Origin of the sequence: Streptomyces sp. NPDC059080 (assembly GCF_042739975.1) — a bacterium.
GTDB lineage: Bacteria > Actinomycetota > Actinomycetes > Streptomycetales > Streptomycetaceae > Streptomyces > Streptomyces benahoarensis.
The window spans coordinates 1-183,730 of the sequence record NZ_JBHYGX010000010.1 but is presented as its reverse complement, the minus strand read 5'-3'; the positions used below and the strand labels follow the sequence as shown (position 1 = coordinate 183,730).

Genomic DNA, 183,730 nt, shown 5'->3' with positions numbered 1-183,730 from the left:
GGGGGCGCGCGGGGCGCCCCCGGGCCGCGTGGGGGGCGGGGCGCGGCCCGGTCACCGGGCGCCGGCCGCCCCCCCCCCCAGGCCGCCCTCCGTCAGTCGAACCAGCGCGCCCGCGCCAGCTCCTCGCCCCGGTCCGGCTCCTCCAGGAGCGCAGCGACCTCGAAGCGGCGGCGCCACTGGCCGGCGGCCCAGGCCAGTCCGGCGGCCACGCCCTCCAGCGTCGCCGCGTGCAGCGCGCCGTCGGCCGTCAGCCGCCAGTCCAGCTCGACCATGGCGTCGCCGTCGCCGACCAGCAGCTCCTCGTGCTCGGTGTACGCCTCGGGGGTGGCGGGCCCCAGCAGCGCCCGGACCTCCTCCGGCACCGCGTGCCGTACGCCCTCGGAGCGCACCTCGGCGTCGACCGCCTCGCTCAGCCGCGCCACCTGGAGGAGTTCGGCGAGAGCGGCGGCGCGGTCCGGGGCGACGGGCAGCAGCGCCCGCCCGGCCGCCAGCGGCATCAGATCCGGCGCGTCGGCGACCAGCGCGTCGGCCGCGTCGGCCACCCGTACCTCGCCGCCGGGCCCGCCGTCCGCGTCCGGGACGACCGCGCGCAGCGCGTCGGGCAGCGTCACCGACTCCGGGTCGAGCAGCGCCAACTCACCGTGGATCGCGTGGAGTTGAGCGGTCGTGACCGGCAGGTCCGGGTCGGCGAGGCGGCCCAGCAGTTCGGCGGCGCCGCCCGGTTCGTCCAGCAGCGCGGCCAGTGAGGTGCGCACGCCCAGCGCCCGCAGCACCTCCGGATCGACGTCGCCCGCGTCGGCCGCCTCGTACAACCCGGCGAGCAGCGGATCGCCGCCCGCGGACCGCAGTCCGGCGGGGTGCCGCCCGTCGAGCACCGGGTGGCCGCGCAGCCACCATGCGGTGTAGGGGCGGACGGATTCCGTGGTGCCGTCGGGCAGCAGGACCCGTACGGGCGCGGTCAGGGCGTCGCGCAGCGGTGGCCGGGAGAGCAGGGCGAGCGCCTGCGGCCAGGCGTCGTCGTCGACGAGGTCGAGGTCGCGGACGGCGATCAGCTCGGTGACGACCGGCGGTACGGGCGTGTCGGGCAGCGCGTCGAGGATGTCCTCACACCACACGTCGACGGCGTCGAGCAGCCCCGCGTCGTCCGGTTCGGCGAAGTCGCCCTCGCGCGGCTCCAGTTCGTCCGGGTCGAGGACCACATCGGTGGCGCGGACCAGTGCGAAGGCGGCCAGCACCCCGACGGCGGTCAGCGGCTGTTCGCCCCAGCGGTCCACCAACTCCGCGTCACAGGCGGCGAGCTCCCCCTCACGGAGGACCTGCTCGAAGGCGCTGCCGGGGTAGACCAGCTCACCGGCGGGGGCCAGTTCGCCGTCCTCGTCGGGCAGGGCCAGCGCGGCCAGCCACGGCTCGTCGCCGGGCGCGAGGTGCGCGTCGCGGACCAGGCCGAGGACCGTCTCGGCGATCTCGTCGGCACCGGGCGGCGCGCCCGGCCCGTCCGGGTCGGCGAGCAGATCATAGGCGTCCTCGTCGGCGTCGAGGGAGCCCGCCACCGCCGCCCTGACCTGCGGCGTCGTCAGGACCGCGCGGGGTGAGGCGGGGAGCGCGCCCAGCTTCTCCAGCAGCGGGTGGACCGCGTCGGGGTGCGCGACCTTCAGCCCGAGGCGGGTCAGCGTGGCGTACCGGGCCGCCGAGCCGTCCGCCGCGTCCTCACCGGACACCGGCAGCAGCACCTGCCGCGGCCCGAGGGTGGTGCGGACGGCGCCGGGGCGGCCGTCCGGTGCGGCCAGCGGGACGGGGAGCCCGGAGAGCCGGTCCGGGTCGGTCCCGGCCAGCGCGTCGTACAGCCGCCACCACCAGGACGGGTCCCGTTCGACGCCCGCCAGCCGGTCGATCATCTCGCCGAGCGGGACCCGGACGACGCCCAGCGCCCGCAGCTCCGGGCGGCGTTCGAGCCCGGCGGGGAGCAGCGTGGGGAAGAGTTCGGCGAGGACGGCGACGGCGGCGGCGCCCCCGCCCTCCAGGACCTCCGCGTCGACGGGCCGCAGTCCGTCGTGGGCGGCGCCGCCGGGCTCGTCCCAGGTGTCGTCGGGCGCCGCGGGCGGTGCGGTGGCCGGGGCGGCGCCGGGCAGGAACCGCGTCCGGGGCAGCAGCTCCAGGATCCGGCCGCGGAGTTCCCCGTCGATCCCGCCCTTGCCGAGCGGGCCCGGCACCAGGTCCAGGGCGGCGGTGGTCAGCGGGCGCCAGGCGCCGAGCAGCGCGGCGTACGCGGTGGCGGCGCGCGCCACCAGGAAGTCGGCGAGCGGACCGGGCGCGACATGGCGGCGGGTCGGCTCCAGCGGGAACGACGCGATCAGCAGCGCCGGGAAGCCCATCGGCTCATCCGTCGGCGTCGGCGCGTGCACCACGGGCGCGGTGCCGGGCACCGCCGGGGCGCCGTCGGCGTCCACGGGCACCGCCCAGGTCACCGACCACACCGGGCGCAGCCGCTCCTCGACCGGCCGGTCGGCGAGGAGCGCGGGCTCCAGCGGGCCGCCGTCGGTCACCACCCGCCAGCGGGTGTCGCCGCGCTCACTGTCCTCGATCCGGACCAGCTCGCCGTCCCGCGCGCGCCGCAACTCCCGTACGCCGTCCGGGGTTTCGACGACGATCTCGGCGAGCCCCGGCAGCGTCAGCAGCAGCGCGGCGTCGATCCCGGTGAGCAGCCGCCCGACGAGATCCAGCGCGGCGCCGTCCCGCAGCGGGAGCACCACGGCGGTGTCGTACCCCTCGGGCGCGGTGCCCTCGGCGGGCAGCGGCAGGCGCAGCAGCGGGACATGGCCGTCGCGGCGGCGCAGTTCACCGCCGAGCCCGGGGCTGTGCGCGGCGACCTCGCGGGTCAGCTCGCGCGCCTCGGCCAGCGACCAGCGGACGCCGCCGGTGCGGCCGATCAGCGCCGGTTCGTCGGTGACCGACAGCACGGCGGCGAACCCGACCCCGAACCGGCCGACCGCGCCGGTCTCCACGCCGGCCTCCCGCTTCGCGGAGGCGCGGAGGGTGGCGAGCGATTCGACGCCGGTGGCGTCCAGCGGGGCGCCGGTGTTGGACGCGACGAGCACGGCCGGGGCGTCGCCGTCGGCCGGGTGCAGGGTCAGCCGCAGGCGGCCGGGGACACCGGCGCGGGCGGCGGCGTCGGCGGCGTTCTGGGCCAGTTCGACGGCGAGACGGTCGCGGTAGCCGCCGAGCGCGAGGTCCTCCTCGGCGTTGGCGTCCTCCCGGAAGCGGGCAGGGGAGGCGGCCCATGCCTCCAGCACTCCGCGCCGCAGCCGCGAGGTGCCGAAGGGGTCGGACCCCTCGGTCTCCCCGCGGACCATTGCCGTACCGGTCACTTGCGTCTCCCTCACGTCTTTGTTCCGACCGTAGCGCCGGTCGCCTTTGCGGCGGGCATTTGTGTGGTGGGGGGCCAGGCGCCTGCCCGGCGGGGGAGGGCGCGGCCCTCGGTAGGCGGTGGGTGACGGTGGTGGGGCGGGGCGGGGCGGGCATGACGGCGGCTTCGGAGTGGCCGCCGCAGCCGTAGGAGAGGGAGACGACGCGGCCGTCGGCGGGGGAGAACTCGTTGGCGCAGACGCCGAACGCCTGGCGCAGGGAGCCGGCGAGCGGGGTGAGGAAGCCGCAGGAGATGCAGGTGGCGGGGGCCGCCTGGGCCATCGCGGTGCGGGCGCCGAACGCCTCGTCCCAGCGGTCGGCGGCCTCGTGCAGGCCGTAGCGGGACAGGATGCGGGCGCGGCGCATGCCCAGTTCCTCGGCGAGGGAGGTGAGGTCGCCGCGGGCGGGGACGGGCTGGACGGCGGGCGAGCCGGGGACGACGTCGGCGTCCTCGGTGTCGGCGATCTCGGCGATCTCCGCGGTCTCGGCGGGCAGGTCCGCGGCGAGGGCGGAGTTCGGCGGCGGGGTGTCCTCACCGGTGTAGCCGGGCTCCAGGCGCAGGTCCTCGGCGTCGGTGGGCAGCAGGTCGCCGGGGCCCATGTCGCCGGGGCGCAGCCGCTCGCTCCACGGCACCCACTCGGGGGCGAGGACGGCGTCCGGGCCGGGCAGCAGCGCCGACTCATCGAGGGTGACGACCTTGGCGCGGGAGGCGCGGGCGACGGTGACGGCCCAGCGCCAGCCGCGGTAGCCGGGCTCCTTGCAGGCGAAGAGGTGCGTGACGACGCGGTCGCCGTCGGCGACGGCCTCCAGGTGCTCGCCGACCATGCCCGGCAGCGCGGTCTCCTCGGCCGCCGCACGGGCGAGGTCGACCGCCTCGGCGCACAGGCGGTCCGGGGTACGGCTTCGCATCGCAGCACTCACAAGAATCGATTCTCTCTTCCACGCCGTCTCACGAGTGCGCCAGCCGGAGCTGTCCTGTCCATGTCCGGACGACCGGCGGGGCCGGGGCGGGCGGAGCGGACCTGGGGACCGCGTCGACGTCCGCGCCCGATCGCTTGGGTCGAGCGCACCTCTCACGACCCATTCTGAGGGATCGCGCAAAGGCGCGCGGCCATGGACGACCGCCGGTGGCGCGCTACACACGCTACCCCTTCGATCGTGGACGACCCCTCGGCGGGAGCGGCAAATGTGATCGCCGGGGGCCACCGGTGGCGGCGGGAGGGGCGCGGGCCGCCGCCACCTCGCGCGACAAGACCGGGAAACCGCCCGATAGCTGGCAAATTCGGGCAGTATGGCCGGATGGCTGCCGCACGGGCATCGAAGGGCTCGCGGTTCTCGCGCGCGTCGACCCGGAGCGGGCTGCGGCGCGACCGGGTCCGCGGGGCGGGCCGGGCCGCCGGACGGGCGCTGCACCGGCCGTTCACCGGTGCGGCCCGCGGCGTACGGCGCGCCACCCATGCGCACGGCGCGGGCGAATCGGGCCTGGGCAAGCTCATCGAACTGCACGCGGTGAACTCCGCGGGCGACATGTTGATCACCGTCGCGCTGGCCTCGACGGTGTTCTTCTCGGTGCCGACGGATCAGGCGCGGGGCCGGGTGGCGCTGTATCTCGCGGTGACGATGGCGCCGTTCGCGCTGCTGGCGCCGGTGGTCGGGCCGCTGCTGGACCGGGTGCCGCACGGGCGGCGGGCCGCGATGGCCGCCGCGATGCTGGCGCGGGCGCTGCTGGCGCTGACGATGTCGGGCGCGGTCGCCGGCGGCGGTCTTGAGCTGTATCCGGCGGCGCTGGGCGTGCTGGTGGCGTCGAAGGCGTACGGCGTGGTGCGCAGCGCGGTGGTGCCGCGGCTGCTGCCGCCGCGTTTCTCGCTGGTCAAGGCCAATTCGCGGGTGACGCTCGCCGGGCTGCTGGCGACCGCGGTGGCCGCGCCGCTGGGGGCCGGGCTGCATCTGATCGGGCCGATGTGGCCGCTCTTCGCGGCGTTCCTGGTGTTCTGCGGCGGCACCTTCCTGTCGTTCACGCTGCCGCACAAGGTCGACTCGGGGAAGGGCGAGGCCCGGGCTCGGCTGGCGTCCGGAAAGCCCTCGGGGCCGGGGCTGCGGTCCGTAGGCCCGTCGGTGCTGCACGGCCTCCAGGCCAACGCCGCGCTCCGCGCCCTGTCGGGGCTGCTGACGTTCTTCCTCGCGTTCCTGCTGCGCGAGCAGCCACTGTCCGGGCTGGGCGCCGCGGCATCGCTGGGGCTGGTCGCGGTCGCGGCGGGCGGCGGCAACGCGCTGGGCACGACGGTCGGCGCCTGGCTGCGGGCGCGCGGCCCGGAGCGGATCGTCGCCGGGGTGCTGGGCGTCGCGCTGGCCGCGACGGTGACGGCGGCGGTCGGGTACGGGCTGCTGTCCCTGGTGGTCGTGCCGGTGGTGGCGGCCACCGCGGGGCTCTGCCAGGCGCTGGGCAAGCTGTCGCTGGACGCGATGATCCAGCGCGACGTCCCGGAGACGGTGCGCACCTCCGCGTTCGCCCGGTCGGAGACGGTGTTGCAGCTGTCGTGGGTGGTCGGCGGCGCGCTCGGCATCGCGCTGCCGCTGGTCGGCGAGGTGGGCATGGTGGTGGCGTCGGTGCTGGTGGCGGTGGGTGCACTCGTGTCCGTACGGGGCCTGCTGGGCGCGGCCCGGCGCGGCGGACGGGCCGCGGCGCGGGTGCGGTGAGCGGCCGGGCGGCGCCGGACGCGGAACGCGGGCTGCGCCGTCCGCCGGGTGCGGGTGGCCGCGGGTGGCGGGTGCGGGCGGCCGGGCGCCGGGTGCGGGCGGCCTCCGGCGGCGGGCCCGGGTGCCGGATCCGGCCGGTACGCATGTGGGCGGCGCGGGGCGGCACGCCGTACCCGGGCGTGGTGCGCGCCGGGCCGCCAGATAGCCTGCCCGCATGACCGCTGCGATGATCTCCTGGGGCAAGGGCCGCCGTGCCGCTGCCGCCATCGGTGCCGTGTCCCTGGGCCTCGTCACCCTCTCCGCCTGTGAGAAGCCGACCGACCTGGCGACCGTGACCGTCGGCTCCACGACCGTCACCGCCGAGGCCACGCCCGGCTGCAACGGCGACGGCAAGCTGCTGAGCAAGAAGCAGGTCGAGTCCTGCATCGCCAAGAAGGGCGCCAAGACCGTCACCGTCCAGCCCGGCGAGAAGGTCCGCGTCGGTGTGGAGCCGGACGTCGCCAAGTCCGGCTGGATCGTCATCGGCGGCGGCCCCGTGATGCGCGAGGCCAGCCACGAGACGTACCGCTCCTTCGACGCGGACACCCTCTTCATGCAGCAGAACCCGCAGACCGGTCAGACCACCTACAGCCGGTCGGTCACGCTCCAGGTCGCGGAGCTGGGCAAGGGCGAGGGCCCCAAGACCATGTGGCACTTCGAGCTGAAGCAGAAGGACTGAGCCCGCTGACCGGGTCCCGGCGGGCCGTCTGATGCGGGTACTCGTCGTCACGGCGGTGGCCGCCGAACGCGACGCGGTGTGCGCCGCGGGCGGCCCGTACACCCCGCGCGCCCTGCCCGGCGGCCTCGCGCTGCACCGCGGCGGCGCGGACACCGGCCCCGCCGTCGACGTGCTGGCCGCCGGCGTCGGTCCGGCGGCCGCCGCGGCCGGGACGGCCACCGCGCTGACCGCCGCGGCGCTGGACGGCGCGCCGTACTCCCTGGTGATATCCGCCGGGATCGGCGGCGGCTTCGCGCCCGCCGCCCCGCTGGGCTGTGTGGTCGTCGCGGACGCGCTCACCGCCGCCGACCTGGGCGCCGAGACGCCCGAGGGCTTTCTGCCGGTGACGGAGCTGGGCTTCGGGACGGTCACGCACCGCCCGGACCCGGCGCTGGTACGGGCCGTCGCCACCGCGTGCGGGGCGCGTACCGGCCCGGTGCTGACGGTCTCGACGGTGACGGGCTCCGCGGCGCGCGCGGCGGAGCTGACGGCGCGCCATCCCGGTGCGCTGGCGGAGGCCATGGAGGGCTTCGGCGTCGCCGAGGCGGCCGTGGCCCATGGCGCGGGTGTGCTGGAGATCCGTACGGTCTCCAACGCGGTCGGCCCCCGCGACCGGGCGGCCTGGCGCATCGGCCCCGCGCTGACCGCGCTGACCGGCGCGTTCGTGGCGTTGCCCGCCGCGCTGCGCGCCCTGTGACACCCGGCCCGGCCACCGCGCCGGGCCCGTTTGCGAGGAGGACCCGTGACCCGGCCGCTGGACATCGCGTATTCGCCGTGCCCCAACGACACCTTCGTCTTCGACGCCTGGGCGCACGGCCGCGTCCCCGGCGCACCGGAGCTGGCGGTGACCTTCGCGGACATCGACATCACCAACGGCATGGCCGAGCGCGGTGAGTTCGATGTGCTGAAGGTGTCGTACGCGGTGCTGCCGTGGGTCCTTGAGGAGTACGCGCTGCTGCCGTGCGGCGGGGCCCTGGGGCGCGGCTGCGGGCCGCTGGTCCTGACCCGCGGGGGCGGTGACGCGGCGGGTCTCGCCGGGAAGACGGTGGCGGTGCCCAGCGAGCGGTCCACCGCGTATCTGCTGTTCCGGCTCTGGGCGGCGGCCGAGGTGCCGGGCGGTGTCGGGGAGATCGTGGTACTGCCGTTCCACGAGATCATGCCGGCGGTCCGCGACGGCAAGGTGGACGCGGGCCTGGTCATCCACGAGGCCCGCTTCACCTACGGGAACTACGGCCTGGCCTGCCTGGCCGACATGGGCGAGCACTGGGAGCGCACCACCGGGCTGCCGATCCCGCTGGGCGCGATCATCGCGAAGCGGTCGCTGGGCGAGGAGATGCTGCGGCGCCTGGCGGACGCGGCGCGGACGTCGGTGCGGATGGCGTGGGACGACCCCGAGGCGTCCCGTCCGTACGTCCTCGGGCACGCCCAGGAGATGGATCCGGCCGTCGCCGACCAGCACATCGGGCTGTACGTGAACGAGTTCACCGCCGACCTCGGCGAGCACGGGTATGCGGCGGTGCGGGGGCTGCTGACGCGCGCGGCGGCCGAGGGGCTGGTACCGCCCCTCGGCCCGGACGCGCTGGCGTTCGTCTGATCCGGACGGTCCGGCCGGGCGCGGCCCCTTCGGGCGCGGGCCCGGCGGGCGGGGTCAGACGTCGAGCTGGTCGGCGACCGCGCGGAGCATTCCGGCGATCTTGGTGCCGTGCGCCTTCTCGGGGTAGCGGCCGCGCTCCAGTTGCTGGGTGACGTTCTCCAGCAGGGTGGTCAGGTCCTGCACGATCGAGGCGAGTTCATCGGGCTTACGGCGCTGGGCCGCGGCCACCGAGGGCGCCGGGTCGAGGATCGTCACGGACAGCGCCTGGTCGCCGCGCTGACCGGCGACGACACCGAATTCGACGCGCTGGCCCGGCTTGAGTGCGTCCACGCCGTCGGGCAGCACCGACGAGTGCACGAAGACGTCACCGCCGTCGTCGCGGGAGAGAAAGCCGAAGCCCTTCTCGCTGTTGAACCACTTGACCTTGCCGGTAGGCACGTCTGTCCTCGTCCTCGTACTCGTGGGAAAAATGCGGGCTGAACTGCTCGAAAAAAGCCGAAAGTGCGGAAAAACTGCCGGAAAAACGGGTCTGGATAGCAGTGCAGCGGGTCACCCGGACCCGCCGTCACCAAGGCTAATGCTCCCGCACGCGGTGACAAGACGTACCGGGCGGTTCCTCCCTGCTTGTGGCCCGGACTTACCCTGGTCAGGTGTCTGACGAAACACCCCGGGACGGGGATCTGCTGGTCCGAATCGGCGCGATCGTGTTCCTCATTGGCGCACTGGCCACTCTGGCCACGATCACCCCACTGTTCATCGGCGCCGAGCCGCTGCCTTCGGTTTTCTACTGGTTGTGCATGCTGATGGGCGTGGGCTTCCTCATCGCCGGGGCGGGGGTGGTCCGCTCCGTCATCGGCCAGCGCCGCCGGACTCAGGCGGACTCGGCGTCCCTCGCGAGGTAAGCGGCGAGCCAGCCCGGGAACGCGGTCAGGTCGTCGAGCACCACATCGGCACCGGCCGCGCGCAGCTCCGCCGCCTCGCACGGCCCCGAGGCGACCGCGACCGACAGGGCGTCCGCGGCCCGCGCGCCGCGGACGTCGCCGGTGTGGTCGCCGACGTAGACCGTGGCGCCCTGCGCGCGCAGCGCCTCGGCCTTGGCCTCCGCCCACAGCGATCCGACGAGGATGTCGACGTCCAGGCCCAGGTGGTCGAGGTGGAGCTTGGCGCTGGGCTCGAACTTCGCGGTGACGACGAGCGTGCGGCCACCGGCGGCGTGCACTGCCGCGAGCGCCGCGCGGGCACCGGGCATCGCGGGCGTCGGCGCGACCGCGTACTGCGGGTACAGCTCCCGGTACAGCTCACTGGCCTCGGCGATCCGCTCCTCCGGGAACCACTGGCGAATCTCCTGCTCCAGCGGCGGGCCCAGGCGGGTGATCGCGAGGTCGGCGTCGACGTACACGCCGGTGCGGGCGGTCAGCTCCTGGTAGGCGGCCTTGATGCCGGGGCGGGAGTCGATCAGGGTCATGTCGAGATCGAAGCCGACGGTCAGGGCGGGGGCGCGCGGGACGGTCGGGTCGGCGGGGGCGATCGGGGCAGCCATGTCCGCCATTGTGCCGGGCGCCACCGACAGCCCCGCGGGGCCCGCCCGGCCCGGTACGAACCCGGGTCGTACCCTTAGCCTTGCCTTACCTAAGCGCGTGCCCCTGATGGGGGTGTCTTCTCGGTCTTCGTGGATCAGGCGTCACTGCCCCCCGGAGAGCGGAAAGCCCCCCGGGCCCGGTGGTCCGCCGCCGGGGTCCGGGGCGCGTGCTGCGTCCGGATATCTCGAAATGGACCCGATGTCAGCCGACCAGGCAAGCAGCCCCCGGAGCGCCGCCCCGCGCCCCGGCGCATCCGGCCCCGGGGGGCGCGCGATGAGCCGGATGCGCGGGCGGCGGCTCGTCCTGACGCTGGCGGCGGTGGCGGCGCTGCTGCTGGCCGTCCTCCTCTCGCTCGCCGTCGGCAGCCGCGCGTTCGCCCCGTCCGAGGTGATCGGCGCGCTGGTGCACGGCGGGGACGGCGACGCCGCGCAGGTGGTGCGCTTCCTGCGGCTGCCGCGCACGCTGATCGGCCTGATGGTCGGGGCGGCGCTGGCGATGGCCGGGACGGTGCTCCAGGGCATCACCCGCAACCCGATCGCCGACCCCGGCATCCTCGGCATCAGCCAGGGCTCGGCGGTCGGCGTGGTGCTGGCGATCTCGCTGTTCGGGGTGCACACGCTCGCCGGCTACGTCTGGTTCGCGTTCGCCGGTGCCGCCGTCGCGTCGGTCGTGGTGTACGCCATCGCCACCCGGGGCCGGGGCGGGGCGACGCCGGTGAAGCTGGCGCTGGCCGGTGCGGCGATCAACGCGCTGCTGGTGTCGGTGACGATGGCGGTGCTGACGACCCAGGCGGCGACGCTGGACGAGTTCCGGTTCTGGCAGGTCGGCTCGCTGACCGGCCGGGACAGCGAGGTCGCCGCCCAGATCTGGCCGTTCCTGCTGGTCGGCGCGGTGCTGGTGCTGTCGGTCGCGCGCGGTCTGGACGCCCTGGCGCTGGGTGAGGACGTCGCCCGGGGGCTGGGCCAGAAAGTCGCCGTCGTACGGATCGTCGGCGGGCTCGGCGCGACGGTGCTGACCGGCGCGGGCGTCGCGGCGGCCGGTCCGATCGCGTTCGTCGGGCTCGCGGTGCCGCATCTGGCACGCGCCGTGGTCGGCAACGACCACCGCTGGGTACTGCCGATGGCGGCGCTGCTCGGCCCGGTGATCGTGCTGGTGTCGGACACCGTCGGGCGGATCGTCTTCCCGCCGTCGGAGGTCCCGGCGGGCGTGATGACGGCGCTCATCGGGGTGCCGTTCCTGGTGACCCTCGTCCGCCGGAAGGCGGTGGCCGCGTGAACGCCCCCGGAACCCGCGAGGCGGTGGCCGCCCCGGCCCCGCGCCCGGCCGCCGGGCACCGGCCGGCCGGTTACGCCGTCGTCGGGACCAGCGGTGCTTCCAGGGTTTCCTTCCTTGTGCACCGCCGGGCAGCGGTCGTCGCCGTGCTGCTGGCGGCGGCGCTGGCCGCGGTGTGCCTGGCGTACCTCTGCGTCGGTGAGGACTTCGTCGCGCCGTCCGACGTCCTCGACGTGATCCTGGGGCGGCCGTCGTCGCAGGAGCTGGTCGTCGGGACGCTGCGGCTGCCGCGGATGACCGTGGGGCTGCTGGTCGGCGCGGCGTTCGGCGTCGCGGGCGGGCTGATCCAGACGGTCGCCCGCAACCCGCTGGCCAGCCCGGACATCATCGGCGTCACCCAGGGCGCGGGCGCGCTGACGGTCGGCGCGATGACGCTCGGGGTCACCTCGTACACGGCGCTGCCCTACCTCTCGGTGGCCGGCGGGCTGCTGGCGGCCGGGCTGGTGTACGTCTTCGCGTGGCGCGGCGGGCTGCACGCGACCCGCTTCGTGCTGATCGGCATCGGTTTCGCGGTGGCGCTCCGCTCGGTGATCCAGCTGTTCCTGACGAAGGGCGACTACCTGGTCGCGCAGCAGGCGCAGGTGTGGATGACGGGGTCGCTGAACGGGCGGGGCTGGGCGGAGGCGGCGCCGCTGGGCTGGGCGCTGCTGGCGCTGCTGCCCGCGGTGCTGTGGGCGGCGCGGGCGCAGCGGACGGTGTCGATGGACGACGACACCGCGACGGCGCTGGGCGTCCGGCTGGGCCGCACCCGGCTGGGGCTGGTGGCGCTGGGCGTGGTGCTGGCGTCGATGGCGACGGGCGCGGCGGGCCCGGTGGACTTCGTGGCGCTGCTGGCGCCGCAGATCGCCCGGCGGCTGACGCGCACCGCGCAGATCCCGCTGTTCAGCTCGGCGCTGCTGGGCGCGGCGATCGTGGTGGGCGGCGATCTGCTGGCCCGCAAGCTGTTCGCGCCGACGGAGCTGCCGGTGGGTGTGCTGACCGCCGCCGTCGGCGCGCCGTATCTGATCTGGCTGATCATCCGGGGCCACCGCACCCGCACCCGCAGCCGCACGGCGGGCCGTGGCCGCGCCGCCGGGACCCGTAGCCGTGCCGCAGGAGGAGAAGCGTGACCGAGACCGGCGCAACCGCCGCCCCCGCGACCGGAGAGCCCGCCCCGAGCAGGCTGACGGCGCGGGAGCTGACGCTGGCGTACGAGGACCGTACGGTCGTCGACGGGCTGGACCTGGACGTGCCGCAGGGCGCGGTCACCGTCGTCGTCGGGCCGAACGCCTGCGGGAAGTCGACGCTGCTGCGCGCCCTGGGGCGGCTGCTGCGGCCGCGGCGCGGCGCGGTGTTCCTGGACGGCGCGGACCTGGCGCGGATACCGACGAAGCAGATCGCCCGGTCGTTGGGGCTGCTGCCGCAGACGCCCGTCGCGCCGGAGGCGATCACCGTCGCCGATCTCGTGGCGCGCGGCCGCCAGCCACATCAGCACTGGTGGCAGCAGTGGTCGGCGGAGGACGAGCGGGCGGTGACGGAGGCGATGGAGCGCACCGACGTCGCCCAGCTCGCCGCGCGCGCCGTCGATGAACTCTCGGGCGGCCAGCGGCAGCGGGTGTGGATCGCGATGGCGCTGGCCCAGGAGACCGATCTGCTCCTCCTGGACGAGCCGACGACGTACCTGGACATCGCGCACCAGGTGGAGGTGCTGGACCTGGTGCGCCAGCTCAACCACGAGCGGGGCCGCACGGTCGTCGCCGTCCTGCACGACCTGAACCAGGCCGCCCGCTACGCCGACCACCTGGTGGCGATGCGCGCGGGCCGCGTGGTGGCCGAGGGCCCGCCGGACGAGGTGGTCACCGCGGAGCTGGTGCGGGAGGTCTTCGGTCTGGAGGCGGTCGTCATCCCGGATCCGGTGACCGGCTCCCCGCTGGTGGTGCCGGGGCGGCCTTGGGCGGGGGCCGGGGTCTCCGGGGTCTGAGGCGCCTGGACTACCGCCCCGGCAAGATCCGCACGGGTGGTGGCTGGTCCGGCCAGGTGACCGCATACGCGGGGTCGACTCCCCGCAATATCCGGACATACCGGAGCAGTTCACGGACGATCCCGGCATTGCCCGACGCCCAGCCGGTGCGAGGTTCGAGGAGGCGGGGCGTCGTCCGGCAGCCCGTACGGGGTCCCGTACGGGAAACCTCGTAGGGGCGGGCGAGCCCGTAAGGGAGCCCCATAAGGGCGAACGGCCCCTGCGGGTCGGGCCCGTGAGCGTTGGTCAGTCCGGGCGGGCCCGGTCCGTCATCGGGCCCGGCCCGTCATCGGGCCCAGCGCCGCATCCGCCACACCAGGAACACCGCCGAGGCTACGGCTGCGACGCGGACCAGAAGCGGCAGACCGTCGAGGAGCGCGGCGCCCATCTTCCCGGAGGTGATCGGATCGCCCCACCGGCCGGTGGCTCGGCCCCACATCCACAGGACTCCGCCGCCCGCCAGCAGGCCGGGCACGCCGAGCGCGGCGAACTTCGCCTCGGCGTGGGTGAGGCGGCGCGACAGGAACGTCACCGCCCAGCCCGCGGCCAGCGCGAGCCAGCTCCCGAGGACCGCACCGGCCAGCAGCAGCACCACGGCGAGCGTCACCACGGGGCTGAGCCGGACCCGGGTGGCCGGTGCCTCCTCGGCGGCCGGTTCCGGGGCGGACGCCTCCGGTGCGGGCGCCGCCTTCCGGCCGAGGGCGCGGCGCAGCAGCCCCGGCAGCGGACGGCCCGGTTCCGTACCGGCGCGCTCCCCCGGCGAACCCTCCCGGGCCTTCTTCGCGTCGTCGTCCTCCCCGGGCCGCTTCCACATCTCCGGGATCTCGATGCCGCCGACGAACCCGGGCACCGTCTCGCCCATCCCGGTCGGCTCCGGCCGCGCCAGCCACCAGTCCGCGTCGCCGTCGCCCAACTCGTCGGCCCCGGCCAGATGCGGCGGCGCGGCGGAACCGGGCGCCAACGTGAACCGCGGCCCGGCCGCCTCCGCCGCCCCGGAACCGGCGCCCTTCTTTTTGAACAGCCCGGACCACTGCCCGGACCGGGATCCGTCCCGCGTTCCGTCCCGCGTTCCGTCCCGCGTTCCGTCCCGCGTTCCGTCCCGCGGCGACGGCACCTTGCCGGACGCACCGTCACCGGCCCTTGAGGCTTCGCCCTCCGCGGCATCGCCCGTAGAGGCGGGAGCCGACGGGCCGGACGCGGATGGGTCGGACGGGTCGGACGGGTCGGACGGGTCGAATGGGCCGGATGGGCTGGACGGGTCGGACGACTCGGGCGCGTCGGCGTAGCCGAGAGGCGTGGGCGGCTCGGCGAGTCCGGAGGTCCCGGTGGGTCCGGAGGTCCCGGAGGGACCGGCGAGGCCCGGCGTCCCCGACGGGCCGGAGGAGGAGGCCCGCTTCCCCGACAGGCTGGAGGTGGCGGGCGGTTCGGGTGCGCCCAGGGGCGCGGACGGTCCGGCGTGCGCCCCCGGTGGTACGGACGGAGCGCCCGCCGCAGGCGGAGCGGGCGGACCGTCCGCCGCGCGCGGAGCCGACCGCCGCCCGGCCACCCCTGCGGCCGACTCCGCCGCCGATACGACCGCCTCCGGGGTGCCCAGCCGGGACAGCACCCGCTTCACCTGGGAGACCGACGAGGACTTCTGGCCCGCGATCCGGGACGTGGCCTCGGCCCGCAGATCGGCCACCAGCCGCATCCGCGCCCCCGAGGGCAGGCCCCGCTGCTGGGCCAGGTCGCCGACCCGGCTCAGATAGTCAAAAACGAGCTGTTCGCTCTCGATCCCCACGAAATCCCCTGCGGCGTCCGCTGGTTGCTGCCCCGACGGTACCGCCTCCCCTCCGAACCGCGCCGAGGACCGCACACCCGGCCCCTGACACACCGCCACTTCCGGTACGCCGCCTTGCCCGGCACCCCCCTGATGCGCCTCCCCCCGGAGCCTCCTCAAAGGGCTCGCTCCAAGGGCTCGCTCCAAGGACCATCCAAGAACCGTCCAAGGGTTTGCCCCCGGTCCCGTGCCTCCCACCGCAACGCCCGGCGGGCTTCAGGCCCATACGGGAGACACCACTCCCGTCCGTACGGGAGACACCGCCCCGGCCGATCCCCTACGGGACCGCATACGCGGATCCGTACGGGACGCGCGACGACCGCGCCCACCCCCTACGGGAAACACGCGGCGCCCACGACCGCACCCGTACGGAACCCCCGGAGACCGCCCGCCCGACCCCCTGAGCTGCCCGGCAGCCGGAGCCCCGCCCCGTACGGGCTCCCCGGATCCCGAAGTCCGGGGCGCGCGGCGGGCGCGTGCGGGTCCTGGTGCGCGCCGTCACAGCGGGATCCCGTTACGGTGGCCACCGGCCCGGCTAACGTAGGGCGGATGACGGATACGCCCCGCACCCTGGCCGAGGAGCTACGGACCCGCACCGACGGCGGGCTCGTCGACCTGCTGCGGGCCCGCCCGGACCTGCTCAACCCGGTGCCGGGCGACGTCACCCAGCTCGCCACCCGGGCCGGGACCCGGGCCTCGGTGGCGCGGGCCGTGGAGCGCCTGGACCGGTTCGCGCTGCAGACCGCCGAGGCGCTGGCAGTCGCGCCCGACCCCTGCCCGTACCCCACGCTCGCCTCCCTGATGACCGGAGCCCCGACAACCGCCCCGGACACGGCCGAGGGCACGCCCGGACCGGACACCTCCCAGGGAGCGGAGGGCCCGGACGCCTCCCAAGGGACGGAAGGGCCGAACACCCCCCAGGGCCCGGGCGCGCCCTCCCTGGACGCGGCGGTGCTGGCCGCGCTGCCCGGTGCCGTGGCGGCGCTGCGGGCGCAGGCCCTGGTGTGGGGGCCCGACGACCGGCTGCGGCTGGTGCGCACCGCCCGTGAGCTGCTGGCCCCGAGCGCGGCGCACCCGTCGCCGACCGGCCTCGGGCCGACCGTCGCGGAGGCCGCGGCCGGGATGTCGCCGGGGCGGATCCAGGAGGTCATCGCGACCGCCGGGCTGCCGCCCACCCACGACCCGGTGACCGCCGTCGCCGCGCTGACCTCGCTTTTCACCGACGGCAAGCGGATGGCGGCGCTGCTGGACGAGGCGCCCGCCGAGTCCGTCGCCGTCCTCGACAGGCTGCTGTGGGGGCCGCCGTACGGCAGCGTCACCGAGCGGCCCGCACCGCATCTGCGCTGGCTCCTCGACCGCGGGCTGCTGCTGCCCGCCGGCGCCCGCAACGTCGTACTGCCCCGGGAGGCGGCGCTGCATCTACGGGCGGGGCGCGCGCACCGTAGCCCCGCGCCGGTGCCGCCCGCCCTCGCGCCGGTCACCGTACGCGATCCACAGGCTGTGGACGCGGCCGCCGCCGGGCAGGCGTTCACGGCGCTGACGACCGTCGAGGAGCTGCTGAAGGAGTGGGATCTGGGCGGTCCGACGGTGTTGCGCGCCGGGGGCCTGAGCGTCCGTGACCTCAAGCGCACCGCGGCCGCCCTGGACACCACCGAGCAGACCGCCGCCTTCTGGCTGGAGCTGGCCCACGGGGCGGGCCTGATCGCCTCCGACGGCGAGGCCGACGAGCGGTACGCGCCGACGCCCGCCGCCGAGGAGTGGCGGCAACTGCCCGACGCACAGCGCTGGGCGGAGCTGGTGGCGGGCTGGCTGGACGCCACCCGCACCCCGGGCGTGGTCGGCGTCGCCGATGCCAAGGGCCGGGCGGCCGCCGCCCTCGGCCCGCACCTCGACCGCTCCCCCGCCCCCGAGGTCCGCCGCCGTACCCTCGCCCTCCTCGCGGAGCTGCCGCTGGGCTCCGCCGTCCCGGAGGCGGCCGTTCTGGACCGCCTCCACTGGGAGCGCCCGCTGCGCGCCGCCGCCCCGGAGGGCGCACCCGCCGCACCCGGGGGCGCCGCAACCGGAGGCGCCACTCCCCCACCCGGGGAAGACCTCCGTACCCGCCTCGCCCGGTGGACGCTGGCCGAGGCCGAACTGCTGGGCGTCACCGGGCGCGGCGCCCTGTCCGCACCCGGCCGCGCGCTCCTGGGCGCCCCGGGCTCCGGGGGCGCAGGCTCCGGGGACGCGGCGCCCCGGACCGCCCCGACGGCCGCCGGGACCCGGAAGGCCGCGGCCCGCGCCGGGGCGCTCCTCGCGCCGCTGCTGCCCGAACCGCTCGACCACGTCCTCCTCCAGGCCGACCTGACCGCTGTCGCGCCCGGGCCGCTGCACCGCCCGCTCGCCGAGACGCTGGGCGCTCTCGCCGACATCGAGTCCAAGGGCGGCGCGACCGTCTACCGCTTCACGCCCGCCTCGGTGCGCCGCGCCCTGGACACCGGCCGCACCGCCGCCGAGCTGCAGGAATTCCTCACCACCCACTCGCGGACGCCGGTACCGCAGCCGCTCGCCTACCTGATCGACGACGTGGCCCGCCGCCACGGGCGACTGCGGATCGGCGCGGCCTCCGCATACGTCCGCTGCGACGACGACGCGCTGCTCGCCGAGATCCTCGCCGACCGCCGCGCCGCCCCGCTGCGGCTGCGCCGCCTCGCCCCGACGGTGCTCGCCGCGCAGATCGCCCCGGACCAACTCCTGGACGGCCTACGGGCGATGGGCTACGCCCCCGCCGCCGAGTCACCCGAGGGCAACGTCGTGGTCGCCCGGCCCGATGCGTACCGCACGGGGCCGCGCACCGCGCCCGTCCCCGTGCCCGAGGGGCCGCCGGTCCCCGACGCGCCGCTTCTGGAGGCGGCGGTCCGCGCCATCCGCGCCGGCGATCTGGCCGCCACCGCCACCCGCAAACCCGTCAGCGCCACCACCCCGGCCCCCGGTGCGCCGCCCCGCACCACCTCCGCCGAAACCCTCGCCACAATGCAGGCGGCCGTCCTCACCAACGCCGCCGTCTGGATCGGCTACGTCAACGCGGACGGCGCCGCCAGCCAGCGCGTCATCGCCCCCGTACGGGTCGAGGGCGGCTTCGTCACCGCCTACGACCACACCGCCGACGAGGTCCGTACCTACCCGCTGCACCGCATCACCGGCGTCGCCGACCTGGCGGACGACACGGTCTGACCCCGGGGCCCGGCACCACCCCTTACGGGATCGCTCCCCTACGGGTCGGGGCCCCCTACGGGTCGGGGTCAGGTACGGGTCAGGGTCCGGTACGGGTGTGCTTTCTTTCCTCGGTTTCGCGCGATAGGCGAACATGGAGAGCAGCGCGCATCCCCGGCGCGCCGGCCGGGACGCTCTTCCGGCGCCGGGCACGGGGCAGAGCCCGAGCCGGAATAGATGCTTCGGGTGTTTCCGTTGTCACCTGGCGATCCCATCCACGGAGGTATGTGTGTCCTGCTTGATCGTCCAGAGCGACAAGACGCTGCTGCTGGAGGTGGACCACGAGTCGGCGGGCGCCTGCCGACGGGCCATCGCTCCGTTCGCGGAGCTGGAGCGGGCGCCGGAGCACATCCACACGTACCGGGTGACGCCGCTCGGGCTGTGGAACGCGCGGGCGGCCGGGCACGACGCCGAGCAGGTCGTGGACGCGCTGGTGCAGTTCTCGCGGTATCCGGTGCCGCACGCGCTGCTCGTCGACATCGCCGAGACCATGTCGCGGTACGGGCGGCTGACGCTGGTCAAGCACCCCGCGCACGGGCTGGTACTGACGACCACCGACCGGCCGGTGCTGGAGGAGGTGCTGCGGTCGAAGAAGGTCCAGCCGCTGGTCGGCGCGCGCCTCGACCCCGACAACGTCGTGGTGCACCCCTCCGAGCGCGGCCAGATCAAGCAGACGCTGCTGAAGCTCGGCTGGCCCGCCGAGGACCTCGCCGGGTACGTCGACGGCGAGGCCCACCCGATCGCGCTCGCCGAGGACGGCTGGGCGCTGCGGCCGTATCAGCAGCAGGCCGTCGAGGGCTTCTGGCACGGCGGCTCGGGCGTCGTCGTACTGCCGTGTGGTGCGGGAAAGACGCTGGTGGGGGCCGGTGCGATGGCGCAGGCGCAGGCCACGACGCTGATTCTGGTCACCAACACCGTCTCGGCCCGGCAGTGGAAGCACGAGCTGGTGAAGCGGACCACGCTGACCGAGGACGAGATCGGCGAGTACAGCGGGACGAAGAAGCAGATCCGGCCCGTCACCATCGCCACGTACCAGGTGCTGACGACGAAGCGGAAGGGTGTCTACCCGCATCTGGAGCTGTTCGACTCCCGGGACTGGGGCCTGATCGTCTACGACGAGGTGCATCTGCTGCCCGCGCCGGTCTTCAAGTTCACCGCCGACCTCCAGGCCCGGCGCCGCCTCGGGCTGACCGCGACGCTGGTGCGCGAGGACGGCCGGGAGTCGGACGTCTTCTCGCTGATCGGCCCGAAGCGGTTCGACGCGCCGTGGAAGGAGATCGAGGCGCAGGGGTACATCGCGCCCGCGGACTGCGTCGAGGTGCGGGTCAGCCTCTCCGACTCGGAGCGGCTGGCGTACGCGACGGCGGAGCCCGAGGAGAAGTACCGCTTCTGCGCGACGACCGACAGCAAGCAGCGGGTCACCGAGGCGCTGGTCCGGCGGCACCAGGGCGAACAGACGCTGGTCATTGGCCAGTACATCGATCAGCTGGACGAGCTGGGCGCGCATCTGGACGCTCCGGTGATCAAGGGCGAGACGACGAACGCGCAGCGCGAGAAGCTCTTCGACGCCTTCCGGGAGGGCGAGATCTCGGTGCTGGTCGTCTCGAAGGTGGCGAACTTCTCGATCGACCTGCCGGAGGCGACCGTCGCGATCCAGGTCTCCGGGACGTTCGGCTCCCGCCAGGAGGAGGCCCAGCGGCTGGGCCGGGTGCTGCGCCCGAAGGCGGACGGGCACGAGGCGCGGTTCTACTCCGTCGTCGCCCGCGACACCGTCGACCAGGACTTCGCCGCCCACCGCCAGCGCTTCCTCGCCGAGCAGGGCTACGCGTACCGCATCGTGGACGCGACCGAACTGCTGTCGGCGGAGGAGGACGCCTGAGCCCTGGGGGTGCCTTTTCGATCGTCACGGCCCCGCGGAGATCGGGAAGGCACCCCCAGAGCTCAGCTCTCGCCCTTCGCCGCTTCCCTGCCGCCGTCCGGTACGGCCGACGCCGGGGCCGGTATTCGGGCCGCCCCGGCGGCGGTCCGGGGACGGGGGACGGCGCTGCCGGAGGCCGCGCCCGGCGCCTCGGGGGCGGTGCGGGTGTACCGGACCGCCGCCGCCAGGAGGGCCAGGCCGAGCAGGGGGTACGGCGAGGTCAGGGGCTGTTCCCACCAGGTGAAGTGGAGATCGCGGTCGCCGGCGTGCGGGACGATCCACAGGGTGCGGGCGGTGAACGCGACGGTGACCGCGGCGAGCAGCGCGCGGCGCCAGGGGACGCGGTGGGTGTGCGCGGCGAGCGCGATGAGCAGCGGGACGCACCAGACCCAGTGGTGGGACCAGCTGATCGGCGAGACGAGCAGCGCGGTGACGGCGGTGCACAGCACGCCCCAGAGGTCCGATCCGCGGCGCCGGTGGACGCGGTGGGCGGCCCAGAGCCCGCCGATCGCGGTGAGCAGCGCGGCGCCCGCCCAGACGGCGCCGGGCTCGGGGGTGTGCAGGACGCGGGCCAGCAGGCCCTGAAGTGCTTGGTTGTCGACGATCCAGACCTTGCCGACCCGGTCCGTCTCGAACATCCGCCGGGTCCAGAAGTCGATGCTGGCGTCCGGCAGCACCAGTAGGCCGAGCAGGACCGATCCGGCGAACCCGGCCAACGCGGTGCAGGCGGCCTTTCCCCGGCCGGTGAGGAGGAGGTAGACCGCGAAGATCGCCGGAGTCAGCTTCACCCCGGCGGCGATGCCGACGCCGAGCCCCTTGAAGCGGGCGCCGTCGGGCCGGGTCAGATCCCAGAGGACGAGGCAGGTGAGGGCGAGGTTGACCTGGCCGAAGATCAGGGTCTGGAAGACCGGCTCCAGCCAGATGCCGAGCGCCGTGGCGCCGAGGACGGTGGGCGCGGTGTAGGCGGAGCGCCGTACCCCGGCGGCCTTGCAGGAGAGCTGGATCAGTGCGGCGAGCAGCCCGGAGTTGGCGACGAAGCAGACGATCTTGAGGGTGGCGAGGGAGACCCAGGTGGTGGGGATGAAGAGCAGGGCCGCGAACGGCGGGTAGGTGGCCGGGAGGTTCCATTGGGTGGTCGTGAAGCCGTAGAGATCACTGCCGGAGGCGGCGGCCTGCCCCTCGGCGCGGTAGACCTCTATGTCGGGCATCGCCAGCGGGTGGAGGGTGTACAGCACGCCCAGTCCGATGAGGGATGCCGCGAGCAGTGTTCCGGCGATGACCGTGCGGTGCGGGTGCGCGACGCTCTGCGCCCACGTACGCCGCCATGTCCACGTCCGCGTCCCGTCGGCGGCAGACACTCGTTCCCCTCCCCATCGCCCTGCACGCTCTCAGCGGCGACGCTAGCCGATCCGGGCCGACGGCCCGTAACCGTTTCCGGTCAACCAGATGTCCGGTGGTGGACGCGCCCGGACGCGCGGTGGCAGAAGCGGGCGGCTGCCCGGTGCCGGATGCCGGAGGTCTCGTCGGGGACACGTGCGGTCAGGCGCGTATCCGGTCGGTGGTGCGGGCCCGGGGGCGGGGTACGCGGCGGTCGGCTCCCTCCTCTCCGTACTCGCCGAGGAGGACGACGCTGAAGGCGGCCGCGGTGAAGACCTTCACGGCGCGCAGGGCGCTACCGACCGGATGGCGGCCACCGTGGGCGGCGTCGAGGGCCGTGGCGCCCTTCATCGGGTGCAGGGAAGCCGGGTGTCCGGCTGCTGGGGTGATCGTTGCGCTGCTCATGACTCCATGATGGTTTTCACGCGAATGCCGCGCATCGGTCCATGGACCCATTCCCGGACCGATGCACCTCTGACTGCGGTATCACCCGCACCCCTACCGGAGATGTACGCGTCCCCTACGGGAGAGGGATGGCCCGGCCGCGGGCGCAGGTGGCGGGGTAGTACCGCCGCGGCGTGCGGTGGCGGCAGCAGACGGGCCGGGCCGGCGCCGCGGACGTGCCGCCCGGCCACCGTCCCCGCCCACCACCACTCCCGGTCCCGGCCCCGCCCCCGCTCACCCCCGAAAATACGCGGTGGCGCCCCGCCCGGCCCCTGACTAGAATCGCGCGTCTCCCTGCCTCCCGTCGGCTTCCGTCGAGGAGCGCCGCCGACCGGACGGAAACCGGCCGGTCCTTCGCATCACGCCGATGACCGCCCCACGTCCCACGGACGCACGGCCCATCCGGCGTCCGCACCGAACGACGGCCCGCCGTGCCCGCCCGCCGTGGCGCGTGCCCGCCGCAGTGAGAGTCCACCGGAGGCAACACCCGTGCCCGCGCACGCCCAGCACCCCGTACCCGACCCGCACGCCCCGGCCGCCGGCGAGGGCGCCGATCCGCTCCGCAGCGAGCGGGACCATCTCGCCGCCTCCCGGGCCGCGCTGCGCGCGATGCGCGCCGACGCCGAGGCGCTGAACATCGCCGACGTCACCGCGAACTGGGTCAACGCCAAGGTCCTCCAGGGCGAGATCGACGCCCGGATCAAGGCGCTCGCCGACCTCGCCCACACCCCGCTGTTCTTCGGCCGCCTCGATTACCTGCACGCCCCGGGCCTCGACCCGTCCGAGGGCGGCGCGGGTGCCGACGGCGGCCACGGGGGCGAGAACTTCTACATCGGACGGCGCCACGTCCACGACGCGCACGGCGACCCGATGGTCATCGACTGGCGCGCGCCGGTCTCCCAGCCGTTCTACCGGGCGTCCAAGAAGGACCCGATGGACCTCCGGATGCGCCGCAGGTTCGGCTACACCGGTGGGGAGCTGACCGCGTACGAGGACGAGCATCTGAGCGATCCGGCGGAGGCGGAGCGGACCAGTCAGCTGCTCCAGGCGGAGATCGAGCGGCCGCGCGTCGGCCCGATGCGGGACATCGTCGCGACGATCCAGCCGGAGCAGGACGAGATCGTGCGCGCCGGGATCGGCGGTTCGGTGTGCGTCCAGGGGGCGCCCGGCACGGGGAAGACGGCCGTCGGCCTGCACCGTGTCGCGTATCTGCTGTACGCGCACCGGGAGCGTCTGGCCCGGTCCGGCACCCTCGTCATCGGGCCGAACGACTCGTTCCTGCGCTACATCGAGCAGGTCCTCCCGGCCCTGGGCGAGCTGGAGGTCAAGCAGGCCACCGTCGACTCCCTGGTGGGCCATGTGGAGGTGCGCGCCCGGGACGATGCGGCGGCCGCGTCGGTCAAGGGGGACGCGCGAATGGCGGAGGTGCTGCGGCGGGCGGTGCGGTCGCACATCACGCCGCCCGAGGAGGCGTGCATGGTGGTGCGCGGCTCGCGGCGCTGGCGCATCCCGGCGTACGAACTTCAGGAGATCGTCGAGGAGTTGCGGGAGCGGGACATCCGCTACGGCGCGGCGCGCGAGGCGCTGCCGCAGCGGATCGCGCACGCCGTGCTGGTGCGGATGGAGCAGGCGGGCGAGGCGCCGGACGACCGGGTGCAGGACGCGGTGGCGCGCAATGCCGCGGTGAAGGCGGCGGTCAAGGCGGTCTGGCCGCCGGTGGATCCGGCGAAGCTGGTGCTGCGGCTGCTGGGCGACGCGGAGTTCCTGGCCGCGCACGCCGAGGGCCTGCTGACGCCCGAGGAGCAGAAGGCCGTCCTGTGGGCGAAGCCCCCGCGGAGCGTGAAGAGCGCCACGTGGACGGCGGCGGACGCGGTGTTGATCGACGAGGCGATGGACCTGGTGGCGCGGATGCCATCGTTGGGCCATGTGGTGCTGGACGAGGCGCAGGACCTGTCGCCGATGCAGTACCGCGCGGTGGGCCGCCGCTGTACGACGGGTTCGGTGACGGTCCTCGGCGACATCGCCCAGGGGACGACGCCGTGGGCGACCGACACCTGGGAGGAGGCGCTGGGGCATATGGGGAAGCCCGGTTCGGTGGTCGAGGAGCTGACGCAGGGGTTCCGGGTGCCGCGCGAGGTCATCGCGTACGCCTCCCGGCTGCTTCCGGCCATCGCGCCGGATCTTCGGGAGGCCACCTCGATCCGTGAGTCGGCGGGCGACTTCGAGATCCGTACGGTGCGCCCGGAGGCGCTGGACGCGTCCGTGCTGGCGGCGTGCCATGACGCCCTGGGCAAGGAGGGGTCGGTCGGCCTGATCGTGGCGGACGCCCGGGTTCCCGGGCTGCGCGTCGCCCTGGAGGAGGACGGGCTGCGCTGTCTCGCGCCCGGTGAGGAGACGTCCGCGGAGGCGCGGCTGACGCTGGTTCCGGCGACGCTCGCCAAGGGCTTGGAGTACGACTACGTGGTACTGGACGAGCCCGCCGCGATCGTCGACGGCGAGCCGGACGAACGCACCGGTCTGCGCCGTCTCTACGTCTGCCTGACGCGTCCGGTATCGGGGCTGACCGTCGTCCATGCGGCGGATCTGCCGGAGCAGTTGGCGGGCTGAAGGGCTGTCCCGTAATTCCTGGCGGGCGCACGACGACGGCTACGGCACCTCGCCGCGGAGATCGGGAAGGCCCCCCGGGGGGGACGCGGCGGCGCGGGCCTGTTGAGGTCGCGTGCCCGGGGCGCGGGCGGCTGCGGCGCGCGCCCCGGGTCCGTCACTCCTCCGTGGCGTCCAGGGCCGTGCGCCAGCGCCGAACGGCCGCCGCGTCGGCGGGGGCGGACCAGCCGGACGGGCGGGCGGCGCCGCCGATGTGGAAGGCGTCGAGACCGGCCGCCCGCAGGGTGGGCAGGTGCTCCAGGGTGAGGCCGCCGCCCACCAGGACGCGCGGGGCGTAACCGGGCACCCCGGCCGTGGTGCGGGCGTGTTCGGCGAGGAGGGTGGGCAGGCCGTCGGCGACGCCGGTGGCGGCTCCGGCGGTGAGGAAGGTGTCCGGGCCGCCGGGCAGGGCGGCGAGTTCGGTGCGCAGCGCGTCGCGGTCGGCGGCGTGATCGAGGGCGCGGTGAAAGGTCCAGCGGCAGCCGTCGATCACCTCGGTGAGCGCCCGTAGGGCGGTGAGGTCGGGGCGGCCGTCGGGGGTGAGGAAGCCCAGGACGAACTCGTCGGCGCCCTCCGCCCGCAGCGCGGCGGCGTCCACGCACAGGCCGTCGATGTCACCGGCGGCGAAGCCGTCGCGGTGGCGCAGCATCACCCGGAGGGGGATGTCGACGGCGGCGCGGATCGCGGCGAAGACGGCGCGGGGCGGGGTGAGCCCGTCGGCGGCCATGTCGGTGACGAGTTCGAGGCGGTCGGCCCCGCCGGTCTGCGCCGCAACCGCGTCCTGCGGGTCGAGCGCGATCACCTCCAGCAGTGCGCGGTGACGCCGGGGGTGTGCGCCCCCAAGGCCGTTACTCATGGGACCCCAATCGGTGGTGGCGATGACGGTGTGGCGGGCGGGCGTCGTGCGGGTGGCGGCGCCCGGGAAGCCGCCGCGATAGGTCTAGTCCAATCACGGCCCAGCGTAAACGGTGCCCACCGCTCCACGGCTTTTTTACGGAACGGACACGGCCGGAAACGTTCCGTGGCCACGTCGGGGGCGTCAGCCGGGCGGTGCGCGCCGAGGCGCGCCGGATCCCGGGTGCACAAGGGCGCGGGTCGGCGTCGAGGCGACCGGCATGCAGGTGACGTCGGACTGTTCCAGCATGGAAGAGGACCGGAAGTGTCCCTCTGTACCTGTCCCTGTATACGGAGTGGTGCGATGACGGACCCCGCCACGGCCGGCCGGACCGACGGCGCAAGGGACGCGCGGAGCGCGGCCGGGCCGTCGGTCCTCACCCTGACGATGAATCCTGCCGTCGACCTCTGCTGGGAGGTCACAAGCCTGGTGGACGTCGGCAAGAATCGTGCCCGGGTCAGATCGGTGGCCGCCGGAGGCGGAGGGATCAACGTCGCCCGTGATGTGGTGCGGCTCGGGGGACGGGCCACCGCCGTCCACACCGCCGGAGGCGCGATCGGCCGGCGCCTGAACCGGCTGCTGGACGACGAGGGCATGAACCACGTCACCGTCGGGATCGACGACGAGACCCGCGAAGCGCTCGTGCTGTTCGTGGCCGAGTCGCGCCGCAGCTATCACCTCGTACCGCCCGGACCGCGGCTCCACGACCGCGAGGGCCGGCGCTGCCTGGACGTACTGGGGCAGGCCATGGGCAGTTGCCGGTATGTCGTGGCCAGCGGCAGTCTGCCCGGCGGTCTCCCCGAGGATTTCTACGCGGCCGTCGCCCGCCGTGTGAAAGAAGCCGGGTCCCGGCTTGTTCTGGACACGTCCGGGCCGGCGCTGCGCGGAGCGCTCGCGGAGGGGGTGTTTCTGCTCAGGTGCAACCAGAAAGAGGCCGCCGACCTGGCCGGCCGGGAGGTCTGCGACTTCGACGACGCCCGAGCCGTCAACGCACACCTCCTCACCACGGGAGCCGCCGAGATCGCCGTCACCGCCCTCGGGGAACTGGGCGCGCTGTGCTCGACCGGGCAGGGCCATACCGAGCTGTACGCACCACCGCTGCCCGGCGAAGCGCTGAGCGACGCCGGGGCGGGGGACAGCATGGTGGCCGCCCTCACCACACGGCTGGCCGACGGGGACGACCCCGTCAGCGCCTGCGCACTGGGGGTGGCCGCGGCCGCCGCGTCGATGCTCACCCCCGGCACGGAGCCCTTCGACCGGGAGACGGTGCAGGCCCTCCGCCCCGGGGTGAGGGCCAGGTTCCAGGCAGACGCACCACGCCGGAGCCGTTGACCTGCCCCGTTGTGCGGTGGCCCGGCAGTGGGGGGCGAGGGCACTCCGGCGGGGTGAACGCGCGCACCGTGGCCAGTCGTGATCTCCCGCCCGTGCGCGGCCGGGCACGCGACCCGGCTGCCGGTTCGGGCCGCGCCCGGCCACCGGAGGCGCCCTCTTCCGTACCCTGCGGACCCACTTGAGAAGAGGGTGTGAAAACCGGAGGATATGGGTAACACGCTTTCCCGGTAAGGGCGTTGCGGCATGGTGCACGCGGCCCGCCGGCAGGGGGAGATGCACATGTCAGAACTGGCGACGGTATCCGCCGAGATAGCTCCGTATCTCGCGATGGCGGCGAGCAGCCTCGGTACGTCCGTGCTCACCGCGGCCCAGCAGCGGATCACGGAGCGCACGGTCGACGCCGGGGAAGGCTTCTTCCGGCGGCTGCTGGGACGCGACGGCGACCGCCTCGGGGGCGGCGCGGCGCCCGTGCTCGACGTGGACCGCGCCACCTCGCTGGACGCCCGTCTGGCCCGGCTGGACGACGCCGAACGGCAGGCGCTGACGGAGGCCATGGCCGACTGGCTGGCCGGTCCCGTCACCGCGCGGGACGCCGCCGGATTCCTGTCCCATATGGCCCCGCACCTCTCCGGCACCACGATCAACTCCCCCACCACGTACGGGGATCACTCCGCCGCGATCGGCGTGGTGAACGGCACCGTCCATCTGGGCGGCGGCACGGACACCGGGCGCGCCTCGTGAGCCGCGGGAAATCGCCGCGTCCCTCGCGGGGTGCCAAGAGACCGACGCCCTCCCCCGGAAAGGAACGCCGCACGGCCGACACCGGGCCCGACTCCGGCACCGCCTCCCCCACCGACCCCACCCCCGAGGTCCACACCCACCACGTCCGGCACAACAACCCCGTCACCACCGGCCCGCACTCCATCGCCGCCAACGACATCAGGAACGTGATCATCCGCTGGGTGATGCACCCCAGCGCCCGCTGGCTACCGCTGCTGCTGGCCTGCGCCGCCCTGGTGATCGCCCAGACGACCGATCCGCACGGCCCGGCCGGTCAGTACGCGCTGAGCATCACGCTGGCCGTCCTCGCGGTCGCCGCGGGGGCCGTGCGGGTCCTGATACGGAAGACGCCGAGCGTGGCGGCGGTGGGCGCGTTGTCGCTGGTCTCCGTGTTGGCGACGGTCGGCGGCTGGCTCTCGTTCCAGTACGCCTCCACGCACGCCGATGTCGATGTGACGGGCCAGGTGCAGCGCGCGGGCACCCTGCCGCTGACGGGCCGGGACCACACCGTCGCCTTCACCCTCGGGCCCGCCGGGCTCCGCGAGCACCGCGACCGGCTCCGGCTGACCCTGGCCGTGTCGGACTATGATCCGAGCGCCCCGGCCTGCTCGTACCGCACCACGGCGACCGCGTACCTGATGGATGGCGGTGCGCCCGTCCAGGCGCCGGTCCGCTCCGGCCGTCCCCTGGATTTCGTCCTGAACTCCGGCGCCACGTCCGTACGGATCCAGGTGACGCTGACGGAGAAGGATCCCGGGCAGAACTGCCGGACGGACATCCGGGCCGTCGCAGCCGTGCTGCACGACTCCTGACCCGGGCCGCTCCGGTGGCCGCCCACCGCGTACGCCCGCACGGCCGCCGCGTATCACCTGTCACACCACGCACAACGGGGAGATTCCATGACTTCAGCCGCATCGCGGCGCCGCGCCCTCGTCAGCGCCGCGCTGCTCGCCCTGACCGCCCTGACCGCGTCCGCCTGTGCGGACGACCGGCCGCCGACCCTCTTCGACCAGCAGTCGGTGTCGGTCGGGGTGAAGAACGACCAGCCGGGCACGGGCGAGGAGGCCACCTACAAGTTCACCGGGTTCGACATCACCGTGGCCCAGCATCTGCTCGAAGGGGTCGGTGCCAAGCCGGACTTCAGCAGTGTGCCGTCGGAGAACCGCGGTCAGGTGATCGCCGACGGCAAGAAGGACCTGGTCGCCGCGACGTTCTCGATCACCCCGTCACGGATGAAGGACATCGATTTCATCGGCCCGTACGCGACGACGTCGCAGGGCGTCATGATCCGGTCCAAGGACGCCGGTCGCATCAAGAAGCTGGAGGATCTCAAGAAGCGGGCCGTCTGCACCTGGAAGGGCACCACCTCGTTCGAGGAGCTGCACAAGCCCGCGTACGACGGGGTCGGCGTCTATCAGGTGGCCGACGCCTCCCGCTGCATCGACGACCTCCGGACGGGCCGGGCCACGGCGGTCTCCACCGACCAGATGATCCTTTACGGCTTCACCCAGAAGTACGCCGGGCTCCGGGTGGTGCCCGGCATCATCGTCGGCTCCCCCAACGACTACGGCATCGCCATCGCGAAGAAGTACCGAGCGGACTGCCGCAAGCTCAGCGACAAGCTGCGCGACTATCTCAACGGCACGGACTGGGAACGGGACTTCGACCTCTCGCTGCCGTCCATCACCAAGCACGTGCAGAACTGGCAGACGGAGTTCAAGCCGTCCGCCGACTCCGTGGGCCAGCTGTCGTGCCGGGACGCGCCCGCCTCCTGACCGCCCCGGGGCCACCGTCCGGCCCGGCGCGCCACAATGGCGGCATGACTTCCGACTCCCGAGCGGAGCCCGGTGGCCCGGCGGCGGAGCTGCGCCGCCGCTGGGCGGCGACCGTGGCCCGCACCCGAGGCGCGGCGGGCCCCGATCCGGCCCCGTACGCGGAGAACCTGCTGGCCCGTTGGGCGGAGCCGCAGCGCCGCTATCACACGGTCGCGCATCTGGCGGCCGTCCTGGAGCGGGTCGACGAACTCGCCCCGTACGCCGACGATCGGGGCACCGTCGAGCTGGCGGCGTGGTTCCACGACGCCGTCTACCGCCCGGACCGTTCGGAGAACGAGGAGCGCAGCGCGGCGCTCGCCGAACGCGCCCTGCCGGAGCTGGGCCTCGACGCCGACCGTACGGCGCAGGTCGCGCGGCTGGTCCGGCTCACCGTCACGCACGATCCGGAGCCCGGCGACCGCGACGGCGAGGTGCTGTGCGACGCCGATCTGGCGGTACTCGCCGGGACGCCGGACGCGTACGCGGCGTATGCGGCGGCCGTCCGCGAGGAGTACGCGTTCGTGCCCGATCCGGACTTCACCGCGGGCCGCGCTGCGGTGCTGCGCCAACTCCTCGGCCTGCCCCGGCTGTTCCGCACCCCGCTCGGACGGGAGCGCTGGGAGGGCGTCGCCCGGCACAACCTGGCGACGGAGCTGACGCTGCTGAGCGGCTGAGCGGCTGAGCGGCTGAGCGGCTGAGCGGCTGAGCGGCTGAGCGGCTGAGCGGCTGAGCGGCTGAGCGGCTGAGCGGCTGAGCGACGACGGACCGACTCGGGCATATCTGGATATACCGGACGGTGCAGGTGTGGTGGGAATGCGGCGGGGGCGGGGGCTGTTGGTGGCGGACATGCCTGTCCCCTCCGAACGCTCCCGTATGCCCGCCGCTGTCTACGTTTTGGGCCTGTCTGTATTTGCTCTTGGCACGAGCGAATTCATGTTGTCCGGCATTCTCCAACCGCTCGCCCATGACCTGGGCGTCTCCATTCCGCAAGCGGGCCTGCTGGTCTCCGCGTTCGCGATCGGGATGGTGGTGGGCGCACCGGTTCTCGCCGCCGCGACGCTGCGGCTGCCGCGGCGCACCACGCTGATAGCCCTGCTCGCCGTCTTCGGTCTGGGACAGGTCGCGGGCGCGATGGCGCCGACGTACGGCGTGCTCTTCATCTCGCGGGTGGTGAGCGCGCTGGCGTGCGCCGGATTCTGGGCGGTCGGTGCCGCCGTCGCGGTGTCGCTGGTGCCGGTCACCGCGCGGGCCAAGGCGATGGCGATCATGGTCGGCGGGCTGAGCATCGCCAATATCGCGGGCGTACCGGCCGGTGCCCTGCTGGGCCAGCACGCGGGCTGGCGCTCGGCGTTCTGGGCCGTGGCCGTGCTGGCGGTGATCGGCCTGGTAGGAGTGGTCATCGCGGTGCCCCGTACGGAGGTGCCGACGGGTGCGGAGCGGCCGCGGCTCCGCCGTGAGCTGGCCATCTACAAGGACAAGCAGGTCTGGCTGGCACTGGCCGCCACGGCGCTGAACGCCGCCGCCGTCTTCTCGCTCTTCTCGTACCTCTCGCCGCTGCTCACCAAGACCGCCGGGCTGGCGGAGAGCTGGGTGCCGACGGTGCTCGCGCTGTTCGGCCTCGGCGCGCTGATCGGCACGTTCATCGGTGGCCGGGTCGCCGACGCGCACCTCTTCCCGACGCTGTTCGCCGGCATCTCCGCGTCGACGCTGGTGCTGGCGGCGCTGGCGCTGACGGCGCACAGCCCGTTCGCCGCCGTCGCACTCTCGCTGATGCTGGGCGTCACGGCGTTCACCACCGCTCCGGCGCTGAACGCCCGGATGTTCAACGTCGCGAACGCCGCGCCGACCCTGGCCGGGGCGACGACCACCGCGGCGTTCAACATCGGCAACACCCTCGGCCCCTGGCTCGGCGGCCTGGCCATCAGCGCGAAGTGGGGATACGAGTCCACGGCGTGGCTGGGCGCGGCGCTGGCCGCCGTGGCGGTCGCCGTCACCTTCGTCGCCTTCCGCCTGCACCGGGCGCCGCACCGCTCCCGGGTGGTCGCCGCGTCGGCGCCGGGCGTGGAGCCGGGTGCGGAGCACGGCGTGGAGCCGGGTGCGGAGCACGGCGTGGAGCCGGCCAAGGAGGGCGCGGCGACGGCCGCACGCGGCTGACCTCCGGCCGCACGCGGCTGACACCCGGCCGCGCGCCGCTGACGCCCGGTCGCACGCGGCTGACCTCCGGCCGCGCGCCGCTGACACCTCTCACACCGCCCGGGTGTCCGGCGGGCGGTTCTTGGGGCGGCGGAGACCGGCGGCGCTCAGGCGGCGCAGCAGCTCCTTGCTGCCGACCTCGACCGCCCCGGCGCGCACCGCGTCGTCGTAGCGCTCCCGGGGCAGGTCGTAGTGGTCGCGCTCGAACGCCTTCGGAGGGACGCCGATTCCGGAGGCGAAGCGGTGCAGCTCCTCGAACGACACGTCGCTGACGAGGTGCGACCACATGCGGCCGTGCCCGGGCCAGATGGGCGGGTCGATGTAGAGCGTCACCTCAGCGCTCCGCAGGCGCGCCGAGGCTGCCGACACGGGCCACCGCGACCGCCGTCTTGGGGCAGACCCAGTGCGGGTCGGGGCCCAACTCCGGCTCCACGTCGAGCGCGTGCGGATCGCCGGACTCCGTGCACACCGGGCACAGCGGCCAGCGGCCGTACCGCTCCAGCAGGGCGTCCTGGACGTCCTGGGCTATCAGCCCGGCGACGAACTCCACCCCGGCCGGCCACTGCTCCACCCACCAGCGGCGGTGGGCGACCGCGTCCTCGACGAGGGAGACGATGTCGGCGTCGGCGACGTCGTTCGCCACCAGGTCGGCGAGGACCAGCGCCCGCGCGGCGTGCAATGCCTGTTCCAGCTCCATGTCGTCCATTGTCGCGCGGACCGGTGACAGTCCGCTCCGCCGTCCACAGCCCCGCGGCGGGCCCTGCCGCGGTTGTCCACAGGCCGTTGCGGAGGTGTTGACGCGCCCTGCCGTTGAAATTACTTTTCAGTCGTGAGCAGCAGCGTGAAGGAAACTTTCAGCGAGGCGGCCGTCACGTCCCGGCCGGCCCCGACCCCGCCCGCCCCCGCGGCGCTGGCGGCCAAGGTCCGCACCCTCGGTCCGTCGATGACCCGCTCCATGCTGCGGGTCGCCGAGGCCGTCGCGGGCGATCCGGCCGGCTGCGCCGCCCTCACCGTCACCGGCCTGGCCGAGCGCACCCGCACCAGCGAAGCGACGGTCGTGCGGACCTCCCGGCTGCTGGGCTATCCCGGCTACCGCGGTCTGCGGCTCGCGCTCGCCGCGCTCGCCGCGCAGCAGGCCGCGGGCGGCGCCCCCGCCGTCACCGCCGACATAGCGGTCGACGACTCCCTCATCGACGTCGTGGCGAAGCTGGCGCAGGAGGAGCAGCAGTGTCTGGCCGACACCGCCGCCGGGCTGGACGTCACCCAGCTGGAGGCGGCCGTCTCCGCGCTGGCCTCGGCCCGCCGTATCGATGTATACGGCATCGGGGCGTCCAGCCTGGTCGGCCAGGATCTGGTGCAGAAGCTGCTGCGGATCGGTCTGATCGCGCACGCCCACGCCGATCCGCATCTCGCAGTGACCAACGCGGTGCAGATGCGGACGGGTGACGTCGCCCTCGCCATCACCCATTCGGGGCGGACGACGGATGTCATAGAGCCGCTGCGGGTCGCCTTCGACCACGGCGCGACGACCATCGCGATCACCGGCCGTCCGGACGGCGAGATCGCCTCGTACGCCGACCACATTCTGACCACCTCCACGGCCCGCGAGAGCGAGCTGCGGCCCGCCGCGATGTCGTCGCGGACCAGTCAACTCCTCGTCGTGGACTGCCTGTTCATAGGCGTGGCGCAGCGCACGTACGACACCGCGGCACCCGCACTGTCCGCCTCCTACGAAGCGCTCGCCCACCGCCACTCCCCCCGCTCGCACCGCTGATCCCGCCGCCGACCGCGCCGCGCGCCGCCCCACCCGGCGGCGCCCCGTCCGACCGTCACCGATCCGCCGGCCCCGCCCGGCACGCCGCACCGCTCCACGCCCCACCCGCCGACCGCACCCGCACCCGCACCCGCACCCGCACCCGCACCCGCACCCGCACCACAGCACGTCGTACAGATCCGTCCGTACGAGCCGGAAAGAGCCGCCACATGACTTCGACAGCCGACCACGCAGATCTGCGGGCCCAGTTGGACACGCTCACGACCGAGGCGTTCCGCCCCGAGCTGGCCGAGATCGACCGGCGTTCCACCCTGGAGATCGCCCGGACGATGAACGACGAGGACGCGAGGGTCCCCGGCGCGGTCGCCACGCAGCTGCCGCGGATCGCCGCGGCCATCGACGCGCTCACCGCCCGGATGGCCGAAGGCGGCCGGTTGATCTACGCCGGTGCCGGGACGGCCGGGCGGCTGGGGGTGCTGGACGCCAGCGAGTGCCCGCCGACGTTCAACACCGACCCGTCCAAGGTGCTGGGGCTGATAGCCGGTGGCCCGGCGGCGATGGTCACGGCGGTGGAGGGCGCGGAGGACAGCAAGGCGCTGGCCGCCGAGGACCTGACGGCGCTGGGGCTGACCGAGCGGGACACCGTCGTCGGGATATCCGCCTCGGGCCGCACCCCGTACGCGGTCGGCGCGGTGGAGTACGCCCGGCGCGTCGGGGCGCTGACCGTCGGGCTGTCCTGCAACGCCGGTTCCGCGCTGGCCGCGGCGGCGGAGCACGGCATCGAGGTCGTCGTCGGTCCGGAGCTGCTGACGGGCTCGACGCGCCTCAAGGCGGGTACGGCGCAGAAGCTGGTACTCAACATGCTCTCGACGATCACGATGATCCGGCTCGGCAAGACCTACGGGAATCTGATGGTCGACGTCCGGGCGTCCAACGACAAGCTCCAGGCCCGTTCGCGGCGGATCGTGGCGCTCGCCACCGGCGCCTCCGACGCGGAGATAGAGACCGCCCTCGCGGCGGCGGACGGTGAGGTGAAGCACGCGATCCTGATCGTGCTCGGTGAGGTCGACGCCCCGTCGGCCGCCCGCCTCCTCGACGCCTCCCACGGGCATCTGCGCGAGGCCCTGGAAAAGGCCCGCACCGCCTGACCCCGGCCCGGCACCCCGGGCGGACCCGCACCGTCGCAGTCCCGCATCGCCACAGCCCGCGTCATCACAGTCCCGCGTCATCACAGTCCCGCATCGCCACAGTCCCGCACCGTCGCGGGCCCCTACCGCCGCGACCTCCGCCCACCCGATTCGTCACGATACGACCTGCTTGCCCCCTCCCCCGTTGTCCGCACAGCAAGGCTCCGCACATGCCCGAAGACAAGAACCGCGCCACCGCTGCCGCGATCCTCCCTCTCGTCGGCGGCGCCCGGAACATCACCTCCCTCGCGCACTGCATGACCCGGCTACGGCTGGGGATCCGGGACCGTTCGCTGGTCCGGGACGACGCGCTCAAGGCGCTGCCCGCGGTCATGGGCGTCGTGGAGGACGACACGTACCAGATCGTGCTGGGCCCGGGGGCGGTCGCCCGCGTCACCCCCGAGTTCGAGCGGCTGGTGGACGAGGAACGCGCCGCCGGGCCGGAGGCGGCGCCGTTGCCGGTGCCGGAGCCGGTGCCGGTGCCGGTGCCGGAGGCAGCTGCCGACGGCGCCGATGCCTCGGCCGCCCCCAGCGCCACCGACCTCGCCGCCCAGGGCGCCGCGCTCAAGGCGCGGCAGAAGGCCCGGAACGCCACCCCGTTCAAGCTGTTCCTGCGGCGGGTCGCGAACATCTTCGTGCCGTTGATCCCCGCGCTGATCGGCTGCGGCATCGTCGCCGGGATCAACGGGCTGCTGACCAACCTCGGCTGGCTGCCGTCCGTCGTTCCGGCGCTGGCGGCGGTCGCCTCCGGCTTCATGTCGTTGATCGCCGTGTTCGTCGGCTACCACACCGCGAAGGAGTTCGGCGGGACGCCGGTCCTGGGCGGGGCGGTCGCCGCGGTCATCGTCTTCCCCGGCATAGCGAACATCACGGCGTTCGGCCAGAAGCTCTCCCCGGGGCAGGGCGGTGTCCTCGGCGCGCTCGCCGCCGCGCTGCTCGCCGTCCAGGTGGAGAAGTGGTGCCGCCGCCGCGTCCCGGAGGCGCTGGACGTCCTCCTCACGCCGACGCTCACGGTGCTGCTCACGGGCCTGGTGACGATCTACGGCCTGATGTTCGTCGCGGGCGAGGTGTCCAACGGCATCGGCACGGTCGCCACCTGGCTGCTGGCGCACGGCGGGGCGCTCGCCGGTTTCGTCCTCGGCGGGCTCTTCCTGCCGCTGGTCATGCTCGGGCTGCACCAGGCACTCATACCGATCCACACCACCCTGATCGAGCAGCAGGGTTACACCGTGCTGCTGCCGATCCTCGCGATGGCCGGGGCGGGTCAGGTCGGCGCCGCCCTCGCCGTCTACCTCCGGCTGTCCCGGAACACCTCGGTCCGCCGCACCATCAAGTCCGCTCTCCCGGCCGGTTTCCTGGGCGTGGGCGAGCCGTTGATCTACGGCGTCTCGCTGCCGCTGGGCCGCCCGTTCATCACGGCGTGCGTCGGCGGGGCGTTCGGCGGCGGCTTCATCGGCCTGTGCAACCAGCTCGGCAACGCGGTCGGCTCCACCGCCATCGGCCCATCCGGCTGGGCCCTGTTCCCGCTGCTCAACGGCGTCACCGGCATCGGTACGACGCTCGCGATCTACGGCATCGGGCTCGTCGTCGGCTATGTCGCCGGCTTCCTGGCCACGTACTTCTTCGGCTTCAGCCGCCAGATGCTCACGGAGCTGAACGCCGCACCGGAAGCCCCGGAAGGCGCGGAAGCCCCGGAGAGCGGGTCGTCTCCGGAAGCCGCCGGGAGCGGTCCGTCCCCCGACGCCGCGCCGGAGGCTACGGAAGCTCCCGCGGGCCCCGCCCAGGAAGCCACCGGCGCCGCCTCGGCGCGGATAGCCGACGGCCTCGCCCCGGCCCCGAAGGGGTCCGCCACCACCTGACAGCACGCCGACCGACCGGGCACACGGCCACCAACGGCGCTGGCCACGCGGCGGTCCGCACACCAGGCCACCCCGTGGAGCCCGTCGACGGTTTGCCCTCCCAACGGTCGAGGTTCGTGTGCGTCGGCGAGTAGCGACGGCTGACGGCTTCCCGCGCGCGTGTCCGGTCCGGCGGTTCCGGTTACGGGCACGCGCCCCCGGCAACGGACCGCCCACGCAGCGAACCGCCCACACCCCTCGGCCACCCGCGAACCCCCGTGCCGCGCACGCCTCCGACCAGTACCCTTCCCGCGAAGCATCGTCACAGGACGGGGAGTTGGGGGACATGACGCGCGACACCTTCCGCACACCACCGGACCAGGTCCCTCCGGACCGCCCCACCCCGGAGCCGGACCAAGCCCCGGCCCCCACCCCGGAGCCGAACCAGGCCCCGGCCCCAACTCCGGCCCCCACTCCGGCCCCCACCCCGGACCCGAGCCCCTCCCCAAACCCGACCCCGGACGCACCCCCCGGCCGCCTCCGCCGCCTCCACCGCTGGTTCACCGGCCTCACCACCGACCGGAAGATCGCCGTGGTGGGCCTCGCCATCGCCGTCGTCCCGCTCGCCACGCCCCTGGTCACCGCCGCCTACGATGCCGCCTTCGGCGAACCCGCGCTCGTGCTGTCGAGTGCCCAGGACAACGACACCTGCTCCACGGCCTGGCGCGTCGCCCCAGGTCAAGACGGTCTCCGCGCCTCCCTCCCCAACGCCGACCCGCGCGCCCTCACGCGCTGGGAGCGCGACCGGAAGATCACTCACCTGGGGACCGTGGACTCCAGCGTCAGCATCCGCGGCAACCTCGGCAAGGCCATTCAGCTCCGGGACCTCTCCGTCACCGTGCTGCGCCGCAGCGCGCCCCTCCCCGGTACGACGCAGCCCACCGTCGACTGCGGCGGCGGACCCGGCCCGGAGATCTTCTACGTCGATCTGGACACGCTGCCCCTCAACCGCCCGGTCTCCGCGCATTACTTGATGACCAGCCCCCACCAGAGGGCGGCCCGCGACGCCGCCGACGCATACAACCGGAAGCCGCTGCGACTGCCCACGACCGTCTCCACCTCCGATGTCTACGACCTGAAGTTCGTCGGTCGCAGCCAGGCCCACTACGTCGAGTGGCAGGCCACCTTGACCTGGTGGGACGGCGAGGAGACGCACACCACGACGATCGACAACGACGGCCTGCCGTTCCGCGTCACCGCGGAGCGCCGATGACCGCCCCGGCGCCCGGCCCCACCCGGACCCGCCGCCTCCGCGCCCCCCGCTCCCCCTTCACCTACGCCGCCCTCGCTGTCGCCCTCGTTCATCTGACCGGTGCGCTCCCCGTCCAGCTCGACTGGGCGGGCCGCGCCGGCGCGGACGCCGACCCGGGGAACGTCCTCGACGCACTCCGCCTCCTCGCCGTCTCGCCGGTCCGCCGCTTCAGCACCGCGAGGGGCGCGGGCGCCCTCGGCCTGGAGGCGGTGTGGACGGCCTGCTTCCTCTTCCTGCTAACGGCCGCGGCCCGCACCCTCACCACCCGCACGACCCTCCCGCCCCGCGATCCCGAATCGGCCGTGACCAGGGCGTACGCGCATATCGCCGTCTGGCCGGTACTCGCCCCGGCCGCGCACCTGCTGGCGCTCTCCCTCACCCGCCTGCCCGAGCTGTCCTCCGACCCGCCGCTTCGTGGGATGACCGCGTACAGCCTGTTCATCGACGTGGACGCCGGGCTCGGGCACGCCGTCCTCCTCGGCCTGATCGGCGGCTTCACCACCGCGACGGCACTGCTCGCCCTCGACCTCGACGTCTCGGACAGCCCCCCGGAGGGCGCACGCGATCAGCTGCGGCGCCTCCGCGGCCCGCTGCCCACCCTCTGGTCACGCGTCGGCGCCACACTGCTCGCCACCGCAGTCGGCGCGCTGGTGCTCTCGCTCGTCGCGGGCAGCCTCCCGGGTCACGTCCTGGACCCGTTGATCCGCTTCTGGTGCGCGCCCTCCGAGGCCGCCGCAGCGTGCGCGGAAGATCTCCGCAACCTGACCGGCCTGTCCCTCCCGGAATTCCCCGGCGGCGAACCGCTGCTGAAGCGCTTCGCCCTGCTCTACGCCTGGCAGGCGTTCCTGCTGCTCTTCGCCGTCACGCACTTCGCCGTCGCCTCGCTCACCCACGCCCTGCCGCGCACCGTCCGCGCGGCCCTGGCCGGATGGTGCGGCTACACGGCGGGCGCGATCGGCTTCGACGCCGCGACGCGGACGGTCTCCCTCCTCTGGGACTCCCCCACCCGCAGCATGACGTTCGACCAGATGCTCGGCCTGCTCCTCCCGCCCACCGGCCTCACCCACGCCCTCTACACGGCCCCGTTCGCCGCCCTCCTCTGCGCCGCCCTCGCCCGCGTACGGTTCGGACGGGCCAAGGGAACCGCAGCATCCGAGGACGACGAAGCCGCCGCGCCCGAGGAGGGCGCAGCGGCCCCCGCTCACGGCAACCGGCTCGCCTGATTCAGCTCCGCGACCCGCGCCCACAGCTCCTCCCGCAGCACCGTCTCCCGGAGCTGTTCCGGCGGGCAGTCCCACTCCCGGCCGCCGCCCGCCGGCCTGAGCTGCACATACGGGCCCTCCCGGCCCATGATCCGCCCGAGCCGCCCGTCCCGTACGTCGACGGCGTACCCACCGGCCCGCAGCCACAGCGGCTCACCGGGCCGCACTCCGGCCGACCCTTCCGGCCGTCGCGCGGCGCTCACTCGCCGCACCGGGCCAGCAGGTCCACGAGCTGCCGCGCCGTGGTGAGGTTGCACCGGCCCAGCTCCACGAGCGGCTGCGGGTCGACCATCGCGCACGACACCGGATCGACGCTCAGCGACGGCAGTTTGATGCCGTGGGCCCGCAGCCCCTCGTCCAGCGCGCGCACGGTGTCGTCCGCCTCTCCGAGCGCGGTGCCCGTCGGCCGTCGCCGTTCGCTCATCGCCATCGTTCTCCACCTTCCACACTGTGTATGACATTCGACACACAGCGTGGCCGGACTCGGCTAGCCTGGGAAAGGGGCGCAGACCCAACAACATCCCCTGTACGACCTGGAGTTCCCATGCCCGGACCCAAGCGTCTCGATCCATCCTCCTCACCCCGCGCGATGCTCGGCGCGGAGCTACGGCACCAACGGGAGAAGGCCGGTCTCTCCCAGGACGAGCTGGGCGCGCTGCTCTTCGTCAGCGGCTCGTTCATCGGCCAACTGGAAGCCGGTACGCGCCGCATGCTGCCGGAGTACGCGCAGAAGATAGACGACATCCTCAAGACCGACGGCTACTTCTTCCGCAACTGCGGCGCCGCCATGAAGTCGAAGTATCCGGATCACTTCGCGGAAGCTGCGGAGGCGGAAGCACAGGCGACGTCGATCAAGGAGTATTCGCCCAGCCTGATCCCGGGCTTGTTGCAGACGGAGGCGTACGCGCGGGCCGTTTTCCGCGCGTACCAGCCAACGACGACCGAGAAGCTCATCGACGAACTGGTCGCCGCGCGGCTGGAACGAGCCAGGCTTCTCGACGACGCAACAAATCCGCTGTTGTGGGTCGTGCTGGACGAAGCGGTGCTGCACCGGACGACCGGTGGACGGAAGGTGATGGCGGAGGCGCTGCGTCACGTCGCCGCGCTCATCCGCCGCCACCGCATCATCGTGCAGGTGCTTCCGTTCGACGCGGGAGCCCACACCGCGCTCGGTGGCCCACTCAAGCTGATGGCCTTCAGCGACGCCCCGCCGCTCGCGTACCTTGACGGCCTCGGCTCGGGTCAACTGCTGGACGATCCAGCGACGGTGAGCCGGTACGAACTGTCCTACGATCTCCTCGCGGCCAGCGCACTGTCACCGGAAGCGTCTCTGGCCCTGATCGAAACGGCAGCGGAGGCATTCACCGATGAACACAAGCAAGAGTGAGTACGACCTGAGCGCTGCGACCTGGCACAAGTCGAGCTACAGCGGTGGAAGCGGCGGCAACTGCCTGGAGGTGGCCCGGGACTTCACCGGTGCTGCCCAGTGGCGGAAGTCGAGCTACAGCGACGGTAGCGGCGGCAACTGCCTCGAAGTCGCCGACGGCGTCCCCGGGATCGTCCCCGTACGGGATTCCAAGCGGCCCGAGGGTCCGGCGCTGACGTTCCGGGCCGCGTCGTGGGCGCGGTTCGTGGGCGGGCTCAATGCCGGGTCGTTCGGCGAGGTCTGAGCGGTACGCGCGAACGCGTCGGCCCCGGTTCTCCTAGGGAGAGCCGGGGCCGATGCGTGCGTGCGGGGGAAAAGGGGCCGACGTTGTGCGCCGGTCTCGTCCCAGGTGTCAGCCGACGTTCTCCTCCGGAGCGGCCGGCTTGAGCTGGTTGACGGCGCCGAGCAAGTCGAAGGAGAACCAGATCTCGTCCATGGTCTCCTTGTCCTCATCCCAGTACGCCATCGTCAGACCCGTGACGAACATCTGCTTCCCGGCCGGTTCGATGCCCAGGAACTCCATGCCGTCATGCGTCGCTTCCTGGTCCCACCGGACGATGGTGCGGTTCCCGGAGACGACGAAGTCCCGCGTCTCCATGGTCTGCTTCGGGAAGATCGCCAGGTACGCCTTGAAGTAGTCCTTGACCGCCGCGCGTCCGTGAACGTCGCCGAGCGGCGTGTGCACCACGATGTTCTCGCCCATCACCTCGTCGATCACGCCGTAGTTCGGGGCATTCTCCGGGTACCAGATTTCGTCGACGAACCGACGGTGGTTCACCTCAAGAGGCGATGTCATCTGTTCTTCCTCACTCGAAGGTGCTGCATTGAGAACCGGGTCAGTTGACTGCCCGGTCGTGCTCGGTCCAGAAACGGTCGCGCAGGACACGGCGAAGGATCTTGCCGCTGGGGTTGCGCGGGACCGCGTCGATGAACTCGTATTTGGTGGGGATCTTGAAAGCGGCGAGCCGGTCGCCGAGGAACGCCCTGAGCTGGTGGGGCGCGACGGAGGCGTCCGGGTGCCGTACGACGAAGGCGTGCACCGCCTCGCCCCAGCGGTCGTCCGGGACGCCGATGACGGCCACATCCAGGACCGCCGAGTGCGCGCTGATCGCGTTCTCCACCTCGGCCGGGTAGATGTTCTCCCCGGCCCGGATGATCATTTCCTTGATGCGGTCCTGAATGAACAGGTAGCCGGACTCGTCCCTGTACCCGGCGTCGCCGGTGTGGATCCAGCCGTCGATGAGGGTCTTGCCGGTGGCCTCCGGCAGGTTCCAGTACTCCAGCATCCGGGCGGGGGTCTTCAGGCACACCTCCCCCACCTCCCCGGGCGGCAGCGGCACGCCGTCCGCATCGATGATCTTGAGTTCGATGCCGGGGTAGGGCCGCCCGGCCGCCCGCAGCCGGGGGCTTCCCAGCACGTGATCGGCGGGCGGCAGGCACACCGCGGTGTTCCCGGTCTCGGTCAGACCGTAAATCTGCGCGAGGTCACACTTCATGACCTCCATGCACCGCTGGAGCAGCGTCTCGGAGATCGGCGATCCGCCGTAGATGGTCTTGCGCAGGGTCACGAAGTCGGCACTGGAGGAGTCCGGTTCCGACAGCAGCATCAGCAGCATCGCCGGAACCATGAACGCCGTGGTGATACCGGACGTCCGGATCAGCTCCAGTACGTCCTTGGCACCGAAGGAGCGTACGGCGATGTTGGTGACGCCCGCGTTGAACCCCTGGGTGGCCCACCACAGCCCGCCGATGTGCGAGCCGGAGATCCCGATGAGGCTCTTGTCGTCCGGCCGCCAGTCGATCCAGTCCAGACCCTCCGCGTCCAGCAGGCCGCGGACCGCGAAGAAGCTGCGGTGGGCCAGGACCACGCCCTTGGGGAATCCCGTCGTGCCGCTGGTGTACATCTGGGCGAGCGGGTCGTCGGTGTGGGACTGCGCCGGTACGGCCTCGCCCGCCCCGGCAGCCTGCCACTCCAGGAACGCCGTCCCGTCCGTCCCCGCACAGTCCAGAAGCACCAGTTCCCGCACATCCGTGAGCTGCGCACGCAACTGACGCACTGTCGGAAGGAACTCCTCCTCCACGAAGAGCAGTTCGGCGACCGAGTCGCGCAGGATGTACGCCACCTCCTCGGGCGCGAGCCGCCAGTTCACGGGTACGAGCACCACGCCGGTCATGGCACAGGCGAAGAGAAGCTCGTAGAACCGCACCGACTCCTTGCCCAAGTAGGCGACCCGGGTCCCTCTCCCCGCGCCCGACGCCAGCAGCGCGGCAGCGCTCGCGGCGCTCTCCCCGCGCAGCTCCCCGTAGCTGAGCTGGGCGCCCTCGCAGCAGATGGCGGTGCGGTCCGGCTGCTGCTCGGCGTGGAAGGCGAGCGTGGCGTCAAGCGTCCGCAGGTCCGGCGGAGGTGCGATGTGAGCGGTCATGGTTCACCCATTCCTCTGGAATCGTGTGGCCCGGAGCCAGTAGCGCCGACGCTGGAAGGCATACGTGGGCAGGTCCACGAGGCGGGCGCCGGAACCGGAGAAGAGGCCGGCCCAGTCCACGGACTCGCCCTGGCAGTGGGCCTCGACCCGGGCGCGGAAGTCGGCCGGGGCGGATGCGCCGATGACTCCGGGCTCCGCACGTCCCTCGGCAAGCGCGGCCAGGCCCTCCAGGAAGCCGTCACGGTCGGCCGCCAGCACGGCAGCGCGGTGCTTGAGACCGGCACGGCTCGCCGCCAGCGAACGGGCCACGTCCCGGTCCGCCAGCTCGGGGTGTTCGGTCAGGTGGGCGTGGAGGCGGGCGGCCTGCGCGCGCAGCGCCGGTACGGACGCGGCGGACAGCAACCACGGCACGGGCGACCCGAGGGCGGGGTCGGTGGCCGCGGTCCGGTCGGGAGAGTCCGCCGGCGACGACTGGTCGAGCGGGCCGGGCGGCGGTGCCTGCTCGATGATGGCGTGGACGTTGGTGCCGCTGACTCCGTAGGAGGAGATGCCCGCGCGGCGCGGCCGGTCCCGCTCCGGCCACGGCACCGGCTCGGCCAGCAGCCGGACCGTACCCGCGGACCAGTCCACCATCGACGTCGGCTGCTCGGCGTGCAGCGACCTCGGCAGCAGGCCGTTCCGCATGGCCATCACCAACTTGATGATGCCGCCGATGCCGCCCGCCGCCTGCGTGTGCCCGATGTTCGACTTCAGGGTCCCCAGCCACAGGGGCTGCCCCGGCGGGCGCTCGGCACCGTAGGTGTCCATCAGCGCCTGCACCTCGATCGAGTCACCCAAAGGCGTGCCCGTGCCGTGCGCCTCCACCGCGTCGATGTCCCCGGGTCCCAGCCGGGCGGCGTCGAGCGCCTCGCGGATCATCCGCCGGTGCGCCTGCCCGTTGGGCGCGGTGAGCCAATGGGACACACCGTCCTGGACGACGGCGGAACCCCGCACCACCGCGAGGATCGTACGGCCGTTGCGCCGGGCATCCGACAGCCGTTCCAGGGCGAGCATCCCGGCGCCCTCGGACATCCCCATACCGTCCATGGCGTCGGAGAAGGACTTGCAGCGTCCGTCCGGGGCCAGCGCACGCGACCGGCTGAAGGTCACCAGCGGGCTCGGGGTCGCCATCACCGTGGCCCCGCCCACCAGCGCCAGCGAGGACTCTCCGCTGCGCAGCGACTGGATCGCCAGATGCAGCGACACGAGCGCCGAGGAACACGCCGTGTCCACCGTCACGGCCGGTCCATGGAGCCCGAACGCGTACGCGATCCGGCCCGAGGCCACACTCCCCAGGCTGCCTACCGCCAGGTCGCCCTCGAACCCCTCGGGCGGCCGGGCCACGTTTCCGCCGTAATCGTTGTAGATGACGCCGGCGAACACACCGGTCCGGCTCTCCCGCAAGGACGTGGGGTCGATACCCGCCCGCTCCAGCGCCTCCCAGGCCGTCTCCAGGAGCAGCCGCTGCTGCGGGTCGACGGCCAGTGCCTCCTGCTCGGAGATCCGGAAGGGCTCCGGGTCGAAGTCCGCGGCATCGTGCAGGAAGCCGCCCTCCCGGGTGTAACAGGTGCCCGGCTGGTCGGGGTCGGGATCGTAGAGGTCCTCGTCCCAGTCCCGGTCGGACGGGAACTTCGAGATGGCGTCCTCGCCGTTCTCCAGCAGCCGCCACAGGTCCTCCGGGGTCTGCACACCGCCCGGGAACCGGCAGGCCATGCCGACGATGGCCACCGGCTCGTTCTGCCGCTCCGCCGCCTCGGAGAGGTCCGCCAACTCCCGCTTGGCACGCCGGAGATCGAGCGTTACGCGTTTGAGGTAGTCCCGCAGCTGGGTCTCGTTTGCCATGAGCGAGGGGAGCCTTCCCTTGAGGTCGGTCGAGGTCCGGGTCGGGCGGATCAGCGGATCGGCGGATGAGATTCCGCTCACCGGTCGGCGGCGCCGAGTTCTTCGTCGATCAGCTGCAGGAGCTGCTCGTCGGTGGCGTCCGCGATGTCGGCATCGTCGACCGCGTCGGCATCGGAGGCGGCTGCGGGCGATGCGGGCGATGCCTCTTCGGACGGGGCGGTCGCCGTCGTGCCGAAGAGCCGGGCGCCGATGTAGCGCGCCAACGCGGCCGGCGTGGGGTGGTCGAAGACGAGCGTGGCGGGCAGCCGCAGGCCGGTGGCCTCGTCGAGGACGTTGCGGAGCTGGGTCGCGGTGAGCGAGTCGAAGCCCAGATCGGCCAGGTAGTTCTCGGGCGGGATGCCGCCGGCCTCGGAGTACCGCAGCACACCAGCGATCCGGGCCCGTACCAGGTCCAGCAGCTCAGCCGCCCGCTCCGGCTCCGGCAGCCCGGCCAGCCGCGTCCGCAGACCGTCCGTGTCGTCGGATCCGGTACGCAGCGCACCGTCCTGCGGCCCGGCGGGGACCAAGGCACTCAGGAGCGGCGGCACCGGTGCGCCCGAAGTGCGCAGTGCGGTCGTGTCCAGCCGCGCCGTCAGCAGCACCGGCGCTTCGGTGTTCGCCACCGAGTCGAAGAGGGCGAGGCCCTGTTCGGTGTCCAGAGGCAGCACCCCGGTGCGGCGGAGCTGCGCGGCCAGACCGTCCCGGTCCAGCTCGCCGACCATCCCGCTGTCCGTGTCCCAGTAACCCCACGCCATCGCGGTGCCCGGCAGCCCGGCGGCCCTGCGGTGCCATGCCAACGCCTCCAGCAGCGCGTTCGCGGCGGCGTAGTTGGCCTGTCCTGGCGCGCCGAGCGTCGCCGCCGCCGAGGAGAAGAGCACGAACCTCCGCAGGTCCAGGCCCAGTTCGCCGGCCAGTTCGTGGAGGTGGAGCGCGGCGTCGGCCTTCGGCCGGAACGCCCTGGCGATCCGGTCGGGCCCGAGCGAGCCGATCACTCCGTCGTCGAGGGCGCCGGCCGCGTGCACGACCGCGGTCAGCGGGTGTTCCGTCGGTACGGTTGCCAGCAACTGCGCCAGCGCACCGCGGTCCCCGGCGTCGCACGCGGTGACGGACACCGTTGCCGCGCCCAGCTCGTACAGCTCGCGCTCCAGGTCCGACGCGCCCGGCGCCTGCGGACCCTGACGGCCTATCAGCAGCAGGTGCCGTACGCCGTGCCCGGTCACCAGGCGGCGGGCGACCAGGCCGCCCAGTGCCCCGGTGCCACCGGTGATCAGCACCGTACCGTCGGGGTCCCCGAAGGTCGCGCGGTCCGGGTCGCCGGGCGCGGCCGGGTCTCCTTCCAGGACATCGGCGCGCACCAGGCGCGGCGCCAGGGCCTGTCCCGCCCGCACCGCCAGCTGGGGCTCGCGGGTGGCCACCGCGCCGGGAATCGCGCGGAGCGACGCACTGTCGTCGTCGGTGTCCAGCAGCACGAACCGGTCCGGGTTCTCGCTCTGCGCCGAGCGCACCAGCCCCCACGATGCGGCGTGCGCCAGATCCGGCACCCGCTCGTCCGCACCTGCGGCGACCGCGCCCCGCGTCACCAGCACCAGTCGGCTCTGGTTCAGCCGCTCCTGCCCCAGCCATTCCTGCAGAAGCGCCAACGCTCGGCAGGTCGCCTCTTGGGCCCGGTCGGCGAGCGCGCCCTCCCGTGTGTCCTGGGCCTGCGCCGCGAAGTGGGGGACGAGCAGCACATCCGGTGCGGAGGCGCCCCCGTCCAACGCCGCCAGCAGCGCGGAGAGATCGTCGTAACGCTCGGCACCGGGCACGTTCAGGCCGTCCCCGAGCACCGCCCACGATCCGCCGGCACCGGCCGGCGGCACCGGCTGCCACTCGGTGCGGAAAGGCACGTCGCGGCGGCTGTCCCCGGCCGCGGTGATCTGTTCCAGGTCCACCGCAAGAAGCGTGAGCGCCTCCACCGCAGCCACCGGCCGGCCGTCGGTACCGCTCACCGTCAACGACACGGAATCGGGGCCGCCGGGCACCAGGTGGACCCGCAGTTCGGATACGCCCGTGGCCTGCCGGGTCACCTTCCGCCAGGCGGAGGGCAGCCGCAGCTCGGTGGCGTCCAGACCGAGCGGGTGCAGGGCCGCGTCGAGCAGCGCGGGGTGCACGAGGAACGCACCGGGCTTCCAGGTCGACGCCGACGGGCCGTCCATGGGGAGCTGCGGCAGGCGCACCTCGGCGAACAGTTCCTCGCCGCGCCGCCACACCGCGTGCAGTCCCCGGAACGCCGGTCCGCACTCCGCGCCGAGGGACGTGAGCCGCCCGTACAGCCCCTCGACGGGCACCGGCTCGGCTCCCGGCGGCGGCCAGACGCCGGATCCCTCGGGCGCCCGGCCGTCGCCGACGGCGAGCGCCCCCCTGGCGTGGCAGGTCCAGGGCTGTCCCGGTGGCGTGTCCTCCGTACGGGAGTACACGGACACCGGCCGGTGACCGAAGTCGTCCGGCTCGCCGACGGTCACCTGTACGCGGACATTGCCCTGTTCCGGCAGCACGAGCGGCGCCTCCAGCACCAGCTCGGCCAGCTCGTCGCACCCCACCTCTTCACCGGCACGCAGCGCCATCTCCACGAACGCCGTGCCCGGCAGCAGCACCGACCCCGCCACCGCGTAATGGGCCAGCCACGAATGAGACTCCAGGGACAGACGCCCCGTCAGCAGCACCTCACCGGTCTCCGCCGACTCCACCGCCGCGCCCAGCAGCGGGTGACCGGCAGCCGCCAGCCCGAGCCCCGCCGCATCACCGGTGGCGGGCGCCACGGATGCGGGCCAGAACCGCTCCTGCTGGAACGCGTACGTCGGCAGTGCCACCCGGGCCGGGCCGGTCCCCAGAACCGCTTCCCAGTCCAGCCCGACGCCCTGCACATACGCCTGTCCCAGCGCGGCGACGAACTGCGCCAGCTCCCCCTGGTCCCGACGCAGCGACCCCAGCGCCGCCCCCTCGTACGGCGATGCCTCCAGCACCTGCTCCACCGCCGCCGTCAGCACCGGATGCGCAGTGGCCTCCACGAACACCCGGTAGCCCGCGGTCAGCAGCACCTCCACACCCCGCTGGAACTCCACCGGCTCCCGCAGGTTCCGATACCAGTACCCGGCATCCAGACCGGCGGTGTCGATCACCTCACCCGCCAGCGTGGAGCAGAAGACCACATCGGATACCGACCGCGGCTCGATGTCCGCCAGCAGTTCCCTCAGACGCTCCTCGACCACCTCGACATGCGCCGAATGGGACGCATAGTCGACCGGGACGCGGCGGGCCCAGATGCCCTCGGCCGCCAGGCCGTCCAGCAGCTCGTCCATCGCGTCGGCATCACCCGACACCACCGTGGACGCGGACGAGTTGACCACCGCGACGGACAACCTGCCGCCCCAGGCGGCCAGGCGCTCCTCGACCGCGGCCCGGCCCAGCATGACCGAGGCCATGCCGCCCTTCCCGGCCAGCTCCTTCAGCAGCTGGCTGCGCAGTGCCACGATCCGTGCGGCGTCCTCCAACGACAGCGCACCGGCCACATAGGCCGCCGCGATCTCGCCCTGGGAGTGGCCCACCACCGCCGCCGGCGTCACCCCGTAGTGACGCCACAGCTCGGCCAGCCCCGTCATGACGGTGAACAGGGCCGGCTGCACGACCTCGGCGACCTGATCCAGCGCGTCCGTGCCCTCCTCGCCTCGCAGAACCGCGCGCAACGACCAGTCCAGATACGGCGCGAAGGCCCGCTCGCACCGGTCGACCCACTCCGCGAACACGGGGGACGAATCCAGGAGCGCCCGGCCCATGCCCACCCACTGCGACCCCTGACCGGGGAAGACCAGCACCACTCCCGGGCCTTCTGCCTCCCGGCCCGTGACCACGTCCGGGGCGGACACCCCGGCCGCCAGCGCTTCCAGACCATCGATCGCCGCCGCGCGGTCCCGCGCAACGACCGCGCCGCGATGCTCGAAGGCCGTACGGTGCCGGGCCAGCGCCACCGCCATCCCGGCGTCAGCGACCTCGGGTTCCGTCGTCGTCCGCAGGAAGTCCGCCAGCCGTCCCGCCTGCTCCCGCAGCGCCGCCTCCGACCGGGCGGAAACCGGCCACAGCACCCCGCCTGCGGCCGAGCCCGGCGCGGCAGCTTCCGCCTGCGCTTCCTCCTGCTCCTGCGGCGCCTCCTCCAAGATGAGGTGGGCGTTGGTCCCGCTGATGCCGAACGAGGAGATACCGGCCCTACGAGCCCGACCGGTCTCGGGCCACGGCACCTGCTCCGTCGCCAACTCCACGGCACCGGACGACCAGTCGACGTGCGGCGAGGGCGCGTCCACGTGCAGCGTTGCGGGCACCACGCCGTGCTGGAGTGCCAGCACCGACTTGATCACACCCGCGACACCGGCCGCCGCCTGCGTATGGCCGACGTTCGACTTCATCGACCCCAACAACAGCGGAGGGGCCTTCGGATCGCGCTGACCGTACGTCGCCAGCAACGCCTGCGCCTCGATCGGATCACCCAGCGACGTCCCCGTACCGTGCGCCTCCACCACGTCCACATCGCCCACCGACAGATCCGCCGCGGCCAACGCCTGCCGGATCACCCGCTGCTGCGACGGACCATTGGGAGCCGTCAGGCCATTCGACGCACCGTCCTGATTCACCGCACTGCCGCGCACCACCGCCAGTACCCGGTGCCCGTTGCGCCGCGCGTCCGACAGCCGCTCCAGCACCACCATCCCCACGCCCTCGCTCATGGCGGTGCCGTCGGCGGCCGCGGCGAAGGGCTTGCAGCGGCCCTCGGGCGACAGCGCCCGCTGCCTGCTGAACTCGATGTAGACGGTGGGCGTGGGAATCGACGTCACACCGCCGGCCAGCGCCATCGAGCACTCGCCCTGGCGCAGCGCCTGCGCCGCCAGGTGGATCGTCACCAGCGACGACGAGCACGCCGTGTCGACCGCGACCGCGGGGCCTTCGGCGCCCAGCACGTACGCCACCCGGCCCGCGGCGACACTGGTCGTGGTGCCCAGGTCGAAGTACCCCTCGACCTGGTCGAAGATCGGCTGGAGGAGCAGCGAGTAGTTCGACGGGAAGGCCCCGGTGAACACACCCGTGCGGCTGCCCCTGACCGAGGACGGGTCGATGCCGGCCTGCTCCAGCGCCTCCCACGACGTCTCCAGCAGCAGCCGCTGCTGCGGATCCATCGCCAGCGCCTCCCGCGGCGAGATACCGAAGAACGCCGCGTCGAACTCCACGGTCTCCCGGAGGAATCCGCCGTCCCGGACGTAACTCGTCCCCTGTCCCTCGGGGTCCGGGTCGTACAGCGCCTCAAGATCCCAGCCCCGGTCGTCGGGGAACGGGCCGAACCCTTCCCCGCCGGAGGACAGCATCTCCCACAGGTCCTCGGGGGACTCCACACCGCCGGGGAAGCGACACGCCATCCCCACGATCGCGATCGGCTCCGATGCCGTGTCGCGCAGCTTCTGATTCTCCGCCCGCAGCTGCTGGACCTCGGTCAGCGATGCCCGCAGGGCGCTGACGACCTTCTCGTTGGGTGCGTCCATCTCGAACTCGAACCTCGCTCTTCGGTGCTGTGTGGTCAGGAGTGGTGATCGTCAAGCGCCAGCCGGATGAGCTCGTCCACGTCCATCGCGGCGATGGCATCCGCCTCGGCGGTACCGGACGGCTCCTCGTTCCCGGGTCCGGCCGTCGCGGCCGTTTCGGGGAGCAGCCGCTCACGCAGGTAGCGGGCGAGCTCGGCGGGGGTGGGATAGTCGAAAACCAGCGTGGCGGGCAGCCGCTGCCCGGTTGCCCGGGAGAGTCGGTTGCGCAGCTCGACGGTGGTGAGCGAGTCGAATCCGAGGTCGATGAAGCGGTGTTCCGGCCGCACGCCTTCGGGAGTCACGGAACCGAGTACCGCAGCCACCTCGGTCTGTACGAGGCTGCGCAGCATCCGGTCCTGCTCGGTCTCCGTGTCGGCGGCCAGCAGACTCTGGACGAGTCCGGAGGCTGCGGTCTCCGGTCCGCTCGTCGCCGCACGGCGACGCCGGGGCATGCGGACCAGCCCCCGCAGCAGCAGCGGCACGGCACCCGCGCCGGACTGCAGTGCGGCGGTGTCGAGACGGGTGGTCACCAGGACGGGTTCCGCGGTGGCCGTCCCCCTGGCCGTCGCGGTGTCGAAGAGGGCGAGGCCCTGTTCGGTCTCCAGCGGCAGCACACCGATCCGGCGGAGCCGTGCCAGCGTGCCCTCCCGGTCGAGGTGCTGGGTCATCCCCGTGGCCTGGTCCCAGTAACCCCAGGCCAGTGAGGTGGCGGCAAGGCCCTGTGCCCTGCGGTGTGTGGCCAGGCCGTCCAGGAAGGCGTTCGCCGCGGCGTAGTTCGCCTGCCCGGCGGTGCCGAGAATGCCGGCGACGGAGGAGAACAGCGCGAAAATGGACAGGTCGTGGCCGCGGGTGAGTTCATGAAGGTTCCAGGCCGCCCGTACCTTCGGGGCCATGACGCGGGCGAGCTGGTCGGTGGTCAGCGAGGGGACGACGCCGTCGTCCAGGATGCCCGCCGCGTGGACCACGGCCGTCAGCGGATGGTCGCCGGGGATGTCGTCCAGGACTGCGGTCAGTGCCGCTCGGTCGGCGGCGTCGCACGCCGCGATGGTCACCTTGGTGCCCAGCGCCGCCAGCTCCGCTTCCAGTTCCGCTGTACCGGGGGCCTGCCGGCCGCTGCGGCTGGTCAGCACCACGTGCGCGAAGCGGTGCGTACGGACCAGGTGCCGCGCGACCAGGCCGCCCAGGGTGCCGGTGCCGCCGGTCACGAGCAGGGTGCCGGGCCGGTCCGGTACGTCGGGTACGGGCGCGGGCGCGTCCTGGCCGTGGGGCGCCAGCCGGGGCACGAGCGCCCGCCCGCCGCGCAGCGCGATCTGAGACTCTTCAGCCGCGATCGCCGCCGTGAGTGCGGCGGGCAACGCCGCCCAGGACGACGGGTCGTCATCCATGTCCACGAGCAGGAACCGGCCGGGGTTCTCGGTCTCCGCCGAGCGCACCAGCCCCCATACCGGGGCGCCGGCCAGGCCGGTGACATCCGCGCCGGGCTCGGTGGCCACCGCGCTGCTGGTGAGCACAGCCAGCCGGGAGCCGGCCCAGCGGTCGTCGGCGAGCCATTGCTGTACGAGCTCCAGCACGTCCGCCGTGACCGCCGCCGCCGACTGCGGTACGTCCACGCCGGCGGTCACGCCCGGATACGGCGCCAGCACCACGCCGGGCGCGCTGTCTCCGAGAGCAGCCAGGTCCGGATAGACCTCGGCTCGCACGGCCGTTCCGGCACGGGCGGCGACGTCCCGCGCGCCCAGGTCCGCACCGGCATCGATGACCGCGTAGGTGTCCGTGGCCGCGACCGCCTTCGCCTCGGGCAGCGGCTGCCAGGCCAGGCGGAAGAGCGCCTGCTCCGCGCCGTCACGGGCCTGGCGCAACTGCTCGACCGAGACCGGCCGGGTCACCAGCTCACGCGCCGACGCCACCGGCCGGCCCGTAAGGTCGGCCAGCTCGACGGCCACTGTGCCGGTGCCCCGGGGCAGCAACCGGACCCGCAGCCCATCGGCGCCCGTGGCGTGCAGCCGGACGGCGTTCCAGGAGAACGGGAGCCAAGGCCCCTCGCCGTCGTCGTCGAGACCGCCGTTGAGCAGCATCGGGTGGAGAGCGGTGTCCAGCAGGGCAGGGTGCAGGCCGAATGCACCGGCCGGATCGCCCCCGCGCGGTGCGCCGTTGGAAGCCTGCGGCAGGCGCACCTCGGCGAACAGTTCCTCGCCGCGCCGCCACACCGCGTGCAGTCCCCGGAACACCGGACCGTAGTCGTAACCGCGCCGCGCCGTCCGTGCGTAGAAGTCCTCGATCGCCACCGGCTGTGCGCCGGCCGGCGGCCACGACGCGTCGGCATCCCGTACGTCATCCGAAACCGCATCGCCGGAACCGGACGTCGCGGCCTCGGTGACCAGACCGCCCGCATGCCGGGTCCACGGGTCTCCGGGGCCCGCCGACTCGTCCCGGGAGTACACGGACACCGGCCGGTGTCCGGTGTCGTCCGGCTCGCCGACGGTCACCTGTACGCGGATGTTGCCCTGTTCCGGCAGCACGAGCGGCGCCTCCAGCACCAGCTCGGCCAGCTCGTCGCACCCCACCTCTTCACCGGCACGCAGCGCCATCTCCACGAACGCCGTGCCCGGCAGCAGCACCGACCCGGCCACCGCGTGATCGGCCAGCCAGGGGTGAGACTCCAGGGACAGACGCCCCGTCAGCAGTACCTCGCCGGTCTCCGCCGACTCCACCGCCGCGCCCAGCAGCGGATGCCCGGCCGCCGCCAGCCCGGCCGCCGCCACGTCACCGGCGGCAGGCGCCACGGATGCGGGCCAGAACCGCTCCCGCTGGAACGCGTACGTCGGCAGCGCCACTTCGGCCGGGCCGGTCCCCAGAACCGCTTCCCAGTCCAGCCCGACTCCCCGCACATACGCCTGTCCCAGCGCGGTGACGAACTGCTCCAGCTCGCCGTGGTCCCGACGCAGCGACCCCAGCACCGCGCCCTCGTACGACGATGCCTCCAGCACCTGCTCCACCGCGGCCGTCAGCACCGGATGCGCACTGGCCTCCACGAACACCCGGTGACCGGCGGCCAGCAGCGTCTCCACCGCCCGCTGGAACTCCACGGGCTCCCGCAGGTTCCGGTACCAGTACCCCGCGTCCAGAGCAGCGGTGTCGAGCACTTCGCCGGTCACCGTGGAGCAGAAAACGGCACCGGATGCCGACCGCGGCTCGATGTCCGCCAGCAGTTCCCTCATGCGCTCCTCGACCACCTCGACGTGCGCCGAGTGGGACGCGTAGTCGATGGGGACGCGGCGGGCCCAGATGCCCTCGGCTGCCAGGCGCTCCAGCAGCTGGTCGATCGCGTCGGCATCACCCGACACCACCGTGGACGCGGGCGAGTTGGCCACCGCGACGGACAACCGGCCGTCCCCGGCGGCCAGGCGCTCCTCGACCGCGGCCCGGCCCAGCATGACCGAGGCCATCGCGCTCTTCCCGGCCAGCTCCTTCAGCAGCTGGCTGCGCAGTGCCACGATCCGTGCGGCGTCCTCCAACGACAATGCGCCCGCCACGTAGGCCGCCGCGATCTCGCCCTGGGAGTGGCCCACCACCGCCGCCGGCGTCACGCCGTAGTGACGCCACAGCTCGGCCAGTCCCGTCATGACGGTGAACAGGGCGGGCTGCACGACCGCGTCGCCCTGATCCAGCGAGGCCGTGCCCGCCTCTCCGCGCAACACCGCGCGCAACGACCAGTCCAGGTACGGGGCGAAGGCCCGCTCGCACCGGTCGACCCACTCCGCGAACACCGGGGACGAATCCAGGAGCGCCCGGCCCATGCCCACCCACTGCGACCCCTGACCAGGGAAGACCAGCACCACTCCCTGGCCCGGCGGCACCACGCGATCGGTCACCACCCCGGCCGACTCCGTCCCGCCCGCGAGTGCTTCCAAGCCCGCCACGGCCTCGGACCGGTCCCGTGCCACCACCGCGCCGCGATACTCGAAGGCCGTACGGTGCCGGGCCAACGCCACCGCGATGCCCGCATCCGTCACTTCGGGGCCCGCGTCGTCGGATCCCACGCCGCTCGGTCCCGTCCGCAGGAAGTCCGCCAGCCGTCCCGCCTGCTCCCGCAGCGCCGCCTCCGACCGGCCGGAAACCGGCCACAGCACCCCGCCCGCGGCCGAGCCCGGCGCGACAGCTTCCGCCGCCGGCGACGCTTCCTGCTCCTGCGGCGCCTGCTCCAAGATGACGTGGGCGTTGGTCCCGCTGATGCCGAACGAGGAGATACCGGCCCTACGAGCCCGACCGGTCTCGGGCCACGGCACCTGCTCCGTCACCAACTCCACCGCGCCCGCCGACCAGTCGACGTGCGGCGAGGGCGCATCCACATGCAGCGTCGCCGGCACCACGCCGTGCTGCAGCGCCAGCACCGACTTGATCACACCGGCAACGCCCGCTGCCGCCTGCGTATGGCCGATGTTCGACTTCATCGACCCCAGCAACAGCGGAGCGGCCTGCGCATCGCGCTGACCGTACGTCGCCAGCAACGCCTGCGCCTCGATCGGATCGCCCAGCGCCGTCCCCGTACCGTGCGCCTCCAGCACATCCACATCGCCCACCGACAGATCCGCCGCGGCCAACGCCTGCCGGATCACCCGCTGCTGCGACGGACCGTTCGGAGCCGTCAGGCCATTCGACGCACCGTCCTGGTTCACCGCACTGCCGCGCACCACCGCCAGCACCCGGTGCCCGTTGCGCCGCGCGTCCGACAGCCGCTCCAGCACGACCATCCCCACGCCCTCGGCGGGTCCGAAGCCGTCCGCGCTCGCGGCGAAGGAGCGGCAGCGCCCGTCGGGCGACAGCGCGCGCTGCCGGCAGAAGCCCTGGAAGACGCTGGGGCCGGAGAGCACGGTCGCCCCGCCGGCCAGCGCCATCGAGCACTCGCCCTGGCGCAGCGCCTGCGCCGCCAGGTGGATCGTCACCAGCGACGACGAGCATGCCGTGTCGACGGTCAGCGCGGCGCCTTCCAGGCCCAGGGCGTACGCCACCCGGCCGGAGGCCACGCTGCTGTGGGTGCCGGTCGTGTAGTACATGTCGCTCTCGGGCACGGACTTGGCGACCAGCGGGTAGTCGAAGTTGGCCACACCTGCGTACACCGCGGTCTGTGATCCCCTCAGTGACGCGGGGTCGATGCCGGCCTGCTCCAGCGCCTCCCACGACGTCTCCAGCAGCAGCCGCTGCTGCGGATCCATCGCCACCGCCTCCCGCGGCGAGATGCCGAAGAACGCCGCGTCGAACTCCAGGGCACGGTCGAGGAATCCGCCTTCGCGCACGTAACTGGTGCCCTGCCGGTCGGGGTCCGGGTCGTACAGCGCCTCGAGATCCCAGCCCCGGTCGTCAGGGAACGGGCCGTGTCCCTCCGCGCCGGAGGAGACCAGCTCCCACAGGTCCTCCGGGGACTCCACACCGCCCGGGAAGCGGCAGGCCATCGCGACGATCGCGATCGGCTCGTCGCTCACCCCCGTGGCCGTCGGCTCGGGTTCCGCAGACGCCACCGGCTCGGATTCGCCGACGAGTTGAGTGTCGAGGAACTCGGCCAGCAGCGTCGGCGTCGGGTGGTCGAAGACCATGGTGGACGGCAGGCTCGCGCCGCTGAGACCGTCGAGCCGGTCGCGCAGTTCGACCGCGATGAGCGAGTCCACGCCCAGGTCCAGGAACGTCACATCGGCCGGCACGTCCTCCAGGCCGGGGTATCCCAGCAACTCGGCCACCTGGCCGCGTACCGCCTGGAGCAGGACATGGGTCCGTTCGCCGCCCGAGAGGCCGACGAGTCGCTGGGCGAGCGCCGAAGCAGAATTCATGAGATCGCACCTTCAAAATCCGCGCAAGGGAGCGCCCACGCCACTGGGCGGCCGGGAGAACCAACGAATCACAGGGAAATCCGGGCGGAATTTCCGTTGCCAACCAACAATGCTGGCCCGCAGGCCGGGGTTGATACTCGTCGCGCGCCGTCCCGGCCACAAGCCTCATGCGTTCTCGCGAAGCCTGCCGCACCACCCCTCCCGGCCGGTACGGCACCGGCCGGAACCGCGGTTCCGTAGCGCATAACTGCAGCTCAGGGACTTCTCTCGGAGAGAGGTCCGGCGAAGTCGCCCCCCGGACACGAAGCTGCGGCCGACTTTAGAGCGGCCTTAGACCTGCTTCAGAGATCCCGTCCATTATTGACATCGCGGTCTTTGTGCCTTTTCGTTGAAGACGCCTCTACCGCTGACAGCGCATGGATCAGATGCTGTATGCGTGTCCTGCGGACGGCATTCCCCCTCAAGCGCTTTCCCTGTTTCTCCAGAGGTGTCGCCATGAGCGATTTCGGAAGACCACCTGATTCCCCCGATTTCGAGCCGTCCATACCCGCCGATCCGTTCGGTGCGCCAGCCGGGCGGGCCGCGGTGCTGTGCGGTGTCGGTGGCTGGGTCCCGCCGCGGGTCGTCACCAACGAAGAGCTCGCGAGCCGCCTCGACACCACAGACGAGTGGATCACCACCCGGACGGGAATCCAGCGGCGTCACGCCGTCGAGCCCGGGCAGGCCACCTCCGACCTCGCCGTGGAAGCGGGCCGCCTGGCGCTGCGCTCGGCCGGCGGCCCGGCCCCGGACACCGTCCTGCTCGCCACCACGACACCCGACCGCCCCTGCCCGGCCACCGCTCCCCTGATCGCCACCCGGCTCGGGCTGCAGGAGGCCGCCGCCTTCGACGTGTCGGCGGTCTGCACGGGGCTCATCTACGCCTTGGCGACCGCGGCCGGTCTGATCGCCACCGGGGTCTCCCGGCGGGTCCTGGTGATCGGCGCCGATGTGTACTCCTCCATCGTCGACCCGGACGACCGCACCAACGCCATCATCTTCGGCGATGGTGCGGGCGCCGTGGTCCTGCGCGCCGGAAACCCCGACGAACCAGGCGCACTTGACCACTTCGACCTGGGCAGCGACGGCGCGTCGGAAGAGCTGATCATGGTGGCGGCCGGGGGCTCCCGGCAGTGGGCCGAATCCCGCCCACCGACCCGCGGCGAACAGCACTTCGCGATGCGCGGCAAAGAGGTGTACCGGCACGCCGTCACGCGCATAGCGGCCTCGGCCCGGGCCACGCTCGCCTCCGCGGGCTGGAAGCCGGGCGACGTGGACTACTTCGTCCCGCACCAGGCCAATGTGCGCATCCTGCACTCCGTGGCCGACGACCTCGGGATCGAACGGTCCCGCTGCGCCAGCCATCTCGTCGACGTGGGCAACACCGGTGCCGCGTCGATTCCGCTGGCACTGGCCCACGCCCACACCGAGGGCACGCTCAAGCCCGGCCATCAGGTACTGCTCACCGGCTTCGGCGGGGGCCTGACCTGGGGCTCCTGCGTACTGCGATGGCCCGACATCGGCCAAGGAGAGGACCCACGATGAGTAACCCCACGCACGAGCAGCTGTACGACCAGCTGGTCGCTGTCCTGCAGTATCTGCACGACGCACCGGCCGAGCAGCTGACGCCGGACGCGACGTACGCCGGCCTCGGTGTCGACTCGCTCACGATGGTCGAGATCTCGCTGCGGCTGGAACGCGAGTTGGGCGTCGAGGTCACCGACACCGAGCTGTCCCAGGACCTCTCCCTCGCGGAGACCGTGCGGCTGATCGAGTCCAAGCTCTCCGCCGACGAGCCCCTGCACCAGACCACCGCGTAACACCATCAACCGGCAAACCGACCACAAGATCCGGCCGGGGAATCATCCGGGACATCCGACCGGGAAAGAGGACTGACACGATGCAGATCACACCGCAGACCGACGGGCACATGGGCGTGACGGTGGCGGACTTCGACCACACCGCCGCGTCGGACGCGGACATCGAAGCGCTCAAGCAGGCCGTCTACAAGCACAAGATCGCGGTACTGAAGAACCAGGACCTCGCACCGACGGCCTTCCACGACCTCGGGAAGCGGCTGGGGCGCCCGGAGGGGTACTACGAGCCGATGTACCGCCACCCGGACCACCCCGAGGTCTTCGTCTCCTCCAACGTCCCGGAGAACGGCAAGCAGATCGGCGTCCCGAAGACCGGCAAGTTCTGGCACGCGGACTACCAGTTCATGCCGGACCCGTTCGGGATCACCCTGATCTACCCGCAGGTCATCCCCGAGCGGAACCGCGGGACGTGCTTCATCGACATGGGCGAGGCATACCGCAAGCTGCCCGAGGAGCTGAAGGAGGCGGTGGCGGGGACGTCCTGCCGGCACAGCGTCCGCAAGTACTTCAAGATCCGTCCGCAGGACGTCTACCGGCCGATCTCGGAGATCCTCAAGGAGGTCGAGACGAAGACGCCGCCGGTGGTCCACCCCACGGTCTTCATCCACCCGATGACCGGCGAGAAGGTGCTGTACATCAGCGAGGGGTTCACCGTCGGCATCGAGGACGCCGACGGCAACGCGCTGGACGAGGAGCTGCTCAAGCGCCTCTTCGACGCCACCGGCCAGCTCGACGAGGCCCAGACCCACGAGAACATCCATCTGCAGGAGTTCGAGAAGGGTGACCTGCTCGTCTGGGACAACCGCAGCCTGATCCACCGGGCCCGGCACACCACCACGCCCGAGCCCACCGTCTCCTACCGGGTCACCGTGCACGACACCCGGAAGCTGTACGAGACCGGGGCGTAGCCGTGACGGGCGCACACGCCACGAGCGCGCACGGCATCCACGAGCACGCCACTGACGAGCAGCTCCTGGAGCGCGTACTCCAGCCGTACAAGGAGCACTGCAAGTATCTGAAGTCGGCACGCGTCACCGCGGAGGGCACCGGAGGCACGGGCGTCACCGCGCACTGCACGTTCGAGATCCCCGAGTCGTGCTACATCGACGACACCGGACATCTCAACGCGGTCGAAATCACCATCTGTTACAACCAGATGATGTATTACACCGTCGCCGCTGCGATCCAGTGGGGAATGCTGGAAGCGTTTGCAGACTGGACGATGGACGACTTCTGGAAGCGTCAGCTCCCGGACATCCTCATCGCCCGGTTCGACAGCAAGTTCCGGCGGCCTGTCACTCCTCGCTCCTTCTCCGGAGCCATCGAGTTCCGGTCGGTGCAGCACAGATCGCCAGGCGGCGCCGCGCCCCTGCTGATCGCCGACACGGCGTACCGCTATCACGATGCCGAGGGCGGCCGGTGCGACGGTGCGGCGACGCTCGCCTTCACCAGCCTGCCAGGATGACCCGGCCGCGTGCGTCGGCTCCGGTTCCGCTTTCGTGCGGAGCCGGAGCCGGCGCATGCGGCGACCGCCCCGCCGACGGCAGGAAGGAACCCCGCATGTGCATCGCCCAGGCCGGTGAGAAACCCCGATGACCGCACACCCGAACGCGTCTTCCGATGTGAGCAACCCGTGGATCCGGCGGTTCGCGCCGTACGGCGATCCGTCGCCGAGCCGGGCGCGGCTGGCGTGTTTTCCGCACGCCGGAGGGGCCGCGAGCTACTACTTCCCGCTGTCCCGGCAGCTCGCGCCCACGGTGGAGACCTGGGCCATCCAGTATCCGGGGCGTCAGGACCGGCACAAGGAGCCGTTGCTCACCAGCCTTTCCGACATGGCGGACGCCGCCTTCGAGGCGCTGCGGCCCCATATGAGACCTCCGTACTCCTTCTTCGGGCACAGCATGGGCGCCCTTCTGGCGTTCGAGGTGGCCCACCGGTTCGAACGTCTCGGCCAGGACGGTCCCGTCCAGGTCTTCGTCTCCGGCCGCCGCGCGCCCTCAGCCGGCGGCAGCGAGCGCGTGCCTCCGCGGACCGACGCCGAAGTGCTGGCGAACATCAGGAAGTTGGGCGGCACCGCGCCGGGTGCGCTGGACGACGAGGGGCTGCGCGCCCTGATCCTCCCCGTCGTCCGGGCGGACTACCGGGCTGTCGAGACGTACGTGTGCGAGGCGGGGCGAACGCTGCGCTCCCCGCTGACCGTGCTCGTCGGCGACGACGATCCGATGGTGACGGTCGCCGAGGCGGCTCAGTGGCGAGACCACTCGACGGGCGCCTTCGCCCTGTCGGTGTACCCCGGTAGCCACTTCTACCTGGCCGACCACATCGCTGATGTGGCCCGGGACATCAGCGCCTCTCTCACCGCGCGTCTTCCCTGACGTCGCCAGCACGTCCCGGGTGACACGGCGCGGGCAACGTTGCCGTCCTGGGAGGCGGCAGCGGTCAGTGGGGGAGAGACTCCGGGCATCCCCCGTGGGCCGCTCCCCCAAGCGTCCCACGCCGCCGGTCACACGCCCATCGGCTCCGGCTCCTCCTCTTCCGCCCGCAGGATGGTCCGATGCAGTTCGCGCAGCGCCCGGCACGGCTCCAGCCCCAGCTCGCGACGGATCGTCTCGCGGGCGACCCGGTACGTCGTGAGCGCCTCGGCCCGACGTCCGGACCGGGACAGGCACAGGATCAGTTGCTGAGAGAACGTCTCGTGCAAGGGATAGTCGACGACGAGGGACCGCAGCAGACCGGTCATCTCCTGATAGCGGCCAAGGGCCATGCTGGACTCGACGAACAGCTCGGCGCATTCGATACGAGCCTCGTCCAGCCACTTGACGAATTCGCCCATGACTGGTCCGTCCGACACACCGCTGAGCGCAGTCCCCCGGGGGAGCGCGAATGCGGACCCCAGCACGGTAACCGCCTTGTCGTACCGCCCCGCCCGAACATCGCCCCGCCCCTCGTGGAGCAGCCCCTGGAAGAAATGCAGGTCCGACTCTCCGGGGCCGACCCGCAGGAGATAGCCAGGAAACTTGGTGAGGAGCGGGCCCTGGTCGTGCCCGGATCCACCGTCGTGCCCCGCCCCGTTCAAAAGCTTGCGCAGCTGCGATACGTACACGTGCAGGGCCGCCGTCGCCCGGCGCGGTGGCGTACTGCCCCAGAGCTCGTTGACCAGCGCTTCACGGGAGACGACATGATTCGCCCGAATGAGCAGGGTGGCCAGCAGAACCTGCATTTTCGGCGCGGTGATCGTGGAAGTCCGGTCGTTGTCGGTCACGCTCAAGGACCCGAGAATTTCGTATCGCACAACGGCTCACCCTCAAACTCCAACAGCACTTTTTGTGCTTTCACTTCGGATGTACGGGCCGACGCCGCGCTCGATTCTTATCCGCCCTGCCAGGCGTAGAGCTGGAAACCGCGTCCCGCCTGCCCCAAATGCGCTGTCCCGCGCCGAGCATTCCGTCGGCGTGTGTCGCCGGCTCCCGGTCGGCTGCCTGCACACAGCCGGCTTCTTCTTCGCCTTACCTGAAGAGCCACTTCCCTGCCTCTTACGCTATGCAGGGCGACCGGGCCGCTCAAGCCCGCCCAGCCCCTAACAACCCCTATCTCGGACCCCACAAGGGAAAGGGAGACCGCCTGGCATCCCCAGGCCGCAGCCGACCTCTCCATGTGCGGAGGCGGAAATTCCGTATCCCGCCTGGAACTTCCGGCCACATGTGCCATCGGTGGCGGAAGCCGTACGGGTGAGTGGCCCGCGATGTTCCGGCCCTCTGTCGGGCGGATGGGGCCTGCGATAGCGTCCGAAAAACAGACGGGGCGCCCGTTTGTCTCTGCCGCACGGGGAGGAGCGTCATGGAACGCGGTGCAGATCTGGAGAAGCTCAGGGACCTCTCGAAGGAGTTCCACAAGAAGTCCGCCGAGCTGCGCGCGCTGGTGAAGTCCCTGGACGCCAAGACCAAGTCCAGCGAGAGCTTCTGGAAGGGCCCGAAGGCCAACCAGTTCCGGCAGGAATGGGACTCGGTCCGGCCTACGTTCGACAAGTTCGCCGAGACGCTGGAGAGCGCGAGCAAGTCCGCGCGGACCAACGCGGACAACATCGAACGCGCCACCTGAACACGGCGCACGCGGCGGCCGGCCCCCTCAGCACGGCGGGGTACCGGCCGCCGCCCCGTCCGGGCCCGCCCCGTCCGGGCCCGGTCCGTCCGGGCCCGGTCCGTCCACGACGCACTGGACGGGCCGGAAGGCACCGCCGGAGACGTACAACCCGCTGCCGACCGGGCCCGCACCGGCATTCGCCGGGAGCCGTACGTGGAACAGTTCGCCGTCCTGCGCGCTGCGCGGGGCGAGCAGCAGGCCCTGCTGAGCCGAGCGGGCACTCACCACGAACCCGCGGTACTGCGAGGACAGCCCGTCCGTCGCACCGGCGGCGACGAGCCCGTGCCCGCCGTCCATGCCGCTGCGGACGAGCTGCTCCAACGCCTCGTCCAGCAGGGACTCGTGGAGGAGTTCCGCGTCATCGACCAGGACGACGTAAGGACGCGCGTCCGCCTTCTCCACCAGCTCCGTCAGCTCGTCCTCCGTGGCGTCGGTGCCCCGCAGCAGCCCCAGCACGCCCGGCGTGCCCGCCAGCGCGCGCAGCGGTGACCGGCGCGGGGCGACCAGCACGACCGGGGTCCCGGCCCGCAGCAGGGAACGCGCCGCGGTCACCAGTGCGGTGGACCGGCCGGACTTCGGGGGGCCCGCGATGACAAACCCCGGCCCGTCCGCCTCCAGATCGACACCGACGGGCCGGAGTTCGTCCCCGCCGACGGCCAGCAGGGCCCACAGCGGCGACGGCGGGACGAAGCCGGGGACGAGGGCGTCGCACTCCCGCGCCGTGATCCGGTGGGGCAGGGCGTCCACCCGCAGGGGGCGCAGCCGGGCGGGCGGCTGCCGGGGGTGCGCGCGGCGGGCGGCGCCGGCCAGCTCCCGCAGGGCGCGCACCTGGGCCTGGCCGGACGGGTCCGGGGCCAGCAGGGCGAGCTGGGTCTCCTCGGCGCCGCCGTCGGTCAGCCGCAGCGCGCGGCCGTTCGGCATCTCCTTCGGGACGTCCCGCGCACCGAACCCGGCGGTGGCGTAGTCGCCCGGATCCGTCATCCGCAGCACCAGCCGCTCCGCGAAGAGGGACGCCACCTGGCCGCTCAGCCCGCTGCGGTCGGCCGTCATGACGACCTTCAGGCCCACCGCCGGGCCCTCGCGGAAGATCCGCTGCGCCGCGTCGATCAGCTGCCCGTAGTTGTATTCCTCGAACGCCTGGGTGAAGCCCTCCCAGCCGTCCAGCAGCAGCACCAGCCACGGCAGCCGCTCCTCCCCCGCCGCGCCGGCGCGCTGCTCGGCGGCGCCCACGGCGCCCCCGGTGGCCAGGACCTGCTGGCGCCGGGCGATCTCGGCGAGGAGACGGTCGAGCAGCCGCCGCACCCGGTCGGGCTGATCGCGGGTGACCACGGCCCCGGCGTGCGGCAGGGCGGCGAGCGGCGCCAGGACGTGGGAGCCGCAGTCGATGCCGTGGACGTGGACGTCGTGCGGGGCCGCGGTGCGGGCCAGGGAGCCCGCGAGGGTCCGCAGCGCGGTGGAGCGGCCGGAGCGGGCGCCCCCGACGATCAGGACGTGCTCGCCCCGCACCAGATCCAGGACGAACGGCGCGCGGCACTGCTGGGACGGGAGGTCGGTGACGCCGAAGGGGACCGGCGGTACGTCCTCGCCCGCCGCGGCGTCCGGCCGGGGCACCTCGTCCAGGGTGAGGCGGTCGGGCAGCGGGGGCAGCCAGGGGCTGCGGGGCGGGGGCGCTCCCGTGCGGGCCGCGGCGTCCCGGACCGCGTCGACGAGGACGGCCAGATCGGTGACCATGGTGCCGTCGTCCTCGGCGTCCGCCGCGCGGGGCAGGGGGCGGCCGTACGCGGGGCCGTCGAGCGGGACCAGGCGGGCCCGGGGGCCCGTGGCGCCGGTGCGGGGGCGCCGCCCGCCGATCCGGGCCGACTGCACCGCCACGAGGGACTGGGCGCCGGAGCGCACATAGGCGCGGCCCGGCGTGGAGCGGGCGATGGCACCGGCGTCCGGGGCGTCGAGGACGTCCGCCGACTCCGCGCCGTCGGTGACGCGGAGCGCGATGCGCAGGTTGGTGTTGGCGCGGATGTCGGCGCTGACCACTCCGGCCGGGCGCTGGGTCGCCAGCACCAGATGGACACCGAGGGAGCGGCCCCGGCGGGCGATGTCCACCAACCCCTCGATGAAGTCCGGGAGTTCGCCGACGAGCGAGGCGAACTCATCGATGATCAGCACGAGTCGCGGCAGCGGCGCCAGGTCCGGCCGGAGCGCGCGGGTGTCCCCGTAGTCCTCCAGGTCCTTCGCCCCGGCGGCGAGAAGGATCTCCTCCCGGCGTCTGAGTTCGGCGGCGAGCGAGGCCAGGGCGCGTTCGGTGAGATGCGCGTCGAGGTCGCTGACCATGCCGACGGTGTGCGGCAGCCGCGCGCAGTCCATGAAGGCGCTGCCGCCCTTGTAATCGATCAGGACGAAGTTCAGGGCGTCCGGCCGGTTGGCGACCGCGAGGGAGGCGATGAGGGTCTGGAGCAGTTCGGACTTGCCGGAGCCGGTGGTACCGGCGATCAGGGCGTGCGGGCCGTCCCGGCGGATGTCCAGGCGGAACGGCCCGTCCGCCGCGACGCCCACGGCGGCCTCGGTGGGGGCGCCGCCGGACCGCCACCGGCGGGCGATGTCCGCCCCCGTGGGGTCCGGCAGCTCCAGCAGGGACAGCAGCCGCGCCTCCCCGGGCAGGGCGCCGTCGGCGTCGTCGCGGCTGACGTCCCGTACGGGCGCGAGCGACCGGGCGATCAGCTCGCACCACTCCGCGCCGACCTGATCGGCCACCACCTCGCCGACGCGCTCCAGGCCCGCGCCGCGGACCACCAGGCGCGTCGCGGCGCCGAGCGGCCAGCGGACCACGGCCCGGCACTCCTCCGGCAGCAGCCGCTCGTCCTCGTCGAGGCAGAGGGCGAAGATCCCGTGCTCGGGGCCGTCCTGGAGCAGCTCGGGCATCCCCATCACGCGGCGCAGCAGCCGGGCGCCGTCCAGGACGAGGAGGACATGCGGGTCGGGGCGGAGCGTCCCCGACGCCCGGTGGCTCTCGCGCGCGGCCTTCCGCCGGTGCAGCTCGGCGAGGAGTTCGTGGACGCGCCGCCCGACGGCCTCGGCGTCCGAGCCGACCAGCGCCGCACAGTCCTGCCCCTGCTGCGGCCGGGTGTGCGGCAGCCAGTGCGCCCAGCCCCAGTCGTCGCCCGCCTGCCGGGTGGCGGCGAGTACGACGACGGAGAGGTCGCGCGGGCTGTGCAGCACGGCGGACTGCACGGCCAGCCAGCGGGCGGTGGCCAGCGCCCGGGGCCGGTCACCGGCGACCCCGACGACGCCGAGGCGCGGGAAGGACACGGTGGCGGGGACGTCGGGCAGCGCGGGCGGACGCGGCGCCTCGTCGTCGTGCGGGGCGCCGCGGTCGGCGACGAGTTCGATGTCGGCGGGCAGCGCGGCGACCCCGAGGCGCAGTTGCAGGGTGTCGGGGTCGGTGAGCCGGCGCTCCCACAGCCGCCGCCGGGGGCCGGTGGCGCACAGCAGTACCTCGGCGGGGTCGGGGTGATCCCGCCGCCGCAACCGCTGCTCCTCCTTGCCGAGCCTGGCCACCTCTGCCTCGTGTGCGGCGCGTTCCTTCTTGTACCGGCGCAGCGAGGTCTTGTTCCGTTTCTTGCCCTCACGGTGGTCGCTGAGCCACTGGCCGAACATCATCACCGGGCTCATCAGACAGAACAGCAGCAGGTACGCCTGGCCGGTGACGCCGTACATGACCAGGCCGAAGAGCACCGGCAGGAAGGCCGCGACCAACTGGAAGCGCGCCCGGTCGGCCCGCCCGGGCGGGGCCGGGACCACGAGCCGGGGGCGGGGCCGTACGGGGGTCAGGCGCGGCGGCCGGTGGTAGGCGAGCCCGCCCTCGTGCATCGGGGTGAGGTGGGCGTCGGCGTCGGCGGGCGCGTCCAGCACGAAGAGGGAGTCGCCCGCGCGCAGGACCGCGCCGGGCGGCCAGGCACGGTCCGCGTCCACCGGTACGTCGTCGAGGGAGCAGTCGGCGTCCGGGGCCGCGGCGAGGGTGAGGCCGCCGTGGACGTCCACCGTCACGCGGGCCGCCAGCGGCGGCAGTTCGGGGTCGGCGACGCGCAGGGTGCAGGCGGGCCCGGAGCCGAGGGTGGTGACGCCCGCGCCCAGACGGAGGACGCGGCCGGAGCCCGGCCCGCCGACCACCCGTAACTCGAAGCGGCCGGTGGGTTCGCCCTCGCGGAGGAAGGGCCCGATGGTGTCGTCAAGGGTGAGGCGCGCGCCGTCGGTGAGGACCGCGGCGGCCGGGACCCGGGGGTCGCACCGACGGCCGTCGACCCAGAGATGGCCGCCGGACGGGCCGGGGCCGGAGGGACCAGGGCGGGACGGACCGGGGCCGGACGGGCCGGGGCCAGATGCGCCGGGGCGGGACGAGCCGGGTGGGCCGGTGCGGGACGAGCCGGGGCCGGGCGGGCCTGGGCGGGGGCCCGTCAGCGGAACGACCACGGAGCGCGGCACGCCGGGCTCCGCGGGCCGCCGCGACGGGGCGGCGGAGGCCAGCGCCCCTGCCACGTCGGCGACTTCGGCGCCCTCCTCCACCAGCACCAGGACGTCCTGCGGTGCGCTGCCCTCCCGCACGACGGTCACCAGGACCCGCATCTGTGCCTCTCCCCCTGCGCCTGCGCCGTGACGGTCGGTGCCGCTCCGGCACGGCGCGCCAGCCCCGGCGGACCGGTCACGTACGGCGTGTTCCCCTCGACGACGGCCCAACTCACCCTGTTGATGTGTCAGTTCGACGGGATGGCGGGGTGGGCCGGTCGCCGCGGTTCTGCCCTCGAACCGGAATTCCGTGAAAGGTGACCGCAGGCGCCTCGACCCCGAACACACCGCCGCCCACGTCCCGGCGCGCCGCGTACAGCCCGGTGTTCCGCGTATCGGCGGAACCGTCGGCCACGACCCAGCCACATCCCCGCAGCTGACGTGCGAGGTCACCGATAATCTCTACGGTCGTCCTGCCCTCCGCCTCGTCGTACGCCGTGAGGGCGACGGATTCGCGGGATATGCCGGAGGGTATGTCCAGCACGGTGCCACCGGGAAAGAGAGAGCAGAGGACCGCCCGCACTTCCCCGGACAGTTCATGCGAGGGCTTCCCTTCCACCGGTTTTCCGTCTGCCGCTGCTCCTGCCATCTTCCGCTCCTTCCGTAAGGAACCGACCATCCCGGCTAATTGAGGAGGTCGAAGGCGGCACCGACCGTCCGGACGCCGCCTGCCATCAGCGAATCTCCGGAGAAAAGGTCACCGACGTCGTTCATCAAACGCTCCAGCTCCATTCCCTTGGCCACCAGATGGGACGTCGGATCGAGAAGCTTCGTGGCGGCCAGCATCGCGCTGCCACCCGCCGCTCTGGCAACCCACGCGGGCGCCCCTTTTTCCTCAACCGCCTTGCAGGTCTGCTTGTACGTGAGGGAACCCGACAGGGCGACCAGCTCCTTCTGCAGCTCCTGCGGCGTCACCCGATCCAACATGTGATATTTGTCCAGCACGCCCTGGACCGGGCCGATGAGGTCCGTCATCCCGGCCCGTCCGCTGATTTTGCTCTGCAGAACGGGATCAAGGTCGCGCCCCATCTTGTTGGCAACATCCGGCGGCACCTTGGCGCGGAGAAAAGCAACGAGCATCCGCAGCTCCTGTGCACCCATCATCTCCTCATCGAGCGTGGTGTGCTCGAAGGTGAGCTCCTTCGTATCTCCGAAGAGAATGCGCTGGAGGTTGTTCATGGACTCACTGTCTTCCTTGTAGTACTCGGAGTGGCGGTGAGAGCGATCGGTGGCCAGCCGGGTGATTCCCTCGAAGTCTGCGGGATCTTTTCCGTGCCCCTGGGTGTAGGAGACGAAGTCCTCCCGTGCCCGCATGGCGTAGAACTTCGTCCCAGGCATATGGAGATCGGCGACGGAGTTGATGCCGGGGCCGAGCCCAGGACTCCCCATGAAGACGATGTTGTCGACGTTCTTCAACCCACTCTGTATCGCCTTGGCGGTCACCAACGTGCCATAGCTGTGGGCAAAGATGTCGACCCGGGCATCTTTCCGCAGATTCACGGAGATGCCGCTGCGGAAGTTCGCCAGATCCTTCCCTCCGGCAACGGCCTTCTCCGGGTCGAGCGAGTCACCGTACTCAGGGGCGTCATAACCCTGCCAGCTGATGGCCGCCGTATCAGGGTCCTCGACCTTTCCGTATCCCGCCCGCACAAGGTCGTAGCCACCCTGGGCGAACTCGTCGAAACCATCCAGCCGGCTGGTGACCCCGGGGACACGGAGCAGCACCTTCTTGGCGTTCTCCAGGTCACCTACGACTTCTGCCACCCGGCCATCCGCGAAGGCAGCGGACTTGGGATCGCCCACCGTGCCGTAGTGCGCATCGAAAACGAGGAACTGACGCGGGACCTCCACCGTGACCCTCCTGCCACCGGGGCCCTTTTTCTCCATCACGCGGGGGCTCATGAACCTCCGGAGCGTATCCACGCGCTTCTTTGTACGCAGATACCTGGAGTCGTCCTTCGCGAGATCCTTCAGATAAGCAGACTCCTCGTTGAACGCCTCTTGGATCTCCATACGGTTCGCCGCGAACCTGATCTCGGACGGGACGCCGTCAAGGTTCCCCACGAGCTCGGGATCGGCTGCCGCGAGCGCCGCCTGCTCCGCCCGGGAGAGGCCGGAGAAGTACTTCTTGACCGCCTGCGCGCGACGCTCCGCGACATCGACACCGTGGTGCGCGCCGGGGCCGTCCTTGTGTGCGTCGAGCACCTTCTTCAGCTCCGCCGTCAGCCCGTGCCCCTTTCCCTGCCGCGCCAGGGTGTCGGGCAAGCTGTAAACAGCCAGGGAACCGAAGCGGGACTCAGAAGGGGAACGGAGCGTTCTCGCCCGGGAGCGCAGATCCCGGGCCGTGACACCGAGCCAGGCCGCCAGCGCCGTGAGACCGGAAACCTCCCCGCCGGCCTGCAAGGTGTTTGCGCGGGCCTTCAGGCGGGGTATCTCCCCGGCCTTCCCGTCCATCGACTTCGCCAAGCGATCGAGCATTTCCGGATCCGCCAGAACCATCACCATGGCCAAGTACCGTAGCGGTCCTGGACGGCCCGGGGCAGATGGCCTCAACTACATTGACGAAATGGGTGGTTCGCCATGACGAGCGAGGCTGAAAGTCTGCGCGCGCTCGCGACGGATGTCCGGCACCTGCTTGACGAAACAATCAAGATCGCCACCCGCACCAGGTCGGACTCATCCTCCCGGTGGCGAGGACCTTATGCGGAGGAGGTACGCGGAGAACTCTCCGTACACACAAGGAAGTTGTCCGCCATGGCCGACGGGCTGAACGAAGAAGCCGGAAGGCGTAAAAAGGACGACGCGTAAGAGCCGTACAGTGGCCTGCCCCGGGCCACCAGAGCCGGTTTGCGGAACTCAGCCCTCCCAATGTGGATTGTGCAGACACTCCGTCATCACAAGAACGTTGAGAATGGGAACGTCCTTACCCGACTTGAGCATGAAACGCGTTGCGCCGACATTGGCCTCCCCCTCCGCGCCCCGCCTGGAGAGCGTCTTGCCCACGTCGTCCGCACCCCGTTTGCTGGGCTCAACCTTCCAGCCCTTGCGCTCAAGGCGCCTGACGGCCTCGCCGACCAGGTCACCGGGAGAGCGCCGGTCGGAGACATCGCCGACGACTTCGTAGGTGATGCGGGAGCGCACCCTACTGGCGTCCTTACTGTCCACCAGGTCCGACCCGCCACAATTGATGTCGGAATCCCCTAATTCATCGACCTCCACCCCCGGCATCACCGCCTTCAGCGCACCGATGGTGTCAGGGCGCGCCGCGGCGAGCGCCTGCTCGGGAGTGGTGCCGCCTCCCTCCTTCGCACCGCGCGCAGTCGAGCAGCCGCCCAGCACGGCGATGACGGCCAGCGTCATGACCAGCCGACGCCTCCCTCGCGGGACGTCCCGGCGCAGGTGGGCGGCGACTACGCACCGCCTGATGCGGTGCGACGCCGAGCGGGTGTCACATCCGAGCCCTTCACGCAACGTGATCACAGAGTCCGACTCCCGACAGATTCCGACCCCCGGTCGTGGGTAGCTCCCCACCGGCAACGGTAGGAGATCTACCCGTGTACGCGGCGGTAACACGCGCAACAATCCGAGGTGTTGGAGGTCCCTTCTGCAAAGTCGGCGCCGCCTTCCCGTCACGCACCGACCTCCCAGTCAGTGACGGACGGTAGTTATTCTGGGCGGAGCAGGGATGCGTCCCACCCGGAAAAGCAGAGCGGCGCAGGTCACCCCCTCTTCCCCGTCCAAGGCGCCAGCCCCTCCGTTACGGTGCCGACGTGGACCTGACGCTGACTCTTCTCGGGGCCGTCTTCGGCGGCGCGGCCGGAGCGCTCGTGCCGCGTGCCGCCTACCGGTTCGCGGTCGACGCGGCGGAGCCCTGGCGTACGCGGTGTCCTCGGGGGCATGCGATCGCGGGGCCGTGGGGCGGGTGGGTCGGGGTCGCCCGGTGTCCTTCGGGCGGGCTCCCGGAAGGAGGGGGCGCGTGCCGGTACGGGCCGGGGAGGGGCGTGGCCCCGGCCGTCTCGGCGCTGGTGTGCGGGGTGCTGGCCGCCGTGGTGGGCGCCCGTCCGGAGCTGGCGGTGCTGCTGCTCGTCACGCCGTTCGCGGTGCTGCTGTCGGCGGTGGACGGGGCCGTGCACCGGCTGCCGGACGTGCTGACGCTGCCGCTGGCCGCCACGACCGTCGCACTCCTGGGGGCGGCCGCGCTGCTGCCCGGACACGGTGGGAGCTGGGTGACGGCGGTGGCGGGAAGCCTGGCGCTCGCCGCGCTCTACGGCACGCTCTTCCTCGTCAATCCGGCGGGCATGGGGCTCGGTGACGTGAAGCTGGCGCTCTCCGTGGGCGCGCTCCTGGGGTGGCACGGCTGGCCCGCCCTCTTCCTGGGGACCTTCGCCGCCTTCGGGGCGGGCGCGCTGTTCGGGGTGGCGCTGATGGTGCTACGGCGCGCGCACCGGCGGACGGCGATGGCGTTCGGCCCCTTCATGCTGGCGGGTGCGCTGGTCGGGGTGGTCGGGGCGGGTTAGGTGCGGTCGGTCAACTCCCGCCTTCCGCAGGTCAGTTCGCGGCCCGGGCGTGCCACGCCGGGGCGAGTTCGTCGAGGAGGGCCCGGGTCTGGGGCGGCAGGGCGCGGGGCGGGGCGTGGTGGTCGAGCAGGCGCCGGACCACGGCTTCGAGGCGTTCGACGTCGCCCGTGGCGTGTGCGGTGCGGAGGAGTTCGTGCCAGAGGCGTTCGTCGCCTGGCGCGGCGGCGAGGGCCGCTTCGAGGGCCGTGGCGGCGGACTGCGGACGGTCGTGCGCGCGGTGGTGGGCGGCGAGGTCGAGGGCGGACTCGATGAGCAGGAACCGCAGTTGGGCCTCGGCGATCTCATGGGCGAGCCAGGCGTAGCGGCCTTCGGGGCGGTCGGCCAGCAGCGGACCGCGGGCGAGGGCCAGGGCGTCGGTGAGGAAGCGCTCCCGTACCGCGGGGTCGTGGGCGCCGCGTCCCGTGGTGGCCTGGTGGTGGAGGTTCTGCAGGACGTCCCAGTCGGAAACGACGGAGGGCGCCAGGACGAGCCGCCCCGTGGCATCGGTGGTGAGACGCGGGCCGCCGTCGGGGTCGCTGCCGAGCCAGGCCCGCAGGCGCGTGACCAGGGCATCGTGGACGTCGGGGGTCACGCCCCGGGGCCACAGGGCCGCGGCCAGGACACGGGGATGGACGCCCTCGCGGTGCAGCAGGAGCAGGGCCAGCGCCTCGCGCAGCAGGGCGCCGCGTTCGGCTTCCGGGGCGTCGAGGCCGGTGATCCTGTACGGGCCGATGATGCGGGCGTAGACGGCGGGCGGGGTGGGGCCGGTGAGGTCGACGGCGAGGGCCGGTGCCGTGGGGCCCGGGCCGTCGTCGGTGGGGGTGGCGGAGGCGAAGAGCGCGACGACGGCAGCGTGTTGCGCGTCGGGAAGCTGTTGCGCGGCCAGGTCCAGGCCGAAGAGCGGGGCGATCAGCCGGCCCTCGGGAGTGATCTCCAGCTGCCAGGTGGCGCCGGGCACGTCCGCCGTGGCGGTGGCCAGGAGGTAGCCGATGCCGAGGCGGCCGGAGTCGGCGGCGAGGGCGGCCAGGCGCCGGGCCTCGTCGGGCGAGGGCTCGGCGGCGAGGAGCACGAGGTGCGGCGCCGACTGGGCGTGCCGGGCCCGGCCGGTGCGTCCCGTGAGGACCGAGTCGTGTCCGGCGGCCGCAAGGGCGCGGCGGCGGTGCCCGGTCTCCGCCTCCAGCGATTCCAGCAGCGCGGCCGTGTCGGGCAGGTGCCGCAGCCGGGTGGGGGCGAGCGCCGGGAGGCCGGCGCCGAAGCCGACGAGGGTGACGGTCATACGGTCGGACCAGCCGTTGGTCGCGAGTTCGGCGGCGAGGGAGGAGAGGACGGCGGTGCGCGCCGCGGGGGCGCCCGTCAGCGTGACGAGACCGGGCACGGCTTCGAGGTTGAGCAGCAGGCGGGCGCCGTCCAGAGTGCCGAGGCTCACCAGGCCGGGGTAGGGGGCCGCGGTCTCCTCGTCCCGGGAAAGCCGGGGTACGGCGGCGCGTTCCAGGCACCAGAACAGCTGGTCCTGGCCCCGCTCCCAGGGCTCCGGCGGCGGTCCGGCTTCGTCGGCCAGCTGGAGATGGAGTGCATCCGGGGTGAGCCAGGCGGCGTAGACGGCGGGCAAAGTGCGGCCGGTCGCGGTCAGCGTGCGGGTCAGACCGCGCAGGGCCCGGTCGAGGTCGCGTACGGCCTCGGGGTCGGCGCCCGCCAGAAGGGCGTCGTGGGCGTCGGTGGCGGGCCCTTCGGGGACGGGCATCCGGTGGCGGACCGGGCGTACGGCGCGGGCCGCCGCGTCCCACAGCGCGGCGCGGCGACGGCGGCCCAGCGCGGTGAGGAGACCGGCGGCGAGCAGCGGGGCGGCGAGCAGGGCCTCGGGCAGACCGGCGACCGGGGCGCCGTGGACCTCGACGGCGTGCTCACCGGCGGCCGGGGACGGTGACGCGGGCGAGGCTGCGTGGTCCGCGGGCGGCCGGGGGTCCTCGCGCCGGGCCTCGGGGCCGCCGTCCGCGGTGGGGTGGACGGCACCCGTCTCCGCGTACGCGGCGATCTGCTTCCGGACGCCGGGGCCGGTGCCCGGTGCCTCGCCGGGCATCTCCACGACGTCGCCGCCGTGCGCGTCGGCGGGCATCTCCACGATCCAGCCGGGCCGGATCAGACTGGCGAGGGAGAGGCGGGAGCCGTCCGGCTGGGGGCGGTCCTTGTTCAGCTCGTAGATCTCCTGGTACCGGCGTCCGTCGCCGAGATGGCGCCGGGCGATCTCCCAGAGGGAGTCGTGGTGGCGGCCCTCGGGGGGCTGGACGCGGTAGAACTTCGTCGCCCGGACGCCCGGACGCGGCGCCACGGCGGCCACGCCCCGCGTGCCCCCGGGCCGGGACTCCGTACCGCGCTGCCGGTCCGCCTCGGGGGACGGGCCGGGCTGCTTCCTCTGGGCGGCCGGGTCCTGCGGTGCGGTCGCCGTCAGCGGGGCGCGCCGCGGGGCGGCGTCGCCGGGGGCGAGGGAGGACAGGCTCGGTGCCAGGCTCGCGGCGGACGCGCCGAGCAGCAGGACGGCGGCGATGAGCTGACGGGCCATGAGCTGGCTGGGCCCGGCCCCGGGCACCCGGGCGGGCAGCCCGACGCCGGACACCGCCGCCTTGACCTCCACCAGGACGCAGGCGGTGAACTGCGCCCAGGCGAGCCAGACGACGACGGCGAGGACGTCGACGAAGGTCGCCGGGGTGATCGGCTGCCGGAGCGTGGACAGGGACGGCGGGGAGTCGGGCAGCGGCCAGCCGACGAAGTGGACGAGGGCGACGGGCAGCGCGATCAGCAACGCCGCCAGGGCGAGGGCCGCGAGCAGGGCCCGCAGGACGTCGCCCGCGCCGCGGGGCCCGCGGGGCGGCGGCGCGGGCGGGTGCGCGGTGTACGGGGTCTGTCGGGCCATGGCGCTCGCTCCCGGATCGTGGATCGGTGTGGACGGCGGTGGCTGGGGACTGCCCCGCCCTCAGCCGGTGCGGGATTCGGCCGTGGAGGTTCCGTGCACGGTGATCGCTCCGTCGTAGAAGAGCCCGGTCAGCACGGGCCGGTAGGTGAGCTGGACCTCCACCTCGACCCGTTCGGTGTCGGCGCTCCGGCAGTGGGAGGCGGCGGCGTCCGGCCCGGAGAGACCGGCCTCGCGGACGTACGCGGCCACCCGCCTGCCGCAGTCGCGGTAGTTGATGGGGGCGTCGTCGCGGCCCTCGCGGACGGCCTCCACGTCGAGGTCCTGCGCGGCGTAGCGGGCGGCCTGTTCGGCGATGTCGGCGGCGCGTTCGCGCTGGGCGAGGGAGAGCCCGCCGTCGATGACGAAGGCGGCCAGGGCCAGGAACAGCACCGCGAAGAGGAGCACGGCGGCGCTGCCGGACCCGCGGTCGCCCCGGGCCCGCCGTCCGGCCCGGCGGCCGGGGCGCGCGCTCACCGGGCCCGCCGGAACGGGTCGAGGGGCGAGGTGGCGCGGCCGGTGAGGCGGGTGGGGATGTCGAGGCCCAGCACGGCCAGCCCCCGGATCTCGCAGCCGACCTCCACGGTGAAGAGCCCGCCGGGCGTGAAGCCGGCGCTGGTCCGGCGCACCGTGACCGGCCCGGTGCAGATGTCCGCGAGGTCGGCCTCGGCGGCCTTGTGCGCCTCGCTCAGGGCGATGGGGGCGTCCCGCTGGATCGAGCCCGCGCGGGCGGCGTCGCGGGCCGCGCCGTCGAGAGCCCCGCGCCCGTCGACGAGCTGCCCGAAGGCCACCATCACCAGGACGAACAGGATGAGGACCGGTGCCAGGACCACCACCTCGACGGAGGACATCCCCTGGTCCGCACCGGACGCGTCCGGCCGGTCGTCCGCCCCTGGGGGCGTGTGCGCGTCCGTCACCTCCCTCGTGTGCACGTCCGTCACCTCCCTTCCGGTACGAAGCGTTCGACGGGCCCCTGCGACCGGGCGTGGACGGTGAAGTGGAGGCCGGGGAAGACGTTCGGCACCCGGGCCGTGATCTCCACGCCGACCGTGTCCGGCTCCGGCCGGACGGGGCGGACCCGGGGCGCGACGAGCAGCCGCGGCCCCAGCTGCTCGATGTAGCTGTCCGCCTTGGAGGTGGCCCGACCCCGCCAGCCACCGGGGTTGTCGTCCGCCTGAGCACGGGCGTCGCGCGCACCGGCACGGGCCGCCGCCTGCGCCACGTGGTCGGCGAAGAAGTACAGGGCGAACTGCACCGTCGCGAAGATCATGAAGAACAGGACCGGGGTCAGCACCACGAACTCGATCGCGGACATGCCCGCGTCGCGCCGCGCGGCGCCCGCGCGCCCGCTGCGGCGTACGGCCCCTCGCCCGCCCTGCCGGACCCGGCTCATCGCGCGCCGCTTCAGCAGGTCTTGTTCGCGGAGGCGCCCTTGATGCAGTCGCCGACCTTCGTCGCACCGCTCCTGAGCGCGTTGTTGATGATGAAGGCGACCACCCCGACGATGGCGACCACCACCGCGGAGATGATCACCCACTCGACCGCGGAGACCCCGCGGTCCGCCTCGCCGGAGCGCGCACGCGCCAGCCGCGCCCGCAGCAGGACGATCAAGAAGTCGACGGCCGGGTGCCTGAATCGGAGAGTGTTCATCTCAGGATTCCCCCTTGAAGCTGATGGTGGGCATGGGTCACATCTGGAACACGCGGATCGCGGCCGGAAAGACGAGGAAGACCAGGAACGCCGCGCAGAGCAGGAGTTGGGCCACGAGCATCGACTGCGACTTCTCGCCCGCGCCGCCCTCGATCTCCGCCAGCTCGCGTTGGCGCATGGTCTCCGCACGTGAGGCGAGTGATGCGCGGACCTTCGCCCCGTCGTCCGCGACCAGGCCCAACGAGGCTGCGAGGTCGCGGAGTTCGTCGACGCCCAGCTCCTCGCCGAGCCGCCCCAGCGCTTCCCACTGGCTGGTGCCGGTGATCCGCGCATCGGCGAGGCAGTCGCGGACCCGCCGCAGCGCCCACCCGTCGCCCACCTCGGCCGCCGCCGTCAGCGCCTCCGGCAGGCCGCGGCCGCCGGCGAGGTTCATGGCCACCAGGTCGAGATAGGCGCCGACCACCCGGCGCAGGTTCCGGCGGCGTACGACCGCGTCCCGCCGCACCTCCAGGTCGGGCAGGACGAAGAACACCGTGGCGAACAACAGGGCCAGCCAGAGCGGTACGGCCGGGCCGCTGCCGAAGCCCGCCGCCCACAGGACGGCGAAGACCAGCGGCCCGAAGAACAGCCCGCACGCGGCCAGCAGCACCTTGGTGGCCAAGAAGGGCTCCCAGCCGCGATCGAGCACCGCCAGATCCGCCCGCAGCGACCGCACTTCCCACCCCTGCCGCAGGTACAAGGCGGCCACCCGCGAACCCACCCGGGCGCGCAGCGGTGCCAGCCGGCCCGTCACCGGTGCGGCGGCCCGCGCCGGCGACGGCGCGGCGACACGGGCGCGCAACGCGTCCACCCGGGCCACCGTCGCCACCGCGCCCCGGCGGGACGGCAGCAGCGCGCGGACGAGGAGGTACACGCCGAGCCCGAAGACCGCGCCGGTCAGCACCATCGCCGTCATCGCGGGACCGCCCCCTCCCCCGGCCGTCCCCCGCCGGGCCCCGGCGACACCCAGGGCGTCCGCGGGCGGTCGGGGTGTGCCGCCGGCTCGTTCCGGATCAGGAACCGCTCCGGCGTCTCGACGCGCGACAGCTTCCGCAGCCAGCCGAAGCCCAGCGCGAACAGCCCGCACACCCCCGCCAGCACGACCTGCCCGAGCGGTGTTCCGTACGGTGCGACGAAGTCGCGGTTGAAGACCGACAGGCCCAGGACGAACGCCACCGAGACGCCCACGACGATCTGCACGCTCCGCCGGGTGCTGGCGCGCTGGGCCATGACCCGCTGCCGCATGCCGACCTCCTCCCGCGCCGCCCTGGCCAGCGCGCCCAGGACCTGGCGCAGACCCGGGCCGCGCAGCCGGGAGTTGAGGATGAGGGCCGCGATGACGAGGTCCGCGGACGCGTCGTCGATCTCGTCGGCGAGCTGCTGCAACGCGGCGGGCAGCGGGGTGCGGGCCCGCACCCGGTCCACCAGGGCGTCCAGGTGGGGGCGGAGCGCGGGCGCCGCGGCCCGCGCCGACGCCGGGATCGCCTGCTCCAGCCCGACCGCACCGGCGACGGTGTCCCGCATCGACTCCGTCCACGCCGCCAGCGCCTCCACCCGCCGCATCGCCGCCCGCTCCTCGGCCGCCCCGCCGAAGAAGCGGTGCCAGACGAGGACGAGCGCGCCGGCGGCGACGGCGAGGACGATCCACCGGGTCAGCAGCAGCATCAGCAGCCCGACGCCGACCGCCAGGGAGCCCCGGCGGCCGGCGAACCGGGCGAGGTCCCGCCCCCGCTCGCCCGCGCGCCTGCGCCCGGACCCGGCGGGCAGACCGCGCACCGCGACGATCAGAAGCAGCAGACCGCCGCCGGTCCCCGCGCCGCACAGCAGCGCGGCGAGCACCGGCAGCGAGAACAGGCCGCCCGACGCCCCGAATCCGCTCATCCCCGGCTCACCCCCACGCCCCGCCGGTGCGGTAGCCGAAGGCGGCCAGCTCCTGCGCGCAGGACAGGGGGGCGTGGGGCACGGTCCGCCCGTCGGCGGTCTCGGCGAACACCTCGCTCGACAGCACCCGCCCGTCCATGCCGTTGACCTCCCGGACGGAGGTGACCGTGCGGGTGAGCCGTCCCCCGGTGGCGTAGGCGTTGCGCCGCTCGACGAAGACGACGAAGTTGACGGACCCGGCGATCAGCATGTGGGTGGCCTCGATCGGCAGCCGCTCCTGCGCCTGGAGCGCGTAGGTCGCGATGCGGCTGAAGACCTCGGCGCTGCCGTTGGCGTGGATCGTCGACAGCGACCCGTCGTTCCCCTGCGACATGGCGTTGAGCATCGTGACGATCTCGTCGCCCAGCACCTCGCCGACGATGACCCGCGAGGGGTTCATCCGCAGGGACCGCCGCACCAGCTCCGCCATCGTGATGGCGCCCTGGCCCTCGGAGTTGGGCAGCCGCTCCTCGAACGCCACGACGTTCGGGTGGAGTTCGGGGAACTGCTCAAGACCCAGCTCCAGCGCACGCTCGACCGTGATGAGCCGCTCCGCGGACGGGATCTCGTTGGCCAGTGCCCGCAACAGCGTCGTCTTCCCGGCGTTCGTCGCGCCCGCGATCATGACGTTCTTCCGCGCCCGCACCGCGGCCGACAGGAACGCCCCGACCTCCGGCGTCAGCGTGCCGTTGCCCACCAGGTCCGCGACGAACACCTTGCCCAGCCGGGCCCGCCGGATCGACAGCGCGGGCCTGCGGGTCACGTCCCTCACGGCCGACAGCCGCGAACCGTCCGGCAGCCGCAGATCGAGCTGCGGATTCGCGGTGTCGAAGGGCCGCGACGACAGCCCGGAGTAGGCGCCCAGCACCTGGATCAGCTCGACGAGTTCCTCGTCCGACTCGGCCACCGGATCGGCGACCACCTCGCGCCCGTCGGCGTATCCGACGAAGACCCGGTCGCAGCCGTTGATGTCGACGTTCTCGACCTCCGGGTCGTCCAGCAGCGGCTGTAGCCGACCCACGCCGAACAGGGCCGCGTGCACCCCGGCCGCGTACGCCTCCTCGGTCTCCGCGTCCGGCGGCGTCCGCCCCAAGCTGATCTCCGCCCGCGCGTGCTCCTCCAGGATCTGGGCGATCACCGACCGCGCGTACTGCCGCTCGTCCTCGCCCGTCATCGGGGCGAGCCCGGACGCCTGGTCGATGCGCCGCTGCTCGGCGATGCGGTCGCCGGCCTCCTGCCGGAACCGCTTGATCAGCTGGTGGTCGACGGCGTTCACCGGCCGGCCTCGGGGCCCGGCCCGCGCAGCCAGGCCGCGCCGTACCGCCGGTAGAGGTCCCGTACGACCTGACGCGCCGACCTGATGAGCAACGTCCTGTCCACCCGTCCCTCTCTGCGTCCCGCCAGCCGGGCGGCCCCGACCGGATCCCGGGCGATCGTGCCGATGACCTGGGCCCGCACCTGGGCGCGGCGCAGCATGGCGTCGACCTCACCGGCCAGCCGCGCCGCCCGGGCCGGCTCGGCGACCAGCAGCACCCCGACCGACGGCACGCCGGGGACGGCGGCCCGCGGCCCGCCGGGAGCCTGCGCCGACAGCGCCGCGGCACGGTCACGGACCCGGGCGAGCTGCTCCGGCTCCGGCCCCGACACCAGCAGCAGCACGGACGCGTCCGCCAGCAGCTCCGCCGCCGGGGAGTCCGTCCCGAGCCGTCCGCAGTCGGCGATGACGTCCGCCGCGCCCCGCGGGGACTCCCCCAGCTCCACGAACGCCCGCCCCAGGGTGGCCCACAGCCCCGAGACGCCGGCAGCCTGTTCGGACGTCCCGAGCCCCACGAGGACATCGAGGCCGCCGGACATCGGCTGGACGTGGTCCCACACCTGCTCGGCGACCAGACCGCGCCGCGCGGTGGCGGCCAGCGACAGCAGCCCGAGGTTCGGGTCCAGCGCGCCGCCGTGGGCGGCGACGTTGCGGTACACCAGGTCGCCGCCGGCCGGATCGACCTCCGCCAGGAGCGCGCGGCGCGGCCAGACGGCGGACAGTGCGAGGGCCGTGGTCGTGACGCCGGGGGCTCCCTTGTCGGCGGCGAGGGCGATGAGCGTCATCCCGTACCCCGTCAGCCGCGGTGCGCGGGCACGAGCACCAGCGTGACCTCGCCCGCCGCGGCGGCCTGCGTCAGCCGCGGCGCGGAGGTCTGCTCGACGACCAGGGAAACCGGCAGATCGCCCCCGCCTACGCCGTCACCGTCGCTCCCGGCCCCGGCCCCGGCCCCGGCCCGCTGCACCTTGGCGCGGTCGACGAGGAGGGGATCGCCGTCTCCCGCCCCGCCGTCGTCGGCGCCGGACCCGCCGGAGGAGGACCGCGCTCCGTCCGTCCCGGCGCGGTAGGCCGCGACAGTGTCCCCGGCCCGGAGCCCGTCCGGGTACTGCCCGCTCTTCAACGACAGCCCCACGACGACCTGATGCTCCTTCGGGCCCTGCCGTTCGGTGAGCATCGGGCCCACCAGCACGGAGTCCTCGACGAGATCGGTCGCCGCACGGTATGTGCCCAGCAGGCCCCGCTGGGACCACTCGACGTAGGGCACGTCGGAGTCCTTCGCCACCATGACGGAAGCGATGGCCGACTCCGGAACCGGCTCACCGGCCGGAACGCGCCGCGTCACCTTGATGGCCTCGACGCGTTCCCCGGCCCGCAGTACGAGAAGCGTCGACCCGAGCGCCCCGGCCAGGATCAGCAGCACGGCCAGCGCGGCGAGCGCCGGTTTCCGCTCCCGTGGCGTGACCGGCAGCCGCTCACCGGCGGACGTGCCGCCCGGACCGCCGCCTTGAGGCCCCACCGGCGCACGCTGCTGAGTCTTCAAGAGATCCCCCCGGATGTCTCCCGAGTGCCGCTGCGCAGCCCATCGGAACGGGTCGGAATTTCACTGCGACAAACGGTCAACCATCAAGCCCGGGAACCGTATCAGCCGCTCACCAGCCCCTCAAGAGAGAACAACTTCCCCGTAACTCCGGCCGGCAACTCCGGCCGGAATCCAACGCTCCGCACCCGCTTTTCTCCGCCGTACCCAGAAAACCTTTCCGGCGAAAGTCCGTCATGGACGATTCGGGTGCAGCTCCTCGCGGCAATCCGACCCCGGCGTCCGATTTTTCGCGACCGGCGTCAACCGGCCAGTCGCCGGGACGGCGCCCGGCCGGACGCGGCGCGGCACCGACGTCGGCGCCGGGGTCCAGCCGACGCGACGGCGACAAGGCCAGGCCGCACACACACCTACCGCTCGATCCGTCAGAAACGTCATTCGTCCGAAACACCCGAAGAAATGTTCTCAGGCATTACCGAACATCCCGTCAGCACCGGTACGGAACCTCATCCTCCGGTCGGAAAAACCAGCATGAGCACTTCTTCACCGGAACTAGTGCTTCAGGACATCGGGAGGGGTACCGAGAGATATAGCAGCAACAGAACAGTCATGCCCGAAGCCATGACGGGCCGGCACCCGGATCACCACCGCCATGGCGTCAACCAGCGCGCATACCCATGGAGTTGCCTGTGTTCCGCCGCCCTCTGACGCTGGCCGCCACTCTCACCGCGAGCGCGTCTCTACTCCTGACCGGATGCGGAGGCAGCACCCAAGATCCCAAGCCTTCGGGAGAGATCGCGGGAGCGGGAGGCGGCGAAAAGAAGCCGAGCCCTTCGGCTACGGGGGAGCCTTCCGGGGGGACGGGGGGAGGGGGGCGGCCCGTCTTGAAAACCGATAAGGATTTCAAGGAGGAGTTCGAGAACTGGTCCTCCGAAGACCAGAAGACCAATGCCGTACTCCTGGACGGGAAGCTACAGGCGCTCGCCACGAACTCGGCCATCTTCAAATCCGACCCCGACGCCCCTGAAGTGGCCTTCTACAACGACGGACCAGCACTGCGCTCCGCCCACAAGTGGGTGAATCGATTCAAGAAGGAGAACCACACCCTGACCGGGGTGTTGCGCTACTACGACCCACGCGTGAAGTTCCTTGCCGAGGATTACGCGAGCCTCAGTTACTGCACGGACGACTCCAAAGCCTTCTCGAAAGAGACGAAGAGCGGGAAGGTCCTCACCGAAGGGCCGTCCATGGAAAGCCAGGTGCTCTACATCACCGGCATGAAAAAGGGTGCGAACGGAGTCTGGAAGACCAACTCCCTGACCGGAGAGAGGGGACGATGCACAACATGAGGCGCAGGCTCCGGGCGATATCCGCCCTGACCGCGGCGGCGAGTTTCTTCCTCTGGCACCCCGCAGCTCACGCCCATATCGATGGCGGTGTCATGCGCGAGAAAGGACATTCCTCCCAGCTGACCGCGCAGGCGTCCCAGACGAAGGTGAAGATCACCGGCTCCGGCGGCTCACCAGGCACCGGCCGCCTCACCCCGGCGGATCCCGACTGGACGCCGCCGCCGTGCTGGTACGAACCCATCGCTACCCCGAAGCAGTTCAAAGAGAGCGTGCAGAAGCTCAAGAAGACCGAGGGACTCGCCCTCGCCAACACCTACATGAAGTGGGACCACCAGCTTTTCGAGGAGAAATACAAGAAGAAGGGCCAGCACGACCTGTCCGGGGGCGAGCTCAGCAAGTACGGCGACTACAACATCTCCCAGCAGGGGAAGGGGATGTGGTACCGGGGCATCCTGAATCCCCACGCCGAGACGGGGATGCGCGACGACGAGCGCGGCTGCCGGGAACTCATCCACTGGGTCCCCAACGGCAGCCCCCCGCCCTACCCGGAGAGCATCTCCCCGAAAATCCTCGCGGGGTACGCCTACAGCTCCGTACGGATTCCGGAAACCGCCGTCTCCCTCAATCCGGACGGCAAGCAGACCGTGAATCTCCCGACCTGGATATGGCTGGACGACGCCAAGTTCACACCGGTGAGCGTCACCGCCAGCCTGCCCGGCACGGGATTGTGGGCGACCACCACCGCCACTCCCGTCGGCCTCCACCTCGATCCGGGCACGAACGACGCCGACCTCTCACCGAGCTCCGGCACCTGCCCGATGCACGACGGCCGGATCGGACAGCCCTACACCAAAGGCTCGGGCCTGAAACCCCCGCCCTGCGGGGTGACCTACCGCCACTCCACCGCCCACACGGGGCCCTACCGCCTGAAGGCGACGCTCACCTGGCAGGTCTCCTGGAAGGGTTCGGGCGGCGCGGGCGGGACGCTTCCCGAAGGCACCTTCGGCACCGATATCCCCCTCCACGTCCAAGAGGCGCAGGCCGTCAACCGCTGACGCCCGTGGCGCACCCCGGAATCGGGGCCCCGCCGACGGCGGGAGGACACCACACGCCTCGGCGCCACGTACGACGCCGCCCGCCCCGCCGGAGCTTCACGCCCGGGAACGACCTCGCGTCACCGCAACACCAGCCCCAGCGCCTTCTCCAGCGCCGTCGCCTGCTGCGGCGTGACGAGGGCGACGATCGTGTCGTAGACGCCGTGCTTCTCGCGCGGGAAGTCGACGTAGCGGAAGGTCCGGGGGTCGTCGCCGCCCGGATTCAGCGCGTCGATCGCCTCCGTGGCCGCCAGATGGTCGTAGTACTCGTCCGAGTAGTGCTCGGCGGGGACGGCGACCGCGATGCCGTTGCGCTCGAACTCCAGGGTGTCGTCCCGGGAGGTGCCGTCCGGCGAACGGTCGCCCTCCACGAGGCGGACCTTGGTGACGGTGACCGCGCCGCCGATCAGCTCCGCGGCGCGCTCCAACAGGTACGTGTAACCGGGCTCCAGATAATCGATGTCGTCGGCGTGGATCGACAGCGCGATCCCGAAGGACTCCAGCGCGCAGGCGACCTCGTACGGACGCAGCGAGTCCTGCGCCCAATGCGCGTACTCCGCGAGCACCTGCTGGACCTTCTCCGGCGCCACCGCACCGGCCTCCTCAAGGGCCGCTCCGACCCGCGCATACGTCATCGTCTGCGTGTTCGACATACAGGCATCCTGCCAGAGGGGTACGACACCATGTGGCCTAACAGTGCAGGCAGTTGGGGACGCCGGGGCCGGTCCGGGGCTCAGGCGGCGCGGGCGGCCACCTCATCGGTCAGGGCGGCCAGCAGCCAGTCGTGCGTGGTGCCCGGGGTCGGCACGGGACGGCCGTCGCGCGGGCCCAGGACCTCGGCGGTGAGCGCCCAGTACGGGTCGAGACGCGGGTCCGCGGCGAGGTGGGCGGCGAGCTGACGGCGGAAACCGGGAGTGTCCCGGGCGCCACCGGAAGCGGCGTACGCGGCGACGAAGCAGTCCAGCTCCTCCCCCGGGTGCGGCGCCCGGTCCCGCCGCAGCCGCGCCGCCGCCAGCTCGTACGCCTCGCCCAGCCCGTCGTAGAGGACCTCCGGGCGGAAACCGGGGCCGGAGCGGTGCGCGGCGGGCTGGACGCGGGCGGAGCCGTCGCACGGGCGGGTCACCAGGGCGTGCAGCCGGGCGAAGGCCAGCACCTGCGCGGGCGTCGGGTCGTCCGGCGGCGCGGGCACCGCCTGCTCCAGGAAGGCGGCGACCGCACGGCCGGACATCCGCGGCGGCAGCCACGCCCGCCAGAACCGGGCGAGCGACGCGGTACTGGGTGGCGCCGTCACCGCCCCGATGAGCCGCAGCCGATCGGCGCGCTCTCGGGGCGGACACTCCTGGACGAGCCGCAGCCCGGCCTCCCGCCACCGCAGCGCCGCCATCCGGTCCCCGAGCTGCCGCAACTGCCCGGCGACGGCGTCCTCCAGGGCACCGCCCGCCCCCGCCTCGTCGTCAACGATCCGCCGCACCTCCGGGACGGGCAGATCCAGGGCCCGCAGCGAACGGATCAGCCGCAGCCGGTCGAGGGCGTCGGGGCCGTACCGGCGATGTCCGCCCGCGCTGCGGGTCTGCTCCGGCAGCAAGCCCCGGTCCGAGTAGAACCGCACGGTCTTGACCGTGACGCCGCCGCGTTCGGCCAGCTCACCGATGCTCCACAGGCCGTCGGATGCGCTCACTTGAACCTCCCTCAGGGGGAGTTCCTACGGTACCGGCGGGCACGGGGCGGACGGGCCGGTCGGGGGACGGTCCGTACGCCGCCCGCCCGGCTTGGGGGGGCGCACCGTCGTGTGCGGCGCGCCCCCTCCCCGTACGGGGCGATCCCTTACGTGAACGCCCTGATGAACGTGACGAGAGCGCCCTGATGAACGTGACGAGCGAGGAGCGAACGATGAACGATGCGGAGCGGACCGGGGCCCACGACGGGCACACCAGGACCCACTTCATCCTGATCCCGGGCGCCTTCACCGGCGGGTGGGTGTGGGAGGAGACGGCGGAGCGGCTGAGGGCGGCGGGAGCGGGGGCGTACGCCATGACGCTCGTCGGGCCCGAGGGGGCGCGCGGCGGCGGGGGTGCGCCGGACCTGGAGGCGCATATCGGGGAGGTGGTGCAGGCCATCGATGCCGTGGAGGACGCCACCCGGGACATCGTCCTCGTCGGCCACGGCTACGGCCTGCACCCGGCCCTGGGCGCCACGGACCGGCGGCCCGGCCGCGTGGCACGGCTCGTCGCCCTGGACACGGCCCCGCCCCAGAACGGGCACCCGGCGTGGGCCACCGTGCCTGACCAGGTGGTACGGGAGGAGCTGGCGGCACGCGCGGGGGCGGACGCAGCGGGCGGAGCCGGAGTGGCGGGCGGGGCCGGGGCCGCCACGACAGGCGGAGCCATCGGCGGCGAACCGCTCCCGCCCCCGGATTCGGCAGCCGCCTGGCGCCGCTGGGGCAGCACCGACGGCATCCCCGGAACATCCCTGGAGCGCCTGATCCGGGACGCCGTCCCGCAGCCGCTCCACACCCTCCGCCAGCCCCTGCACCTGACCGGCGCCGCCACCGACGTCCCCACCACCGGCGTCCTCTGCACCGCCAACGGCGCCAGCATCGACCTGGTCCAGATGCGGGTCAGCCTCGGCGATCCGGCGTTCCAGCCGCTCGCCGCACCCGGTGTGCGCTTCCTCGAACTGCCCACCGGACACTGGCCGATGCTCTCCTGCCCGGACGGTCTCGCGGACGTCCTGCTGAACGCGGCGGCGGGCGAGGGCCGCCGCCTCACCCCCGCGGGCAGCCAGCCGCCGCATCTGCGGCCGTTCCTCCTCGACGTACCAGAGGTGCCGCACGAGCGGAACGAGACCATCGATCTGTACCTCCCCGGGGGCGACGGGCCGCATCCGGCGGTGATCGTCGTCCACGGCGGGCCGATCCCCGAGGGCATCCGGCCAACGCCGCGCGAGTGGCCGACGCTCACCGGGTATGCCCGCCTCGCCGCGGCCCACGGCGCGATCGGCGTGACCTTCGACCACCGGCTGTACGACATCGACGGCTACCCGCGCGCGGCGGAGGACGTCGCGGCGGCGGTGGCACGGGTCCGCGCCGACCCGTGGGTGGACGGCGACCGGATCGCGCTGTGGTTCTTCTCCGGCGGCGGACTGCTCGCCGCCGACTGGCTGAGCGCCCCGCCGCCGTGGCTGCGCTGCATCGCCGCGAGCTACCCGATCCTCGCGCCCCTGCCCAACTGGGGCCTGGGCGGCGACCGGTTCCGGCCGGTGGCGGCGCTCCGCGGCGCGGGCGACCTGCCGCTCGTCGTGGTCCGGGCCGGTCGCGAACTGCCCGAACTCGCCGCCACGGTCACGGAGTTCCTGACCGCGGCCGAGGCACACGGGACCACCCTGGAGGTGATCGACGTACCCGACGGGCACCACGGCTTCGAGACCGCGGACCACCACTCCGACGCCGACCTCGCGGCGCTGCGTACGGCCGTCCGATCGGCGCTCCGGACCGTCCTGGGCCACCTGACACCACCGTAGGGGGCGCGAGGGTGGTTCCGTCAGCCCCCCGGGCGGGCCGCCCCAGGTCACCCGGCCCCGGAAACGCCGCCGGGGCGGCACCCCTCCGGAGAATCCGAAGAAGGTGCCGCCCCGGCGAACCAGCGGACGGTGATCCGCCCGTCCCGCCGCGTGCGACGGAACGGGGCAGGGATCAGAAGTCCATGTCACCGCCGGGCATGCCGCCCGGAGCGCCCGCCGCGCCGGCCTTCTCCGGCTTGTCGGCGATGACGGCCTCGGTGGTGAGGAACAGCGCGGCGATGGAGGCGGCGTTCTGCAGCGCGGAACGGGTCACCTTCGCCGGGTCGATGATGCCCTCGGCGATCATGTCGACGTACTCGCCGGTGGCGGCGTTCAGACCGTGGCCGACGGCCAGGTTGCGCACCTTCTCCACGACAACGCCGCCCTCAAGGCCGCCGTTGACGGAGATCTGCTTCAGCGGGGCCTCCAGGGCCAGCTTCACAGCGGCGGCACCGGTGGCCTCGTCGCCCTCCAGCTCCAGCTTCTCGAAGACGCTGGAAGCCTGGAGCAGGGCGACGCCACCGCCGGCGACGATGCCCTCTTCGACGGCCGCCTTCGCGTTGCGCACGGCATCCTCGATGCGGTGCTTGCGCTCCTTCAGCTCGACCTCGGTCGCGGCACCGGCCTTGATGACCGCAACACCGCCGGCGAGCTTCGCCAGGCGCTCCTGCAGCTTCTCGCGGTCGTAGTCGCTGTCCGAGTTCTCGATCTCGGCGCGGATCTGGTTGACGCGGCCCTGGACCTGGTCGCTGTCACCGGCACCGTCGACGATGGTGGTCTCGTCCTTGGTGATGACGACCTTGCGGGCGCGGCCCAGCAGGTCGAGACCGGCGTTCTCCAGCTTGAGGCCGACCTCCTCGGAGATGACGGTGCCACCGGTGAGGATGGCGATGTCGCCGAGCATGGCCTTGCGGCGGTCACCGAAGCCCGGGGCCTTGACGGCGACGGACTTGAAGGTGCCACGGATCTTGTTGACGACCAGGGTCGACAGGGCCTCGCCCTCGACGTCCTCGGCGATGATCAGCAGCGGCTTGCCGGACTGCATGACCTTCTCCAGGAGCGGCAGCAGGTCCTTCACGTTGCCGATCTTGGAGTTGACGATCAGGATGTACGGGTCGTCGAGCGACGCCTCCATACGCTCCATGTCGGTGGCGAAGTACGCCGAGATGTAGCCCTTGTCGAAGCGCATGCCCTCGGTGAGTTCCAGCTCCAGACCGAAGGTCTGGGACTCCTCGACGGTGATGACGCCTTCCTTGCCGACCTTGTCCATGGCCTCGGCGATGAGCTCGCCGATCTGGGTGTCGGCGGCGGAGATGGAGGCGGTCGAAGCGATCTGCTCCTTGGTCTCCACGTCCTTGGCCTGCTCCAGCAGGGCGGCGGAGACGGCCTCGACGGCGGTCTCGATGCCCCGCTTGAGGGCCATCGGGTTGGCGCCGGCGGCGACGTTGCGCAGGCCCTCCTTGACGAGCGCCTGGGCCAGGACGGTCGCGGTCGTCGTGCCGTCACCGGCGACGTCGTCCGTCTTCTTCGCGACCTCCTTGACCAGCTCGGCGCCGATCTTCTCGTACGGGTCCTCCAGCTCGATCTCCTTGGCGATGGACACACCATCGTTGGTGATCGTGGGGGCGCCCCACTTCTTCTCAAGGACGACGTTGCGACCCTTGGGGCCGAGGGTCACCTTGACGGCGTCGGCGAGCTGGTTCATACCGCGCTCAAGGCCGCGCCGCGCCTCCTCGTCGAACGCGATGATCTTGGCCATGTGAAGTGGTCCTCCCAGGACGAAGGGGCACCTCCCGCGCCTTTGGGGCGTGGAGGCTCTTTCCTCCGGACCGCGCTGGCGCCCGCGACGGACGGCCCACCGTTGGAGCGGTTCCTTCCCGCCCCGCCTGCGGACCTCACCGACGGTCCAAAACTGTCACTCTCACCCGGAGAGTGCTAACGCAATGATTAGCACTCGACCCCCTTGAGTGCAAGGCGCCCTCCGAAGGAGGACTCGTTGAGGGGCGGTGGTCGGGCGACGGGCGGGCGCAAGGCATCCCGGCCGTGACCGTCCCTGAATCCGCAGGCCCGGCCCCTCAACGCAGCAGGAGACCCGCACCCCAACGGGGCGCGGGTCTCCTGGATGCTGCAGTCGGTCGGCGCTCAGCCGGCCGCCAACTTGACCATGTCAGCCTGCGGCCCCTTCTGGCCCTGCGAGATCTCGAACTCGACCCGCTGGCCCTCCTCAAGGGTGCGGTAGCCGTCCATCTGAATCGCGCTGTAGTGGACGAAAACATCCGCACCACCGTCGACCGCGATGAAGCCGTACCCCTTCTCCGCGTTGAACCACTTGACGGTGCCCTGAGCCATGCCTAACTCCCCTATTACTGGCCCTTGCGCAGGACCGCACTCCGCGGACCCGGGTCAGACCTCACCCCGCGAATGGCCCGTGGAGTGTGCGCCGGAACGCGTCGACCGCCGCCGAATGTATCCGCACCGGTGCCCAGCGCAACAGGTCAATCGGACGAGAATTCTGACGATGCGAGAAGTGGCGATATGCGCGGAACTGGCCATATTCCCGGGCAACTCGGGCCGGACATAAGGAACTTGGAGCGCAAACGCCGCACACACTTTGCACACAACTCATCGTGATCCCGGGGCGTTCAGAAGGTCGCCACACCGTGCTCGATGAGCAGAAGAAGGGGATCGGCGAAATGGTATCGCGTTTTGCAGGACTGTTTCACAACGCGGAATCGCCCCGTCCGCATATGCAGACGGGGCGATTATCAGTCAGAGAGAGAAAGGAATGGCGAGAACCATTCGCCACCCGGGTGGCGGCTCCCCGACCCGGTGCGGGCGTCAGCAGCCGCCGGCCACCGCCGGAATGATCGAGACGCCCGCACCGTCCGGCGTCGGCGTCTCCAGACCCTGCTCGAAGCGGACGTCGTCGTCGTTCACGTAGACGTTCACGAAGCGCCGCAGCTTGCCCGCGTCGTCCAGCACCCGGGCGGCGATGCCCTGGTGGTTCTTCTCCAGGTCGGTGATGACCTCGGACAGCGTCCCGCCCTCGGCGGTGACCTCGGACTCGCCGCCGGTGTACGTACGGAGGATGGTGGGGATGCGGACCTTGACGCTCATGGGTTCTGCCTTCCAACGACTGCGGATACGTCTGCGGAACCGGCCGCCGCGCCCCGGGCGGGACGGCGGCGGACGGACCGGGTCGGCCGACTGCCGGCCGGAGGAGCGACCGGGAATCAGCCGACCAGCCCGGCCGAGCGGAACGCGTCCAGGCTCGGGCGGATGGTGGCCGTGGGGCCGGTGGTCGGAGCGACGGCGTCAAGCGTCTTGAGGCCGTCGCCGGTGTTGAGGATGACGGTGGACAGGGCCGGGTCGAGCAGGCCCTCTTCGAGGAGCTTCTTGGTGACGCCGACGGTCACACCGCCCGCGGTCTCCGCGAAGATGCCCTCCGTCCGCGCCAGCAGCTTGATCGCGTCCACGACCTGCTCGTCGTTGACATCCTCCACCGCGCCGCCCGTACGGCGCGCGATGTCGAGGACATACGGCCCGTCGGCCGGGTTGCCGATCGCCAGGGACTTGGCGATGGTGTCCGGCTTCTGCGGGCGGACCACGTCGTGCCCGGCCTTGAACGCCGTCGACACCGGGGAGCAGCCCTCGGCCTGGGCGCCGTAGATCCTGTAGGGCTTCTCCTCGACGAGGCCGAGGGCGATCAGCTCCTTCAGCCCCTTGTCGATCTTGGTGAGCTGGGAGCCGGAGGCCACCGGGATGACGATCTGGTCCGGCAGCTCCCAGCCGAGCTGCTCGCAGATCTCGTACGCCAGCGTCTTGGAGCCCTCGCCGTAGTAGGGGCGGAGGTTGACGTTGACGAAGCCCCAGCCCTCGCCGAGCGGGTCGCCGATCAGCTCGGAGCAGAAGCGGTTGACGTCGTCGTAGTTGCCCTCGATGCCGACGAGGTCGCCGCCGTAGACCGCGGCCATGACGACCTTTCCGGCCTCCAGGTCGTGCGGGATGAAGACGCAGGAGCGGAGCCCGGCGCGGCGGGCGGCGGCGCCGACGGCGCCGGCGAGGTTGCCGGTCGAGGAGCAGGAGAGGGTGGTGAAGCCGAAGGCGCGCGCCGCCTCGACGGCGATGGCGACGACCCGGTCCTTGAAGGAGTGCGTCGGGTTGCCGGAGTCGTCCTTGACGTAGAGGCCGCCGGTGACGCCCAGCTCACGGGCGAGGTTGTCGGCCTTGACGAGCTTGGTGAAGCCGGGGTTGAGGTTCGGCTTCTCGGCCACGTCCGCGGGGACGGGCAGCAGCGGTGCGTACCGCCAGATGTTGTGGGGACCGGCCTCGATCTGCTTCCTCAGCTGCTCCGGGTCGCCGTCCGGCAGCTCGTACGCCACCTCCAGCGGCCCGAAACAGGACACGCAGGCGAAGATCGGGCCGAGCGGGAAACGCTCACCGCATTCGCGGCAGGACAGGCCGACGGCGGGACCCAGAGTGACGGAGGAAGCGTTTTCGGTAACTTCAACAGCTTGCGCAGCCATGGAGGCGAGGCCCTTTCTCCTCATCTTCCTCGCGGCGCATCTCGCCACGAGACGGATTTGGCACCTTCCCTAGCCGGGAGCCTCGCGCCGCGTGATGCGGTCGAGACCGGCTGGAGGGTTGCCGGGGCTTCAACGGGCCGTGTCCCTCTGCCCCTCTGGATGAGCGGTATGGCGCTGGGAAATCCCAGGCGTTTGTGGTGCGGTGACCCCGGCATGCGGCGGTCATCCGCGTTGTTCAAGACTGTAACCGACGGCACTGACAGGAGAGAGAGCCGTCCGAACCGCGAGATGGATCACATGCGCCGCCGAGACGGCGCGCACCGAGGAGTCGAAGACGTGCTGGAAGAGGTGGAGCGCTGGCTGGGGCGTCGCTCCTGGTCCGCTGCCGACCGACCGCTGCCGCAGCTGCTGGAGGCCAAACGGCTCAGCGGCCGTACGGTCAGCGTCGTACTGCCCGCGCTCGACGAGGAGGCGACGGTCGGCACGATCGTCGCGGCCATCCGCGCCGCCCTGATGACCGAGGAGGTGCCGCTCGTCGACGAACTGGTGGTGCTGGACTCCGGGTCCACGGACCGGACGGCCGAGGTCGCGGCGGCCGCCGGGGCGCGGGTGGTGGCGCGGGACAGCATCCTGCCGCGGCTGCCGGCGGTGCCCGGCAAGGGCGAGGTGCTGTGGCGGTCGCTGCTGGTCACCCGCGGCGACATCGTCTGCTTCGTCGACGCGGACCTGCGGGAGTTCTCGCCGGCGTTCGTCTCCGGGATCGTCGGGCCGCTGCTGACCGACCCGGACGTGCAGTTCGTCAAGGCGATGTACGACCGGCCGCTGGAGACCGGCGGCGCGCCCGGGGGCGGCCCCGGCCAGGGCGGCCGGGTCACCGAACTGGTCGCCCGTCCGCTGCTCAACCTCCACTGGCCGCAGCTGGCCGGGTTCGTGCAGCCCCTGGGCGGGGAGTACGCGGCCCGCCGCTCGCTGCTGGAGCGGCTGCCGTTCCCCGTCGGGTACGGCGTCGAGCTGGGGCTGCTGGTCGACGCGTTGCACACGGTCGGTCTGGATGCGCTCGCCCAGGTGGACGTCGGCGTCCGCAAGCACCGCCACCAGGACGGTCAGGCGCTGGGCCGGATGGCCGCCGCGATCTACCGCACCGCCCAACTCCGGCTGGCACGCGGGCATTTGGTGCGGCCGCGGCTGACGCAGTTCGTCCGCGGCGAGAGCGGTTTCATCCCCCGGACCAGCGAGGTCGACACGGAGGAGCGGCCGCCGATGGCCGAGGTCCCGGAGTACGCGGAGAGCCGGGCGGCCTGAGCCGCCCCGGCGGGCTCACCCGGTGGGACGACGGGCCCCGGCGGGCGTCCCCCCTTTGGCCTCATCAGCGTCCCTCCCTTGGCCTCATTCGTACGTGTGCGCCGATCCGGTGCGGGCTAGGGTCGCGGCATGGCCTCCGAACTCAGCGGTACCACCCCTGCCCGGACGCCCACCGCGGGGCGCGGCGCCGAGGTGCTCGTCGCGTCCAACCGCGGCCCGGTCTCGTATGCCGTCGGTGCGGACGGCGCGCTGACCGCCAAGCGGGGCGGCGGGGGGCTGGTCTCGGGGCTGTCGGCGATCGGGCCGGAGACGGACGCGGTGTGGGTCTGCGCGGCGCTCGGCGACGGTGACCGGGAGGCCGTGCGGCGCGCGGACGGTGAGCTTCCGACGGCCGACACCGGTGGACAGCGCGTCCGTATGCTGGACATCCCGGCGGAGGTGCACGCCGCCGCCTACAACGGCATCGCCAATTCGGTACTCTGGTTCGTCCACCACATGCTCTACCAGACGCCGCTGGAGCCCTCGTTCGACACGGAGTTCCGGAAGCGGTGGGCGGCGTACGAGGCGTACAACGCGGCGTTCGCGGCGGCGCTGGACCTGGCGGCGGCGCCGGGCGCCGCGGTACTGATCCAGGACTACCACCTGGCGCTGGCCCCCGGAATGCTCCGCGAGCGCCGACCCGACCTGCGGATCTGCCACTTCTCGCACACCCCGTGGGCGCCGCCGGAGTACTTCGCACTGCTACCCGACGACATCCGGGACCGGCTGATCCGGGGCATGCTCGGCGCGGACCGGGCGGGCTTTCTGACACGGCGGTGGGCGGCGGCGTTCGTGGCGTGCTGCACGGCCACCCTGGAGGCACGGTGCGCAGTCCACCATTCGGACGGCGAGGCACCGCACGTGGTCACCGCGCCCCCGGGCCGTACGCCGCACACCACCCGGATCGGGGTGCACGGCCTGGGCGCCGACGCGGAGTTCCTGCGGGAGCGGGCGCACCACCCGGACGTCGACGAACGGCTGACGGCGCTGCGCGCGCAGATCGGCGGCGGGGACGGACCGGAGCGGCGCCGCACGATCGTCCGGGTCGACCGCACCGAACTGTCGAAGAACATCGTCCGCGGGCTGCACGCCTACCGCCGTCTGCTGGCGGACCGCCCGGAGTGGCGCGAGCGCGTCGTCCACCTCGCGTTCGCCTACCCCTCCCGCCAGGATCTGGCCGTCTACCGCGACTACACCGCGGAGGTGCAGCGCGTCGCCGAGGAGATCAACTCCACGTACGGCACGCCTGGTTGGCAGCCGGTGGTACTGCATGTCAAGGACGATTTCGCGCGTTCGCTGGCCGCGTACCGCCTCGCCGATGTGGCCCTCGTCAACCCCATCCGGGACGGCATGAACCTCGTCGCCAAGGAGGTCCCAGTGGTCTCCGACGCCGGGTGCGCGCTGGTCCTCTCCCGGGAGGCGGGCGCCCACGAGGAGCTGGGCGAGGACGCGTGGAGCATCAACCCGTACGACATCAACGCGACGGCGGACGCGCTGCACGCGGCCCTGTCGATGCCGGACGAGGAACGCGCGGCCCGCTCCGCCCGGCTCGCCGCCGCGGCCACGGCGCTGCCGCCCGCCCAGTGGTTCACGGAGCAGTTGACGGCGCTACGGGGGTGAGGGCGGGCCCCGCAGACCGGTCCTCGGCGCCCGTCAGCCCGTCAGTCCGTCAGCCGGTCAGCCGGTCAGCCCGCCAGTCCGTCAGCCGGTCCGCGAGGGCGTCGAGGAGGGCGATGACGCCGGTGGGGCCGTCGACCACCAGGTCGGCGCGGGCGGCGAGTTCGGGGACCTCGGTGCTGCCGCTGCACACCAGCAGGCCGGTGCGGCGAGGCGCGTCGGGGTCGCTGCGGAGGCGGTCGACGGCGTCGAAGGCGGCGAGGTCGCCGAGGTCGTCACCGGCGTAGAGGACGGTACGGGCGCCGGTCTCGCGGAGCCAGGCGGTGAGGGCCACGCCCTTGTCGACGCCGGGCGGGCGGAGCTCCAGGACGTAGCGGCCCGGTTCGACGAGGAGGCCGTGGCGGGTGGCGAGGGCGGTCAGGGGGGCGCGCAGGGCGTCGAGTGCGCCCTGCGGGTCGGGGGCGCGCCGGGTGTGGACGGCGAGCGCACGGCCGCCCTTACGCTCGACGGCGGCGGCCGTCCAGGGGCCGTGCCAGACGCCGGACGCGGTGAGCACGTCCGGGAGTTCGGTCTCGGCGGCGGCGACGGCGGGCGGCGGCCCGTCGGCGTGCAGGGCGCCCGTCGCCGCCTCCCAGCGCTCGGCGCCGTAGTGGCCGAGGACGGTGAGGCGGTCCAGGCCCGGGGCGCCGTCGACTCCGGCCAGGTGGACGGCGACGGCGGCCGGACGCCCGGTGATCACGGCGGCGGCGCGCAACCGGGGCACCAGCCGCCCCAGCGCCCGGGCGGCCCCGGGGTGCGCCCGCGCCGCCTCCGGGTCGTCGACGATCTCCGCGAGCGTCCCGTCGAAGTCGACCGCGAGCGCGGCGTCCCCCGGCGCGGCCAACAGCGCGGCCAACGCGCTGCGGCCCGCTTCGGTACACGGTACGGGGAGGTCGGGGCGCGGTGGCGGGCCGGTGTCGGGCGTGCGGCCCGTGTCCGGCGTGCGGCCCGTACCGGGCGGAAGGCCGGGGCCCGCGTCCGGGCCCGGCGAGGGTGCGGCGTCCGGGGAACTGCCCATGGGGCGAGCGTACCGGGGTGGGGGCGGGGGGACCTGGTGTACGGCGGAGACGGCGGAAGGCCCTCGGCGACGCGGCGCGCCTCCGGCCGGGCCGCCTCCCGCACGAGCCGGGCCCCTGCCCCCGGGCGCCTGCCCCCGGGCCCCGTAGCGCCTCAGCGGCGGTCCCGTCGAGCCGCTCGCCTGCGGAGCAGCCGGTTGACGGTGACCGCATCATGGCGCAGCGCCCGCGGGTCGTCGAGCAGGGCGTTGAGGAGCTGGTAATAGCGCGTCGGGGAGAAGCCGAGGTGCTCGCGGATGTGGCGCTCCTTGGGGCCGGACGAAGGCCAGGAACGGCGCTCCACGGCGAGCACCGCCACGTCCAGGGCGGAGAGTTCACCGGGTGCGGGCGCTTCCGGGGCGTTCTCGGGTGCGGGAGCCGGGGCACCCTCGGGGGCGGAAGCCGTGCCGTCCTCGGAGGCGGAAGCCTGACCACCCATGGGCGCGGAAGCCGGGGTGTCCTCGGGTGCGGCAGCCGGGGCACCCTCAAGCGGGGCGGTCGCCTCCGTACCGCCGTCCGTCCCCCGGTCCGTGCCGTCCTCGCCGCGCGTCGTCACGTTCCCACGATAATGCCCTGGTCGGACGGCCGGGCGGGGGCGGGATGACGGGCCGGGGCGGCAGCCGGGCCGGGAAGCCGCCACCGGCCGGGCGCCCGAACCGAGCGCCCCTGGTGCCGGGCCCCCGGGCCGGGCCCCCGCCCCCAGGGGCTCACCCCCCGGCCGTATCCGCCGCCTCCGCCGTGTTCTGGAGGTCGGAGAGGATGCTCGACGGGTCGCCCTTGGGGTCGACCGCCGTGCCCATCTCCGACTTGAGGGCCTTGGCGACCTCCGGCCACGACGTCTTGTTCGCGGGGTAGAACTGCGCGTCGCGCAGCGGGCCGACGAAGTCCTGGAGCGTGCCGAAGCGGTGGTCACCGGCCATCTTCTGGGCGGCCGAGATGGTGACCGGCAGCAGGCCGAAGTCGTGGGAGAAGTTCAGCACGTTGGTGTCGTCGTAGACGAAGTCGAGGAACTTCCCCACCTGGGTGCGGTGGCCGTTGTGCTTGAACGCCATCATCCAGTCGGAGACGCCCAGGGTCGACGCGGACGGGCCGTCCTTGCCGGGCAGATCGGCGGTGCCGTAGTCGATACCGTTGGCCTCCGCCTGCTTGATCAGCGCCGGATGGCCGTTGAGCATGCCGACCTGGCCGTCGGCGAACCCGGCGAAGGCGTCCGCGCGGTTGAGGGTGGCCGGGTCGCCGCCGGTCAGCCCCTTGTCGACGAGTTCGTCCCGCAGCCACTCGAAGGTCTTGACGTTGGCGGGCGAGTCGATCGCGTACTTGCCGATGTCGTCGGTGTAGCCGCCGCCCCCGCCGAGCATCCAGTTCAGCGATTCGGCCTGGGGCTCCTCCGGGCCGAGCGGCAGCGCGTACGGCCTCTTCACGCCCTGCTTCTTCAGCAGTTCGGCGTCCTCGGCGACGTCGTCCCAGGTCTTCGGCGCCTTGGCGATGCCCGCCTGGGCGAAGAGCTTCTTGTTGTAGAAGAGGCGGCGGGTGCTGGCGGCGAAGGGGATGCCGTACTGCACCCGGCCCACCTCGCCCGCCTCGGCGAGCGTCGGCTGGAGGCCGGCCTGGACGGGGATGGAGAGCAGTTCGTCGGCGCTGTACAGCTGGCCCTGGGCGGCGTAGTCGGCGTACGAACCGCTCTGCGCCAGGTCGGGTGCGTGCCCCTTCCGGACCAGATCGGCGACCTTCTTGTCGACGTCCTTCCAGTTGTAGACGTCAACCTCGACCTTGATGCCGGGATGCTTCTTCTCGAAGGCGCGGGTCAGCTGGTCCCAGTACTGCCGCGAGCCGGGGCCCGTGCCGTCGCCGTAGTCCGCGGCGACGAGCTTGAGGGTGACGCGGTTGCCCTGGCCCGCGCCGCAGCCGCTCAGGGTGAGGGTCAGGGCGGTGACGATTCCCGCCGCCACCAGGCTCGTGTACCGCCGCTGCACTGCTGTTACCGCCCTTTGTCCGGATTGATCGTGGTACCGGGTCCGCGTACGGCATCGGGGATCACCCTCCGCCGCCGCGGCGGCACGCGCCCGGGGCGACGCGCCGCACATGAGGTCTGCACCACAGTCCCCACCGCTGCGCAGGCGCCACGGAACTCCGCAGGTCACTGCGGCCTGACGGCGAACGAACCATGGGGTGGCACCAAGGATCAAGGATACGGGCAGGGCCGCACCGCGAGTGGACTAGACCTTTAGGACCGACTCGCGCGAAACTGTCCCCGTGAGACACGTCATCGCCCTTGATGTGGGCGGCACCGGAATGAAGGCCGCCCTCGCGGGGGCGGACGGGACCCTGCTCTACGAGGCGCGCCGCCCCACCGGCCGCGAGCGCGGCACCGACGCCGTGGTCGAGACCGTCCTGGGCTTCGCCGCGGAGCTGCGCGACATCGGCCGGGCCCGCTTCGGCACGCCCGCGGCCGCCGCGGGCGTCGCGGTCCCCGGCATCGTCGACGAACGGACCGGCATCGCCGCCTACTCCGCCAACCTCGGCTGGCGCGATCTGCCGCTGCGCGACCTCCTCTCCCGGCGGCTGGGCGGCATCCCCGTCGCCCTCGGCCATGACGTCCGCACCGGCGGGCTCGCCGAGGGCCGCATCGGCGCCGGACGCGACGCCGGACGGTTCCTCTTCGTCCCCCTGGGCACCGGCATCGCGGGCGCCATCGGCATCGAGGGCCGCATCGAGACGGGCGCGCACGGCAGCGCCGGGGAGATCGGCCACATCGTCGTACGCCCCGGCGGGCGGCTCTGCGGCTGCGGGCAGCACGGCTGTCTGGAGACGGTGGCGTCCGCCGCCGCCGTCGGCCGCGCCTGGGCCGCGGCGTGCGGCGATCCGTCGGCGGGCGCGGCGGACGCGGCGAAGGCCGTGGAGTCCGGCGATCCGCGCGCCGCCGCGGTGTGGCAGGACGCGGTGGACGGCCTCGCCGACGGCCTGGTCACCGGCCTCACCCTGCTCGACCCGCAGACGCTGATCATCGGCGGCGGGCTCGCGGAGGCGGGCGACACGCTCTTCGTGCCGCTGCGCGAGGCGGTCCGCGCGCGGGTGACGTTCCAGCGCCTGCCCTCGATCGTCCCGGCGGCTCTGGGGGACGCCGCCGGCTGCCTGGGCGCGGGTCTCCTCGCCTGGGATCTACTCTCCACGGAGGTATCCGCCTGATGGCACAGCAACAATCCGCGGGCCGTGCCGGTGACCGGCGCACCGTCCTCGCCGGGGCCCGTATCGCGACCCCGTCCGGCGTCGTCGAGGACGGCCGGATCGCGGTCGCGGACGGCCGCATCGCCGAGGTGTCCGGCGGCCCCGCCCCGGACGGCCCCGGCGGCGCCACGGCGGGCCACACCGATCTGACGGGCCATCTCATCGTGCCCGGCTTCATCGACATGCACCTGCACGGCGGAGGCGGCGGCTCCTTCTCGTCAGCGGACCCCGAGGAGTGCCTGCGGGTCGTCGACGCCCACCGCCACCACGGCACCACCTCGATGATCGGCTCCACCGTCACCGGCGACCTCGACGACCTGTCCCGGCAGGCAGCGGCCCTCGCCGAACTCACCGAGCAGGGCGACCTCGTCGGCATCCACTTCGAGGGCCCCTTCATCTCCCCGCACCGCTGCGGCGCCCACCAGCCCGAGCTGCTGCGCGACCCCGATCCGGCGGACGTCCGCAAGCTCGTCGCCGCCGGTCGCGGCCGCACGAAGATGATGACCGTCGCCCCCGAACTCCCCGGCGGCCTGGAGTCCGTACGCCTGCTCGCCGACTCCGGTGTCCTCGCCGCCGTCGGCCACACCGACTCGACGTACGACGCGACCCGCGACGCCATCGACGCCGGGGCGACCGTCGCCACCCACCTCTTCAACGCGATGCCCGCGCTGGCCCACCGCGCGCCGGGGCCGGTCCTGGCGCTGCTGGAGGACGAGCGGGTCACCGTCGAGATGATCAACGACGGCACCCATCTGCACCCGGCCGTCCTCCAGATGGCCTTCCGGGACGCGGGCGCCGGGCGGGTCGCGTTCATCACCGACGCGATGGGCGCGGCGGGCATGTCCGACGGGATGTACCACCTCGGCCCGATGGGCGTGGCGGTCACCGACGGCGTCGCCCGGATCGCCGAGGGCCCCACCGCCGGGTCCATCGCCGGGTCCACCCTCACCCTCGACCGCGCGTTCCGCCGCGCCGTCACCGTCGACGGTCTGACGGTCGGCCAGGCCGTACAGGCCCTTTCGGCCAATCCGGCGCGACTGCTGGGTATCGACGACCGGACCGGTTCCCTGGCCGTCGGCAAGGACGCCGATCTGGTCATCCTGGACGCCGCGTACGAGGTCGTGGGCGTCATGCGGCACGGCGCGTGGGTGGTCCGCCCGTCCGGCGCCTGACCCGTCGCGGGGCCGGGGGCGACCGCCGTACGCCGAAGGCCCGGCGGCAAGTGGACGGCGGCGCCCCCGGGTCTGGGCCAACCGCCGCGGTCGATGGCATGATCGCTCGCGCACTTGTCCGTACGCGGCCGCCCGGGGGCGGTTGCCCGGCCCGGTGGCCGCCGCGATGGCCGCCCGGCCCACCACCGCCCGGCCACCGGCCGACCGGGCCCGGCGCGGGAGGAAAACATGATCCTCACGGTCACGCTCAACGCCGCCCTCGACCTGACCTACCGGGTGCCGCGCCTGACCCCGCACGCCACCCACCGCGTCACCGACGTGGCCGAACGCCCCGGCGGCAAAGGGCTGAACGTCGCGCGGGTGCTGGCCGCACTCGGCCACCGCACCGTCGCCACCGGGTTCGCCGGCGGCGGCACCGGGGACGCGCTGCGCGCCCTGCTGACCCAGGAGAGCGACGTCACGGACGCGCTGGTCCCGGTGGGCGGCGCCACCCGCCGCACCGTCGCCGTCGTCGACGCGGCCACCGGCGACACCACCCAGCTCAACGAACCGGGCCCGGTCGTCTCCCCCGCCGAGTGGCGCACCTTCCTCGGCACCTACCGCGAACTGCTGGCCGATGCGCGGGCGGTGGCGCTCTGCGGCAGCCTGCCGCCGGGCGTCCCGGTCGACGTCTACGCCCGCCTGACCCGGGCCGCGCGCAGCGCCGGGGTGCCGGTCGTGCTGGACACCAGCGGCGAACCGCTCCGCCGTGGCCTCGCCGCCCGCCCCGACCTCGCCAAGCCCAACGCCGACGAACTCGCCGCGCTCACCGGCACCACCGAACCGCTGCGCGCCGCCCGCGACGCCCGCCGCCGCGGCGCCCACGCCGTCGCCGCCTCGCTGGGCCCGGACGGCATGCTCGCGGTCACCGCCGACGGCGCCTGGCAGGCCGCCCCGCCGCGCCGGATCGCCGGGAACCCGACGGGCGCCGGCGACTCCGCGGTCGCGGGCCTGCTCTCCGGCCTCGTCGAGGGGTTGTCATGGCCCGAACGGCTGTCCCGCGCGGTCGCCCTGTCCGCGGCGACGGTACGGGCCGAGACCGCCGGGGAGTTCGACGCGGCGACCTACGCGGAACTGCTGCCGGAGGTCCCGGTGACGGAGCTCCCCGTCCCCTCGGCGCCCGGCCGCTGACCGGCTCGGTCCCCGGGAAGCGCGCCGGTCAGGCGATCTTCTTCTCCAGCCAGAGCTGGTCGATGTTGACGTCGCACTTGTTGCCGTCTTCACAGGAGAGCGTGACGGTGTTGGCGCCCTTGTTGAGGGGCACCCGCTGCCAGGTTTTCTGCCAGCCCTTCTCCCAGGAGCCTTCCTCCGAGCCTGCGAAGTTCTTCATGTTGAGCGGCCGCTCGTCCCGCTTGCCGTTGACCGTCAGCGTGAGGTCCCTGTCCTGACCGGGAATGCCGTAGCCGACCCACATCTTGTACGCGCCCTCCTCCTCGACGTTCAGCGTCCACGTCGCCGACGCGCCGGGGGTGTTCATCCCGGCCACATAGACGCCGCCAGCCGAGTGCGCCCCGGGGACGTCCTTGGAGGTGGTGGCACCGCCACCGAGCTTCAGGCTGCCCGCGTCGTCCTTGGGCAGCGGCGCCTTGCTGGGCTTCTCGGCGGGCTTGTGCTCCGGCTGCTCGGACGTGCTCACCGTCTCGCTCGGCTGCGCCTTGTTGTCGGCTTCCTTCCCGGAGTTGTTCAGCATCGCGATGCCGATCGCTATGCACACCACGCCCACCACGGCGACCGCGCCGATCAGCAGGCCCTTGTGGTTGCGCTGCGGCGGCGCGGGCGGCCCGGCCTGCGGCGTGCGGGCCCGTTCACCGCCGGGGAGCGTCTCCGGCGCCGCGTAGGAGGCGTTCTGCCGGCCCTGGCCGGACTGCTGGGACGCACCGCCGTACTGCCGCTCGCCGACCGCGCGGACCTGGTTGTACGAGGTCCGCGGCACGCCCTGCTGCCGTGTCGCGCCGTCGCCGCCCGCGCCGCCCTCGCCGCCTTCCGAGCGGTAGAGGTACCCGAACGGGTCGTCGTTCCCCGGCGTGTCCGAGCCCGTGTTGCCGGCCGTCATTGCGTGTCACTCCCCAGCGATCTGTCTCGCGTCCGGATGCCCGCGCGGTCCTCCGCGTGCATCTGCACTTTCCGAGCCCCCGGCGGCGCCGCGCCGCATCGGCGCAGCCTACCCCGTCCACGCCGCAGCACGCCGGGCCTGTTCTGGGCACAAGATCGCTACGGATCGATGAACGGCGGGTGTGCCCGTCCGGGGCCCGGCAGCGGCGGCAGCGGGGCGCCCGGAGGCCCCGCCGCACGCCACCCGGAGGGCCCGCCGCACGCCGTCCGGAGGGCCCGCCGCACGCCGCCCGGAAGGGCCGCGCGAGACGGCCCGGGGTGCCCCGGCAGTCACCCGGCCCGGCGGTGCGCCTTCGCCCGGGACCGCTTCTCCACGTACATCCGCTGGTCGGCGGATTGCAGCACCTCTTCGGCGGTCATCCCGCACCCGGCCCAGCCGACGCCGAAGCTGGCGCCGACCCGTACCGCGCGGCCGTCCACCCGGATCGGCGGGATGATCGCGTTCCGCAGCCGTACGGCGAGGTCCTGGGCGTCGGCGGTGCCCAGACCGTCGGCGAGGACCACGAACTCGTCACCACCGAGCCGGGCCACCGTGTCGCCGTCCCGGACGCCGCTGGTCAGCCGCCGGGCGACCTCGATGAGCACCGCGTCGCCCGTGTGGTGACCGAACCGGTCGTTGATCGACTTGAAGCCGTCGAGGTCGCAGAAGAGCACCGCGAGCCCCTTGGAGCCGTCGTCCGCCGGCCCGTCCGAGGGCGCGACGGTGTGCACATGGTGGTCGTACGGCAGCGCCCCGCCGACGCGCTGCTCCATGCCCTCCAGCCCCTCGTACGCCTCGGCGCCCTCCGCCGGGTAGGCGGCCCGATCACCGGCACCGGCGAAGACGGCGGCGGAGACCGCGTACGCGTCGGCGGGGTCGCCCGGCGCCCGTCCGCACAGCCGGGCGCCGAGGCGGGCCCGCAGTTCGGCGCTGTTGGGCAGGCCGGTCAGCGCGTCGTGGCTGGCGCGGTGGGCGAGCTGGAGCTCGTGCCGCTTGCGCTCCTCGATGTCCTCGACGTGGGTGAGCAGGAACCGCGGCCCGTCGGCGGTGTCGGCGACGACGGAGTTGCGCAACGAGACCCAGATGTACGTGCCGTCCCGCCGGGCCAGCCGCAGCTCCGCGCGGCCCCCCTCGGCGGAGGTGCGCAGCAGGGTGCCGATGTCCTCGGGGTGGACGAGGTCGGAGAAGGAGTAGCGGCGCATCGCGGACGCCGGGCGGCCCAGCAGACGGCAGAGCGCGTCGTTGGTGCGCAGCAGCCGTCCGTGCTGGTCACCGCCCATCTCGGCGACGGCCATCCCGCTCGGCGCGTACTCGAACGCCTGCCGGAAGGACTCCTCGCTGGCGCGCAGCGCCTGCTGCTCGCGCTCCAGCCGGACCAGCGCCCGCTGCATGTTGGCCCGCAGCCGGGAGTTGCTGATCGCTATGGCGGACTGGAACGCGTACACCTGGAGCGCTTCCCGGCTCCAGGGATTGGGGCGGCGGCCGTTGCGCGGCCGGTCCACGGAGATCACGCCGAGCAGTTCGCCGCTGCCGTCGGGCGAGGTGTGCATGGGCGCGAAGAGGCGGTCACGGGGGTGCCACTCGCCGTTGAAGCTGGGGTCGGGCCCGGCGGTGTGCCACTGCGGGACGTCGTCGTCGTCCAGCACCCAGCCCTCGGTGTACGGCACGAAGCACAGCGTGCCCCAGCGCTCCCCCATGGACAGCCGCCGCTCCCAGGAGTCACGCGACCCGACCCGCCCGGCCATCAGCGCCTCGGCGCCCGCGCTCCCGGCGACCGCGGCCACCACCAGATCACCGTCCGGCCGTACGAGATTGACCGCCGCCAGCTCGAACCCGAGCCCGGTGGTCACTCCGTCCGCGACGGTCTGCAAGGTGTCCGCCAGGCTACGAGCGGTATTCAGCTCGGCGACCACCTTGTGCAGCTGCCGCAAGGTCGTCAGGCGGACGTACGGCTCCGACTCGGCCTCCATCGCTCGCTCTCCCTGAGACCTCGACAGCAACTCCACACTTCTTTGTCGTCCGTTTCCACGGCCACTGAATCACAGTGAGCTGCCCACTCGGTACACAGGGTCAACAATTCCCGCGCGCTGTGACTCAAGTCACAAGCCATGACGTGTAGTTGAGGGCCGCCGAGGGAAACGGGGAATCGCCCCTTCCATGCTTTCTGAACGCAAATTCCGCGAACCCCTTTCGCACGCACCTTCTCCGTCGCCGGACCTAGGCCGCAGGTGGTCCCGGGGCCCGATGCGCGACCGTACAGCCCGGCGCTAGCGTTCATGGCGTGTTCACGAAAAGCCCCACCGCCGCAGCCGCCGACCTTCCCGCCCCCACCACTCCCGCCACCACCGTCAGCCTCGCATCCGTGCCGGAGGGCGGTCCGGTCCCGCATTCTGGTGGGGTGAGCCACGACGAGTTCCGCGCCGCCCTGTCCCGCCTCGCCGCCGGCGTGGTGCTCATCGCCGCGCACGATCCGGACAGCGGGCCACAGGGCGAGGCCGTCGGCATGACCGCCACCGCGTTCGTCTCGGTGTCCCTGGATCCGCCGCTGGTGATGGTGAGCGTTCGCAACGACTCCCGGATGGACGACCTGTTGGCGCAACAGCCCCTCTGGGCCGTTTCGGTCCTGTCGGAGGGTCAACGCCACATTGCCGGACGGTTCGCCATGAAGGGCCGCATCAGCGACCGACTGCTCTTCGCGGACATCCCGCACGTAACCGGCGAAGCGACCGGCGCGCCGCTCGTCAGCGGCGCCCTCGCGAACCTGGAGTGCCGCACCGAGCAGCGCGTCGTGGCGGGCGACCACACCCTCGTCATCGGCCGTGTCCTGACGGCCGTCGCCCCCAGCGAGGACGACGGCCCGCTGACGTACTTCCGCGGGAAGTACCGGCACCTGGGCTGAGCCCCCTCCGGCACGGCCCGTTCCGCGCCCGGCCGGTCAGTCCCAGCCGCGCCCGGAGCGTCCCTTCTTGACGTCGCCGCGCTGCTTCTTCTCCCGCAGCCGCCGTTCGTTGACGCCGCGGGGGACGCGCGCCTTCCGCCGCTGCTTGGGCGGCGGCGCGGTCGCCTCCGCGAGCAGCGAGGCGAGCCGTACGGCCGCGGTCTCGCGGTTGCGCCACTGGGAACGGTGGTCGGAGGCGCGCACGGAGAGCACCCCGTCGGTCAGCCGGTGCGCCAGCCGCTCCAGGGCGCGTTCCTTCCAGACCTCGGGCAGCGCCTCCGTCCGGCCGAGGTCGAAGCGCAACTCGACCTGACTGTCGGTGGTGTTGACGTGCTGGCCGCCCGGACCCGAGGACCGCGAGAAACGCCAGACGAGTTCGGCCTCGGGAAGAACGACCGCACCGCGGATGACATGGGGCCCGGACATACCCCTATGGTCCCGCGTTCCGCGGCCTCGGTCACCCGCATTTCGCCGTGGGCCGTTCCAGGAGCCCGCGCGCGCCACGCCCGGAGCCCCCGCGCGCCACGCCCGGAGCCCGCGCGCCACGCCCGGAGCCCGTGCGCCCCGGCCCGTCCGGCCGCACCCCGCCCACCACCGGAAACCCATCGCAAAGAAAGTAAAGGGAGCTGGAACCTCGCGGCCCCTCGCTCGCGTTGAGTGAGGAAACGGTAGCTTCGTCCGCAGTACGGAGCCCGCTGCATTCGACGAGGGAAAGGGACATCCCATGGCTGTAAGCCTGTCCAAGGGCGGCAACGTCTCGCTGACCAAGGAGGCACCCGGTCTCACCGCCGTCACGGTCGGCCTCGGCTGGGACGTCCGCACCACCACCGGCACCGACTTCGACCTCGACGCCAGCGCCATCGCGGTCAACCCGAGCGGCAAGGTCTACTCGGACGCCCACTTCGTCTTCTTCAACAACAAGGCGACGCCGGACCAGTCCATCGTCCACACCGGCGACAACACCACCGGCCAGGGCGAGGGCGACGACGAGTCCATCAACGTCAACCTCGCCGCGCTGCCCGCCGACGTCGAAAAGATCGTCTTCCCGGTCTCGATCTACGACGCGGAGAGCCGCAGCCAGAACTTCGGCCAGGTGCGGAACGCCTTCATCCGCGTCATCAACCAGGCCGGTGGCGCCGAGGTCGCCCGCTACGACCTGAGCGAGGACGCGGCCACCGAGACCGCCATGGTCTTCGGCGAGCTGTACCGCAACGGCGCCGAGTGGAAGTTCCGCGCCGTGGGCCAGGGCTACGCCTCCGGCCTCACGGGCATCGCCCAGGACTTCGGCGTCAACGTCTGACATGCCTGACGGCGGCGGGCCGGCCCCACTCGGCTCCGGTCTGCCGCCGCGCCCGGCGCCCGCACGCCGGGCGCCCGTTCATCCCCTCGGGCCGGGCCGCCCCGAGGATGCCCCGGCACTCGCCCGGATGCAGTTCGCGGCCTGGCTGGAGACCTATCCGGGCGCGGCACCCGGAATCGACGAGCGGTGGATCCGGGAGCAACGCGGCGACCTGCTGACGGAGGAAGGTGCCGCCGGGTGGCGCACCTTCCTCGACAAGGCGTCGCACCATCCGCACCTCGCCTTCTGTCACGTCGCCCGCGCGCCCGCTGGCGCCTTGACCGCCGTCCTGTGCGGTCTACGCGAAGACGCTGCCGCCCCTGAGGCGGCGGCGAACCCTGCCCCGTCCGGCCCGTCGTCGGAGAGCGTCACGCTCGGGCCGATGTACGTACTGCGCAGGGCGCAGGGCCTGGGGATCGGCGGCCGTCTGAGGGACGCCTTCCTCGCCTGGGCCGGTGACGCGCCGATGCGCCTCTGGGTGACGTCCTCCCACGACCGTGCCATCCGCTTCTACCGCCGCCACGGCTTCGCCCCCACCGGCGAACACCACCTCTGGCGCGACCGCCTGCCCAACATCCGGATGGCCCGGGGCGGCGGGTCCGGAGACTCGTCGGCCGGATAAGGCCCGCCTCCCCTGCCCTCCCTCCCTATGCGGCCGCGGGCCCGCGATGGGCGGCCCGCCGCGACAGGGGCGGAGAGGTCGACGAAGAAGCCAGGGGATCCGCGGGCGGCGCCGCTGCCGCCTCACCGTCCGAGGCACCCTCGGGCGTGGCTGCGTGGGCGACGGCTTCCATCGACAGGCCGAGCGTGTCGGCCAGCGCGGCGATCGTGAAGAACGCGGGCGTCGGCACCCGCCCGGTCTCGATCTTGCGCAGCGTCTCGGCCGACAGCCCGGCCACCGCCGCGACCTCGACCATGCTGCGTGCGCCGCGCGCCGCACGCAGCAACGCGCCGAGCCGCTCGCCGCGCTCGCGTTCCCAGGGAGTCAGTGGAGTCCGGACCATGGACGTGATACTAATACCGGTAAAGAAATACCGGTAAAGAAATACCGCTCCGGTATCGCTTGGCCGCGTATCGCTGCGCCTGGGGGTTCGCGCTGGGGGCTCGGGCTCCGGGCTCGCCGCTCCGTACGCCGGGTCTCGGGCTTCGGATCTCGGGCTTCGGATCTCGGGCTTCGGATCTCGGGGCTCGGCCTCGGGCCCCGGATCTCGGACTCCGGGCCCCGAGCCCCGCCCCCCGGGCGCCCGTCCGGTACGCGGCGTCGGCGGTTCCGGCGCGCGAATCACCACGAAAGGCGTCACACCATGGTCGAGATCAAAACCGATGCGGCACTGGACGCGATGCGCGTGGCCGGGCGGGTCGTCGCCGACGCGCTGGCCGCCGCCCGCGCGGCCGCCGCCCCCGGCGTACGGGTACGGGAACTGGACGAGGCCGCCCGCACCGTCCTGAGCGAGGCCGGGGCCACCTCTCCCTTCCTCGGCTACCGGCCCTCCTTCGCCCCGACCCCGTTCCCCGCCGTGATCTGCGCATCCGTCAACGACGCGATCGTGCACGGCATCCCGAACGACACCCGCCTGCGCGACGGCGACGTGGTCGGCATCGACTGCGGCGCCCTCGTCGACGGCTGGGCGGGCGACGCCGCCGTCACCTTTGCCGTCGGCACGCCCCGCCCCGAGGACCAGCACCTGCTCGACACCACCCGCCAGGCCCTCGAAGCGGGCATCGCGGCGGCGGTGACCGGCGCGCGGATGGGCGACATCGCGCACGCCATCGGCAGCGTCGGCCGGGCGGCCGGTTACGGCATCCTCGACGGCTTCGGCGGCCACGGCATCGGCCGCCGCATGCACGAGGACCCGCCCGTACCCAACGAGGGCCGCCCCGGCCGCGGCTTCCCCCTCCGCCACGGCCTGGTCCTCGCCATCGAGCCGATGTTCCTCGCCGGCGGCGGCGACACCTACGTCACCGACCCCGATGGCTGGACCCTCCGCACCAAGGACGGCAGCCGCGCCGCCCACTTCGAGCACACCGTGGCCATCACGGAGGACGGGCCGCGCATCCTGACGCTGCCGTAGAAATCCGCCGTGGAGATCTGGCGTGGAGATCTGCCGTAGCGGTGCCCGCCCCGGCCTCCCCGCCGTCGGCTCCCCTCCGGCCATGACACCATCGGCACCGTGATCGACCTCGGCTACTCGCTCTCCCGCCGCTTTCCGGACCCGCCCCAGACCGACTACCGGACGGCGGATGTCCACACCCTGCGGCACGACCTCTTCTGCGGTGACGTCTACCTCGCCGACACCCGGGAGGACCGTGAGGTGTCCACGGCCTGGGGCTGGGTGCCGGTGCTCGACTTCGCGTGGGCACTGTGCGACATCGTCGAGAAGCTGGACACCGATCCGCGGGGCAACAGGTCGGCGCGGCCGGTCCGCGCCGAGCTGGACTTCACGGAGTCCGCGGACCGGATGCTCTTCGAGCGGCGCTTCGGCTGGGTGGAGGTCACCGCCGACTGGATGACGACGGACGAACCGCCGCTCGTCCTCAACCACGGCGCCCTGCGCCGCGAGGCCCGCGACTTCCTGCACGACCTGATCGCCGACCTCGGCGACCTGCACGACGGCCTCGCCGACAACCCCGCCATCTGGGCCCTTCAGGCCCGCTTTCCCCGGGTCTGACCGGCCCGCGGCTCCCGCACGGCCCGCCCGTACGGGCATCCGCGCCCGGTCCGTACGGCCGGACCGCCGCCGGATCCGGCCCGCGGACCACGGGTGCGGCCCGTACGCCCCTCACCTCGTAAGGCACGCGGCCCATGGGTGTGGCAGCCCGTACGTCCGGGTGATCGCCGCGGCGAGCCACCGCCGTTGCGGGGTGGTGAGGACGGGCAGGGCGGCGCGGAAGTCCGCCTCGTCCTTGGGGCGCGGGGCCTGGGCCTTGTAGTAGAGCTGCACCTCGGGCGTGAGGAACGGGATGCCTCCTGCGGCGGACGGTGAGCCGGTCAGCGCGTCGAGGGGTCTGCGCACGCCGGGGTCGCGCCGGGAGGTCCATTCGTCACCCCGGGACTCGTCCAGCATCACCTGGAGACGCCAGGGCACCCGCGGGCCCGGGCGGCACCAGACGTCGTGGACCCGGGCGGGCAGGGTTTCGCCCGGCCGCCACGGGCGCAGCCGTCCGGGCGGATCTGCGGCCCACCACTCCCAGTCCGGCAGGGCCCGCTGCACCACGAGGTGATCGCGTCTCAGCACCAGGACGTCGATGTCGGCGTGGTCACGGAACGGCCGGCCCACCGCCCACTCGATCGCGAAACCCCCGGCCACCCACCAGCGGCAGCCTTGGCCGTCGAACGCGGCGGCCACCTCGGCGGGCGAGGCGGGATCCCAGTCGTTCATGTCGCCGGGGTCGTAGGGCGCTTCGTCTTTGATGTCTCTCCCTCTCCCCCCTCCCCCTCCCCGAGCCCACCCCGCCCCTCTCCCCCGCCTCTCCTCACTCCACCCGTACCCCCAACTGGGCCGCGAACGACGGTGCCAGGTCGAGGAGTTGGGCGGGGCTGATCACGGCGCCCGCGAGGCTGTCGATACCGCGGGTGACGTCGAGGGCAGCCGCGCCCCGCAGGTCGACGTCCTTCATGCGTGCGCCGGTGAAGTCCGCGCGGGCGACCGTGCAGTCCTCGAAGGTGACGCGTTCCAGCTCCGCGCCGGAGAAGTCCGGCTCGACCAGGACGCAGCCCTCGAACACCACGTCCCGCAGCTTCGCGGTGCGCAGATTCGGGAAGTCGATCTTTCCGCCGCGCACCACGACCCGTTCCAGCACCGCGCCGTGCAGCTGCGTACCGCCCAGCCGGGCGTCGGTCACCTCCACATCGCGCAGCGACGCCTGCGACAGGTCCGTGCCGACGCCCCGTATGCCGGTCAGCACGGTGTCGATGAACCGCGCGCGGCTCAGCTCCGTCTCGTCGAGGGCGCAGCGGCGGAGCGCACAGTCCATGAACCGGGCACCGCGCGCCGACTGGCCCGCCGCGTCGACGTCCGTGAACTCCAGCCCGTCGTAGTCCCCTTCGGGCTCCAGCTCACCGCCGTCGTACGCCGCCAGCTCGGGCAGTCTCACCTCCGCCCGGCGCACCGCCCGGACCGTCCCCGTACGCCGCCCTGCCACGCTCCACCGCCTTCCGTCCGCCGCCACCGCGCCCGCGGCCCGCCGCCGGGCGCGGCGACACCCCCGTGCCCGCCGCGGCCGGACGACCGGCCGCGCGCACCGTGCGTGCGCCAACCGTCATCTGCACACCCATCGTGAACCACACCACTGACAATCCCCGCCGACCGCCGCTCCCCGCAGCGCCGTTCGCCCGCTCCCGCCGGCCCCGGCACCCGCTCGGACCTGCGAAGAAGCCGTGCGAAAAGTTATTTCGGGCCTCCCCGGGGACCGCGGTGCCGTCTTCCGGGCCCGGCCGCCCGCCCCGTTCGCGGGAACGCCGGGCCCCGCCGCGCACCTCATGCCCGCAGCGCCGGAGGGCCACCGCGCACCCGCGACGGGCCCGCGCCCGTACCGCCGACGGGCCCTACCGCACCAGCGCCATCCCGTGCTCCGTGGTGTTGAGGCGGCGGCCGCCCGTCTCCGTGCACGTGACGATGTCCTCGATGCGTACGCCGAAGCGGCCCGGCAGGTAGATGCCGGGCTCGATCGAGAAGCACATGCCGGGGACGAGGGGCAGATGTTCGCCCTCCACCAGGTACGGCGGTTCGTGGGTGGTGACGCCGATGCCGTGGCCGGTGCGGTGGATGAAGTACTCGCCGTATCCGGCGGCCTTGATCACCTGGCGGGCGACGCGGTCGATCTCCTGGCACGCCACCCCGGGGCGCACCGCCTCGAACGCCGCCTGCTGCGCCTCGCGGACGATGTCGTGCACCTTGCGTTCCTCGGCGGTCGGCTCGCCGACGTGGACGGTGCGGGTGGTGTCGGAGCCGTAGCCGTCCTTGAGGCCGCCGAAGTCGAGCACGACCATGTCGCCGTCCTGGATCAGCCGGTCGCCCGCCTCGTGGTGCGGGTTCGCGCCGTTGGGGCCGGAGCCGACGATGGTGAAGTCGACCTGGCTGTGGCCGTGCCGGACCAGCAGCCTGCTGAGGTCGGCGGCCACCTCGCGCTCGTGGCGGCCGGCGAACGGCAGGCCCAGGATGTCGTCGTACGTCGCGTCGGCCGCGGCGCCCGCCGCCGCCAGCCGCTCCACCTCGTACGCGTCCTTCACGGCCCGCAGCATCGGCAGCACCTCGGAGAGCCCGCCGTAGCCGCTGTCCGGCAGGGTCCGCTGGAGCCCGAGGAGGTGCAGCGCCCAGGTGGCGTCCGAGACGCCGTAACGGCCCTTCGGGTCGAGCCACTTCGCGAGCTCCCCGTAGGGGTCGGTGCCGTCGCGCCACCCGGTGACGTCCAGGGCGCCGGCACCCGGGGCGGCCTCGGCGTCCGGCCGCTCCAGGGCGGGCACCAGCAGTCGCGGCCGGGCGCCGGGGGCGAGGACGAGGGCGGTCAGCCGCTCCGTGACCGCCGTGACGTGGTAGCCGCACAGCCAGCCCAGGTCCGGGCCCGGCGTCACGATCAGGCCGTCGAGCCCCTCCGCGGCGGCCACGGCTGCGGCCCGTTCCATCCGTCGCTCGTACGCGTCACGAGTCAGGGAAGTCACCATGGCCGCAATGTACGCCCGCCGCTCCGGCGCCCGCACCCGCTCCGGGCGGACTGCCTCCGGGGGCGCCGCCCACCGCCCACCAGCGCGCACGCCCCGCCCGCGCGCCCGGCGCACCCGGCGCACCCGGCGCACCCGGCGCACCCGGCGCACCCGCCGGACGATGCGCCCCCGGCGCGAGCCCCGGCACCCCGGTGACGGCCCGCGCCCCCGACGTCTCCCTGCCTCGGCGGCTACGCCTTCGGCTGGGTGAAGCGGAGGTTGTTGCCGAAGGGGTCGCGCAGCCCGCAGTCCGTCCCGTACGGGCGCTCCACCGGCTCCTGGGTGAACTCGACGCCCCGCTCCCGGAGCGTCTCGTAGGTCTGGCGGCAGTCGTCGGTGGTGAGGATGAGCCAGCCGCCCATCGCCCCCTTGGTGACCAGGTCGCGGACCTGGGCGGCCGTCTCCTCGGACATCGCCGGGGCGCCCGGCTTCTCCAGGAGGATCTGCCGCTCCGGGTGGCCGGGGACGGCGACGGTCAGCCACCGCATGAATCCCATGTCGATGTCGGCGGCGACCTCCAGGCCGAGGGTGCCGACGTAGAAGTCGAGGGCTTCGTCCTGGTCGAGGACGTAAAGCTGTGAGTGCGTGAGGGCGTTGAACATGTCCCTCAACCTAGGTGCAGGACCGGCCGAAAAACTTCTCCGAAACTGCTCTCTTACGGGGGCCTACGGGGGCCGCGCACCGCTTCCCCCCGGGGCGGGCGGTCGCCCTCACTCGCTGGGCCGCGTCCACGCCATGGTGAAACACGTCGGCACGCCCACCGCCACCGCTTCCTTGCGGTACGTCCGCGGCGACCGTCCGACGATCTCGCGGAACGTCCGGCTGAACGTACCGAGGCTGCCGAACCCGACCTCGTAGCAGATGTCCGTGACGCTGCGGTCGGTCTCCCGCAGCAGCGACATCGCCCGCTCGACGCGGCGTCGTTGCAGGTAGCGGTGGGGTGTCTCGCCGAAGGTGGCCCGGAAGGTGCGGGCGAAGTGGGCGGGCGAGACGTGCGCGATCCGGGCCAGCGCCGGTACGTCCAGCGGTTGCGCGTACGCGCGGTCCATCGCGTCCCGCGCCCGCAATATGCGCCGATTACGCTCCTCCACCGCCTCGTTCACGCCGCCATCAGACCACGGGCCGCTCCCCGGGTGCGGGCCCGGGGAGCGGCCCCCCGGGGCGGCGGAGAGGTGTTCAGGATGTGTTCAGGACACGGGTGGCACGGTCGGGCACCATGACTGCTGAAATCCCCGGAGCCGTCGAGGCCCACGAGCCGGCCGGCGCAGCCCCCAGGCACACCCGCCCTCGTCCGCACCGGAACAAGGTCCCCGAAGTCACCCCGTACTTCTGGGTGATCAAAGTCCTGTGCACCACGGTCGGCGAGACGGCCGCGGACCTTCTGAACGAGAAACTGGGGCTCGGGCTGACCGGGGTGTCGCTGCTGATGAGCGCGGTGCTCGTCGGGGTGCTCGTGGCACAGTTCCGCACCACCGCCTACCGGCCCGGCGTCTACTGGTCGGCCGTGGCGATGATCAGTGTCGTCGGCACTCTGCTCAGCGACAACCTCACCGACAACCTCGGCGTCCCTCTGGAAGCCTCCACCGTCGCCTTCGCGCTCGTGCTCGGCGTGGTGTTCGCCCTCTGGTTCCGCAGCGAGCGGACGCTGTCCATCCACCACATCGACAGCACCCGCCGCGAGTCCTTCTACTGGCTCGCCGTGCTGTTCACCTTCGCCCTGGGCACCGCCGCAGGTGACCTGGTCGCCGAACGCATGGACCTGGGGTACTCGCTCTCCGCCGTGCTGTTCGCCGCCGCCCTCGCCGTGGTGGCGACGGCGCGCTCCCTCGGCCTGGGTGCGGTGGGGAGTTTCTGGACCGCCTACATCCTGACCCGGCCGCTGGGCGCGTCCCTCGGGGACTACCTCTCGCAGCCGGCCACCGACGGCGGGCTCGGCATGGGCACCGTGATCACGAGTGTGCTGTTCCTGGCGGTCATTCTGGGCCTGGTGGTGTTCTTGACCGTGACCCGGCGGGATGTCTCCGGGCCGGGGCGCGGTACTCCGCAGGAAGGCTGAGAACGGGCCTGCGGCGGCGTTCAGGATGTGTTCAGGAAGTGGCTGGGAGGGTCGGGCGACGTGTGCCGTCACCGCCGCGGATGACGGCGCGAACGCCCCCTGTCGCCATTGCTTCGGAGAGTTCGAAAGTGGAAAACCCCCAAGCCCTGACCGGTCCGGACGCCGTCGTCACCGCCCCGCCGCCGACGCCCGCGGCGCCCGCCGCCGCTCCCGCGACGAAGAAACTGCCGGAGGTCACCCCGGCCTTCTGGATCATGAAGATCGCCGCGACGACCCTCGGCGAAACGGCCGGTGACCTCTTCGCCCAGACCCTCAAGCTGGGCTACTTCCTCACCACCGTCGTCCTGTTCCTGATCTTCGTGGTCACGCTCGCCGTACAGCTCAGGTCCCGGCGCTACAACCCGTTCTTCTACTGGACCGTCATCCTGTCCACCAGCACGGCCGGCACGACGATGTCCGACTTCATGAACCGGGACGCGAGCGCCAAGTACCTCTCCGGCGGGGCCTCTTCGCTCGGCTGGGGGCCGCAGGGACTGGGCCTGGGGTACCCGGCCGGAGCCGCGATCCTGATCACGCTTCTCCTCGCCATCTTCGCCGTCTGGAAGAGCACCGGGCTGACGTTCTCCCTCCGCGACATCGTCACCTTCCGCGCGGAGGCGCTGTTCTGGGCAGCGATCCTGGTGTCGAACACGCTCGGCACCTCGATGGGCGACTTCCTCTCCGACAGCTCCGGGCTCGGCTACGCGGGCGGCGCCCTCCTCGTCACCGGTGCGCTCGCGGTGCTCGTCGCCCTGATGCGGGCGCCCGCCGTGCCGAACGTGCTGCTGTTCTGGATCGCCTTCGTCCTCACCCGCCCTCTCGGGGCGACCGCCGGCGACTTCCTCACCAAGCCGCTCGCCAAGGGCGGACTGGACCTCGGCACGGCGGGTTCGTCGGCCGTGCTCCTCGCCGTCCTGATCGGCTTCACCATCCACGCACAGCTGCGTGAGCGGCGCGGCGCCGTCTCCCTGGAGCAGTGACGGCGCTCGGGGCGGGCCGGGTCAGCCGCTGGGCAGGGTGACCACGAACCGCGCCCCGGACGGGCACCCGGCGTCGTAGGCCACCTCGCCGTCCGCAGCGCGGGCGAGGCGCCGCGCGAGCGCCAGGCCCAGGCCCGCGCCGCCGTGTCCGTCCGCCGGATCGGCCCGGCTGCCCGGCCGGAACAGCTCGCCGACGAAGGCGGGCGGGACCCCGGGGCCGTCGTCACCGACCTCCACGCGGGTGACGCCGTCCGCCCGTCCGACCTGGATGCCGACCCGGGTGCGCGCGTACCGCAGGGCGTTGTCGGCCAGCGGGCCGACGATGCGTTCCAGCAGCGGGGCGGGCACCCCGGTCACCGCCGCGTCCGGGCCGGTGACCGTGACGGCGGGCCCGTCCGGGAGGGTGAGCCGGTCCGCGAGCCGCCGCAGCGTGGCCACGGCGTCGGCGGTCCCGGGGACGGCGCGGGCGGTGGCACGCGCGTCGTCGAGGAGCGTGTCGCAAATGGACCGCATGGAGTCGGCCGCGTCGGCGAGGACCGCGTGCGTCGCCGAGGTCTCGGCGACGGAGCGCGGGCGCGCCCGCCACCAGTCGAGTTCGGCGGTGATCCGCGCGAGGGGGTTGCGCAGTTCGTGGGACAGCTCCCTGGTGAGCTGCTGTTCATGGCGGAGTACGGCGCGGATACGGTCCAGCAGCTCGTCCAGGGAGGCACCGAGCCGCGCCAGCTCGGCGGGGCGGCCGGTACCGGCCAGGCGGTGCGGGGAGGCGACCGCGCTCCACCGGGTGGCCTGGTCGGTCATCACCGTCACGGGGCGCAGCGCCCGCCCCACGGCCAGCCAGGTCAGGACGTACGCGCCCGCCAGCACGGCGCCGTCCAGGGCGAGGGAGGCCCACAGCAGGGTGGCGGCCGAGGCGCGGTAGGGGGCGAGGTCCAGGGCGGCCACCACGGCGGCAGCGGGCCGGCCCGTCGCGCCGGTGTCGCCCACCGGGGCCGCGCACAGGCGTATCGGGGCTCCGGCGTCGAGCGCCGTGCACCGCTTGTCGCCGTGGGCGGCGAGGCGTGCCGCGGCCCGGCTGAGCGGGGCGCCGGCCGGAGCGGACGCGGGGTGTTCGAGGAGCCGGGGGCCCGCGTAGATCCACACGTTGGTGTCGAGCGGCGTGTCATCCGGCGTCTCCAGGACGCGTACCGGGGTGTGGCGGGTGTCGACGGTGGCGGACACCGCGGCGACCCGGGTGTGCAGTTCGTCGTCCGCCTGCTGTTGAAGGTGGTGACGGACGACCACGTTGCACACGACGGTGAGCAGCACCATGACCGACGCGGCGCAGGTCAGCGCCGCCAGGGACAGCCGTCCCCGCAGGGTGCGGGGGCCGCGGCGGGAGACCGCCGCGGCGATCCGGGAGCGGCGGGGCAGGGCGGGACCGGTCCGGTGCCGGGTCATGACAGGCGGTGCCCGATACCGCGGGCGGTGCTGATCGTCAGGGCGCTGCCGGCGTCCCGGAGCTTGCGCCGCAGGCGGCTCAGATACTGGTCGAGGGTGTTGTCGCTGACCTGCGCGCCGGGCGGCCAGCCGGCGCGGACCAGCTCCCGTCGGCGCACCACCGCCCCCGGTTCGGCCATCAGCGCGGCCAGCAGCCGGAACTCGGTGGGCGTCAGCGCCGCCTCTACGCCCCGCACGGACAGGCCGTGGCGTACCGGGTCGAGGGCGAGGTCACCCGTGGCGAGGCCGGTCGCGGCGCCGGACCGCCGGAGGGCGGCCCGCAACCGCGCGGTGAGTTCGGCGAGATGGAACGGCTTGGCCAGGTAGTCGTCGCCGCCCGAGGAGAACCCGCTCAGGCGGTCCGCGAGCCCGCCGTGCGCGGTGAGGAAGACGACCGGCCGGAGAAACCCGCGCGCCCGCATCGCCTGACACACATCCCGTCCGTCCGCGTCCGGGAGCCCGACGTCCAGCACCACCGCGTCGACGCCTTCCCCGACGAGCCGCAGCGCACCGGCCCCGTCCGGGGCGGCGGCCGTCCCGAACCCCTCCTCCCGCAGCCCGCGCACCAGCACGTCACGCAAGGCGTGATCGTCCTCGACGATCAGAATCGTGGCGGCATGCAACGGCGGTCACCTCACAGGGCCGGGCTCTGCCGCCCCCTCGGCACCGGAACGGCGGCGCCGCGCACGGACGAACGGCCACGGACGGCCACGGACGACCGGGGACGACCGGGGACGACCGGGGACGACCACGGACGACCGGGGACGGGCAGGGGACTGGCAGGAACGGGCGGAATTTCCACAGCAATGTCTACAAAACTGTCTACGGAACTGTAGACGACTGCCCGGAGCATCGGCCCGCCCCACTCCCCCCCCCTCAGCGCTCTCTCAGCGCTCTCTCAGCGCTCTCTCAGCGCTCCCTCAGCGCTCCCTCAGCGCTCCCTCAGCGAGCTCCCTCAACGCTCCCTCAGCGCTCCCTCAGCGCGGCGAGCGTCGCGTCGAGGTCGGCGCCACGGGGACGGTTGTGCGGCAGCTTGGCGAGTACGGCGGCCATGCCGCAGGTGTCGGTGAGGGCGGAGAAGACCAGGCCGCCCGCCACGCCGGCGGAGAGCAGCTGGAAGGCAGGGTGCACGAGCAGGCCGAGGACCAGCCCCAGCAGGACGAGCGTGCCCGCCGCGCAGCGCACCTGCCGCTCCATGCTCCAGCCCGCCCGGATCTCGCAGGCGGCGGGCCGCTCCAGGTCGTGGCCCGCGGCGGCCCACGCCGTGGTGCCGCCGTCGAGGGTGGCCGCCGGGACGCCCTGTTCGGCGAGGAGCGCGCAGGCGCGCGCCGAACGGGCACCGGAGGCGCACACGACCAGGAGGTCACGGCGCCCGGCCGCGTCCCGCATCCCGGGCAGCGCCCGGCCGAGGTGGTCGAGCGGAATGTTCAGGGCCCCCGGCAGATGACCGGCGGCGTACTCGCCGGGCGTCCGGACGTCGACGACGGTCAGCTCGGACAGCCGGGCCCGGGCGGCGTCGAGGGTGGTGGGGGTGGTGGCGGTGTCGAGGGTGGTGGGGGTGGCGGGGGTGGTCATGGCGGGTGATCCTCCAATGGTCGCCACCGTTCCGAACCGGGACGTACAGTACCCCTAGGGGTATTGCAGGAAAGCGGTCGGGAACGGGGGCCTGGTCATGGAACGGGAGCTTGGTCGTGGAACTGGATCTTGAGGGCGCCTCGTTGAAGTCGGTATTGAACCGGCTGCGGCGGGCGCAGGGCCAGATCGCCGGGGTGATCCGGATGATCGAGGAGGGCCGGGACTGCGAGGACGTCGTCACGCAGCTGGCCGCCGCCTCCCGGGCGCTGGACCGGGCCGGTTTCGCGATCATCGCAACCGGTCTGCAGCAGTGCGTGGCGGACATCGAGTCCGGCGCGAAGAGCGGCGACGACACCGAGCAGATGCGGGCGCGGCTGGAGAAGCTCTTCCTGTCGCTGGCCTAGGGGGAGCTACCCGGAGGCCGACGGCCGGGCTTCCTGTGGCCTCATACGACCGCATCCACCAGCATGAACGCCGCCACCGCGAGCAGCACGACGGCGAAGACGCGCTGCAGGGCCGGGCCGGACACCTTCGCCGCGAGGCGTTTGCCGTCCCAGGCGCCGAGGACTGCCGCTCCGGCGAACGGTCCGATGACGGCCCAGTTCAGGCCGGTCGCCGTCCCGGCGCGCAGCCCCAGGGCGGCGACCGAGTTGACGGTGATGACCAGCAGGCTGGTGCCCACCGCCGCCCGCATCCGCATGCCGAGCACGTTGACCAGCGCCGGCACGGCGAGGAACCCGCCGCCGACGCCAAGGACCCCGGTGACCGCCCCGAGCCCGGCACCGACGGCCGCCGCCCGGCCGGACCGTATCTGCACGGAACCCTCCCTCTGTACGGAACCCTCCGCGAGGGGACGGCGCCGGAGCATACGGAACGCCGCGGTGACCGCGAGCGCCGCGAAGGCCACGGTGAGCAGCGCGGTCGGCAGGCGCCCCGCGAGCGCGCCGCCCAGCATGGCCGGACCGGTCCCCGCCGCCGCGAACAGCAGCCCCGTACGCCATCGCACCTGCCCGTCCCTGGCGTGCGCGAGCAGCGCGGTGGCGGAGGTGACGGCGACGATGATCAGGCTCGCGGTGGTGGCCGCGACCGGGGTGAAACCGAGCAGATAGATCAACGCGGGAACGGCCAGCACACTGCCGCCACCGCCGAGCGCCCCCAGCGCGACACCGATGACCCCACCGGCGACCAGGGCGAATATCACCGAGGAACTCATACTCAGCGTGCTCCCTCTCGGTTCGCGACCGGTTCAGGCGGGGCGGACGGTGAGTCCGGCCCGCTCGGCCGCATCGAAGGAGTCGTCGACGGCCACGACGTCGCGGCCCGCCGCGTCGAGCAGCGAGGCGGCGATGGCCGCGCGCATTCCGCCCGCGCAGTGCACCCACACCTGACCTGCGGGAACGTCGTGAATACGCCGGTGCAGCGTGTGCAGCGGAACGTGCACCGAACCCTCGACGAAGCCGTTCGCCCGCTCGCCGTCCCGGCGGACGTCGAGGACGACGACACCGTCCTTGGCCCGCTCCGCAAGAGCGGCGAAGGTGGCCCGGGGGAAGGAGGCGAGCGCTTCGCCGTCACGCACCCAGTTCGCCGGGTCCCCGGTGGCCGCCGCGGCCGGACGGTCGATACCGACCCGCGCCAACTCCCGCTGTGCGTCGGCCAGTTGCTCGGCCGACTCGGCGAGCAGCGCCACCGGCTTCCCCCACGGGATCAGCCAGGCCAGGTACGTGGCGAGCTGCCCTTCGCCCTCGAAATTGAACGCGCCGGACACATGCCCCTCGGCGAAGGCGACGCGGTGGCGCAGGTCGACCACCCACTCCCCGGCGGCCAGCCGTCCGGCGATCTCCTGGGCGTCGGCGACGGCGGGCGGGGTGAGGTCGACGGGCGCGGGCCCGGCGGCGTTGGCCGGCCCCATGTGCGCGTAATAGGCAGGGATGTCGTCGAGTCCGGCCAGCAGGTCGGCGACGAACGCGCCCACCTCCCGGGTCAGCGCCTCGTTGGAAGTCTTCTCCGCACCGATCGTGGTGGACTCCCCCGTCGTCCCCCCTGCCGCGCAGAAGCTCCCGAAGCCGTGCGTGGGCAGCACCGCCGTCTCATCCGGCAACTCGGCGGCCAGCCGGTGCGCGGAGGCGTGCTGGGCCCGGGCGAGCTCCGCGGTCAGCCGCGGTTCGACCAGATCGGGCCGCCCGACGGTCCCGATCAGCAGCGACCCGCCGGTGAACACGGCGATGTCCTTACCGTTCTCCTCCAGGACGTACGAGGTGTGGTGCGGGGTGTGCCCCGGGGTGGCCAGCGCACGCAGCGCGAGCCCGGCGGCGGCGTCGATCTCCGCACGGTCCCCGTCCCGCACCGGCGTCCGCGCGAATTCCACCGCGGCTCCGGCGGGCACGAGATAGGCGGCACCGGTGATCCGCGCGAGTTCGAGACCACCGGTGACATAGTCGTTGTGCAGGTGCGTCTCGACGACATGGGATATCCGCACTCCCCGCCGGGCCGCCGCCGCGAGCACCTGCTCGACGTCGCGCGGCGGATCCACCGCCACGGCGGTCCGACCGCCGCCGGCCAGGTAGCTGCGGTTGCCCAGACCGGCGATCTCAAGGGTGTCGACGAAGAACACGGGGCACTTCCTTCCATTGCGCGATTACCCCCCGGGGTATATCGACGTTAACACGGGTACCCCTAGGGGTATCTCTGGGTGTGCCCTCGGGGGCTTCGGGGTGCGCAGTCGGGGTGCGCTCCCGGGGTGCGCTCTCGGGGGGGGTGCGGAGCCGGTACGGAGAAGAGCCACGCGGCCGTACGCGGGAAGGGCCACAGAGCAGACGGGGCACGGCCGGAGACGGCAGGGAGCCCGCGGCCGGGACATGACCAGGGGCGGCAAAGGGCCGCGGCCGGGGCGCGACCGAGGGGCCGGGGCGCCGGGCACGCCGGGCCCACCAGGCCGAAGGCGGCGACCGGCCCTCACCGGACACACCGAGCCGAAGGCGCACCCCGGAGATCAGACGCGACCGCGAGAGACCAGGCACAGTCGCAGAGGCCAGGCGCAGTCTCAGAGATCAGACACAGCCGCAGAGGTCAGGCGTACGCACAGAGATCAGACACAGTCGCAAAGGTCAGGCGTACGCAGAGATCAGACACACCCGCAGAGATCAGGTCCGCCCACGCGCCAACCCCCACGTCTGCAACACATACGCCCGCCCCTTCTCCTCCCCCGTGATCAGCGGTACGTCGAGCAGCCGGAAACCCGCCTTGGTGGCCACGGCCACGCTCGCCGCGTTCTCCGCCTCCAGCTCCAGAATCACCTGCTCCGCACCCAGCTCCTCGAAGGCATACGTGGCCATCACCCGCACCGCCCGCGCCGCCAGCCCCTGCCCACGGTGCGCCGGGCCGATCGCGTACCCCAGTTCCGTCCCCTCGGGGGCGCGCCGCAGCATCACCTCGCCGAGCGGCGCGCCGCCGTCCACGGTGACGGCCAGCATGATGACCTTCCCCTCGGCCCGCAGCCGTCGGGCCCGGTCCAGTCGATCATCGGCGGCCGCTTCGTCGAAGGGCGAGACGATCGGCGTCCAGTACGCGATATCGGGGTGATCGAACAGCTCCGGCATCGCGCCGCGATCCCCCTCCGCCCAGTCACGAAGGACGAGCCCCTCCCCCGACAGCTCCATCCGCTCGGGAAAAGACGACGTACTGCTGCTCATGGCAACGAACCTCCTGGCCTGTAAGAACGAGGCAGGGTAACCGGAGGCGCACCACCTCACCGAAATCCCCCACACCCCGCTATGCAGCCCACACACCACGTAGGCGAACGGCCCGGCCAACGGGCCCGAGCCGCGGCGGAGAGTCGAGGGCCGGTACCCACCCTCCGACGGCAAACCGACCCGCCCGGGGCGGACCGGACGAAGAAGCGACGACGGGCGACGGCAGGCGCCGCCCGGTCGGCCCATGGACACCACAGTCAAGATCCGGCAGCATCGGCGGATGCTGAGGCGCGAACGACCTGTAGTGGTCACCGTATGCGGGTCCCCAGGGGCCGGAAAGACCACCGTTGCCCGCGCGACGGCGCGCCGCCTCGGTGTGCCGTTCCTGACCCGGGACGAGATCAAGGTCGGCCTCGGACTCTCCTTGGCTTCCGCCACCGAGGACGGCAGCGTTCAACTCACCCCGGAATTCCACATCGCCGGCGGCCCTTTGAGCCTCCGCGCCGAGTCCGTGATGGTCAACACAGCCCAGCTACTCGCCTCCTCAGGCGTGAGCTTCGTCGTGGAGTCCTCCGTGTTGTCGCGCACGCTGATAGACGACCTACTCGCATGTGACGCCCGGATACTCGCTGTTCACGTCGTCGCCCGCACATCGGTCATCGACGAGCGCCTCCGCGCCCGGGCAGCCAACGGCGGGGCAACCGACCGGCAACTCTTGTCCCAGTTCCAGCAAGGCGACTGGAAGCGCTCAATTTTCGATCCACCGAGTGGAGTCGACGCCATCGTAGAAGTCGACACCACAGACGAGGGCGCTCCGGACACCGACCCCATCGAGGCAGCAGTCACCGCCCTGATCCGGTGACCGGCCCCGCTCAGATCCCCGACTCGCCCCCACCCACCGGGGCTCAGGCCACCGACCGGCCCGGCCGATGCCCCCATGGACGCCAGAACGCCCCTGGACGCCAGAACGCCCCGGCCGAACCCCGACAGGCCAACCGGCGCCGGCTGCTCGCCGACGTGTTCCCGGGCAGGCGGCTCGCGGCGGCTCTCTCACGGGTTGGATGTCCGTCACCGAGCGGTGGGTCGCCGAACGCGAGGCAGGGAGGGCAATGAGGCCGGCCGCAACGACGTCCCGCGCAACGCGTGCCCCTATGCGGCCGACGACCTGCGGCGTACCGCGTGGATTCGCGGCTACAACAAGGCGAACCCGTTCCCCCTCAGCGCAGAGGGCTGACCTCGACAGACTAGCCCTGCGCCCCGGGCCATTGAGTGGCCACGGTCTTGCTGGTGGCCCCATGAGACTCAGCCGCCGCCTGCCAGGTCAGGCCGAGCACCGACAAGGAAAGTACTGCTGAAACAGCAACAGCAGTCAGCTTCTTCTTACCGTTGTTCATATGTTCTCCTCAGCGCCTCAACCAGCCGGCAGAAGCCGCCAGAAGCCAACTCCGCTGGTCAGACGGTCAGTTATGCGATGATGCGGCAGATTAGCATGGCATGCACATGCGTCTGTGACCTGTGCCATCACCTACCGCTGATCGCGCCGGTGTCCCCCCACTTCGGTGCACGAGCGGGAAGCAACGGTTCAATCCGCGCCCACTGCACGTCAGTTGGGGCCACACCCGAACCAACGTGGTGATCACGGGCTGGGACGCTCGCGCGGCGGGTTCATACACCTCCCGCAGAAACCGCGCCTACCTGCGCCGACGCGGAATCCGAGTGGCTGTGATCAGCACCCCCACCGGGGTCCTACGCGACCTTGACCACATACTTGCCCTGGACGCCGCCCGCCTCCAGTGCCCGGTGTGCCGCTGCTGTTTCCTCCAGGGGGAACACCGTGTCCACCGCGGGGCTCAGCTTGCCCTCGACCACATGGCGGGCAAGGTCGTCGAAGTCCGCCCGCGTGGGGTTGCTGCTGAAGTAGCGCACCCGGCCGCGTCCGTGGACCGTGCTGGCCGCGAGGTAGCCGAGCGATGCAGCGGGCCGTTTCGGATCGAAGGCGATGGTGACCATGCGCCCGCCGGGATTCAGTAAGCGCCGGAAGGCCCGCAGGTCGGTCCCCGCGGTGTCCAGGACCACGTCGAAGCGGCCCAGTTCCGCCGGCCGCACCATCCGGTGGTCGACGGCCTCGTGCGCGCCGAGCCCGCGGACGAAGTCGAGGCTGGCCGCGCGGGCGAGGGCCGTGACCTCGGCGCCGTACGCCCGTCCGAGCTGGACGGCGGCGTTGCCGACACCGCCCGCCGCGCCCCGGACGAGGAGCCGTTCGCCGGGGCGCAGCCCGGCTTTGTCCCGTAGGGCGGTGATGGCCGTGGTGGCCACCGGAAGCGCGGCGGCGTTCACCCGGTCAAGGCCGTCGGGGAGCCGGCCGACCCGTTCGGCGGGCACGGTCACGTACTCGGCGGCGCTGCCGAACCCGGAGGTGCGGCCCAAGACCCCCCATACGCGGTCGCCGGCCGCGAACCGTGTGACTCCGGCACCCAGTGCGGCGACCTCGCCGGTGAAGTCCAAGCCGACGCGCTTGGGGAAGTTCCGGCCGCTCAGGAGACGGAGACGGCCGGCACGGACTGCCAGTTCGCTGCCGTTGACACTGAACGCGCGCACCTTCACGAGGACCTCGCCGTGGGCCGGCTCGGGGCGTGGCACGCGGCCCGTGTAGAGCACATCGGGGCCGCCGTAGCGGTCGTAGAGCACTGCCTTCATCATGCGGTCGTTCATCGTTCTGCCTTTGCCGCCGGGGGCCGTACAGGTCTGGCATCGACCGTAAGCTCTTAAGTGGACGCAATCGTCCGTTTGGAACGGAAGCGAGAGACAGTGATGGCGGAATCCTCTCGGATCACAGCCCGGGACGGGGTGCGGGCGGACGCCCGGCGCAACCGGGAGCGCGTCCTCGTCGCCGCCCGTGCGGTCTTCGCGGAGCACGGGATCGACGCTCCGATGGCGACCGTGGCCCGTCGGGCCGGGGTCGGCGTGGCGACGCTGTACCGGCATTTCCCGACCCGGGACGCCCTGGTGCGCGGCGCGTTCGCGCAGCAGATGGAGACCTGCGCGCGGACGCTCACCGAGGCCCTGGCAGCCCCTGACCCGTGGCAGGGATTCCAGCACCTGATCGAGACGGTCTGCGCTCTGCAACGGGAGGAACGCGGGTTCCCGGCCGCGTTCGTCACGGCCTTCCCGGAAAGCACGTCGGAACACGCGCAGTCCCGGCAACGAGCCGAGCGGGACTTCACGACCCTGGTACGCAGGGCCCAGGCGTCGGGCGCGCTGCGGGCCGACTTTCACCCTTCCGACCTCGCCGTGGTCCTCTTGGCACACTGCGGTCTGGCAACCGCCCTACCGGGTGATGGTGCAGCGTCCCGGCGGCTGGTGGCCTATCTGCTCCAGTCGTTCCGCACCAACACGGCCAACGAACCGCTGCCTCCGCCGACTACGCTCACACTGCGCAGCCTCCCGATTGCAGCTGACAGTCCCCCGGGACAGCGGCCCCCGAGAGCCTGACGTGAAACGGCACCTGCCGCAGGGCACGTCCAGTCCGACAACTCCACTTTCGTAACAGGCCCTGATGCCCCCATGGACGCCAGAACGCCCCGGCCGAAGACTCGCCCGGGGCGTTCCCACTGTTCAGCACAAGAGCCCCCTGTCGGATTCGAACCGACGACCTTCGCTTTACAAGTCCAACAAGGTTCGTGACAGAGGGTTCTAGTCCATGCCGCCCGGTCGCTGTTTGTGCGGGTCAGCGCCGGGCGGCACTTCGTCTCAGTTCAAGGCATGACAGCCTGTACGGAGCCGTCCGGCCACACATTGGCCACACATCCGGCCACACACAGGCACCCCCGCGCGATGCATTCGAGGCCGAGCAACAGCGGAGTGCGGACCATTCCCCCGACCGACCCGGACGCCAACCCTGACAACTAGAGCACCCCGCGGCGCACTTGATCGACGGCGACCCGATACCCGCGGCGAACCGCCCGCTCATCACGGCGTCGGCGATCCCCCATCGCGACGACGGGCGTCAACACCATCGTGACAACGATGCCAGCGCGTGCCGCGTGGCGCGTCCTGGATTTGCTGACCGCTGCCGCGCCGAGCGCCGCCGTGACGGCGCACGTTGCGGAAATTGCTGCCACTACTCCCGTTGGGTAGACCAAACCCGGTTCCCCCTCTTGCACCGTTACTTACCGTGCGCGGCTCATGCTGCCCTTCCGACGCAGCGCTACCACACAAGGGGGCGCAGCCTACCTGCGGACAGGGCGACGACCTAGGGAAACTCACACAGCGTGACCACGTGTGGCATATTCCAGCCGCGCGTTTTGGATTCGGACACCGAGGAGGGTGGCCACAGGCCGCTATTCCCCTGCCGCCTGATTCCGCGCCTGCTGCGCCAGGAGCCCCGCGACGAACACGTCGAGTTGCTGGACGAGTTGCGGTTCCCGAATGCCAACGAGGGCCGCCAGCTCCTCTGGGGTATGACGGCGCGCCGGGGTGGCGGTCGCCGGAGGCATCTCGTCCTCCGTGAGGATGTGGGCCCGTACGAGCAGCTCACGCAGCGGCACCTTAAGCACGGGCGCCATGGCTTCCAGCACTTCGGGTGTCGGCGTATTGGTACCGCGGAGGGTTCGCGATACGACCGGGTGTGAGATGCCCGCGGCGCGCGCGAACTGCGCCTGCCCGCCGGCCCTCGGGGTGGAGAGATCAAAGCCGAGTTGGGTGAGGCGTTCGCGCAACCACTGTGCGAATTCCTCCCGCGCGTCAGCACTTATCGTTCGTGCTCGTTCGATCCTTCGCATGCACGCAAGATACCCCGGCTCGCCCGATCAGCATGCGCTGGTGCGCATAACGCCCCCCGTTTTCACCCCCACCTGCGAGGCGTCACCTCGATCGAACCATTGGCCGAAACGTGAGGGTGACACCTCGCCGACGCCCTGCCACCCCTAAGGTACTTGCTAGCACGAACAATCGACATTACGTTCTTCCCAGCACGAACGAACGTGGGAGGTCGCCGTGCACTTCAATCACGCCCGTCTCATCGCCGCCTGGAATGCCGTGGGGGACACCAGCGATGCCGCAGTGGCCCGCCGTCTGGGGATCGACCCGTCTACGGCGTGGCGGTTGCGTAAGGGCCGGTCCTTGCCGAACGGTCAGACCTTGGCCCGGATCGAGGCCGCTTACGGCCTGACGGCAGCCGAGTTGTACGGGGCGGCACAAGTGACGCCCCGCGAGTCGCCCGAGGGCGCCGAGTCCGCCACGGCCGACGCCGCGCAGTGAGCAACGAGCCTGCCGCCCCTGCCCGTTGCTGGCATTGGGACGGCACTGCCGGCCGCTACTGCCGTGCCCTCGACGGCGTGCGCCGCTACCTCACCGGCTACCGCTGCCCCCTACACACCCCCGCCGCCCTCGCCGGACGCCCCGAGGTCCCCTGATCGCCAACACCAGCAAGGAGAAGGACCGTTGAGCCGCGCCGCGACCGATTGGGTATGGGATCACGCCACCGCCCGAGGTACCGCTCGAACGGTGCTGCTCGCCATCGCGGACAAGGCGAACGCTGACTGTGTCGCCTACGCCGGTACGGCAATGCTCGTGCAGCGCACCCGCGCCGCCCGCTCGACCGTGCGGGACGCCGTCGACACACTGCTCGGCTCGGGCGAGCTCGCCATCGTCGAGGACATCACCGGCCCCCGCGGCGAGACCGTCTACCGCCTGCCGCTCGTCGCCGCCCCCGTCCCCGTCCCCGTCCCCGTAGAGGGGGCCGGAAATCAGTCCGGGCCGGATTCCGCCCCGGGCCGAGGACCGGCCCCCCGGGGACCGGAATCCGGTACGGACGGGGGCCGGAATCCGGCCCGAGGGGGAGCGGAAACCGGCCCCCAGAACATGAAGAGCAGGAGAGAACAGGAAGCACAGCAGCAGCCGCGTGCGAACGCCTCCGCGCGGTCCCCGCTGATTCCCGAGCTGCACCCGCTCGGCGACGCGCTCGCTGCTGCCGGCGTCGCCGTCCGCTGGACACTCGGCCTCGGCGAGCAGCGCGACGTCTGGCGCCTCGTCGAGCAGCACGGCGTCGAGGCCCTCGTCGAGCTCGCCACCCGCCGCACCCAACCGGGCACCGAGCCGAAACCGGCCCGCTACTGGCTGCGCGTGTGGGGCGACCTCGACCACTCCCCTACCGGCCCAAGAGCCGGTGCGGGGGCTGCCGGGAACGTCGTCCCGCTCCGTGGTCGGCCCGTGCCCACCTCATCCGCCGACGCCTTGCTCGCCGGCCTCGCCCTACTCGAAAAGGAGGACCCGGCCTCATGAACCGCCGTGAAATTGCTGCACTGTTGCACTACGCCGCCACCCTCGACGGCCGCCTCGGTCGTGTCGTCGCCGACGAGGAACTCGCCGCGGTCGCCATCACCCGATGGGCCGAGGCCCTCGCCGACGTCCCCGGTACCACCGCCGACGGCGGTTGGGACGCCTCGCACGTCGTCCGGCACTACTACGAGCGGCGCGGCGGCGACCAGTCCGCCCGGTACTACGCCATCGAGCCGCACCACCTGCTCGCCGCATGGGCCGGCCACCGCGCAGACCTCATGAACCGGCACACCGACCCCCTGCCCACTGCGCACCCCGACGACGTCACCGCCTACCGAGCGGAAATCGTCGGCACCCGCACCGCCGTCGCCACCGGCCAGCAGCGCCCGAACGCCGCATCCCGCGCCCTCGACCCTGCCGGGCAGCACCGCCTCGCCGCCCTCGCAGCCGCTACCGGGGCAATGCCCGCTCAGGTCCGTGACGAGCTCGCACGGAACGGCATCGGTACCCGCCGCGAGCACTTCCCCGAGTACGCCGTCGACTGCCCGCACCCGACATGCCGCGCCGCCGCCCGGCGGCCGTGCAAGGCACCGAGCGGACGCGAGCTCAGGTCCCACACCCACGACAAACGGCAAGCCGCCTACGCCGAAAGCCTCGCCGCCCAGCAGAACGACGCCGCGGCGTAACCCCGTTGACCGCATGCGTCGACCGCCTATGCGCCCCGCGCACACAAGGCCGCTCCGCATCCAGCTCTTTCGTTGGGAGTCATGCCCATGTCTGTCGTACCGATCCGGCACCGCCGCATCGTCGTTACCCGCCACGAATACGCGCTTCCTCTTCCCGCCCCCATTCACGCGGTGCGGGAGCTTCTCGACGCTGCGGGGGCGGCGCTCGCCGACGGCCGACAGCCCGTCGAGGCAACGGTGCGCGAGCTGGGCGGCGAGCTCGTCGTCAGCTTCGAGACCGAGCAGGAATCCGGGGCCGGCGTCACGCCGACGCCGCTCCGGAAGGTGGGGTTCGCATGAGCGCCGCAGGAAGCGGGCAACCGTCGCGCTCCGAGCCTCGTGAGCTGCTCCGCACCGGCTACCGGCGATACGAGAAGGGCCGAGGCCGCCGTGCAGCCCCGCGCCCCTGCCACATCGACGCCGCCGCCCGCGCCGCCGAGCAGGCCGCAGACGAGCAGCAGCGCCTCGCCCGACTCATGAGCACGCCGCCGGTCCCTCGCGAGACCCGAGCCCGCCACACCACGGGAGGACAGCACCGATGACCCCGGCCGCCGCTCGCGCCACGATCGCCGCCCACCTCACCGACGCGCTCGACGTCTCACCCCACCTCGCCACACTCACCGCCGCCGACCTCCTCGACCACCTCGCCATCGAGGGATGGGAGATCAACAGCACCCGGCACGCGCGACCGGTCGCGCCTCGCGCGCGGGAGACCCGCGGCGCTCGGCGCCTCGCCGCTCGACTGCTGCGCCGTACCCATGCAGGTGGAGACACCGCCCGATGACCGTCGATCCCGTGCTCGCCCTGGTCGCGCTGCTCGCCGCCGTCGCCCTCCTGATGCTCGCCCGCTTCACCGGCCGCCGCTCCCCCGGGCCGCTGTGCCAACGACGGCCCACCACCGTTCGCGACACCTGCTCAACGCGCTGCCATACCTGTACCGCACTGAGGAGAGAGAACCGCCGATGACCACCCGTACCCGTTCCGACTCCCGTCGCGGCCGGATCGCCTCCCGCGAGGCCGAGCGCGACGCCCGCCGCGACCGCTTCCGGCTGTTCCTCGCCCGCGCCGACCGCGGGGTGCTGAGCGCCGAGGACTCCGCCCAACTCCGCGGCGACGTCGAGGACGAGGTCGCCGAGTGCGACACGTTCCGGCGCAGCGCCGGCGGGCAGCAGGCCGCGGTTATACGGCTGCACAAGCGCGTCGAGGCTGCTGAGCAGGCCATCGTCGAGGCAGAGGCCGAGCGCGACCGGTACGCGGCCGAGGCCGAGGCCCTGCGCCCGCACGTCGTCGAGGAGGGGAGCCGATGAGCTACGCCACCGCCGTACACGAGACCGTCGCCGCCCTGCGCTCCATCCGTGAGCAGTGGGCCGAGCTGCTGCTCGCCATCGAGACCCCGCCCGCGGACGTCTGGCCCCCGCGGCAGCTCGCGCACACCCTGCGCGCCGACGACGACCAGCAGCTCGTCGTCGAGGACCGGGCGCCGCTCGTGCTGCGCGAGCACCCCGCCCCGCTGAACGTCGACGCGCTCGACGCCGGCCTCGCCATCGAGCGGCAGGTGTTCGCCCTCGCCGACACCCTCGCCGCCGCCATCCAGCACGCAGAACGCGGCGACCCGCGTCGATGGGACTACCAACACCCGGGCGCAGCAGACGCACGGGGCACGGCCGGCTCACGCGCGCACGGCCTGCACTTCGCGTGCGTGTGGGTCGAGGGGCGCGTGCTCGGCGAGGACACCGAGCCCGAGCAGCAGCTCGACGGCCCCCTCGCCGCGCCGCCGTTCGCTCCCCTGCCCCCGCATCTGCTGCACGAGGCACGGCGTACCGCGCGCCTCGCCGAGGGCCGGTTGCTGCGAACCCTCGGCCTCGACCAGCGCACCACGTCCGTGCCCGACCGGCCGTGCCCGTGGTGCGGCGGCGAGCTCACCCTGCACACCGACCCGGACGAGGCGCCGAGGGTGACCTGCTCGGGTGGCAGGGGCTGCTCGGCGCCGGTCCCCCTCGACCGTACGGAACGGGCGCGTGTGTGGGAGTGGGGCGACCTTCCCGAGCTGATCGCCGCGCTTGGGGTGGACGTGGCTACCGCGGCTTAGGTCGCCGGCCGGGGGGGGGGGCGCGGCCCCCCCCCCGCCCCCCCGCGCGGGGGGGGGGGGGGCGGGGGCGCGCCCCCCCGCGCCTCGGTGGAGCCAGCGTGGGGGGGGGCCCGGGCCCCGCCGGGGTGCGCGCGCCGGCGGCCGCGCGCCACCCCCCCCCCCGGGGCCCGCGCGCTACTTGCCCTTGGCGATCTGGTCCACGCGCGCGATGGAGAGGTCGAGCTGCTCGCCCACCTCCCGCAAGGTCTTTGTCTGGCGCATCCCGCGCACCACCTCGCCCCGTACGGCCTTGACCCGCTTCACCGCATCCGGCAGCAGATCGTCGGCCAGGATGCGCGCGGCTCGCTCGCGTTCGACGGGGTCGGCGATCTCGGCGAGGGGGGCGAGGGCGGCGTCGAGGTGCTCGGCCATGCGGGCGCGCAGCGCGGCCCGCTGCTGCTCGGCGTCGTCAGTCGTGTTCATGGGAGCAGCGTACGGGCTCATCCAAGATTCTTTTCTAGACCCTCTTGAAATTCATCTTCTAGACCCCCTATAAATGGAGCGCGCCACCGAACACCGGGCGGCGCCACAGTCACCGAGAGGGAGTCAACTCATGGAGCAGCGCGAGACGTTCACCGAGCAGGCCGGTGTCACCTACGCCACCGTTGGCCGCGGTAAGCGTGTCCACTACTCGCCCCGCAATGACGAGACCCTGTGCGGCCGGCTGATCAGCGCGTACGAAGACCTGTCTTCCGCCGTCGCCCTGTTCGACAAGGGGTACGAGCCGTGCGCCACGTGCCACAAGGGCGCCGAGAAGCGGGCCGAGGCCGCGCGCCTCGGCGCTGCCTCGCCGCTCGCCGCCGCGGTCGCTCTTGCCGAGACCGTCGAGCAGGCCGACGCTGAGCAGAACGACGGGGCGCGCTACCGCGTCATCAAGGCTGGTAGCGAGTACGGCGCGCAGCCCGGTACCGAGTACAGCGTGTGGGACAACCACGATGGCGAGATGCCCGTCGAGGCGACCAACCAGGACGACGCCGAGGCGACCGCGGCACGGCTCAACCGCGAGCACGCCGAGGCGCGCGCGGCCGGCCCGCTCGCGCATCGCTTCCGCTCGACGAGCGGGGCGTACGACGCGACGCAGTGCCGCGAGCACATCCTCGACGGCGACGTGCTCGTAATCGAGCGCGAGCACGTCGTCGGGCTTCTGTGCGGCGCGTGGCCGGGCGCCATCACGGCCGTGCACGGCGAGCTGCACGCGTTCACCGCAGACCCCCGGACGATCGACGACGGGGAGTACGCCGCATCCATCGACCTCGCCGAGCAGGTCGCCCGCGAGATCGGCGCACCGCTGGCCGGCGAGCAGCGCGTCGTCGAGGGCGTCGTCGTCGAGCACGCCGGCACCGCCGAGGGCAGCACCCCGAGCAACGCCTCGCACCCTGACGTCGCCGCCGCCCGCGCTGCCCTCGACGGCCTCGCCGTGGCGACCATGACCGAGCACCACGACGTCACCGAGCCGGCCGAGGACGAGCAGAACGTGCGTGGGTACCTGGTCGACCCCCGCACGCCGGGTGCGGTGCGCGTGTTCTGGCTCGAAGGTGGCCGCATTGTCCGGCGCGACCAGATGCCGCACGGACCCGCGCTGGACTGCCTCGCCGACCGCCTGCGCCGTCGAGGCTGGAGCGTCTGGCCCATGCTGCGCAGCTCGCAGTGCGTCATCGTTGAGCGACCGGCCGAGGACACCGAACCTGCACCGGTCACGGCCGCCGCGATCGAATCGGCCTCGGCCGCGCTGTTCCGGTCCGGCGAACGCGTCGTGTGTGGCGACGGAAACGTGCGCACCGTCGAGGGCATGACGTACCGCACGAACGAGCCGGCCCGCGTCGTCATCGCCGGCGGCGCCGAGTGGATCGCTTCCGAGTGCAGCATCGCCCCCGCCTGCCTGCACCGCATCACGCCCTGCCCGGACGTGTCCGGCGACCCGGTCAAGGCGTGCGCCCGCAAGCAGCCCAACCAGGAAGCCGGCGTATTCAACGACGAGGGATGCGTCGAGGCATACGACTGCGCCGTACAGGCGGCCAACCGGGCCACCGAGATGAACGTCAGGGAGAACGCCCCGGCCGGCGACCCGCTGTACGTGTGGGATCTGCTGTGCGTCGAGCACCGCGACAGCGAGCAGCAGGTCGACACGTGCGAGGAGTGCAACGCCGACGAAGCAGAGGCCGCGGGCACGTGGCGCGAGAGGTGGATCGCCAGCAAGCCGGCGGCGACCGATGAGGCACTGTTCGCGCTCGGCGACGACGCCGAACAGGGCTCGCTCTTTCAGTGAACGATCTTCCCGACAGAGGCTTGCGCCGTTATCTGTTCGTGACCTAAAGTCGGGAGCGCCTCCGGCGTGCCCGGAAACTTCCCCCATCCCGTACGCCCCGCCGCTCCCCCGTCGGCGGGGCGTACGCATGCCTGCCGGGAGGTGGCGCCATGGCCGAGCCGATCACCGAGGCCGACCGCGAGCAGGTTCGCCGCCTGCACGCCGAGGGCCAGTCGCGTAACCAGATCGCCCGGACGATCGGGCGCAGCGCGGCGAGCGTGTCGAAGATCGCGCGCGAGCGCGGTCTCACCTTCAGTGGCGGCGCCCGTGTGGCCGCGGCGACCGAGGCGCGACGGGCCGATGCTGCCGCGCGGCGCGAGCTGCTCGCCGACGAGTCGCTCGATGGCGCCCTCGGGCAGGTCTCCAAGACCACCGCCGCAGAGAACGCGCGCGATGCTCGCGACCACGCCACCGCCGCCCGCGCCTTGACTGAAGTGCACGCCCGTGTCGCGGAGTTGGCTCGTCATACCGGGAGCGGCAGTGCGGGCGGCTCGATGCTCGACAAGCTCGCCGACGCCCTGCTCGGTCCGGCCAACGGTGGTGACCACGACGGGGGGTGAGCTATGCGCGCTCCCCTGTCCGACAAGCAACTGCGCTCGATCCGCGAGTCGACCCGCGCGCGCATCTCGATCTGGCATGGCAGCGTGCGCTCGGGCAAGACGATCGCCTCACTTCTGGCGTTCCTGCTTGCGCTGCGCCGTGCGCCGGCAACCGGCTTGATCCTGGTGTGTGGCCGATCGTTGCAGACGATCGAGCGGAACATCATCGAGCCGCTTCAAGACGTCGGCTTGTTCGGGGTCGCGGCCGACGAGGTGCGGCACACCCGTGGCGCGACCACGGCGAACATCCTCGGCCGTACCGTGCACCTGATCGGTGCGAGTGATGCGCGGGCCGAGGGTCGGCTGCGCGGCGCCACCGCCGCCCTCGCCTACGTCGACGAGGCAACCCTCGTCCCCGAAGCTTTTTGGACGCAGCTACTCGCCCGCCTGTCCGTGACCGGGGCGCGGCTGCTCGCCACCACGAACCCGGACTCGCCGAGGCACTGGCTCCGCGTCTCGTACCTCGATCGCGAGGCCGAGCTCGACCTCGCCTCGTGGCACTTCCGTCTCGCCGACAACCCCTCGGTGTCCCCGGCGTACGTCGCTGCGCTGTCGGCCGAGTACGTCGGTCTGTGGCGCCGCCGCATGATCGACGGCGCGTGGGTCGTCGCCGAGGGCAGCGTCTACGACATGTTCGACGAGGCCGAGCACATCGTCGACGAGCTGCCGCCCATGCGCCGGCACTGGCTCGGCGTCGACTACGGCACGAGCAACCCGTTCTCCGCGATCCTGCTCGGCCTCGGCGACGACGACCGGCTGTACGCGGTCGCCGAGTGGCGCCACGACGCCCGCAAGGCTCACCGGCAGATGACCGACGCGCAGTACAGCCGCGCCGTCCGCGCATGGCTCGCCGAGCTCGACGTCACGCCCGCATGGACGTTCGTCGACCCGAGCGCCGCCTCGTTCCTCACTCAGCTATGGGCAGACGGGCACCCCGGCGTCGCCCGCGCCGACAACTCGGTGCTCGACGGCATCCGCTCGACCGCGACCGCCCTCGACTCGGGTCTGCTGCGCGTGCATCGCTCTTGCGAGGGGCTGCTCGGCGAGTTGCCCGGCTACGCATGGTCGGAAGAGGCCGCGGCGCGCGGCGAGGACAAGCCGCTGAAGAAGGACGATCACAGTGTCGACGCGCTGCGGTACGTCGTCCACAGCACCGCTCACGAGTGGCGGCACCTGCTCAAAGGCACCGGCCGCCAAATCTCGTAGAGCCGGTGCCTACATCACCTAGCCGCTCCGGCTGCGGTGGCGAACCGGTCCATGCTCGTGTGGAAGTGGCGTCCCGCTCTGACCGGCTTTTCGTGTTCACTTCCGAGCCTTGAGAGATAAACGTATGCCTCTGCTCGCTCAACCAGCAATCTCGCCACCGAGATGACGGCCGGATCTCCGGCAAGCTCAATTCTCCTCAACCTCTGCTTCAGGGCCGCCAGAGACTCCTTAGCTGCCCGGTCGGCTTCCCGCACCGGATCCGACCTGTCCCCAGGGTGCGGGGGCGGGGGCGGAACCTTTCGAGACTTGACTCGGTCCACCGCGGTCTGAAGACGCATCCCGGCACGTTCAGCCTCTTCTGCTGCCTCCAGAAAGCGAAGGTGAGTCCGATCGTGCCTGTCAGCCGTCCCGATGTCTCCGATTACTACATCGCCCTGGATGCTGCCTGCCTGGACTACGTGCCCCCCAACTCGGCCGCCGCGCATGTTGTTTCTGACATCACTCCACTCATCCATACACCTGAAGGTACGACAGCGTCCGTGGAGCGAGGAGGTGAGCGCCGTGGCACTTCCTGAGAACGGCGCACCCTGGCCGCCGCCACAGCTCGCCCCGCTCTACAGCGAGCTGCGCGTCGATGACGCCTGGTACTCCGGTGACCGAACCAAGCTCGCCGAGGTCTACCAGCACCAGCCGCAGCGCGAGGACGGCCGGCGCCGACTGTGGGCCCGCCACCGCGACCCCCAGCCCGGCAAGCGCGACACCCGCCTGCACATCCCGCTCGCCGGCGACATCGCCACCACGAGCGCCGATCTGCTTTTCTCCGAGCCGCCCGCGTTCACCGTGCCGGACACCGGCGCGCAGGAACGGCTCGCCGAGCTCGTCGAGGCCGACGGCATCGAGAACACCCTTCTCGAAGCGGCCGAGGTCGCCGCCGCGCTCGGCGGCGTGGTCCTCCGCGTCACGTGGGATACCTCGCTCGCCCCCCGCCCGCTGCTCACGGTCGTGCACGCCGACGCCGCCGTACCGCGCTTTCGCTGGGGGCAGTTGACAGAAGTCACGTTCTGGCACGAGCTCGCCTCGGACAGCTCGACCGTATGGCGCCACCTCGAACACCACGAACCGGGGCGCATCCTGCACGGCCTGTACGAGGGGACCGCCGACCACCTCGGCCGGCGCGTGCCGCTCACCGAGCACCCCGAGGTCGCCGCCCTCGCCGCCTCCCTCGGCCCCGAGGGCGACGCGATCGAGACCGGGATACCCGAGCTCACCGCGGCGTACGTGCCCAACATCCGGCCCAACCGCCGCCACCGCGGGAGCCCGTTCGGACGCTCGGACTACGCCGCGCCCCTGCATGACCTCATGGACGCACTCGACGAGACATGGTCATCGTGGCTGCGCGACATCAGGCTCGGCAGGGCGCGGCTGATCATCCCCGACGGATACCTGCGCGATCACGGCCCCGGCCGCGGCGCCTCGTTCGACGACGACCGCGAAATCTGGCAGGGCCTCAACATCCCGCCCACCGAGGGCGCAGGCATCACCCTGTCTCAGTTCGCGATCAGGGTCGCCGAGCACCAGTCGACCGCCGACGCACTCGTGCAGCAGGCCGTACGCTCCGCCGGCTACTCCGCGCAGAGCTTCGGCCTCGGCGACCAGGGCGCCGCCGTCACCGCGACCGAGGTCACCGCCCGAGAGCGCCGCTCGATGATCACGCGTGACAAGAAGTCGCGATACTGGCGCCCCGCCCTCGCGCACATCCTGCTCGTCATGCTGCGACTCGACCGAGCGATGTTCACCCCGGGCCTTGTCGTCGACCGGCCGCGCGTCACCTTCGGCGACGGCGTGAGCGAGGACCCGCAATCGGTCGCACAGACCCTGTCCCTGCTCCATCAGGCGCAGGCCGTGAGCACCGATACGAAGGTGCGCGCGCTGCACCCCGATTGGGACGACACCGCCGTGCAGGCCGAGGTCGACCGCATCCTGACCGAGACCGGCGCCGCCGTCCCAGACCCCATGCAGGCCGGGCTGCTGAACTAATTTTCACCGTATGCGGAGGAGCATGCGGAGAACTCTTTCAGCACGTGCTCGCACCCCGGGATCTCTATGGGATACAGCCACAGCAGAAAGAGCCGCCAACAGGAAAAATGCCGGCAGGGCAAGAATGCCCAGTTGCTGAAAACCAACAGACATGAGCGCGACCATAATGCATTTCTCTCCCCGAGGGAAACTCACAGGAAATGCACACAAAGGCGCGCGTATTTAGTTTGGTCACCCAGTTACCAAACTAAACGAAACTAAATCCATTGGGCCAAACTAAATTCGACGAGGGGTGCGACCTCACGTTTTCGGGGGGGCGTATGCCGGTCCATCCGGGGATGGCCGAAGACCTTTCGGCTGGTGTACAGAACCTGTATGCGGGTGCCGAGCAGAGGCTGCTCGGGATCGTGGCGCGGCAGCTCGCCGACGGGTACGAGGCGCCCGGCTGGGCCACGGCGAAGCTCGCCGACATCCAGCCGCTGCGCCGTGCCGCGCAGAGCGTCGTCGACGCCCTCGGCAGCGCCATGCAGTTGGAGGTGTTCGACACGGTCGCCGAGGCTTACAACGTTGGTGCGCGGGCCGGCCTGGTCGAGCTCGGCGCCCTGCATGACGCGGACGCCCGCCGGATCGCCGACACGACCCCCAACACGAGGGCGGTCGACCGGCTCGCGCAGGAAACCGTCGACCTCGTCACCGAGACGCACCGGGGGATTCTGCGTGGCGTCGAGGACGGTTACCGGCAGGTGGTCGCCGAGGTGTCCGCAACGCCGCTGCTCGGGATCGACACCCGTCGGCAGGCAACGCAGCGCGCCATGGAGCGGTTTGCCGATCGCGGTCTGCGGACGTTCGTTGACCGGTCCGGGCGTGCGTGGCAGATGACGAGCTACGCGGAGATGGCGGTGCGCACGTCCGTTGGGCGTGCGGCGGTCGAGGGGCACGGCGACCGTCTGCGTGCTGCCGGCCTCGATCTCGTGATCGTCTCCAACGCGCCGCACGAGTGCCCGCTCTGCGCTCCGTTCGAGGGCAAGGTGCTGTCCCTCGACGGCCCCGGGGGAGCGCGTTCGGTCGAGGTCGAGCACGCCGTCGAGGACGGCCGCACGGTGCGTGTGCAGATCGCCGGTAGTCTCGACGAGGCCCGTCGGCAAGGCTTTCAGCATCCCAACTGCCGCCACTCGACGAGCGCCTATCTGCCCGGCGTCACCCGTGCCCCCGTCGAGCACTCCGAGGACCCTGACGGCTATGAGGCAACGCAGAAGCAGCGGGCGATCGAGCGCGGCATCAGGAAATGGAAGAACCGCGCCGCCGCCTCGACGTCGCCCGAGGGCAAGCGGGCGGCCGAGGCCAAGGTGCGGCAGTGGCAGAAGAAGCAGCGCGAGCACCTCGCCGCACACCCCGAGCTCATCCGACGGCGCGAGCGCGAGCAGCTCGGCGCCGGCAACCTGCCGCCCAGCCGCGGCACCGCCGGCCGCCCCGGCACTCCGGATGGTCCGGGTTCGGATGCGTTCGAGTCCGCGCGCGTCCGCTCCGGTGACGCGCGCACCCTGCCTGAGATGAGCGACGAGCAGCTCGGCGCCGCGCTCCGTCCCGGAGTCCTCGACGAGCGCGACCGCGATCGGATCGCCGCCGAGGCCGACCGCCGCGACGAGCAGGCGCTGCTCGACCGCGTGCGCCCCCGCGGTCGGCTCGCCGGTGACCTGACGCCGTTCAGCGACAACGAGCTCGCCCGTGTGTCCGCGCACCTGGGCGACGACGACATGCTGCGCGTCATGGCCGCGATGGACCGGCGCGACATCGACGCCGCCCTGCCCGGCGCCCGCCGCGATCTGATCGGCCTTTCCGAGCAGCAGCTCGCCGAACGCGCCCGCCACGCCGACGCGGCCGAGCGCACCGAGATCGCCGCCGAAGCCAACCGGCGCCGGCTGCTCGCCGACGTGTTCCCCGGCGGGCAACTCGCGGCGGATCTCTCACGGGTTGACGCCGATGTGCTCGGCTGGGCCGTGCGCTATGCCCGCGGGGATGAGGCCGAGCGGATCGCCGCCGAGATCGACCGCCGGTACCCGCCCGCGCCGCGCGTACAGGCCCGTACCGGCACGGCCCCGGCGGATACCCTCGCCAACCGCGACGCGGTCGACAAGGCGCTCGAACCGCTCGCCGATCCGGACGAGTGGGGGCACCTCGCCCTCGATGAGGCCGACCGGCATGCGGGTATGTCCGCCACCGAGCGGTGGGTCGCCCAACGCGAGGCAGAGCAGCAGTCCGCCCGCGGCGCCTACACCCGCGAGCAGGTTCGGGAGATGTACCGCGACCACGTCCACGCGCAGTACCTCGCTGCCGAGGACGCCACAAACGGCTACTTGCTCAACCGGCGCGCCACGGCCGAAGGTATCGACCCCTACGCGCTGTTCAGCGGGCCGGCGCACGTCGCGTACGCCCGCGCGAGCGAGGATCTCAAACGTTGGTGGGCGGAGAATCCGCGCACTACGCTTGCCGAGTACACCGAGCAGATCACCGGTATCCGGTCAGACGCCGCGGACACCGCCCGCAAGAGCCGTACCGACCGCGACAACCGCCTGTGAGCGAAGGGGGCCGCCGCATGGCCGAGCATGAGCAGCTCGTGCGTGCGCTGAACGAGGGCAAGGAGGCCGGCCGCAACGACGTCCCACGCAACGCGTGCCCCTACGCGGCCGACGACCTGCGGCGTACCGCGTGGATCCGCGGCTACAACAAGGCGAACCCCTTCCCCATCAACGACGAGGGGTAGCCTCCTGCCGCGTTAGTGGTACAGGTCTATCGGGGCGTACTGGACGAGGTTTCCTGGTCCCATGACTCGATAGCCGTGACCGTCGTTGTCGAGCGTCGAGGTGCTGGTCTCGCCATCCGAGACCCAGGTGACCGTCACGGTAAACCGGATGTCCCGATCGACCGGTTTCAGGCGCACGGTCAGCTGCTCAGGGTCGCCCGAGGTCACCTTGTATGGGAACCCCACTCCGTTCTTCCCCATCCCCACGACGCGGGGCTGCGCCGAGGTCTGCACTGTAGGAAGCGTGACCTCGTAGAGTCGTTCATCCACTCCGCCACCGCAGTCGCTGGCCTTGACGATCGACCCACTTTGCGGCACTGGCTTACTCGATGTGACGTTGAGGCTCATACCTGTCACAACGATTGCTTGACTGGTCGCAGCCTGCAACGTGATCGGGATCTCGACGTGCTCGGGCCCCTTAGTCAGGACTGGCACCCCCGTACGGGCCTGATCTGGATTCGCCTTCAGCTCGATCAAGTTCGCTTCGGTGTATTGCGGAACACATCCGCCAGGGCCGATTGAAGCGATTTTGAGACCCGGGGGGCCGGATATCGCGTCGCTGACCCACGCCCACACGGAAGGGATAGCAGTCCCGACCAAGATCAAGGCAGCGGGAACCACGAGCTGTTGAACCCACCAAGGCTTGTCCCGGGGAGCTGCGCCATCCGGTGGGGCCGTGCTTCCAGACGCCCCGGCGGCAGGTTCGGCGATCGGCTGCCCGTCACCCGGACTGCTTGGCACAGGGGGACTCGAACCAGCGGACACACCAGTCTCCTAACCATCCGATAGGACGCATCCGGCTCACTCGCACCGCGATTTGGTCGCCCCATGATCTCAAGGCGCGCCCGCATCTGCACCGAGATACCCGCCTCCAACTCCCGCACAGGCCACGCAACGGAGGGCCAATCCCGCATGTCTGAACCCGCCACGAACCCCGCTCCGGCAAACAGCGCCGACCCGAGCACCAGCGCACCGCCGGCCACAGGCGCCACGCCACAGGCCGCGTCCCCGGCACCTGCCGCCTCCGATCCGGTCGTCGAGCAGAAACTCGCAACCGCCGAGCAGGCCGCGGCCGAGCGCGACGAGCTGCGCGCCGCCCTCGATGCGGTGACCCGGGCGCTCAACCCCGGCGCCGACGACAACGCGCAGGACCCGGCGCAGCTCGCCGCCCATGTTGCCGAGCGCGACAAGCAGCTCGACCAGGTCGCCGCTGAGCTGCGCACCGCCCGCGCTGAACTCGCCGCCTACAAGGCCGCGGGCGAGCAGGGCGCGCGGGCCGACCGGCTGCTCAACTCCCGGACGTTCGCCGAGGCGCTGGCCGCACTTGACCCGGCCGACGCGAAGTTCGGCGAGCAGCTCGCCGCTGCCATCACCGCCGCGGTGGAGGCCGACCCCGAGCTCTACCGCGCCACGCCCGCAGCGCCGGCGCGTTCGGGCGCCGAGTTCAACGGCGCCCCGGCCGGTGAACGTCGCCCCGCTTCCCTGCACGACGCCATCGCCGCCCGCCTCGGCGGCTGACCAAGGAGCCTGAAACATGGCGATCACTCTCGCCGACGCCAAGCTGAACACCTTCGACGACATCGACCTGACTCTGATCGATGAGTTCCGCAAGTCGAGTTGGCTGCTCGACAACCTCACCTTCGACAACTCGGTGAACCCTGCCGGGGGTGGTGCGACGCTCACCTACGGGTACACGCGCGTGATCGAGGAGCGCGGCGCCGCCTTTCGTCCCTTCAACACCGAGTACGACGTCGCCGAGGCGCGCCGCGCCCGCTTTACGGTCGACCTCGCCCCGCTCGGCGGCGCCTTTCAGGTCGACCGCGTCCTCGCCGGCCTCGGGCCGGCCGCGACGAATGAAGTCGCCCTACAGATGGGGCAGACGGTCAAGAGCGCTCGGGCGTTCTTCGCCGACCAGGTCATCAACGGGCGCCGCGACAACACCCCCGGGGCCGAGACCGGTTTCGACGGTCTCGACGTCGCCCTCGCCGCGTCCACCACGGAGATGGGCACGGGCGGCGTACTGGACTGGACCGGGGCCGCCCTCGGTGATGACCAGGCCGCGGCGCACGATGCGCTCGACGTCCTCGACGAGTGGCTCGGTCTGCTCGACGGCACCCCCTCGGCGATCCTTGGCAACAAGCGCACCATTGCCCGCGTGCGCAGCTTGGCGCGCAGGGCCGGCTACTACACCCGCAGCGAGGACAGTTTCGGGCAGACCGTCGAGAGTTACGCGGGTATCCCGTTCGTCGACCTCGGCGACAAGGCCGGCAGCAGCGACCCGGTCATCGCCATCGAGGACCGCGAGGGACTCGGCTCGGGCCTGTCCGACCTGTACGCGGTGCGTCTGGGCCTCGACGGTTTCCACGGGGTGAGCACGGTCGGCACGCAGTTGGTGCGGCAGTGGCTGCCGAACTTCGACTCCGCCGGCGCCGTCAAGCGCGGCGAGGTCGAGCTCGGCCCCGTCGCGGTCGCGCTCAAGGCCACCAAGTCCGCGGCCGTGCTGCGCAACATCCACGTTCGGTAAGGAGACCTCGTGCGCTACGAGATCACCGCCCCAACGACCGGGGACACGGGGCTGATTGCCGGGGTCGCGTTCACCGCCGGCCGCGCGGTCGTCGATGATCCGCCACCGGGCGCCGTCGAGTATTTCCGGCGCCACGGCTACCGCATCACCCCCGCCGACGACGGGCCGCAGGACTCGAAACCTGCGGCCCGCTCCCGTCCCCGCAACAAGCCGACAACGGACGAAGGGGGGTGAGCCGTGGAGTGCGGCTACGCCACCCGCGAGCAGCTCGCCGCCTACCTCGGCACAGCAGTCCCCAACGACGCCGAACGGCTGATCGCCCGCGCGTCCGAGGACATCGACGCCGCCCTGCTGACCGCCGTCTACCGCACCGACGAGATGGGCTATCCGGTCGAGGCCCGTATACGCGCCGCCCTGGCGAGCGCGGTCTGTGCGCAGGTCGAGTATTGGCTCGCCACCGGCGAGGACGGCACCGGCACCGGGGAACAGTGGGACGCGGTCAGCATCGGCCCCGTCAGCCTGTCCGGGCGCAGCAGCTCGCCCTCGCCTCCCGTCGTGGGCGGTGTCGAGCTCGCCCCGCGCGCGTACCGGGCGCTGCATATGGCCGGGCTGCTGCCCGGCGATGTGCTCAGCTCCGATGAGGTCTGCCCGTGGTGAGGCGCGTGCCCGGATGGCTGCTGCGCCACCGGATCACGGTGGAGGCGTATGCGGGGGATACGGCGTACGGCCCGAGCTACGACGCGCCCGTGTGCGACGTGCCCGCCCTGGTCGACGAGGCGCCGCGCATGGTGCGCGCCGCGGACGGGCGCGAGGTGCTCGCCACCGCGACCGTCATCGCCGCCCCCGATCTGTACTGCCCGCCCGGCAGCCGCATCACATTGTCCGACGGGCGCACCACCACCGCACTCGCCGTTGCCCACCACACCGCCCCGGGGCTGCCCGTGCCGGCGAATACGGAGGTGAGCTGCGAATGACCGCCCAACACGCCCGCCTCCACTGGAACGGGCAAGCCGTGACCGCCGTGATGCGCGAGGCAGCCGCGCGCGGTCTGCTGCTCGGCGCCGAGCACACCCTCGCCGTATCGCGGCAGCGTGTGCCGATCGCCGAGGGCACCCTCGAACGCTCCGGCGCCGCGTCGGTGGACGAGCAGCAGCTCGCCGCCGCCGTCAGCTACGACACCCCGTACGCCGTGCGCGTGCACGAGGATCTCACCGCGCGGCACTCACCGGGCCGGACGGCGAAGTACCTCGAATCCGTGCTGCCCGAAGTGAGCGGCGACGTGCAGGCGTTGATCGCTGCGCAGGTCCGGCGGGCGCTGCGCTCGTGAGCTACACCGTCGACCTGCTCGACGGTCTTGCCCGCCTGCTCGATACCGCCTGCGTCGGCTGCTACCGGCCCGACGGCGTGTATGCGCCGGGCGAGACCGCGATCACGATTGCCGCTACCCCGCCGGTCCCTGACCGTGTGATCTGTCTGTCGGCGTATCCGGTCCTCGACTCGGCGGCGCTCACCGACACCACTACCGGCATCCAGGTCCGCACCCGCGCGAGCAGTGACCCGCGCGAGGTCGACGCCCTCGACGATGCCGTGTTCGACGTGCTGCACGCATCCGGGCCGCACCTGTTCGGCTCAGTGCGGGTGCAGCTCATCTCTCGCGCCTCGGCCGCGCCGATCGGCGCCGATGCGTCCGGCCGTATGGAGCGGTCGGCGAACTATCACCTGCGCGCGCACCGCGCGCACCCCCGCCTCGAATAGGAGCACCGTTATGCACAACCCCACGCCGCCGGCCGAGACCGTGACCGCGCTCGCACGCCGGTACCGCCTGGAGATCGACATGGGCACCGACTACGCCCCGTGCTGGACCCTGGTCCCCGGGATCACCGAGTTCACGACGAAGATCGAACCGACACAACAGGACGTCTCCACGTACGACACCGAGGGGTGGGTCGAGCAGGCCGTGACCATGCTCGCGTGGTCGATCGAGGTCACCATCGCGCACCGCGCGCACCCGACGACCGGGGAGTTCAACGCGGCGCAGGAAGCGCTCCGCCGGGCGTCGATGCGGTTCGGCAGCGAGTCGTATGTGCGGGTGCGCTACTACGACCGCAACGGCGCCGACGACGCGTACGAGGGCACGGCCCTGGTGACGTGGGAGCCGGACGGAGGCGGCCCGGACGAGGTCGACACCATCAAGGTCACGCTGACCGGCTCCGGCCGACTCGCCGCGATCTGCAACCCCGCCCGTCCGGTCATCCTGCACACCTCGGATGAGCCGGTGTTCGCCGGCGACGACGAGGCGGGCATCTGATGGCGTTCAAGGCGCTGGAGGAACTCCTCGACGAGTGTCTGCACCTGCCGATCAAGGGCCGCACCTACACCGTGCCCGCCCCGTCGGCCGCGACCGGTCTGCGCGTGCAGGCGATCATCAACGCCGCGGCCGTCGCCGCCGACGGGGGCGAGGCCGACGAGCAGGTGCTCGCGGACGCCGCCGAGCGCGACCTGTACCGCGAGGTCCTCGGCGGGGCTCACGAGCAGATGGTCGAGGCGGGGGTCACATGGCCCGCGCTCAAGCACGCCGCCATCACCGCCATGGTCTGGATCGCGCAGGACACCGAGGCCGCCGAACGGTACTGGAACGCCGGCGGCGACCCTTCTCAACTGGCCCCGAACCGGGAGACGCGGCGCGCTCAGGCCCGATCGGGCGCGGCGAGCTCGACCCCGAATCGGGGCTCTTCGAGTGGTACGAATACCCACCCGGTACCGGGCCCCAACGCGGCCACGCCGCCGATGGGCTGACCTGGGTCCGCATTCTCGACGAGTGGCCGCTCGTCGAGGCTGACCTGCACGAGGTCTACGGCATCGACCTCGGCAACCGCGCACTGTTGCGCGAGCGTTCGTGGCGCTGGTTGCGCGTGCGCGTGCTGGGGCTGATGTCGGCCGACTCCCGCCTCGCCCGCCTGCTCAACCCGCCTTCCACATAACCGCATAGCTGCCGGACGCGTCCGGCCGACCCTCTAGGAGGTGACGGGCCGTGGCGCTGACGGTAGGCGAGCTTACGGCGACACTCACCGTTGATCCGTCCGGCGCCGAGGCCGGTATCGCCCGTGCCCGGCAAGCGATGCGCGCGGGCGCCGACCAGATCACGGGAGACGCGGACCGCGCGGGCGACGCTGCCGGCGATGCGCTCGGCGACGGGCTCGCCGACGGCGCCACCGACGGGGGCGACCGCGCCGCCGTCGGAATCACCGGCGCGCTCAAGGGGTTCGCCGCCGCGGCGGTGGGCGCGAGCATCGGCGCCGCCCTCATGGCCGGACTCTCCGAGGCCATGGAGCAGGGCAAGATCACCGGCACCCTGCAAGCGCAGCTCGGCACGAGTGGCCCGGTGGCCGCGCAGTACGGCAAGGCTGCCGGCGCCTTGTACTCCGGGGCGATCGTCGACTCCGTCCAGGACGGCGCCGACGTGCTGCGCGGCATCGCACAGAACGGCCTGTTGCCGCCCGAGGCGACACAGGGACAGATCGCGTCCATGGGCACGCGCGTCGCCGATACCGCGCGGGTCATGGGCGAGGACGTCGGCGCCGTCTCCCGCGCGGTCGGCACGATGCTGAAGACCGGCGTCGCGCAGAACGCGAGCGAGGCCATGGACGTACTTGTTCGCGGCACGCAGCGCGGCGCGAACGCGGGCGAGGATTTGCTCGACACCTTCTCGGAATATTCGACTCAATTCCGGGATCTCGGGCTCGACTCGCAAACCGCAATGGGCCTGATGCAACAGGGCCTGCAAGGCGGCGCGCGCGACGCGGACACCGTCGCCGACGCGCTGAAAGAGTTCGCGATCCGCTCGAAAGACATGTCGAGCGGCAGCGTCGGCGCCTTCCAGGCGATCGGCCTGAACGCGGGCAAGATGGCCGCCACCTTCACCAAGGGCGGGCCCGCTGCCAGTGCCGCACTCGGCACCGTCCTTTCCCGGATCAAGGCGATTGAAGACCCGGCCAAACGCAACGCGACCGCCGTCGCCTTGTTCGGCACCAAGGCCGAGGACTTGCAGGGCTCGCTCTACAAGCTGAATCCGGCGACCGCGGTCGCCGCGCTCGGCAAGGTCAAGGGCGCTACGGACTCCGCCGGTAACGCGATGCGGGACAACGCGGCGACCAAAATCGAGGCGTTCAAACGGTCCCTGTCACAGGGGTTCGTCCAGATTCTCGGCGCACAGGTCATCCCCGCGCTGACGACGTTTGTCGGCTATCTCGGCCGGGTTGGCGCCGCCCTCGGCGCGGCGGGTGGATTCGTCGCGCAGCACCGGGGCGCAGTCATTTCGCTAGCAGCAGTGATCACTACCGTGATGCTGCCAAGCCTCGTACGCCTCGCCGTACAGTCCGCCACCACGACTGCGGCGACCGTCACCGGCTGGGCGACACAGGCAGCAGCAGGGACGGCCGCGGCGGCGCGGTTCGTCGCGGCGAACGTGGTCGTTCTCGGCGGGTGGGTAAGGCAGGGCGCAGCCGCTACGGCGACCGGTGCGCGCGTGGTCGCCGGCTGGGCCGTGCAAGGCGGCGCCGGCATCGCAGCCGCGGCGCGGTTCGTCGCGGCGAACGCGGTCATCCTCGGCGGGTGGGTAAGGCAGGGCGCAGCCGCTACGGCGACCGGTGCGCGCGTGGTCGCCGGCTGGGCCGTGCAAGCCGGCGCCGGCATCGCAGCCGCGGCGCGGTTCGTCGCGGCGAACGCGGTCATCCTCGGCGGGTGGGCAGCTCAGGGAGTTGCCGCCGCGGCGGCTGCCGCGCGGGTGGTGGCCGGGTGGGTGCTCATGGGTGTGCAGTCGATGGTTCAGGCCGCGCGCATGGCCGCGGCGTGGGTGCTCGCCATGGGGCCGGTTGGCTGGATCACCGCCGCCGTGGTCGCCCTGGTGGCGCTGGTCGTGGCCAAGTGGGACACGGTCAAGCAGTGGACCGCCGCGGCGTGGGGCTGGATCTGGAACAAGATCAAGGCAGTTGCCGGGTTCATCGTGAATATTTTCATGAATTTCACGCTACCCGGATTGATCATCAAGCACTGGAATACGATCAAGAGCGCGACCGCTGCCGCATGGTCTTGGGTTTGGGGAAAAATCAAGGCCATTGGCGCGTTCATCGTGAATTTGTTCATGAATTGGACGCTCCCCGGGATCATCATCAAACATTGGAGCGCAATCAAATCCGGCACGGCACGTAAGGCGGGCGAGATGCTCGCCTTCGTCAAGTCGCTGCCGGGCCGGATCGTCGGCTTTTTCGGCAATTTCGGAACAATGCTCGTCAGCAAGGGCAGCGCCCTGATTACGGGCTTGTGGAGTGGCATCAAGTCCATGGGTTCGTGGCTCAAAAGCAAGCTGATCGGCTGGGCAAAGAACATGATTCCGGGGCCGATAGCAAAAGCCCTCGGAATTCACTCGCCCTCTCGGCTGATGCGCGACAAGATCGGGCGTTTCATTCCCGCCGGTGTTGTCGAGGGCATCAAGGCCGGAACACCGGCCGTCAACCGCACCATGCGCAATCTCGCCTCGGCCCCCGCCGCCCCGCAGTTCGCCCCCGGCGCTGCTGCGCCCGCCGATGCGGCGAGCGGTGCCGCGGCGAGCGGCGGCGTGTGGGGGCCCGCCGTGCATATCGAGAACTGGCACGCCGGCGGCGCGAGCCCTGCCCAGACCGCCGCCGCGCTCGCGTGGCAGATGAAAGCAAGGGGGTAACCCACCATGACCATCAACACCCGTCCGGGGACCGTGCAGTTCGGCGAGCTGCTGCTCGGCCCCGGCACCCCGTACCGCTGGCGGAAGCTGACCGGCTGGAACGAAATCCCGGCAATCGACTCGGGTAGCGTGCCGCGCCCGGCCGCGCACGGCGCCTACCCGGGCGCCCTGCTCGCGCAGGCCCGTACGATCACGCTCGACGAGGTGATCGTGCGGGCCGAGCCCGGACGCATCGGCGCCACAGTCGCCGCCCTGGAAGCGGCGACGCCCCTCGTCGACGACGAGCAGCCTCTGCTCATCCACCTCGACGACCGCGGTCCGCTGCTCGTATTCGCGCGCGTGGTCCGGCGCGAGGTGCCCGTCGATCCGGCCTACGGGGTCGGCGTGGCGACCGGCGGTGCGATCCAGTTCGAGGCGAGCGACCCTCGCCGCTACACCCCCGCCGTGCAGTGGATCGAGTCCGGACTGCCCGAGCCGTGCCTGCCCTGGCACACCGCCGCCGACGGCGGGCCGCGCGGCATCCCCGCGTCGACCGGCGACCTTGTCGCCTACAACCTCGGCCGCGCGCCGACGCACCCCGTCGTCGAGTTCGTCGGCCCCGTCGACACCCCGCGACTGACCAACGCGACGACCGGGGCCGTTCTGGAGTACGAGGCGATCCTCGACCCCGGCGAGCGACTCACCGTCGACACCCGCGCGGGCACGGCCGTGCTCGACAGCGGCGAGAGTCTGCTGAACGCCGCGAGCTTCGCGTCGTGGCCCGAGCCCGCGTTCATGCTCGTCGCCGGCCGCAACGAGCTGACCTTCCGGGCCGCGCCGGACGCGCCCGCCGACCCGCGCGCCGCCGCCCTGCTGCGGTGGCGCTCGGCGCACTGGTGAGGAGTGGAGCCGTGGTGACGTCCACGTATCGCGTGCTCGTGTGTGATCTGCGCTCCGACCGGCTGCTCGACGTGCTGCCCCTGTCGGGCGTCAGCATCGAGGACTACATCGGCAAGGCCGGCAGCTTCCGGGGCACGGTGCCGATCCCGAACCGGGAGCTCGCCGACCGGGCGCGCGCCGCAATCGGCCCGGACCGCGTCGCCCGCACCGCGCTGTGGGTGGAGCGTGACCGGCGGATCTGGTGGGGCGGCGTGCTCTGGTCGGTCAACCCGCAAAGCGACGAGCGCGGAAACATCCAAGTCGAGGTGCAGGGCGGCACGTTCGACACCGACCTCGACCACCGCACCCTGCGCACCACGCACAAGGCGAAGAACACCGATCAGTTCGACATCGCGCGGAACCTCATCGACTACGCGCAGCAGCAGCCCGGCGGAGACATCGGCATCCGGTACGGCACCGACACGTCGGGCGTGCTGCGGTCACGTACGTTCGCCGCCTCGGATCAGCCGACCATCCGGGATCTGCTCGACAAGCTCAGCACGGCCGAGGACGGGTTCGAGTGGCGCATCCGCTGCTTCCGCGACCCGGAGTCCGGGGAGCGCGTCAAGCACCTCGACCTCGGACACCCCCGCATCGTCCGCGGCGGCGACGTCGTGCTCACCCACCCCGGCCACATCCTCAGCTACGCGTGGCCGGCCGACGGTACGACCGTCGCCACGACGTGGCAGGCCCGGGGCGCGACCAACAACCGCAACCAGGCCGCCGCGTCGAAACCGCTGCTGTCCGAGCTGCTCGTCGACGAGGCCGCCCTCGCCGCCGGGTGGCCGCGTCTCGACGGGACCAGCGATCACCAGTCCCTCGACGACCCCGAGCAGCTCGCCGAGCACGCGCGCGCCGAGGCCGCCGCCGCCCGCCGGCCCGCGGTCATCCCCGAAGTCACCGTGCATCTCGATCCGCAGATCAGCCCTGACCTGATCGGCCGGTACGTCCGGCTGCGGGTGCGGGATCTGTGGTTCGCCGACGGCCTCGACGTGCGGCACCGCGTCGTCGGCATCGCCGTGACGCCCCCGGAGCGGGGCGCCGCCGAGTCCGTGAAACTCACCCTAGAAACCCCGGAGCACCCCAATGGCGACAGTGCGTAACGACTTGCTCGACCGAATCCGATCGCTTGAGCGGCAGGTGAAGGAACTCGCCGGCCGCAGCCAGAGCCGGCCCCCGCTCGACCAGATCCGCGACGGCGACGTGCGGATCACCGAGGGCGGGCAGCTCGCCGTCGTGCCGCCGAAGGAAGAGTTCGCGACGTTCGTCGTCGGGGAGTGGCCCGGCGGCTCGTACGGCCTGGTCGCCCGCCGCATGGACGGCTCATACGCGCTGACCGTCGAGGGCGAGCGGGCCGACCGCGGCACGGTGCGCATGTGGAGCCGCGCCACCGACGCGCCCGACCGGATCCTCGTCATGGACGACACGCACAGCCCCCGGCACCTCGGCCGGCCGTGGCTCCCGCTCCAACTGCACCCCACCGCCAACCAGTCCACCGGCGCGACCGGTTGGCAGCACGCATGGGTCGGCATCACCCCCGTGCACAACGCCGTCGCGCACATCGAGGTGACCAGCTACGCCGAGGCCGGCGGACGCGTCCGCGTACGCATGCGGGCCGAGGGCGGCGCGGTGTTCACCGCGGACGAGTGGGAGGTGCCCGAGGGCGAGTGGACCGCGCACACCGTCGAGCAGCCCCTCGACCGCGCCGGATTCCTCGACGACTACGCGATACAGGTCGAGCACTACACCCACAACGCCCGGCGCCCGATCGAAACGCGGCTGCTGACGGCGTACGGGCGGAACACGTACTCGGCCGAGGAAGCGCCGGAAGCGCCGGCCGGACAGGACGGGGACGCCGGCCGCCCCGATCCGACGCTGCCCGTCGAGACCTTCAACGGCGACCAGGCCAAGGGCGGCACCGAGTGAGCGCCGGATCGCCGGAGAGGGGGCGGCTGTGTCGGCACCCATAGGCGCCGCCGCCCTGGTCGCCGCGCTCAAGGCCGAGGGCGTCAGGGTCAAGGGCGAGCGCTCATGGCGCAGCCACAACCGCAACGCGCGCGGGCCATGGGGGCCGGTGCACGGGGTCATGGTGCACCACACCGTCACCAGTGGCGCCAAGCAAACCGTCGATCTCATCTACCGCGGCCGGTCCGATCTTCCGGGGCCGCTCGCTCACGCGGCCATCACCAAGGACGGCGTCGTTCATCTCACCGGGCACGGCCGCGCGAATCACGCCGGGCTCGGTGACCGCGACGTGCTCGCCGCAGTCATCGACGAACGGAAGCTGCCAGCACCGAACGGGCAAGACGTCGATGGGAACCGGCACTTCTACGGGTTCGAGTGTGAGAACCGTGGGGACGGCCGCGACCCGTGGCCCGAGGCACAGCTCGACGCAATCGAGCGGGTAGCGGCAGCGCTGTGCCGCCACCACGGATGGCACGCCGCCTCGGTGATCGGCCACCTTGAGTGGACGAACCAGAAGTCAGACCCCCGAGGCTTCGCCATGGACGAGATGCGCCGGCGGGTCGCCGAGCGCCTCAAGCACCCGCCCGGCGAGCAGCCCCCGAAGCCGAAGAAGCCACACAAGAAGCCACCCCGGCACAAGCCGCCGAAGAAGCCGACCCCGGCACCGACACCCCGCCCGCCGCAGAAGGGACAGCCCATGTCGGACGCCGCCCGGCGCACCGTACGAACCATCGTGCAGACCGCACTCAGCCTCGCCGCCTCCCTCCCGATCCTCGTCGACACCGCCGACGTCCCGCACACCGCGGCCGGCGTCGGCACCGCCCTCGCCGTCGCCGCGGCGGTGACCCGGGTCATGCAGAGCGACCAAGTCCAGAAGCTGCTCCCGAAATGGCTACGCAGCGCCGTACCGGCACCCACGAAGGAACCGGCCCCGGACACGGCCACGGGCGGCGGCGCTGTGTAACACCGCCCGACCCTCACGACGTTGTGCTCAGACTCCAACAGCTCCGTGACAGCGTCGGCTCAGGGTTCGCGCCGCGCTCGAACGGACACGGTAGTTTCTCCCGTCCCTCGCCATCCTCGTTGGCGCCACTGGCTGTTTCCTGTCCACTTGGTAGCTCATCCGTTGAACAACACAGCGCCCCCTATCGGCCTTCGGGTCGATAGGGGGCGCTGTCTGCGTTTCAACGCGGGAGCGCGTGCCAAAGCGACCCCAGAGCGACGGAACGCATCCGCCGCAGGAGCCTGCCTTAACCGTTGGTGCCGCCAGCGGCTGAGTCGCCCCGTTACGGCTTCTCGAAATAGTCGTTCATGACGCCAGCGATGAACGCCTGCCACCCCTCAGAAGAGCTGGTCAGCACCGGGCCCGCATCCTGCTTGCTATCCCGCAGACCAACCGCTGTCCCGAGGTCGGCCACCTCGACACAGTTGCCGTTGCCGTTGCTGTAGCTCGACTTGAACCACGCTGCGCGTGTCAGATCAACCCTGTCCATGACTCCCTGCCAATTCGGAGATCAGACGCCGTGACGCCTGCTCATCGAGCGATGTTTCCCAGATCCCTTGGAAAGCCATGTCGTACTGTTCGACTTCCTTTGGCTTGTCCAGGTACAGGCCCCCGGTGTAGCCATCGGCGTAGACCGTTGGCGGCTCCGTGTCGATCCCGTCGCCGTTGAGCGGGAAGCGCAGGATGACGAACGGGCCGGTCACGACACCGTCGTGCATACCAGCAGCGAACGGAACAACGCGAATCGAAACGTTCGGCAGCTCGGACACCTCGACAAGGTGCTCAAGCTGTTCTGCCATGACGTCACGCCCGCCGATGGGCCGGCGCAGCACCGCCTCGCTCAGCACGACACGCAACGTCGGCGGATCGGTTACGCGCGTGAGAAGAGTCTGACGCTCGATCCGCAGGCGCACCCGTCCATCGAGGTCTTCCTCATCAATCCCCCGAACATGGGTCCGCGTGACTTCCCGGGCGTAGCCCTCCGTCTGGAGTAGCCCCGGAACCACGTCGCTTTCGTACGAGGAAAGGCTCGACGCCGCCTCTTCCAGCCCGACGTAGATGTCGAACCCCTCGGGGATGACATCGCCGTACGCGTGCCACCATCCGCGAGCTTTGGTTTCCTTCGCGAGGCCCATCAGCGCCTCGGTCAAACCAGTGGGTGCGCCATAGACAGAGCACATCGCTTGGACGTCAAGACTCCGTAGCGGAGTCTGACCCGTTTCGATGCGCCACATCTTGGCCTCGGACCACTCCAGCTTCTTCGCCGCAGCACGGACTGTGAGACGAGCGCGGTTCCGCAGGTCGCGCAGGTTTCTGCCCAACTGCCGACGCGGAACGGTCGACCCTGTCGGCCCCTCTGTCATTCTCCACCCCTTCTACACGCCCCAGTATGACGGACCCATGTCGATCACGATGAAAGCAGTCATGCCCTCGCCATGCAATGCAAGCCACCAGTTCGACTACCTACTCACGAGCCATCGACGTGAAGTCTTGCATGAAGGGTCATCGCCGGGCACTCTGTAGACCCGCAACCGCTTGATGCCAACTCCGGTGACATCAAGCGGTATTGGCGGGTCATCAGCTCTGCGCTAGGAGGGGCAGACGCATGCCTGAACAGGAAGACCGGGAACAACAGCCCGACCTGAAGTCGTCCGACGAGCAGAACGAGTCGACTCAACTCGACGCAGAAATTGCCCGGTTGGAGGGCGTAATCACGGCGCACTGGGCGCTTCTCGGCAAGAAGACCTAGCTGCCGGGCTGATGGCCGGCTGCGCAGGCACCCGCAGCACGCGGAACCGCCCCACCAACCATCGGAGTTGCACTGTGCCGAACACGGCCAGCCCCACGAAGCACGACGCCGGTAGGCCCACCGGCGAGGTAGAGCGCTTTCGTCGCTTCAGATTCGTTCGTGACCTCTTCCCCGCCACCGAGCCGCCGTCGTACGCCATGCAGTGCTACACGTGCGAAGCGATGAGCGGCTTTTGCTCTGACGGTTCGGTAGGGGCGTCCTGGGCGCTCGGCCACCTCCAGGAGGAAGAACACTTCCAGTTCCGGTTGGTGCACACGGTGCCCGTTGTGGCCGCGCTGGAGTCTCTGTGAACGCCCGAGCGATCCGAATCGTCGTGCGCGGCATGCTGAGTGAGGCACTCGGCCGACTTGATGAGCAGTGGTACTGGTTCTATCAATTCGCCTTGTGCCACCTCGGCGAGGACCCGCGTAAGGCCGACGCCATGTACGAGCGTCACGCCGGTCTGGGACAGGGCACTACGTGCTGTCTCCCGTCCGTCCGCCCGCTCGCTCCCCCGGAGCACGGCTGACCATTCCCGAACACGCCGCCGACTGCCCGGCGGTCCTGATGTCCCGCCCCCTGCCCCGGTGGAACCGGTCGGCGCCTGCAAGCGCCGTCCGCCCGCGGCAGGGGAGCGGGTACCACCCCCGCTCGCCGCTGCAACGGCTGCCGGGGACGAAGTCACCACCGTTAGGAGTTGACAACATGGGCGACTTTATCGCTCTCATGTTCCTTTGGTTAGGGGAACCGACCCGCCGCCGTGCACACTCCGTCGCACGCCGGGCGTCCGTCTTCCTTTTCCCGCCGCCGCTGCCGCCCGCGCCGCCGGTCATCCCCCCGGCCCCGCCGTACGCCCGCCGGCCGCTGCCCGAACACGTCCAGGAACGTGCGCAGCCCTTCAGCGGCGAGGGGATCTCCCTCGTCCGCCCGTACCTGCTCGACTACGAGCGTCGAGCAGACGCCCGCCACGATCGCTCGCAGCCTCGGGAACTCTGCGCCGTCGTCGCGTAGGTCCCTTCCACGGAGACGCCACTCATGGACTACATCGGTTCAGATACCGCCTTCTGGCTCACTACCGCCCGGTTGGAGGCGCAGGAGAAGGGCAGCGCCTTCGTCAACGCCTTCCGGCGCCTGGACATCGAGTTCGACGACATCGAGATCAGGGAACCCTGCGACGGCTGCCGCCGAACCGACTACAAGATCACCCTCGGGTCGATCTCCGTCGACGAGGCGGGCGACTTCGCCCGCAAGCTCAACCACGCGCTGAACCTCCTCGACGACTACCGCAACCAGGCGCCCGACGCCGATCAACTGCCGGACTGACAGCAGGCTTCGCCCCGCGCCGTTCCGCTCCGGCGTCCTCGCCGCCGTCGCGGGCCGACGGGGCGGGCCAGGCCCCGTCGGGCTGCTTCCCGGACAGCAGCAGCCCGACGGACAACGTCCACTCCCCTCACCACCGCGGCCCGTCATGGCATCACCACCGGGCCGCGCGCCCCGCGCATCACATTCCCCGGCCACATCGAGGCCGGCACAGGCTCCCGCCCCGGCACGGGGCGGGCCGCCCGCCGCACCGCGACGGGCGTACCACCGCATCGACGCAAGAGGAGATACCGCTATGACGACGCTCACCACCGAGCGCACCACTTCCCCGGCTGCCGCCGGGCCGCGCGACTCCGTCCGGCCGTTCGGCCTCACCAAGGCCGTACCGGTCACCGTCACCGACACCCCCGCCGACCTGCCGCCGGTCCTGACGCTCTGCCCCGACCGGCAGATCAGCGTCACCAAGGACGGCACGCCGTTCATCCACGAGCCCTCCATGGCGACCTCGCTCACCACCACGCAGCAGACCCAGGAAGACAGTCAGCTCGACACCAGCAGCGAGAACGACACCGACTGACACCCGCCCACCAGCCATAAGGAGAACTGACCCGTGACGGTCCTGGTGCTGACTCGCGCCCTCGACGCGACATCCGATCTGGTCATCTCGGAACTGTCCGAGCGAGGCGTGCGTGTCGTCCGGCTCGACCCCGGCGACTTCCCCCAGCAGCTCACCCTCGGCGCCCGCATCGGCCCCGAGACGGGCCCTTGGGTAGGCGCGCTGCGCGGTCAGCACCGGGGCCTCACCCTGGAGGAGATCCGCGCCGTCTACTACCGGCGACCCTCACCCTTCCGCACCCACCCCGGCATGACCGACCACGACGCCGCATGGGCGCGGGCCGAGGCACGCGCCGGGTTTCACGGCCTGCTTGCCTCGCGGCGCTGCCGGTGGGTCAACCACCCCTCCGCCAACGCGCACGCCGAACTCGTGCCCGTCGCCCTCGCCGCCGCATCCCGCAGCGGCCTCAACGTCCCGCCCACCCTCATCACCAACGACCCCGTCGGAGCACGGGAATTCGTCCGCGCGCTCCCCGGCCGCACCGCGGCGTACAAGGCCCTCGGCCCCGGCGGACCGACCACCCACGACGGCAACGCCCACGCCCTGTGGACCACAAAGGTCCACGCGGACGAGATCACCGACGCGGTACGCCTCACCGCTCACCAGTTCCAGCAGTGGATTCCCAAGGCGTACGAGGTGCGGGTGACCGCCGTCGAGTACCGGCTGTTCGCCGCCGAGATCCACGCCGGCTCGGACGCCGCCCGCATCGACTTCCGCACCGACTACGACCACCTCACCTACCGCCCGTGCCACGTGCCCGAGACCGTGGCCGACGGCATGCGGGAACTGCTCTACACCCTGCAACTCAGCTACGCCGCATGCGACTTCCTCGTTAGTGAAGAAGACGGCCGCTGGTACCTCGTCGACGTCAACCCCAACGGCCAATGGGGCTTCATCCCCGAACTCCGCACACCCATCACGCACGCACTCGCCGACCTGCTCGAAGGAAAACGCCCATGACCACCACCGCCACCGCCATCCGGGCCGGCATCCTCCGCCGCCGCCTGGTCCAGCAGCTCACCCGCGACGGCGCACTGCGCTCCCGCTTCTGGCACGAAGCGTTCTCGACCGTGCCCCGCGAGCTGTTCGTGCCCCGCTTCACCCGGCGCGAGGGCAGCGACCTCGTCACCTACCGCGCGGGCGACCCCGACTACCTCACGGCCGTCTACTCCAACACCTCTCTGAACACGCGCTACGACATCCACGGAACGGCCGTCAGCTCGTCCAGCCAGCCGTCCATGATGGCGCGCATGTGCGAGGCCCTCGCACCCGTCAACGACCGGCTGCCCGTCCTCGACCTCGGCACCGGCCCCGGGTACAACGCCGCGCTTCTCTGCCACCGCTACGGCTCGGACCGCGTCGTCTCCCGCGACGTCGACCCCGACATCGTCACCGACGCCGCCAAGCACCTCGCCATGGCCGGGTACTCCCCCACACTCACCCTCGGCAACGGCGCCGAGGGCTGCCCCGGCAACGCCCCGTACGGCGCACTGATCGCCACCTACGGCACCGGCCGCATCCCGGAGGCGTGGCGCCACCAGGTCGCCCGCGGCGGCAACATCGTCGCCAACCTCGGACACGGCCTCGTCGCACTCACCATCGGGGACCACCGCAGCGCCACCGGCCACTTCCTGCCGGTCCTCGCTGCCTTCATGCAGGCCCGGCCCAACGCCAACGCCGCCCCGGCACCCGCACGCACCTACGCCGGCAAGGTCGCCACCGCCACCGGCCACACACAGGAAATCGAGCTGCCGGCCAACCCCGGCGAGGACATGCCGCAGTTCCTCGGCTCCCTCGTACACCCCGACGTCGTCGACTTCTCCCTCCTCCTCGACGGCAAGTCGGTGCACTGCCTCGCGCACCCGAGGTCGAGCTCGTGGGCCCGCATCACACCCGGCCCGGACGGCACCGCCCGACTCAACCACGGCGGCCCCCGCAACCTCTGGGCCGAACGCGCACCCCTCATCAGCCGATGGTCCGCAGCCGGCGAACCGACCGCCGACGCCTACAGCCTCACCGTCTACCCGACCGGACAGCACGAGCTACGCCTCGGCGACGCGTTCTGGTCCCTCCCCGAGTAGAACCCGGGCCGCCCCACGACATCCAGGGCAGCCCCGCGCCTCAGCCCGAACCCCAACGGCACGAGCGCGCACGCAGTTAAAAAGCAAGGACCCCGGCGACGGGTGGAGCCGTCCCGGGGCGTGGTCACGCTAAGCAGCTAAGCAGGAGCGCAACATGTCCGACGCTACCCCGTTCATAGTCATGTGGGCGACCCTCGCCCTTGCCATCTTCGCCCCATGGCCCCGGCGCGCCCCGGGACGGCACAGCGCAGCACACCTCAAGCCCGCCCCGCCGCAGCCGGTCGTACCGCCCATGCCCACGCGGGCGCCTGAGATCCTCCCGCCCCACGTACAGGCCCGGTACCGCACCATCCGCGGCGAGGACACCGGCGCCGTGCGCCCCTACGTCCTCGCCCGCCCCCGCCGGCGCCCCACCGACGCGAAGAGCCGGGCGCAGGCCGACCGGCGGTGGCAACTCGACATGGCGCTGCGCGGACACGACGTAGGCCCGACCCGGATCCACGGCGTCCACGTCGCCCCGGGCGCCCGCACCATCCGCGTAATGGCCGCCTAGCCTAAGCGTCCGCTTATTTATGCAGCTCAGGGCACCGCGTAACCGTTCCGGGGATACCTCGTGAAGATTGAAGGAACGCCTGAACGAAAGGCTCCGGATAGCCGTAGCCGACAGTAGGTTACGCGTGTCCCCTTCGGTCCTTCGCAAGTCCGGTTCGGGACACCTACGGCCCCGTTGCCGCCGCGAGGCAGCAACGGGGCCGCAGTGCGCAGCCCCTCAGGCCGCCGGCGGGAGTCCCGCCTCCGCCCCCTCCGGGCCGAACCCCAGACACCGCAGCAGGTCGCACCGCGTCACGCGGTACAGCCGACCGACCCGCAGCACGCGCACCGGATACTCCCCGCGCTTCGCGAGCGCGTACCCCGTCGTGCGCCCCAAGTCGAGCGCGCGATTCGCCACGTCGAGCGGGAACGCCACGGGCAGCGCGAGCAAGTCCTCGCGCGTCATCCCGCGGGAATCTCCCGCCCCTTCGACCACACACAGCACAGACACCGAACCTCCCTGGTCAACAACAACGACTGCCGGACACGCTAGCTTTTTGCGTTGCCATGCGACAGAACTTATGACAGATTGCGTCACCATGGAGCAACAAGAAGGGTGGGCCGAACGCCTCGCCGCCGTCATCGCCGGTGAAGTCTTCCGCTACCGCCGCAACCAGGGAATGAGCGCACAAGCCCTCTCCGACCGCTGTACCGACCTCGGCATGGCCGTCCCCCGGGCCGTCATCTCCAATCTGGAGAACGGCCGCCGAACGTCCGTCAGCGTCGCCGAAATCCTCGTACTCGCCGCCGCCCTCGACATCCCACCCGCCGCCCTGGTCTTCCCCGTCGGCTACACCGAGGAGACCGAAGCTCTACCGGGCGCCAACGTCCCGCCGTTCGAGGCGGTCCGCTGGTTCGCCGGCGAGGAACACAGCGCCACCCCCACCCCGGCCACCGACACGCCACCGGCCCCCCACAGCCACACCACGTGGCGCCGCGCTGGCGCCGCAGGCGAAGCGATCACCGGCTACCGCCGCGCCGAGCAGATCGCCGAGGCCGGCCTCGCACACACCGACCGCGCCGACCGCATGCGGTCCGACACCTACGACTTGGAAGAGTCCACAGCCCGCGACGCACTCGCGCGGGCCGCACAGAAGCAGGACGAGAAAGCCCGGCAGGGACTCGCCGACCTCGCGCAGGTTCTCGACACCCTGCGCGATCTCGGCACCACCGTCCCCCCGGGCACCCTGCACGTCGACCTCTTCCGCCACGCCACCCGAGGCAACCAGCCGAGGGAATCCCACACGGAGAACACCGAATGAAAGGCACCATCACCAAGCGCTGCGGCTGCCGCGACGCCAAGACGGGCAAGCAACTCAACAGCTCGTGCCCGAAACTGAAGCAGCGACGCCACGGCTACTGGACCGTCGTACAGGAACTCCCGCCGCGCGAGGACGGGACACGTCGCCGCTTCCGCCGCTCCGGCTACGAGAAGCACGATGACGCGCAGGACTGCCTCGACAAGGTCCGTGCCCTGCTGAACATTGCCGACAAGGAAGACAACGAGGGCCGCCGGAAACTCGGCGATCTGCTCGAATCCGTCTCGGCAAGCAAGGAAGCGATTCCGGAGCACGACGCCACGAAACGACGGTTCAGCACGGGGCAGTCGCTCAGCGCACACACCACGGTTGGGGAGTGGCTCGACCAGTGGCTCGCCGGGAAGAAAGCACTCCGCACAACGGGAAAGAACCGGTATGAGAACGACATTCGCCTGCACCTGAAGCCGCGGATCGGGCACATACGAATCGACCGGCTCAACGTCGCCCACCTCGACGAAATGTTCGCCGGCATCGCCGCGAGGAACATCGAGATCGTCGAGGCCAACGCCCTTCGTCGCGCAGCAGTCGACGAACTCAAGGAAATCCCTTGGAAGGGCCGGGAGAACCGCCGCCGACGTAAGGCGCTCAAGGAAAGCATCACCGCGATGCCGCCCTTCCGTCGCGCCACGGGGAACTCATCCCAGCAGCGCATCAGGACAACGTTACGTGCCGCGCTGGGCGTCGCCATCGCGCGTGGGCTGATCGTGTTCAACGCCGCCGCGCACGTCGAACTCGCAGCCGCCAAGCGCCCCAAGGCACTTGTGTGGACGGATGAGCGCATCGCCGAATTGCTGCGCACCGGCGTCAAGCCGTCTCCCGTCATGGTCTGGACGCCGGACCAGGCTGGGGAGTTCCTCGACTTCCTCGCCGACAGGCGCGACCGCCTGTACGGGCTCTTCCACGTGATCACCTTCCGCGGCCTGCGCCGCGGGGAGGGATGCGGCCTACGCGATACGGACCGCAGCCGAGCACAGCAGACTCTCACCGTCGCTACGCAACTCGTGCTCGACGGCTGGGAGGTCATTGAGAACCCGCCCAAGACCGACAGCGGCGAACGTGTCGTCGTCCTCGACCAGTACACCGTCGAGGTACTCGACGAAAACGACCGGCGCAAAGAAGCCGAGCGCGCTGAGTGGGGCGAGGCGTGGGTCGACTCCGGGCGCATGTTCACCATGCCCGACGGATCGCCCATTCACCCCGGTTGGCTGACCGGCTACTTCGACCGGCTCGTTGAACTGTCCGGCCTGCCGCCGATCCGGCTGCATGATCTGCGGCACGTCGCCGCCTCGCTCATGCTGGCCGCCGGCGTCGACATCAAGATCGTGTCCGAGACCCTCGGCCACAGTGACACGCGCATCACCCGCGACATCTACCAGTCGGTGTTGCCGAAGGTTGCCCAGGAAGCAGCCGAGGCCACTGCCGCCATCGTCCCCAGGGGCGCCGCCCGCCGACCGACGCACGAGGGAGCCACGGCCCCGCAGCCGGCGCCGGTCGAGCCCCCTCAGCATCGCGTCCAGCCCCTTGCGGCGGCACAAGCCGGACGCGATGGCCACACGACGGCCACACACGAGGGTGCGAAGATCATCGCGTTCCCGTCCCGCCGGGCCCAGAATGAGGAAAAGCCCAGGTCAGAAGAGTTCCAACCTGAGCTTCCAGAGAGCCCCCTGTCGGATTCGAACCGACGACCTTCGCTTTACAAGAGCGGTGCTCTGGCCAGCTGAGCTAAGGAGGCGTGCGGGAGCAGTGTACCCAGGTGGGTCGGATGCCGGTCGCCATTTCGTGACCTCTGGGGTGCTGACACCCGGGATCGCCGCAGGTAGCGTCGCGCCCGGCCCGCGGTTGTGGGCCGCGCCACTCCTTTACTCGGATCGTCCGGCACGTTCCTGCCGGTGAAGGGACACATCATGGCTACGGTCACGTACGACCAGGCAACCCGTATCTACCCGGGTTCCGACAAGCCCGCCGTCGACAAGCTCGACATCGCCATCGAGGACGGCGAGTTCCTCGTCCTGGTCGGCCCGTCCGGCTGCGGGAAGTCCACCTCGTTGCGGATGCTGGCGGGGCTGGAGGACGTCGACGGCGGCGCGATCCGCATCGGCGACCGTGACGTCACGCATCTGCCGCCCAAGGACCGGGACATCGCCATGGTGTTCCAGAACTACGCGCTGTACCCGCACATGTCCGTCGCCGACAACATGGGCTTCGCGCTCAAGATCGCCGGGGTGCCGAAGGCGGAGATCCGGCAGAAGGTCGAGGACGCGGCGAAGATCCTGGACCTCACGGAGTACCTGGGACGTAAGCCGAAGGCGCTCTCCGGTGGTCAGCGGCAGCGCGTCGCGATGGGCCGGGCGATCGTCCGGGAACCGCAGGTCTTCCTGATGGACGAGCCGCTGTCCAACCTCGACGCCAAGCTCCGCGTGCAGACCCGTACGCAGATCGCCGGGCTCCAGCGCCGTCTGGGCATCACGACGGTGTACGTCACCCACGACCAGGTCGAGGCGATGACGATGGGCGACCGGGTCGCGGTCCTCAAGGACGGGCTGCTCCAGCAGATCGACTCGCCGCGGAACATGTACGACCGGCCGGCGAACCTCTTCGTCGCCGGGTTCATCGGCTCACCGGCGATGAACCTCATCGAGGTGCCGATCGCCGACGGCGGCGTGAAGTTCGGCAACAGCGTGGTGCCGGTCGGCCGGGACGCGCTGGCCACGGCGGCGGACAAGGGCGATACGACGGTCACCGTCGGCATCCGGCCCGAGCACTTCGAGATCGTCGAGCAGAACGGCGCCGCCGCGGCCGCGCTGTCGAAGGCGGCGTCGGACGCCCCCGCCGGTCTGGCCGTCACGGTGAACGTCGTGGAGGAGCTGGGCGCCGACGCGTACGTCTACGGCACCGTCGAGGTCGGCGGCGCACCCAAGGACCTGGTCGTCCGGGTCAATGGCCGCCAGGTGCCGGAGAAGGGCGCCACCCTGCACGTTGTCCCGCAGCCGGGCGAGACACACGTCTTCTCCACCTCGTCGGGCGAGCGCCTCACGGACTGAGGTAAGCGCCTCGCGGACTGACCCGACAGGCTCAACTGCCGTACGGAGAAGGTGAATTGGCCGGTCGTGGCATCCATCCGCCGCGACCGGCCGCCCAGGGCCCGGCACGCCCGACCGCTACGGGAACGAGCGCGGGCAGCACGGCAGCGCGGGGGCGCAAAGGAACGTCCTCGCGCCCCCTCCGTCAACATCGCGCCCTCCCCAACCCCCGTCTCGTCCCTCGATAAGGTGACGCAATGTCGCCATATCATCACCGCTCGCTACCATCGCGACCGTGAACTCCGCAGCCCGCCGTATCGGCAGAACTCTCGCCCTTGTCCTCCCCGTCGTCCTCGTGTTCTCCGGGACGCTCGCGGTCACCAGCGTGCCGTGGGCCTCGAAGTCCACGGACACGCAGATGCTGACCGCGTCCAGCGGGAAGACCGTCGCCAAGACCGCCCCCAAGGCCCCGCAGGACGCCCTCCGCGACCGCCTGCTGCTCGAACTCCAGGAAAGGGACCCAGGGGTGGCGCTGACCCACCTCCAGCGGGCCACCACGGAGCGGCCGTCGCTCGCCACGCACTGCACGTCCATCGCGCGGGCGCTGGGCCGGGCAGCCGTCGCCAAGTACGGCGCCGGGCACCGCGCGCAGGCGTTCTCCCGCCCGGTCTGCGACACCTCCTTCGCCTCCGGCGTCGCCACCGCCCCGTGAGCCGCCCTCGCACCGCATAGGGTGCGAACCATGACAGTCGCCCCGTATCCCTATCCGACACAGGCCGTTGTCCTGGCCGGTGGCCAGGGCTCGCGCCTGCGGCCGTACACCGATGACCGGCCCAAGCCGATGGTCGAGATTCCCGGCACGGGAACCCCGATCATCGGCCATCAGCTCACCTGGCTCGCCTCCGAGGGCGTCACCGACGCGGTGGTCTCCTGCGGCCACCTCGCCCACGTCCTGGAGGAGTGGCTGGCCGAGGCCGAACTCCCGTTGAACGTCACGACCGTCGTCGAGACCGAACCCCTCGGCCGCGGCGGCGGCCTCAAGTACGCGGCGGCGTCCCTGCCCCGCCCGGATGAGCCCTGGTACGCCACCAACGGCGACATCTGGACCCGTTTCCCGCTCACCGAGATGGCCGCCTTCCACCTCGAACGCGGCGCCGAGGCCACCTTGGCGCTGGCCCGGCCGCGGATCCCCTGGGGCGTCGTGGAGACCGACGAGTTCGGCCATGTCCTCGACTTCATCGAGGCGCCGCCGTCGCCGTACCTCATCAACGCCGGCGTCTACGTCTTCTCCGCCACCTTCACCGCGCTGCTGCCGGACCGCGGCGACCACGAACGCACCACCTTCCCCCGGCTCGCCCGCGAGCGGCGGCTCGCCGGTTATCCCCTCCCGCACGGCTCCTACTGGCGCGCCATCGACACCACCAAGGACCTCGTCGAGGCCGCCAAGGAGCTGGGCGCCACGGGGAGTTGAGCGCGGCCGGTTTGCCGGAACGGCAAATCCGTGTACGGGCCGCCGGGCGGGTGCCGCATCCTGGCGCGACCGACACCCCCAGGAGGACCGATGCCGCAGCCCACACCGTCACCGCAGTGGAACCACCGCTTGGTGGACACCCCCGGCGGCCGGCTCCACCTCGTCGAGCAGGGCAGCGGGCCGCTCGTCCTCCTCCTGCACGGCTTCCCGGAGTCCTGGTACTCCTGGCGTCACCAACTCCCGGCGCTCGCCGCGGCGGGCTACCGCGCCGCCGCCCTCGACCTGCGCGGCTACGGCCGTTCCGTCCGGCCCGCCGCCGTCGAGGCATACGACATGGCGGCGCACGTCGCCGACAACGCCGCCGTGATCCGCGCCCTCGGCGCCCGCGACGCGGTCCTCGTCGGCCATGACTGGGGCTCCCCGATCGCCGCGCACACCGCGCTGCTGCGGCCCGACGTCTGCTCCGCCGTGGCCCTGCTGAGCGTCCCGTACGCGCCGCGCGGGCCCGTCCGGCCGTCCGACGCCTTCGCGGCGCTCGGCGGCGACGAGGAGTTCTACGTCCGCTACTTCCAGGAACCGGGCCGCGCCGAGGCGGAGATCGAACCGGACGTCCGCTCCTGGCTCGCCGGTTTCTACGCCTCGCTCTCCGGCGACACCCTGCCGCCGTCCGGCTCCACCGGCCACTTCTTCGTCCCCGAGGGCGGCCGCCTCAGCGACCGCTTCGTCCGCGACCGCGCCCCGGCCTGGCTGGACGAGGCCGCACTCGACTTCTACGCCGCGGAGTTCACGCGTACGGGGCTGACCGGCGCGCTGAACCGCTACCGCAACGCCGACCGCGACTGGGCGGCCACCGCCGGCCTGGAGGGCGCGCCGATCCCCCAGCCGTCACTCTTCATCGGCGGCACCCGCGACGCCTCCACGACCTGGCTCGCCGACGCCATCGCCGCGTTCCCCACCACACTGCCGGGTCTCACCGCCGCACACCTCCTGGACGGCTGTGGCCACTGGGTCCAGCAGGAACGTCCGGACGAGGTCAACCGCCTGCTCATCGAGTGGCTGCGGGGGCTGCCCGACGTCTGACGGGGCCTGCGCGCCGCGTGACGGGCCGGGCCCGTCATCGAAGGACGGGCCCGGCCCGGCGCCCCATGGGCCTTGTGCACCACCGGGCGGCACCGGGCGGCACCGGGCGGCACCGGCCCACCACCCGACGGATCCGCTCGTCAACGGTTCCGCTCCTCTACGGTTCCGCTCGTCTCCCCATACGGAACGGCCCCCGCGGACGGAGACGTTCCGTCCGCGGAGGCCGTTCGTGCGCTGCCCGGCGGGTCGCCGGTCGGGCCCTACGGGGATCAGCCCAGAAGGCCGCCCAGGGTCCCGGTGTGGTCCTTCGACCTGCCATCGGACGAGCCGGAGCCGTCGTCGCCCGAGCCGGTGGTCCCGCCGCCCGTGCCGCCGGACGTCTGCGCCGGGGTCGGCGCCGGGGCCTTGGTCGAGGCGGACTGCTGCGGGGCGCCGGTGGTGGCGCCCGCACCGGGCCGGCGGCCGGTGCCGCTGGTCGCCCCGGCCGTCGGGGAGCTGCTGCCCGCGGGCGAGGACGGCGCACCCGTCGGACCTGCGGTGTGCGCGGCATCCGGGGTCGGCGTGCCGGGCCGCTGCGGGGCGGCGGTCCGGGTCTGCTGCGGGCGGGTCGCCTGCCGGTGCGGGCTGGGCAGCGGCCGACCGGGCAGGTTGTTGATCGCCGGTTCGCCGGGCCGCGGCACGGACGTCACCGTCGCCGACCGTACGGCGCCGCCGAGCACCGAGCCGATGAGCAGCGTCAGCCCGGCGATCACCGAGGTCATCGCGGCGCCGCGGCGCAGCACCCGCCGCCGCAGGTCGATGACGTCGACGCGCGGACCGAGCCGACGCCACGCCTCGCCGGCCAGTCGGGCGTCGAGGGAGTACACCGGGGCGCCCGCGATGACCAGCGGGCTCCAGGCGGCGAGATAGATGAAGTCGGGCGCGTCGTACGCCGGGATGCTGTGCCAGGTGACGGTCATCAGCAGCACCGCGGAGAGCAGCGCGCCGACCGACGCGGCGAGCCGCTGCCACAGCCCGCAGATGGTCAGCACACCGACGACGACCTGGAGGAACGCGACGGTGAGCCCGGAGCCCACCGGGTGCGCCAGCGCGAAGTCGCGCAGCGGTACGGCCAGCGTCCACGGCTCCAGCGACGACAGCCACTTCACCATCGAACCGCGCTCGCCGCCGTCGAAGTAGACGGGGTCGCAGAGCTTGCCCATGCCCGCGTAGATCGAGATCAGGCCGAGGAAGATGCGCAGCGGCAGCAGGACGACGCCGAGGTTCATCCGGCGGCCCGGGTAGTACGCGTGGCGGACGCTGTCGCCGCCCCGGCGCCGCCCGGACGCGTCGTAGCTCTCCCGCGCCTCGAAGCGGTCCGCATCGCCGTCGCCCGCGTACGCGTACGCGTCGTCGTACGCGGCATCGCGCCCGCTCCCGAACGCCTCCGGGTCGGCGCCGTACGGGTCGTACGGGCCGGGCCGCACCGGGCGCAGCAGCGCGGTGTCGGCGTCGGCGGGGCCGCGCTGGCCGATGACGGTGGGGCCGGTGTCGGCGGCCACCCGCGGCAGGATCTGCGTCGCCGCGACGTCATCGCCCTCGTCGGAGTCCAGGCCGATGCCGGAGGTGCGGACGGCGCGCAGGAGCTGGGTGGTGGCGCCGGACGAGCCGCCCGGATCGGTGCGGCCGCTCCACACCACGGGCGCCCGGCGGCCACCGCCCCGCGCGCGGAGGACGGGGGCCCGGGCCGCGGCCCTGACCCGGCCCACGACGGGAGCGGCGAGCTGTACGCGGAAGCTGGCGTGGTTGACGATGACCTGCGCGGGATCGCACGGCACCTTGACCGAGCTCAGCAGCGGCTCGTCATCGAAGCCCGGCGAGCGTCCCCCCGTAGGCATGCGGGGTGTTCTGGTGTCCACGCTCATCTAACCGAGTGACGAGCGGTTAAGACACTGCCTTGACCTGGCCGATCTGTCCGAGACCCGTCAAAAAATCACAGGATCGCCGGAAGTAGCACGGAGCGTCACGCCCTGCCCTGCGGCTCCGTGCGGCCGGACCGCCGGGCGCCGGACCGTGGCCCGGCGCCCGACGGTGCGCGCTCAGCCGCGGCGGCGGGCCGCCTCCCACAGGACGACACCGGCGGCGACACCGGCGTTCAGCGACTCCGCGCCGCCCGGCATCGGGATCCGCACCCGCACGTCGCAGGTCTCGCCGACCAGCCGCGACAGGCCCTTGCCCTCGCTGCCGACGACGATCACGACCGGGCCGTTCAGCGCCTCGACATCCTGGAGCTCCATCTCGCCGTCGGCGGCCAGCCCGACGACCATGAGGCCGGCCTTCTGGTACTGCTCCAGCGTCCGGGTCAGGTTGGTGGCGCGGGCGACCGGCGTACGGGCCGCGGTGCCCGCCGAGGTCTTCCACGCACCGGCGGTCATCCCGGCCGCGCGGCGCTCCGGCACGACCACGCCGTGACCGCCGAACGCGCAGACGGAGCGGACGACCGCGCCGAGGTTGCGCGGGTCGGTGACGCCGTCGAGCGCCACGATCAGCGGCTCCTCGCCGCCGTCGAACGCGGCGGCCGCCAGGTCCTCGGGGTGCGCGTAGTCGTACGGCGGCACCTGCAGGACCAGGCCCTGGTGGTTGAGGCCGTTGGTCATCCGGTCCAGCTCGGGGCGGGGCGCCTCCATCAGGTGGATGTCGCCGCGCTGCGTGGCGAGCTGCAGCGCCTCGCGGACCCGCTCGTCGGAGTCGATGAACTGCTGGACGTAGAGGGTGGTCGCGGGCACGCCGTCACGCAGCGCCTCGAAGACCGGGTTACGGCCGACGACCAGCTCGGCCGTGCCCTTCGCGCCGCCGCGCCGCGGGGCGGGACGGCGCGCGGCCACCTGCTTCGCCTTGGCGTTGGCGACACGGTTCTTGACATGTCCCTTGCGGGCGGAGGCGGGCGGGGTCGGCCCCTTCCCTTCGAGGCCCCGGCGCCGCTGGCCGCCACTGCCGACCTGCGCGCCCTTCTTGTTGGACGTGCGGCGGTTCCTGCGCTGGCTGTTGCCGGCCATGGGTCACCCGTTTCTTCACTGCTCTCGACGTCTCGCGACGTGGAGTGGATACGTACGTATGGATTGAGTGTCGCCCGCGGCCGCCGGGAAGGGCGAATCCGGACGGCGGCCGGGCCACGGCGACGGTGCCGCCGTGGCGCGCGACGAGGTCAGGGCAGCGCGGCGGTGCGGTGCCCCGGGGCGGTCACGACAGCGACCAGCGCGGACCCGACGGGGTGTCCTCGATGGCGAGACCGGACTGCTGGAGCTGGTCGCGGATGGCGTCGGCGGTGGCGTAGTCCTTCCGCGACCGGGCGGCCTGCCGCTGGTCGAGCACGAGGCGGACCAGCGAGTCGACCACGCCGTGCAGGTCCTCGCCGCGCTCGGCGCCGCCGGACCAGCGCTCGTCGAGCGGGTCGAGACCGAGCACGCCGAGCATCGCCCGCAGCTCCGCGAGACGGGCGACCGCCGCCTCCTTGTCGTCGGCGGTCAGCGCGGAGTTGCCCTGCCGGACGGTGGTGTGCACGATCGCCAGCGCCTGCGGGACGCCCAGATCGTCGTCCATCGCCTCGGCGAAGGCGAGCGGCACCTCGGCGGCGGGCTCGACGGTCTTGCCGACCTTCTCCACCACACGCTGGACGAAGCCCTCGATGCGCGCGAACGCCGCCTCGGCCTCGCGCAGCGCCTCCTCGCTGTACTCGATCATCGAGCGATAGTGCGGGGTGCCCAGGTAGTAGCGCAGCACGATCGGGCGCCAGCGCTTGACCATCTCGCTGACCAGCACGGAGTTGCCCAGCGACTTGGACATCTTCTCGCCGCTCATGGTCACCCAGGCGTTGTGCGACCAGTACGCGGCGAAGTCGTCGCCGAACGCCTTCGCCTGCGCGATCTCGTTCTCGTGGTGCGGGAAGACGAGGTCGACGCCGCCACCGTGGATGTCGAAGGCGCTGCCCAGGTACTTGTGCGCCATCGCGGAGCACTCCAGGTGCCAGCCCGGACGGCCGCGGCCCCAGGGCGTCTCCCAGCTGGGTTCGCCCTCCTTGGCCGCCTTCCACATCGCGAAGTCCCGCGCGTCACGCTTGCCGGTCTCACCCTCGCCCGACGGCTGCCGGAGGCTGTCCAGCTCCTGGTTGGACAGCTCCAGGTAGCCGGGGAAGGAGCGCACGTCGAAGTAGACATTGCCGTCGGCGGCGTAGGCGTGGCCGCGCTCGATCAGGCCGCGCATCATCTCGATCATCTCGGGGATGTGGCCGGTGGCCCGCGGCTCGTAGGCCGGCCGCAGGCAGCCGAGCGCGTCGTACGCCTCGTTGAAGGCGACCTCGTTGGCGTACCCGATCGACCACCAGGAGCGGCCCTGCTCGGCGGACTTCTTGATGATCTTGTCGTCGATGTCGGTCACGTTGCGGACGAACGTCACGTCGTAGCCACGGAAGCTGAACCAGCGGCGCATGATGTCGAAGTTCAGGCCCGACCTGATGTGGCCGATGTGCGGCGCAGCCTGCACCGTCGCGCCACACAGGTAGATCGAGACACAGCCCGGAACGAGCGGGATGAAGTCACGGATCTGCCGGGCGCTGGTGTCGTACAGGCGAATCGTCACGGAACCAGGGTAGTCGGAACGAGGGAGTGCCCCGCGCCCCCTGGGGCCGCGGTTTCCGAAGCGTGACGCTCGCCCGTTTCGCTCCGGATCGCGCTACGCGCCCGGAGCCGCGCGCCGCCGTCTTCTTCCCCCGCTTCCGCCCCCCGATCACAGGCGCTGCACCGGCCGCGCGGTCAGAGGCGGTCGACCGCCTTCCGCGGCGTGATCCGTATGACCACCCGCTCGCCGCCCTCGGCCTCCGCCCCGGGGGCGAACTCGGCGAAGTCCTTGCCGCTGTACCTCCGCGACAGCTCGTCGATCAGGCCCCGGTCGTCGGCAGTGAGGGTGGCGGTGCCGCGGATCTCGGCGTAGACATACGGCGCACCGGGCGGCTGGACGAGGATGGTGGCGCGGGGATCGCGTACGAGGTTCCGGGTCTTGCGGCGGCCGCGGGTCGTGGAGATCAGCAGCTCCTCGCCCTCCCGCAGCACCCAGACCGGCGAGAGCTGCGGGCTGCCGTCCGGCTGGACCGTGGCCAGCGTCACGACGACGGGGGTGTCGAGGAGCTTCTTCAGAGTGTCGGAAAGGGTGGCGGTCACGAGGTGTCCTTCCTGGGGACTCGGGCCGGTGGCGGACACTCCCTTCCTTCCCGAACTCCCCACCGCCCAACGTCATTCCCGCCGTTGTCAGGGAGATCCCGGGGCTCCCCGTAGGGGCCGAGCGCCCCGCCGCCGGGCCGCCTCCGGCACCTCCCCTACGGGCTCACGCCGCGTGGCGGGCCCGGCCCGCCACGCGGCGCTTCCGCCGAGGCCCGGCCCCCGCCCGCAGCCTCACGCCGTGCGGACCACCAGCGCCGTCGCCACCGCCGCGAGGCCCTCCGCGCGGCCGGTGAGGCCGAGGCCGTCCGACGTCGTGCCGGACACCGAGACCGGCGCCCCGACGGCGGCGGACAGCGCCCGCTGCGCCTCGTCCCGCCGCTTGCCGATCTTCGGCCGTACGCCGATGACCTGCACGGAGACGTTGCCGATGGCGAACCCTTCGGCCCGTACGATGCGCGCCGCCTCGGCCAGCAGGGTCACGCCGGAGGCGCCGGACCACTCGGGACGGTCGGTGCCGAAGTGCGCGCCGAGGTCGCCGACCCCGGCGGCGGAGAACAGCGCGTCGCAGGCGGCGTGCGCGGCCACATCGCCGTCGCTGTGCCCGGCGAGGCCGTACTCGGCACCCTCCCAGAGAAGCCCGGCGCACCACAGCTCCCGCCCCCGCTCGAAGGCGTGGACATCGGTGCCGATCCCGACGAGCGGCATCCCGGGCAGCCCCACGACGCCCCCCGCCTCCGGCCCGGACTGCTCGACCGGCTCAGACATACCCATCAGTGGCCCTCCTACGGGCGAGTACGGCCTCGGCCAGGACGAGGTCCAGCGGCCGGGTCACCTTGAACGCTTCCTCATGGCCGGGGACGACGACGACCGGGGCCCCGAGCCGTTCCACCAGGCCCGCGTCGTCGGTGGCGCCCTCGCCCTCGACGACCGTGTCGTGCGCCATGAGCAGGGTCTCCCGGTCGAAGCCCTGCGGCGTCTGGACCGCGCGCAGCAGCGCCCGCTCCGGGGTGCCGGTCACCGGTTCCGCTTCGCCCCGGGGGCGCGGTTCGACCTGCTTGACGGTGTCGGCGAGCGGCAGCGCCGGGACGACCGCCGGGGCGCCGGAGCGGACGGTGGCGATCACCGCGTCGACGGTGTCGACGGGCACCAGTGGCCGCGCCGCGTCGTGCACGAGGACCACGTCGATGCCGTCGGGCAGCGCGTCGAGCCCTCGGCGCACCGACTCCTGGCGGGTCTCACCGCCGGGCACCACCAGCAGCTCGGCGCGGCCGAAGGAGTGCTCGTCGAGGAGGGCACGCACCTCGGGCGCGCCGTCCGGCGGGGCGACCACGACGACAAGGGAGACGGCGCGGGACGCGGCCATCGCGCGGACCGCGTGGACCAGCATCGGGGTGCCGCCGAGAGTGCGCAGCGCCTTGGGGGCGCCGGGTCCGAGGCGGACGCCGCGACCGGCCGCGGGGATCACCGCGGCGGTACGGATCGGACGGGAGGGATCTGGCATCGAGGGCTCCGGAGTCCGGGAGGTCCCGGAATTGGGGCAGACAGGTTTGTTGTCGCGGCCGACGTGGGTATGGCCTCACCGTGCCGGGCGCCACGCCTCAACCGCCCCTTCCGTGACAGTGGTCGAGGCAGTGGCCCGAGCCCGGCACACCACTTCCCCGTCCGGCGGGCGCCAAGGCCCCGGGACCGGCCGCGCGGGCGCAGATATGCCGCAGCGCCCGGCAACAGATCCTGGGATCGTCATCGGGCACCGCGGCATCACTGCGTGCTCTTCACTGCGGCGCGTCATCCACGCCGCTCACCACGCCGGTCCGTCCGTGTCGTCGCACGGAGCGCTGCGGCGCGGCCTGCGCGTCGTCAGGACGCGAGGACCTCGTCGAGCAGGGCCTCGGCCTTGTCTTCGTTGGTGTTCTCCGCGAGGGCGAGCTCGCTCACCAGGATCTGGCGGGCCTTGGCGAGCATGCGCTTCTCACCGGCGGACAGTCCGCGCTCACGCTCCCGGCGCCAGAGATCGCGCACCACTTCGGCGACCTTGATCACGTCACCGGAGGCGAGCTTCTCAAGATTCGCCTTGTAACGACGGGACCAGTTCGTCGGCTCTTCGGCGTACGGTGCGCGGAGCACCTCGAAGACCCGGTCCAGCCCGTCCTGGCCGACCACATCGCGCACACCGACGAACTCCGCATTGTCCGCCGGTACACGAACCGTCAGGTCACCCTGGGCGACCTTCAGCACCAAGTAGGTCTTGTCCACGCCTTTGATCTGGCGAGTTTCGATGGCCTCGATCAGCGCGGCCCCGTGATGGGGATAGACCACGGTGTCGCCAACCTTGAACGTCATGTGACAGGTACCCCTTCCGTGGCTATCCATGCTAACACGAGAACGGACCGTTCTGAATGGCGTTTTCGCAGGTCAGGGCATATCTCAGGGCTTGACAACAGCGGCCGCACCGTGCTGCACAGGGGGCCGGAATGCGGGTATCCGCAGGTGAGAGGCGTTTCTTCGGCGGGCGGAAACACGCCCGCAACGAGCCCCGAAGTCTCGGCCGGAGAGGGTGAAAGGACCGTTTTGCACCTATCCGTATGAGCGACTTTCGCTACTCCGTTCGGTCCCCGTCGGTCTCTCGGACGGGTTTCTGGAATTGATCACCTTCCGGTGTGCCGACCCGGTGATCAATTCTGTGGGCGGACGGTTTTCCCGGCGAATACTTCTTTCGCAGGGGAACGGCGCGGAATCCGGCCGCCCGGACGCGGTAACACGCTCTCCGTGCATATTCCCGTCACCGACCATGCGCCGTCACACCCCGCCGGAGACACATCCGGCGGGGCGCTTCCGGCCCGTCGGGGCGGCTCGTGATCGCGCTGGGGGCGGGTCGGGTGCGGCGGCGCGAAGACGGCTCGGTAACCTAGCGGCGCTGACACACCCTTAGGGCGGCTTTACGTCTGCGTCGACCGTGACGCGTACGCTGCGCCGCCCAGCTGTCCATCCGCGACCGGACGCCGTTCGGCCGCCGAAGCTCGTCCAAGGAGATGCCGCCGCCGTGAGCCGCAGCCTTCGACGCGGCGTCCTCGCCGCCACCGTCCTTACGCTCTCCATCGCCTCGCTCTCCGCGTGCGGCGCCGGGAACAACGCCCAGACGCTGGAGGTCAAGCCGGACAACGCCGAGACCGCCGTCGGTGACATCAAGGTCCAGAACGCGAATGTGATCACCCAGCCCGACCTGAAGGCCAAGGGCCCGGCCGTGGTCACCGCGACGCTGTTCAACAACGGCGCCAAGGACCAGAAGCTCGACTCCGTCACCCTCCCCGGCACCGGCCAGAGCGCCGAGCTCAGCCCGGCGAAGGGCGCCAAGGGTCCCCTGACGGTGCCCGCCCATGGCTCCCTGGTGCTCGGTGGGAAGGGCAACGCGTCGGCGGTCCTGGCAAGCGGCCGGGAGGCCGTGCAGGACGGCAACGCGCAGACCGTGACCTTCAGCCTCAGCAGCACCGGCAAGGTCCGGATCTCGGCGCTGGTCGTGCCCGCCAACAACTACTTCAAGGACTTCGGCCCCGAGATCGTCCCGCAGCCCGGTGTGACACCGACCGCGTCCGGTCAGTCCTCCGAGAGCGGCAAGCCGTCGGAGTCCGGGAAGCCCACCAAGTCGGGGCAGCCCGGCGAGCCCGCCGGGAACGGCGAGGCGGCCGGGAACGGCGAGGCGGCCCACGCCGGCCACTGAGCCGCCGCTCTCCGCAGCAACGCCACTGGGGCGGGCCCCCCGGGCGGTGGGTGGCGCCCCCGCCCCGGCCCCGCCCCCCCCGCGCGCGCCCCCCCCCCCCGGCCGCGGGCGCGCCGGGCCCCCCGCGCGCGCCCCCCCGGGGCCGGTCACGGCTCGAACTTGTAGCCCAGTCCGCGGACGGTGACGAGGTAGCGGGGTGCGCCAGGGTCCGGCTCGATCTTGGCCCGGAGCCGCTTGACGTGGACGTCCAGCGTCTTGGTGTCGCCCACGTAGTCGGCGCCCCAGACGCGGTCGATGAGCTGCATACGGGTCAGCACCCGTCCGGCGTTGCGCAGCAGCATCTCCAGGAGGTCGAACTCCTTGAGCGGCAGGTCGACCTTGTCGCCGCCGACGGTCACGACGTGCCGGTCGACGTCCATGCGGACCGGACCGGCCTCCAGTGCCTGCGGGGCGACCTCCTCCGGCTCGCCGCGGCGGCGCAGCACCGCGCGGATCCGGGCGACCAGCTCGCGCGAGGAGAACGGCTTGGTGACGTAGTCGTCGGCTCCTATTTCCAGGCCGACGACCTTGTCGATCTCACTGTCCTTGGCGGTCACCATGATGACCGGGACGTTGGAGCGGCCCCGCAGCTGGCGGCAGACCTCGGTGCCGGGCAGGCCCGGCAGCATCAGGTCGAGCAGGACCAGGTCGGCGCCGTTGCGCTCGAACTCGTCCAGGCCGGCGGGGCCCGTCGCCGCGATGGCGACCTCGAAGCCCTCCTTGCGGAGCATGTACGACAGTGCGTCGCTGAACGATTCCTCGTCCTCGACGACGAGCACTCGGGTCACGGAAGGACCTCCGGGGCGGGGTGAGCAGGAAGTGGATCGTTGAAGGTCTCGTACGGGCGGTCCTCTTCGTCGAGGCCCTCCGCAGCTGTGCGGTCGGCGGGCCGTTCGCGGTCGCGTACGGCACCGGCTTCCGGGAGACGCAGGGTGAAGGTGGAGCCCTGTCCCTCAGCGCTCCACACGGTGACCTCTCCCCCGTGGGAGGCGGCCACGTGCTTGACGATGGCGAGGCCGAGGCCGGTCCCGCCGGTGGCGCGCGAGCGCGCCGGGTCCACGCGGTAGAACCGCTCGAAGACGCGGTCCCGGTCCTTCTCGGAGATGCCGATGCCCTGGTCGGTCACGGCGATCTCGATCACGTCGCCGCCGGGCGCGGACACCCGGCGGGCGGCGATCCCGACGCGGGTGTGCGCCGGGGAGTAGTTGACGGCGTTCTCGACGAGGTTGCCGAGGGCCGCGGCGAGCTGGCCGCGGTTGCCCCAGACGTTCAGGTCGGGAACGGGCAGCGGGCGCCGGCCGCTCTCGCTCTCCGCGGTGGCGCCGGAGGGCACGCCCATGTTGGAGGCCATGGTGATCTGCTTCGTACCGGCCGGCTGACGGCAGCGGTCCATCGCCTCGGCGACCAGCTCCTTGACCGGCACCGGCTCGGCGTCCTCCAGCGGGTCGTCGTTCTGGACCCGGGAGAGGTCGATCAGCTCCTGGACGAGGTTGGTGAGGCGGGTGGCCTCGTTCTGCATCCGGCCGGCGAAGCGGGTGACGGCCTCGGGGTCGTCGCTGGCGTCCATCACCGCCTCGGACAGCAGGGAGAGCGCGCCGACCGGGGTCTTCAGCTCATGGCTGACGTTGGCGACGAAGTCGCGGCGGACCGCCTCGATGCGGCGGGCCTCGGTGAGGTCCTCGACGAGGAGGAGCACCAGCCGGGAACCGAGCGGGGCGACCCGGGCGGAGACCGCGAGGGTGTCGCCGCGGCCGGTGCCGCGGCGTGGCAGGTCCAGCTCGACCTGGCGTATCTCGCCGTCGCGGCGGGTGTCGCGGGTCATCTGCATCATCGGCTCGACGGCGAGCTTCCCGCCGCGGACCAGCCCGAGGGCGTACGCGGCGGAGCTGGCCTTGACGACGGCGCCGGACTCGTCGAGCACGACGGCGGAGGAGCGGAGAACGGAGAGGACGGTGTCGACGCCGGGCGGCAGGACCGCGTCGGTGTGCAGGGAGGTGCGGGTGGGTTTGACCTGGTCCCGCTCGCTCCAGCGGAACGCCAGCATGGCGAAGACGCCGGTCCCCAGACCGGCGATCGCTGCCACTGCGGCGAAGGCCGCGTCCACGTTCATGACTCCAGGTTATGCGGCAGGTCCGACACTTCCCCAGCCTTCCGAGTGTCTGCTCGAACACCCGTCGCCCAGAGTTCACCATGGCGTCAGGGGTGGTTCATTCCGGCGGCCGGAGATCGGCCGTTCAGGGCGAATCCCGGCCGTTCCGGACGCTTCGGCAGCGCCGGACGGCTCCGTACGCTCCCCCGGAAGTGCTCTGTTCCGGGCGTGCGCCGCGCCCGGAGGGCCGGTCCGCGCGCCGCACCGGCCGTGGCCACGTCGCCCAGAGTTCACCTTGAGGCCGCCCCTGCTTCACCCCCGGTGGCACCGCTCGTCGTGATGCCCGCGCACTGTGAGGCCGTGCGGATGCGGGCACGAAACGGTCCCGCAGCGGCGGTGCGGTCCGCCGGAGCGATCGCTTCCGGCGACCGCTCCGGATCCTGCGCCCGGACGATCCTCCGGGGCCGGTCCGGTCCGTCCGGGGCCCCTTCCCCGGGCCCCGGGCGGCCGACGGGCTCTTCGCGGAGTCCGGTCCGTACGCACACCGTCCGTGGGAGCGTGGGAGCGGAACGTGTGTGCGCACCGTCCGCGCCCCGTTCGCCCACGTCACCAGTCGATGCGAGAGAAGGTCACAGATGCGGGACGCGTACCACGAGGAGCTGGATTCGATCGGCGAGGGCCTGGTCGAGATGGCACGCCTCGTCGGCTCCGCGATCGGGCGCGCCACCACGGCGATCCTGGACGCGGACCTGAAGCTGGCCGAGAGCGTGATCGCCGCCGATGAGAAGGTCGACGATCTCCAGCGCGATCTGGAGGCCCGGGCGATCACCCTGCTCGCCCGACAGCAGCCGGTCGCCACCGATCTGCGGATCGTCGTCACCTCGCTGCGGATGAGCGCCGACCTGGAGCGCTCCGGCGACCTCGCCCAGCACGTCGCCAAGCTGGCCCGGCTGCGCTTCCCGGCGACGGCCGTACCGCGTGATCTGCACGCCACCATCCTGGAGATGGGGCAGCTGGCGCAGCGCCTGATGGCGAAGGCGGGCGAGGTCATCATCACCAAGGACGTCGATCTGGCGCTCCAGCTGGAGCAGGACGACGACGCGATGGACCGGCTGCACCGCGCGCTCTTCCAGCACCTGATGGACGACCGCTGGAAGCACGGCATCGAGACGGCCGTGGACGTGACCCTGCTGGGCCGCTACTACGAGCGGTTCGCCGACCACGCGGTCTCGGTGGCGAAGCGGGTCGTCTATCTGGTGACCGGTGAGCACGCCGACGAGATCGCCCCGCCGACGGCGGTCGAGGGCGCGTGATCCGGCCGCTCACGGCGTAGGGGGTCGGGCCCGGAGGAGGGTCGGCCGGTGCGCGGGCGCCGGTCGGCCGGAGGCGGATGCCGGTGGCGTGCGCCGGGGCCGTGTGCCTCTGCGCGCCGTTGACGCGCCGCTGTGCGCGGGCTTGGAATGGCGGCAGGTGATCCAGAGGAGGCAAGTCATGGCACGCAGCACGGAGAACCACGACAAGACGGCCCGCACCGAACAGATCCCCGGCGAACGGCCCCGTTTGCCACTGCTCGGCGCATGCGGCTGCGGCGCCGGATGCAGCTGCGGCTGCCAGGGCGGCGCACCCTGCCAGTGCGGCGGATCCTGCGGCTGACATTCGGGCAGCCGCCCCTCAGGCACGACGGCCCCGCGCGCCTTTCCGGCGCGCGGGGCTTTGTGCTGGGTCCCTGCGTGTAAGCGGTGGCGTACGGCGCTCGTGCCGGGGGCCCGCAGGCCAGAGGCCCGAAAAGCGGTACTACTTCTTCCCCTGGTTCTTCACCGCTTCTATGGCGGCCTTGGCGGCCTCCGGGTCGAGGTAGGTGCCGCCCGGGTTGACGGGCTTGAAGTCGGCGTCCAGCTCGTAGGAGAGCGGGATGCCGGTGGGGATGTTGAGGCCGGCGATGTCGGCGTCGGAGATGCCGTCCAGGTGCTTGACCAGGGCGCGGAGGCTGTTGCCGTGGGCCGCGACCAGGACCGTCTTTCCGGTCAGCAGGTCGGGGACGATGCCGTCGAACCAGTACGGGAGCATGCGGACGACGACGTCCTTGAGGCACTCGGTCTGCGGGCGCAGCTCCGGCGGGAGGGCGGCGTAGCGCGCGTCCTCGAACTGGGAGTACTCGGCGTCGCGGGCGAGGGCCGGCGGCGGGGTGTCGTAGGACCGGCGCCACTTCATGAACTGCTCCTCGCCGAACTCGGCGAGGGTCTGCGCCTTGTCCTTGCCCTGGAGCGCGCCGTAGTGGCGCTCGTTCAGGCGCCAGCTGCGGTGGACGGGGATCCAGTGGCGGTCGGCGGCCTCCAGGGCCAGCTGCGCGGTGCGGATGGCGCGCTTCTGGAGGGAGGTGTGCACGATGTCGGGGAGCAGGCCGGCGTCCTTCAGCAGCTCTCCGCCGCGGGCCGCCTCCTTCTCGCCCTTCTCGTTGAGATTGACGTCCACCCAGCCGGTGAACAGGTTCTTCGCGTTCCACTCGCTCTCGCCGTGGCGGAGGAGGATCAGCTTGTACGGTGCGTCGGCCATGCCTTCGAGCCTAATCGACGCCCGACCGGGGACCGCCCCGAGGCCGGGCCGGGCGGGGAGCGGCGCCCGGGGCCGTCGTCGGGCCGAAGCCGCAGGTGGGCGGCGGGGCCGGGCGGCCGTGGCCGGTGCGTGCTACGTGTTGCTGCTGCGGCGGGTGCCGGACTTCGGCGGCTCACAGCCGCAGCGCACGCTGCGCGTCGTGAAGGTTGGGCGGGAAGACCGCGCCCGGGTGTCCGTACAGCTCGGCGCGGGTGCGCAGCGGTCCGGTGAAGTCGGGGGTGTCGATCTGGCCGAACGGGCGGACCTCGCCGATCGCGACGGTCGCGCTGTACGGGGCGATGTCGTCGAGCCGTACGCAACCGGCACGGTGGTTGGTGACGGTGATGTTCCAGTGGGTGAAGCGGGCACCGTAGAGCGGCCCGGCGCTGCCGTCGCCGCCGTGGGCGCCGTCGTTGGTGACGGTGATGTCCGTACGGACGTTGGCGAACGGCAGCCCGCGGTGGGTGTCGAAAGTGCCCATCGCCATCCGGCCCCGTGACCAGACGTTGTGGCTGGACAGCCCCTCGACGTTGATGCCGTGCAGCTGGGTGCCGGGCGGCGCCGGGACGGTACGGCGGTCGAGGGTGAAGTCCTCGACGAGGTTGTCGTGCGAGCCCTCGCGACAGCAGTACGGGTGGTGGCTGCCGCGCCCGGAGACGCGGGTGCGGCGCAGTGTGCACGCCTTGGCGGCGACGAGCAGGAAGCCGTTGTCGGCGTGGCGGACGTGGACGTCGTCGACCCAGCAGTCCCAGGCGCACTGGAGGGCGACGCCGTTGTAGCCCTTGTCGAGGAGGTGCGGGGACTGCGGCGTCTCGGTCATCTCCAGGGTGAGCGCCTCGACTCCGGCGCCGGTCAGCGGCGTGATGTGGGTGGTGAGGCGGGGGTGGAAGGCGGGGCGGGCGTCGAGCGGCAGCGGACGGTCGAGGGTGATGCGGCGGTGTCGGGGTTCGACGGCGGTGACCCGGCAGGGCCACTCGTAGGGGACGTACGAGGTGAGCTTGGTCTTGTCGTCCCAGGAGTACGCGTCGGCGCCCGGAATGTCGCCGCTCATATGGCGCAGCAGGGTGTGGTCGGCGTCGTCGGAGAGCTGGAGGAGGACGCGGGCGCCGGGGCGCAGCGCGGTGGTGTCGGCGACGGTGATGGTGCGGTCACCACGGCGGGCGGGGCGGACGGCGGTGAGCGTGCGCCAGGCGTCGCGGCGGTTGCCGGTCCAGCCCTCGAACGGCCAGTCCCGGGCCTTGATCGCGTCGGTCAGCGACTCCCAACGGGCCTGCGGGCAGAGCCAGATGAGGCCGCCCGCCCAGGACCAGCTGGACTTGTCGCCGCCGTACCGGCTGCCGTACGGGCCGATGAGGTCGGTGAGGCTGCGGGTGGCGTGCAGCGTGGTGCGGCCGCTGCCCGCGCCGCGCAGGACGACGTGGTCGTGCCCGATCCGGACGATGCCGTCGATGCGGTACGTGCCCGGCGGGACGTACACGGTGCCGCCGCCGCGCCGCCCGGCGTCCCGTAGCGCGCGGTTGAGGGCGGGGGCGGCGTCGGCGGAACCGTCGGGCCGGGCACCGTAATCCCGGACGACGTCGGCCACTACGGGACGCCGGGGCAGATCCGCGCCGCCGCGGTACCCGGCTCGTCCCACGTAGGGGATCTGCGGGTGGGTGAAGGGGGTACGGGTGAACTCCCGCCAGAGAGCGGCCGTGCGGCCCCGGGTATGCGCCTGGACCGGCTCACCCGGGGACGGCTCCCCCGGAGACGGTGGCCTGCCGGGGGCGGTGCCGGTCCAGGGCGCGGCGCTCGCGGTGCCGGACGGCAGGGCCGCCGCCGCGGCGACGCCGATCGCGCTGCCGAGCAGCCCTCTCCTGGTGGTCTCCATCCGCCCCGACCTCCCATGTATACGTATGTGACCGTTGTTCAGGTAGCAGACGGCGTGAGGATGCCACGGGTCGCGGACGGGCGGAAGAGGGCCCGGGCCGGAGAGCCGTGGCGTTCGGGTCCGGCGGCGCGCTGTCGGGGTGGCCGCACCGCGGATACGGGTGTCAGCCCCCTCGCGCCGGGCCCGGCGGGTCCACGATGCTGAACACGGGGTCCGCTGGCAGTGCGGCGGTCGCCCGGTGGAATCCGTAGGGAAGGCGGGGTGCCGCACCGGACGGGGCCTCGCGCGCGATGCGGCGAGGTGCGGCACGGGCGCCGGAACGGCCGTGCACGGAGGCGGAGGGAGCGGTACGGATGGATGCGGCGGAGCAACGGGTGATCCGGCGGGCGGCGACGGTGGCCGCCTCCGTGATGGCGGTCAGCCTGATCGTGGGGGTGGCGTGGGGGACGGGCGGGGCGGGTGGATCGGGCGGACACCACAGGCCCAACGGGCCGGTGGCCACGGCGCGTTCGACGGGGTCGATGAAGCAGGTGGGGGCGCTCGGGTGGAGGCTTGACGTCGACGGCCGGCACCGGCCCCGGCCGACGGGCTCGGGGGGAGGCGGGGTGGAGGAGTGAGGCCGGGGAGGGGGCCTGCCCCTCCCCGGCCTCACTCCTCCCCCACTCCCCGGGTCAGATGCGAGAACGCCTCAAGGTTCCGCGTCGACTCCCCCCGGGCCACCCGCCACGCGTACTCCTTCCGGATCGCCGTCGCGAAGCCCATCTCCAGCAGCGTGTTGAAGCTGCCGTCGGCGTTCTCCAGGACGGTGCCGAGGATGCGGTCCAGCTCCTCCTCGGTGACGGCGGCGAGGGGGAACTTGCCGACGAGGTAGATGTCGCCGAGCCGGTCGATCGCGTAACTCATGCCGTAGAGGCGGGTGTTGCGCTCCAGCAGCCAGCGGTGGACGGCCTCGTGGTTCTCGTCGGGGTGCCGTACGACGAAGGCGTTGACGGAGAGGGAGTGGCGGCCGACGACGAGGGAGCAGGTGGTGGAGAGCTTGCGGGTGCCGGGCAGGGTCACGACGTAGCGGCCGGGGGCGGGTGACTCCCACTCCAGTCCGGCGTCGCCGAGCGTGCGCTCGATCGCCGCGGCGGCGGCCGCTCCGGCGCCCTGGTCCGTCCGCCCGTCCTTCACGTCAGCCACCTCGTCAGCCATGGGGTGATCGTAGGTGACGGCGCCTCTCCTGGAGGGCGGCGGTGTAGACGTCGCCGGTGGCGGCGGCCGCCGTGTCCCAGCCGAAGGACTGGGCGTGCCGGGCGGCCTCCGCGCCCATCGTGGCGGGCAGTGCCGGGGCGGCGACGAAGCGGGCCAGGGCGCGGGCGTAGTCGGCCGGGTCGTGGCCGGGGACGAGATGGCCGGTGACGCCGTCGCGGACGGCCACCGGCAGACCGCCGACCTCGGCCGCGATCACCGGCGTACCGCACGCCTGCGCCTCGATGGCGACGAGCCCGAAGGATTCGCTGTACGAGGGCATGACCAGCACGGACGCGGCGCGGTACCAGTCGGCGAGCTGCTGCTGGCCGACCGGCGGGCGGAAGCGGACGACGTCGGCGATGCCGAGCAGGGCGGCGAGTTTCTGGAGCTCTTCGGGCTTGGCCAGACCGCTGCCACTGGGGCCGCCGACCACCGGGACGACGAGCCGGGAGCGCAGCTCCGGCCGCTCCTCCAGGAGGACGGCGACGGCGCGGAGCAGCACATCGGGGGCCTTCAGGGGCTGTATCCGCCCGGCGAAGAGGGGGATGAGGGCGTCCTGCGGCAGGCCGAGGCGGTCACGGGCGGCGGCGCGGCTGGCGGCGACGGAGGCACCGGCGCCGGGGCCGGTCAGCGTGACGGGGGTGGCGCCGGGGCCGGTGGGGCGGAAGCGGTCGAGGTTGACGCCGGGGTGGACGACGGCGACCCGGCCGGGGTCGGCGTCGTAGTGGCGGACCAGCTCGTCGCCCTCCTCGGCGGTGTTGGCTATGAGCCGGTCGGCGGCGCGGACGATCTGGGTCTCGCCGATGACGCGGGCGGCGGGCTCGGGGGTGTCGCCCTCGGCGAGCGAGGCGTTCTTGACCTTGGCCATGGTGTGCATGGCGTGGACGAGGGGGACGCCCCAGCGTTCGGCGGCGAGCCAGCCCACGTGGCCGGAGAGCCAGTAGTGGGCGTGGACGAGGTCGTAGTAGCCGGGGCGGTGGCCCGCCCATGCCTGCATCACGCCGTGGGTGAAGGCGCACAGCTGGGCGGGCAGCTCCTCCTTGGCGAGCCCTTCGTACGGTCCGGCGTCGACGTGGCGGACGAGGACGCCGGGGGCCAGCTCCACGGCGGGCGGGAGGGTGGCGGTGGTGGCGCGGGTGAAGATCTCCACCTCGATGTTGATCGCGGCGAGCTTCCGGGCGAGCTCGACGATGTAGACGTTCATGCCGCCCGCGTCGCCGGTGCCGGGCTGGTGGAGCGGGGAGGTGTGGACGCTGAGCATCGCCACCCGGCGGGGGCGGCGGGCGGCTCCGGGGAGCCGCAGCCGGGACGGGCCCGGGTGGTGGCCGAGGGGACGGCTGCGGAGCCGGGACACATATGGGCTCACTGCGAGCTACCTCTCTCCTGTGGCGGGCTGCGCGCCTCCGGCCTGGTGTAACAACGCGGGTCCGGCATCCATTTCCCCCGGACCGCCCGAGTTCCCACCGTTATCGAACCGTGACCGTACGCGGCGGGGTGCCGACTGGACGTGACGATCGCGCGCCCCCAGGGGATTACTGGACAGCCCTTAGCTTGATCTTTAACCTCAGGGCCCGAACGAGTCCTCGTACTTGATCACTCGGACTGGTAACTGCCGTGCGTGCGGGCGGCCTTCGGCTGAGCATGT

173 protein-coding genes, 1 tRNA gene, 4 pseudogenes and 1 riboswitch are annotated in these 183,730 nt (G+C 72.4%); of the genes and pseudogenes, 98 read left to right on the top strand and 80 right to left on the bottom strand.

Annotated elements, in window-relative coordinates:
- Window positions 1-92 precede the first annotated feature (92 nt).
- Both ACFWWQ_RS11480 and ACFWWQ_RS11475 read right to left on the bottom strand, forming a co-directional pair.
- Window positions 93-3,350, bottom strand: coding sequence for a sacsin N-terminal ATP-binding-like domain-containing protein (locus ACFWWQ_RS11480; protein WP_384593901.1), 3,258 nt, complete (start codon window positions 3,348-3,350; stop codon window positions 93-95).
- A gap of 91 nt (window positions 3,351-3,441) precedes the next feature.
- Window positions 3,442-4,311: pseudogene (locus ACFWWQ_RS11475) on the bottom strand (DUF3027 domain-containing protein); the annotation flags it as partial.
- A 390-nt stretch (window positions 4,312-4,701) separates the two neighbouring features.
- Here ACFWWQ_RS11475 and ACFWWQ_RS11470 point away from each other — a divergent pair.
- The 4 genes from ACFWWQ_RS11470 to ACFWWQ_RS11455 all read left to right on the top strand — a co-directional run bounded on the left by ACFWWQ_RS11470 (window position 4,702) and on the right by ACFWWQ_RS11455 (window position 8,450).
- On the top strand, window positions 4,702-6,099 hold the full coding sequence (locus ACFWWQ_RS11470; RefSeq protein ID WP_384593838.1) for an MFS transporter: 1,398 nt from the start codon (window positions 4,702-4,704) through the stop codon (window positions 6,097-6,099).
- Between the two features lie 214 nt (window positions 6,100-6,313).
- Complete coding sequence (locus ACFWWQ_RS11465) at window positions 6,314-6,817, top strand: hypothetical protein (protein ID WP_384593835.1); 504 nt, start codon at window positions 6,314-6,316, stop codon at window positions 6,815-6,817.
- A 31-nt stretch (window positions 6,818-6,848) separates the two neighbouring features.
- Window positions 6,849-7,553 carry a futalosine hydrolase gene (locus ACFWWQ_RS11460; RefSeq protein ID WP_384593832.1) on the top strand — a complete coding sequence of 235 codons (705 nt, stop codon included), beginning with the start codon at window positions 6,849-6,851 and terminating at the stop codon, window positions 7,551-7,553.
- Between the two features lie 45 nt (window positions 7,554-7,598).
- The gene (locus ACFWWQ_RS11455) at window positions 7,599-8,450 is read left to right on the top strand and encodes a 1,4-dihydroxy-6-naphthoate synthase (RefSeq protein ID WP_384593829.1); all 852 of its coding nucleotides are present in this window, start codon (window positions 7,599-7,601) and stop codon (window positions 8,448-8,450) included.
- Window positions 8,451-8,504: 54 nt separating this feature from the next.
- Here ACFWWQ_RS11455 and ACFWWQ_RS11450 read toward each other — a convergent pair whose 3' ends face one another.
- Entirely contained in the window at window positions 8,505-8,888 is a 384-nt protein-coding gene (locus tag ACFWWQ_RS11450; protein ID WP_384593826.1) for a cold-shock protein, read from the bottom strand.
- Window positions 8,889-9,100: 212 nt separating this feature from the next.
- Here ACFWWQ_RS11450 and ACFWWQ_RS11445 point away from each other — a divergent pair, with 212 nt between their 5' ends.
- Entirely contained in the window at window positions 9,101-9,352 is a 252-nt protein-coding gene (locus ACFWWQ_RS11445; RefSeq protein WP_384593823.1) for a hypothetical protein, read from the top strand.
- Here the strand turns inward: ACFWWQ_RS11445 and ACFWWQ_RS11440 are convergent.
- Window positions 9,322-9,999: an HAD family hydrolase gene (locus ACFWWQ_RS11440; protein ID WP_384593821.1), complete on the bottom strand. Its 678-nt coding sequence runs from the start codon at window positions 9,997-9,999 to the stop codon at window positions 9,322-9,324. The genes ACFWWQ_RS11445 and ACFWWQ_RS11440 overlap by 31 nt on opposite strands.
- Before the next feature lie 304 nt (window positions 10,000-10,303).
- On the opposite strand from ACFWWQ_RS11440, the gene ACFWWQ_RS11435 reads away from it, so the two are divergent.
- From ACFWWQ_RS11435 to ACFWWQ_RS11425, 3 genes are read left to right on the top strand one after another with little or no spacing between them, the layout of a single operon-like run.
- A complete protein-coding gene (locus ACFWWQ_RS11435) occupies window positions 10,304-11,305 on the top strand; it encodes a FecCD family ABC transporter permease (protein ID WP_384593818.1) in 1,002 nt (333 codons plus the stop codon).
- 23 nt (window positions 11,306-11,328) lie between these two features.
- Window positions 11,329-12,471 carry a FecCD family ABC transporter permease gene (locus ACFWWQ_RS11430; protein ID WP_384593898.1) on the top strand — a complete coding sequence of 381 codons (1,143 nt, stop codon included), beginning with the start codon at window positions 11,329-11,331 and terminating at the stop codon, window positions 12,469-12,471.
- The gene (locus ACFWWQ_RS11425; protein ID WP_384593816.1) at window positions 12,468-13,322 is read left to right on the top strand and encodes an ABC transporter ATP-binding protein; all 855 of its coding nucleotides are present in this window, start codon (window positions 12,468-12,470) and stop codon (window positions 13,320-13,322) included. The genes ACFWWQ_RS11430 and ACFWWQ_RS11425 overlap by 4 nt, the downstream gene beginning before the upstream one ends.
- A 325-nt stretch (window positions 13,323-13,647) precedes the next feature.
- Here ACFWWQ_RS11425 and ACFWWQ_RS11420 read toward each other — a convergent pair whose 3' ends face one another.
- Window positions 13,648-15,141 (bottom strand): hypothetical protein, encoded by a 1,494-nt coding sequence (locus tag ACFWWQ_RS11420; RefSeq protein WP_384593813.1) that lies wholly within the window; start codon window positions 15,139-15,141, stop codon window positions 13,648-13,650.
- Between the two features lie 588 nt (window positions 15,142-15,729).
- Here ACFWWQ_RS11420 and ACFWWQ_RS11415 point away from each other — a divergent pair.
- Window positions 15,730-18,390 carry a helicase-associated domain-containing protein gene (locus ACFWWQ_RS11415; RefSeq protein WP_384593810.1) on the top strand — a complete coding sequence of 887 codons (2,661 nt, stop codon included), beginning with the start codon at window positions 15,730-15,732 and terminating at the stop codon, window positions 18,388-18,390.
- A gap of 268 nt (window positions 18,391-18,658) precedes the next feature.
- Complete coding sequence (locus ACFWWQ_RS11410; protein WP_384593807.1) at window positions 18,659-20,308, top strand: DNA repair helicase XPB; 1,650 nt, start codon at window positions 18,659-18,661, stop codon at window positions 20,306-20,308.
- 62 nt (window positions 20,309-20,370) lie between these two features.
- Here ACFWWQ_RS11410 and ACFWWQ_RS11405 read toward each other — a convergent pair whose 3' ends face one another.
- Together ACFWWQ_RS11405 and ACFWWQ_RS11400 are read right to left on the bottom strand one after the other, a co-directional pair.
- Window positions 20,371-21,705 (bottom strand): glycosyltransferase 87 family protein, encoded by a 1,335-nt coding sequence (locus ACFWWQ_RS11405; RefSeq protein WP_384593804.1) that lies wholly within the window; start codon window positions 21,703-21,705, stop codon window positions 20,371-20,373.
- 181 nt (window positions 21,706-21,886) lie between these two features.
- Entirely contained in the window at window positions 21,887-22,129 is a 243-nt protein-coding gene (locus ACFWWQ_RS11400) for a hypothetical protein (protein ID WP_384593801.1), read from the bottom strand.
- Between the two features lie 528 nt (window positions 22,130-22,657).
- On the opposite strand from ACFWWQ_RS11400, the gene ACFWWQ_RS11395 reads away from it, so the two are divergent.
- Complete coding sequence (locus tag ACFWWQ_RS11395; protein WP_384593799.1) at window positions 22,658-24,775, top strand: HelD family protein; 2,118 nt, start codon at window positions 22,658-22,660, stop codon at window positions 24,773-24,775.
- Between the two features lie 154 nt (window positions 24,776-24,929).
- On the opposite strand, the gene ACFWWQ_RS11390 is transcribed toward ACFWWQ_RS11395, so the two are convergent.
- Window positions 24,930-25,667, bottom strand: a complete 738-nt coding sequence (locus ACFWWQ_RS11390; RefSeq protein ID WP_384593796.1) for a copper homeostasis protein CutC — start codon at window positions 25,665-25,667, stop codon at window positions 24,930-24,932.
- 342 nt (window positions 25,668-26,009) lie between these two features.
- On the opposite strand from ACFWWQ_RS11390, the gene ACFWWQ_RS11385 reads away from it, so the two are divergent.
- From ACFWWQ_RS11385 to ACFWWQ_RS11360, 6 genes are all read left to right on the top strand, one after another.
- The gene (locus tag ACFWWQ_RS11385) at window positions 26,010-27,038 is read left to right on the top strand and encodes a 1-phosphofructokinase family hexose kinase (RefSeq protein WP_384593793.1); all 1,029 of its coding nucleotides are present in this window, start codon (window positions 26,010-26,012) and stop codon (window positions 27,036-27,038) included.
- A gap of 279 nt (window positions 27,039-27,317) precedes the next feature.
- Complete coding sequence (locus tag ACFWWQ_RS11380) at window positions 27,318-27,779, top strand: hypothetical protein (RefSeq protein ID WP_384593791.1); 462 nt, start codon at window positions 27,318-27,320, stop codon at window positions 27,777-27,779.
- Window positions 27,776-28,630: a hypothetical protein gene (locus ACFWWQ_RS11375; protein ID WP_384593788.1), complete on the top strand. Its 855-nt coding sequence runs from the start codon at window positions 27,776-27,778 to the stop codon at window positions 28,628-28,630. The genes ACFWWQ_RS11380 and ACFWWQ_RS11375 overlap by 4 nt, the downstream gene beginning before the upstream one ends.
- Before the next feature lie 87 nt (window positions 28,631-28,717).
- Window positions 28,718-29,593, top strand: coding sequence for a transporter substrate-binding domain-containing protein (locus ACFWWQ_RS11370; protein ID WP_384593785.1), 876 nt, complete (start codon window positions 28,718-28,720; stop codon window positions 29,591-29,593).
- A gap of 44 nt (window positions 29,594-29,637) precedes the next feature.
- A complete protein-coding gene (locus tag ACFWWQ_RS11365) occupies window positions 29,638-30,306 on the top strand; it encodes a hypothetical protein (RefSeq protein WP_384593782.1) in 669 nt (222 codons plus the stop codon).
- A 199-nt stretch (window positions 30,307-30,505) separates the two neighbouring features.
- The gene (locus ACFWWQ_RS11360) at window positions 30,506-31,786 is read left to right on the top strand and encodes a Cmx/CmrA family chloramphenicol efflux MFS transporter (RefSeq protein ID WP_384593895.1); all 1,281 of its coding nucleotides are present in this window, start codon (window positions 30,506-30,508) and stop codon (window positions 31,784-31,786) included.
- Window positions 31,787-31,876: 90 nt separating this feature from the next.
- Here ACFWWQ_RS11360 and ACFWWQ_RS11355 read toward each other — a convergent pair whose 3' ends face one another.
- Both ACFWWQ_RS11355 and ACFWWQ_RS11350 read right to left on the bottom strand, forming a co-directional pair.
- Window positions 31,877-32,158, bottom strand: coding sequence for a DUF4031 domain-containing protein (locus ACFWWQ_RS11355; RefSeq protein WP_384593779.1), 282 nt, complete (start codon window positions 32,156-32,158; stop codon window positions 31,877-31,879).
- Between the two features lies 1 nt (window position 32,159).
- Window positions 32,160-32,522, bottom strand: coding sequence for a hypothetical protein (locus ACFWWQ_RS11350; RefSeq protein WP_384593776.1), 363 nt, complete (start codon window positions 32,520-32,522; stop codon window positions 32,160-32,162).
- 132 nt (window positions 32,523-32,654) lie between these two features.
- Between ACFWWQ_RS11350 and ACFWWQ_RS11345 the strand changes: the two genes are divergently transcribed.
- The 5 genes from ACFWWQ_RS11345 (at window position 32,655) to ACFWWQ_RS11325 (ending at window position 39,159) form a co-directional block, all read left to right on the top strand.
- Window positions 32,655-33,599, top strand: coding sequence for a MurR/RpiR family transcriptional regulator (locus ACFWWQ_RS11345; RefSeq protein ID WP_384593773.1), 945 nt, complete (start codon window positions 32,655-32,657; stop codon window positions 33,597-33,599).
- A 209-nt stretch (window positions 33,600-33,808) separates the two neighbouring features.
- Complete coding sequence (gene murQ, locus ACFWWQ_RS11340; protein WP_384593770.1) at window positions 33,809-34,747, top strand: N-acetylmuramic acid 6-phosphate etherase; 939 nt, start codon at window positions 33,809-33,811, stop codon at window positions 34,745-34,747.
- A gap of 209 nt (window positions 34,748-34,956) precedes the next feature.
- Window positions 34,957-36,645, top strand: coding sequence for a PTS transporter subunit EIIC (locus ACFWWQ_RS11335; protein ID WP_384593767.1), 1,689 nt, complete (start codon window positions 34,957-34,959; stop codon window positions 36,643-36,645).
- Window positions 36,646-36,970: 325 nt separating this feature from the next.
- Complete coding sequence (locus ACFWWQ_RS11330; protein ID WP_384593764.1) at window positions 36,971-37,897, top strand: hypothetical protein; 927 nt, start codon at window positions 36,971-36,973, stop codon at window positions 37,895-37,897.
- Window positions 37,894-39,159, top strand: coding sequence for a hypothetical protein (locus ACFWWQ_RS11325; RefSeq protein ID WP_384593761.1), 1,266 nt, complete (start codon window positions 37,894-37,896; stop codon window positions 39,157-39,159). The genes ACFWWQ_RS11330 and ACFWWQ_RS11325 overlap by 4 nt, the downstream gene beginning before the upstream one ends.
- On the opposite strand, the gene ACFWWQ_RS11320 is transcribed toward ACFWWQ_RS11325, so the two are convergent.
- Together ACFWWQ_RS11320 and ACFWWQ_RS11315 are read right to left on the bottom strand one after the other, a co-directional pair.
- Entirely contained in the window at window positions 39,138-39,401 is a 264-nt protein-coding gene (locus ACFWWQ_RS11320; RefSeq protein ID WP_384593907.1) for a hypothetical protein, read from the bottom strand. The two genes, ACFWWQ_RS11325 and ACFWWQ_RS11320, sit on opposite strands and share 22 nt — an antisense overlap.
- Window positions 39,398-39,628, bottom strand: coding sequence for a hypothetical protein (locus tag ACFWWQ_RS11315; RefSeq protein WP_384593759.1), 231 nt, complete (start codon window positions 39,626-39,628; stop codon window positions 39,398-39,400). The genes ACFWWQ_RS11320 and ACFWWQ_RS11315 overlap by 4 nt, the downstream gene beginning before the upstream one ends.
- A gap of 114 nt (window positions 39,629-39,742) precedes the next feature.
- Here ACFWWQ_RS11315 and ACFWWQ_RS11310 point away from each other — a divergent pair, with 114 nt between their 5' ends.
- Both ACFWWQ_RS11310 and ACFWWQ_RS11305 read left to right on the top strand, forming a co-directional pair.
- Window positions 39,743-40,585, top strand: coding sequence for a helix-turn-helix domain-containing protein (locus ACFWWQ_RS11310; RefSeq protein ID WP_384593756.1), 843 nt, complete (start codon window positions 39,743-39,745; stop codon window positions 40,583-40,585).
- Window positions 40,566-40,868 carry a DUF397 domain-containing protein gene (locus ACFWWQ_RS11305; protein ID WP_384593754.1) on the top strand — a complete coding sequence of 101 codons (303 nt, stop codon included), beginning with the start codon at window positions 40,566-40,568 and terminating at the stop codon, window positions 40,866-40,868. The genes ACFWWQ_RS11310 and ACFWWQ_RS11305 overlap by 20 nt, the downstream gene beginning before the upstream one ends.
- Window positions 40,869-40,976: 108 nt before the next feature.
- On the opposite strand, the gene ACFWWQ_RS11300 is transcribed toward ACFWWQ_RS11305, so the two are convergent.
- The 5 genes and pseudogenes from ACFWWQ_RS11300 to ACFWWQ_RS11280 form a co-directional block, all read right to left on the bottom strand.
- Entirely contained in the window at window positions 40,977-41,420 is a 444-nt protein-coding gene (locus tag ACFWWQ_RS11300) for an ester cyclase (RefSeq protein ID WP_384593751.1), read from the bottom strand.
- Window positions 41,421-41,460: 40 nt separating this feature from the next.
- Entirely contained in the window at window positions 41,461-43,047 is a 1,587-nt protein-coding gene (locus tag ACFWWQ_RS11295) for a long-chain-fatty-acid--CoA ligase (protein WP_384593748.1), read from the bottom strand.
- Between the two features lie 3 nt (window positions 43,048-43,050).
- Window positions 43,051-44,928, bottom strand: coding sequence for a type I polyketide synthase (locus ACFWWQ_RS11290; RefSeq protein ID WP_384593745.1), 1,878 nt, complete (start codon window positions 44,926-44,928; stop codon window positions 43,051-43,053).
- A gap of 77 nt (window positions 44,929-45,005) precedes the next feature.
- The gene (locus ACFWWQ_RS11285; protein ID WP_384593742.1) at window positions 45,006-50,528 is read right to left on the bottom strand and encodes a type I polyketide synthase; all 5,523 of its coding nucleotides are present in this window, start codon (window positions 50,526-50,528) and stop codon (window positions 45,006-45,008) included.
- Window positions 50,529-50,563: 35 nt separating this feature from the next.
- Window positions 50,564-56,383 (bottom strand): annotated as a pseudogene (locus tag ACFWWQ_RS11280) (type I polyketide synthase); the annotation flags it as partial.
- A gap of 501 nt (window positions 56,384-56,884) precedes the next feature.
- Here ACFWWQ_RS11280 and ACFWWQ_RS11275 point away from each other — a divergent pair.
- The 5 genes from ACFWWQ_RS11275 to ACFWWQ_RS11255 all read left to right on the top strand — a co-directional run bounded on the left by ACFWWQ_RS11275 (window position 56,885) and on the right by ACFWWQ_RS11255 (window position 60,680).
- Window positions 56,885-57,973, top strand: coding sequence for a beta-ketoacyl-ACP synthase III (locus ACFWWQ_RS11275; RefSeq protein WP_384593739.1), 1,089 nt, complete (start codon window positions 56,885-56,887; stop codon window positions 57,971-57,973).
- A complete protein-coding gene (locus ACFWWQ_RS11270) occupies window positions 57,970-58,248 on the top strand; it encodes an acyl carrier protein (RefSeq protein ID WP_384593736.1) in 279 nt (92 codons plus the stop codon). The genes ACFWWQ_RS11275 and ACFWWQ_RS11270 overlap by 4 nt, the downstream gene beginning before the upstream one ends.
- Window positions 58,249-58,328: 80 nt before the next feature.
- Window positions 58,329-59,213, top strand: a complete 885-nt coding sequence (locus tag ACFWWQ_RS11265; protein WP_384593733.1) for a TauD/TfdA dioxygenase family protein — start codon at window positions 58,329-58,331, stop codon at window positions 59,211-59,213.
- 2 nt (window positions 59,214-59,215) lie between these two features.
- Window positions 59,216-59,770 carry an FcoT family thioesterase gene (locus ACFWWQ_RS11260; RefSeq protein WP_384593730.1) on the top strand — a complete coding sequence of 185 codons (555 nt, stop codon included), beginning with the start codon at window positions 59,216-59,218 and terminating at the stop codon, window positions 59,768-59,770.
- Window positions 59,771-59,897: 127 nt separating this feature from the next.
- A complete protein-coding gene (locus ACFWWQ_RS11255) occupies window positions 59,898-60,680 on the top strand; it encodes a thioesterase II family protein (protein ID WP_384593727.1) in 783 nt (260 codons plus the stop codon).
- 128 nt (window positions 60,681-60,808) lie between these two features.
- Here the strand turns inward: ACFWWQ_RS11255 and ACFWWQ_RS11250 are convergent, their stop codons facing one another.
- Entirely contained in the window at window positions 60,809-61,567 is a 759-nt protein-coding gene (locus ACFWWQ_RS11250; protein ID WP_384593724.1) for a BTAD domain-containing putative transcriptional regulator, read from the bottom strand.
- Between the two features lie 575 nt (window positions 61,568-62,142).
- Between ACFWWQ_RS11250 and ACFWWQ_RS11245 the strand changes: the two genes are divergently transcribed.
- Window positions 62,143-62,403 carry a WXG100 family type VII secretion target gene (locus tag ACFWWQ_RS11245; RefSeq protein WP_384593721.1) on the top strand — a complete coding sequence of 87 codons (261 nt, stop codon included), beginning with the start codon at window positions 62,143-62,145 and terminating at the stop codon, window positions 62,401-62,403.
- Window positions 62,404-62,430: 27 nt separating this feature from the next.
- On the opposite strand, the gene ACFWWQ_RS11240 is transcribed toward ACFWWQ_RS11245, so the two are convergent.
- From ACFWWQ_RS11240 to ACFWWQ_RS11225, 4 genes are all read right to left on the bottom strand, one after another.
- Entirely contained in the window at window positions 62,431-67,062 is a 4,632-nt protein-coding gene (locus ACFWWQ_RS11240) for an FtsK/SpoIIIE domain-containing protein (RefSeq protein WP_384593718.1), read from the bottom strand.
- A 112-nt stretch (window positions 67,063-67,174) separates the two neighbouring features.
- Entirely contained in the window at window positions 67,175-67,591 is a 417-nt protein-coding gene (locus ACFWWQ_RS11235; RefSeq protein ID WP_384593715.1) for a hypothetical protein, read from the bottom strand.
- 35 nt (window positions 67,592-67,626) lie between these two features.
- Window positions 67,627-69,507, bottom strand: coding sequence for an alpha/beta hydrolase (locus ACFWWQ_RS11230; protein WP_384593712.1), 1,881 nt, complete (start codon window positions 69,505-69,507; stop codon window positions 67,627-67,629).
- Window positions 69,508-69,858: 351 nt separating this feature from the next.
- Window positions 69,859-70,362 (bottom strand): hypothetical protein, encoded by a 504-nt coding sequence (locus ACFWWQ_RS11225; RefSeq protein ID WP_384593709.1) that lies wholly within the window; start codon window positions 70,360-70,362, stop codon window positions 69,859-69,861.
- 641 nt (window positions 70,363-71,003) lie between these two features.
- Between ACFWWQ_RS11225 and ACFWWQ_RS11220 the strand changes: the two genes are divergently transcribed.
- Entirely contained in the window at window positions 71,004-71,519 is a 516-nt protein-coding gene (locus ACFWWQ_RS11220) for a prepilin peptidase (protein WP_384593706.1), read from the top strand.
- A 31-nt stretch (window positions 71,520-71,550) separates the two neighbouring features.
- Here ACFWWQ_RS11220 and ACFWWQ_RS11215 read toward each other — a convergent pair whose 3' ends face one another.
- From ACFWWQ_RS11215 to ACFWWQ_RS11170, 10 genes are all read right to left on the bottom strand, one after another.
- Window positions 71,551-74,466, bottom strand: coding sequence for a BTAD domain-containing putative transcriptional regulator (locus tag ACFWWQ_RS11215; RefSeq protein WP_384593703.1), 2,916 nt, complete (start codon window positions 74,464-74,466; stop codon window positions 71,551-71,553).
- A gap of 60 nt (window positions 74,467-74,526) precedes the next feature.
- Complete coding sequence (locus tag ACFWWQ_RS11210; RefSeq protein ID WP_384593700.1) at window positions 74,527-74,979, bottom strand: pilus assembly protein TadG-related protein; 453 nt, start codon at window positions 74,977-74,979, stop codon at window positions 74,527-74,529.
- Window positions 74,976-75,353 carry a TadE/TadG family type IV pilus assembly protein gene (locus ACFWWQ_RS11205; RefSeq protein WP_384593892.1) on the bottom strand — a complete coding sequence of 126 codons (378 nt, stop codon included), beginning with the start codon at window positions 75,351-75,353 and terminating at the stop codon, window positions 74,976-74,978. The genes ACFWWQ_RS11210 and ACFWWQ_RS11205 overlap by 4 nt, the downstream gene beginning before the upstream one ends.
- Window positions 75,354-75,439: 86 nt before the next feature.
- Window positions 75,440-75,817, bottom strand: coding sequence for a TadE family protein (locus ACFWWQ_RS11200; RefSeq protein ID WP_384593697.1), 378 nt, complete (start codon window positions 75,815-75,817; stop codon window positions 75,440-75,442).
- An 89-nt stretch (window positions 75,818-75,906) separates the two neighbouring features.
- Window positions 75,907-76,152 carry a hypothetical protein gene (locus ACFWWQ_RS11195; protein WP_384593694.1) on the bottom strand — a complete coding sequence of 82 codons (246 nt, stop codon included), beginning with the start codon at window positions 76,150-76,152 and terminating at the stop codon, window positions 75,907-75,909.
- A 37-nt stretch (window positions 76,153-76,189) separates the two neighbouring features.
- Complete coding sequence (locus ACFWWQ_RS11190) at window positions 76,190-77,107, bottom strand: type II secretion system F family protein (protein ID WP_384593691.1); 918 nt, start codon at window positions 77,105-77,107, stop codon at window positions 76,190-76,192.
- On the bottom strand, window positions 77,104-78,072 hold the full coding sequence (locus ACFWWQ_RS11185; RefSeq protein WP_384593688.1) for a type II secretion system F family protein: 969 nt from the start codon (window positions 78,070-78,072) through the stop codon (window positions 77,104-77,106). Before ACFWWQ_RS11185 ends, ACFWWQ_RS11190 begins: the two co-directional genes overlap by 4 nt.
- A gap of 7 nt (window positions 78,073-78,079) precedes the next feature.
- On the bottom strand, window positions 78,080-79,387 hold the full coding sequence (locus ACFWWQ_RS11180; protein ID WP_384593686.1) for a CpaF family protein: 1,308 nt from the start codon (window positions 79,385-79,387) through the stop codon (window positions 78,080-78,082).
- Complete coding sequence (locus ACFWWQ_RS11175; RefSeq protein WP_384593683.1) at window positions 79,384-80,211, bottom strand: hypothetical protein; 828 nt, start codon at window positions 80,209-80,211, stop codon at window positions 79,384-79,386. The genes ACFWWQ_RS11180 and ACFWWQ_RS11175 overlap by 4 nt, the downstream gene beginning before the upstream one ends.
- Before the next feature lie 11 nt (window positions 80,212-80,222).
- Window positions 80,223-80,966 carry a hypothetical protein gene (locus ACFWWQ_RS11170; RefSeq protein ID WP_384593680.1) on the bottom strand — a complete coding sequence of 248 codons (744 nt, stop codon included), beginning with the start codon at window positions 80,964-80,966 and terminating at the stop codon, window positions 80,223-80,225.
- An 881-nt stretch (window positions 80,967-81,847) separates the two neighbouring features.
- Between ACFWWQ_RS11170 and ACFWWQ_RS11165 the strand changes: the two genes are divergently transcribed.
- Together ACFWWQ_RS11165 and ACFWWQ_RS11160 are read left to right on the top strand one after the other, a co-directional pair.
- The gene (locus tag ACFWWQ_RS11165) at window positions 81,848-82,312 is read left to right on the top strand and encodes a hypothetical protein (protein WP_384593677.1); all 465 of its coding nucleotides are present in this window, start codon (window positions 81,848-81,850) and stop codon (window positions 82,310-82,312) included.
- Entirely contained in the window at window positions 82,309-83,367 is a 1,059-nt protein-coding gene (locus ACFWWQ_RS11160) for a hypothetical protein (RefSeq protein WP_384593674.1), read from the top strand. The genes ACFWWQ_RS11165 and ACFWWQ_RS11160 overlap by 4 nt, the downstream gene beginning before the upstream one ends.
- A gap of 119 nt (window positions 83,368-83,486) precedes the next feature.
- Here ACFWWQ_RS11160 and ACFWWQ_RS11155 read toward each other — a convergent pair whose 3' ends face one another.
- Both ACFWWQ_RS11155 and ACFWWQ_RS11150 read right to left on the bottom strand, forming a co-directional pair.
- Window positions 83,487-84,059, bottom strand: coding sequence for a hypothetical protein (locus tag ACFWWQ_RS11155; protein ID WP_384593671.1), 573 nt, complete (start codon window positions 84,057-84,059; stop codon window positions 83,487-83,489).
- 80 nt (window positions 84,060-84,139) lie between these two features.
- Window positions 84,140-85,084 carry a MerR family transcriptional regulator gene (locus tag ACFWWQ_RS11150; RefSeq protein ID WP_384593668.1) on the bottom strand — a complete coding sequence of 315 codons (945 nt, stop codon included), beginning with the start codon at window positions 85,082-85,084 and terminating at the stop codon, window positions 84,140-84,142.
- 212 nt (window positions 85,085-85,296) lie between these two features.
- Here ACFWWQ_RS11150 and ACFWWQ_RS11145 point away from each other — a divergent pair, with 212 nt between their 5' ends.
- Entirely contained in the window at window positions 85,297-86,925 is a 1,629-nt protein-coding gene (locus tag ACFWWQ_RS11145; RefSeq protein WP_384593665.1) for an alpha/beta fold hydrolase, read from the top strand.
- Window positions 86,926-87,097: 172 nt separating this feature from the next.
- Here the strand turns inward: ACFWWQ_RS11145 and groL are convergent, their stop codons facing one another.
- From groL to thrC, 4 genes are all read right to left on the bottom strand, one after another.
- Window positions 87,098-88,723: a chaperonin GroEL gene (gene groL, locus ACFWWQ_RS11140; protein ID WP_384593662.1), complete on the bottom strand. Its 1,626-nt coding sequence runs from the start codon at window positions 88,721-88,723 to the stop codon at window positions 87,098-87,100.
- Window positions 88,724-89,106: 383 nt separating this feature from the next.
- Window positions 89,107-89,313 (bottom strand): cold-shock protein, encoded by a 207-nt coding sequence (locus ACFWWQ_RS11135; protein ID WP_008743607.1) that lies wholly within the window; start codon window positions 89,311-89,313, stop codon window positions 89,107-89,109.
- A 489-nt stretch (window positions 89,314-89,802) separates the two neighbouring features.
- Window positions 89,803-90,081 (bottom strand): MoaD/ThiS family protein, encoded by a 279-nt coding sequence (locus ACFWWQ_RS11130; RefSeq protein ID WP_384593659.1) that lies wholly within the window; start codon window positions 90,079-90,081, stop codon window positions 89,803-89,805.
- A gap of 116 nt (window positions 90,082-90,197) precedes the next feature.
- Window positions 90,198-91,490 carry a threonine synthase gene (thrC, locus tag ACFWWQ_RS11125; protein ID WP_384593656.1) on the bottom strand — a complete coding sequence of 431 codons (1,293 nt, stop codon included), beginning with the start codon at window positions 91,488-91,490 and terminating at the stop codon, window positions 90,198-90,200.
- Between the two features lie 17 nt (window positions 91,491-91,507).
- A riboswitch (SAM riboswitch) is annotated at window positions 91,508-91,656 on the bottom strand.
- A gap of 170 nt (window positions 91,657-91,826) precedes the next feature.
- Between thrC and ACFWWQ_RS11120 the strand changes: the two genes are divergently transcribed.
- Window positions 91,827-92,792 carry a glucosyl-3-phosphoglycerate synthase gene (locus tag ACFWWQ_RS11120; protein WP_384593653.1) on the top strand — a complete coding sequence of 322 codons (966 nt, stop codon included), beginning with the start codon at window positions 91,827-91,829 and terminating at the stop codon, window positions 92,790-92,792.
- A 129-nt stretch (window positions 92,793-92,921) separates the two neighbouring features.
- Complete coding sequence (locus tag ACFWWQ_RS11115) at window positions 92,922-94,451, top strand: trehalose-6-phosphate synthase (protein ID WP_384593651.1); 1,530 nt, start codon at window positions 92,922-92,924, stop codon at window positions 94,449-94,451.
- A 49-nt stretch (window positions 94,452-94,500) separates the two neighbouring features.
- On the opposite strand, the gene otsB is transcribed toward ACFWWQ_RS11115, so the two are convergent.
- The 3 genes from otsB to ACFWWQ_RS11100 form a co-directional block, all read right to left on the bottom strand.
- Complete coding sequence (gene otsB / locus ACFWWQ_RS11110) at window positions 94,501-95,505, bottom strand: trehalose-phosphatase (RefSeq protein WP_384593648.1); 1,005 nt, start codon at window positions 95,503-95,505, stop codon at window positions 94,501-94,503.
- Between the two features lie 152 nt (window positions 95,506-95,657).
- On the bottom strand, window positions 95,658-95,981 hold the full coding sequence (locus ACFWWQ_RS11105; RefSeq protein ID WP_384593889.1) for a DUF3263 domain-containing protein: 324 nt from the start codon (window positions 95,979-95,981) through the stop codon (window positions 95,658-95,660).
- A 268-nt stretch (window positions 95,982-96,249) separates the two neighbouring features.
- Window positions 96,250-97,515, bottom strand: a complete 1,266-nt coding sequence (locus tag ACFWWQ_RS11100) for an extracellular solute-binding protein (RefSeq protein ID WP_384593645.1) — start codon at window positions 97,513-97,515, stop codon at window positions 96,250-96,252.
- A gap of 319 nt (window positions 97,516-97,834) precedes the next feature.
- On the opposite strand from ACFWWQ_RS11100, the gene ACFWWQ_RS11095 reads away from it, so the two are divergent.
- The 3 genes from ACFWWQ_RS11095 to ACFWWQ_RS11085 all read left to right on the top strand — a co-directional run bounded on the left by ACFWWQ_RS11095 (window position 97,835) and on the right by ACFWWQ_RS11085 (window position 101,109).
- Window positions 97,835-98,728: an ROK family protein gene (locus ACFWWQ_RS11095; RefSeq protein ID WP_384593886.1), complete on the top strand. Its 894-nt coding sequence runs from the start codon at window positions 97,835-97,837 to the stop codon at window positions 98,726-98,728.
- On the top strand, window positions 98,728-99,939 hold the full coding sequence (nagA, locus tag ACFWWQ_RS11090) for an N-acetylglucosamine-6-phosphate deacetylase (protein ID WP_384593643.1): 1,212 nt from the start codon (window positions 98,728-98,730) through the stop codon (window positions 99,937-99,939). Before ACFWWQ_RS11095 ends, nagA begins: the two co-directional genes overlap by 1 nt.
- 228 nt (window positions 99,940-100,167) lie before the next feature.
- On the top strand, window positions 100,168-101,109 hold the full coding sequence (locus ACFWWQ_RS11085) for a 1-phosphofructokinase family hexose kinase (RefSeq protein ID WP_384593640.1): 942 nt from the start codon (window positions 100,168-100,170) through the stop codon (window positions 101,107-101,109).
- A 28-nt stretch (window positions 101,110-101,137) separates the two neighbouring features.
- Here the strand turns inward: ACFWWQ_RS11085 and ACFWWQ_RS11080 are convergent, their stop codons facing one another.
- On the bottom strand, window positions 101,138-102,031 hold the full coding sequence (locus ACFWWQ_RS11080; RefSeq protein WP_384593637.1) for a carbohydrate-binding protein: 894 nt from the start codon (window positions 102,029-102,031) through the stop codon (window positions 101,138-101,140).
- Between the two features lie 329 nt (window positions 102,032-102,360).
- The gene (cdgB, locus tag ACFWWQ_RS11075; RefSeq protein ID WP_384593634.1) at window positions 102,361-104,040 is read right to left on the bottom strand and encodes a diguanylate cyclase CdgB; all 1,680 of its coding nucleotides are present in this window, start codon (window positions 104,038-104,040) and stop codon (window positions 102,361-102,363) included.
- Between the two features lie 311 nt (window positions 104,041-104,351).
- Here cdgB and ACFWWQ_RS11070 point away from each other — a divergent pair, with 311 nt between their 5' ends.
- Window positions 104,352-104,969 carry a flavin reductase family protein gene (locus ACFWWQ_RS11070; RefSeq protein ID WP_384593631.1) on the top strand — a complete coding sequence of 206 codons (618 nt, stop codon included), beginning with the start codon at window positions 104,352-104,354 and terminating at the stop codon, window positions 104,967-104,969.
- 36 nt (window positions 104,970-105,005) lie between these two features.
- On the opposite strand, the gene arfB is transcribed toward ACFWWQ_RS11070, so the two are convergent.
- Window positions 105,006-105,434: an alternative ribosome rescue aminoacyl-tRNA hydrolase ArfB gene (gene arfB, locus ACFWWQ_RS11065; protein WP_384593628.1), complete on the bottom strand. Its 429-nt coding sequence runs from the start codon at window positions 105,432-105,434 to the stop codon at window positions 105,006-105,008.
- A 298-nt stretch (window positions 105,435-105,732) separates the two neighbouring features.
- Between arfB and ACFWWQ_RS11060 the strand changes: the two genes are divergently transcribed.
- Both ACFWWQ_RS11060 and ACFWWQ_RS11055 read left to right on the top strand, forming a co-directional pair.
- Window positions 105,733-106,308 (top strand): TerD family protein, encoded by a 576-nt coding sequence (locus tag ACFWWQ_RS11060; RefSeq protein WP_384593625.1) that lies wholly within the window; start codon window positions 105,733-105,735, stop codon window positions 106,306-106,308.
- 127 nt (window positions 106,309-106,435) lie between these two features.
- Entirely contained in the window at window positions 106,436-106,969 is a 534-nt protein-coding gene (locus ACFWWQ_RS11055) for a GNAT family N-acetyltransferase (protein WP_384593622.1), read from the top strand.
- A 25-nt stretch (window positions 106,970-106,994) separates the two neighbouring features.
- Here ACFWWQ_RS11055 and ACFWWQ_RS11050 read toward each other — a convergent pair whose 3' ends face one another.
- Window positions 106,995-107,351, bottom strand: coding sequence for a helix-turn-helix domain-containing protein (locus tag ACFWWQ_RS11050; protein ID WP_384593619.1), 357 nt, complete (start codon window positions 107,349-107,351; stop codon window positions 106,995-106,997).
- Between the two features lie 300 nt (window positions 107,352-107,651).
- Between ACFWWQ_RS11050 and map the strand changes: the two genes are divergently transcribed.
- Window positions 107,652-108,419, top strand: a complete 768-nt coding sequence (gene map / locus ACFWWQ_RS11045; RefSeq protein WP_384593615.1) for a type I methionyl aminopeptidase — start codon at window positions 107,652-107,654, stop codon at window positions 108,417-108,419.
- 99 nt (window positions 108,420-108,518) lie between these two features.
- Complete coding sequence (locus ACFWWQ_RS11040) at window positions 108,519-109,016, top strand: hypothetical protein (protein WP_384593612.1); 498 nt, start codon at window positions 108,519-108,521, stop codon at window positions 109,014-109,016.
- Between the two features lie 111 nt (window positions 109,017-109,127).
- Here the strand turns inward: ACFWWQ_RS11040 and ACFWWQ_RS11035 are convergent, their stop codons facing one another.
- The 5 genes from ACFWWQ_RS11035 to ACFWWQ_RS11015 form a co-directional block, all read right to left on the bottom strand.
- The gene (locus tag ACFWWQ_RS11035; protein ID WP_384593609.1) at window positions 109,128-109,727 is read right to left on the bottom strand and encodes a nucleotidyltransferase domain-containing protein; all 600 of its coding nucleotides are present in this window, start codon (window positions 109,725-109,727) and stop codon (window positions 109,128-109,130) included.
- Window positions 109,728-109,821: 94 nt separating this feature from the next.
- The gene (locus ACFWWQ_RS11030; protein ID WP_384593606.1) at window positions 109,822-110,490 is read right to left on the bottom strand and encodes a pentapeptide repeat-containing protein; all 669 of its coding nucleotides are present in this window, start codon (window positions 110,488-110,490) and stop codon (window positions 109,822-109,824) included.
- Window positions 110,491-110,893: 403 nt separating this feature from the next.
- On the bottom strand, window positions 110,894-112,009 hold the full coding sequence (locus ACFWWQ_RS11025) for an aminopeptidase P family protein (RefSeq protein ID WP_384593603.1): 1,116 nt from the start codon (window positions 112,007-112,009) through the stop codon (window positions 110,894-110,896).
- Window positions 112,010-112,239: 230 nt separating this feature from the next.
- Window positions 112,240-112,650, bottom strand: a complete 411-nt coding sequence (locus ACFWWQ_RS11020) for a VOC family protein (RefSeq protein WP_384593600.1) — start codon at window positions 112,648-112,650, stop codon at window positions 112,240-112,242.
- Window positions 112,651-112,758: 108 nt separating this feature from the next.
- Window positions 112,759-113,097, bottom strand: coding sequence for a helix-turn-helix domain-containing protein (locus ACFWWQ_RS11015; RefSeq protein WP_384593883.1), 339 nt, complete (start codon window positions 113,095-113,097; stop codon window positions 112,759-112,761).
- A gap of 167 nt (window positions 113,098-113,264) precedes the next feature.
- On the opposite strand from ACFWWQ_RS11015, the gene ACFWWQ_RS11010 reads away from it, so the two are divergent.
- Window positions 113,265-114,104, top strand: a complete 840-nt coding sequence (locus tag ACFWWQ_RS11010) for a hypothetical protein (RefSeq protein ID WP_384593597.1) — start codon at window positions 113,265-113,267, stop codon at window positions 114,102-114,104.
- 128 nt (window positions 114,105-114,232) lie between these two features.
- Window positions 114,233-115,123 carry a hypothetical protein gene (locus tag ACFWWQ_RS11005; protein ID WP_384593594.1) on the top strand — a complete coding sequence of 297 codons (891 nt, stop codon included), beginning with the start codon at window positions 114,233-114,235 and terminating at the stop codon, window positions 115,121-115,123.
- A 21-nt stretch (window positions 115,124-115,144) separates the two neighbouring features.
- Here the strand turns inward: ACFWWQ_RS11005 and ACFWWQ_RS11000 are convergent, their stop codons facing one another.
- From ACFWWQ_RS11000 to ACFWWQ_RS10990, 3 genes are all read right to left on the bottom strand, one after another.
- Entirely contained in the window at window positions 115,145-116,560 is a 1,416-nt protein-coding gene (locus ACFWWQ_RS11000) for a sensor histidine kinase (RefSeq protein ID WP_384593591.1), read from the bottom strand.
- Window positions 116,557-117,222, bottom strand: a complete 666-nt coding sequence (locus ACFWWQ_RS10995) for a response regulator transcription factor (RefSeq protein WP_384593588.1) — start codon at window positions 117,220-117,222, stop codon at window positions 116,557-116,559. The genes ACFWWQ_RS11000 and ACFWWQ_RS10995 overlap by 4 nt, the downstream gene beginning before the upstream one ends.
- 343 nt (window positions 117,223-117,565) lie before the next feature.
- Window positions 117,566-118,174 (bottom strand): rhodanese-like domain-containing protein, encoded by a 609-nt coding sequence (locus tag ACFWWQ_RS10990; protein ID WP_384593585.1) that lies wholly within the window; start codon window positions 118,172-118,174, stop codon window positions 117,566-117,568.
- Between the two features lie 116 nt (window positions 118,175-118,290).
- Here ACFWWQ_RS10990 and ACFWWQ_RS10985 point away from each other — a divergent pair, with 116 nt between their 5' ends.
- Entirely contained in the window at window positions 118,291-118,578 is a 288-nt protein-coding gene (locus ACFWWQ_RS10985) for a metal-sensitive transcriptional regulator (protein ID WP_384593582.1), read from the top strand.
- 41 nt (window positions 118,579-118,619) lie between these two features.
- On the opposite strand, the gene ACFWWQ_RS10980 is transcribed toward ACFWWQ_RS10985, so the two are convergent.
- The 3 genes from ACFWWQ_RS10980 to ACFWWQ_RS10970 form a co-directional block, all read right to left on the bottom strand.
- Window positions 118,620-119,387, bottom strand: coding sequence for a sulfite exporter TauE/SafE family protein (locus tag ACFWWQ_RS10980; RefSeq protein ID WP_384593579.1), 768 nt, complete (start codon window positions 119,385-119,387; stop codon window positions 118,620-118,622).
- Between the two features lie 33 nt (window positions 119,388-119,420).
- Window positions 119,421-120,785, bottom strand: coding sequence for a rhodanese-like domain-containing protein (locus ACFWWQ_RS10975; protein WP_384593576.1), 1,365 nt, complete (start codon window positions 120,783-120,785; stop codon window positions 119,421-119,423).
- 529 nt (window positions 120,786-121,314) lie between these two features.
- Window positions 121,315-121,863 carry a GNAT family N-acetyltransferase gene (locus ACFWWQ_RS10970; RefSeq protein ID WP_384593573.1) on the bottom strand — a complete coding sequence of 183 codons (549 nt, stop codon included), beginning with the start codon at window positions 121,861-121,863 and terminating at the stop codon, window positions 121,315-121,317.
- A 244-nt stretch (window positions 121,864-122,107) separates the two neighbouring features.
- On the opposite strand from ACFWWQ_RS10970, the gene ACFWWQ_RS10965 reads away from it, so the two are divergent.
- Both ACFWWQ_RS10965 and ACFWWQ_RS10960 read left to right on the top strand, forming a co-directional pair.
- Window positions 122,108-122,725 (top strand): AAA family ATPase, encoded by a 618-nt coding sequence (locus tag ACFWWQ_RS10965; protein WP_384593570.1) that lies wholly within the window; start codon window positions 122,108-122,110, stop codon window positions 122,723-122,725.
- Window positions 122,726-122,800: 75 nt separating this feature from the next.
- Complete coding sequence (locus ACFWWQ_RS10960) at window positions 122,801-123,097, top strand: Rmf/CrpP fold protein (protein WP_384593567.1); 297 nt, start codon at window positions 122,801-122,803, stop codon at window positions 123,095-123,097.
- Between the two features lie 10 nt (window positions 123,098-123,107).
- Here the strand turns inward: ACFWWQ_RS10960 and ACFWWQ_RS10955 are convergent, their stop codons facing one another.
- Both ACFWWQ_RS10955 and ACFWWQ_RS10950 read right to left on the bottom strand, forming a co-directional pair.
- On the bottom strand, window positions 123,108-123,257 hold the full coding sequence (locus ACFWWQ_RS10955) for a hypothetical protein (RefSeq protein ID WP_384593564.1): 150 nt from the start codon (window positions 123,255-123,257) through the stop codon (window positions 123,108-123,110).
- 352 nt (window positions 123,258-123,609) lie between these two features.
- Complete coding sequence (locus ACFWWQ_RS10950; protein WP_384593561.1) at window positions 123,610-124,575, bottom strand: NAD(P)-dependent alcohol dehydrogenase; 966 nt, start codon at window positions 124,573-124,575, stop codon at window positions 123,610-123,612.
- A 99-nt stretch (window positions 124,576-124,674) separates the two neighbouring features.
- On the opposite strand from ACFWWQ_RS10950, the gene ACFWWQ_RS10945 reads away from it, so the two are divergent.
- On the top strand, window positions 124,675-125,355 hold the full coding sequence (locus ACFWWQ_RS10945; protein WP_384593558.1) for a TetR/AcrR family transcriptional regulator: 681 nt from the start codon (window positions 124,675-124,677) through the stop codon (window positions 125,353-125,355).
- A gap of 848 nt (window positions 125,356-126,203) precedes the next feature.
- Here the strand turns inward: ACFWWQ_RS10945 and ACFWWQ_RS10940 are convergent.
- The gene (locus ACFWWQ_RS10940) at window positions 126,204-126,644 is read right to left on the bottom strand and encodes a helix-turn-helix domain-containing protein (protein ID WP_384593555.1); all 441 of its coding nucleotides are present in this window, start codon (window positions 126,642-126,644) and stop codon (window positions 126,204-126,206) included.
- A 214-nt stretch (window positions 126,645-126,858) separates the two neighbouring features.
- Here ACFWWQ_RS10940 and ACFWWQ_RS10935 point away from each other — a divergent pair, with 214 nt between their 5' ends.
- From ACFWWQ_RS10935 to ACFWWQ_RS10890, 10 genes are all read left to right on the top strand, one after another.
- Window positions 126,859-127,122 (top strand): helix-turn-helix domain-containing protein, encoded by a 264-nt coding sequence (locus tag ACFWWQ_RS10935; protein WP_384593552.1) that lies wholly within the window; start codon window positions 126,859-126,861, stop codon window positions 127,120-127,122.
- Window positions 127,119-127,277, top strand: a complete 159-nt coding sequence (locus tag ACFWWQ_RS10930) for a hypothetical protein (RefSeq protein ID WP_384593549.1) — start codon at window positions 127,119-127,121, stop codon at window positions 127,275-127,277. The genes ACFWWQ_RS10935 and ACFWWQ_RS10930 overlap by 4 nt, the downstream gene beginning before the upstream one ends.
- Window positions 127,278-127,305: 28 nt before the next feature.
- Window positions 127,306-128,145, top strand: a complete 840-nt coding sequence (locus ACFWWQ_RS10925) for a hypothetical protein (protein ID WP_384593546.1) — start codon at window positions 127,306-127,308, stop codon at window positions 128,143-128,145.
- Window positions 128,142-128,828, top strand: a complete 687-nt coding sequence (locus ACFWWQ_RS10920) for a hypothetical protein (RefSeq protein ID WP_384593543.1) — start codon at window positions 128,142-128,144, stop codon at window positions 128,826-128,828. The genes ACFWWQ_RS10925 and ACFWWQ_RS10920 overlap by 4 nt, the downstream gene beginning before the upstream one ends.
- 87 nt (window positions 128,829-128,915) lie before the next feature.
- Window positions 128,916-129,167 carry a hypothetical protein gene (locus ACFWWQ_RS10915; protein ID WP_384593540.1) on the top strand — a complete coding sequence of 84 codons (252 nt, stop codon included), beginning with the start codon at window positions 128,916-128,918 and terminating at the stop codon, window positions 129,165-129,167.
- Entirely contained in the window at window positions 129,164-129,409 is a 246-nt protein-coding gene (locus ACFWWQ_RS10910; protein ID WP_384593537.1) for a hypothetical protein, read from the top strand. Before ACFWWQ_RS10915 ends, ACFWWQ_RS10910 begins: the two co-directional genes overlap by 4 nt.
- Window positions 129,406-129,651 (top strand): hypothetical protein, encoded by a 246-nt coding sequence (locus tag ACFWWQ_RS10905; RefSeq protein WP_384593534.1) that lies wholly within the window; start codon window positions 129,406-129,408, stop codon window positions 129,649-129,651. The genes ACFWWQ_RS10910 and ACFWWQ_RS10905 overlap by 4 nt, the downstream gene beginning before the upstream one ends.
- A complete protein-coding gene (locus ACFWWQ_RS10900; RefSeq protein WP_384593531.1) occupies window positions 129,648-129,833 on the top strand; it encodes a hypothetical protein in 186 nt (61 codons plus the stop codon). The genes ACFWWQ_RS10905 and ACFWWQ_RS10900 overlap by 4 nt, the downstream gene beginning before the upstream one ends.
- Window positions 129,830-130,174, top strand: a complete 345-nt coding sequence (locus ACFWWQ_RS10895) for a hypothetical protein (RefSeq protein ID WP_384593528.1) — start codon at window positions 129,830-129,832, stop codon at window positions 130,172-130,174. Before ACFWWQ_RS10900 ends, ACFWWQ_RS10895 begins: the two co-directional genes overlap by 4 nt.
- Entirely contained in the window at window positions 130,171-130,956 is a 786-nt protein-coding gene (locus ACFWWQ_RS10890) for a hypothetical protein (RefSeq protein ID WP_384593525.1), read from the top strand. The genes ACFWWQ_RS10895 and ACFWWQ_RS10890 overlap by 4 nt, the downstream gene beginning before the upstream one ends.
- Window positions 130,957-131,130: 174 nt before the next feature.
- Here the strand turns inward: ACFWWQ_RS10890 and ACFWWQ_RS10885 are convergent, their stop codons facing one another.
- Window positions 131,131-131,418: a hypothetical protein gene (locus ACFWWQ_RS10885; protein ID WP_384593522.1), complete on the bottom strand. Its 288-nt coding sequence runs from the start codon at window positions 131,416-131,418 to the stop codon at window positions 131,131-131,133.
- 130 nt (window positions 131,419-131,548) lie between these two features.
- On the opposite strand from ACFWWQ_RS10885, the gene ACFWWQ_RS10880 reads away from it, so the two are divergent.
- The 3 genes from ACFWWQ_RS10880 (at window position 131,549) to ACFWWQ_RS10870 (ending at window position 135,105) form a co-directional block, all read left to right on the top strand.
- Complete coding sequence (locus ACFWWQ_RS10880; RefSeq protein WP_384593519.1) at window positions 131,549-133,261, top strand: hypothetical protein; 1,713 nt, start codon at window positions 131,549-131,551, stop codon at window positions 133,259-133,261.
- A gap of 149 nt (window positions 133,262-133,410) precedes the next feature.
- Window positions 133,411-133,860 (top strand): helix-turn-helix domain-containing protein, encoded by a 450-nt coding sequence (locus ACFWWQ_RS10875; protein ID WP_384593516.1) that lies wholly within the window; start codon window positions 133,411-133,413, stop codon window positions 133,858-133,860.
- A 3-nt stretch (window positions 133,861-133,863) separates the two neighbouring features.
- Window positions 133,864-135,105, top strand: coding sequence for a PBSX family phage terminase large subunit (locus ACFWWQ_RS10870; protein WP_384593513.1), 1,242 nt, complete (start codon window positions 133,864-133,866; stop codon window positions 135,103-135,105).
- Between the two features lie 14 nt (window positions 135,106-135,119).
- Here ACFWWQ_RS10870 and ACFWWQ_RS10865 read toward each other — a convergent pair whose 3' ends face one another.
- Window positions 135,120-135,620 (bottom strand): hypothetical protein, encoded by a 501-nt coding sequence (locus tag ACFWWQ_RS10865; protein ID WP_384593510.1) that lies wholly within the window; start codon window positions 135,618-135,620, stop codon window positions 135,120-135,122.
- A gap of 46 nt (window positions 135,621-135,666) precedes the next feature.
- Here ACFWWQ_RS10865 and ACFWWQ_RS10860 point away from each other — a divergent pair, with 46 nt between their 5' ends.
- From ACFWWQ_RS10860 to ACFWWQ_RS10850, 3 genes are all read left to right on the top strand, one after another.
- Window positions 135,667-137,142, top strand: coding sequence for a phage portal protein (locus tag ACFWWQ_RS10860; protein ID WP_384593507.1), 1,476 nt, complete (start codon window positions 135,667-135,669; stop codon window positions 137,140-137,142).
- A gap of 338 nt (window positions 137,143-137,480) precedes the next feature.
- Window positions 137,481-139,718: a phage minor capsid protein gene (locus ACFWWQ_RS10855; protein ID WP_384593503.1), complete on the top strand. Its 2,238-nt coding sequence runs from the start codon at window positions 137,481-137,483 to the stop codon at window positions 139,716-139,718.
- Between the two features lie 17 nt (window positions 139,719-139,735).
- A complete protein-coding gene (locus ACFWWQ_RS10850; RefSeq protein WP_384593499.1) occupies window positions 139,736-139,903 on the top strand; it encodes an Rmf/CrpP fold protein in 168 nt (55 codons plus the stop codon).
- Window positions 139,904-139,915: 12 nt separating this feature from the next.
- On the opposite strand, the gene ACFWWQ_RS10845 is transcribed toward ACFWWQ_RS10850, so the two are convergent.
- Entirely contained in the window at window positions 139,916-140,419 is a 504-nt protein-coding gene (locus tag ACFWWQ_RS10845; protein ID WP_384593497.1) for a hypothetical protein, read from the bottom strand.
- A 435-nt stretch (window positions 140,420-140,854) separates the two neighbouring features.
- On the opposite strand from ACFWWQ_RS10845, the gene ACFWWQ_RS10840 reads away from it, so the two are divergent.
- The 14 genes from ACFWWQ_RS10840 (at window position 140,855) to ACFWWQ_RS10775 (ending at window position 152,029) form a co-directional block, all read left to right on the top strand.
- On the top strand, window positions 140,855-141,460 hold the full coding sequence (locus ACFWWQ_RS10840; RefSeq protein WP_384593494.1) for a hypothetical protein: 606 nt from the start codon (window positions 140,855-140,857) through the stop codon (window positions 141,458-141,460).
- A gap of 16 nt (window positions 141,461-141,476) precedes the next feature.
- Window positions 141,477-142,466 (top strand): major capsid protein, encoded by a 990-nt coding sequence (locus ACFWWQ_RS10835; RefSeq protein ID WP_384593491.1) that lies wholly within the window; start codon window positions 141,477-141,479, stop codon window positions 142,464-142,466.
- A gap of 9 nt (window positions 142,467-142,475) precedes the next feature.
- Window positions 142,476-142,700 carry a hypothetical protein gene (locus ACFWWQ_RS10830; protein ID WP_384593488.1) on the top strand — a complete coding sequence of 75 codons (225 nt, stop codon included), beginning with the start codon at window positions 142,476-142,478 and terminating at the stop codon, window positions 142,698-142,700.
- 3 nt (window positions 142,701-142,703) lie between these two features.
- On the top strand, window positions 142,704-143,123 hold the full coding sequence (locus ACFWWQ_RS10825) for a hypothetical protein (protein WP_384593484.1): 420 nt from the start codon (window positions 142,704-142,706) through the stop codon (window positions 143,121-143,123).
- Window positions 143,124-143,128: 5 nt separating this feature from the next.
- A complete protein-coding gene (locus tag ACFWWQ_RS10820) occupies window positions 143,129-143,440 on the top strand; it encodes a hypothetical protein (protein ID WP_384593481.1) in 312 nt (103 codons plus the stop codon).
- Window positions 143,437-143,793: a hypothetical protein gene (locus tag ACFWWQ_RS10815; protein ID WP_384593478.1), complete on the top strand. Its 357-nt coding sequence runs from the start codon at window positions 143,437-143,439 to the stop codon at window positions 143,791-143,793. Before ACFWWQ_RS10820 ends, ACFWWQ_RS10815 begins: the two co-directional genes overlap by 4 nt.
- Window positions 143,790-144,221, top strand: coding sequence for a minor capsid protein (locus tag ACFWWQ_RS10810; protein ID WP_384593475.1), 432 nt, complete (start codon window positions 143,790-143,792; stop codon window positions 144,219-144,221). Before ACFWWQ_RS10815 ends, ACFWWQ_RS10810 begins: the two co-directional genes overlap by 4 nt.
- A 10-nt stretch (window positions 144,222-144,231) precedes the next feature.
- On the top strand, window positions 144,232-144,774 hold the full coding sequence (locus tag ACFWWQ_RS10805; RefSeq protein WP_384593472.1) for a phage tail tube protein: 543 nt from the start codon (window positions 144,232-144,234) through the stop codon (window positions 144,772-144,774).
- A complete protein-coding gene (locus ACFWWQ_RS10800; protein ID WP_384593469.1) occupies window positions 144,774-145,262 on the top strand; it encodes a hypothetical protein in 489 nt (162 codons plus the stop codon). Before ACFWWQ_RS10805 ends, ACFWWQ_RS10800 begins: the two co-directional genes overlap by 1 nt.
- A gap of 235 nt (window positions 145,263-145,497) precedes the next feature.
- On the top strand, window positions 145,498-148,182 hold the full coding sequence (locus ACFWWQ_RS10795; protein WP_384593466.1) for a phage tail tape measure protein: 2,685 nt from the start codon (window positions 145,498-145,500) through the stop codon (window positions 148,180-148,182).
- Between the two features lie 6 nt (window positions 148,183-148,188).
- On the top strand, window positions 148,189-149,061 hold the full coding sequence (locus ACFWWQ_RS10790; RefSeq protein WP_384593463.1) for a phage distal tail protein: 873 nt from the start codon (window positions 148,189-148,191) through the stop codon (window positions 149,059-149,061).
- A 14-nt stretch (window positions 149,062-149,075) separates the two neighbouring features.
- Window positions 149,076-150,203 (top strand): hypothetical protein, encoded by a 1,128-nt coding sequence (locus ACFWWQ_RS10785; protein WP_384593460.1) that lies wholly within the window; start codon window positions 149,076-149,078, stop codon window positions 150,201-150,203.
- 37 nt (window positions 150,204-150,240) lie between these two features.
- Complete coding sequence (locus tag ACFWWQ_RS10780; RefSeq protein WP_384593456.1) at window positions 150,241-151,026, top strand: hypothetical protein; 786 nt, start codon at window positions 150,241-150,243, stop codon at window positions 151,024-151,026.
- A 28-nt stretch (window positions 151,027-151,054) separates the two neighbouring features.
- Window positions 151,055-152,029 (top strand): N-acetylmuramoyl-L-alanine amidase, encoded by a 975-nt coding sequence (locus ACFWWQ_RS10775; RefSeq protein ID WP_384593453.1) that lies wholly within the window; start codon window positions 151,055-151,057, stop codon window positions 152,027-152,029.
- Between the two features lie 322 nt (window positions 152,030-152,351).
- On the opposite strand, the gene ACFWWQ_RS10770 is transcribed toward ACFWWQ_RS10775, so the two are convergent.
- The gene (locus ACFWWQ_RS10770; protein WP_384593450.1) at window positions 152,352-152,558 is read right to left on the bottom strand and encodes a DUF397 domain-containing protein; all 207 of its coding nucleotides are present in this window, start codon (window positions 152,556-152,558) and stop codon (window positions 152,352-152,354) included.
- Window positions 152,545-153,432 (bottom strand): helix-turn-helix domain-containing protein, encoded by an 888-nt coding sequence (locus tag ACFWWQ_RS10765; protein WP_384593447.1) that lies wholly within the window; start codon window positions 153,430-153,432, stop codon window positions 152,545-152,547. The genes ACFWWQ_RS10770 and ACFWWQ_RS10765 overlap by 14 nt, the downstream gene beginning before the upstream one ends.
- A 242-nt stretch (window positions 153,433-153,674) precedes the next feature.
- Between ACFWWQ_RS10765 and ACFWWQ_RS10760 the strand changes: the two genes are divergently transcribed.
- From ACFWWQ_RS10760 to ACFWWQ_RS10725, 8 genes are all read left to right on the top strand, one after another.
- Window positions 153,675-153,818, top strand: coding sequence for a hypothetical protein (locus ACFWWQ_RS10760; RefSeq protein ID WP_384593444.1), 144 nt, complete (start codon window positions 153,675-153,677; stop codon window positions 153,816-153,818).
- Between the two features lie 197 nt (window positions 153,819-154,015).
- Window positions 154,016-154,168 carry a hypothetical protein gene (locus ACFWWQ_RS10755; protein WP_384593442.1) on the top strand — a complete coding sequence of 51 codons (153 nt, stop codon included), beginning with the start codon at window positions 154,016-154,018 and terminating at the stop codon, window positions 154,166-154,168.
- A gap of 394 nt (window positions 154,169-154,562) precedes the next feature.
- Window positions 154,563-154,868: a hypothetical protein gene (locus ACFWWQ_RS10750; RefSeq protein WP_384593439.1), complete on the top strand. Its 306-nt coding sequence runs from the start codon at window positions 154,563-154,565 to the stop codon at window positions 154,866-154,868.
- Window positions 154,869-154,892: 24 nt separating this feature from the next.
- On the top strand, window positions 154,893-155,180 hold the full coding sequence (locus tag ACFWWQ_RS10745) for a hypothetical protein (protein ID WP_384593436.1): 288 nt from the start codon (window positions 154,893-154,895) through the stop codon (window positions 155,178-155,180).
- Window positions 155,181-155,472: 292 nt separating this feature from the next.
- Window positions 155,473-155,754 carry a putative ATP-grasp-modified RiPP gene (gene tgmA / locus ACFWWQ_RS10740; RefSeq protein WP_384593433.1) on the top strand — a complete coding sequence of 94 codons (282 nt, stop codon included), beginning with the start codon at window positions 155,473-155,475 and terminating at the stop codon, window positions 155,752-155,754.
- A gap of 33 nt (window positions 155,755-155,787) precedes the next feature.
- On the top strand, window positions 155,788-156,753 hold the full coding sequence (gene tgmB / locus ACFWWQ_RS10735) for an ATP-grasp ribosomal peptide maturase (RefSeq protein WP_384593430.1): 966 nt from the start codon (window positions 155,788-155,790) through the stop codon (window positions 156,751-156,753).
- The gene (locus ACFWWQ_RS10730) at window positions 156,750-157,874 is read left to right on the top strand and encodes a protein-L-isoaspartate(D-aspartate) O-methyltransferase (protein ID WP_384593427.1); all 1,125 of its coding nucleotides are present in this window, start codon (window positions 156,750-156,752) and stop codon (window positions 157,872-157,874) included. Before tgmB ends, ACFWWQ_RS10730 begins: the two co-directional genes overlap by 4 nt.
- A gap of 154 nt (window positions 157,875-158,028) precedes the next feature.
- Window positions 158,029-158,427 (top strand): hypothetical protein, encoded by a 399-nt coding sequence (locus ACFWWQ_RS10725; protein WP_384593424.1) that lies wholly within the window; start codon window positions 158,029-158,031, stop codon window positions 158,425-158,427.
- 216 nt (window positions 158,428-158,643) lie between these two features.
- On the opposite strand, the gene ACFWWQ_RS10720 is transcribed toward ACFWWQ_RS10725, so the two are convergent.
- On the bottom strand, window positions 158,644-158,871 hold the full coding sequence (locus ACFWWQ_RS10720; RefSeq protein WP_384593421.1) for an integrase: 228 nt from the start codon (window positions 158,869-158,871) through the stop codon (window positions 158,644-158,646).
- 133 nt (window positions 158,872-159,004) lie between these two features.
- Here ACFWWQ_RS10720 and ACFWWQ_RS10715 point away from each other — a divergent pair, with 133 nt between their 5' ends.
- A complete protein-coding gene (locus tag ACFWWQ_RS10715) occupies window positions 159,005-159,727 on the top strand; it encodes a helix-turn-helix domain-containing protein (protein ID WP_384593418.1) in 723 nt (240 codons plus the stop codon).
- Window positions 159,724-160,227, top strand: a pseudogene (locus ACFWWQ_RS10710) (site-specific integrase); the annotation flags it as partial. The gene ACFWWQ_RS10715 and the pseudogene ACFWWQ_RS10710, both read left to right, overlap by 4 nt.
- Before the next feature lie 219 nt (window positions 160,228-160,446).
- Here ACFWWQ_RS10710 and ACFWWQ_RS10705 read toward each other — a convergent pair.
- Window positions 160,447-160,686 (bottom strand): hypothetical protein, encoded by a 240-nt coding sequence (locus ACFWWQ_RS10705; RefSeq protein ID WP_384593415.1) that lies wholly within the window; start codon window positions 160,684-160,686, stop codon window positions 160,447-160,449.
- On the opposite strand from ACFWWQ_RS10705, the pseudogene ACFWWQ_RS10700 reads away from it, so the two are divergent.
- Window positions 160,606-161,106, top strand: a pseudogene (locus tag ACFWWQ_RS10700) (site-specific integrase); the annotation flags it as partial. The gene ACFWWQ_RS10705 and the pseudogene ACFWWQ_RS10700 overlap by 81 nt on opposite strands.
- Window positions 161,107-161,442: 336 nt before the next feature.
- Here the strand turns inward: ACFWWQ_RS10700 and ACFWWQ_RS10695 are convergent.
- Window positions 161,443-161,516, bottom strand: a tRNA-Thr gene (locus ACFWWQ_RS10695).
- 172 nt (window positions 161,517-161,688) lie between these two features.
- Between ACFWWQ_RS10695 and ACFWWQ_RS10690 the strand changes: the two genes are divergently transcribed.
- From ACFWWQ_RS10690 to ACFWWQ_RS10675, 4 genes are all read left to right on the top strand, one after another.
- Entirely contained in the window at window positions 161,689-162,825 is a 1,137-nt protein-coding gene (locus tag ACFWWQ_RS10690) for an ABC transporter ATP-binding protein (RefSeq protein ID WP_384593413.1), read from the top strand.
- A 274-nt stretch (window positions 162,826-163,099) separates the two neighbouring features.
- On the top strand, window positions 163,100-163,516 hold the full coding sequence (locus ACFWWQ_RS10685) for a hypothetical protein (protein ID WP_384593410.1): 417 nt from the start codon (window positions 163,100-163,102) through the stop codon (window positions 163,514-163,516).
- Between the two features lie 30 nt (window positions 163,517-163,546).
- Window positions 163,547-164,275 (top strand): NDP-sugar synthase, encoded by a 729-nt coding sequence (locus ACFWWQ_RS10680; protein WP_384593407.1) that lies wholly within the window; start codon window positions 163,547-163,549, stop codon window positions 164,273-164,275.
- A gap of 90 nt (window positions 164,276-164,365) precedes the next feature.
- Window positions 164,366-165,355, top strand: coding sequence for an alpha/beta fold hydrolase (locus tag ACFWWQ_RS10675; protein ID WP_384593404.1), 990 nt, complete (start codon window positions 164,366-164,368; stop codon window positions 165,353-165,355).
- Window positions 165,356-165,624: 269 nt separating this feature from the next.
- Here ACFWWQ_RS10675 and ACFWWQ_RS10670 read toward each other — a convergent pair whose 3' ends face one another.
- The 7 genes from ACFWWQ_RS10670 to ACFWWQ_RS10640 all read right to left on the bottom strand — a co-directional run bounded on the left by ACFWWQ_RS10670 (window position 165,625) and on the right by ACFWWQ_RS10640 (window position 172,887).
- Window positions 165,625-167,232 carry a DoxX family membrane protein gene (locus ACFWWQ_RS10670; RefSeq protein WP_384593401.1) on the bottom strand — a complete coding sequence of 536 codons (1,608 nt, stop codon included), beginning with the start codon at window positions 167,230-167,232 and terminating at the stop codon, window positions 165,625-165,627.
- A 201-nt stretch (window positions 167,233-167,433) separates the two neighbouring features.
- Window positions 167,434-168,390 (bottom strand): 23S rRNA (guanosine(2251)-2'-O)-methyltransferase RlmB, encoded by a 957-nt coding sequence (gene rlmB, locus ACFWWQ_RS10665; RefSeq protein WP_384593398.1) that lies wholly within the window; start codon window positions 168,388-168,390, stop codon window positions 167,434-167,436.
- 184 nt (window positions 168,391-168,574) lie between these two features.
- Window positions 168,575-169,969 (bottom strand): cysteine--tRNA ligase, encoded by a 1,395-nt coding sequence (gene cysS, locus ACFWWQ_RS10660; RefSeq protein ID WP_384593395.1) that lies wholly within the window; start codon window positions 169,967-169,969, stop codon window positions 168,575-168,577.
- A 173-nt stretch (window positions 169,970-170,142) separates the two neighbouring features.
- Entirely contained in the window at window positions 170,143-170,547 is a 405-nt protein-coding gene (locus tag ACFWWQ_RS10655) for a PPOX class F420-dependent oxidoreductase (RefSeq protein ID WP_384593392.1), read from the bottom strand.
- A gap of 231 nt (window positions 170,548-170,778) precedes the next feature.
- Window positions 170,779-171,312 carry a 2-C-methyl-D-erythritol 2,4-cyclodiphosphate synthase gene (ispF, locus tag ACFWWQ_RS10650; protein WP_384593880.1) on the bottom strand — a complete coding sequence of 178 codons (534 nt, stop codon included), beginning with the start codon at window positions 171,310-171,312 and terminating at the stop codon, window positions 170,779-170,781.
- Window positions 171,305-172,048, bottom strand: a complete 744-nt coding sequence (gene ispD / locus ACFWWQ_RS10645) for a 2-C-methyl-D-erythritol 4-phosphate cytidylyltransferase (RefSeq protein ID WP_384593388.1) — start codon at window positions 172,046-172,048, stop codon at window positions 171,305-171,307. Before ispD ends, ispF begins: the two co-directional genes overlap by 8 nt.
- Before the next feature lie 356 nt (window positions 172,049-172,404).
- Window positions 172,405-172,887 (bottom strand): CarD family transcriptional regulator, encoded by a 483-nt coding sequence (locus ACFWWQ_RS10640; protein ID WP_003953493.1) that lies wholly within the window; start codon window positions 172,885-172,887, stop codon window positions 172,405-172,407.
- Between the two features lie 700 nt (window positions 172,888-173,587).
- Between ACFWWQ_RS10640 and ACFWWQ_RS10635 the strand changes: the two genes are divergently transcribed.
- The gene (locus ACFWWQ_RS10635; RefSeq protein ID WP_384593385.1) at window positions 173,588-174,262 is read left to right on the top strand and encodes a DUF461 domain-containing protein; all 675 of its coding nucleotides are present in this window, start codon (window positions 173,588-173,590) and stop codon (window positions 174,260-174,262) included.
- Between the two features lie 146 nt (window positions 174,263-174,408).
- Here ACFWWQ_RS10635 and ACFWWQ_RS10630 read toward each other — a convergent pair whose 3' ends face one another.
- A complete protein-coding gene (locus tag ACFWWQ_RS10630) occupies window positions 174,409-175,089 on the bottom strand; it encodes a response regulator (protein ID WP_384593382.1) in 681 nt (226 codons plus the stop codon).
- Complete coding sequence (locus ACFWWQ_RS10625) at window positions 175,086-176,411, bottom strand: sensor histidine kinase (RefSeq protein ID WP_384593379.1); 1,326 nt, start codon at window positions 176,409-176,411, stop codon at window positions 175,086-175,088. The genes ACFWWQ_RS10630 and ACFWWQ_RS10625 overlap by 4 nt, the downstream gene beginning before the upstream one ends.
- Window positions 176,412-177,025: 614 nt before the next feature.
- Here ACFWWQ_RS10625 and phoU point away from each other — a divergent pair.
- Together phoU and ACFWWQ_RS10615 are read left to right on the top strand one after the other, a co-directional pair.
- Window positions 177,026-177,703: a phosphate signaling complex protein PhoU gene (gene phoU, locus ACFWWQ_RS10620; RefSeq protein ID WP_384593376.1), complete on the top strand. Its 678-nt coding sequence runs from the start codon at window positions 177,026-177,028 to the stop codon at window positions 177,701-177,703.
- Window positions 177,704-177,881: 178 nt separating this feature from the next.
- Entirely contained in the window at window positions 177,882-178,043 is a 162-nt protein-coding gene (locus tag ACFWWQ_RS10615) for a hypothetical protein (RefSeq protein ID WP_384593373.1), read from the top strand.
- A 141-nt stretch (window positions 178,044-178,184) separates the two neighbouring features.
- Here ACFWWQ_RS10615 and ACFWWQ_RS10610 read toward each other — a convergent pair whose 3' ends face one another.
- From ACFWWQ_RS10610 to mshA, 4 genes are all read right to left on the bottom strand, one after another.
- Complete coding sequence (locus tag ACFWWQ_RS10610; RefSeq protein WP_384593370.1) at window positions 178,185-178,943, bottom strand: phosphoglyceromutase; 759 nt, start codon at window positions 178,941-178,943, stop codon at window positions 178,185-178,187.
- Window positions 178,944-179,115: 172 nt separating this feature from the next.
- On the bottom strand, window positions 179,116-180,852 hold the full coding sequence (locus ACFWWQ_RS10605; protein WP_384593367.1) for a glycoside hydrolase family 55 protein: 1,737 nt from the start codon (window positions 180,850-180,852) through the stop codon (window positions 179,116-179,118).
- 648 nt (window positions 180,853-181,500) lie between these two features.
- Window positions 181,501-182,046, bottom strand: a complete 546-nt coding sequence (locus ACFWWQ_RS10600; protein ID WP_384593363.1) for a YbjN domain-containing protein — start codon at window positions 182,044-182,046, stop codon at window positions 181,501-181,503.
- A complete protein-coding gene (mshA, locus tag ACFWWQ_RS10595) occupies window positions 182,039-183,451 on the bottom strand; it encodes a D-inositol-3-phosphate glycosyltransferase (protein ID WP_384593360.1) in 1,413 nt (470 codons plus the stop codon). The genes ACFWWQ_RS10600 and mshA overlap by 8 nt, the downstream gene beginning before the upstream one ends.
- Window positions 183,452-183,730 lie beyond the last annotated feature (279 nt).

Excerpts from the sequence above, each read along its gene's own strand:
- ACFWWQ_RS11195 (WP_384593694.1), bottom strand. The coding sequence starts at position 76,152 with ATGAACACTCTCCGATTCAGGCACCCGGCCGTCGACTTCTTGATCGTC.
- ACFWWQ_RS11160 (WP_384593674.1), top strand. The coding sequence starts at position 82,309 with ATGAGGCGCAGGCTCCGGGCGATATCCGCCCTGACCGCGGCGGCGAGT.
- ACFWWQ_RS11390 (WP_384593796.1), bottom strand. The coding sequence starts at position 25,667 with ATGAGTAACGGCCTTGGGGGCGCACACCCCCGGCGTCACCGCGCACTG.
- ACFWWQ_RS10750 (WP_384593439.1), top strand. The coding sequence starts at position 154,563 with ATGGGCGACTTTATCGCTCTCATGTTCCTTTGGTTAGGGGAACCGACC.
- ACFWWQ_RS11305 (WP_384593754.1), top strand. The coding sequence starts at position 40,566 with ATGAACACAAGCAAGAGTGAGTACGACCTGAGCGCTGCGACCTGGCAC.
- ACFWWQ_RS11050 (WP_384593619.1), bottom strand. The coding sequence starts at position 107,351 with ATGGTCCGGACTCCACTGACTCCCTGGGAACGCGAGCGCGGCGAGCGG.
- ispF (WP_384593880.1), bottom strand. The coding sequence starts at position 171,312 with ATGTCTGAGCCGGTCGAGCAGTCCGGGCCGGAGGCGGGGGGCGTCGTG.
- ACFWWQ_RS10745 (WP_384593436.1), top strand. The coding sequence starts at position 154,893 with ATGGACTACATCGGTTCAGATACCGCCTTCTGGCTCACTACCGCCCGG.
- ACFWWQ_RS11135 (WP_008743607.1), bottom strand. The coding sequence starts at position 89,313 with ATGGCTCAGGGCACCGTCAAGTGGTTCAACGCGGAGAAGGGGTACGGC.
- ACFWWQ_RS11235 (WP_384593715.1), bottom strand. The coding sequence starts at position 67,591 with ATGGCAGGAGCAGCGGCAGACGGAAAACCGGTGGAAGGGAAGCCCTCG.
- ACFWWQ_RS11245 (WP_384593721.1), top strand. The coding sequence starts at position 62,143 with ATGGAACGCGGTGCAGATCTGGAGAAGCTCAGGGACCTCTCGAAGGAG.
- ACFWWQ_RS11155 (WP_384593671.1), bottom strand. The coding sequence starts at position 84,059 with ATGTCGAACACGCAGACGATGACGTATGCGCGGGTCGGAGCGGCCCTT.
- ispD (WP_384593388.1), bottom strand. The coding sequence starts at position 172,048 with ATGCCAGATCCCTCCCGTCCGATCCGTACCGCCGCGGTGATCCCCGCG.
- ACFWWQ_RS11330 (WP_384593764.1), top strand. The coding sequence starts at position 36,971 with ATGACGCGCGACACCTTCCGCACACCACCGGACCAGGTCCCTCCGGAC.
- ACFWWQ_RS11080 (WP_384593637.1), bottom strand. The coding sequence starts at position 102,031 with ATGACGGCCGGCAACACGGGCTCGGACACGCCGGGGAACGACGACCCG.
- ACFWWQ_RS11350 (WP_384593776.1), bottom strand. The coding sequence starts at position 32,522 with ATGGAGCTGGAACAGGCATTGCACGCCGCGCGGGCGCTGGTCCTCGCC.
- ACFWWQ_RS10790 (WP_384593463.1), top strand. The coding sequence starts at position 148,189 with ATGACCATCAACACCCGTCCGGGGACCGTGCAGTTCGGCGAGCTGCTG.
- ACFWWQ_RS10840 (WP_384593494.1), top strand. The coding sequence starts at position 140,855 with ATGTCTGAACCCGCCACGAACCCCGCTCCGGCAAACAGCGCCGACCCG.
- ACFWWQ_RS10690 (WP_384593413.1), top strand. The coding sequence starts at position 161,689 with ATGGCTACGGTCACGTACGACCAGGCAACCCGTATCTACCCGGGTTCC.
- ACFWWQ_RS11025 (WP_384593603.1), bottom strand. The coding sequence starts at position 112,009 with ATGGTGACTTCCCTGACTCGTGACGCGTACGAGCGACGGATGGAACGG.
- ACFWWQ_RS10715 (WP_384593418.1), top strand. The coding sequence starts at position 159,005 with ATGGAGCAACAAGAAGGGTGGGCCGAACGCCTCGCCGCCGTCATCGCC.
- ACFWWQ_RS11335 (WP_384593767.1), top strand. The coding sequence starts at position 34,957 with ATGCCCGAAGACAAGAACCGCGCCACCGCTGCCGCGATCCTCCCTCTC.
- ACFWWQ_RS10970 (WP_384593573.1), bottom strand. The coding sequence starts at position 121,863 with ATGAGCAGCAGTACGTCGTCTTTTCCCGAGCGGATGGAGCTGTCGGGG.
- ACFWWQ_RS11275 (WP_384593739.1), top strand. The coding sequence starts at position 56,885 with ATGAGCGATTTCGGAAGACCACCTGATTCCCCCGATTTCGAGCCGTCC.
- ACFWWQ_RS10725 (WP_384593424.1), top strand. The coding sequence starts at position 158,029 with ATGTCCGACGCTACCCCGTTCATAGTCATGTGGGCGACCCTCGCCCTT.
- ACFWWQ_RS10720 (WP_384593421.1), bottom strand. The coding sequence starts at position 158,871 with ATGACGCGCGAGGACTTGCTCGCGCTGCCCGTGGCGTTCCCGCTCGAC.
- ACFWWQ_RS10980 (WP_384593579.1), bottom strand. The coding sequence starts at position 119,387 with ATGAGTTCCTCGGTGATATTCGCCCTGGTCGCCGGTGGGGTCATCGGT.
- ACFWWQ_RS10770 (WP_384593450.1), bottom strand. The coding sequence starts at position 152,558 with ATGGACAGGGTTGATCTGACACGCGCAGCGTGGTTCAAGTCGAGCTAC.
- ACFWWQ_RS11010 (WP_384593597.1), top strand. The coding sequence starts at position 113,265 with ATGACTGCTGAAATCCCCGGAGCCGTCGAGGCCCACGAGCCGGCCGGC.
- ACFWWQ_RS10800 (WP_384593469.1), top strand. The coding sequence starts at position 144,774 with ATGGCGTTCAAGGCGCTGGAGGAACTCCTCGACGAGTGTCTGCACCTG.
- ACFWWQ_RS10940 (WP_384593555.1), bottom strand. The coding sequence starts at position 126,644 with ATGCGAAGGATCGAACGAGCACGAACGATAAGTGCTGACGCGCGGGAG.
- ACFWWQ_RS10890 (WP_384593525.1), top strand. The coding sequence starts at position 130,171 with ATGAGCTACGCCACCGCCGTACACGAGACCGTCGCCGCCCTGCGCTCC.
- arfB (WP_384593628.1), bottom strand. The coding sequence starts at position 105,434 with ATGTCCGGGCCCCATGTCATCCGCGGTGCGGTCGTTCTTCCCGAGGCC.
- ACFWWQ_RS11290 (WP_384593745.1), bottom strand. The coding sequence starts at position 44,928 with ATGGCAAACGAGACCCAGCTGCGGGACTACCTCAAACGCGTAACGCTC.
- ACFWWQ_RS10835 (WP_384593491.1), top strand. The coding sequence starts at position 141,477 with ATGGCGATCACTCTCGCCGACGCCAAGCTGAACACCTTCGACGACATC.
- ACFWWQ_RS10855 (WP_384593503.1), top strand. The coding sequence starts at position 137,481 with ATGGCCGAAGACCTTTCGGCTGGTGTACAGAACCTGTATGCGGGTGCC.
- ACFWWQ_RS11470 (WP_384593838.1), top strand. The coding sequence starts at position 4,702 with ATGGCTGCCGCACGGGCATCGAAGGGCTCGCGGTTCTCGCGCGCGTCG.
- ACFWWQ_RS10905 (WP_384593534.1), top strand. The coding sequence starts at position 129,406 with ATGACCCCGGCCGCCGCTCGCGCCACGATCGCCGCCCACCTCACCGAC.
- ACFWWQ_RS10920 (WP_384593543.1), top strand. The coding sequence starts at position 128,142 with ATGAACCGCCGTGAAATTGCTGCACTGTTGCACTACGCCGCCACCCTC.
- ACFWWQ_RS10865 (WP_384593510.1), bottom strand. The coding sequence starts at position 135,620 with ATGGATGAGTGGAGTGATGTCAGAAACAACATGCGCGGCGGCCGAGTT.
- ACFWWQ_RS11325 (WP_384593761.1), top strand. The coding sequence starts at position 37,894 with ATGACCGCCCCGGCGCCCGGCCCCACCCGGACCCGCCGCCTCCGCGCC.
- nagA (WP_384593643.1), top strand. The coding sequence starts at position 98,728 with ATGGCACAGCAACAATCCGCGGGCCGTGCCGGTGACCGGCGCACCGTC.
- ACFWWQ_RS10950 (WP_384593561.1), bottom strand. The coding sequence starts at position 124,575 with ATGAACGACCGCATGATGAAGGCAGTGCTCTACGACCGCTACGGCGGC.
- ACFWWQ_RS10900 (WP_384593531.1), top strand. The coding sequence starts at position 129,648 with ATGACCGTCGATCCCGTGCTCGCCCTGGTCGCGCTGCTCGCCGCCGTC.
- ACFWWQ_RS11055 (WP_384593622.1), top strand. The coding sequence starts at position 106,436 with ATGCAGTTCGCGGCCTGGCTGGAGACCTATCCGGGCGCGGCACCCGGA.
- ACFWWQ_RS11360 (WP_384593895.1), top strand. The coding sequence starts at position 30,506 with ATGCCCGCCGCTGTCTACGTTTTGGGCCTGTCTGTATTTGCTCTTGGC.
- ACFWWQ_RS11265 (WP_384593733.1), top strand. The coding sequence starts at position 58,329 with ATGCAGATCACACCGCAGACCGACGGGCACATGGGCGTGACGGTGGCG.
- ACFWWQ_RS11440 (WP_384593821.1), bottom strand. The coding sequence starts at position 9,999 with ATGGCGGACATGGCTGCCCCGATCGCCCCCGCCGACCCGACCGTCCCG.
- ACFWWQ_RS11230 (WP_384593712.1), bottom strand. The coding sequence starts at position 69,507 with ATGGTGATGGTTCTGGCGGATCCGGAAATGCTCGATCGCTTGGCGAAG.
- ACFWWQ_RS10765 (WP_384593447.1), bottom strand. The coding sequence starts at position 153,432 with ATGACAGAGGGGCCGACAGGGTCGACCGTTCCGCGTCGGCAGTTGGGC.
- ACFWWQ_RS11205 (WP_384593892.1), bottom strand. The coding sequence starts at position 75,353 with ATGTCCTCCGTCGAGGTGGTGGTCCTGGCACCGGTCCTCATCCTGTTC.
- ACFWWQ_RS10915 (WP_384593540.1), top strand. The coding sequence starts at position 128,916 with ATGTCTGTCGTACCGATCCGGCACCGCCGCATCGTCGTTACCCGCCAC.
- ACFWWQ_RS11385 (WP_384593793.1), top strand. The coding sequence starts at position 26,010 with ATGACGGACCCCGCCACGGCCGGCCGGACCGACGGCGCAAGGGACGCG.
- phoU (WP_384593376.1), top strand. The coding sequence starts at position 177,026 with ATGCGGGACGCGTACCACGAGGAGCTGGATTCGATCGGCGAGGGCCTG.
- ACFWWQ_RS10730 (WP_384593427.1), top strand. The coding sequence starts at position 156,750 with ATGACCACCACCGCCACCGCCATCCGGGCCGGCATCCTCCGCCGCCGC.
- ACFWWQ_RS11465 (WP_384593835.1), top strand. The coding sequence starts at position 6,314 with ATGACCGCTGCGATGATCTCCTGGGGCAAGGGCCGCCGTGCCGCTGCC.
- ACFWWQ_RS11145 (WP_384593665.1), top strand. The coding sequence starts at position 85,297 with ATGAACGATGCGGAGCGGACCGGGGCCCACGACGGGCACACCAGGACC.
- ACFWWQ_RS11105 (WP_384593889.1), bottom strand. The coding sequence starts at position 95,981 with ATGGGTGGTCAGGCTTCCGCCTCCGAGGACGGCACGGCTTCCGCCCCC.
- ACFWWQ_RS10760 (WP_384593444.1), top strand. The coding sequence starts at position 153,675 with ATGCCTGAACAGGAAGACCGGGAACAACAGCCCGACCTGAAGTCGTCC.
- tgmA (WP_384593433.1), top strand. The coding sequence starts at position 155,473 with ATGACGACGCTCACCACCGAGCGCACCACTTCCCCGGCTGCCGCCGGG.
- ACFWWQ_RS10885 (WP_384593522.1), bottom strand. The coding sequence starts at position 131,418 with ATGAACACGACTGACGACGCCGAGCAGCAGCGGGCCGCGCTGCGCGCC.
- ACFWWQ_RS11315 (WP_384593759.1), bottom strand. The coding sequence starts at position 39,628 with ATGGCGATGAGCGAACGGCGACGGCCGACGGGCACCGCGCTCGGAGAG.
- ACFWWQ_RS11015 (WP_384593883.1), bottom strand. The coding sequence starts at position 113,097 with ATGGACCGCGCGTACGCGCAACCGCTGGACGTACCGGCGCTGGCCCGG.
- ACFWWQ_RS11480 (WP_384593901.1), bottom strand. The coding sequence starts at position 3,350 with ATGGTCCGCGGGGAGACCGAGGGGTCCGACCCCTTCGGCACCTCGCGG.
- ACFWWQ_RS11415 (WP_384593810.1), top strand. The coding sequence starts at position 15,730 with ATGACGGATACGCCCCGCACCCTGGCCGAGGAGCTACGGACCCGCACC.
- ACFWWQ_RS10600 (WP_384593363.1), bottom strand. The coding sequence starts at position 182,046 with ATGGCTGACGAGGTGGCTGACGTGAAGGACGGGCGGACGGACCAGGGC.
- ACFWWQ_RS11095 (WP_384593886.1), top strand. The coding sequence starts at position 97,835 with ATGAAGGCCGCCCTCGCGGGGGCGGACGGGACCCTGCTCTACGAGGCG.
- ACFWWQ_RS10960 (WP_384593567.1), top strand. The coding sequence starts at position 122,801 with ATGGACGCCAGAACGCCCCTGGACGCCAGAACGCCCCGGCCGAACCCC.
- ACFWWQ_RS10870 (WP_384593513.1), top strand. The coding sequence starts at position 133,864 with ATGCGCGCTCCCCTGTCCGACAAGCAACTGCGCTCGATCCGCGAGTCG.
- ACFWWQ_RS10640 (WP_003953493.1), bottom strand. The coding sequence starts at position 172,887 with ATGACGTTCAAGGTTGGCGACACCGTGGTCTATCCCCATCACGGGGCC.
- ACFWWQ_RS10675 (WP_384593404.1), top strand. The coding sequence starts at position 164,366 with ATGCCGCAGCCCACACCGTCACCGCAGTGGAACCACCGCTTGGTGGAC.
- ACFWWQ_RS10945 (WP_384593558.1), top strand. The coding sequence starts at position 124,675 with ATGGCGGAATCCTCTCGGATCACAGCCCGGGACGGGGTGCGGGCGGAC.
- ACFWWQ_RS11370 (WP_384593785.1), top strand. The coding sequence starts at position 28,718 with ATGACTTCAGCCGCATCGCGGCGCCGCGCCCTCGTCAGCGCCGCGCTG.
- ACFWWQ_RS11185 (WP_384593688.1), bottom strand. The coding sequence starts at position 78,072 with ATGAGCGGATTCGGGGCGTCGGGCGGCCTGTTCTCGCTGCCGGTGCTC.
- ACFWWQ_RS11175 (WP_384593683.1), bottom strand. The coding sequence starts at position 80,211 with ATGACGCTCATCGCCCTCGCCGCCGACAAGGGAGCCCCCGGCGTCACG.
- thrC (WP_384593656.1), bottom strand. The coding sequence starts at position 91,490 with ATGGCTGCGCAAGCTGTTGAAGTTACCGAAAACGCTTCCTCCGTCACT.
- ACFWWQ_RS11380 (WP_384593791.1), top strand. The coding sequence starts at position 27,318 with ATGTCAGAACTGGCGACGGTATCCGCCGAGATAGCTCCGTATCTCGCG.
- ACFWWQ_RS10605 (WP_384593367.1), bottom strand. The coding sequence starts at position 180,852 with ATGGAGACCACCAGGAGAGGGCTGCTCGGCAGCGCGATCGGCGTCGCC.
- ACFWWQ_RS11190 (WP_384593691.1), bottom strand. The coding sequence starts at position 77,107 with ATGACGGCGATGGTGCTGACCGGCGCGGTCTTCGGGCTCGGCGTGTAC.
- rlmB (WP_384593398.1), bottom strand. The coding sequence starts at position 168,390 with ATGGCCGGCAACAGCCAGCGCAGGAACCGCCGCACGTCCAACAAGAAG.
- ACFWWQ_RS11225 (WP_384593709.1), bottom strand. The coding sequence starts at position 70,362 with ATGACGCTGGCCGTCATCGCCGTGCTGGGCGGCTGCTCGACTGCGCGC.
- ACFWWQ_RS11365 (WP_384593782.1), top strand. The coding sequence starts at position 29,638 with ATGACTTCCGACTCCCGAGCGGAGCCCGGTGGCCCGGCGGCGGAGCTG.
- ACFWWQ_RS10670 (WP_384593401.1), bottom strand. The coding sequence starts at position 167,232 with ATGCCTACGGGGGGACGCTCGCCGGGCTTCGATGACGAGCCGCTGCTG.
- otsB (WP_384593648.1), bottom strand. The coding sequence starts at position 95,505 with ATGGGCAGTTCCCCGGACGCCGCACCCTCGCCGGGCCCGGACGCGGGC.
- ACFWWQ_RS10895 (WP_384593528.1), top strand. The coding sequence starts at position 129,830 with ATGACCACCCGTACCCGTTCCGACTCCCGTCGCGGCCGGATCGCCTCC.
- ACFWWQ_RS10965 (WP_384593570.1), top strand. The coding sequence starts at position 122,108 with ATGGACACCACAGTCAAGATCCGGCAGCATCGGCGGATGCTGAGGCGC.
- ACFWWQ_RS11435 (WP_384593818.1), top strand. The coding sequence starts at position 10,304 with ATGAGCCGGATGCGCGGGCGGCGGCTCGTCCTGACGCTGGCGGCGGTG.
- ACFWWQ_RS11085 (WP_384593640.1), top strand. The coding sequence starts at position 100,168 with ATGATCCTCACGGTCACGCTCAACGCCGCCCTCGACCTGACCTACCGG.
- ACFWWQ_RS11215 (WP_384593703.1), bottom strand. The coding sequence starts at position 74,466 with ATGGCCCGACAGACCCCGTACACCGCGCACCCGCCCGCGCCGCCGCCC.
- ACFWWQ_RS11310 (WP_384593756.1), top strand. The coding sequence starts at position 39,743 with ATGCCCGGACCCAAGCGTCTCGATCCATCCTCCTCACCCCGCGCGATG.
- ACFWWQ_RS10755 (WP_384593442.1), top strand. The coding sequence starts at position 154,016 with ATGCAGTGCTACACGTGCGAAGCGATGAGCGGCTTTTGCTCTGACGGT.
- ACFWWQ_RS11270 (WP_384593736.1), top strand. The coding sequence starts at position 57,970 with ATGAGTAACCCCACGCACGAGCAGCTGTACGACCAGCTGGTCGCTGTC.
- ACFWWQ_RS11200 (WP_384593697.1), bottom strand. The coding sequence starts at position 75,817 with ATGTCCGCGATCGAGTTCGTGGTGCTGACCCCGGTCCTGTTCTTCATG.
- ACFWWQ_RS11255 (WP_384593727.1), top strand. The coding sequence starts at position 59,898 with ATGACCGCACACCCGAACGCGTCTTCCGATGTGAGCAACCCGTGGATC.
- ACFWWQ_RS10805 (WP_384593472.1), top strand. The coding sequence starts at position 144,232 with ATGCACAACCCCACGCCGCCGGCCGAGACCGTGACCGCGCTCGCACGC.
- ACFWWQ_RS10910 (WP_384593537.1), top strand. The coding sequence starts at position 129,164 with ATGAGCGCCGCAGGAAGCGGGCAACCGTCGCGCTCCGAGCCTCGTGAG.
- ACFWWQ_RS10615 (WP_384593373.1), top strand. The coding sequence starts at position 177,882 with ATGGCACGCAGCACGGAGAACCACGACAAGACGGCCCGCACCGAACAG.
- ACFWWQ_RS11035 (WP_384593609.1), bottom strand. The coding sequence starts at position 109,727 with ATGAACGACTGGGATCCCGCCTCGCCCGCCGAGGTGGCCGCCGCGTTC.
- murQ (WP_384593770.1), top strand. The coding sequence starts at position 33,809 with ATGACTTCGACAGCCGACCACGCAGATCTGCGGGCCCAGTTGGACACG.
- cdgB (WP_384593634.1), bottom strand. The coding sequence starts at position 104,040 with ATGGAGGCCGAGTCGGAGCCGTACGTCCGCCTGACGACCTTGCGGCAG.
- ACFWWQ_RS11400 (WP_384593801.1), bottom strand. The coding sequence starts at position 22,129 with ATGAGCAGCGCAACGATCACCCCAGCAGCCGGACACCCGGCTTCCCTG.
- ACFWWQ_RS11060 (WP_384593625.1), top strand. The coding sequence starts at position 105,733 with ATGGCTGTAAGCCTGTCCAAGGGCGGCAACGTCTCGCTGACCAAGGAG.
- ACFWWQ_RS11295 (WP_384593748.1), bottom strand. The coding sequence starts at position 43,047 with ATGACCGCTCACATCGCACCTCCGCCGGACCTGCGGACGCTTGACGCC.
- ACFWWQ_RS11285 (WP_384593742.1), bottom strand. The coding sequence starts at position 50,528 with ATGGACGCACCCAACGAGAAGGTCGTCAGCGCCCTGCGGGCATCGCTG.
- ACFWWQ_RS11240 (WP_384593718.1), bottom strand. The coding sequence starts at position 67,062 with ATGCGGGTCCTGGTGACCGTCGTGCGGGAGGGCAGCGCACCGCAGGAC.
- ACFWWQ_RS11000 (WP_384593591.1), bottom strand. The coding sequence starts at position 116,560 with ATGACCCGGCACCGGACCGGTCCCGCCCTGCCCCGCCGCTCCCGGATC.
- ACFWWQ_RS10880 (WP_384593519.1), top strand. The coding sequence starts at position 131,549 with ATGGAGCAGCGCGAGACGTTCACCGAGCAGGCCGGTGTCACCTACGCC.
- map (WP_384593615.1), top strand. The coding sequence starts at position 107,652 with ATGGTCGAGATCAAAACCGATGCGGCACTGGACGCGATGCGCGTGGCC.
- ACFWWQ_RS11020 (WP_384593600.1), bottom strand. The coding sequence starts at position 112,650 with ATGTTCAACGCCCTCACGCACTCACAGCTTTACGTCCTCGACCAGGAC.
- ACFWWQ_RS11460 (WP_384593832.1), top strand. The coding sequence starts at position 6,849 with ATGCGGGTACTCGTCGTCACGGCGGTGGCCGCCGAACGCGACGCGGTG.
- groL (WP_384593662.1), bottom strand. The coding sequence starts at position 88,723 with ATGGCCAAGATCATCGCGTTCGACGAGGAGGCGCGGCGCGGCCTTGAG.
- ACFWWQ_RS10610 (WP_384593370.1), bottom strand. The coding sequence starts at position 178,943 with ATGGCCGACGCACCGTACAAGCTGATCCTCCTCCGCCACGGCGAGAGC.
- ACFWWQ_RS10850 (WP_384593499.1), top strand. The coding sequence starts at position 139,736 with ATGGCCGAGCATGAGCAGCTCGTGCGTGCGCTGAACGAGGGCAAGGAG.
- ACFWWQ_RS10680 (WP_384593407.1), top strand. The coding sequence starts at position 163,547 with ATGACAGTCGCCCCGTATCCCTATCCGACACAGGCCGTTGTCCTGGCC.
- ACFWWQ_RS10990 (WP_384593585.1), bottom strand. The coding sequence starts at position 118,174 with ATGACCACCCCCGCCACCCCCACCACCCTCGACACCGCCACCACCCCC.
- ACFWWQ_RS11130 (WP_384593659.1), bottom strand. The coding sequence starts at position 90,081 with ATGAGCGTCAAGGTCCGCATCCCCACCATCCTCCGTACGTACACCGGC.
- ACFWWQ_RS10955 (WP_384593564.1), bottom strand. The coding sequence starts at position 123,257 with ATGAACAACGGTAAGAAGAAGCTGACTGCTGTTGCTGTTTCAGCAGTA.
- ACFWWQ_RS10875 (WP_384593516.1), top strand. The coding sequence starts at position 133,411 with ATGGCCGAGCCGATCACCGAGGCCGACCGCGAGCAGGTTCGCCGCCTG.
- ACFWWQ_RS10625 (WP_384593379.1), bottom strand. The coding sequence starts at position 176,411 with ATGAACGTGGACGCGGCCTTCGCCGCAGTGGCAGCGATCGCCGGTCTG.
- ACFWWQ_RS11115 (WP_384593651.1), top strand. The coding sequence starts at position 92,922 with ATGGCCTCCGAACTCAGCGGTACCACCCCTGCCCGGACGCCCACCGCG.
- ACFWWQ_RS11300 (WP_384593751.1), bottom strand. The coding sequence starts at position 41,420 with ATGACATCGCCTCTTGAGGTGAACCACCGTCGGTTCGTCGACGAAATC.
- ACFWWQ_RS10815 (WP_384593478.1), top strand. The coding sequence starts at position 143,437 with ATGACCGCCCAACACGCCCGCCTCCACTGGAACGGGCAAGCCGTGACC.